We start from the raw sequence: 228606 nt of genomic DNA, 5'->3' as shown, positions 1-228606 counted from the left end.
TCTCGTGACCGGGCAGCGAGATGTGCTTCGGCTCGGTGCCGTGGCCGTAGACCACTGCCGGGATCTTGTCGGCGGCGCGGAGCTTGCGCGCTGCACCCTTGCCGAACTTGGTGCGGACGTCCGCTGCGAGCTTCGTGTAGTCGGCCATGGTGCCTCCTGGTCTCGGGGGTCGACACCGGCGGTCCGGCATCGTGGGGGTCTGTGGTGTTGCAACTCGAACGCGTGCACGCGTGAGGAACGTTCCCTGGGCTGGGCCGGGTCTCCCACCGCGTCGATCACGGCCGCTGTCGCGGCCCTCGCCGAAGTCAATCACCGACTCTACCAGCACCCGCCGGGCGTGTCGTGCCTCAGTGCCCCGCGGCCACCGCCTCCTTCGGCACCTTGAGGAACGACAGCACCACGAAGGCGAGGACGTAGAGGCCGACGAACGTCCAGACCACGCCACCGGGGCCACCCCACGGCAGGACGGCGCTGACCACGGCGTTGCCGAGGAAGGTCGCACCGCCGGCTGCTGTGGCGTACATGGCCATCGCGGCGCCGCGGCGCTCCTCGCCGGCGAAGGCGGGGACGATCGCACCCATGGGCGTGAACCCGGCGAGCATGATGCCGAACACCGTCCCCGCGGCGGTGGCGAGCCAGAAGCCCCACTCGGAACCGGCCGGCACCAGGTGCGGGACGTACCACCAGGCCAGCAGCCCGATCGCCGAGGCGCCGATGCCGAACCACTTGACGGTGCGGATCCAGCCGATGCGGTCGCCGAGGGCGCCGAAGAAGGCGTTGAACAGGATGTTGCCGGCGTAGACGATCACCGTCATCGTGAGCCACTTCGACTGGCCCCACCCGAGCTCGGTGCCGATGATCGCCGGCATGATCACGAACATGCCGAACTCGGGCGCCGTGTTGACGAGCCGGATCAGGACGGCGAGCAGGACCTTGGGGCGCGTGATGCAGACCTCGATGCCGCTGGCGATGACCCGTGCGGCGGAGTGGGAGCGCGGGGCGATGCGGCCGAGCCCGGTCTGCTCGTGCACGCCGAACCGGACGATCACCCAGCCCGCCACGACCAGGACGAGCGACAGGGCCATCGACCACGTCTCACCCGTGTGGCCGCCGCCGAACGCGGGGATGCTGCCGATCGCGATGAGCGAGCCGAGCGTCGGCAGGCCACCGGTGAAGACGACGTAGAACCAGCCGACGGCCGTGGCGTTCCGGTCGCGCGCCACGGTGTGGTTCACCCAGCAGAGGAACGAGAAGGCGAACAGCGGGAACCCGAGTCCGCGCAGGAAGTACGTCAGGGCGATCAGCCCGACCGACCCGGTGGGCAGCGCCGCGAGGAACGCGACCTGGAACACCACCCACAGGACGGCCCCGATCGTCATGACGCGGCGGGGGCCCCACAGCTCGGAGAGCACGCCGGCGAAGTAGGACGCCACCAGGACGGCGACGCCGTAGATGCCGATGACCATCGCGGCGCTGTCCGTGCCGCCCGAGCCGAGGGCCGCGGCGATGTGCGGAGCGATGAAGTTCGACTCGATGCCGTCGCCCGTCATGAAGACGAGGACACCGAGGAAGCCCCACCGCAGCGGGTGCGGGATGCCGAGGCGGGCGATGAAGCCCTCGCGCCCGGCAGCCGGTGGTGCGGTTGCCGGTGGGGCGGTCGTCACGCCGTTCGGCGGGGTCAGGGTCGTGGTGCGGTTGGTGCGGGGTTCCGACATGTGTCGTCTCTCCTGGAGGGGCCCCGGAGTGCTCGACCCGGCATCGCGGCATGTCTCCGGGGTGCGCCGCGCGCCACGCACCCGACCGCCCGCGCAGTGGCTGCGGGCGGTCGGGGCGTCGGCGATGATGCGAGTCCTGTACCCGGGGCGCCCCGTGCTGATGCGGAGACGGATCCCGGCGGACCATCGCCGGCCCGAAGCATGGTGTCCGACGTTAGACCGCTCCAACGCCGCTCGTCAAGAACGACAACTGTTGTGTAACGATCCGGGCAGCGGAGCGTGCGCGGAGGGCGTTCCCGGCGTACTGGGGTCAGCGACCGAGGGTGCGACGGTGCTCCTGCGCGGCCGCCAGCAGCTCGCGGGCGTCGTTGCTCGTGGCCTCGGCGGCGTCGCGCGCCTGTTCCGACCGCGCGACCTCGGCGTCGGCCTGCTCGAGCTCGCGCTGCAGGCCGGCCCGGCGCTCCTCGGCCTGCTCGAGGTCCGCCTCCGCGGCGTCGAGTGCGGCGTCGGCGTCCCGCGACTCGCTCCGGGCGGCGGTCTCCGCCTGGCGTGCGGCCTTCCGCTCAGCGGCCGGGTCACGCTTCGGCTCGGGCTGGGCGTCCGGCTGCGGTTCGTCCTGGGGTTCCGTCTCCGTCGACCGGGAGGCACGGCTCGCCTTCCGCGCGCCCCTCGCCTGGGTGATCGGGATGGGTGGGGCATCGCTGCCGGACCAGGCGTCGGGCACCGCGTCCGGATCCGCGAGCGCCCCGTCCAGGTCGACCGCGTCGAACCCCACGCTCTCCAAGGGCGTCACGAGCAGCCCCGAACGCACGGCGGCTCCGGCGTGCGGGTCGGCCATCGCCGCCTCGATCGTCGCGCGCACCTGGTCGAGCACGGCCGACGTCGCGGGGTGTCCGGCGTCCGAGGCGAGGTCGGCCCCGGCCTGCGTCAACGCCTCGATCACCTCGGAGCGTTGCTGTCGGAGTGTCCGGATCGCTCCAGGGTCGGCGTCGGCTTGCGCCTTGCGGAGGGCTGGCCCGAGGTTGACCGCGTCGTCGAGGGCGCCGTCGTGCGCGAGCAGGTCCACGACCCACGCTGCCGGTGCGGGCTTCCGGAGCTTCCCGATCGCCGCCGCCAGGTCGCGGTCGTCCTTCCGGACCGCGCGCTGGCGGGCCGTGCGCTCGGCGACGAAGTCCCCCGGCGCAATGAGCAACAGCTCCCTGGCGACGTCCGCGAACTCCATGCCCCCAGCTTGCCCGCTACCAGTCGTGGACGGTGCCGTCGGCCAGACGGTTGAACGGCAGGTAGGCCTGCTCGTACGGGTACTTGCCGGCCTCGTCGACGTCGAGGCTGACCCCGAGGCCGGGCTCGTCACCGGGGTGCAGGTAGCCGTCCGTGAAGGTGAAGGTCTGCTGGAACACCTGGTTCGTCTGCGGCCCGTGCTGCATGTACTCCTGGATGCCGAAGTTGTGGATCGCCATCCCGAGGTGCATCTGCGCGGCCAGTCCGACGGGCGAGATGTCGGTCGGCCCGTGGAACCCGGACTTGATCTGGTACATCGCGGCGTAGTCCATCGTCTTCTTGAGCGGGGAGATGCCGCCCATGTGCGTGACGGCTCCGCGGACGTAGTCGATGAGCTGGTCGCGGATGATGTCCTTGAAGTCCCAGATCGTGTTGAAGACCTCGCCGATCGCGAGCGGTGTGGTGGTGTGCTGCCGGACGAGCTTGAGCGCCTCCTGGTTCTCGGCGGGGGTGCAGTCCTCGAGCCAGAACAGGTCGTACGGCTCGAGCGACTTGCCGAGCTTCGCGGCCTGCAGCGGGGTCATCCGGTGGTGCCCGTCGTGCAGCAGCGGCAGTTCGGGTCCGAACTCGCCCCGGACGGCCTCGAACACGGTGGGCACGTGGCGCAGGTAGGCGCGGGTGTCCCAGTCCTCCATGGCGGGGAAGGCCCCACGCTGCGCCGGTTCGAAGTCGTACCGGACGCCCTCGTTGCCCTCGGTGGTCTTGTTCGAGGCGATGCCGTAGATGCTCTCGAGACCGGGGACGCCGGTCTGCACGCGGATCGAGCGGTAGCCCTCCTCCTGGTGCTCGCGGATCGAGTCGAACAGCTCGGGGAGCTCCTTGCCGGAGGCGTGCCCGTACGCCATCAGCCCGGTGCGCGAGGCGCCCCCGAGCAGCTGGTACAGCGGCATGCCGGCGACCTTGGCCTTGATGTCCCAGAGCGCCATGTCGACCGACGCGATCGCCGCCATCGTGACCGGGCCGCGACGCCAGTACGACGAGCGGTACAGGAACTGCCAGGCGTCCTCGATGCGGCTGGCGTCGCGGCCGATCAGCAGCGGCACGACGTGCTCGGACAGGTACGCGGCGACGCCGAGCTCGCGGCCGTTCAGCGTCGCGTCGCCAAGGCCCGTGACGCCGTCGGCGGTCGTGATCTTCAGCGTCACGAAGTTCCGGTTCGGGCTGGTGACGATCACCTCGGCGCGCTCGATGAGCTGGCCGCGGTCGGCCGACGCCCACGTGTCCGGACGCCCGGAGGTGTGCCCGGTCGCCGCGCCGGTGTCGGCGGCGCCCGGCACCGGGGCCGCGGGGTTCGTGGTGGTGTCGGTCATGCGTGGACTCCTTCGTCGGTGCTCGTTCGGGCGGTGCTCGTTCGGGCGGTGCTGGTCGTGGTGCGTGCGGCGGTGCCCGCCGCTCGGATGTCGTCGGCCGCTGTGGTGATCGCGTCGACCACGTCGGTGGTGTCGAGGTCGGGGGCGATGACGCGCAGCACGTCGTGCACGTCCGAGTCTGCCCCGGGGGCTCCGTGGTCGTCCACGAGGTCGGGCTGCGTCGTGACGTGGAGCCACCACGCGGCGATCGCGGTCGCGGCGCCGGGCCCGATGCCGGCGGACGGCTCACGCTCGAGGCGGCGCCGCACGACGTCGACGACCCGGACGGGCAGCTTCTGCGATCCACCGGAGGCGATCTGCCGCAGAGTGTGCCGGATGCGCGGGTTCGCGAACCGGTCCTCCAGAGCAGTGCGGGCGGCGGCGACCTCGTCGGACGGCAGCGGCAGTTCGCGGGCGGCCTCGTCCCACAGCTGCTCGACGGCGGCACGGCACACCGGGTCGTCCATGGCCGCGGCGACGGTCTCGTGCCCGCGCTGGAGCCCGAGGTACGCGAGCAGCGAGTGCGAGCCGTTCAGCAGCCAGAGCTTCCGCTGCTCGTACGGGGTGACGTCGTCGACGATGCGCACGCCGGCGGTCTCCCACGCGGGGCGGTCGATCCCGTCGAAGGCGTCTTCGAGCACCCACTCCGCGAACGGCTCGGTGACGACGGGCACTCGGTCGCCGGCGAGCGCTCCCGGCAGGGCGGCGAGGCCCTCGACGTCGGCGTCGGTGGTCGCGGGGGTGATCCGGTCCACCATCGACGACGGGAACGAGACGTTCGCCTCGATCCACGCGTGCAGGTCCGGGTCGGTGGTGGCACCCAGCACGGCCTCGCGCAGCACCGCGCCGTTGTGCGTCAGGTTGTCGAGGCTGACCAGCGCGATGCGCCCGCTGTCGGCCGTCCGCCGGGCGTCGAGCCCCGCGACCAACCGGGCGGGGACGTCGGAACCGGACCGGTAGCCCTGCTCGGTGACCGTCAGCGTGACGATGGTGGTCTCCGGGGACGCCACCACGTGCCTCCAGGCCGTGTCGTCGCTGCCGGGGTGGGCGGCCACGATCGTGTCGACCACCTCGGCGGCGTCGCCGGTCGCCGCGCGTGTGACCAGCGTGTACCGGCAGTCCTGCGCGGTGAGGGCGTCCGCCGCGTCCGGGGAGCGCCCGGTGAACGCGGTGATCCCCCACGCGTCCCCGGAGACCCGCTCCGTGTACCAGGCGAGGTGGGCGCGTGCGAACGCGCCGATGCCGAGGTGCACGATGCCGGGTCGGCGATCGGTCATGCCGACACCGGGACGAGGGACCGCAGGTACGCCAGGTTGTCGGCGGTGCGGGCCTCGAGGGGCAGGTCGGTGGAGAAGTCCTCGATGGTGACCCAGCCGTCGTAGCCGACCTGGCGGAGGGCGTCGAGGTACTCGGAGACGGACGCCTGCCCGGTGCGCAGCGGCGCCCACTCGTTCTGCCAGATCGTGCTGCCGTCGGCGCGGGTGTCGCCGGTGTCGACCCAGCGGGCGTTCTTCACGTGGGCGTGCGCGAGGTACGGGCCGAGGAGCTCGAACGCGGCGAGGTGGTCCTCCTGCCCCTCGATGACCAGGTTGCCGAGGTCGTGGATGACGCCGATGTGCTCCGGGTCGAGGCCGTCGACGAGCCGCAGCGCCGCCGAGGCCGAGGGCGTGATCGTCATGTGGTGCAGCTCGACGAGCGCCTTGACGCCGAGCTCGGTCGCCCGGGTCACCGCCCACTCGAGGTCGGCGCGGGTGCGGTCGAAGATCTGCCCGTACGTCTCGCCGGTGCGTTCCTTCTCCTGCCGGTACATCGGCATCGAGATCCGGACCTGGCGGGCGCCGAGCTCGCTCGTGACGCGGAGCATCGTCTCGACGCCCTCGTGGTCCGCCGCCTGCTGGTACCCGCCGATGCCGGAGTACTCGAGGCCGGCGGCGTCGGTGATCCGCGCGATCTCGCCGACCTGGTCCTGGATGCCGGTGAACTGCCACGTGGAGTTGTTGCCGGCCCAGAACGAGCGACCGGCGGGCACGACGGTGCCGTCCGCGGGGCGGTCGTCGACGATGCGCCACTCGACGCCGTCCCAGCCCTGCTCGGCCAGCGTCGAGGCGGCCTGCGACGGGGTCCAGTCGGGGGTCGAGGCGGTGAACACGGAGAACTTCATCGGACTGCTCCTTCGTGGGCGCCCACCACGGGCACCACGTCGTCGTACTTGCCCTCGATCACGTCGTCGATCCGGACGGGCTGCCCGAGCGTCGCGCTGACGTACAGCCCGCGGACGGTGGCGAGCGACACGAGGGCCGCGTCGACGGTCACGCCGGGCTCACGGCCCTCGCGGATCGCGGCCACGATGTCGGTGTACTGCCGGCCGTGCCCTGCGGCGAAGTGGTCGGGCTCGGCCGGGCCGCCGACGACGTGCTCCGGCGGGACGACGTCGTCCTTCTGGTCGACCGCGCCCGCGACCGCCGAGGCGTTCGAGGTGGTCGACGCGGACTCGAGGGTCGCGGCGTCGGGTGCGATGTGGAAGTAGGCCAGGCGGTCGTCGTCGACGATCGCGGACCCGTGCGTGCCGTACACGGCGTAGCGGGCGGAGAGGCCCGGGTACGCGGCGGTCGTGCAGTGGATGACGCCGAGCGCGCCGCCGGCGAACCGGACGGTGGCGACGGCGGTGTCCTCGACCTCGATGCGGTCGTGCGCGAGCAGCCCGGTCTGTGCCGAGATCTCGACCGGACGGCCGAGTGCCCAGACGAGCAGGTCGACGGTGTGCACGCCCTGGTTCATCACGGCGCCACCACCGTCGAGCGCCCAGGTGCCGCGCCAGTCGCCGGAGTCGTAGTAGCCCTGCGACCGGTACCAGGCGACGCTCGCCAGGCCGGAGGTCACGGTGCCGAACCCGCCGTCGTGGGCGGCTGCGGCGACGGCGGCCGAGGCCGGGTCGAAGCGGTGCTGACTGATGACGCTCGTGACGAGTCCACGGTCGCGGGCGGCCGCGGCGAGCGCGGCGATCTGCCGGGCCCGGGGCATCGTGGTGTCGAGGGGCTTCTCGATGACGACGTGCTTGCCTGCGGCCAGGGCGGCCTCGGCGAGCTGGACGTGCATGCCGGAGGGCGAGCAGATCGCGACGACGTCGATGTCGGTCTGCGCGATCGCCTCCTCGATGGTGGCCGTCGTGACGGGGCGGGTGACGCCCATCGCCTCGATCTCGTCGGCGGCGCTCGTGGCGGCGGCGGGGATCGCGTCGACGAGGGCGACGACCTGCAGGTCCGGGTGGTGGACGGCGACCTTGGCATGGTGGCGTCCGATGACGCCGGCGCCGACGACTGCCAACTTCAGTGGGGTGGTCATCGCAGGGTGACTCCGATCTGGTCGGTGAGGGTGCGGAGGGCACGACCGGCGCGACCGAAGGCCGCGGGGCCGGAGAACCCGCCGAGGGAGGTGAAGTCGCTGAGGTGCGGCTCGAGCGAGGCGTAGCCGGAGTAGCCGGCGTCGCGCAGCGCGGTGAGGGTCTGCAGCAGCTCGCCGTCGCCCTCGCCCGCTGGGACGACTGACGAGTCGGCGGCCAGGGCGTCCTTGACCTGCAGGTAGTCGACGTAGGGCGCGAGCTGCGCCCACCCGTCGGTGAACGGCTTGACGCCGCACTGCACGTAGTTCGCGTTGTCCCAGGCCAGTCGGAGCGCCGGGGACCCGACACTCTCGACGATGTCGAGCACGCGCGAGGGGACGTCGCCGTAGATGTCCTTCTCGTTCTCGTGCAGCAGGGTCACGCCCTCGCGCTCGGCGAGGTCGGCCAGGGCGCGCATCCGGACGAGGACGTCGTCGCGGACGTCCTCCGGCTGCCGGCCCTCGAAGTAGAACGAGAAGATCCGGATGTTCGTGGTGCCGAGGGCGTGCGCGGCGGCGATCGCGCGACCGAGCCGTCCGACCTCGTGCTCGACGGGTTCGTCGACGGAGACCTTGCCGATCGGCGAGGCGATGGCGGACACGGTCTGTCCGCGCTCCTCGAGCAGGCGGTGGAGTCCGGCGAGCTGGTCCTCGTCGAGGTCGACGACGTTCACGCCCCAGGCGCTGCGGACCTCGATGGCGCTCGCGCCGAGCGCCTGCAGGACCGCGACCTGGACGACGGGGTCGGCGTCGATCTCGTCGCCGAAGCCGGAGAGTTCCCACGTGGGCTGGTCGGTCATGGTGTCCTTTCGTGTCGGACGGGAGGCGCGTGGCGGGGCCGCCACGGGCCTCCAGTCCGGTTCTGGGTTGCGGTGACTGCCGCGCTCACTTGACGGAGCCGGCCGTCAGACCGCCCACCAGGTAGCGCTGGAAGATGAGGTACAGGGCGACGACCGGCACGGCGCAGACGATCGAGGCGGCCATCATCTGGCCGTAGATCGGGACAGCACCGCCCTCTTGCGCGGTGCCGAGCACCTGCAGGACCACGGCCACCGTCCGGGTGTTCGGGGTCGTCATGATCGTGGAGAACAGGACGTCGTTCCAGCCGAGCAGGAAGGCGAAGATCGCCGAGACGACGATGCCGGGCCACGACAACGGCAGGACGATCTTCGTCAGGATCTTCGTGCTCGAGGCGCCGTCGATGCGCGCTGCCTCTTCGAGTTCCTTGGGCAGACCACGCAGGTAGGTGACCATCACCCAGGTCGAGAACGGCAGCGCGAACGTCAGGTAGGTGACGAACAGACCCCAGCGGGTGCCGATGATCTGCACGCCCGTGGCACTGGCGATGTTCGAGAAGACCACGAACACGGGCAGCAGCAGGAGCGTGCCGGGGATCGACTGCAGCGCGAGGAGCCCGCGCAGGATGGTCAGGCGGCCGAGGAACCGGAACCGGACCAGCACGTACGCGGTGGACACGGCGAGCGCCGCACTCGCGATGGCGACCGCGCCGGCGGTGAGCATCGAGTTGACCAGCCCCTCGCCGAGGGCGACCGTCGACCAGATCTCGACGTAGTTCGACAGCGTGAACTCGGACGGAAAGTACTCGCCGCGAGCGACCGCGACGTCCGAGTTCACCGAGCCGAACAGGATGTACAGGACCGGGACGGCGATGAACGCGATGATGATCGCGATCACCAGGATGAGCAGCCAGCGGGGCAGGAGCCGGGTGACGTCGGTGTCGTAGGGGCGCTTGTGGCGTCGACCGGGCGCGGTGATGCTCTCGGTCAGGGTCGACGTCGGGCGGGTCCTGGTGGTGCCGGCGAAGGATGTGCTCTGGGCGCTCATGCTCGTGCTCCGTCGATGTCGGCGGCGGTCGGGGCGGCGGCGAGCGTGGCGCGGTCGGCGCGGCGCTGCTTCCGGTTGGGGCCCGCGTCGTCACCGGTGTCGAGCTTGACGGCTCGCAGGTAGACGAACAGCGGGATGGCGACGATCACGAGGGAGCAGATCGCCATGGCCGCGGACAGACCGAAGCGGAACGACTGGAAACTCGCGATGTACGTCAGGACGGGCATGACCTCGACGCTCGACGGCAGCGGGATGCCGAACAGCACGAACGGCAGGGTGAAGTTGTTGATGTTGTGCAGGATCGCGATGATCACCGCCAGGCTGAGCGGCCCGCGCAGGTACGGGAAGATGATGTAGCGCAGCTTCGCCCACCAGGTCACCCCGTCGAGCGCAGCGGCCTCGTGCACCTCGTTGTCCACGGCCTGCAGCCCGGCGAGCGACAGCAGGTAGACGAACGGCCAGCTCGTCCAGATCATCACGCCGGCCAGCGCCCAGTACGACGCGGAGCCGTTCAGCCAGAGCACGTCGGTGTGCAGGATCGAGTTCACGACGCCCTGCGGCTGCAGCATCGTGCGGAAGAACGTGCCGACGACGAACGCGGGCAGCACGTACGGGATCAGGTAGATCGACCGGACGAGGCCGCGCCCCGGGAACCGGTTCTGCGTCGAGATCGCGGCCGCGACGCCGATCGGGACGGTGACCGCGGTGACCAGGACGGACAGCGACACCGAGATCCAGATGGAGTGGAGCAGGGGCGAGTTCGTGAAGGCCTCGGTGAAGTTCGCGAGGCCGATGAAGGGGGCGCTGAACCACTGCCGCAGCGTGTACTGGTCCAGGTCGAGCATCGCGATGTAGAAGCCCACCAGGAGCGGCACCACGATGACGGCGAGCATGAGGACCCCGCCGGGGATGAGCATCCAGAGCGGACGCTCCTTCTTGTACAGCGGCGTCGTGCCGTGCGGGCGGACCGTCTGCTCCGTGCGCTGCGGCGGTCTGGTCTGGGTGCTGGTCATCACAGACCTCCGTTCTTCTGACGGTCGAGGGTGGACTGGGCGTCCTTCTGGGCGTCCTGCAGGCGCTTGCGGAGCTGGTCGTCGGTGACCTCGCCGCTCTTGAGCGACGGGATCGACTGCACGACCACGTCGACCAGGGCGAGCTGGATGTCGGACCAGGCGCCGGTGAAGGCGGTGGGCTTCGACAGGCGGCCCGCGTCGATGATCGGCTCCAGCTGCGGGTTGTCTGCGGCCAGGTCAGCGGCGGCGGACGCGTTGGTCGGCAGGTTGCCGAACAGGTCGTAGTACTCGAGCTGCGCCTTCGGTGCGCTGAGCTGCTTGACGAAGTCGAAGGAGAGCTGCTGCTTGGTGCCGTAGTCGGCCACCACCCAGTTGTCGCCGGACAGGATGCTCGCCGCCTCGATGCCGTCGGCCGGCCGCTCGCTCGCACCCGGCGGGACGGTGGGGAGCAGGGCGAACTCGTACTTGCCGTCGACCTTGGTGTCCTTGAACGAGTTGATCGCGGTGGTGGTCGTCATCGGGAAGAACGCGGCCTTGCCCTCGGTGAACTGGGCCAGGGCCTGCGCGTTGTTCCAGCCGATCGCGGCCTTGTCGACGACGCCGTCCTTCGTGACCCAGTCGAAGTAGGTCCGGTACGCGTTCTCGACGGCGTCGCTGTCGATCTCGGCCTTCCCGTCCTTCGAGACGATGGTGTTGCCGGCGTTCTGCGCCATGCCCCACACGAACTTCCACGGGTCGAAGCCGTCAGCGTAGGCGATCGCCAGGCCGTGCCGGCCGTCACCGGTGGTGGCCTTCGCGTCCTCGGTCAGCTCGTCCCACGTGGTCGGCATGTCGGTGATGCCGGCCTTCGCGAGGAGGTCCTTGTTGACGGCCATCACGAACGGACGGCTGGCGAACGGGATCCCGATCTGCTTCGAGTCGCTCTGCCCCGAGATGCCGAACGAGGCCGGGTCGAACTGGTCCTTGCCGCCGATGGCCTGCCACTCCTTCGATCCCATCTCGACGAAGGCACCGGTGGCGTAGGCGGTCGGGGTGAACGTGGTGCCGATGGCGTAGACGTCGGGGCCCTGGCCGGAGATGACGCTGGTCTGGATCGCGGTCAGTTCCTCCTGCGCGGACGAGTAGGTCTCCCACTGGATGTCCGCACCGGTGGTGCGCTTGAACTCGGCAGCGGTGTCCTGCTGCCACTGCTTGCGCTCCTTGGGGTACGTGGTGTCCGCGCCCATCATCACGCGGAGGGTGTTCGGGTCGTCGCCACTGCCGTTCACGACGGCGCAGCCCTGCAGGGAGAGAGCGGCGAGGGCGATCACCGCGACGGCACCGACGAGGGTGCGGGGCTTCAGCCGTGTTCTGTTCATCCGGGGGCTTCCTCCTCGAGACCTCCTCCGGGCGGCGCTGCCCGGTGGCACCACTGTTCCGCCGTTGGCAACATCCGGCAACCGGTTGCCACTTGTTGCCAGACGCGAATACGTTCGGCCTCGTGAGCGACACAGACATCGACGTCTCCGGCGCCGGCAGCGGCTTCGGCACCGACGCCGACACGAGCGCCGGCACCGGCTTCAGCGCCGCCCGACGTGTGACCATCCGGGACATCGCCGACGCGACCGGCGTGGCCCCGTCGACCGTGTCCCGCGCACTCTCGCTGCCCGACCGCGTGAACCACACCACGCAGGAGCGCATCCAACGAGCGGCCCGCGAACTCGGCTACGTCGCCAACTCGCAGGCACGCGCCCTGACGTCCGGCCGCACCCGGGCCGTCGCCGTGCTCGTCTCCGACATCACGAACCCGTTCTACTTCGACGTCATCCGTGGCACGCAGCACCAGCTCGCCGGCGCCGGGTGGACGCAGTTGCTCGTCGACACCGAGGAGTCCGCCGACGCCGAACTCGCCACCCTGAGCTCGATCGGCGCGAAAGCCGACGGCGTCGTCCTCACCGCCTCACGCCTGTCCGACGCCCAGATCGCCCGGTTCGCCGAGCGGATCCCCCTGGTCGTCGTCAACCGTCGCCCCGCCGGGGTGCCCTCGGTGCTCATCGACACCCCCGGCGGCGTCGAGCAGGCCGTGCAGCACCTCGTCTCCCTGGGCCACCGCGACGTGCTCTACGTCGCCGGTCCGGACAGCTCGTGGTCGAACGAACGCCGGTGGAAGGCGCTCGTGCGCGTCGCGAAGCGCCTCGGGGTCCGCGTCGCCCGCATCGGGCCGCACGCGCCCTTCGTCGACTCCGGAGCCGCAGCCGCCGACGCCGCCGTGCACGCCGGGGCCACCGCCTGCATCGCCTTCAACGACCTGATCGCGATCGGCATGCTCGCACGGCTGCGGGAACGGGGCGTCCGCGTCCCCGAGGACATGAGCATCGTCGGCTGCGACGACATCTTCGGTGCCGACTTCTGCAACCCGCCGCTCACCACCATGACCTCGCCGATCGAACGCGCCGGCCGGGTCGCGATCCGGATGCTGCTCGGCCGGCTCGGTGCGATCCCCGCCGACGAGCTGCCCGGTGAGCACATGACCGGCGCCGTCGCACTGCCCACCCACCTGACCGTCCGGGAGTCGACGGGTCCCGCGCCCGCCTGACACTCGCGCACGCCCGCTGCACCCGCCGGCCCCCGCCGCGCCCCGCCGTCCGTACCGTTCTCGAAGGAGTCGATGATGACCCAGACCAGCACCGCCACCCGTCTCGCGCCGCACCCCGACCGGCTGCTGCCCGCCGACCCCGGTGCGCGTCAGGTGGCGCGGACCGTCTACGACGCGGTCAAGGACGCACCGATCATCTCCCCGCACGGACACGTCGACGCGGCGCTCATCGCCGCCGACCAGCCGTTCAGCGATCCCGCGTCGCTGCTCATCACGCCCGACCACTACGTGCTCCGGTTGCTGCACGCGAACGGGGTGGACCTGGCCGCGCTGGGACGCGCCGACCTGTCGGGGACCAGCCCCGTGCCTCCCGGTCGCGCCATCTGGCGGAACCTGGCGGACCACTGGGACGACTTCCTCGGCACCCCCGTCCGCTACTGGTTCGAGACCGAGCTGCACGACGTCTTCGGACTGACGGAGCAGCCGTCGGCGGCGAACGCCGACGCCCAGTACGACCACATCGCCGGTCTGCTGGCTTCGCCCGCCTTCCGCCCGCGCGCGCTGTTCGACACCTTCGGCATCGAGGTCCTCGCCACCACCGACGGCCCCGCCGCCGACCTCGCCGCGCACGCGCAGCTCGCCGCCGACCCCACGTTCACCGGCCGGGTGGTCCCCACGTTCCGCGCGGACGCCGTGTTCGACCCGTCACGATCAGACTGGAGGCCCGTGGTCGCGTCCGTCGGCGAGGCCGCCGGCATCGACACGGGCACCCACGCAGGGCTGTTGGCAGCACTGCGCGCACGTCGCCAGTACTTCATCGAGCACGGCGCGACAGCCACGGACACCGGGGTGCTCGACGCCGGGTCCACGCCCCTGTCCGTCACCGACCGTGAGCGCATCCACGCAGCGGCGCTCCGCGGCGACGTCTCGACAGAGGACGCCACCGCGTACCGGCACGACATGCTCTACCGCTGGGCCGAGATGAGCGTCGAGGACGGCCTCGTCATGCAGCTGCACCCCGGCGTCATCCGGAACCACCACGCGCCGACGCTCGAACGCTTCGGCCCGGACACCGGCCACGACCTGCCCGCCGTCGGGTCCTTCACCACGCCGCTGCGGCCGCTCCTGGAGTCCTTCGGGACCGCGCCGGGCTTCCACCTCGTGCTGTTCACCGTCGACGAGACCGTCTTCTCGCGCGAGATCGGTCCGCTCGCCGGCTTCTACCCCGCCGTGTACGCCGGAGCGCCGTGGTGGTTCATCGACACCCCGGCGGCGATCGGCCGCTACCGCTCCGCGATCACCGACTCGGCGTCGTTCACGAAGACCTCCGGGTTCATCGACGACACCCGGGCGTACTGCTCCATCCCCGCGCGGCACGACATGGCGCGGCGAGCGGACGCGGCGTACCTGGCGTCGCTCGTCGTCACGCACGAGATCTCGGAGGAGGACGCCGTCCGCACCGCGCGGCGCATCGTGTCCGACATCCCGCGGGCGACGTTCAAGCTGTAGCAGTGCGGGCCTCGGCCGGGGCCGTGACGCTGCGGACGCGTTCCAGCGCGGAACGGATCTCGGCTTCGGCGGTCTCGGCGTCGAGCGCCCACCGGCACTCGAGCGAGACGGCGCCCCGGTACCCGCCGTCGTGCACGGCGGCGAGGAACTCCCGCCAGACGTCGTCGACCGCGCCGGGTGGCCGACGGTCCGGGTCGCTGAGGTGGACGTGCCCGATCCGGTCGCCGTGGCGCCGCAGGAGCTCGAAGGACTCGCCCTCGTTCCGGATGTGGAACAGGTCGGCGACGACGCCGACGCCGTCGAGGGCTGCTCCGTCGAGGAACGTCACCGTCGCATCGACGGTGTTCAGGACGTTCGTCTCCGCGCGGCTCAGCGGCTCCACCACGATGCGCAGGTCGTTCGCGGCGGCCACGTCACGCGCGGTCCGGACCACCTCGCCGAACCGGCGCAGGGCATCGTCGCCCGCCATGCCGTCGGGGGCGTTCCGAGCGGTCCCCGACCCGAAGACGATCGTCGCGCCCGGGTCCGCGACCGACCGCACGATCGGCAGGACCGACTCGAAGTACGACCGGACCGTCCCGAGCTCCGTGGTCAGCAGCGGGAGGTCGCCCGGCACCAGGATGGCGAAGGACGGGAACCGCTGGCCCGCGTAGACCTCGTTCCGCCGCCACCCCGTTCCGTCGCGGACCGCGAGGTTGCCGGCGATCGTCGGCTCCACGTGGTCGGCGCCCGCGCGGCGGACCACCTCGGTCAGTTCTGCCCCGGCCACGACGCCGAGTCCCTTGGACGACATGCGGTTCATGCAACTCGTCCGAGGTGCCGACGGCGACTGTTGCCGTTCGTTGCCACCGGCGCCGGTACGGTCGGACGATGGACCTCGACGTCAGTGCCGCGTACGGCGACCGTGCGGGCGAGTACGCGGAGCTCCTCGGATCGATGTCGGCCGTCCACGACGAGGACAGAACACAGGTCGAGGCCTGGGCGTCGGGATCCGGTACTCGCATCCTCGACGCAGGGTGCGGGCCGGGACACTGGGCCGCACACCTGGCGGATCGTGGACACGCGGTGATCGGCATCGACGCGGTCGCACCCTTCGTCGAGCACGCACGACGCGCGCACGACGGCGTCGACTTCCGCCTGGGCGCGATCGAGTCCACCGGTCTCGACGACGGCAGCGTCGACGGGGTGCTCGCCTGGTACTCCGTGATCCACCACGATCCGTCCTGCGTCGTCGAGGTCTTCGCCGAGTTCCGCAGGGTGCTCCGGCCGGGCGGCGGCCTGCTGGTCGGGTTCTTCGAGGGGCCCTCGATCGAGTCCTTCGACCACGCGGTCGTCACGGCGTACCGGTGGCCGACGAGCGCGCTGGCGGAGGTCCTCGACGACCACGGGTTCGACGTGGTGGACGTCCGCGTCCGGGTCGATCCGGGACGGCGGCCGCACGCTGCCATCCGCGCGACGCGGCGGTGAGGCGCCTCAACCGGAAGTGACCGACAGCGCCGCGAGGATCGTCGTCACCGTGCCGTCGACCGGCCCGTCGATGGAGACGTCGACGGCGGCTTCGTCGGCCTGCGGTCGTTCGAGCGTCGCGAACTGGGAGTCGAGCAGCGACGACGGCATGTACTCGTGGTGCCGGTGCGCCTGCCGCTCGGCGATGAGATCGTGCGAGCCGTCCAGGAACGCGATGACGAGGCCCGGCGCCGACTGCCGGAGCCGATCGCGGTAGACGCGCTTGAGGGCCGAGTTGGCCATCACGCAGCGGCTCCCGGACGCCTCGACGGCGGCGATCCGCGCGGCGCAGGCGTCGAGCCACGGCCAGCGGTCGTCGTCGGTGAGGGGGATGCCCTGCCGCATCTTCTCCTTGTTCGCGGCCGGGTGCAGGTCGTCGGCGTCGACGAACACGGTCGGTTGGCCCTGCTCGGCGAGGGCGTCGGCGAGCGCCTGCCCGATCGTGGACTTGCCGGAACCGGAGACGCCCATGACGAGGACGGGTGGGAGGACAGCGGTGTCGGTCATCCCTCCACAGTATTGACGGGGTGAACAGTGGTCCCCAGTTGCCGTAACACCCGTGCGGTCCCAGGGCGCCGACCGTAGGTTGGTGTCACGTCCGGACAAAGGAGACGACGTGGCAGACAGCACTGGTCAGGCGAACATCGGGGTCATCGGCCTCGCCGTCATGGGGTCGAACCTCGCACGCAACCTCGCGTCGCGTGCGGGCAACACGGTCGCGGTGTACAACCGCACCTACGCCCGCACCGAAGAACTCATCAAGGAGCACGGCGACGCCGGCTTCATCGCGTCCGAGGACATCGACGGCTTCGTCGCCTCGCTCTCGAAGCCGCGCACGGCGATCATCATGGTGCAGGCCGGCAAGGGCACCGACGCCGTGATCTCGCAGCTCGCCGAGAAGTTCGAGGAAGGCGACATCATCGTCGACGGCGGCAACGCCAACTTCCACGACACGATCCGGCGTGAGCACGACCTGCGCGAGAAGGGCCTCAACTTCGTCGGCACGGGCATCTCCGGTGGTGAAGAGGGCGCGCTCAAGGGTCCGTCGATCATGCCCGGCGGCTCGAAGGAAGCCTGGGAGACCCTCGGGCCGATCCTGAAGTCGATCGCGGCGGTCGCCGAGGGCGAGCCCTGCGTGACCCACATCGGCACCGACGGCGCCGGCCACTTCGTCAAGATGGTGCACAACGGCATCGAGTACGCCGACATGCAGCTCATCGCCGAGTCCTACGACCTGCTCCGCCGCGTCGGCGGGCTCTCCGTCGAGGACCTGGTCAAGGTGTTCCAGGAGTGGAACGGCGGCGACCTCGAGTCCTACCTGATCGAGATCACGGTCGAGGTCCTGAAGCAGCGCGACGCCGACTCCGGCAAGCCCCTCGTCGACGTCATCCGCGACGAAGCGGGTTCCAAGGGCACCGGCGTGTGGACCGTGCAGAACGCGGTCGGGCTCGGCATCCCGGTCTCCGGCATCGGCGAAGCGGTGTTCGCCCGCGCGGTGTCGTCGAAGCCGTCGCAGCGTGCCGCGGTGCAGAAGGCGTTCCCGGACCGACCCGGCATCGCCGAGGTCCTCGACGGCTTCGAGGACGACGTCCGCGCGGCGCTCTACGCCTCCAAGGTCGTCGCCTACGCGCAGGGCTTCGACCTGATCATCGCCGGGGCCAAGGAGTACGGCTGGGACATCAACCTCGGCAACGTGGCGAAGATCTGGCGGGGTGGCTGCATCATCCGCGCCCAGTTCCTCAACCGCATCGTCGAGGCGTACGACAAGAACCCGGAGCTCGAGTCGCTGCTCGTCGACCCGTACTTCGCGAACGCCGTGCAGGAAGGCGAAGCCGCCTGGCGCCGCATCGTCGGGATCGCCGCCGCGTCGGGGATCCCCGCACCGGGCTTCTCGTCGGCGCTGTCGTACTTCGACTCGCTCGCCTCCGACCGGCTGCCCGCCTCGCTCATCCAGGGGCAGCGCGACTTCTTCGGCGCGCACACCTACCAGCGCATCGACAAGGACGGCACCTTCCACACGCTGTGGTCCGACGACGACCGTCGCGAGGTCGAACAGGAACCGTCCACCCACTAGACCGCGGCACGACCGCACCCTCGAAGGGCCCTGCCGATCGGCGGGGCCCTTCCCACGTCCGACCGCTGTGCGCTCGGTCACGACGATGCGCTCGGTTCAGGCGACGATGCGCTCGCGCGCGAGGTCGGCGACGAGCCGGTCCAGCCGCTGCCCGCGGCCGAGCAGCCGACGGGAGCCGGGAGCCGTCCGCACGAAGAAGGTCGCGACCGCCGGGGTGTCGTCCGGCCGGACGTAGTGGATCGCGACCGCGCACGCCCGACGGGCATCGGCGCGGTCACCGTCGCCGTGGACGTCCTCGATCCCGACGTGCACCACCCGGCTCCACCGGACCACGAGCAACCGTGTGGCCTTGCGGTCGTCGAGTTCCCACAGGGAGGCCTCGGTCGCCCCGAACGCCCAGGTCACGCGGGCACCGAGGCTCACCTCCGGCCGGACCTCGGCGATCGCGTCGCGCAGTTCGGTCGTCGGAGCAGCCGGCACGAGCCAGACCGTGGGGTCGATGCGGCGGATGGCGAGCGCGAGGGCCTCGTCAGCGTGCCGGCGTCGCACCGCAGCGGCACGGAAGACCGCGACCACGATGACCGTGACGCCCAGCGCGATCGCACCGAACTCGACGATCCCGAACCAGGACAGGTCGACGTCGGGCGCCGTCGCGACGACGACGATCCGTGCGGTGAGGAGCGCCGCCCAGATGCCCACGATCACCCACCGCAACGTGGACAGGCGCTGTGCAGCCGACATCGGCGTGCGGTCGGATCGGCGGGCGCGGCCGGGGCGCGGAACTGGATCTGGACGCCTCGGCACACCCCGATCCTCGCACGGCCCGATCGGCAGGTGCTGGCCGGGGTCGGTGACCGCCCGGGGAACCGCACGCACAGCCGACGAGCGGCCGCGCGACCTACGCTCGGTCGGTGACCACCGAACGCAGCACGGACGTCCCGACGCCGGACGACCCATCGACGGACGAACGCCCGGCCGGAGCCCCGCTCCGCCGGCCCGCGGTCCTCGCTGCGGCCGTCGGTCTCGTGGCCGCCGCCGCCTTCCTCGGGATCGCCGAGTTCGGGGCGCTGCTCCTCGGTGGTGCCGGCAGCCCGTTGGTGGCCGTCGGGTCCGCCGTGATCGACCTCGCACCGGCCGGGGCCAAGAACCTGATGGTCGCCCTGTTCGGTACCGGCGACAAGGTCGCACTGTTCATGCTCATGACCGTCATCGTCGCCGCGATCAGCGCCGGGGCCGGGGTCCTCGAGCGCGCTCGGCCGCCCTTCGGGGCACTCGTCTTCGCCATCGGCGGCGTGCTCGCGCTCATCGCTGTGAGCACCCGTTCCGGCAGCGGCACGTTCGACGGCGCTCCCACCGTGTTCGGTGTGGCAGCCGCCGTGATCACCCTGCGGCTGCTGCTCCGCCGGCTCCGGCGCTGGGAGGCCGCAGCGGCCGTCCCGTCGGCGTCACCGCGACCTGCCTCGACCGAGCGCCGCGCGTTCCTGGTCTGGGGCGTCGGTACCGCAGCGGTCGCGGTCGTGGTGGGCACGGCCTCCCGGGTGGGGTCGTCCGCGATGCAGGCGGTCGCCGCTGCCCGACGAGCCGTGCGCCTGCCCGCGGCGGCGACGCCCGCACCGGCCGTACCGGGCGGCGCCTCGCTCGACGTCGACGGGATCACGCCGTACGTCACACCGAACGCCGACTTCTACCGGATCGACACCGCGCTGCGCGTCCCCTCGATCGACCCGGCCGACTGGAGCCTGCGCATCCACGGCGCCGTCGAGAACGAGGTCACGCTGACGTGGGACGAGCTGCTGGCCCTGCCGTTGGAAGAGCACATGGCCACCCTGAGCTGCGTGTCCAACGAGGTCGGCGGCGATCTGATCGGCAACGCGCTCTGGCTCGGGTACCCGATCCGGGAGCTGCTGGCCCGCGCGAAGCCGACCGGGGACGCCGACATGGTGCTGTCCCGCAGCATCGACGGGTTCACCGCCGGCACGCCGTTGGACGTCCTGCAGGACGAGGACACCGACGCGCTGCTCGCCATCGGCATGAACGGTGAACCGCTGCCGACCGAGCACGGGTTCCCGGCGCGGATGGTCGTGCCCGGGCTGTTCGGGTACGTGTCGGCGACGAAGTGGGTGACCGAGATGGAGGTCACGCGCTTCGCCGATGCGCAGGGCTACTGGACGCCGCGAGGATGGTCGGAACGCGGGCCCGTGAAGCTCGAGTCTCGCATCGACACCCCACGGAACGGGACGACCGTGACCGTCGGCGAGCAGGTCGCCATCGCCGGGGTCGCCTGGCAGCCGCACACCGGGGTGAAGGCCGTGCAGGTCCGGGTCGGCTCGGGTGCGTGGCAGCAGGCGGAACTCGCGGACTCGGTGTCGGCGGACACCTGGCGCCAGTGGGTGCTGCGCTGGACGCCGACCGCGGGGTCGCACCGGATCGAGGTCCGCGCGGTGAGCGCCGACGGCGAGGTGCAGACGAGCGTCGAGCGGCCGCCCGCGCCGAACGGGGCCTCGGGATGGGCGTCGGTGACGGTCGACGCGAAGTAGCGCGGGCGTCGGGGTCGGGTCGGGGCCGCGCGGCACGCCGTCTGCTGATCGCCGAGGTTCCGAGATCTCGGCATGTCGAGCGTTCGAACGGCCATCTGTGCGACCTCGGCGGAAGTGAGCGGCGTGTCGAGACCGGTCGGCGAACCAGACGCCGGCCGAACTCCCGCGGGTCGAGCCCGTGCGGGTCGAACTCGTGCGGGTCAGGCGGAGAGCGTCGCGACGACGCAGGTGCCGTCGACCTCGTCGTCCTGCTCGATCACGGCCGTGAACCCGGCGGCCAGGAATGCCGCGGCCGACGCATCTGCCTGCGCCACGGACACCTCGATCACGACCGAACCACCGGGGCGCAACCACTCCCCCGCTCCCGCCGCGATCCGCCGGTGCAGGTCGAGGCCGTCCGCCCCACCGTCGAGCGCGACGCGGTGCTCGTGTTCCCGCGCTTCGACCGGCATCATCGCGATCGACGCCGTCGGGACGTAGGGGGCGTTCACCGCGATGACGTCGACGGCACCGCGGAACCGGTCCGGCAGCGGCGCGAACAGGTCGCCGGCGACGACGATCCCGCGGTCGCCGATGTTCTCGGCCGCGACGTCGACGGCGTCCGGGTCGATGTCCGTGGCCACGAGGTCGAGCGCGCCGATCCGGCCGAACAACGCCACCGAGATCGCACCGGCACCGCAGCACAGGTCGACCACGCGGTCGTAGCGCTGCAACCGACGGGCAGCCTGCTCGACGACGACGGCCGTGCGGGCACGCGGGACGAACACGCCCGAGGTCACCCGGATGCGGTGTCCGTCGAAGGCGGCCCAGCCGAGGACGTACTCGAGCGGCTCACCGCCGAGGCGACGCTGGACCAGGGAACGCAGCCGGACGGGCTCGCCCGCGCCTGCTTCGAGGAGCAGGTCGGCTTCGTCCTCGGCGAAGACGCTCCCCGCGGCCCGGAGCCGGGCCGCGAGGGCGTCCCGCGCGGGATGGGTCACCAACGTTCCGCAGACACGTCACGTCGACGAGACGGTGAGGCGCCGTCGGCTGTGCCCATGGTTCGACGGCTCCGCTACGCTGCGCCGTCGAACATCGACGTGACGGAACCGTCGTCGAAGACCTCGTGGATGGCGCGGGCCAGGAGCGGGGCGATCGGCAGGATCTCGAGACGGTCCCAGCGCTTCTCGACGGGCACCGGCAGGGTGTCGGTGACGACGACACGGTCGATGAACTCGCTCTGCAGCAGCTCGGTGGCCGGGTCGGAGAACACGGCGTGGGTCGCGGCGACGACGACGCCGATCGCGCCGGCCTCCTTCAGCGCCTCGGCGGCCTTGGCGATCGTGCGCCCGGTGTCGATCAGGTCGTCGACGAGCAGGCACCAGCGGCCGGAGACGTCGCCGACGATCTCGTGGACCGTGACCTGGTTCGGGACCAGCGGGTCGCGACGCTTGTGGATGATGGCGAGGGGCGCGCCGAGCTTCTCGGACCAGATGTCGGCGACGCGGACGCGGCCCATGTCGGGCGACACGACCGTCAGCATCGACGGGTCGAGGATCTCGCGGAAGTGCTCGAGCAGCACCGGCATGGCGAAGAGGTGGTCGACCGGGCCGTCGAAGAAGCCCTGGATCTGGGCGGCGTGCAGGTCGACGCTCATGATGCGGTGCGCGCCCGCGGCCTTGAACAGGTCGGCGACCAGGCGGGCCGAGATCGGCTCGCGGCCGCGGCCCTTCTTGTCCTGACGGGCGTACGGGTAGAACGGCGCGACGACGGTGATGCGCTTGGCCGAGGCCCGCTTCAGCGCGTCGACGATGATGAGCTGCTCCATGAGCCACTCGTTGATCGGCGCCGTGTGCGACTGGATGACGAACGCGTCGCACCCGCGGACCGACTCGTCGAACCGGACGTAGAGCTCACCGTTCGCGAAGGTCCGGGCATCGGTGGGGACCAGGTCGACACCGAGTTCCTCTGCGATCTCGGCGGAGAGCGCCGGGTGTGCTCGCCCCGAGACGAGGACGAGTCGTTTCTGGCCGGTTGTCTTGATTCCGGACAAGTGCGGTGCTCACTCCCTGACCCGTGTGGGGTCGATGTCGACGACCGGTGGTCGCCAGGATCTATTCGCCGTTCGCGTGCCGAGCAGCCTCGGCCGCCGGTGTGCCGGGCCGGTGTTCCTCGACCCATCCGTCGGTGTTGCGCTGTGGGGCGTAGCTGATCGCGAGCGATCCGGCCGGGACGTCCTTGCGGACCGTCGTTCCGGCACCCGTGTACGCACCGTCACCAATCCTAACCGGGGCGACGAACACGTTGTGCGAGCCTGTACGAACGTGCGAGCCGACCTCGGTGCGGTGCTTGTGCACGCCGTCGTAGTTCGCGGTGATCGTGTTCGCACCGATGTTCGAGTCCTCGCCCACCTCGGCGTCGCCGATGTACGACAGGTGCGGGACCTTGCTGCCGCGCCCGATCTTCGCGTTCTTCGTCTCGACGAAGGTGCCGATCTTGCCCTGGTCGCCCAGGATCGTGCCCGGACGAAGGTACGCGAACGGCCCCACCGACGCGCCGTCACCGATGACCGCGAGGGTGGCGTCGACCCGGTTCACCGTCGCGCCGGCACCGACCTCGGTGTCGCGCAGCGTGGTGTCCGGCCCGACGACGGCACCGGCGGCGATGGCGGTCGCGCCGAGGAGCTGGGTACCCGGCAGGACCTCGGCATCCGGTTCGATCGAGACGTCGAGGTCGATCCAGGTGGTGGCCGGGTCCTGCACGGTGACACCGGCGAGCTGGTGCCGGCGGACGATGCGGGCGTTGAGCTGGCGGGCGGCGTCGGACAGCTGCGCGCGGTCGTTGATGCCGGCGACGAGCCACGGGTCCGTCAGGGTGACCACGTCGATGCGCCCGCCTCGCGCACTGATGAGCGCGGGGGCGTCGGTGATGTACTTCTCGCCCTGCGCGTTCGCCGTGGTGAGCGACGGCAGGACAGCCCGGAGGCGCGTCACGTCGAACGCGTAGATGCCCGCGTTCGACTCGGCGATGGCCAGCTGTTCGGCTGTCGCGTCCTTGTGCTCGACGACGCCGACGAACGCGCCGTCAGCATCCCGCACGATCCGTCCGAGGCCGGTCGGGTCCGGGGCGATCGCACTGACGAAGGTCGCACCGTTTCCCCCACCGGCGTGGGCGTCGACGAGCAGGCGGAGCGACGCCGCGTCGAGCAACGGGACGTCGCCGGAGAGCACCACGACGGCTCCGTCGAAGTCGGCGGGGAGCGCCTGGACCGCGACCTCGACCGCGCGGCCGGTGCCGGGGACGTCGTCCTGGTCGACGATGATGGCGTCGGGCGCACGCTCGGTGATCTCCGCTGCGACCAGGTCACGCTCGTGCCGCACGACCACGGCGACGTGCTCCGGCCCGAGGGACGACGCCGTCCGCAGGACGTGCGCGATGAGCGGCAGCCCGGCGAGCCGGTGCAGCACCTTGGGGGTGGACGACTTCATGCGCGTTCCCTGCCCGGCGGCGAGGACGACGACGGCGATGCGCTGGTCGGTCATGGGTCCATCCTGGCGCACCCGCGCTGCGGAGTCCGGTGGAACCGCGGCCCTGTGCAGAACCGTGCGCACAACCGCACCGGTGACGTTCCTTCCCATCAACCTCGGGACGGAAAGCGGGATCGGGCACACCTGGCCGGAACGAACGACCAGCTACGCCCGAAACGACCAGCTACACCCACACCTACGCACGCCCCACCCGCGGCTCGGGCTTCACGAACGCCATGAGCACCAGCCCCACGACGAGCACCACCACGATCCCGAGGATCCCGAAGCGCGTCGAGCCGCCGACCGTCACCGCGACACCGAACAGCGCCGGCGCCAGGAACGACGCCGCCCGGCCGGTGGTGGCGTAGAGGCCGAAGAGCTCGCCCTCGCGGCCGGGGGTCGCCAGCCGCGCCAGGTACGCCCGCGACGACGACTGCACGGGCCCGACGAACAGCGCCAGGGTCAGCCCCAGCACCCAGAACCACTCCGTCCGAGTTCCGACCGCCAGGACGCCGAGCCCGCAGGCAGCGAGTCCGATCAGCGACACCATGATGAGCGCGCGCGAGCCGAAGCGGTCGTCGAGCCGTCCGGACACGAAGGTGGCGACGCCGGCGACGACGTTCGCGGCGATGGCGAACAGGATGACCTGCGAGGCGCTGAACCCGAAGACCTGCGCCGCGATGATCCCGCCGAAGGTGAACACCGCGCCGACACCGTCGCGGAACACCGCGCTGGCGACCAGGAACGCGAGCACGTTCCGCCGCTCGCGCCAGAGCCGGGCGATGTCCCGGCCCAGGTCGCGGTACGCGCCGAACACACCGCCGGTGTGCGGGTGGTCGGGCGTGGCCTCGGGCACGACGATGAAGAGCGGGATCGAGCTGACCGCGAGCCACACGGCAGCGATGCCGATCGCGACGCGGACGTCCCACTGCCCGGTCGCGACGGTGGCCGGCAGCTGCAGCAGTCCGCCGACGGCGCCGTCGCCGCGGAAGTCCTGGATGCAGAGCACGAGCAGCAGCACGAGCAGCACGATCCCGCCGAAGTACCCGGCGGCCCACCCGATCGCGGACACCCGTCCGGTGCGCTCCCCCGACGCGACCTGCCCGATCATGGCGTTGTAGCCCACGCTCGCGATCTCGTACGCGACCGTGCCGATGCCGAGCAGCGCCGCTCCGAGCACCAGGTACGGCTGGCTCGGTGCGACGAAGACCATGCCGCCGATGGACAGCACGATGCCGATCGTGGCGATGAGCACGGACCGGCGGCGGTGTCCGGACGAGTCCGCCAGGCGCCCGATCGCGGGTGCCACGAGCGCGACGACGATGCCGGCGATCGTCAGGGCCGTGGAGACCACCGCGGCGTTGTGAGCGAGTTCACGTTCCACCAACGCCGTGCCCGCGGCGGAGGTGTCGGACACCTTCGCCGGGTCGACGAACGCCCGGCTGGCCAGGTACGTGCTGAACACGAACGTGGTGACGACGGCGTTGAACGCCGCGGACCCCCAGTCCCACAGCGCCCAGGACACGAGCGCGCGCCGGTCGGTGCGCTGCGGCACGACGGCGGCCGGTGAAGCGGTCATGCGCGAACCGTAGCGCGTCCCGGTGACGCACCGGTGGCCCCGTTCCGGGTCACGTGGCGGACTGGGCCCACGCCGCCGGTCCCGGACCGACGCGCCAGCGGCGGGTCGGCCGTGCCGGTGGGGGGAGGCCCGTGGCGGCCTGGCCACGGGCCTCCCGTCCGCCCTGTGCGGTGTCCAGGACCCGGCGCGCGTCGCGCACGTCGGCTCAGGCGGGGACGCCGCCGGGGTAGACGACCGACTTGAGGGACTCCGGGTCGGTGTCGCTCTCGAGTGCCTCGCGGACCTCGTCGAGACCGAACCGACCCGTCACGAGCGAGTCGAGGTCGATCTGTCCGGAGGCGACCAGGCCGATCGCGACGGGCCACGTGCCGGTGTAGCGGAAGATCCCGGTGACCGTGACCTCGAGGTTCTGGATGTGCTCGACGGGCAGGGTCATCTCGGAGTTGCCGAGCCCGACGAGCACCGCGGCGCCGGCCGGTCCGACGGCCTTGATGCCGTCGGACACGGCACGGGGAGCGCCGCTGGCGTCGATGAACGCGTCGACCGGGGCGATGTCCGAGGCGACGGACACCACGGTCGGGTCGACGACCTCGGTGGCGCCGTACCGCAACGCACGCTCCCGGCGCTCGGGGACCAGGTCGCTGATGACGATCCGGGTGGCGCCGAAGGCCCGCGCGGCCTGGGCGCAGATGATCCCGATCGGACCGGCACCGGCGATGAGCACCGAGGAGCCGGGGACGATGCCGGCCTTGCGGACCGCGGCGATCCCGACCGACAGTGGTTCGAGCAGGGCACCGGCCTCGAACGAGACGGAGTCGGGCAGCACGTGGGCGAACTCGGCCTCGATCGTGACGAACTCGGCGAAGGCGCCGTCGACCGGCGGGGTCGCGTAGAAGCGCATGTGCGGGCAGAGGTTGTAGCGACCGGCCAGGCACTGCGCGCACCGGTGGCACGGACGCTGCGGTTCCACGGCGACGCGCTCCCCCACACGGGCAGGGTCGACGCCTGCGCCGACGGCGGTGATCGTGCCGGACAGCTCGTGGCCGAGGACGAGGGGCTCCTCGACGACGAAGTCCCCGATGCGGCCGTGGCGGTAGTAGTGCACGTCGGAGCCGCACACCCCGACGGCGGCGACCCGGACGAGCACGTCGCCCGGTTCGACCTCGGGGACGGGGCGGTCCTCGACGGTCAGGTCCTGGGTCCCGAGCAGCACGCTGGTGCGCTGGCGCTGGATGGAGGTCATGGGGTTCTCGCTTCCTCGGCCGCGTCGTCGCGGTCGGACGTGTGGGTGGTGGAGCGGTCGGGCGTGTGGGTGGTCGTGGAGTCGGCTGGAGCGGGCCTCGGGACGAGTCGGGCCGCCGTCGGGTCGCGCAGCAGGTCGCGGAACCCGAGTTCGGCGGCGCCGCGGAGCAGGACGTCCCGCCCGAGGGCTGCCGGCACGACGCGCAGCCGGTCGGTCATCGCGGCCATCGTCTGCGCCCGGACGTCGTTCTCGACGCGGTCCCCGACGTGTCCGAGCAACGTGCTGAGGAACCCGCCGAGCACCACGACCTCGGGGTTGACGGTGTGGATCGCGTTGCGGAGCGCGGTGGCGAGCGCCGTCACCTGACGGTCGACCACCCGCTCGACCTCCGGCCGGTGCTCGGCGAGCGCTGCGGCGAGCGCGTCGAGGTCGTCGGGCGGTGTCCCGGTGACGTCGGTGAGCGCCGACCGCGACGCCTCGGTCTCGAGGCACCCGACGGCGCCGCAGTGGCACCGGATGCCGCTCGCCGCCACGAAGGTGTGGCCGAGTTCCCCCGCGTACCCGTCGGCGCCGCTGAAGGGCCGCCCGGCGCTGACGATCCCGCCGCCGATGCCGCTCGCGCCGCCGTTCAGGTACACGAGGGCGTCGACTCCGCGGGCGCTCCCGTACAGGCGTTCGGCCCAGGCGCCGAGGTTGGCGTCGTTCGCAGCCCGGACGGGTAGGCCGAGACGTTCAGCGAGCGGCACCGCGAGCGGTTCGTCGTGCCAGCCGAGGTGCGGGGCGTTGCGGACGGTGCCGTCCTCGACGCGCACGATGCCGGGGACGGCGACGCCGACGCCGACGATCCGTGCGCCTGGGGCTGTCGTTGCCCGCGCGGCGGTCCGGGTGCTCAGGACGCCGAAGATCCGTTCGACCGCGTCGATCGCCCGGTCTGCCGTCGGCACGGTGGCCTGCGGCTCGACGAGCCGGTCGCGCACGGTGCCGTCGAGGGCGACGAGGGTCACCCCGACCGCGTCGATCTCGATCGTGACGGCGGCGGCGAGCACGTCACCCGACGCCCGCACGACACCGCTCGGCCGTCCGACCCCGACGCCGGGGGCACCGGCGGACGGCATCTCCTCGAGCACGAGTCCGGCCTCGACGAGTTCGCCGACGAGCGCCAGTACCGTCGAGCGGTTCAGTCCGGTGCGCCGGGTGAGTTCGGCGCGGGTGACCGGGCCTTCCTCGTGCACCAGGCGGAGGACGCGCGCGGCATTGCCGGGTGTCGCGGTCGGTTGCCGGACCATGGGCCTCCTCGTTGGTTGGTCGATTGGTCGGTTGCGTCGGTGGGTGGGTGCCCGAGTCTCGCGCTGAGCGACAGTCCTCGCGCTCGCGGGCCCGCGAAGTGTCGCTCAGCCCGAGTCTCGGCCCCGGCTCAGCCCCGGCTCACGCCCGCGACCGCGAGAACGCGGCGTCGAACGAGGCCGACGGCGGCGCGATCGTGCCGAGCTGCCGGACGAACGCCAGCGCCTCGGGTCCTCCGACGAGTCGGTCCATGCCGGCGTCCTCCCACTCGACGCTGGTCGGTCCGGTGTACCCGATGTGGTTCAGCACGCGGAACACGCGCTCCCACGGCACGTCACCGTGTCCGGCGCTCACGAAGTCCCAGCCGCGGCGGGGGTCGCCCCACGGCAGGTGCGAGCCGAGCCGGCCGTTGCGCCCGTCGAGCTGCTTCACCGACTCCTTGCAGTGCACGTGGTACACCCGGTCGGCGAAGTCGAGCAGGAACGCAGCGGGGTCGAGGTCCTGCCAGACGAAGTGCGAGGGGTCGAAGTTGAACCCGAACGCCGGTCGGTCCGCGAAGAGCTCGAGCGTGCGCTCGGCGGTCCAGTAGTCGTAGGCGATCTCGGACGGGTGCACCTCGAGCGCGAAGCGGACCCCGACCTCCTCGAACACGTCGATGATCGGCGACCACCGGTCGTGGAAGTCCTGGTACCCGGCGTCGATCATGCTCGGCGGGACCGGCGGGAAGCCCGCGACGGTCTTCCAGATCGACGAGCCGGAGAACCCGGTGACGGTGTCGGCGCCGAGGGCCGCAGCGGCGCGTGCGGTCCACTGGAGTTCCTCGGCGGCACGCTGCCGGACGCCCTCGGGCTCGCCGTCGCCCCAGACGTGCGGCGACAGGATGTCCTCGTGCCGCTGGTCGATGGGGTCGTCGCACACGGCCTGGCCGACCAGGTGGTTCGCGATGGTCCAGACCTGCAGTCCGTTGCGTTCCAGGATCGCCTTCCGCTCGGCGACGTACGAGGGGTCCGTCGCGGCGCGCCGGACGTCCAGGTGGTCGCCCCAGCAGGCGATCTCGAGTCCGTCGTACCCCCAGTCGCCGGCGAGCCGGGCGACCTCCTCGAAGGGCAGGTCGGCCCACTGTCCGGTGAACAGCGTGACCGGCCGGGAGGCCCGCGTCGGCTCCGCCTGGTCGCTCGCGTCCGTCGTCGTCATCGTCGTCGTCCTTCCGTGCGGTGGTCGGGGTCCGTGCTGTGTTCGAGGTGCGTGCTGTGTTCGAGGCGCGTGCTGGGGTCGAGGTCCGTCACCACGACCCGGGTGCGGACCCGGCGGGGACGGCGGCGGGGCGGTCGACGCGCGAGTGCACGTCGACGACCGCGTGGTCGCGGGCCGCGGCGGAGACGGCCTCCATGACCTCGAGCACGTGGAACGCGAGATCGCCGGAGGCTCGGTGCGGACGGTCCGTGGCGATCGCGTGCGCCAGGTCGGCGAGCCCGTACCCGCGACCGGCGTCGGCGTACCCGGCGGAGACCGGCAGTTCGCGCCACTCGCGGTCGTCCGCCGTGGCGATCGACACCGGGTCCGAGAACCGGTTCGGGTCCGGCACACCGAGGGTGCCGGCCGTGCCGTACACCTCGAAGAGCGGTGCACGGGTCGCCCAGACCTCGAACGAGACGGTGACGGTCGAGACGACGCCGTTCTCGTGCTCGAGGATCGCGACCACGTGGGTGTCGATGTCGACCGGGATCGACGTGCCGGCGTTCGGTCCGGTCGCGATGGTCCGCTCGCGGGTGGAGCGGGTGGCACTGCCGCTCACCCGGACGACCGGTCCGAAGAACGTGACGAGGCTGGTCAGGTAGTAGGGGCCCATGTCGAGCAGCGGGCCGCCACCGGGCTGGTAGTAGAACGCGGGTGCCGGGTGCCAGAGCTCGTGGCCGGGGGCGCTCCAGGCGACGGCCGCGCCGACCGGGGTGCCGATCAGGCCGTCGTCGAGGGCGGCCCGAGCGGTCTGGATGCCGGTGCCGAGCACGGTGTCCGGGGCGCTGCCGACCCGCAGGCCCGCGGTCCGGGCGGCCTCGAGCACCGGTTCGGCCTCGGCCGTGGACATCGCCAGGGGCTTCTCGCCGTAGACGTGCTTGCCCGCGGCGAGCGCCCGGGTCGCGACGTCGGCGTGAGCGGCGGGGATCGTCAGGTTGAGCACCACGTCGACGTCATCGGCCGCGAGCAGCTTGTCGACGCTCGTGCCACGCACGCCCTGTGCGGCGCCGACCGCCTGCGCCCGGTCGACGTCGAGGTCGGCGACCGCGACGAGCGACAGGCCGGGCAGGGCCGGGAAGTGCTCGAAGTACTGCTGGCTGATCACGCCGACGCCCACCACCCCGACGCGGAGGACGGGTTCGTTCATCGTGCTGCCCACAGGAGGCCCCTCTCGATGATGGTGCGGAGTGGCTGCGACTCGACGACCTCGAGGCGGTGCCCGGGCGCGGAGACGAACACGCGGCCCGCACCCCACTGTCGCGTCCAGATCGCCGGTGCGGTGACCGGACGGTTCCAGGCGTCGAAGTCGCGCGCTTCCTGCGTGGTGGTCGCGAGGACGTCGTTGTACTCGTCGGACAGCACCCAGTACTGCTCGGTGACGAGGTCGAAGTCCTCGATGCCCTGCGTGATCGGGTGCGATCGTCCGAGGTCGGTGAGGTGCACCGTGTACGGGATGTAGTTGTCGGACTGCTCCCCGACGCGCTCGTCGGGGCGCTTGCCGGCGTGGTGGGCGAACTGGCCGCCGACCATGTGCAGGTAGTCGGCGGTGTTCCGGAAGGCGTCCGCGATCCCGCCGTGCCAGCCGGCCAGTCCGGCGCCGTCCAGGACCGCACGCTGCAGCCCGGCGAACTCGTCGTCGGCGATGGTCGACATGGTGACGACCTGCACGATCAGGTCGACCTCGGCCATGACGGACTCGTCGGCGTAGACGGCCGTCGAGTCCGACACCCGGACCGCGAACCCGTTGTCGCCCAGGAACGGGACGAACAGGTCGGTGGTCTCGACGGGCTGGTGGCCGTCCCAACCCCCGCGGACGACGAGCGCCTGGCGTGTTCCGTCGGCGGCGGTCACGAGGTCACCGTCCAGCTGCTGCCGTCGGCGGCGCTGCGTTCGACGGCGTCGAGCACCCGCTGCACGTGCAGGCCGTCCTCGAACGAGGGCGACGGGTCGGTGCCGGCCACGATCGCGTCGACGAAGTCCTTCACCTGGTGGCTGAAGGTGTGCTCGTACCCGATGAGGTGTCCGGTGGGCCACCACGCTGCCATGTAGGGGTGCTCGGGTTCGGTGACCAGGATGCGGCGGAAGCCCTGCTCCCCCGCGGGCGCCGACGACTCGTACAGCCGAAGTTCGTTCATGGACTCGAGGTCGAACTGGATCGCACCCTCGGACCCGCTGATCTCGAGCGTCAGGCCGTTCTTCCGGCCGGTGGCGTAGCGCGTGGCCTCGAACGTGCCGATCGCACCGTCGGCCGCACCGCCGCCGAGTCGGGCGGTGAAGAACGCGGCGTCGTCGACGGTGACCTGCCCACGCTCGCTCGACGCCGTGCCGGAGAGTCCGACGCCGTCGGCGAGCAGGGGGCGCTCGGTCACGAAGGTCTCGAGCAGACCCGACACCCGGGTGAGCTCGGCGCCGGTGACGTGCTCGACGAGGTCGATCGCGTGCGCGCCGATGTCGCCGAGCGCTCCGGAACCGGCGAGTTCCTTGTCGAGGCGCCAGGTCATCGGGCCGTCCTCGTCGGCGAGCCAGTCCTGCAGGTAGAGCGCGCGGACCTGGCGCACGGTGCCGATCCGGCCGTCCTGCACGAGCTGTCGGGCGAAGGCAATGGCCGGCACCCGGCGGTAGCTGAACCCGACCATGGCGCGGACCCCGCGCGCCCGGGCAGCTGCGGCAGCGGCGGTCATCGCCTCGGCCTGTTCGACGGTGTTGGCGAGCGGCTTCTCGCACAGGACGTGCTTGCCGGCCTCGAGCGCGGCGATCGCGATCTCGACGTGCGACGAACCGGGCGACACGATGTCGACGACGTCGATGTCCGGGTCGGCCACGACGGCGCGCCAGTCGGTCGACGCAGCCTGCCAGCCGTACTGCACGCGAGCGGCCTCGGTGCGTTCCGCGTCGCGCCCGACGATCACCGCCATCTCGGGCTCGACCCCGAGGTCGAAGAACCTGGGGGCGGTCCGCCATGCCTGTGAGTGCGCGGCTCCCATGAAGCCGTGCCCCACCATGGCGATCCGCAGTCGTTCCTGTGCCATCCGCTCGCTCCTTTGCGATCACGTCCTTGCCACAGCCAACACTACCGCTTATGTTGGGCGCGGCAACATTTTGTTTCGACGACGAACGGTGACCACCATGGCAACGACGCCCACCCGTGCAGACAAGTTCTCCTTCGGTCTCTGGACCATCGGCTACAACGGCTCCGACCCCTTCGGCGGGCCGACCCGCCCGGCCCTCGACGTGGTCGAGGCGGTCGAGAAGCTCGACGAGCTCGGCGCCTACGGCCTGACCTTCCACGACGACGACCTGTTCGCGTTCGGCTCGACCGACGCCGAACGGCAGACGCAGATCGACCGCCTCAAGGGTGCGCTCGACTCCACCGGCCTCATCGTGCCGATGGTGACGACGAACCTGTTCTCCGCACCCGTGTTCAAGGACGGCGGCTTCACCTCGAACGACCGGCAGGTCCGCCGCTTCGCGCTCCGCAAGGTGCTGCGCAACATCGACCTCGCCGCCGAGCTCGGTGCGTCGACGTTCGTGATGTGGGGCGGCCGCGAGGGCTCCGAGTACGACAGCGCGAAGGACGTGCAGGCCGCACTCGAGCGCTACCGCGAGGCCGTCAACCTGCTCGCCGACTACGTCACCGACAAGGGCTACGGCATCCGCTTCGCCATCGAGCCGAAGCCGAACGAGCCCCGCGGCGACATCCTGCTGCCGACCCTCGGCCACGCGATCGCCTTCACCGAGACCCTCGAGCGCCCCGAGCTGTTCGGCATCAACCCCGAGGTCGGCCACGAGCAGATGGCGGGCCTGAACTTCACGGCCGGCATCGCCCAGGCGCTCTACCAGGGCAAGCTCTTCCACATCGACCTCAACGGTCAGCGCGGCATCAAGTACGACCAGGACCTGGTGTTCGGCCACGGCGACCTGCAGAACGCGTTCTCGCTCGTCGACCTGCTCGAGCACGGTTCGCCGCAGGGCGGCCAGGCCTACGACGGTCCGCGCCACTTCGACTACAAGCCGAGCCGTACCGAGGACATCACGGGCGTCTGGGACTCGGCGGCCGCGAACATGCGCATGTACCTGCTCCTCAAGGAGCGCGCGCAGGCCTTCCGTGCCGACCCCGAGGTGCAGGCCGCGCTCGAGGCCTCGAAGGTCGGCGAGCTCAGCACGCCGACCCTGAACGACGGCGAGTCCTACGACGCCTTCCTGTCCGACCGCTCGGCCTACGAGGACTTCGACGCCGACGCGTACTTCGGCGGCAAGGGCTTCGGCTTCGTCCGACTGCAGCAGCTCGCCATCGAGCACCTGCTCGGCGCGCGCTGACAGGCTGCGGGGATGACACAGCTCGTCGCCGGCGTCGACTCGTCGACCCAGTCCTGCAAGGTCACGATCCGCGACGCGGCGACGGGTGCCGTCGTCCGTGAGGGACGTGCCGCCCACCCGGACGGCACGTCCGTCGATCCCCGCCACTGGTGGGACGCCCTCGGCACCGCGGTCGCGGACGCCGGCGGGCTCGCCGACGTCCGCGCCGTCGCGATCGCCGGGCAGCAGCACGGCATGGTCGCGCTCGACGCCGACGGTCGCGTGGTCCGCGACGCCCTGCTCTGGAACGACGTGCGCAGTGCGGATGCGGCCGCGCAGATGGTCGAGGAGATCGGACGGGAATCCTGGGTCGCCCGGACGGGTCTGGTCCCGGTGGCATCGTTCACCGGGACCAAGCTGCGGTGGCTCCGCGACGCCGAGCCGGACAACGCCGGCCACGTCGCAGCGGTCGCGCTCCCCCACGACTGGTTGTCGTGGCGGCTACGCGGGTACGGCCCGGCCGACGAGAGTCCGCTCGGCCCCGACCTGAACGCACTCGCCACCGATGCCTCGGACGCCAGCGGCACCGCCTACTGGGACCCGGTGCGCCGGGAGTACGCCCCGGACCTGTTCGAACTCGCGCTCGGCCGCCCGATGCGCGTCGCCGGCTCCGAGCCGACCGCGGACACGGTCGTCGTGCCGCGCGTGGTCGCGCACGACGAGGCGATGGGGACGCTCGACATCGACGTGGCACTGCCGAACGGCGCGGTCGCACCGGCCGGACTGGTCGTGGCGGCCGGACTCGGCGACAACGCCGGTGCGGCGCTCGGACTCGGGCTCGCTCCCGGGGACATCGCGGTGTCCCTGGGGACCAGCGGGACCGTCTTCGGCGTCACCGGTACCGACGTCCTGGACCCGAGCGGGACCGTGGCGGGCTTCGCCGACGGGACCGGGTCGCGCCTCCCGATCGTCACGACGCTCAACGCGGCCCGCGTGCTCGAGGTGATCGGCGGCCTGCTCGGCGTGGACCACGACGCGCTCGGCGAGCTGGCGCTGCAAGCGCCGGCCGGGGCCGACGGCCTCGTGCTGGTGCCGTACTTCGTCGGCGAGCGCACGCCCAACCGGCCGGACGCGACCGCGTCACTGCTCGGGATGACCCCGGGTACGACCGACCGACCGCACCTGGCGCGCGCCGCGGTGGAGGGCATGCTCTGTGCCCTGGCCGACGGACTCGCCGCGGTCGAGGGCACCGGCGTGACCGTGTCGCGACTGCTGCTCATCGGCGGGGCCGCGCGGAACGAGGCCGTCCGGACCGTCGCCGCGCAGGTGTTCGGGCGCGACGTGCTCATCCCGGAGCCGGGCGAGTACGTGGCGTCCGGAGCCGCGCGTCAGGCAGCCTGGGCGTTGACCGGCGCGCTGCCGTCGTGGGACATCGCGACGACGACCGTGCCGGCGGACCCGCACCCCGAGGTGCTCGAGCAGTACCGCGCCGCGGCGCGCTGACCGAGGAGACCCATGGCACGCACCGACCTCCCGCTCGACGAACTCCGTCGGCACCGACCCGAGGTCCGGCAACCGGCCGACTTCGACGCGTTCTGGGCGGACACGATCGCCGCGGCCCGGGCGGCCGGAGCGGAGACGGCTGCCGTCCTCGCTCCGGCCGACACCCCGGTGACCGGACTCGTCGTCGAGGACCTGACGTTCCCGGGGTTCGCCGGCGATCTGGTGCGCGCCTGGGTCTCCCGACCGCTGATCGGTCGTGACACCGCGCTGCCCGTCGTGGTCGAGTTCCTCGGCTACGGCGGCGGCCGCGGGCGCCCCGGCGAGCGCGTGCACTGGGCCCTCGCCGGGTACGTGCACGTCGTCATGGACACCCGTGGCCAGGGCAGCGGGTGGGCCGACGGCGACACCCCCGACCCGCACGGCTCCGGACCACACGCGAGCGGGTGGATGACGAGCGGCATCGGCTCCCCCGCCGACCACTACTACCGCCGCGTGTACACCGACGCCGTCCGCCTGGTGGACGCCGTGCGGACGCTGCCCGGTGTCGACCCGTCACGCATCGCCCTGACCGGCGGCAGCCAGGGCGGTGGCATCGCCATCGCCGCCGCTGCCCTGGTCGAGGCCCACGTCGGACCGATCACCGCGGTGCTGCCCGACGTCGCGTTCCTGTGCGACTGGGAGGGCGGCACCGACATCGCCGTCGGGGGCCCGTACCTGGAGCTCGCGACCTACCTGTCCGTGCACCGCGACGCAGCCGACACGGTGTGGGACACCGCGGCGTACTTCGACGGGGTGAACCACGCCGCCGGCATCACCGCCCCGGCGCTGTTCTCCGTGGCCCTGATGGACGACGTCGTGCCGCCGCGCACGACCTTCGCCGCCTTCAACGCGCTGGGGTCGACCGACGTGCTTGCGTCGGCCGACCGTCAGATCGAGGTCTACCCGTACAACGGGCACGAGGGTGGCGGCTTCCGACACTGGGAACGGCAGGTGGCGTTCCTGCGCGCGCGGTGACCGACGACCACTCGGGGCCGCGTTCGCGCGCCGCTCACTCCCTCGAAGCGCGCTCGATGCGCTCGATGCGCTCGAGACCCACCCGGCACCGGTCGACGTACTCGGCGTACAGGTCCGACCGCTGATCCCGCGCCCACCGGGTCACGTCGACGAGGTGCAGCGCGGTGAGCGACGCCAGGGTCGCGTGGTGAGCCGGGGTGGCCAGCCCGGCGGCGGCGGTGAACTCGTCGTACTCGGCCAGCGAGATCGTCTCGTCGACGAACGCCCACTCGAACACCCGACGAGCGTCGGTCCACGGTGACGGACCGGTCTCGGCAGCACCCCAGTCGATGAGCACGGGCGCACGACCCGGTCCCCGTGTGATCAGGTTCCGCGGTGCCAGGTCACCGTGCGCGAGCCCGAACGCGAAGTGCTCCTCGGCCAGCCGCTCGAAGTGCCTCCGGAGCGCGCCGGCCGAGGTGTAGGCACCGTCCCGGCGGAGTGGGTCGTCCGCGACGAGCGCTGCGCTGTTGTAGGCCAGGTGCGCCGACCACGCCTGAGCCAGGTCGGTACCGAAGCGGGTGTACAGCGACGGCGGCGCCTCCGCCAGGTCGATCGAAGCGACGGTGCGGGCGGACGACCCGAGCCACGTCCAGGGGTGCTCGATCGGCCGTGGGTCGGGTTCGACGTACTCGGACACGATGAAGGGGACGCCGTCCTGGACGCCGTGGTCGAGGGGCCGAGCGACGGCGATGCCCGCTGCAGCAGCCGCTCGCGCGGCCCACGCCTCGACGGGGAACTCGTCCGAGCGCAGGGGGTCGACGGGGAACCGCACGACGACGTCGGCACCGACCGCTCGCCGCACCCGGTACGTGTGGTTCACGGATCCGCCCAGCAGCCGTTCGGCGTGGTCGTCCGAGCTCCCGACGGCACGGAGGACCGCGACCAGTCGGTGGCGGTGGGTGTCGTCGTCGAGCACGCACCCATCATGGCCGTCGGGGTGTCACGCCCGCCGCATCGTGTCCCGGGGGTACTCGCCGTGGCGCTCGAGGTAGGCGGCCGAGAACCGACCAGCGTGGGCGAACCCCCACTGCCGGGCGACGTCGGCGATGCTCGTCCCCGCCGGGTCGGCGTGCACGAGCTCGTCGCGCACCCGGTCGAGACGGACCCCGCGCAGGTAGCCGTTCGGGCTCACCCCGAGCTGCCGCTGGAACGCCTGCTGCAGAGCACGCAGGCTCAGGGAGGCCACCTCGGCCAGGTCGGTGCTCGTGATCGGCAGGTGGGCGTGCTCGTGCACGTACTCGACGGCCCGGCGGATGTGCGCGTTGCGCGGGAGCAGGAGTTCATCCGGCAACGTGGCCGAGACGACCGGGTACAGCTCGAGCAGCGCCAATGCTCCCAGCCGGCCCATCTCCGCCTGCAGCAGCGGTGAGACCTGCCGGTCGAGCACCGTGTGCGAGATGAGCTTGACGGTGTTCCGCCACATCGTCACCGCCCGGTCGTCGGGTTGCACGGTGTGGTCGAGCTGCACGCCGCCCGACGCCGCGCCGCGCTCGCCGGCGACCTCCTCGAGCGATGCCCGGTTGATCTGGACGAGACGCTGGTCGTAGTCCTGGTACGTGAACGCGGCGCCGTCCTGCGGCCACAACTGCGGCCGACCCACAGCGCTCACGAGGCGGTCGTCACCCTCGCCGATGAACCCGGTACCCCGGGTGATCCACTGCACGACGAAGTCGTCCGACGGCGTCATGACGCCGTCGAGGTGCCCGTCGAACCGGATCGCGCGCAGCGTCATCGTCGAGTCGCCGACCGCCGAGTACCGGAAGGTGAAGGGCTGCGCGGTCGTCTCGGCGCGCCACTCGGAGGCGTCGTACGCCCCGACCAGGAAGTCGCGGGCTTCGTCGACGTCGGCGGACCGGACGTCGTCCTGCACGCGAGCTCGTTCGTCTGTCATCGGTTCACCGACTGCAGTGTGACGGACCCGGAGCCGGCCGTCCGCATCGCTGTCCGAGAAGCGCTCTCCTCGCCCGCCGACGCGTGGACCGGATGTGCACGGCGACGAGGCGATGTCCGTATTTCGACCGCCGGGCCGCTCCCGACATCCGCGATCCGTCGAGTCGTCGGTCGTGACGCACACCGGCGACCCCGCGGCTCGTACGGTCGTCTCATCCGGCGGCAACGGGCCGCTCAGGAGAACACGAGGACGACATGACCGCCGTGACCGCAACTCCGGTCCACCCGATCAGCGCACCCAAGCAAGCCTTCGAAGCGACGTCGGTGACCAGCCGGCGCAACCGCCACCGCGGCGTCTTCAGCGAACTGCGGGACGCTCAGCGACAGCGCACGCTGCAGATCGCCGCGGTGAGCACCGGCATCGTCTCGGTGAGCGTCCTCGCGTCCGCCGCCGCCGTGCTCGGACTCTCCGCGTGATCCGCGAGGGATCCGCGGTCGAGGACGTCCGCACCCAGGCCATCGACATGACCGCACTCTTCGCAGAACAGGAACGGCACGGTGCCTGACCAGACCACGCTCGAGCAGCTCCGCCAGAGCCCGGTCGAGTGGCGACGACGCGGTCTGACGCCGCCCGCCGACCTCGACGAGATCGTCCAGGCCCGCCTCAAAGCGCACATGGGTCACGCCGACCCGTCCTACGCAGACTTCTTCGTGTCCTGACACCTGCCGCCGTCCGCACCGATCGATAGGGTGATCCCCACTTCCCCATGACGCTCCTCACACTCACGCCCTCGGCCGTCGAGACGACCGCGCAGCGCACCGCATCCAAGGCCGCCGACGACCTCTTCACGGCGCACGGCGTGATCCCGGTGCGCTTCGAGGACGTCGCCGCGCACGCAGGCATGAGCGTGGGCGAGTTGACGGCGGCCTACCCGTCCAAGCAGGCGCTCGTGGTGGCGGTCCTGCGACGCTGGCACGGCGCGTGGCGTCGGGCCCTGGACCACATCGCCACCACCTCGGCGGATCCCCGCGACGAGATCCTCGGCATCTTCAGCTACCTGGAGGAGTGCTTCGCGGACGAGGGGTGGCGCGGCTGCGCGTTCATCAACGGACACGCCGAGCTCGGACGGCAGGACCCGGAGATCGCCGCGCTCGCAGCCGAGCACTTCCGCGACGTCGAGAGCCACCTCACGTTGCTGTGCACCCGTGCGGACATGCCGGCGCACATCGCCGAGACCCTGTCGCTGCTGGTCGAGGGCGCCCGGGTGGAGTCAGCGGTGCAGGGCTCGGCGAAGCCCGCCCGGAGCGCGCGGCTCGGTGCGGCCATGATCATGTCGGTGTTCGAGGAGCGCACGACGTTCTGACCGCACGTATGATCCGGGGAACCACTCGTCACCGAAGACGGAGACCGGAATGACGCGCACCGAGCCCACCACCGCCGCTCACCACGGCACCCCCAGACCGACCCGAGCCACCGCCTCGGTCGCCGCGATCCTGGCCGAGTCCGCCGCGCGGTACCCGGACGACGTCGCCGTGATCGTCGGCGACCACCGCACCACCTACGCCGAGCTGTGGTCCGAGACCCTCGCCTACGCCGGAGCGCTCCGGGCCCGCGGGGTCACCGAGGGATCGCGCGTGGCGATGCTCGTGCCGAACGTCGCGGACTTCGCCCGCGTCTACTACGCCACCCTCGCACTCGGCGCCGTCGTCGTCCCCGTCCACGCGCTGCTCAAGCGGCGCGAGATCGACTACCTGCTGCAGGACAGCGGCGCCATGCTGCTCGTCTGCGCCGCCCCGCTGCTCGCCGAGGGCGCGGCCGGTGCCGAGCTCGCCGGCGTCGACGTCATCACCGTGCTCGCACCGTCCGACCACGACGGCCACGACGTCCCAGACCGCCTCGAGGCCCTGGCCGCGGCAGCCGAACCCCTCGACACCTACGTCCCCCGCGACCCCTTCGACACCGCGACGATCCTGTACACGAGCGGGACCACCGGCAAGCCGAAGGGTGCAGAGGGCTCGCACTTCGCCCTGCTCGAACAGGTCAACACGAACCTGATGAGCACCTTCGACATGCACCGCGGCGACGTCCTGCTCGGGGCGCTCCCGCTGTTCCACACGTTCGGTCAGACCTGCACGATGAACACCGGGTTCCGCGCGGGCGCCACCATCGTGATGCTCCCGAAGTTCGACGGCGACGCAGCGCTGTCGGCGATGGTCGAGCACGGCTGCGAGATCTTCATGGGGGTGCCGACGATGTACATGGCACTGCTCGACGCCGCGACCCGAGGCGACGCCAGACCGGACCTGCGCTACGCGATCTCGGGCGGCGCGTCGTTGCCGTTGGCCGTCCTCGAGCGGTTCCAGTCCGTGTTCGACGCGCCCGTCCACGAGGGCTACGGACTGACCGAGACGTCGCCCGTGGCCACCTTCAACCACGTCGGCCGCGCGCCCCGACCGGGAACGATCGGGACGCCGGTGTGGGGTGTCGACGTCGAGATCGCCGACCCGGCCACGCCCGACGCGATCGTGCTGCTGCCGCACGGCGAGATCGGCGAACTCGTCATCCGCGGGCACAACCTGATGAACGGGTACCTGGACCGGCCGGAGGACACCGACGCGGCGATCGTCGACGGCTGGTTCCGCACCGGCGACCTCGGCACGAAGGACGACGACGGGTACCTGACGATCGTCGACCGCACGAAGGACATGATCATCCGCAACGGCTACAACGTGTACCCGCGGCAGGTCGAAGAGGTGCTGGCGACGCACCCGGACGTCACCATGGCCGCGGTCTTCGGCGTCCCGCACGAGCTGCACGGCCAGGAGATCGAGGCCGCCGTGGTGCTCCGCGCCGGCGCGACCGTCAGCCCGGACGAGCTCGTCCATTTCGTGTCCGACGAGATCGCGGCGTACAAGTTCCCGCGGGTCGTGCACGTGGTCGACGCCCTGCCCCTCGGACCGAGCGGCAAGGTCCTGAAGCGGACGCTGGTCGAGCAGTTCAGCACACCGGTCGACGCGGCGGCTGCTCCGGCCTGACACACTCGGAGCGTGATCACCAGGCCGCGTTCCGTCCTCCTCGCCGTCGCCCTGACCGCGGGCCTCGTCCTGACCGGCTGCACGGGCCCCGCGAACGCCGAGTCCGGCGCCCCCGACTGGTTCGACGTCACGGGCTTCCAGCCGGAAGGGGCGGACCCCGCGCTGATCGACGCCGACGCCGCCGCGATGGACGTCGTCGGCGTCGACGGGCTGCTGCTGAGCCGGACCGGCACGCGCGTCACCGCCCCGTCCCGCGAGGCGAGGACACAGCGCAACCGGGCGCACGCCCGCGGGCTCGAGGCGCAGCTGCTCGTCAGCAACTACGCCGACGGCGACTTCAGCGAGCCGATCGCCCGGAGGATGCTCCGGTCTCCCGCCAACCGGTCCCACGTCGTCCGCGCGCTCGCGACCGACGTGCGTTCCGGCGGATGGGACTCGGTCATGATCGACCTCGAGGCGTTGACCGCCGCCGACAGGGCGGGGTTGACGGCCTTCGCGCGGGAGCTCCGTGCGGCGGTCGGCGACGACGTCCGGCTCGACATCGCCCTGTCGGCGTCGACGACCGCGGCCGGGTACGCGCGCATGGGGTACGACGTCCGGGCGCTCCGCGCTCCGCTGGACCACCTCACGCTGATGGCCTACGACCAGCACGGCCCGTGGGAGCCGGACGCACCGGGGCCGGTCGGGTCGTTGCCCTGGGCGTCGAAGTCCGCCAGGGCGCTCGCCACCCTCGCGCCCGCCGACCAGATCGTGCTCGGCGTCGCCGGGTACGGCTACCACTGGAAGGGGCCGCGACCGGCGGGGCAGCTGTCCGATGACCAGGCCCGTCGTCGCGTCCGGAAGGCCGGCGTCTCCCCGACCTGGAACGCGACAGCGGGCGAGTGGACGGCGACCCTGCCCAGTGGCGAGGTGCTGTGGTGGTCCGACGCACGGTCGCTGCGCGAGCGCGTGGCACTCGCCGAGCGGCTCGGCCTGACCGGGGTCGCCGTCTGGTCGCTGGACCTGTCCGACACGCTGGACACGGTGCACTGACGGCGACCGACGAGCGGACGGGAGGCCCGGTGCGGGCCCGCCACGGGCCTCCCGTCCGCCGCAGCGCGACGCGACTGCCGTGGCGGGCTTGACAGCGTCGGCTAATCGTCTTAGCTTTTAGCTAACACACTTAGCCATGGAGGCAGTCATGCTCGAACACCTGCGCACCGACGAAGGCACCATCGCGTACGACGTCACTGGCGACGGCCCGCTCGTCGTCCTCGCACACGGCATGGGCGACAGCCGGCACGCGTACCGGTTCCTGGTCCCCGAACTCGTCGCCGCCGGCTACCGCGTGGCGAACGTCGACATCCGCGGGTGTGGCGACTCGAGCACGGGATGGGCGTCGTACCAGCGCGCCGACATCGCTCGCGACCTGATCGCCGTCGTCCGGCGCCTCGGCGGCCCCGCGGTCATCGTCGGGCAGTCGATCAGCGGTGGGGCGGCCACCATCGCCGCCGCTGAGGCCCCCGACGTCGTCACCGGCATCGTCGAGCTGGCGCCGTTCACGCGCAAGCAGTCCGTCGACCTCGGCGGCCTGCTCCGGAACCGCCGCCACCGCGCCGGCACGGTCCAGCTCGCCAAGGTGATGACGACGGGGAGCCTGGCCGGCTGGCTGGCCTACCTGGACCTCGCCGTGCCGACGAAGCCGACCGACTGGACCGAGGAACTGGGCCGCATCGAGTCGACGCTGCAACAGCCGGAGCGGATGGCGGCGCTGCGCGCGATGACCAAGACCGCACCCGCCGACGCCGGTGCACGGCTGGCGGACGTGCGGTGCCCCGTCCTGGTGATCGAGGGCAGCGCCGACCCCGACTGGGCCGTCCCGCGGGTCGAGGGCGAGCGGGTCCTGGCCGACCTGCCCGACGGGCTCGGCGAGCTGGCCGTCATCGACGGTGCCGGCCACTACCCGCACACCGAGACCCCGACCGAGGTCCTCGCGCTCGTGCTCCCCTTCCTCGGCCGCACGCTCGCGCCGGCCGGTGGCCACCGTGGCTAGGGCAGGACTCGACCCCGCCGCCGTCACCACCGCAGCGGCAGGGCTGGCCGACGAGATCGGGCTCGCACGGCTGAGCATGAGCGTCGTCGCCGAACGGCTCGGCGTGAAGTCGCCGTCGCTGTACAAGCACGTCGACGGACTCACCGACCTGACCCGCCGGATCGCGATCCTCGCCGCGAACGAACTCGGCGACGACCTGCGCGACGCGATGCAGGGGCTCGCCGGGCGCGACGCCGTCGAGGCGGCCGCGCAGACCGTCCGCCGGTACGTGCAGCGCCACCCCGGTCGGTACGAGGCGACGGTCGGGATCCGTCCCACCGGGCCGGACGACCCGTTGGCCGTGGCCCTGGAGCGCACCCTCGCCTCGTTCGCAGCAGCGCTGCGCGGCTACGGGCTCGACCCCGCCGACGAGGTGCACGCGCTCCGCCTGCTGCGCAGCGTCCTGCACGGCTTCGCGACCATCGAGACGTCCGGTGGGTTCCAGATGCGCACCGACGTCGACGCGAGCTTCGGGTGGATCATCGCGTTCCTCGACCGGGGGTTCCGCGCGACGACCGCCGCCCCCAGTCATGGTCACGATCCGGACTCCCCGTCGGTCTGAAGCGGTCCCAGGCCCTACGATCCGAGGACGCCTGAGCTTTCTCGGCTGATCCACACGATCCGGCACCCGACCGGACACGATCCAGGGGGACCCGTGCGCCACAGCGCCTCCACCGTCCGACACGCCTGCGCCGTCGGCACCACCGCAGCCCTCGTCGCGCTGACCACGGGCCTCGGCCTCGTGACCGCGACGGCCGCCCACGCCGACCCGGCGAGCAACCCGACGACGTCGACCGCGACGCCCGCTCCCGCGGCGACCGACGCCCCGGCGCCGACCGCTCCACCGACGGCGAATCCGTCCGAGCCGACCGCTGCGGAGCCGTCCGACCCGACGTCCCCGACGCCGTCGCCCGATGCTGCACCGACGACCACCGAGCCGTCGAACGACGCCGCGACGCCCACGGCGTCCGAACCGGACCGCACAGCCACCGCCGATCCCGCCGACGCCGCCGCAGTGCCGACCGCCACGCCGTCACCGACCTCGGCGCCGACCGCGCAGCAGGCCGTCGACCCCGCCGTCACGATCACCGGCGACACGGAGGTCGGTTCCGTCCTCACCGCCGTCCCCGTCGGCTTCGACGAGGACGGGGCGTTCCGGTACGTCTGGACCCAGGCCGGTTCCACCACCGTGCTGGCGACGAGCGGCTCGTACACGATCGATGCGGCGCAGGCCGGGGAACGGGTGTCGGTCCAGGTCACCGGCGCCCTGCCGGACGGATCGACGGCGACCGTGACCGCGACCTCGGCCCCCGTCACGCAGGACCCGGTGTTCGTCGACGCCGCGGGCACGGCGATCGCCGCGGGGGCGGACGCTGGAGACCCGCTCGCCCTCGAGACGACCGCTGGCGACCCGTTCTCGTACACCTTCCGGGCGCAGGGCTCCCCCGCGCCGACGTACGCGCTCGCCTGGTACGACGGCGACGACGACGACGACGTCGTCATGACGAAGTCGCAGGCAGCGGCACTCGCCCCGGGCACCTCCGGCGGCTCCGGCGACTCCGGCTGGACGATCGGGTTCGGGTTCCAACCGGACGACACGGACGAGGAGTTCGGTCCGGACATCCAGCTGCCCGACGGCATCACCTTCGACGCCGCCACCGGTGAGCTGAGCGGCACCGCCACGACGGCGTCCTGGTACCAGTTCGCGATCACGGCCACGAGCGGTACCGAGTCGGTCACGCAGTACGTCGAGCTGACCGTCGACCCGGCCGCCGCGTACGGCGTCCAGGTCTTCACCCTCGACGCGGAGTCGATCGACGCGCCGAAGAAGACGATGTGGATCATCGGCACGGACGGCACCGTCCTGACCGTGAAGCTCACCACCGACGAGGACGGCTCCTTCGGGGGTCTCGACGTCGTGGACGGTGGACGTCCGACGGTCGCGCAAGGCGGAACACTCGTCGTCTCCGGCAACCTGGTCGACCGCTTCGGGAACCCGATCGACTTCGCCGACGAGGACGGCAACCCCGTCTGGACGCCGATCGTCACCTCGGACGTCGCCAGTGACGTGATCGCGCCCTACACCGAGTTCGACGCCGAGAGCGCCGTCGGCGTCACCTTCCCGCACGCCTCGACGCACACGCTGACCGTCGGCGGCGAGGGGCTGCAGAGCACCTCGTTCCCGGTCGACGTGCGCCCCGTCGTGTCGACGGTGTCGACGGTGTCGACGGCGCCGACGGTCGCCGTCGGTGGGACGGCCCCGACCTCGGGGCAGCTCGCCTACACCGGTTCGGACGCCACCGGCGCCCTGCCGTGGGCGGTCGGCCTCGTCCTGGTCGGCGCCGGCCTGATCGGCGCACGCGCAGTGCGCCGTCGTCGCGCCGCGCTCTGATCCGACACCCCTGAGTGACGGGAAGCCCGGTGCCAGCTGGCACCGGGCCTCCCGTCCGGAGATCCATGCTCTCGACTCTGCTCATCGAAGTACCGTGGCTCGCGTTCGGCGTGCTGATCGCGGTCATCGTCGTCGCGCCCGTCGTGGGCGTCTGGCTGGCGCGCCTGCCGCGGCTCACCGCCGTGCTGTTCGGCCTCGCCGTGGTCGTGACGCTCGCGCTCACCCTGTCCCCCGACGGCGCTCCCCGGTCCGACGTCACCTGCAACGTCGGGCTGCCGTACCTGGCGCCGACCGCGGTCGAGTCGACGGCCAACGTGCTGTTGTTCGTGCCGGTCGCATTCCTGGCCGGGGTGCGGTGGCGGCGCCCGGTCCTCGCGGCCGTCGGCGCCAGCGCGTTCTCCGTCCTCATCGAGGTCGTCCAGGCGGTCGTCCCCGCGATCGGTCGGTCGTGCGACACGAGCGACTGGATCACGAACACCATCGGCGCGGTGGTCGGCGGAGCACTCGCTGCCGTCGTCGTGCTGTGGGCACGTCGGCGCGTGGCGCGGGTCAGCTGACCCGGGCGAGGGATCAGTCTCGAGGCACGGCGCACCGTGTCGGCACCGTCAGCGCCGACGTCCTTCCCACATCGACGCGACGGTCGCCAGGAGCGCGTCGAGTTCGACGTCGCCCCGCACCGATTCGACCATCTGCGCGACGCTCGCGACGACTGCATCGGACACCGACTGCGTCTCACGGACCGTGGTCCCGCGGCCGCGGCCGGTGGTGATCAAGCCGTCTGCCTCGAGCTGCTGGTAGGCCCGCGCGACCGTCCCCGGGGCGACGCGGAGATCGCCGGCGAGCTGTCTGATCGACGGGAGCCGCTCGTGGGCCGTGAGCTCACCGGACCGGATCGCGTCCGCCAGCTGCTTGCGGACCTGCTCGAACGGTGGCGTCGGGTCATCGCCGCTGAGGGTGATCACGCGGCGACCGCCTGCGTCGCGATCAGGCGGGCTGCCGTCACGGCCCGGACGACCGCCGCGACGGCCGTGACGACGCCCGCGAACGCAACGACGACTCCCGCCAGGACCACGACCATCCCGAGCCGTGCCACCACCGTTGCGGCCTCTCCGGCCAGACCGGAGTCGAGGTGCAGCGCGTTCATCAGCGGCAGACCCGCCGCCGAGAGGAAGACCGCCGCGGTCAGGAGCGCAGCGGCAGTCCCGACCAGTGCGACGACCTGCCCCGCACGCTGGCGCAGCGCTCCGTCCGCTGCATCGAGATCCGGCCAGGCCGCCGCCGGGGTCACCGCGATCCGCCAGAGCGACGCCCACACCCCGGCCGAGAGCAGCGCGATGCCGAGGAGCGCCGGAAGGCCGAAGTACCAGCCGGGGAAGAGGTACGGCCCGTCGCCGGCGGGGCACTGCATCGGGAACACGCTCGTGCACAGCCACCGCCCGTCCGGCGCGGGAGCCGATCCGAGCCCCGCAACCAGGACGATGCCGACGGCACATCCGACCGCCCACCAGAGACGCCGCCACTGCTGCGGAAACAGGGCACTCCGTGCGGACCGTACGTGCAACGACGCGGAGCGGTGCGCCGTCGCGCCGTCGATCGCGACGGCGGGGATCGCGGCGAAGACGAGGAGTGCGACCCCTGCGCCGGCGCTGGGCCCCACGAAGAACGACACGCCCTGCAGCGCTCGCGCGTTCGTCCCCGCGACCGCACAGGCGACGAACACGGCCAAGCCGACGACGAGGCTCAGGACCACCCGGACCAGGAGTGCCCGCTGCGCCACCACCACAGCTGCGCCTCGTGCACTCGACGAGGACCGGCGGAGCCGGAGCCATCCGGCCAGCCCACCGACTGCGAGTGCTGCGACCAGCACTCCTGCGAATCCCACGACGTACTCCATGACCCCTCCAATGTACTGTCCAGAAGGTACAAGCCGGAGCGTCTGTGTGTCAACAGCTCGGTACAAGTTCTTCCGGCCCGTCAGCTGTCTGCGTCACCCGGTGAGGCGATCTGCACCCGGGCAGGCAGGCCGTTCACGGCCGCGCGCCAGCTCCACGCCGCCCCGGCGAACACCAGCACCGTCATCACCCAGAGCAGCCACGGCACATCGGTGTCGAGCAGTCCGAGACCGAGCGGGAAGAGAGCCATCCCGATCGAGCTCGCGGTCTGGAACACGCCGATCGCGCGACCCCGCACGCGCGGATGCGGAGCCTCGGCCATGACGGCGTTGGCGGCCGGCAACGCGATCATGTCCGCCGCTGCGAGCAGCACCCCGACGACGGCGACGTAGGACCAGGCCGCTGCACCGTCCAGCGGCGGGAGGACGATGAGCGGAAGTGCGGTCAGCGCAGTGAGCAGGGCGCCGACCGCGACCAACGACCCGCGCCGGAACCCGACGACCCACCGCGTGACCGAGGTCTGGAAGACGGCACAGAGCGCGGTGGCGATGGCGAACTGCACGGGTGCCACCGCCGGCGGCATGTGCCACTGCTGGACGAACAGCACACTGAGGGCGACGTTCGGGAGGACCATCGCCGGGCCGATGAGGAACTGCCCGAGGGTGATGAGCCGCATCGAGCGGTCCGCGAAGAACTCCCGGATCGTCCCGGACGACTCGTCCGCACCGCGTGGCGGCTGCGGGTGACGTGCCCGTTCGCCGGTTCGCTGCGCGGCGAAGACGACCGCCGCCGCGACACTCGTGACCACGTTCGCGAGGATGAGCCAGCGGAGTCCGTCCTGCCCCTGCGCGAGCGTGACCGCCGCGAGGATCGCACCTGAGCCCAGGGCTGCCGCTTTGATCGCTTCGAGGAACGCGAACCACCGTTCGAACGGTCGCCCGTCCGCGAGGTCGTGGACGTAGGCAGTCCACGACGTCCAGTACAGGCGCTCGGACGCGTTGGCGAGGAAGATCGCGACGAACACCAAGACCGGGTCGTCTGCGATCAGGTAGACCGCGAAGCCCGCGGCGGACATCAGGTTGTTGACGATCATCGACACCTTCGCGCCGAGGCGATCGGTCACCACCCCGCCCAGGAGACCGATCGGCAGCGCGACGAGGGACGCCGCCGTCGACAGCAGACCGATGACCGCGAGGGGTACGTCGGTGGTGAGGGTGAAGTAGACGATCGTCAGTGGCAGCGTCAGGCCGGCGCCGACGGTGTCGATGAGCACCGCGAACGTGACGAAGCGGTGTTCGGCGAGTGCTGAGCGTGCGGCCCGGAGTCGGGCAGAGGCGAATAACACGAAGGATCCCAGGAATCATCGCGACGCAGAGCCGTCGCAGGCGTGCAGAAGGATCGCGAGCGGGTCGCTCGCGATGCGGTTGCCTGCGCGGGTGCGCTGGCTCAGTTCTGCGTTGCCATGACTCCGGTGTGATGGTCGGACGTTCGCCGTCTGATCAGGCTAGCCCTTCGCGCCCTCCACCGCGATGTGGATCACGATCGCCATCCGGTAGGGTTGTCACGAGCCAACATTCACTGTGGAAAGGTGTGCCATGCCCCTCGACGATGCAGCCCCGGGTCGCGTGCTCGCACCGGGCCAGACCTGCCGGATCCGGATCTGGCACCGAGCCGACCGCAGCGTGACCACCGTGCACGAGTCCGCCGAGCGGCTCTACGAAGCGCCGAACTGGACCACCGACGGCCGCCTCGTCCTGAACGGCGACGGGGTCCTCTGGACGATGCCGGCCGACGGCGCCGCAGCTCCGGAGCACGTCGCGATCGAGGACGTCCCGCCCCTGAACAACGACCACGTGCTCGATCCCGACGGCGTCACCGTGCACGTCAGCGCGAACGACTTCCACATCTGGAGCGCCCCGCTCGCCGGCGGCCCAGCGACCCGGGTCACCGCGGACGACGGCGGCCTGCACTTCCTGCACGGCGTCAGCCCCGACGGCTCCGAGCTCGCCTACGTCCGGCTCGACCCGTCCGGTCAGGAGGTCTGGTCATCGGGCACGATCCGGGTGATGGGCGTCGACGGCAGCGCGGACCGCGCCGTGACGACGGACCCCTCCGCGGCCGACGGCCCGGAGTGGACGCCTGACGGCGCGTGGATCCTGTTCAACACCGAGCAGTTCGAGACCACACCGGGGCACGCCCAGATCGCCCGGGTCCGTCCGGACGGCACCGGCATCGAGCAGCTCACCGTCGACGAGCACGTCAACTGGTTCCCACATCCCGCCCCGACCGACGACGCCGCCGTCTACCTGTCGTTCCCGCCCGGCACCGAAGGGCACCCGGCCGACAAGCGCGTGCGGTTGCGCCTCGTCACCGGTGACGGATCCGTCAGCGCCTGGGGACCCGAGGTCTGGCAGGCAGCCGAGACCATCGTCGAGCTCGACGGCGGGCAGGGCACCCTCAACGTCAACGGGTGGGCGCCCGACGGATCCGCCTTCGCCTTCGTCGACTACCCCACCGGAGAACCCGCATGATCGTCCACACCGTCTGCTTCACGCTCGTCCACGCCGCGGGATCCCCGCACGAGGCCGCGTTCCTCGAGACCGCCCGCGACACCCTGCCGGCGATCCCCGGCGTGCAGGACTTCACGGTGTCGCGCCAGGTGTCCACGCAGAGCGACTTCCGGTTCCAGTTCTCGATGGTGTTCGCCGACCAGGACACCTACTCGGCGTACGACGCACACCCCGCGCACCAACGCTTCGTCGCCACCCGTTGGGCGGACGAGGTCGCGTCGTTCCAGGAGTTCGACTTCGTGCCGCTGCCCGCCTGAGCGGGTGCGGGTCGCGAACGCGACCAGGTGACGGACGGGAGGCGCGGTGCCAGCTGGCACCGGGCCTCCCGTCCGTCACGCGGTGACGACCACCGCTACTGGTTGCTGAAGGCGGCGTCGAACGCAGCCTGCGGCTGCGGCCAGAGCAGGGCGCGGACGAACGCGGCCGCCTCGGCGGCGCCGTGCAGGCGGTCCATGCCGGCGTCCTCCCACTCGACGGAGATCGGGCCGGCGTAGCCGATGTGCCGGAGTGCGCGGAACGCGTCCTCCCACGGGGTGTCCCCGTGCCCGGTCGAGACGAAGTCCCATCCGCGGCGTGGGTCGCCCCACGGCAGGTGCGATCCGAGGATGCCCTGCCGGCCCGACGCAGGACGGATGCGGGTGTCCTTGCAGTCGACGTGGTGGATGCGGTCCGCGAAGTCGGTGATGAAGCCGACGGTGTCGATGCCCTGCCACGCCATGTGCGACGGGTCCCAGTTGAACCCGAAGGCCGAGCGGTGGTCGATCGCCTCGAGGGCACGCACGCTCGTCCAGTGGTCGTACGCGATCTCGGATGGGTGGACCTCGTGGGCGAAGCGGACGCCCTCGGCGTCGAACACGTCGAGGATCGGGTTCCACCGGTCCGCGAAGTCCTGGTAGCCGGCGTCGATGACGTCCTGCCCGACGGGCGGGAACATCGCGACGTACTGCCAGATGCTCGACCCGGTGAACCCGACGACGGTGTCGACGCCCATCTTCCGCGCCACACGGGCCGCACGCTGCATGTCGGCGGCGGCGCGCTGCCGGACTCCCTCGCCGTCACCGTCGCCCCACACGGCGTCGCGCAGGATCGCGCGGTGGCGGAAGTCGATCGGGTCGTCGCAGACGGCTTGCCCTGCGAGGTGGTTCGAGATTGCCCACACCCCGAGGCCGTGGCGGTCGAGGACCTCGAGCCGGCTGCGCAGGTAGGCGTCGTCCTCGTCCGCGCGAGCGAGGTCGAGGTGGTCGCCGGACGCTGCGATCTCGAGGCCGTCGTAGCCCCACTCCGCGGCCAGGCGGGCGACCTCCTCGAAGGGCAGGTCGGCCCACTGCCCGGTGAACAGGGTGACGGGGTTGGTGGTGGTGCTCATCGTTCCTCCGTGCTGGTGCTCGTCCACCGTCCGGTCGCGGCTCCGCGCAGGACGGCGTCGACGACCTCGAGCGAGCGGACGCCGTCCTCGACGGTGGGGAGTCCCTCGGGTGTCTCGCCACGGACCGCGGCGTAGGTGTCGGCGCAGAACGCCGCGAAGGCGTCCGTCCAGCCCTGCGAGTGCCCGGCCGGTGTCCGGTTGAGCCGCGCCTGGTCGGCGGATACGGGCCCCTCGGCCCGGTGCACCGTCGTGGAACCGTGCTCGCCGCCGAACCACACGGACTCGGGGTGCTCCTGGTCGAACACGGCTGAACCCTGCGAGCCGTCGACCTCGATCCACAGGCGGTTCTTCCGGCCGGCCGCAACCTGCGAGACCACGGTGTTGGCCAGGGTGCCGTCGGCGGTGGCGAAGGTCACGACGGCGGTGTCCTCGGTGCGGACCGGGACGGTGCCGGTGCCCGCGCCGGCGCCGGTAGCGCTTCCGCTTCCGCCGAACGATGCACCGGCGGAGGTGGGATCGGGGCGCTCGGGGTAGGCGATCGACGTCCGGGCGGTCAACTCCGTGAACCGAGTTCCGGTGATGAACTCGGCCAGGTCGGTCCAGTGCGTCCCGATGTCCGCGAACGCCCGCGACGGCCCGCCCCGCTCCGGGTCGACCCGCCACGTCGAGGCGTCCGGCGACACCATCCAGTCCTGCAGGTACGAGCCGTGCAGGGTCAGCACCCGGCCGAGAGTGCCGGCGGCGACCCGGGCACGGAGCTCCCGGACCATCGGGTGGTACCGGTAGACGTAGGGGACCGTGCTCACCGTGCCGGCGGCGTGCACGGCCTCGGCGAGCCGTCGGGCGTCCGGGAGCGTCATCGCGACCGGCTTCTCGACGACGGTGTGCAGCCCGGCCGCCGTGGCGGCCAGGGCGTAGTCGACGTGGGTGTCGTTCGGCGTGCAGACGTGGACGACGTCCGGCCGGTCCGCGATCAGTTCGTCGACGGACGCGTACCCGGCCGGCACGCCCCACCGTTCGGCGGCCTGCCGGGATCGCGACGCCGACGAGCCGAGCACCCCGCCGACGACCGCGCCGGCGTCACGGGCCGCCCGGACGTGCGCGTCCGCGATCATGCCCGTCCCGATCACGGCGACGCGGAGTGCGGTCACCGGCGCTCCTCGAGGAACGCACGGAGGCCGGCGACGACGAGGTCATGGTCCTCCGTCGAGGACAGCCCGGACGCCGTCGCCGCGGCGACCACCCCGGCTCCGCGGACCCGGATCGGGAACGACCCTCCGGTCACGGCGTACTCGGCGCCGAGCCATCCGATCGCAGCGGGATCGACCCCGGCGGCGGACAACCGGGCGTCGACGAGGGCACTCGACTGCTCCATCCGGAGCACCACCGCGGCCTTGCGGTCGATCCAGACGTGCTGGTCCGGGGTGATTCCCGGGGTGGCGGCGCGGAACAGCCCGAGGCCGGGACGTCGGATGTCGATGCCGACGGCGTGGCCGGCCTCGTGGGCGATGCCGCGGATCAGGGAACCCAGCTCCCAGGCGTCGTCGTGGGTGAAGGCGTCGAGCACGAGGTCGCGCTCCTGCTGTTCGAGGGTGGTGATGAGGTCGGACATCGTCGTCTCCTGCTCAGCCCGCGGCGATCTGCGCGCGGGCGGTGTCGATGGTCTCGAGGATCGAGATCGTCTCGTCGAGGGTGTGCAGCGGGGACTCCGTCCGCCCCTCGCCGACGAAGCGTGCCAGGGCAGTGGCCTCCCACGCCAGGGCGGCGAAGCCCCGCAGCGGTGTCGGGTCATCCCAGTGCAGGACGGGCGATCCGTGCGCGGCGGCCGAGATCGTGAAGGTCGTCGGGTTGTAGAACGGCCCGGCGAAGGCGATCGTGCCCTCGGTGCCGGCGATGGACGCGGTCGTCGGCGTCCGCGCGGCGATGGTCGTGTGCAGGACGGCCTGGGCGGCGCCGTGTTCGAGGACGAGCGAGCCGGAGGCGTCGACGCCCGACTCGGTCAGACGCCCGCGAGCCGTCACCCGCTGCGGTGCGCCGAGCACCATCGAGGCGAACTGCACGGCGTAGATGCCGAGGTCGAGCAGCGCTCCCCCGCCGAGCTCCGGACGGAACAGCCGGTGGTCCGGGCCGAACGGGATCGCCTGGCCGTGGTCGGCGAGCACGCTGCGCACCTCGCCGAGCGCTCCGTCCGCCAGCAGGGTCCGGAGCACCGAGGCCTGCGGCAGGTACCGGCTCCACATGCCCTCCATCGCGAACACCCCGGCGGCGCGTGCGGCGTCGACGACGGTGCGGGCCTCGGCAGCCGTGACGGTGAAGGGCTTCTCGATGAGCACGTGCTTGCCGGCGGCGATCGCTGCCAGGGCCACCGCGGCGTGCTCGCTCTGCGGTGTCGCGATGTAGACCACGTCGACGTCGGGCCGGGCGACGAGGGCGTCGACACCCTCGACGGCCGCCTCGATCCCGTGCTCGGCAGCGAACGCGGATGCGCGGGGCAGTGACCGGGACGCGACGGCGACGATGCGCTGGGCGGTCGAAGCGCGCACCGCGGTGGCGAACTCGCCGGCGATCCAGCCGGGTCCGACGATCCCCCAGCCGAGGGACGGATCACCGGACGCCGTCGTGAAGAGCTCGGGTTCGGGCAGGGCGGTGGGGATCATCGTGCTCCAGTGCTCGCGGTTCCGTGGTTCGTCGTCGGGCGGTGGCGTTTGTGCTTGGCACGAGATAACATCGCCGACGTCGTCAGGTTAGCACGAGCCAAACACGCGTCACCGATGACCGGGTTTCCGACCGGACGACGTGCACACGACCCGAGGAGGAGTCGATGTCGACAAGGCTGCCGGCGCACCCGTTCACCACCGCCACCCCGACCAACCACGTCAGCAACTGGTACCTGACCGCCCTCGGACTGGCGCAGTTCGGCATCTACGTGGCGATCCTGTCGCCGGTCTACGTCAGCATGCAGCTGAAGGCCCAGGCGCTGAACCCGGACGACCCCGCCTCGGTGATCGCCGTCGCGCTGCCGCTCGGATCACTCGGCGCGATCTTCGGCAACCCGCTGTTCGGCGCCCTGAGTGATCGAACCCGGACGCGGTGGGGGCGGCGGCGCCCGTGGCTGCTCGCCGGCATCCTGGTGCTGCTCGGCGGACTCGCCATGGTGGCCTCCTCGCCGAACGTCGGCATGCTCACCGTGGCGTGGATCGTCTGCCAGCTCGGGTCGAACGCCGCGTACTCGGCGATGATGGCCAGCTGGGCGGACAACGTCCCCGAGCTGCAACGCGGCCGGGCATCGAGCGTGATCGGGCTGGCGCAGAACCTCGCCGTGCTCGCCGGCACCTACGCCGCCGTCCTGCTGGTCGAGAACCTGCCGCTGCTGTTCATCCTGCCCGGCGTCCTCGGCGTGCTCTGCGTGCTGGTGTACGCGTTCGTCACCCCCGACCGCATCCCCGAGGTCCGACCGAAGCCGTTCTCGTGGCTCACGATCGTGCAGACCTTCTGGACGAACCCGATCACGCACCGCGACTACGGTCTGGCGTGGTGGTCGCGGTTCCTGATCATCCTCGCCACGTTCCTGTTCACGACGTTCCGGCTGTTCTACATGCAGGACCACCTCGGCATGACCGCGCAACGCGCCACCTCGGCAGTGGCGTTCGGTGTCCTGCTCTACACGATCGCGCTCATGATCGGCACGGCGTTCTCCGGCTGGCTGTCCGACCGGCTGCGCCGCCGCAAGGTCTTCGTCGGCGGCTCGACCCTGCTCTTCGGCGTGGGCCTCGTCGTGCTCGTCTACGCGCAGGACGTCACCGTGTTCTACGTCGCCGAGGTGATCATGGGCTTCGCCTACGGCATCTACGTGGCCGTCGACAACGCCCTGGTGGTCGACGTCCTGCCCGACAAGGACAAGCCCGGCAAGGACCTCGGCGTCATGAACATCGCGAACTCCCTGCCGCAGTCCTTCGCGCCGGCCCTCGGTGCCTTGCTGCTCGGGGTCGGCGCTGGTGACAACTACCCGGTGCTGCTCTGGGGCGCCGGCATCGTGGCACTCGTCGGCGCACTCGTCGTGATCCCGATCCGCAGCGTGCGCTGAGCGGCAGCCACCCCGACCCGGAACGACGTGGTCGACGTCGCACGACCTCCACCACGTCGTTCCGGCTCGACGCTCGACGCTCAGCGCTCGGCAGGACCCGTCGACGCACGCACCACGAAGCGGGTCGGTGTCGCGACACGACGACGCTCGCCACCGCCGCCCGAGGTCCGGTCGAGCACGGCGGCGAGCGCTGCATCCACCGTCGCTTCGACGTCCTGGTGCACCGACGTCAGGCGGTGGTAGCTGAGCGACGCGAGGTAGCTGTCGTCGAAGCCGACCACCGACACCCGCCGCGGCACGTCGACCCCGTGCTGCGCGAAGACGGCGAGCAGGCCCGTGGCGCACTGGTCACCACAGCAGACCACGGCGGTGGGCAGGGTGTCGCGGGCGACGAGCGTGCGGGCGGCCGCGGCGCCACCCTCTTCGCTGAAGCCGCTGGGGACGACGTCGGTCTCGGCTGCGAGTCCGGCGCCCTGCATCGCGGCACGGTAGGCGGTCGCACGATCGAGGCCGACCAGCCCGTCCTCGCCACCGACGTAGGCGATGCGGCGGTGACCGAGACCGACCAGGTGCTCGACCGCGGCGCGGAGTCCACCGGCCTCGTCCACGTGCACGTTGTCGGCGTACGGGGCGTCCGTCCACTCGCCGAGGAGCACGACCGGCACGAGGCGGCTCGCCTGCTCGAGCGCGGTCGCGTCGGGGTCGGGGTTGAACACGACGAGGGCCTCGACGCGTTCACCGAGCAGGTCGGCCACCACCTGGTCCGTGGAGCGCTCTGCGCCGGCGGGCCCGAGGGCGACACCGAAGCCCTGCTCGGCGGCACGGGCGAAGAGCCGTTCGACGAACCGGACCTGGAACGGGTTGCGCATGCTGAAGACCGCACCGATGAGCCGCGTGCGGCCTTCGCGGAGCAGCCGGGCCGAGGTGTGCGGACGGTAGCCGAGCTCAGCGGCCGCGGCGAGGATCCGGTCGCGGGACTCGGCGCTGGGACCGGGCGCACCGCGGAGCACGAGCGAGACGAGCTGCCGGGACATCCCGACGTGCTCGGCGACGTCACGCATCGTCGGCAGGCGGCCACCGGTGGAGCGCCGCTCCGGCAGGTCGTCGATCCCCGTCGTCACCGGACCAGTCTGGCACGTGCGAAGGACACGTAGGCTGGGATGGCACGAGCCAATCCCTGCGAGAGGACGACGATGACCCTGACGCTGCCCACCCCGGTCCTGCCCGACCCCGACGCCGTGCCGGCCCTGCGGTGGGGCGTGATCGGCACCGGCATCGCCGGTAAGTTCGTCACCGCGATCCACCGGCACACGCCGCAGCGCGCGGTCGCCGTGACCGCCCGTGACGCCGCGAAGACCAGCGCGTTCGCCGCAGCGCACGGCATCGACCGGACCGTGTCGAGTGTCGAGGCGCTCGTGACCGACGCCGAGGTCGACGTCGTCTACGTCGCCACCCCGCACCCGCTGCACCGCGAGCAGGCCCTCGCTGCGATCGCCGCCGGCAAGCACGTCCTGATCGAGAAGCCGATCGCGATGTCCGCTGCCGAGGCGCAGGAGGTCACCGGTGCGGGACGGGCCGCCGGCGTGCTCGTCATGGAGGCGATGTGGACGCGGTACCTGCCGCAGTCGGACATCATGCGGCGACTGCTCACCGACGGCACGATCGGCACCGTCCGGCTCGTGACCGCCGACTTCGGGTTCGTGATGCCGTACGACCCGGGGCACCGCCTGTGGGCGCCCGAGCTCGGCGGCGGCGCGCTGCTGGACGCCGGTGTCTACCCGATCTCGTTCGCCGCCTCGGTGCTCGGCTCCCCCGACCGCGTGCTGGTCGAAGGGGCGAGCGGTCCGGGCGGCGTCGACGTGCGCGCCGACCTGCTGCTCTCGTACGCGGGCGGAGCCCGGTCGATGCTGTCGACGTCGCTCGAGACCGCGCTGCCCGTGCGAGCCTCGGTCGTCGGCACCGAGGGACGCATCGACATCGGCAGCCCGTTCTTCGGGCCCTCGTCGATCACCGCGGTTCGTGGGAACTTCGCGGCGTCGGAGTCCGCGACCTGGACGGACCAGCGACTCGAGGTGCTGCATGACGGGCTCGCCTACCAGGCCACCGCACTCGCGTCCTTCGCGGCCGAGGGGCGGATCGAGTCGCCGGTGCACACGCACGACGATGTCGTCGGCGTGATGCGGGTCATCGACACGGCCCGGGCCACGATCACGGCGGCGTCCTGACGGCGGGACGCCGTCGCAGCCTCGTGGGACTCGACGGCCACGGCGGTCGGGAAGCTCCTCGACGCCTGCGCGGCAGAAGGGACCGTCGACCCGTTCGTGACCCGGCCGGTCCCTCCGTGGGCGGCTAGGTTCGAGGCGTGCCGAACCGTCGCCTCATCCACCACCTCGGGGTCTTCGCCAGCGACTTCGCCGCGAGCGAGGCCTTCTACACGGCGGCACTCGCGCCACTGGGGGTCGAGGCGGGCTACCGCACCGAGTCCATCGCGGAGTACTGGACCACCGGCCAGGACACCCCGAGCGTCTCACTCGAGACCGCACCCACGACGGCGACGGTGACCCGTGGTCTGCACCTGGCGTTCGAGGCGTCGAGCCGCACCGAGGTCGATGCGTTCCACCGGGCGGCCGTCGCGTCCGGCGGACTCTCGCGCCACGAGCCTCGGTACTGGCCCGAGTACCGCGCCTACGCGGCGTTCGTGAGCGACCCCGACGGCAACAACGTCGAGGCGCTCGTCAAGGAGCACTGAGCGCGGCGACGCCGCCCGTCGGTTCCCTCAGCGTGCCTGCAGGCGACCGTTCGCCGACGCGGCGGCGTCGGTCATGCGTCGCAGGAACGCCAGGACGACCCGCGTCTCCTCAGGATCGGTGTCCCGCACCGTGGCGGCGATCTCGGCACCGGAGAACGCGAGGAACCGCCCGCTCTCGGCTCGCGCGGACTCGGTCGGCCGCAGGGTGACCCGCCGTCGGTCGGCGCTCTCGCGGTGCCGGGTGACGTGCCCGGCCCCTTCGAGGCGGTCGAGCAGTACCGACGTGGCGCCCGACGTCATGCCGATCCGCCGGGCCAACTGCGCCGGGGAGAGTGGCTCGCCGGCCTGGTCCGCCCACACGATCTGCCCGAGGGCGTTCGCGTCGGAACCGGGCAGACCGATCCACGACGACAGGTGGCGCTGGAGTTCGTCGAAGGTGACGGCCCAGTCGCGCATCGCGTGCATGACGGCCACCTCGTCGTCGGACCACACCGTGGTGAGGGGGTCGATGTCGGGCATCCAGGTTCCTTTACTGTGCAGTTGCTTTACTGTAAAGCATGACCTCACAGCACGCAGTGATCTCCGGAGCCAGCATCGCAGGCCTGTCCGCCGCCTGGTGGTTGCGCCACGTCGGGTGGCAGGTGACGGTGATCGAACGTGCGCCGTCCTTCCGCGACGGCGGGCAGAACGTCGACGTCCGCGGGGTCGCTCGCGAGGTGCTCGACCGCATGGGCCTGGTCGACGCCGTCCGCGCACGCAACACGACCGAGACCGGGACGGTGATCGTCGATCGTGAGGGCAACGTCCGGTCCGAGCTGCCCTCCGACGGCCCGGACGGTGCCACCGCAGAACTCGAGGTCCTGCGCGGCGACTTCGCCCGGGTGATCCTCGACGACCTGCCCGACGGCGTCAGCATCGTCTACGGCGAGACGATCCAGGACGTCGACGACCAGGCCGGCGGACGCCGGGCGACCGTGACCACCGACGCCGGACGGGTGCTCGACGCCGACCTCGTGGTCATCGCCGAGGGCGTCCGCTCCCGGACCCGCGACCGGCTCTTCGCCGCGGAGGGCGAGGTCGACGAGCGGGACCTCGGGGTGACCATGGTCTTCGGGACGATCCCGCGCACGCCGTCCGACGACGACCGCTGGCGCTGGTACAACGCCGTCGGCGGGCGTCAGATCCACCTGCGCCCGGACCCGTACGGCACGACGCGGGCGATCCTGGCCTACGCCGGCGGCGACGACCTGGTCGGCCGCTCGCGGTCGGAGGCCCTAGCGACACTGCGGACCCGCTACGCCGACGCCGGCTGGCAGACCGAGCGCGTGCTCGACGGGTTCGACGGCTCGGACGACGTCTACCTGGACGAGCTGACCCAGATCCGGATGCCGCGCTGGCACCGCGGCCGCGTGTGCGTGATCGGCGATGCGGCCTGGTGCGTGACACCGATGGGTGGCGGTGGCGCTTCGCTCGCCCTGACGAGCGGGTACGTGCTGGCGGCATCGGTCACGGCGGACGAGGACCTCGACCGCGCGCTCGACGCCTTCGACACGTGGATGCGCCCCCTGGTCGACAAGATCCAGGGCATCCCGAAGGGCATCGTGCACTTCGCGTACCCGCGTACGCGGCTCGGGCTCGCCGCCCGGGGTGTGGCGGACAAGGTGCTACTGTCGGCGCTCTTCCGACCACTGGCAGCACGGCTGACCCGGGTCGCCGACAGCGATCGTCCCCTGCCGCCACTGCCCGAGACCCTGCAGCAGGGTTCGCGGTAGCGCTGCCGGGGGCGGGCCGTGCGTCCTGATCCGTCCGCACGGCCCGCCCCGTCGGCGCGGCCCCGGTTCAGGCCACCGTCCACTCGACGACCCGCGGGTCGTCCAGCGTCACCTCGCGCACCGGCCCCGTCACGTCGACCGTGGCGCGCTCCGTCGCGGAGCCGGGGACGGGGTGTCGGACCGGCCCGTCGCCGGACGCGACGATCCCACCTGCCGGCAGCGGGCCTCCCGGTCGTGACGCCGCCGCGTGGGACGCGACCCAGACCTGCACGGCACCGGGTTCGACGACCCGGCGCATGCGACGGTCGGTGAACGCGAACCGCTGGACGGGGACGCGGAAGCGGACGCGGGTGGACTCCCCCGCGGCGAGCGCGACGCGCGCGTAGCCGAGCAGCTGGACCTCGGGTCGGGTGACGCTGCCGTGCACGTCGTGGCCGTAGAGCTGGACGACGTCCTCGCCCTCGTGTGCGCCCGTGTTGCGGACGGTCACGGATGCCTCGAACACGGCGTCGGAGCGGACGGACGCGTCGACGACCAGGTCGTCGTACGCGAACGTCGTGTAGCCGAGGCCGAAGCCGAACGGGCGGACCGGCGTCGAGTCGGCGGCGGTGACGTCCGAGGGCCCCCCGAGCCGCGGGTGCAGGTACGTGTACGGCTGGGCGCCGGCGGCACGCGGCAGCGACACGGGCAGGCGACCGGACGGCGATGCGGCGCCGGTGAGCAGCTCGGCGATGGCGGTGCCGCCCTCCTCGCCGGGGAAGAACGCCTGCACGACGGCCGCCGGACGTCCCGAGCCGGCCGAGCCAGCGGCGACGACGCCGTCGCCGTCGCCGTCGAGCGCCCACGCGATGGCGTACGGCCGCCCTGTGAGCAGCACCATCACGGTCGGCGTGCCGGTGGCGACGACCGCCTCGACGAGCGAGCGTTGCACGCCCGGCAGGTCGAGCGACTCGGTGTCGTTCCCCTCGCCGACGGTGCCGCGGCCGAACAGGCCGGCCTGGTCGCCGACGACGACGACCGCGACGTCGGAGGCAGCGGCCACGGCGACGGCGTCCGCGAACCCGGCACGGTCGGACCCGGTGACGGCGCAGCCCGCGGCGAAGCGCACGGCGTCGTCGCCGAGGGCGTCGACCATCGCCTCGCGCACGGTCGGGATGGCGAAACCGAGCGGCAGGTCGGGGTGCGACGCGAGCACGTGGTTGGCGAACGAGTAGCAGCCCTGCAGGGCCTCGGCGCGGTCGGCGTTCGGGCCGATGACGGCCACGGATGCCCCGGCACGCAGCGGCAGGACCGGGGCGCCGGCACCGGCGCGCAGCGGCAGGACCGGGGCGCCGGCCGGCGCCGCAGCGCCAACGCCGGCGCCAGCGACCACGTCGTCGTTCGACAGCAGCACCAGCGACCGCGCCGCCAACTGCTTCGCCAACGAGCGGTGCAGCGGGGTGTCCAGGTCGATCCCGGTCGGCGGCTCGTCCTCGAACGCCTGCGGGTCGAGCAGCCCCAGTCGCTCCTTCTGCCGCAGCACCCGCAGGACGGCGCGGTCGACGAGGGCCTCGTCGAGCAGACCGGACCGCACCCGCTCGACGAGCGGCGCGAGGTACGCGTCCCCGGTGGGCAGCTCGACGTCGATGCCTGCCTCGAGCGCGAGCGCCGCGGCTTCGCCACGATCCGCGGCGATGCCGTGCATGACCTCGAGGAACGCGACCGAGAAGTAGTCCGCGACGACGGTGCCGTCGAAGCCGAGCTCGTCACGGAGCAGGCCGGTCAGCAGTTCGCGGTTCGCCGCGACGGGCACGCCGTCGATCTCGGCGTACGAGTTCATGACGCTCCGTGCGCCCCCGTCGCGCAGGGCCATCACGAACGGCGGCAGGTACACGTCGGCGACCTCGCGCGGTCCGGCGTGCACGGGCGCGTGGTTCCGCCCCGCCTGCGAGGCCGAGTACCCGAGGAAGTGCTTGAGCGTCGCGTCGACGCCGGCCGACTGCAGACCGCGCACGTAGGCGGTCCCGACGGTGCCGACCAGGTACGGGTCCTCACCGATGCACTCGTCGACCCGCCCCCACCGCGGGTCGCGCACCACGTCGAGCACCGGGGCGAGCCCCTGGTGCACGCCGAGCTGCCGCATCGACGCGCCGATGGCGGCGCCGACCTGCTCGACCAGGTCCGGGTCGAAGGCCGCACCCCACGCCAGCGGGGTGGGGAACGTCGCGGCCTTCCACGCGGCGAGCCCGGTCAGGCACTCCTCGTGCACGAGCGCGGGGATCCCGAGCCGGGTCTCGCGCTTGAGTCGCCGCTGTTCCGCCCACAACCAGGCCGCGCGGTCGTCGGGTTCGACCGGTCGGGTGCCGTAGACGCGGGTGAACTGGCCGATGCCGTCGCGGGTGATGTCCGCCAGGGTGCGGCCGTCGGCGGCCGCCGCCATCTCGCCCTGCATGGGTGCGACGACGCCGGTCTGGTCGAGCCAGTAGCCGACGAGCTGCGCCGCCTTCTCGTCGAGGGTCATGGCGGCGAGCAGGGCGGTGGCGCGGTCGGGTCCGGTCGCGTCGGGTGCGTCGCGGTCGTCCTGGAGGCGCGGCTGGCGTCCGGTGTCCCGGGTCGCGTCCGTCGTCGTCACCCCTTCACCGCCCCGGTCAGGCCGCCGACGATGCGGCGCTGGAAGACGGTGAAGAACACCAGTGCCGGGATCATCGACATCGACGTGAACGCCAGCACCTTGGCCGTGTCGACCGAGTACTGCGACGAGAACGCCTGCACGCCGAGCGGCAGCGTGTAGCTGCCCTCGTTGTTCAGGATGAACAGCGGCAGGATGTAGCTGTTCCAGCTCGCGATGAACGCCAGGATGCCGACCGTGACGACGCCCGGCAGCGACAGCGGCACGACCATGCGGAAGAAGAACCCGAGGCGGCTGGCGCCGTCGATCGACGCTGCCTCTTCGAGCTCGTCCGGGATCGCCCGCAGGAACGGCACCAGGATGATGACCGTGGTCGGCAGGGCGAAGGCGATCTGCGGCAGGATCACGCCGGCCAGGCTGTTCGTCAGACCGAGGTCCTTCACGAGCAGGTACAGCGGCGTGATCGCGACGGTGATCGGGAACATCAGACCGGCGGCGAACAGGGCGTACAGCGCACCGCGGCCGGCGAACCGGTAGCGGGCGAGCACGAAGCTCACCATCAGTCCGAGCACGACGACGCCCGCGGTGGTGGTCACGGCGCTGATCGTCGAGTTCGCGAGCTGCTGCCAGAAGATCCCGCTGGACAGGACGGATCCGTAGTTGCCGAGCTCGAACGGCGCTGGTAACCCGGCGGGGCTCGTGGTGATCTGCGAGTTCGTCCGGAAGCCGCCCAGCACGATGTACAGCACCGGGGCGAGGTTCGCGGCGACGAACAGGATCGCCACCAGGTAGGTGAGCGGGTTCGCGCGACCGATGGCCGCGGTGGACCGCCGCTCCCGCGTGGCCCGCCGCCCGGGGGCGACGATGCTCGTGGTGGCCATCAGTTCTTCCTCTCGGTGAGTGCACCCGCGGTGTCGCGGCGGAGCACGAAGCGCTGGTAGATCAGGGCGACGGCGAGCGAGATCACGAACATGACCACGGCGACGGCGCTGCCGAAACCGAAGTTGCCGGACGTGCGACCGTTGGCGACCATGTACGTCGCCATCGTCGAGGTGCCGGCGGTCGACGAGATGTACTGCCCCCAGATGATGTAGACGAGGTCGAACAGCTGCAGTGAGCCGATGATCGACAGGAACGCCCAGATCCGGATGGTGGGGCCGAGCAGCGGCAGGGTGATCCGCCGCTGGATCTGCCAGTAACCGGCGCCGTCGATGGCCGCCGCCTCGAACAGCTCCTCGGGGATGCTCTGCAGGCCGGCCAGGAACAGGATCACCGCGAAGCCGATGTACTTCCACGAGATGATCACGAGCAGGGTCCAGATGGCGATGTCCGGGTTGGACAGCCAGTCGGCCCGCAGCCCGCCGAGCCCCATGCCCTGGAGCAGGTCGTTCACGGCGCCGTTCGACTGGAGCATCAGGCTCCACCCGGTGCCGACGATCACCTCGGAGATGACGTACGGCACGAACACGAGCACGCGGACGAGTCCGCGGCCGTGCATCTTCTGGTTGAGCAGCAGCGCGAGCACGATGGCGATCGGCCCCTGCAGCACGAGCGACAGCACGACGATGAAGCCGTTGTGCATCAGGACCGCGTGGAACGCCTTGTCCTGGAAGATGATCAGGTAGTTCTGCAGCCCCACGAAGTCGGTGGGCGGGCCGTAGCCCTGCCACTTGAAGAACCCGTAGTAGGCGGCCAGCACCACGGGCAGGATCACGAACGTGACGAAGACGATGACCGCGGGGCCGGCGAGCACCGCGATCTCGACGCGCTTCCGCCAGTCTGCGATGCGGCGCGTGGACCGCCGTCCGGCGGGGAGCGGCGTACCGCTCCCCGCCGGGGACGTCCCCGCGGCCGTGTCCGACCCGGTGGCCGGGGTCGTGCCGAGCGAGGTGTCGAGGGTCATGGTCAGCCCTTGGCCGCAGCCTGGTTGGTGGTGTCCACGATGTCCTTCGCGCTGCCCTTGCCGGCGAGCAGGTCGACGACGCTGGTGTTCAGCGCGTTGCCGACGTTCTGGCCGTACAGGGTGTCCAGGTACTGCGAGACGAACGGGGCCTCCTGGTAGGCGGCGAGGGCCGACTTGAGGTAGTCCGCGTCGACGACCGACTGGGCTTCCTGGTTGACCGGGATGGCCTGGAACGCCGTGTAGTAGGCCTCCTGGTTGTCCTTCTGCACGATGAAGTTGAGGAAGTCCGTGCAGGCCTTCTTCGGGGCCTTCGCCGAGCAGGAGTTGCCGTCGACGCCGCCCATCATCGACTTCGGGTCACCCTTGCCACCGTCGATGGTCGGGAACGGGAACCAGCCGAGGTCGGCCAGCGGCTTGCCGTCCGGGGTGAGCGAGCTGATCACGCCCGGGTCCCACGCCCCCATGAGCTCCATGGCGGCCTTGTGGTTGGCGAGCAGACCGGCGGAACTGCCGGCACCCTGCTGCGCGGCGGTGGTCAGGAAGCCGTTGTTGAACGGCTCGGTGGCGTTGAAGTCCTCGAGCTGCTCGCCGGCCTTCGTCCAGCAGGCGTTGTCGAACTTGAGCGACTTCGCCGCGCCCTCGAGCGTCTTCTGGCTGCACTCGCGCAGCGCGAAGTTGTAGTACCAGTGGGCGGCGGGCCAGGCGTCCTTCGCACCGACGGCGACGGGGTCGATGTCGGCGGCCTTGAGCTTCGCGATGTCGTCGTTCAGCTCGTCCATCGTGGTCGGGGTGCCGTCGATGCCGGCCTTCTGGAACAGGTCCTTCGAGTACCAGATGCCCTCGGGGAGCACGGCGCCCGGCATGGCGTAGGTGGCGCCGTCCTTCTCGTAGCCCGCGAAGGTACCCGCGCTGATCGACTTCTTCGCGTCGGCGCTGATCGAGTCGGAGATGTCCATGAGCTGCCCGGCGGCGATCATCGCGTCCATCTTGCCGCCGCCGCGCTGCAGGAAGACGTCCGGTCCGTCGCCCGAGTTGAGCGCGGTCTGCAGCTTGCCGTCCAGGTCCTCGTTCTGGATGGCCTGCGTCGTGATGGTGACGTTCGGGTACTTCGCCTCGAACGCCTTGACCGTCGAGGCCCAGTAGGCCTTGCCCGGTCCGGTGGTGGAGTTGTGCCAGAAGGTCATCGTGACCTTCCCGTTGCCGTCGTCGGCCGCGTTGCCGCCTGCCGAGCAGCCCGTGGCCACCAGTGCTGTCGCCCCGATCAGCGCGATGGCTGCCGCGGCACGGATCTTCCTCGTCATCGTGGAACTCCTCGTGTCGTCGTTGACATGCAGCGACATCCACTGCCGCTGCCGCTGCCGCTGCCGCTGCGGAGAGCGTGCCAGGTGCTCCTGTCGCTTGTCAATCGATATCGATAACGTTTTCTACGCCGTTTCGACGCCGCATCAGCGGTACGGTGAGCACATGGACTCGGCACTCGGCGCGCGTCCCGGTGCCGGCCGGGTGACGATCGGCGACGTCGCACGGGTCGCGGGGGTCTCGATCCCCACCGTGTCGAAGGTCATCAACCAGCGCGACGGCGTCGCCGCGGCCACGATGATCCGCGTGCAGCAGGTCGTCGCGGACCTCGGCTACGAGACGTCCCTGGTCGCCCGCAGCCTGCGGAGCTCCCGCACCGGGGTCGTCGGCATCCTGGTGCCCGAGTTCGAGCCGTTCTCGACCGAGCTCCTGCGCGGCATCTCGAGCGCGACGACCGGCACCGGCTACGAGCTGCTCGCCTACGCCGGCCTGATGACCGGCGCCGACCGTCCGGGCTGGGAACGCCGGTCGCTGTCACGCCTGTCCGGCACCCTCATCGACGGCGCCATCGTCGTCACCCCGACCACGGCCCTGTCGAGTTCCTCGATCCCCGTCGTCGCCATCGACCCGCACACCGGGCCCGAGGGCCACGCGACGGTCGACGCCGACAACGAGGGCGGGGCGGTCCAGGCCGTCGAGCACCTGCTCGGGCTCGGGCACACCCGGATCGCGCACCTGCGGGGCCGCGTCGACCTGGCGTCCGCCCAGCTGCGCGAGGCCGGGTACCGCTCCGCGCTGACCAACGCCGGACTCACGATCGACGAGCGGCTCGTCCGCGACGGCGACTACCAAGAAGAGCAGTCAGCGGCCGTCGCGCGGGACCTGCTCACGTTGGACGAGCGACCGACCGCGGTGTTCGCCGCGAACGACTCGTCGGCCGTCGGTGTGCTGCGGGCCGCGGCGGAGCTCGGCCTGCGGGTGCCGGAGGACCTGTCCGTCGTCGGGTTCGACGACGTCCCCCAGGCGTCGATCACCACCCCGCCGCTCACCACCGTGTCGCAGCCGCTGGCCGAGCTCGGGTCCCGCGCGGTCGAGATGCTGCTGACGATGCTCCGTGGCGAGGCCGCGTCGGACCACGTCCGTCTGCCGACCACGCTGCGGGTGCGTTCCAGCACCGGCCCCGCGCCGCGGGTCTGACCGCCGGCTAGCGGCGCAGGGTCTGCTTCGGGTACTCGCCGAACCGTGCCGCGTACGACGCCGAGAACCGGCCGAGGTGCGCGAACCCCCAGCGGCGCGCGACGTCACCGATCGCTCCGACCTGCGGGTCGAGTCCGAGGAGCTCGCTGCGCACACGGTCCAGACGGACGTCCCGCAGGTAGGTGAGCGGCGACACGTCGAACACCCGACGGAACGACTCCTGCACCGACCGCACGCTCAGGCCGGCCACCGCGGCGAGGTCGGCGATGGTCACGGTCTCGGACGCGTGCGCGTGGACGTACTCGACGGCGGCGCGCAGCCGGGCGTTCCGCGGCAGGGCCAGTTCTGCCGGCAGGTCGTCGAGCTGCGGCGGGAAGGTCTCGAGGAACGCGGCGATCGCGAGCGACTTCGCCTCGACCCAGGTGTCGGAGGCCGGCCCGCCGACGCGGAGCGCGCGGGACAGCGCGGCGAGGGCACCCTGCCACCGGCCGTACATCGCGTTGTCCGGTTCGCGCGTGTGGTCGAAGCGCAGCGGGCGGTCGCCCAGGTCGAGCTGTTCGCCGGCGACCCGGTGCACGAGCTCCCGGTCGAGGTGCACCAGGCGCTGGTCGTGGTCCTCGGCCGCGAAGACGAACGCGGTGTCGCAGGGCAGCAGCGTCGGCACGTTCCGGTGCAGGTCCACCCGCTGCCCATCGATGTCGAGGTGGGCGCTGCCGCTCGTCATCCACGCGACGATGTAGTCGGTCCCGATCGGCATCGCACCGCGGAGCACGCCGCGCATCTGGGAGCGACGGATGCTGATCTCGGTGTCGCCGACCGCGGTGTAGCGGTAGACGAACTCGCTGCCGGTCTGCTGGGCGGCCCACTGCGCGGCGCCGTGCACCGCGGCCAGGTCCCGCGCCGCGGACTCCGGATCGGTGCCGGACACCTCGAAGCGCACCGACTCGCTCGCGCGTCCACCGGCAGGTGCGGCCTCGTACGTGTCAGTCACGGTGCAACGCCCCCGTGCCGGACACCCGAACCTGACCGCGCCACTCGTTATGTGGATACGCTGACCCGGTGAGCACGGCGTACGGTGGCGCGGACCCGATCGGTTCGAAGGGGGCGCGCTCGTGAGCGATCTCGACCTCGTGGCGGCGCTGACCCGACTCGAAGCAGCAGTGTCCGCACTGCGGGCGCGGCTGCGCGACCAGCTCGACGTCTCGGCCAGCGACCTGACCGTGCTGCAGTTCGTGTCCCGCGCCGAAGAGGCCGACCGGACCGTCCGCGTGAAGGACCTGGCGAAGCACCTCGGCCTGACCGGTCCGGCGGTGACCGGCATGGTGGACCGACTCGAGCAGAGCGGGCACCTCAGCCGCGTGCCGAACCCGGCCGACGGGCGGAGTCGTCACATCGAGCTGACCGAGACCGCCAGGCGCGACTACTCGATCGCCATGGACGGCACGAACAAGCACCTGCACGAGCTGTTGGCCTCCTTCTCGGAACGGGACAGGGTCCGGTTCGTCCGGATCGTCGACCGCATCATCGCGGCCGTCGACCTCGGTGCCCCGAGCCCCTGACGGCAGGGTACGGGCGGTCAGCGTGCGGCTCCGGTGATTGTCCACCATGCGCAGCTAGGTAACGATGCTACCTATCTCGGGCGCGGGCGGCCTCGAGGAGCGACACGGAGTTCGGCCCCACCACGGCGCTGGCCAGGTCGACGCGGGCCAGCCCACCGGGCACCAGGGCGTCCGCGATCGACAGGTGGAGTGCGGTCTGCGTGTACTGCCCGGTCGTCGCGCGGCCGGCCGGGGGCGCGGCGGCGGCGCGGTCCTGCTGCACGTTGACACGGAGCGAGAGCACCCCGGGCAGACGCCCGAGCACCGCCCCGAGCGCGCGGACGACCGGGCCGCCGATCGTCGTCGTCAGCGTCGTGCCGAGCGTCCCGACGACCGCGAACAACCGGGTCGTGAGCGTCCCCACCACCGCCTGGGTCAACGGGTTCACGAGCGACGTGGCGAGGCCGGTGACGACGCCGAGCAGTCCACCCAGGTCGAGTCCGAGCAGCGCGACCCCGACCGACAGCTTCGTCTGCCCCGCCATGAGCGCCGCGACCCCGGTGTCGACGCCGATCGACAGCGTGGCGATCTTCACGCGGATGCCGAGCACCAGGGGTGCGCTGAGGTCGGCGGCGAGCGCGATCCGGACGTGCAGGGACCCGAGCGCGGTCGTCAGGGCGGTCGTGATCTTCCCCGCCCAGGCGTCCACCACCTGCCCGAGCCGGTCGGCCAGCGCACCGAGGGTGACGGCGTCGAGCACCACCTCGTGGTTCGGCGGCAGGTCGTTGAGCCCGTGCTCGTCGTCGCCGAGCAGGTGCGCGAGGTCGACCCGGACGGATCCGGCTGACAGGTCGAGCGACAGCGTGCCCCCGGGATCCTGCACGGGTTCGGCGAGCAGCGGCGCGACCGCGCCCGCCAGGTCCGGCCCGGTGATCTCGACCGTGCCCCCGATGGTGCCGAGCCCGAGGCTGCCGGTGAGCCCGCCGAGGACGCCGAGCACGCCCTGGTTGATCGTCCGTGCGAGCACCCCGTCCTGCCCACCGAGCGCGTCGACCGTGGCGTCGAGCTGCACCACCGTGTCGTTCACCGCCGTGACCAGCGCGCCGACGAGCGGGCTGTCCACACGGAGGTCGAGGCTCGCGATCCCGTAGTCGCGCTCGAGCCCGGCGGGACCGCTGTCGGCTGCGACCTGCTGCACCGCGGCCCGCAGGTTCGTCGCGAGCGTGCGCTGGACGACCCCGCCCCACACGTCCTCGCTGATGGCGTCGCACCCGGCGAGCTGCGCACTCGCGCCGACCGCGCCGACGTCGAGACTCACGTCGGTGACGTCCGCGATGCCCGGCAGTGCGCGACCGAGTGTGATCGACGCCGGGTCGGGCAGGTCGCCGGACGGGGTCGTCGGCGTGACGAGCACGCCACCGGAGTCCGCGACGAGCCCGGATGCCGCCACCGCGTCACCGGTGCCCGACGCCGTCGCGACCTGGTTCACCGCGCCCGCCGAACCGGCCGGCAGCCCGAGGCCGAGGCCGGTGAGGTCGATGCCCGCCACGTCGCCGAGCAGCCCGACGTCGAGCGGGTTGCCGAACGCCTGTGTGAACGGGCGGCCGCCGGTGCCGAGCTCGGGCGCGGTGGCCGGCTCGACCGATGCCGGGGCTGACCCGGTCTTCGCGACGTCGACGCCGCGCACCGTGGCGACGTCGTCGAGGTCGACGCCGGCGATGCTCCCGCCCAGGAACCGGCTCGAGGCCGTCGACGTGTAGTCCGCGTCGGTGCCGCAGTCGAACGACGACGTCCCCACGGCCCCGTGCGCCCACTCGCGGTCCGACCACGACGCGGTGCTCGGTACGGCGGTGGGCGTGAGCAGGGCTGCTGCGACGACGATGCCGGTGACGACCGCGATCCGGCCACGCCGCAGGTGCAGCGGACGCCGGCTCACGACCGGCTCCGGGGGCGCCGGAGTCGGAGGGCGACGCCGGCGAGCACGGCCGCGACCGCGACGAGCAGCGGCCCCGCGAACCCGCCACCCGTCATCGCGAGGACGACCGGGCCGACGTCGTCGCCACTGCCGTCGCCGTCGCCGTGCGTCGGGCGTCCGGGCACGACGGGGTCCCCGCCGCGGGCGGTCACGCCGACGCCGACCTCGGCGGTCCGGGGCACCGTGGTCGCGGCGTCACCGAGGGACAGCCGGACGAGCAGGTACGCCGACCCGTCGCCGTCCGGGTCGGGCACACGGACCGACGGCGCGGTGGTCGCCCAGTCGACGAGGGGGACGGCGTCGACGAGGGCGGCGGCCTGCCCGCTGCACGTGGGGGAACGGGACGGACCCGCCCACGGCTGGTCGCACGTCGCCACCGACACGAGCACGCCGTCGGTCCCGCCCGGCAGGCCGCCCCGCCCCGTGAGCTGCAGGTCGAGGGTGACCGGGCCGGGCTCGTCGACGCTCGTCCGCACCTGCCACGTGACGTCCGCGTCGTTGCCCGGCCCGGGCAGCACGAGGGGCTCCGGACCGGTGTGCAGCACCAACCGGCCCGGCGTGCCGGTCTCGGCCACGGGCCTCCAGTCCGTCGCGGCGACCGCCACCGCCGTCGTGCCGATCCCGGTCGCACCGACGAGCACCGCGGCGACCGCCGCGGAGGTGGCGAGGACGCGGGTCACGAGTCCTCCCGCCGGGCCGGCCAGAACGCCCACGCGACGAGCACGCCGACGACCGCGACCGCCAGCCCACGGGCCGGGGCACTCGTGACCACGACGAGCGCCGAACCCAGGCCGGGCGCGTGCGCCAGCACGAGTCCGGCGTGCCGGACGACGTACGGGTCGCGGTCGTCGGAGGCGTTGTCGTCGCCCCGCAGTGTCAGCGACCGCGCCGCGGTGTCCCCCGGGACCCGGTCCACCGCGACCACCCGGTGGGTGACGGGCAGGGCCGACCCCGCGCGCGGGACCGTGACGACGTCCCCGTCCGCGATCTCGGCCGCGGGCACGCGGTGCGTGATGGCGAGCCCGCCCGCGGGGATCGTCGGCGCCATCGACCCGGTGGTGACGACGACGAACGACAGCCCGGTGAACGCCACGGCGGCCCAGGCGAGCAGGCACGTGAGCCCGATCGCGCCGGCGACCGTCAGGACGACGGTGCGGATGCGGTCGGCGGGACGACGGGGCGGCGCCGCGCCCTCGTCGGAGGACGTCGGCGCGGTGGAGCCGCGCACGACCGCGCTCAGTCGGACTCGGCGGCGAACCGCCACGCGGGCGCGGCCGTCCGCCCCTGGAGCGCGTCGACCGTCGTGCCGGCGGGCAGGGTCGGCGACGCCGGCAGCGAGACCTCGAAGCAGTACACCTGCGTCGACTCGCCGGCCGCGGCGAGGGGCCGCGCGATCGTGGCGGCAGCCGTGCCGAGCGGCCCGGACGCGACGCTCGTCCACGGCACGTCGAACGCGGTGGCGTCGCACACTGCGGTGGTGTCCGTGATCGCGGCGACCCGGACCTGCAGGGCGTTCCACAGCAGGTCGTCGGCATCGGAGACCGTGACCCCGGACGCCGGGACCGCTGCCCGGAGCACCAGGTCGCCGGCGATCGAGTCGGCGGTGGTGCGGAGCGCGACGGGGGCGTAGGTCGCGGTGCCCGGCGACAGGGCGAGCGCGTCGACGGTGAACCGGAGCGCCTGGCCCGGGTTCGTCTCGTCCGAGGTGAAGCCCGCCGCGGCGAACGGCGCCGTGACGTTCTGCTCGACCTCGAACCCGGACGTCCCCACGCCCGGCCCACCCGAGCCGTTGCCGCCGAACACCCACTCGGTGTCCGTCCACGACGCGAGCGTGTAGCCCGCGCCGCCGATGACGAGGACCCCGCCGGCAGCGAGTGCGAACACGCGGTTGCGACGCCGGGAGCGGCGGGCGGTGTCGTCCGCGGCGCGACGGCCGCGGTTCCGGGCGCGCGGGGGCGCAGTGCTGCCAGCCATGACTGTCTCCTGATCCGTGACGCCGATCGGTGGCGGCCACGGCCGGGGTGGTTGGTCCCGGCCGTCGCCATCGACGTTTCCCCTGATCCTGTCGGACTATTCCTGAGGAATCAACAAGGCAACTAGCCCTTGACGGCGCCGGAGGTGAGCCCCGACACGATCGAGCGGCGGAACACGAGCACCAGGATCACGATTGCCCGGTGGGTGGGCGGGCTCATTGCCGAGTCTCGGGGTGGGCGACAGTCCTCGGGGCTGACGGCGCGAGGCGAGTCGCTGTGCGCGAGTCTCGCGGGCGGGTCACGGGCGCGGGCCGAGTCTCGGGGTGGGCGACAGTCCTCGGAGGCGCCGGCGCGAGGACTGTCGCTGCGCCCGAGTCTCGGGGACGCGGCGCCGAGACTCGGATGGGGCCGTCAGGTGGTCAGGCGGGGGCGGGGGCCGTGGACTCCGCGGTGCGCAGCGTGCACGGCAGCAGGAAGTGCGGCAGGTCGTCGGACGTGCCGTCGAGCTGCTCGATGAGGGCGTCGGCGGCCCGGGTCCCGAGCTCCTGGCCGGGGGCGACCATGGTCGACAGCCGCGGGTAGTGCTGGTCGGCGTTGGCCTCGGACGACGCGATGCTGAGCACGGAGACGTCCTCGGGGACCCGCCGCCCGGCCGTGTAGAGGCCGACCAGGACGCCAGCGGCCGAGTCGTCCTTCATCACGAGCAGCGCGGTGACGTCGGGGTCCGCCGCGAGCAGGTCACTCGCGGCCTGCCGTCCGCCGTCGCTGCCCGGCCCGGTGGTGACGACCGTCCCGGCCAGCCCGCGCTCGGCGATCGCGCGCCGGAAGGTGGCCTCGACGCGCAGGTGCGGGGCGTAGCCGGCCATCGGGGTGCCCTCGAGGTCCTCGAGCACGAGGCCGAACCGGCGGTGCCCGAGCGTCTCGAGGTGGTCGAGGCTGTCCTCGATGGTCGTCTCGAAGTCGATGTCGACGAAGGGCAGACCGCTGCTGTCGCGGGTCCGGCCGATCAGGGTGAACGGCACGCCCAGGTCGGTGAGGACGGCGACCCGGGGGTCGTCCATCCGCACCTCCATCAGGATGACGCCATCGACGAGCCCACCCGAGACGAGGTCGTCGAGGTCGTCACCAGCGGGGTCGACCGGCCAGAGCACCAGGTGGTAGCCCCGCTCGGACGCCCGTTCCGCCGCACTCATGAAGAACTGCGAGGTCGTCGGGCTGAAGCGGTTGCCGGTGGTCGGGAACAGCAGCGCGATGATGCGGGTCCGCCGGCTCGCCAAGGCCCGGGCGACGACGTTGCCGCGGAACTTCAGCTCGCGCATCGCGGTCTTCACCCGCGCGGTCGTGCCGGGGGTCACGTACTTCGTCCCGTTCACCACGAAGGACACGGTGGCGATCGAGACCCCCGCCCGATCGGCGACCTGCTGCATCGTGGCCATGGCGCTGATCCTAGCGCGCACGGAGTCAGAAAAGCGCTTTACAGGTGAAGCGCTTATCTGTTAGCTTCTCGCCCCAGGAGCACAGCGACGATGACGTCAGCGGCCTCGTCGATGCGTGCCTGCCCCAGCATCCGTCAAGAGAAGAGCTCTGCAATGAAGCAAAGATTCCCCTCCATGTCCCGCCGGACGCGCGCCCTCGTCGGCGCAGTCGCCGTCGTCGCCACGATCCCCCTGGTCCTGTCCGGCTGCTCCGGCTCCGGATCGGCCTCGTCGGGCGGCAGCAAGGCCCTGACGATCGAGGACTACTACGACGCGAACTACAACCCGGTCTACAAGACGTGCGCGAAGGAAGTCGGCGCGACGGTCACGATCAACCACGTCGCCGGCGCCGGCCTGATCGCGAAGGTGCTGCAGCAGGCATCGTCCAAGACGCTGCCCGACGTCCTCATGCTCGACAACCCCGACGTCCAGCAGATCGCCTCCTCCGGTGCCCTGTCCGACCTGTCGGACTACGGTCTGGACGCCGACGGCGACGTGCCCGGCGTGAAGGACGCGAGCACCTACAAGGGCAAGCTCTACGGCCTGCAGTCGAACACGAACTCCATCGCGCTCTACTACAACAAGAAGCTCCTGGCGGACGCCGGCGTCCAGCCACCCAAGACGTGGGACGAGCTCAAGACCGCCGCGAAGACGCTCACCAAGGGCTCGACGTACGGGTTCGCGATGAGCAACATCAACACGTACGAGGGCACCTGGCAGTTCCTGCCGTTCTTCTGGTCGAACGGCGGTGACGAGAAGGACATCGCCACCGCGGACGCCACCCAGGCGCTGCAGCTCGTCGAGGACCTGCAGGACGACGGCTCGATGTCGAAGAGCTCGATCAACTGGGCCCAGGCGGACGTCAACAACCAGTTCCTGGCCGGCAAGGCCGCGATGATGATCAACGGCCCCTGGCAGCTGCCGGCGCTCAACGAGAAGAAGGGCCTCGAGTTCGACAGCGTCCCGATCCCGACGCGCACCGGCGAGGCCACGGTCGCACCACTCGGCGGCGAGGCGTTCACCGTCCCGCAGACCGGCGACAAGGACAAGATGCAGCTCGCCGGCAAGTTCGTCGGCTGCCTCCACTCGCAGAAGATGCAGAAGACCCTGTCCGAGGTCAGCGGCAACGTGCCGACCAACCTCGAGGCCGGCGCCGCCTGGGCGAAGGACCACCCGCAGGTCGCGTCCTTCGTCACCACGGTGCAGACCGCCCGCGCGCGCACCGGTGAGCTCGGACCCGACTGGCCCAAGGCCGCCACGAAGATCTACACCGCCGTCCAGCTCGCCCTCACCGGCAAGGCCAGCCCCGAGGCAGCGCTCGAGCAGGCGCAGTCGCAAGAGCAGTAGTCCACGGGGAGCCGGCCGACCGGTCGGCTCCCTCCGGCGTGCAGGAAAGGACCCCGGCGTGAGCGCCTCGACACAGACACGACCACGGACGATCCCGCCCGTGACGACACCCCGACCCGGGCAACGACGAGCCCGGTTCCGATCCGGCGTGACCCGATGGCTCTTCGTGGTGCCAGCGGCGGTCTTCGTGGCCGTCTTCTTCGGCTACCCGGTGGTGAAGAACATCATCATGTCCTTCCAGGACTACACGACGGCGACCTTCTTCACCGGCGAGGCCCCCTGGGTGGGGCTCGGCAACTACATCTCGGTGTTCCAGAGCTCGGTCTTCACGACGAGCCTCGTGAACACCGCCCTGTTCACGGCCGGCTCGATCATCCTGCAGTTCGTCATCGGGCTGAGCCTCGCGCTGTTCTTCCGCCGGCACTTCCCGCTGTCGGGCTTCCTGCGGGGGCTGCTGCTCCTGCCGTGGCTCCTGCCGCTCATCGCCTCGAGCGCGGTGTGGAAGTGGCTGCTCGACCAGGACAGCGGGGCACTCAACCAGCTCCTCGGCCTGGTGGGCATCGCCCCGGTCCCGTGGCTGGTCAGCCCGAGCCTCGCGCTCATCGCCGTGATCGGCGTCAACGTGTGGCTCGGCATCCCGTTCAACACGACGATCCTGTACAGCGGTCTGCAGTCCGTGCCACCGGAGCTCTACGAGGCCGGGTCGCTCGACGGCGCCACCGGGTTCAAGGCGTTCTGGTACATCACGTGGCCGAGCATCCGGTCGGTGGTCAGCGTCGTGGTCGTGCTCGGGGTCGTCTACACGTTGAAGGTCGTGGACATCATCCTCGGCCTGACCGGCGGCGGGCCGGCGAACTCGACCCAGACCCTCGCCACGAACGCGTACCACCAGTCGTTCATCAACTTCCAGTTCGGCATCGGAGCCGCGGTGAGCAACGTGCTCATCGTCGTCTCGTTCGTCTTCGCGATGGTCTACATCGCGATCTCCCGGAAGGCGGTCGACGAATGAGCGTCGGACTCGCGAACCAGACCGTCACCGCCACCCGCGCGATCACGACCAAGCGGACCACCCGGGCACCCCGCCCGCGCGGTTCCGCCAAGGGCATCCCGTTCACGATCCTCGGGTGCGTGTTCCTCGCGATCATGGTGTTCCCCGTCTACTGGATGGTGAACACCAGCCTGCAGGCGACGTCCGGGGCCGCCACGGCGACGTGGTTCCCGTTCTCGCCCACCTTCGCCGGGTACGAGGCGGCGTTCGCCCAGCAGGGGCAGAACTTCCTGTCGAGCATGATCATCGGCCTCGGAACCGTCCTGCTGACGCTGGCCATCGCGACGCCGGCCGCCTACGGGCTGGCCCGGTTCCGGATGCGCGGCGGCCGGGTGTTCCTGCTCGTGCTGCTGATCACCCAGATGATCCCGGCGATCGTCATCGCGAATGCCCTGTACACGCTGTTCAACAACATCGGGCTGCTCAACAGCTACGTCGGGCTGATCCTGGCCGACAGCGCGGTCCAGGTGCCGTTCGCCATCCTGCTCATGCGGGCGTTCATGGAGTCGATCCCGCCGAGCCTGGTCGAGGCCGCACTGGTCGACGGCGCCAGCGACTTCCGGGCGTTCGTGTCGATCGTCGTGCCGATCAGCCGGAACGCCATCGTCACCGCGGCGCTCTTCACGTTCCTCGGCGCGTGGGGTGACTTCCTCATCGCACTGACCCTGACGTCGACGACCGCGGTGCGACCGATCACGCTCGGCATCTACAACTACATCGGCTCGAACGTCACCGACTGGGGACCCGTCATGGCGACCTCGGTGCTGGCGTCCCTGCCCGCTGCCGTCCTGCTGATCTTCGCGCAGAAGTACATCTCCGCTGGTGCCCTCGGCGGTGCCGTCAAGTGACGGCCCCGGACCGACGCCACCACGTACCACCGTCTGAAAGGCACACCATGACCACCACCCCGCTGCGCATCACCGTCTGGGGCGAGAACGTCCACGAGCAGGTCGAGCAGCACGTCGCCGAGCGGTACCCCGACGGCATGCACGGCACGATCGCCGACGGCATCCGCGAGAACCTCCCCGAGGCCGTCGTCCGGACCGCCACCATGCAGGAGCCCGAGCACGGCCTGACCGACGAGGTCCTGGCCGCGACGGACGTCCTGACCTGGTGGGGGCACGCCGCGCACCAAGACGTCGACGACGCCGTGGTCGACCGAGTGCACAAGCACGTCCTGTCCGGCATGGGCCTGGTCGTGCTGCACTCCGGCCACTGGTCGAAGATCTTCGGCAAGCTGATGGGCACCACGTGCACGCTGCGCTGGCGGAGCGAGCACGACCAGGAACTCGTCTGGACCGTCAACCCGCAGCACCCGATCACCCGCGGTGTCCCGAACCCGATCGTCATCCCCGAGCAGGAGATGTACGGCGAGTACTTCGACGTGCCGACCCCTGACGAGCTCGTCTTCATCTCGGGCTTCACCGGCGGCGAGGTGTTCCGGAGCGGCATGACCTACCGCCGCGGCCTGGGGAAGATCTTCTACTTCTCGCCCGGCGACCAGGACTTCCCCGTGTACCACCACAAGGACGTCCGCCGCGTGATCGCGAACGCGACCGAGTGGGCGCGGCCGGAGCGCGAGCGCGAGATCCCCACGCTCCGCCGGTACGACCTGGGCGAGTACTTCGAGGGCCAGCACTACCGCGGTCCGTTCGACGACGCGCCCGTCGACGACGCTCCGGACAACGACGCCCCCGTCGGCGACGCCCCTGTCGACGACCACGCCGGAGCGCAGGCGTGACCGCGCTCCGCGTCCTGCAGGTCGGCGCCGGGGGCATGGGTCGGGCCTGGCTCAGCACCGTCGCCGCCGACCCCGACGTCGAGCTGGTCGGCATCGTCGACCTCGACCTCGACGCCGCGCGGGCCGGTGCCGAACACGCCGGCGATCCGAGCATCCCCGTCGGCACCGACCTGACCGTGCTCGCCGCCGAGACCGGCGCACAGGCGGTGCTCGACATCACCGTCCCGGTCGCGCACCACCCCGTCACGCTGCAGGCCCTGCACGCCGGGCTCCCCGTGCTCGGCGAGAAGCCCGCAGCGCAGACCGTCGCCGAAGCACTGTCGCTCGCCGCGGCAGCCGAGGCCACCGGCAAGCTGTTCATGGTGTCGCAGTCGCGGCGCTACAACGACCAGCTCGTCGCGTTCCGCCAGCACGTGCGCGGCCTGGGCGCGATCGGCGGCCTGGGCACCCGGTTCGCCAAGGCCCCGCACTTCGGTGGCTTCCGCGAGCAGATGGACGACGTCCTGCTGCTCGACATGGCGATCCACGCGTTCGACTCCGCCCGCTACGTGCTCGAACGCGACCCGGTGTCGGTGTACTGCGAGTCGTGGAACCCGTCGTGGTCCTGGTACCGCGGCGACGCGGCGGCGGCAGCGGTCTTCGCCTTCGAGGACGACGTCCGGTACGTGTACGACGGCTCGTGGTGCGCACCGGGCGCCGAGACCTCGTGGAACGGCGACTGGCGGGCCTCGGGTGCCGCCGGCACGGCGCTGTGGGACGGCGACCACGACCCGTCCAGCGACCTCGACGGCACCGCCGGTGCGCCGTCGGCCGCTGCCAGCGTGGGGCACGAGATCGCCGGGGCGCTGACGTCCTTCGTGCACGCCGTGCGTTCCGGCGAGACCCCGGACGGCGAGGTGCACGGCAACGTCATGAGCCTCGCGATGGTCGAGGCGGCGATCGCGTCGACCCGCACCGGGCAGCGCATCGTCATCGACGAGGTGCTCCAGCGCGCGCACGCCGAGGCACTCGCCGCCGAGCGGCACGACGCGGTCCGCGACCGCCTGGCCGCGTGGGGCTCGGTGCGCAGTGCGCTGAGTGCGTCCGTCCCCACGTCGTAGGGCGCACGACCCGCCCGGCACCCCCGCGCGTGTTCCCCCGAGGTTCCGAGATCTCGGCATGTCGGCGGCCGTCAGGCTCCCGATCGGAACCTCGGCGGACGTGAGCGGCGAGTCGCGGGACCGCGACCGCTCCTGTCGGGCGCGGCGCGTGCGGTGGACGCGACCGAGGACGGACGGGAGGCCCGTGGCGACGCCGCCACGGGCCTCCCGTCCGCCTTCCCCCACGACCAGGGCGCGGCCCCGGCACGGGGTCACCCCGGCCAGGACTCCCGCGACCACGACCCGTCCGCGCGCCGATGGTAGGCGAGCCGGTTGCTCGCCGCGTCCGTCGCCCCGCGCCAGAACACCATCCGCACCGGTGTGAGTGCGAACCCCGCCCACGTGCTCGGCGGCTCGAGGTCCGTGCCCGCCCGTTCGCGGACGAACGCCGCCCAGGCCTCGCGGCGCCGAGCCGGTGTGTCCGCGGCGGACGCGTGGTCGTTGACCCACGCGAGGGCCTGCAGGTACGGCGTCCTGGCCGCGTAGGCCGAACGCGCCTCCTGGTCGGAGACGGGCGCCACGTCGCCGACCACGACGAGCTGGCGCGCGGCCTCGGGCCAGTGCAGGGTCACCGCGGCACGGGGCACCGCCGCGAGTTCGGCGGCCTTCCGGCTCCGCGAGTCGGTGTGGAAGTGCAGACGTTCCCCGTCGAACAGCGAGAGCAGGACCGTCCGGGCGTCAGGGTAGCCGTCGAGCCCGACGGTCGAGAGGGTCATGGTCGGACCCGGGGCGTCAGCCGCCGCGGGGAGCCACGATGCCGCGAGGGTCAACGGGTCCGTCGGCACGGACGCATCGTCGACGCCGTCGGACGCCGGGGCGGGCGTGCCCGGGTCGGACACGCCCACCCCGCGCGGCACGGTCACGAGACCGCAGCGTCGGCGACCGGGCTCTCGGCGACCGGAGTGTCGACGGGGGCCCCGCCGAGCGCGGTCGACGGACGGGCCACCGCCGGACGGGCCACCGCCGGACGGCTCACCGCCGGGTCGAACCGTGCGATCTCGTGCAGCGACGTCACGGCCTCGGCGACGGAGTGCTCCCACAGGACGGCACCGTACGACGCCGTCGCCCTGCTGGCATCGCCGACGACCCCGGGGGTCCCGAAGTCGTCGGACAACCACCCGAACGACACCGGGCCGCCGTTGAACGCGATCTTCTCGAAGCCGGCGATGTGCTCCGGCACCCAGCGTTCCGCGAGCGACATGTCGACCAGGTCGGGGCGCAGGTGCAGGATCATCGACGTCTCCGCCGCGCCGCCGTGGATCCCCAGCCCGAGCTCGTCCGCGTCCTCGCCGTCCGGGCCGGGGACGCGGGCGAGGGTCGGCATGAGGAAGGTCTTCAACCCGTAGCGCTTCCGGATCTCACGCAGGGCGACCTGCAGCAGGGCGACGTTGCCGCCGTGCCCGTTGGCGAACACCAGGGTGCCGGCACCGGTGAGGGCGACCGCGCGACCGATCTGCACGGCGGTGTCGAACATCGTGTCGCTGTCGAGCCACACCGTGCCGGGCGCCCAGCTGTGCTCGTCGGACTTCGTGAACGACAGCGTCGGGAGCTGCCAGACGTCCAGCCCCTCGGCGGCCGCCTGCTCGACAGCCGCCCCACCGATGTGCTCGGCGAGCAGGTGGTCGGTCAGGAGCGGCAGGTGCGGGCCGTGGTGCTCGACGGCGCCGGTGGGCTGCACGACGATCGTGTCCGGCCCGAAGCCCGCAGCGACGGCCGGACCGGACAGCTCCGCGAGCCGACGCGAGCGGACCGTGCCGACCCCGGCGCTCACTTGCCGAACCCCGGGACGACGGGCTGCGCGGACGCGGTGGAGCCACCGCTGACCACGAGCGACGGGTCGATGACGTGCCCGGGGTTGAGCAGCCCCGCGGGGTCGGTGCGCTGCTTCAGCGCCACGAGCTCCTCGACGCCGTGGTCGACGTAGTACTGGTGCGGGCTGTGCACCCGGACGCCGAGTTCGCGGAGCACCGGGTAGCCGGCGTAGACGTCCTCGGCCCCGGTGTACGGCGCGGTGAGCATCCCGATCGGTCCGACGTGCGCGGCCTCGATGTGGAGCATGCCACCGGGGTAGACGGCTTCGACCTCGGCGATCCGGTCGATGAGCGCCTCACCGCCGACCTCGACGTGGAAGTACTCGGTGTCGCTCGTGTTCCGCTTCAGCCACCAGATCGGGTGGTTGTACGACAGCATCGACACCTTCGTGGTCTGCTGCAGCCCCTCGCGGATGTCCAGGACCTCACCGCCGGCGGCTTCGATGCGTGCCCGGGCCTCGTCGAGCACGACGTCGTCGATGATCGCTCGCAGGCTCGCCCGGTCGTCGGGGACGGCCAGGTCGGACGGCAGCGTCGCGGCGATCTCGGCGCGGTCGGCGCTCACGAGCCGCGGAACCGGGTGGAGTCCGCGCAGCGTGCGGACCGCGACGAGCGCGTCCTCGAAGGTGGGGAACGCCGCGTAGACGGCGCGCCACTCCTGCAGCGGCTCGAGCCGGACGGTGGCGCGGGCGATGACGCCGGCGGTGCCGTAGGTGTGCACGAACGGCTGCGCCTCGTCGCCCTCGACGTGCAGCAGCTCGTCGGCGCCGGGGAGCGCGACGTCGAGCGCCGTGACGGAGCCCTGCCAGTTCGACCCGTGCGCGATCGACCCGGTCCCGCCGGAACCGCCGGACAGGAAGCCGCCGATGGTCGACTGCGCGGTGGACGGGTACATCCAGAGCTGCTGGCCCGTGGCGGCGGCCGCCTGCTCCAGGGCGACCATGGACGCGCCGGCCTCGGCGGTGATCCAGCCGTCGCCGACCTCGACGACGGCGCGTGCCCGCGAGGTGTCGAGGACCAGGCCGCCGTGCAGCGGGATGCCCTGGCCGTAGTTGCCGGTGCCCTTCCCGCGGGTGGTGACGGGGACGCCGTGTCGGACCGCGGCCTGCAGGGTGGCGGCGATGTCGTCGGCGGTGGCCGGCGACGCGACGAGGTCGGCGAGGCCGAGGGGCAGCTGTTCGCTGAGGATGGGGCTCATGGTGGCCTCGTCGACGGAGGCGCGGGCCCGCGTGCGTTCGTCGGCGCTCACGCCGCGCTCACCGAGCAGTGCGACGAGCTCGGCGCGCAGCGCCTCGACGGAGGTGGGGGTGACGGTGGTCATGCTCACTCCTGGTGGGTGGGTGGTGCGGGGACGACGGACTGGGCCCACGCCGCCGGTTCCGGTGCGACGCGCCAGCGGCGGACCGGCCGTGCCGGTGGGGAGAGGCGCGGGGCGGCGTGGCACCGCGCCTCCCGTCCGCTTGTTGGCCGGCTTCCGGGCGACGGGAGCCGACCGGTGTCAGGAACCCAGACCGATGGACTTGTCGAGGAACTCGTTCGTGTACAGGTCGGAGGGCTTCAGGCCGCTCTTGACGTCACCGGTGTCGGCGAAGACAGGAGTCGCCTTGGCGATGAAGTCCTGCATGCGCTGCTCGTCCATCGATCCGATGTAGCCGTCGGTGTCCTTCGCGAGGCCGAGCTCCACCATCTGGGCCGCGGCGAACGCGCCGACCTTCGAGTCGTAGGTCCAGCCGTTGTTGTACTGCTGCACGAGCTTCGTGATGAGGTCGTTCGTGGCGCCCGGGGACTTCAGGTAGTCCACGTCGGCCTGCTGCATCACGGGCACGAGCTTCTGCAAGCACGGCTCGAGCTTCTCCAGGTCGCCGGTGCGGACCGACATCGCCTCGGGGTAGGGGTTCCATCCCGTGCTCGAGACGAGCGCGTAGTCGACCTTCTTGCCCCAGGCCGCGACCTGGTTCTGGTAGATGTACGGCTCGGCGGTCGCGAAGCCCTGCTGCGCGTCCTTGCCGCCCGCGGACACGAACTTCGACGGGGTGCCGTCGTAGCTGCCGTCGAGGACCTTCTTCGGCAGGATGCCGGACTGCTCGAGGTAGGTCATGTACGCGGCATCGCTGAAGTAGCGGACGACGCCGCCGTCCTTCTCGAGGGCCGTGCCGAGGCTCTTGATGCTGTCGACCTCCGGGTACGTCTTCGGGTCCCACATGATCGACATCGGGGACTGGTCGTTCTCGGCGAACACCGCCGTGGTGGGCAGCTTGCCGGAGAACTGCACCTGCTCGTCCGTGGACATGTACCCGAGGGTGATGTCCTTGTCCTGGTACATCTGCGACGCGACCTTGGTGTACCCGATCGCCGGGCCGCCGGCACGGATCTCGAGCTTGACGCCGGTGCTCTTGCCGTTGGCGTACAGGTCGCCGGTGACGGTCTTGCCGGAGGAGTCGATCACCGGGTTCGGGCCGAGCATCTGGTAGAGGTGGCCGTGCTCGCCCTCGGGGTTCCAGTCGGTCTGGACGACGACCGTCGCGGGGCACGTGCCGGAGAGGTCGACCTTCGGCCCGGAGGCGGTCGACGAGGTCGCGGCGGTCGTCTCGGTGCTGCCGGACGACCCCGCCGCACAGCCGGTGAGGGCGATGGCGGTGGCGGCGAGGGCAGCGGTGGCGACGCCGAGGCGGGAGGTGGTGCGCATGGAGGCTCCGTTCGTGGTGCGGGTCTCGTGGTGCTGTGGTGGGAAGGGGTGGTGTGGTTCGTGGGGGGCGGGGAGTCAGCTGAAGTCGTGCCAGCGGCCGACGGCCAGCCGGCCGATCAGGCCGAACACGAGGAAGACGGCGACGCCGTAGAGCGAAGCGATCAGGATGGTCGCGTACAGCTCGGGACCCATCAGGCGCGATGCGGTCACCTGGATGAGGACGCCGAGACCGGGATTGCCGCGCTGGAAGAACTGGTCGCCGACGATCGCCCCGATGACGCTCAGCCCGGCGGAGGTGCGCAGGCCGACGAAGATCGACGGCAGCGCGGCGGGGAACTGCAGCTTCACGAGCTGGGCGAACCGGCCGGCGCGCTGCAGCTGGAACAGCTCACGCTGCGCGCGGTCGGCGGACTGCAGGCCGAACAGCGTGTTCGACACCATCGGGAACAGCGCGATCATCACGGTGACGATCACGCGGCTGACGAACTCGTAGCCGAACAGGGCGCCGATGAGCGGCACGAGGGCGAGGATCGGGACGCACTGCAGCACCACGGCGTACGGGTAGAGCGAGTTCTCGAGCCACTTCGCCTGCGCCATCGCCATCGCCCAGACGACGCCGATCACGATCGCGAAGCCGAGGCCGGTGAGCGAGACGACGGTGGTGCGTCCGAGGGCGGACCAGAGGTCGGAGCCGAACGTGGACGGCGACCCGTCCGGCAAGGTCGGCGCGACGATCGCCTTCGCCACGAGGTGCGGGTACGGCACGAGGAAGGCCAGTCCGCGGACGTGGTCGTAGTACGCGGCCGCCGCGTACCAGATGCCGACGAGCACGGCGAGGACGACGACGGGCTGCCACCAGGCGATGCCGCGGCGAGCCCGAGGAGCGGCACGACGGGCGGCGGCCCGGACCGCGCGGGTCTCGGCGGCCTCCTGCAGGGTGACCATCAGCGGTGTCCTTCCCGGAGCGCGTGCGAGACCTCGCCGACCAGTTCGGCGAACTCGGGTGTGAAGCGGATGTCGGGGTCACGGGGCATCGGGAACGGCACGTCGAACCGACCGACGATGCTGCCGGGGCGCCCGGACATCACGATCACCTCGGTGGAGAGGTACACGGCCTCGGACACGGAGTGCGTGATGAAGAGCCCGGCGAACTGCTGCTCGACGAAGAGCCGGAGGAGTTCGTCGTTGAGGCGTTCGCGGGTGATCTCGTCGAGGGCGCCGAACGGCTCGTCGAACAGGAAGAGCTCCGGGTCGAGGGTGAGCGACCGGGCGAGCGAGACCCGCATCCGCATGCCGCCGGACAGCTGCTTCGGCAGGTTCGTCTCGAAGCCGTTCAGGCCGACGAGCTCGATGGCGTGGGCGGCCTTGGCGGCTCGCTCGGCCTTCGACACGTGTCCGAGCTCGGCGAGCAGCTCGACGTTGCCCTGCACGGTGCGCCAGGGCAGGAGCGTGGCGTCCTGGAAGACGTAGCCGATGCGGTCGGCCGCGACACCGGCCGACCCGTCCGACGCGGTCTCGAGGCCGGAGGCGATGCGGAGCAGCGTGGACTTGCCGCAGCCGGACGGGCCGACGACCGAGACGAACTGGCCGCGGTCCACGGTGAGGTCGACGCCCTGCAGGGCGATGGTGCCGTTCGGGAAGGTCATCTCGACGTTGCGGAAGTCGAGCAGCGTGTCCGTCGTGGCGACGGGTGGCGGGGCGGTGGTGGTCACGATCACCTCGGGTTCTCGGTGCGGGCGGGCGGAGGGGTCAGGCGGGGACGGCGGCCGCGGCTGCGGCCGGCGCGGCGACGGTCCGTCGCACCTCGGTGCGGGCGACGAGTCGCCCGCGGGACAGGACGATGCGGTCGGCGGGGGCGTTCGCGACGGCGTCGGTGACGTTCGTCGCGGCCACGGCGAGCAGGTCGGCGCGCCGCCCCGGGACGGGACCGGCGGCCGGGAGGCCCATCACGCTCCGGGCGGTGTCGCTCACCATCGCGTACGCCTGGTCCGGCGTCACGTGGCCGGCGGAGACGAGCAGCGACGCGGTCTCGAAGGCGTCGCTCCGGCCGACCGGGTTGAAGGGGTCGCGGACGTTGTCCGCGCCGGCGGCGACGCGGACGCCGGCGTCGAGGAGCGCCTGGATGGCGGTGAGTCCCCGCGGCGTGGCGACCGGGTGCTGCCAGCCCTGCAGGTACAGGTTCGTGATCGGGAGCGTGATCACCCCGAGGTCGGCCGCGGCCACGTCGGCGACGACCTCGGCGAGTCGCTCCGGCCCCAGTGTGCCGAGCCGGACGCAGTGCCCGGCGGAGTACTGCCGGTCCCGCCGCAGCGAGCGGGACGCCCGGGCGTAGTGGTCGAGCGTCACCGGGCCGTCGAGGCTCTCGTCGGCGTGCAGGTCGACCCCGAGGCCCCGTCGGCGGGCGATGGCGAGGAGTCGGTCGACGTCGGCGAGGGGGTCCTCGGCGAGGTGCGGTGCGCCGCCGACCAGGTCCACGCCGAGGTCGAGCACCGCCTCGACGTGCTCGTCGGGGGCGAGCGGGCCGGCGAGGGCGACGAGCTCGATGTCCATCAGGCCGGCGAGTTCGTCGCGGACCTGCACGAGGGCACGGGCGCCCCGCAGGGCCTGCTCCGTGGTGGCGGGCCGGTCGGCCGCGCTGTGCCGGCCGCTGAGCACGTCGACGTGGCTCCGGACGGCCGTGGTGCCGGCGGCGAGCAGCGTGAGGGCGGCGGTCCGGGCACGGCCGGCGATGTCCTCGACGGTCATGGTCGTCGCGTGCGCGGTCCACGAGGCGATCGCGGCGCCGAGGTCCCCGAGCGGCGGCCGGATGGCGTCGGCGCTGAGGGCCTTGTCGAGGTGGGCGTGCGGTTCTGCCGGTGCGGTCAGGAGCAGCCGGCCGCCGAGGTCGATCGTCTCCTCCGCCGGGGCCGCGAGGGTGCCGGCCGGTGCCACGGTCGAGACGGTCGCGCCGTCGATCGCGACGTCGACCGAGCGGCCGTCCGGCAGCAGCGCGGAGCGCAGGAGGGCGATCGGGCGGGGCACTGACGAGTCCATCCGGAGCCTCTCGATCGTGTGTGAGAATGTTGATCGCATCAACATCTCCGATGCTAGGGCTGCGGTGTTTCCCTCTCGTTTCGAGGCGGTTGCCGTGTGTGACGCCCGACCCGACGTCACCGGGAGCGGGAACGAGCGTTCCGTCCGACCGGTCGGACGGCCCAACCGAGGACGAGAGGAGTCCGCGTGAGCACCGGCACCACCACCGAGACCGACCGCGTCGTCGACGATCAGACCCAGCGGATCGGTGAGCACATCCGTGCCCGCCGACGCGCCGCACGACTGACGCTCGTCCAGGTCGCCGAGCTGACCGGTCTGTCGCACCCGTTCCTCAGCCAGGTCGAGCGCGGGCACTCCCGCGCCAGCATGGTGTCCCTCGAGAAGATCGCCACGGCGCTCGGGACGACCCAGGTCGAACTGCTCGCCGCCGGTGCCCCCGAGCGACCGGGGCACGACGTCCGCCTGCCCGAGGTGATCCGTGCCGGCGAGGGTGCCCGCGGACCGTTCTCGAGCGGCGAGGCCCGGCTGCTCGTGCACGCGGGCCCGCACGCGTTCGAGCCGCTGGAGTGGGTCGGCGACAACACGGACCTCGGCGAGTACTTCGAGCACCACGAGGACGAGTTCCTCACCGTGCTCGCCGGCCGCGTGCACCTCGACCTGCGCGGACGGGAGCCGCTCGACCTCGGGCCCGGCGACTCGGCGTACTACCGCGGCGGCACCGGCCACCGGTGGTGCAGCGCGGACGGCACCCGCTTCCACATGATCGTGGTCAAGGAGACCCCGCGCGCCGGAGCGATCGCGTGAGCGCCGTGCCGGAGCGTCGGCGGCTGCGCGTCGCCGCCCGCCACCGGGTCGCCACGGACGTCGTCGCACTCGACCTGGCCCCGGTCGACGGTCCGGCGCTGCCGGACTGGGAACCCGGAGCGCACGTCGACCTCGAGGTCTCCCCCGGGACCGAGCGCCAGTACTCGCTCGTCACGACGACGGCCGACGGGCACTGGCGCATCGCCGTGCTCCGCGAGCCCGACGGCCGCGGCGGATCGGTCGCCGTGCACGATGGCCTGGCGGTCGGCGACGAGGTCGTGGTGGCCGGCCCGCGGAACCACTTCGGCCACGACCCGGCGCGCCCCGCGGTCTTCGTCGCCGGGGGCATCGGGATCACGCCGATCCGGTCGATGATCGCCGCCGCCGAACGCGCCGGCACCCCGTGGGAGCTCCACTACGCGGGGCGGTCCCGCGACCGCATGGCGTTCGTGCACGAGCTCGTCGCCGCGCACCCCGACCGGGTCGTCGTGGCCGCGGCCGACGAGGGCGTCCGGCTCGACGTCGACGCGCTCCTCGCCGCACCGCGCGACGCGGTCGTGTACTGCTGCGGGCCTCGCGGGCTCATGGACGCGGTCGAGGCCGCTGCCGCGCACTGGCCGGCGGGCAGCGTCCGCGTCGAGCGCTTCGAGCCCGCCGCGGACGTCGACGCCCCCGGCGAGGCCTTCGAGGTCGAGCTCACGGTCACCGGCGTCACCGTCACGGTGCCCGCCGACCGGACCCTGCTCGAGGTCGCGGAGGACGCCGGTGCCTTCGTGCTCTCGTCCTGCCGGGAGGGCACGTGCGGCACCTGCGAGACCCCCGTGCTCGAGGGCGCGGTCGAGCACCGGGACACCGTGCTCAGCCCCGAGGAGCAGGCCGACGACCGCACCATGATGGTCTGCGTGTCCCGCGCCCGGCGCGGCTGCCCGCGACTGGTCCTCGAACTCTGACCGGACGGACTACGGACGCTCGGTGCCGTCGAGTGTGCCACCGGTGAGCGCGGACAGGCGCTCCAGCCCCGCTTCGGCCACGAGCTGCCGGGCGAGCGGACGCGCCCGTTCGACCGCCTCACGCACCTCCACCCGGGTGACGTCGCCGTCCGCGACGCTCAGCTCCCCGTCCACCCAGACGTCGCGGACCTCGCGGCTGCCGGCGACGAAGACCACCGCCTGGTAGGGGTCGTGGACGTTGGCGAGGGTCGGGGAGTCGCCGTCGAGGACGACCAGGTCCGCGCGCTTGCCCGGCTCCAGCGAACCGATCTCGTCCTCCATGCGCAGGGCACGGGCACCGCCGATCGTGCCCATCTCGAAGGCCTCGCGGGCGCTCATCGCGGTGGCCTGCAGGTCCCGCACCCGGGCGAGCAGCGCGGCCGTCTTCATCGCCTGCAGGAAGTCCTGGGAGTCGTTCGACGCCGGGCCGTCGACCCCGATGCCCACCGGGACCCCCAGCGCACGGAGTTCCGCGATCGGGGCGATGCCGCTGGCGAGGATCCCGTTCGCGACCGGGTTGTGGGCCACGCCGACACCGTTGGCCGCGTACCGCTCCCGGTCCTCGCGGTCCATCCAGACGCTGTGCGCGGCGATCACCGGGACCTGGAACATGCCCGTCGCCTCGGCGTGCCCGATGGCCGTCCGTCCGGTGCGCTGCCGGGCCGCGGTGACCTCCTCGCGCACCTCGTGGAAGTGCACGTGCACACCGTGGCCGCCGGCGACCGCGTAGTCGACGTGCTCCTGCCAGGTGTCGTCCGTGTACCGCCCGATCGACGAGACGCCGACCCGGAACGTGCTGTACCGGCTGGCGGCAGCGGCCTCGCGCAGGGCCTCGAACTCCTCCAGGATGGGCGTCGCGCCGAAGTCGCGGTCGACGTCGCCGGAGCCGAACGACACGACCCCGCGCAGCCCGAGGTCCTCGAGCGCCTGCACCACACCGGGCGTCGCCGGTTCGTCCGGCACCGGGTCGGCGCAGAACATGTCGTTCGCGGTCGTCACCCCGCTCCGGAGCAGCTGGATGCCCTGCAGCACCGTGCCCGCGTAGGCCTTGTCCCGGGTCATCACCGGGTTGACCCGCCCGATCAACGCCGTGAGCCACTCCCACAGCGTGTACTGCGAACCGATCCCGGTGATGAGCCCCTCGCTGAAGTGGCCGTGGGTGTTCACGAAGCCGGGCGTGACGATGTCGTACGCACCGCCGCGCACCGGCGCGTCCGGGTGGGCCGCGGCGAGGTCGGCGTACGTACCGACCTCGGCGATCCGGTCGCCGTCGAGGAGCACGGCTCCGTCGCGGATCGCGGCGGGCGTGGCAGCGCCGTCGGGTGCTGCGGTGAGCACCCATCCGGCGCGGATCAGGGTCTGCGTCATGGGGCGAACCTACGGACCGCGTGTTCCCCGGGTGTTTCCGCCTGGTTACCCCGCGGTGCCGACCCACGGTTCTGGAACGCCGGGACCGAGCAGCCACGCGGTCCGTGCGCACCCCGTCACGGGCCGGAAACAGGGGACTGCTAGAAACACCACCATGCTGACCGTCACCGGTGCCCTCCGCGTCCTCGTCGACCCCCGGACCGAACGGGAGGGCGACGTCGTCGTCGACGACGGCAGCGGCCTCGCTACCACCCTCGACGCATCCGGGTGCGTCGTCACGGCCGGCCTCGTCAACGCGCACCACCACCTCCTCCAGACCGCGTTCCGCACCCTGCCCGGCACCCGCGGCGTGCCGATGGCGGCCTGGCTCCCGACCATGGCCGCGGCGTACGGACGGGTGGGGCACGACCCCGAGCTGTACGCACTGGCGGCGTCCGCCGGAGCCGCGGAGGGCCTCCTGTCCGGCGTCACGACGATCGCCGACCACCACCTGAACTGGCCCGCCTCGGCGACCACGGACGACACCGTCGCGCTCGCCGCGGCCACCGTGGGCGCGGTCCGCGGTCTCGGCGGGCGGCTCGTCTTCGTCCGCGGCTCGGCACGGGACGACCCGGACCGCGCGGCGGCCTCGGCGGACGCGATCGCGTCGCGACTGCTGCACGACGACGCCGTCGGCGGCGTGGACCCGGACGGCGGACTCCAGGTCGCCGTCGGTCCGGCTGGCGTGCACTCCGACGGCGAGGCGACCTTCCGCGCGCTCGGCGAGGTGGCGACGCGACACGGACTCCGCCGGCGGACCCAGGCCAACGAACAGGTCGACACCGCGATCGCGCTCGAGCGCTACGGCCGTCGTCCGCTCGACCTGCTCGAGGAGTGGGGGTGGCTCGCGCCGGACGTCACGATCGCGCACCTCTGCGACGTCACCGACGACGAGATCGCCCGGCTCGCGGCCGCAGGCGTCACCGCCACGCACGCACCCGGGTGCGACGTGCCGATGGGCTGGGGCATCGCTCCCGTCGCACGGCTCGCCGCGGCCGGGGTCCCGGTCGGCCTCGGCACGAGCGGCGGCGGCAGCAACGACGCCGGACACCTGCTCGCGGACGCCCGGCTCGCCATGCAGGTGTCGGCGCTGGTCGGGCCGCAGCTGCCGGCGCGGCAGGTGCTCGGCGCGGCGACGGAGGGTTCCGCGGCGGGGCTCGGGCGCCCGGAGCTCGGGCGCCTCGGCGACGGGAGCGCGGGCGACCTGTGCGTGTGGGACGTCTCCGGGGTGGCAGACGCGGGAGTCGCCGACCCCGTCGCGGGACTCCTCTGGGCCGCTCCCGGGCGGCGGCCCCGACACGTCGTCGTGGGTGGACGCGTGGTCGTCCGCGACGGGGAGCTCGTCGCGGCGGACGAGCGGGAGATCGCAGCGCGACTGGCCGAACGGTTGGCCCGGACACCCGCCGTCGTCTGACCGGATCACGCGCCACCGGCTCAGCTCGTGGACACCGCCCGGCGGTGGATGGGACCGGCACCGTCGACGAGTGCCCCGCCACCGGCGCCGGTCCGGACCGCGATCACCTCCGCCATGATCGCGACCGCCATCTCGGCCGGCGTCGTCGCACCGATGTCGAGCCCGATCGGGGAACGCAGCCGGTCAGTGTCCGGAGTCCCCAGCGCGCGCAGCTCCGCCATCCGGCGGGCGTTCGTCGTGCGGGAGCCCATCGCCCCGACGTACCCGGCACCCCGACGGAGCGCCGAGTCGACCACGGCGGCGTCGAACCGGTCGTCGTGCGAGAGCACCACGACGGCGGTGGTCGCGTCCACCGGCAACGCCTCGACCACACGCGTCGGCCAGCCCACGATGCGTTCGTCGGCGGCCGGGAAGCGCTCGTCGGTCAGGAACACCGGCCGCGGGTCGACGACCGTCACGGCGTAGCCGAGCACCGCGGCCGCGTTCGTGAGGGCCACGGCGAACTCGACCGCGCCCACCACGATGCACCGCGGCCGGACGTCGGCCCGCTCGACGAAGAGCCGGCCGCCGCAGCCGTCGGGGACGTGCACGACCGCGCCGAGCGTCGCCGGGTCGAGCGAGAGGCCGAGCGACGTCGGCACCCCGGACGCCGCGCGCCGGAGTGCGTCCACGACGTCGACGTCCTCGGGACGGACGCGACGGACCAGGACCTCGACTCGACCGCCGCAGCGGAGCGCCGGTGCCCACATCGCGTCGACGTCGTCCGGGTCGTCGTCGAACCCGAAGCGTTCGAGCACCGCCTCGCCGGTCTCGAGGACCTGCTCCGCAGTGTCGAACAGCGCCCCCTCGACGCACCCGCCGGAGATGGTGCCGACGACCTGGCCGCCGGGCAGGACGGCCATCGACGAGCCGACGCCGGTCGGCGCGCTGCCCGTCATCGCGACGGCCGTCGCGACGACCACGGGGTCACCCGCGTCGAGGGCGGCCAGGAGGCGCGGTGCCAGTTCGAACATCACGCACCCCCGGCATCGGTCGCGTCCTGGAGCATCGCCCAGACCCGGTCGCGCGTCATCGGCAGCCGGTGGGGGCGCACGCCGACGGCGTCGCGCACCGCGTTCGCGACGGCTGGCGCGACCGGGTTGTACGGCGCCTCGCTCATCGACTTCGCGCCGAGGGGGCCGAGCGGGTCGTGCGTGTCGGCGAAGCGCACCTCGGTGCGGGGCACGTCGGAGATCTTCGGCACCCGGTACGCCCGGAACGCGTCGGTCGTCACCCGACCGGTCTCGTCCAGCACGACCTCCTCGTACAGCGCCGAGCCGATCGCCTGCGCGGCGCCGCCCTCCACCTGGCCGCGGAGCTGTTCCGGGTTCAGGACGGTGCCGGCGTCCACCGCCTGCACGCTGTGCAGCACGCGGACCTCACCCGTCGGCCGGTGCACCGCCACCCGGGCGCCGTGCACGGTGAACGCGAGCGACCGTGGCGTGCCGTCGTGGCTGCCGTGCGCGATGAGCGGGCCGTCGGCGAGCAGCTCGGCGTGCCCGACGAGCTCCTCCCCGACGCGGACGCCGTCCGGCCCGACCGAGACCGCCGGCCCGAGCGGCCCCGACGCGGTCCGGGGTGTCCGGGCGGCCACGATCCCGAGGGCGCGCCCGGTCATGTCCTCCCGCAGTGCCTGCGCCGCGGCGTACAGCGCCTTGCCGGCGACCACGACCCCGGCGGACCCGAACGCCCCGGTGTCGTGCCGGGCTGCGTCGGTGTCCGACTGGTGCACGTCGACCCGGTCCGTGGTGGTGCCGAGGGCGGTGGCGACGAGCTGCGTGTGCACCGTCGTCGTCCCGTTGCCGAACTCGGCCGTGCCGACGCCGATTCGGTACCGGCCCTCCGCCGTGGCCTCGACCGACACGTGCGCGTGGTGCCCGCGCGGCGGCATCGTCGCGATCGCCGCGAGGGCGACCCCGGTGCCGAACGCCCAGTCGCCCGAGTCGTCCAGCGGCGGACCGTCCATGCGTGGGACCTCGGGCACCGGTGCGCGGAGGGCGTCCTCCACCAGGTCGATGCACTGGTCGAGTCCGTAACTGCCCTCCCAGCGCAGGTCGTCCTGCTCGTCCGGGTCCGTGACCACGAGGGGGTCCCCGGGGACCACGACGTTCCGCCGCCGCAGGTCGAGCGGGTCGATGCCGAGTTCCCGGGCGAGCTCGTCCATGGCGGACTCGATCGCGAACACGACCTGGCCGAGTCCGTACCCGCGGAACGCCCCGGACGGCAGGTTGTTCGTGTACACGGACTCCGCGTCCACGCGCTTCGACGGGCACCGGTAGACGGCGACGGACTCGCTGACGGAGTGGAACATGACACCGATCCCGTGGTTGCCGTACGCGCCGGTGTCCATGGTCTGGTCGACGTGCAGTGCCGTCAGGTGCCCCTCGGCGTCGGCACCGAGCCGGACCCGCACGCGCATCGGGTGCCGGGTCGGGGCGATCGTGAACTCGTCACGCCGACTGAACTCGTACTGCACCGCGCGGCCGGTCCGCAGCACCGCGAGGGTGACCAGGTCCTCGGTCAGCAACTCCTGCTTCCCGCCGAACCCACCGCCGACGCGCTTCGCGATGACACGGACTCGGGTCGGGTCGAGGCCGAACACGTGCGCGATCTCGTCCCGCACCAGGAACGGGACCTGCGTCGCGGTCCGGAGCACGAGTCGCCCGTCCCGGTCGACGGACCCGCGGGTCGCGTGGGTCTCGAGCGCGGCGTGCGAGACGCGGCCCGTGGTCCAGGTGCCCTCGACGGTGGCCGCGGAAGCCGCCAGGGCTCCGTCGACGTCGCCCGTCTCACCGTGCAGGGCGGCGACCACGTTGCGGCCCGGCTCGGCGATCCGGTGCTCCTGGGTCGTCTTGTCGGCGTGCAGGAGCGGAGCACCGGCAGCACGGGCCGCGTCCGGATCGTGCACGCTGGGCAGCACCTCGTAGCGCACCCGCACGAGGGCGCAGGCCTGCTCGGCGATCCGGACGTCGTCCGCGACCACTGCGGCCACGCGCTGCCCACGGAAACGGAGCACCCGGTCGAGCACCCGGGTGTCGTCCGGGTCGTCCAGGCGGGACTCGTGCCGACCGGTGGAGAACAACACGCCGGGGTCGTCGTGGTGTGTGAGGACGGCGTGCACGCCCGGGAGGGCTTCGGCCTCCGCCGTGTCGATCGACACGATGCGGGCGTGCGGGTGCGGGCTGCCGAGGACCGCGAGGTGCAGCAGACCCTCGGTCCGCCGCACGTCGAGCGTGTACTCCTCGCGTCCGGTCACGATCGCCATCGCGGCGGGAGCGGCGACCGACGTGCCGATCGCCTGACCGGCCGCCGCGCACGCCGTGTTCGCGACCCCGTCCAGGGCGTCCTCGATCGCCCGGTACCCGGTGCACCGGCAGAGGTTGCCCTTCAACGCGCGGTGCCGGTCGGCCAGCGCGTCCTCGTCGAGCGTGGAAGCCGTGACGACGTACCCGGTGGTGCAGAAGCCGCACTGGAAGCCCGGGGCCTCGGCGAACGCGCGCTGCACGGGGTGCGGGTCCTCGGGCGTGCCGAGCCCGGCCGCCGTGGTGACGGCACGCCCCGCCATCCGGTGCGCCGGCGTGATGCAGGAGTGGACGGGCACACCGTCGACGAGCACCGAGCACGCACCGCAGTCGCCCGCGTCGCAGCCCTTCTTCACCGACGTCACCCCGTGCTCGCGGAGCAGGGTGCGGAGGACCTGACCGGGCTGCGGTTCGGCGTCCACCGTCGCGCCGTCGACCTCGAACCTCATGCCGCACCGCCCGTCGTCCCGAGCGCCTCGGTGACGAGCTCCGCCGCGAACCGCCGGGTCACCGCGCGCCGCCAGTCGGGGGAACCGTGCGGGTCGTCGTACCAGGCGTCGTGGGCCGCCAGCCGTGCATCGACCTCGGCGGCGGTCGGGACCCCGGGGTGACGGAGCACGAGCGGCCGCGGGGTCGCGCCGGTCACGACGAGGGCGAATCCCGACGCCGACCACCGCGTCGTGACGAGTGCGCCGGTCCGGCCGTGCGGGCTGAGGGACACCCGGCGGAACCCGGTGCGCGCCACGAGGGCCGCACGTGGCACGTCGAACGCCCGGATGACCTCACCCGGCGCGAGGTCGGTCGTCCGCGGCCCGGTGACCAGGTCCGCCACCGGGACCCGGCGCTCCCCGCCGTCCGGGGTCCAGACCTCCGCGATCGCGTCGAGCGTCACGAGCAGCGCGGTGATCGCCCCCGCCGGCAGGGCGACCGCGACGTTGCCGCCGACCGTCGCCTGGTTCCACACCTTGAACGACGCTAGCAACGCGTTGGCGCACCGGTCGACGAGCGGCCAGGCACGCCAGTCGTCCTCGGGCGCCACACGCAGCAACGACGCGATCGTGCACGTCGCGGCGATCCGGAGCCCTCCGGCGCTGCGCTCGGTGTCGCGCCACCCCAGTGCGGTGAGGTCGACGAGCCCGGTCAGACCCGGCTGCTCCTCCGAGTACAGCCAGGTGCCACCGGCGAGGGGATGCTCACCGGGGCCGAAGGAGAGGTCGTCGCGGTGCGACGGTGTCCGCACGGTGCGGACGGAGACGAGGTCCATTGCAGGGTCCGATCGGGATGGGGGAACGGGTGTCGGTGGCGCCGTCGGACCGTCGTCCGTGCGCGATCATCCCGCGGTTCCACGCCGAGGACCGCCGGGGTGCGGATGTGTGCGCCACGGGTCCCTCCTCGATCGGGTGCGTCGTGACGGCAACGCTATGGAACGGGTGTTTCCGTGTGGTTACGGGCGTTCGACGGCTGCGTCACGACCGGGCCGTGGCCGCTGGCGGAGGTCGTGACGTGTTCGACCCACCGCCGAAACACGCGGATGTCATCGTCGCCTCCATGGAGATCACCGACGTCCAGCCAGTCCCCACCACCACGACCGTCCGCCTCGGTGCGAACCAGTACGGCAAGGCCGAGGTCCGGCTCGTCCGGGTGACGCGCGACACCGACCGGCACGAGATCGAGGACCTGACCGTCACGACGCAGTTGCGCGGCGCGGCGCTGGCCGACTCGTACACCGAGGGCGACAACGCGAAGGTCGTCGCGACGGACACGCAGAAGAACACGGTCTACGCCTTCGCGAAGGAGCACGGGGTCGGGACGCCGGAGGAGTTCCTGCTGCGACTCGGCCGGCACTTCAGCACCGCCTTCGACTGGTACGACGGCTCCACCCTGTCGGCCGAGCAGCACACGTGGGAGCGGATCGTCGTCGACGGCCGGGAGCACGACCACTCGTTCGTCCGGGCCGGCCGCGGAACCCGCACGGCCGTGGTGCAGGTCGACGGCGACGACGTGCACGTGCTCGCCGGGGTCACCGACCTGACGGTCCTGAAGTCGACGGGCAGCGAGTTCCACGGGTTCCCGCGTGACGGGTACACGACGCTCGCGGAGACCGACGACCGGATCCTCGCGACCTCGGTGACGGCCCGCTGGCGGTACACACCCGAGGCGGTGGCGGCGGGCATCGACTACGACGCCGTGTACGCCGGCGTCCTCGACCGCATGCTCGCGACGTTCGCCGAGCTGCACTCCCTGGCGCTGCAGCAGACCCTGTTCGCGATGGGCCGCTCGGCGATCGAGGCGTTCCCGGAGATCGCCGAGGTGCGGTTCTCGATGCCGAACAAGCACCACTTCCTGGTCGACCTCGCACCGTTCGGCCTGGACAACCCCGGCGAGGTGTTCTTCGCCGCCGACCGGCCCTACGGCCTCATCTCCGGCACCGTCGTGCGCGACGGCGTCGCGGAGGCCCCTGCTGCGTGGACGTCGGTGCCGGCGTTCGTGTGACCGACGTGGTGGGCGTGCTGCTCGCCGCCGGTGCGGGGGCGCGGATGGGGCAGCCGAAGGCGCTGGTCGCCGAGCCGGACGGCACCCCGTGGCTGCACCTCGGCGTCGACGCACTCCTCCTCGGCGGCTGCGACCAGGTCGTCGTCGTCCTCGGTGCCGCCGCCGACCGGGCGCGGGCCCTCGTGCCCGCCGTGGACGGGGTCACCATCGTCGTCGCGGACGACTGGGCAGCGGGGCCGGGCGCGTCGCTCGCCGTCGGGCTCGCGGCCGTCACCGGTCCGGCGACGGCCTGCGTCTCCCTGGTCGACCTGCCGGGGCTGCCCGCGTCGGCCGTCCGGCGGGTGATCGGCGACGGCGACCACCCGACGGCGCTCCGCCGTGCGGTCCACCACGGCGTACCGGGACACCCGGTGGTCGTCGGCTCCCAGCACCGCGCCGCGCTGGTCGCCGCGCTGTCCCGCGACCCCGCGCACGGCGCCGGCCCGTGGCTCGCGTCGTCGGGCGCGGAGCCCGTCGAGTGCGGCGACCTGTGGGACGGTCACGACCAGGACCACCCGGTCGTCCCGCACTGAACCCACGGCGCGTCAGCGCGGGATGACCGAGAACAGGAACTTCTTGCGGACCATGTACCAGGCCAGCAGGATCAACGCCGAGTGCACCACGAAGCCGATCCAGAAGTCGCCCCACGGCACGCCGGGGATCGACGCGATCGCCAGCGCGAAGAAGACCTGCCACACGAAGACGTAGAGGCTCGCCTGCCCGATCGGGATCCAGAGCCACCCGATCGCCGCCGAGATCGGTTTCCAGAACACCGTCAGGATCGCGTACGACACGATCGCGAAGAACGCGATGTCGACCAGTCGGCCCCACTGCAGGTCCACCCGCTGGTACGCCGTGTTGTACAGGTCCTCGTACATCGACGCCGGGAACGGCACCGGTGTGAAGCCGGCGTGGTTCGCCGCCCAGACGTACACCAGGAACGCCGCGTAGCCGCCGACACCGATGCCGACCAGGACCTTGCCGAGCCACCCGGTGAGCGCGCCGATGATCTGCCGTCGGTAGTACCCGAGCACGAGCCCGTGGGTGAACACGACCTGCCAGGTGAGCAGCGGGAACACCGCCTCGAACTGCGAGTTCAGCGGGCGGAACTCCGGGTTGAGTGCCTGGAACACGTAGAGCGCCCAGCTCACGACGAGCACCACCCACCAGAAGCCGCGGCGGATCAGCCAGAGCAGCGGCGGGATGAACAGGCTCAGCACCACGAACAGGCCCATGATGTTGAACGGCCACGGGCCCATCTCGAGCAGCAGGAACTGTCGGATGGCGTACCACGGCGGCGGGTAGCCGAGCAGCTGCATCGCGTTCGGGTACAGGTCGTACACCCGGCCCTCGGCACCGACGCCGCCGGTTCCGGTCCCCCGGTCGGTGAACGTCGTGATCGCGTCGGTGTTCAGGAACGGGACGAAGCTCAGCGCGAAGACGACCGCGATCACCACGAGCGTGACGAGGTACTGCTTGCGGGCACGCTTCCACGCCCCGATCGCGGCCGCCCACTCGCCGAACTTCTTGATGGCGAACGGGTACGTCATGCCGAGGACCATGCCGGACAGGAACACGAACATCTCGGCGCCGGTGATCGCACCGACCGCGTGCAGCGTGAGGTACGAGTACGGCCCGCCGATCTCGATGTGGGTGATCACCACCGCCAGGATGATGAACCCGCGGAACAGGTCGAGCCGCAGGTCGCGCCCGGGTTTCCCGTCGTCGGGGTAGCGCCAGCTCGGCAGCAACCGCCCGAACAGCCCGCTCAGCAGGAACACCACCGCCAGGCCCACGGCGACCCAGACGATCCACGCCATCTGGTCGCCGCCGGTGTCGTACTGCTGGTCGGTCGCGGCGTTGCCCTGCTGCGTGGTGATGCGGTCGGTGACGGGCCCGAAGGCGAAGTGGTCGCCGCGCTCGAGGTCGGTGCGGAACGAACCGGCGATCCCCGGTACCGCGGTGTCGCGCCAGTCGGCGACACGGTTGCCGGCCTCGGGCTCGCGGCGGTTCGTCTCGAGGAAGGTCACGCCCCGGATCAACGGGCGGTCCTGGACCGAGGTGATCACCTGCCGCCACCAGCCCTGCTTGACCGGGAGCTCCGCATCGCCCCGGCGGGTGTGGTCGTACAGCGCACCGGTGTCGAGCAGCATCGACCGGTCACCGTCGACGGCGAAGCGGTCGTAGAAGCTGTCCGCCTGCTGCTGCTCGTAGCCCCACGTCTCGTCGAACCGGGACTCGACCTCGCCGCGCTCCGGCACGTCGTTGCGGGTGAGGGGGACGTCACGACCGGCGGCTTCGGTCGACTTGCCCTTGCCGAAGTAGTACATCGACAAGCCGACCCAGTCCACCGAGGCGTCGCCTGGCCAGTACGGCTCGTAGGGGTCGTCGGCCGCGGTCAGCTCGCCGTCGCCGTTGGTGTCGAGCTTCGCGACGTCGGTCGCGGAGAGGTCCGCCAGACGTCCCGCGGACCCGCCGAACGGGTACCCGGCGCCGTACGACGGCGACCACACCATGCGCGCGTCGGAGTCGCCGCCGTGCACCGCGGTCGCGAGCGTCCGGAACGCCTGCACGAACTGGGTCGGCTGCTGCCCCCAGCGCACCCACGTGCCGTTCATCTGCGGCGCGAACCGCACGAGCACCTGGGTGTCGTACTGGTCGTGGATCTCCTGGAACACGGTGTTCGCGGCGCGGGCGTCGGCGGCGTCGAGCGAACGGAGCGACTGCCCGGGCTCGAGGCTCACGACGAGGACCGCGCCCTGCGTCGCCGCGGCACGCGTCGCGCGGAGGAGCTCCCGCCGGGCCGAGCGGTCGAGCGGGTAGTCGATCTCCACCCCGTACATCGACGGCGTCGCACCGAGCCGTCCCTCGTACCCCGCCGGGGAGTCGTCGCCCCAGTCGAGGTCCGGGCCGAACCAGGTCGTCCCGCTCGCCGGCTCCGTCGCCGCGGCCGTGTGCACCGTCACCGCGGACGCCGGCAGTGCACCGCCGAGCAGGAGTGTCGCGATCGTGACGAGGACGGCGACCACGCGGGCCGCCAGCAGCCTCACCGGTCGCACACCAGCGTCCAGACGTTGTGTCCGTGCTCGTGCCGGTGCTCCAGCCGGTCGAGGGCGGCGATCGCGAGCGCCAGGCCGCGTCCGCTCTCCTGCTCGACGTCGGCCATCGTGACGGCGCTCAGGTCGATGTCCACGGGCAGACCGTTGTCGGTGAGCTCCGCGGTGAGCGCCCGGTCGGTCGACTCGAGTCGCACGGTGTAGCGCCGACCGGCCTCCTGGTCGGAACGCGCGGTGTGCTCGACGATGTTCGCGGCGACCTCGGCCAGCGCGGTCTCCAGCGCGAAGCGGAGCCGGGCATCGTCGATGCCGAGCCCGTCCCACCAGGCGCCGAAGCGATCCTGGACCTCGTCGAGCGACACGGGCGTCGCGGCGACGTCGAAGGTGGTCTCGGCGCTCACAGTGGTCCTCCGGCGGTGCTCGACTCGTGCTCTGACTGGACTCCCGTGCCCGGGCCGCGGTAGAGCACGGCCCGGATCACGATGCTGAAGATGAACAGGTCGAAGACGACCCACGCGGTGTTGACGAGCGGCGCGATGCCCGACGCCTGCCCGGTCAGGTAGCGGATGCCGATCAGGAGCAGTGCCGCGACCAGCGCCCCCATCGCGATGAGCTGCGGCTTGACGAGGTCCCACCGGGGCTTCTGCTCGGTCTCGTCACGCACCTTCGGCGTGACCCGGAACCCGAGCGGCTTGCCGCGGAACACGTTCTCGAACGCACTCGTCACCGCCTCGATCCACACCGGGAAGAGCGCGAGCGAGTACTGCTGCCCGCGCCACGTCGGTCTGCCGGCGGCCACCACCCAGAACAGCAGCTGGTTGAGCACGAGGAACGGGATCAGCCGTGCGAAGAAGTCGACGCTGTAGGCCTGCACCGGGACGACTCCGAACGACAGGCAGAGCACCGGGGCAGCGATGTAGACGATCGCGGCGAACCCGGACAGGTAGCTCCACATCGTCGAGAAGTACATCAGGCGCTGGCCCCAGGACAGGCCCTTCTGCACCAGGGGGTTCTCGCGGAAGAACACCTGCATGGTGCCCTGCGCCCACCGGAGCCGCTGCACGAGCATGGTCGGCAGGTCCTCCGGCGCCAGGCCCTTCGCCAGGATCTCGTCGTGGTACGCCGACTTCCAGCCGAGCCCGTGCAGCCGCATGGCGGTGGCCATGTCCTCGGTCACCGAGATCGTCGCCAGCGGCATGATCGGCTGCGCCTCGTCGTCGCGGTTGACGTCGAGTGCCCGTGCGAGGACCGCGATCGACTCGATGGCTGCAACCGGCGATGCGTCGCGCCGCCCGAGCACGTCGAGCGCGGCGTCGTCGAGCCCGGCGAAGGTGTTCGCGTCGGTCGACATCGCGGCGAGTTCCTGCAGGTCGTTCCGCACCGATTCGAGGTCGGCGGCGGCGAACCGGAAGGCGATCGTGTCGATCCCCCGCTGGAACGCGTAGGTGACGTCGCCGAGCGGTTCACCGGCCCGGACCTGGTCGCGGGCGCGGTCGACGACGGCTTCGGCCTCGTCCAGCGCGCCGAGTACCCGGGGGGCCGTCTCGGTCTCACGCGCACGGGCCAACAGCTTCCGCGAGGTCGTGATCGTCCGCTGCACCGAGGCCTCGACCTCGACCACGTAGCGGGAGATGCCGAGCTGCATCAGGGCCTCGCGCCGCAGGATCGCGTTCGACCCGCAGAAGAACGCGGCGTTCCAGCCGTCCTTCGACTGCTGGATCGGCCCGTAGAACAGCGGCGCCTGGCTGCCGAGCAGGTCTGCCTCGGGAACGTTCTCGAACCACTGCGGCGTCTGCACGAGCGCCATCCGCGGGTCCTTGAAGTAGCCGAGCGTGCGGTCGAGGATGCCGGGCTCTGGTACCTGGTCGGCGTCGAGGATGAGCAGGAACTCGCCCTGGGTCGCGAGCAGGGCGTTGTTGAGGTTGCCGGCCTTGGCGTGCCGGGGACGGTCGATCCAGTCGGCACCACGGGTGATGACGCCGATGCCGAGCGAGTCGGCGGCCGCACGCATCTCGGGGCGGTTGCCGTCGTCGAGGATCCACGTCGTGTGCGGGTGCGTGATCGCCTGCGCCGCACGCGCCGTGCGCACGACCATCTCGACGGGCTCGTTGTAGGTGGTGATGAAGACGTCGACCGTGACATCGGAGGACGGCTTCGTCGGGGGCTCACCGCGCTCCCGCAGGCGCCACGCCCCGAAGGCGAACAGGAGCGAGTCGATCACGCTGTAGGTCTCGGCCAGGATGAGCGGCACGGCGATCCACCAGGAGTGCCAGTTCACCGAGGCGGCCCAGCGCCAGACGACGTAGTTCACACCGGCGATCGACGCCAGGAGTGCGACCGTGCGCACCGTGACGAGTCGTCGTCGGGCCGTGCCGGTGGTCAGCCGGCGGCGGTCCTGGCGGCTGACCTCGAGCGCCGTCACCCGGTCACTCCGTCTGCGGGGTCGCCGGCCGAGCTGCGTCGCAAGGGTGCCTCCTGATCCGCGCGGACCCCGGCCGCAGCGCACGCCCGGGTGTGGTGCCGTCCGGCCGCTGCCCAGAGGGCACCGTGCCGGCCGTCCGCTCCGGTCGTCGGGCACGACCTCGGCGTAGGGACCTGTCTACCGCAGTGACCGGCACTCTGTCAGGCCCGGAGTGCGAGTCGTGGACAACGGCCTGGGCAGACCCGCACGACCGGGTCAGAACGCGGCGGCGAACCCGAGGTCGTCGGCGAGCCGCGCGATCACCTGGTCGAAGTAGGCGGCGCCGTCGGACACCGAGCCGACGAAGTGGCCGAAGAGCTCGAACGAGATCGTCCCGAACACCGTCGACCAGGCCATCAGGGTGCGGACCAGGACCTCGTCGGGCAGGGCGATGCCGAACGACCGCAGGGTGGCCACTGCATCCGCGACGGCGGGGCCGGCCACCCCGGGAGCCGCCGAGGGCGCGGCGGGTGATCCGAGCCTCCCGTCCGCCCCCGACGCCGACGTGACGTCCCCGCCGGGCGCGACCGCATCGGCGACCACCCGCACCAGCGCGAGCGTCGTCCGCGCGGCGGGCACGACCGTCTCGCGCGGTGCGGCGTAGCCCGGCACGGGCGACCCGAACAGCAGCGCGAAGTCGCCCGGGTGCGCGACGGACCAGGACCGGATCGCGCGGCACGCGGCGACCCAGCGTGCACCGGGTTCCGGGCCGGCCGCGGCGTCAGCAGCCTCGACCGCTGCGCCGAGCTCGTCGTAGTCGACGATGAGCAGTGCCGTGAGCAGGTCGTCGCGGCTCGGGAAGTACCGGTACACCGCGGACGACACCATGCCGACGTCGCGGGCGACGGCTCGGAGGCTGAGCGCTGCGGGCCCCTCGTCGGTGAGGCGGGTGCGCGCGGCCGCCAGGATGTCCGCTCGGATCGTCCGCCGGGCGAGCTCGCGTGCTGTCGGTGCCATCGTGTCACCATGCCACACGAGAGCACTGCACACAAATGAGAGCAGTGCTCTTGCTCTTTCGTGTCCGAGCGCGCATCCTGGTTGCGAGAGCACCGCTCTCGCAACCAGAACGGAAGCAGGGACCATGTCGCACAACCACCTCGTCATCGGCGCCGGCCCGGTGGGCCGCCACGTCGCCGCGCTGCTCGCCGAGCGCGGCGAGCACGTCACCGTCGCCACCCGCTCGGGTCGCGACACCGGCCTGTCGGGGGTCGATCACCTCGCCCTCGACGCCTCCGACGCGGTCGCCCTCACCCGGGCGGCCGACGGCGCCGCCGTGCTGTACAACTGCGCGAACCCCGGCGACTACACCCGGTGGGAGCGCACGTGGCCACCGCTCGCGGCGTCGATGCTGACCGCTGCCGAGCGGACCGGAGCCGTCTACGCCATCACCGGGAACCTGTACCCGTACGGCCCGGTCGACGGACCGATGCGCCCCGACACCCCGGACGCGGCGACCGACCACAAGGGGATCCTCCGCGCGCGGCTGTGGGCGGACGCGCTGGCGGCGCACCGGGCCGGACGGGTCCGCACGGTCGAGGTCCGCGCTTCGGACTACGTCGGGCCGGGCATCGGAGCGAACGGGCACGTCACCCGGGTGCTGCCGGCCGCACTGCAGGGGAAGGCCGTGACGATGATCGGCAGGACCGACCTGCCGCACACCTTCACGGACGTGCTCGACGTCGCCAGGACCCTGGTGGCGGCAGCCTCGGACGAGCGCGCGTACGGCCGCACGTGGATGGTGCCGAGCAACCCTCCTCGTACCCAGCGGCAGGCGCTCACCGACGTGCTGGCCGCGGCCGGCAAGCCACCCGTGCCCGTCCACCGGATGCCCGCAGGGGCGATCCGTGCGCTCGGGCTCGTGTCGCCGATGATGCGGGAGCTCGCCGACATGAGCTACCAGTGGACCGCGCCGTACGTGGTCGACGATGCCGAGAGCCGCGCGGTGTTCGGCATCGAGCCGACCCCGTGGGACGAGGTGTGTCGCCGGACCGTGGCGGGGGTGGCGTGAGGCGGCGGGGTGCCGGGCGGGGCGGCGGTGGCGGGGTGCCGGGCGGGGGCGGTGATGGCGGGACGGCTGGACGGCTGGCGGGTGGCGGCGCCGAGGTTCCACAACATGCCGCCGGTGACCCGCCGAGGTTCCACGGATCGACCGAGAGAGCGCCGGGGTTCCGAGATCTCGGAACCTCGGGCCCCGCCGCACGCCCGCCCCGCCTCGCGCCCACAACACAGGACGGGATGGGACGCGCCGTTGCGTCCCACCCCGTCCTGCCTCGGTCTGCCGGTCAGATCACCAGCAGCCGCGAGTACTGCGCCGACGACAGCTGCTGCGCAGCCCCGCCGGAGGCCGGCACACGCCACAGCCCGGCCGACGGCCCGCTGTCGACGTCCACGAACACGTCCCCGTCGTCGGAGGCGGCGCCCGTGTTCGGGCCACGCGAACCCGCCGTGATGCCGGAGACCGCCACGGTGGACTTCCCACCAGCCCCGACCACGAGCTTGTCCGGGATCGTGCGGTCGACCTTGCAGCCGGTGTGGCTGGTCGGGTACTCGGCGGGAGCAGCGCACCACTCGGCGGACTGCAGCAGCGAGAACCCGTCGGCGTTGGCGGCACCGTACTCGAACGCCAGCCGCGGCTCGATGACGCTCGGTGCCGTGGCACCGGGCTTCAGCAGGTACCAGGCCCACGACCCGGCGGCGCCGGGCGAACGGATGTCGAGGTAGACGTTGCCGTGCGAGTCGGCCAGGACGGCTGCGGGGTACCCGATGCCGAGACCGGACGTCGAGGTGAGCGAGCGGGGTGCGATGCCGGTGCCCTTGACGTACGTCTTGCTTGCGGGCCCACCGAACACGACGACCTTGCCGTCCGAGGTGACCGTCCAGAAACGCTGGTCGCTGCCGCTCGCTGTGCCACCCAGGTCGAGCACGGTCGTGGCGGTCGAGCTGCCGACGGGGAGCTTCTGCACCGCCCCGGACACCGAGTCGATCCAGTACAGGTTTCCCGCGACGTCGGCGCGCAGGTCGGGCGTCAGGTGCAGTCCGGTCGCCAGGGTCCGCGTCGCGCTGCCGTCGGCGGGGTGGAACAGGATGGCGGTGTGGTCGGCCGACGGGGTGAACACGTCGCCGACGTCGTCCGCGGCGAAGCCCGTCCCGTTGGCCGCGACGACCTTCCCGGCGCCGGAACCGTCCTCGGCGAACCGCACGACGTTGCCGGAAGCGTCGAGGGCGAACAGCGACTGCGTCGTGTCGACCACGGACGGCGTGGTGTAGCGGACCAGGATCGTGCGGCCGGTCTTCTTCGCGCCGATCGCGCGCACCGAGAAGCGGTAGGTCGTCTTCGGGGTCAGGTCACCGAAGCGGTCGGACCGCGCCTTCGCCGGCAGCCGGTCGACGCCGTTGCCGGGCTGGTGCTGCGCGGGGGCGATCGTGACCTTCCAGCCGGTCACCTTCGCGCCGGTCTTCGGGGCGCCCCAGGTCACGGTCGCGCTGTCGCCGGCTCCGGTGACCCGGACGGTGGTGGGCGCTCCGGGCGCCGAGGACGAGGGGGCTGCCGTCGCCGGCGCCACTCCCCCGATGACGAGCGCCGCCGCTGCTGCGACGGTGATGAGTGCTCGGTACACGTTCGTTCCCCTGCCTTCTCCGCGGCTCCCTGCGTCACGGCTCCAGGTATCACAGCACCGCTCGGGCGCCAGGGGAACGGATCCGAGCGTGATCTGCGGTTCCCCGCACCGCAAGGCTGGTGACGCAACGCCGGCACGCGGGGCGGCACGCGGCGGGAGACGCGACCGGACGACGGACGGGAGGCACGGTGCCAGCTGGCACCGTCCCTCCAGGCACGGCCGTCACCCCGCTGGCGCGGTGCGCCGGTACCGGCTGGTGGGGCCCACCTCCCGTCAGGATGGGGTCGCGTCCAGGACGCGGCTCGCGCCCAGGACGCGGCTCGCGTCAGTAGCGCGGCTTGCGCTCCGGACGGTCGTCGCGGGGCGCGCGGTCGCGGTCCTCGTACCGGCGGCCACCACCACGGCGGTCGGGCTTGATCTCGATGAGCTTGCCGCTGATCCGGGTGTCGGTCAGGCGGTCGAGCACGCCGCCGTCCATGTCGGCGGGCAGCTCGACGATGGAGAAGTCCGGCTGGATGCGGATCGCACCGAAGTCGTCGCGGCGCAGGCCGCCCTCGTTCGCCAGGGCGCCGACGATCTGGCGCGGCTCGACGCGGTGACGACGGCCGACCTCGATGCGGTAGGCGGTCATCGGCTGCGAACGGCGGGGCGCACGCTCGCGGTCGCCACCACGGTCGCTGCGCGGGCCACGGTCGTCGCGTGCGCCACGGTCGTCGCGCTCGCCACGGCGGGCGTCGCGCTCCATCTGCGTGCGGAGGGCGTCGTCGGCTGCGGTCAGGAGCAGCGGCGAGTCGCCCTGCGCCACGACGGCCAGGGCGGCGGCGACGTCGTCCGAGGGGACGTCGTGGTGCTCGACGTAGTGCGCGATGACGTCGCGGAAGGCGGCGATGCGACCCTGGTCCTCGAGCGCCGCGGTGATCGCGTCGTCGAAGCGGGTCAGGCGCGTCTCGTTGACGTCGTCGATCGTCGGCAGCTGCATCTGGGTGAGCGGCTGCTTCGTGTGGCGCTCGATCGCGGAGAGCAGGCGACGCTCGCGGGGGGTGACGAAGCTGATCGAGTCGCCCGAGCGGCCGGCACGACCGGTGCGGCCGATGCGGTGCACGTAGGACTCGATGTCGACCGGGATGTCGTAGTTCACGACGTGGGTGATGCGGTCGACGTCGAGGCCACGGGCGGCGACGTCGGTGGCGACGAGGATGTCGAGCTTGCCGGACTTCAGCTGGTTGACGGTCCGCTCGCGCTGGGCCTGGGCGACGTCACCGCTGATGGCGGCTGCGGCGTAGCCACGGGCCCGGAGCTTCTCGGCCAGGGTCTCGGTCTCGCTCTTGGTGCGGACGAAGATGATCATGCCCTCGAAGTCCTCGACCTCGAGGATGCGGGTCAGGGCGTCGACCTTCTGCGGGTACGCGACCATCAGGTAGCGCTGCGTGATGTTCGCGGCGGTCTTCGTCTTGGTCTTGACGGTGATCTCGGCCGGGTCCGTCAGGTACTGCTGCGAGATGCGGCGGATCTGGGCGGGCATGGTCGCGGAGAACAGGGCGACCTGCTTGTCGTCGGGGGTGTCCGCCAGGATCGTCTCGACGTCCTCGGCGAAGCCCATCTTCAGCATCTCGTCGGCCTCGTCGAGCACGAGGTACTTCAGCTCGGACAGGTCGAGCGTGCCCTTCGCCAGGTGGTCCATGATGCGACCGGGGGTGCCGACGATGACGTCGACGCCGCGGCGCAGGGCGGACAGCTGCACGCCGTACGCCTGGCCGCCGTAGACCGGCAGGACGTGGACGTGCTTCATGTGCGACGCGAACTGCTCGAACGCCTCGCACACCTGCAGGGCGAGCTCGCGGGTCGGGGACAGCACGAGGGCCTGCGGCTTCTTGCTGCCGGGCTCCATGCGGGACAGGATCGGCAGCGCGAAGGCGGCGGTCTTGCCGGTTCCGGTCTGCGCGAGGCCGACGACGTCGCGGCCGTCGAGCAGCGTGGGGATGGTGGCTTCCTGGATGGCGGAAGGGGTTTCGTAGCCGATGTCCTTGACGGCCTTGAGCACAGCATCGCTCAGGCCGAGATCGGCGAAGGTCACCACGGGCCCCTCGTCGGTGGTCTCGGTGGTGGTGGCGGTGTCCGTGCTCATACACCAACGGTATCTCGAATGCACGCTCCGCAGTGACGGCCGGGTCACGTCACGGGCGTGTGGTGCCGATCCCGAGGACCGCGTCGGCCCGGTCGTTCAGCCGCGTGAGCATCTCGGCGAGCGAGCGCAGCTCGTCCGAGGCGAACTCCTCGGTGAGGTCGTCGAAGACCTCGGCACCGGCGGCGTCGAGCTGGTCGAGCAACTGCTTGCCCGCGGGTGCGAGCGAGACCAGGGTCGCTCGGCCGTCGGCGGGGTCCGGCGAGCCGACCAGGTGCTCGGCCTCGACCAGCGACGCCACCCGGCGACTGATCACCGGGCGGGACAGGCCCGTCGCGTCGGCGATCGCGGTCGCCCGGACCGGTCCGTGACCGGCGACGGCTCGCAGGATCACCCGCGCGGTCGGGTCGAGGCCGCCGCGGGACTCGATGAGCGAGGAACGCAGGGTCTGCCGGACCCACAGCCGGTCGAGCTGGGATCGCAGGAGTCGCTCGGCGGCACGCCGGTCGTCGGACATGGGGCCAGCGTAGTGGGCACATTTAGTTGCTTGCTGGAAGCAACAGATGTATCGTTGCGCGGTCTGCAAAGTTACACAGCGCGAAAAAGGAGTTCGATGACCGCCACCGCACCCGTCCAGGTGCAGCACGGTCGGCACACCGCCGAGGCCCCAGCAGCCTCCGGCGGGACCGGCCCGCAGCCCCTGATGACCCACCGCCAGATCCTCCTGGTGATCTACGGCCTGATGGCGGGCATGTTCCTGTCGTCCCTCGGCCAGACGGTGTTCGGCACGGCGATCCGCACCATCGGCGACGACCTGCACGGCCTCGACCAGCAGGCCTGGGTCACCACGGCCTACCTGATCACCTCGACGATCGCGACGCCGATCTACGGCAAGCTCTCCGACATCTTCGGCCGCCGGCCCCTCTACATCTTCGGCATCGTCGTGTTCATCCTCGGTGCCGTCCTGTCGTCGATGTCCACCTCGATGCTCATGCTCGCGGCCTTCCGCGCCGTGCAGGGCATCGGTGCCGGTGCGCTGATGTCGCTGCCGCTCGCGATCATGGGCGACATCCTCGCCCCGCGCGAACGTGCCAAGTACCAGGGCTACTTCCTCGCCGTGTTCGGCATCTCGTCCGTCATCGGGCCGCTCATCGGCGGGCTGCTCGCCGGTTCCTCCGAGATCCTGTGGATCACGGGATGGCGCTGGGTCCTGCTGATCAACGTGCCGATCGGCGTCGCCGCGCTCCTCATGGTCATCGTCTTCCTGCACCTGCCGAAGGTGCACAGTGCCGACGACGCGAAGCCCAAGGTCGACTGGTGGGGCGCGACCGCCGTCATCGTCACGCTCGTGCCGCTGCTGCTCGTCGCCGAACAGGGCCGCATCTGGGGCTGGGGTTCCCCCGCCGCCATCGCCTGCTACGTCGTCGGGGTCGTCGGCCTGATCGGGCTGCTGCTCATCGAGTCGAAGATGGGCGACGCGGCGATCATCCCGCTCAAGCTCTTCCGCTCGGGCACGTTCTCGATGGCGACCGTCATCGGGTTCCTGGTCGGCTTCGCGATGTTCGGTGCGATGCTCACCATCCCGCTCTACCTGCAGATCGTCGTGGGGCTCACCCCGACCGAGTCCGGCTTCGCCACGCTGCCCCTGGTCGGCGGGCTCATGATCGCCTCGATCACGAGCGGTCAGATCGTCGCCCGCGTCGGCCGCTACCGGATCTTCCCGGTCATCGGCACCGCGCTCGTGTCCGCCGGCTACGTCGTCCTGACCTTCATGTCGATCGACAAGCCGCTCTGGTTCCTGATGATCGGCATGTTCCTGATCGGCCTCGGCCTCGGCTCGGTCATGCAGTCGCTGACCCTGGCCTCGCAGGGCTCCGTCGAGGCCCGTGACATGGGCGTCGCCACGTCGTCCGCCACGTTCTTCCGGCAGATCGGTGGAACGCTCGGCACCGCCGTCCTGCTGTCGATCCTGTTCTCGGTGATGCCGGCGAACATCCTGCACGCGACCACGAACGAGAAGGACCTCGGCCCGGCGCTCAACGCCGCGCTCAACCCCACCGTCGCCAGCGCGAAGGCGAACCAGGGCGCGATGGACAAGATCTGGACGCCCGTCGTCACCCCGCTGACGAAGACCGTGCAGTCGCAGCTCGACGCTGCCTCCGCGAAGGCGACGCAGGCCGCCGACGCCGCGGTCACCGAGCAGGTCACGGCAGCCGTGCAGCAGCAGGTCGCCGCCGGTGCGGTCCCCGCCGCCTCGGCCCAGTCCGCCATCGACCAGCAGGTCGCAGCGGCGACGCCGGCGGCCGAGCAGTCCGCCCTCGAGCAGGTCGCCGACCAGGCACACGCCAGCGTGCAGGACGGCACCGTGTCCGTCGACTGGTCGAACGCCTCGCAGCGCTCCTACTGGGTCGACGAGCTCACCCCGGAGCTCGCGGAGAAGATCGACGACGGCAACACCACGAGCGACAGCGCCACCAGCACGAACGACACCTCGTTCCTGACCGGTGCCGACAGCCGCCTCACCCGGCCGTTCATGGCGGGCTTCAACGCCTCGTCCGTGACCATCTACTGGGTCGGCCTCGGGGTGATCCTGCTCGCGTTCGTGCTCACCTGGTTCTTCCGGGTGCCGCCGCTGCGCCAGCGCTCCGCCCTGCAGGAGCGTGCCGACCTGTCTGCCGAGGCCCAGCTCGAGGCCGAAGCCGGCGCCGCCGCTGCCGACGCCGGCTCGTTCACCGGTCCGATGACCGGATCCACACCGACCGGATCCACACCGACGCACCGTCGGTGACCGACCGGGCCGTCCGTGCCGTGCCCCCTTTCCGGCACGGGCGGCCCACCACCCCCACCACCACCAGGAGTCCACGTGATCACCACCCCGGCAGCTGCAGCGGCGACGGAGCCGTGCACCCTGCGGGAGCGCAAGAAGCAGCAGACCCGGCAGGCGCTGCACGACGCGGCCCTGACACTGGTGTCCGCGCACGGGCTGGACGGCGTCACCATCGAGCAGATCTGCGCCGATGCCGACGTCTCGCCCCGCACCTTCTTCAACTACTTCTCGTCCAAGGCGCACGCCGCCCTCGGACTCGACTCCGTCGAGGTCCCGGAGCCCTCCGCCGCGTGGTTCGCCGAGGCCCAGGGCGGCCTGGTCGACGACCTCTGCACCCTCGTCGCGGCGACCGTACCGCTGTCCCAGGACCGCCGACGGATGAAGGAGCTGCTGGTGCTCCGGCCCGAGATGTCCTCGATGGTGATGCGGTGGATGGCCGAGTCGCGCCAGTCCCTGCTCAGCGTCGTGGGCACCCGGACCGACGACCAGACCGCACGCACCGCGGTGACGCTCGTGATGTCAGCGCTCAGCGAGGCAGCCCACCGCGACTCCGTGCGGAGCAACGACGAGCTCGCGGTGCGGCTCCGGGCCGTGGTGCGCGAGATGGCGGCGCTGGCCTCCTGAGGGGCGTCGCGCGGGGTCGTGCCGCGTACCGAGTCGTTTCGGGCGTACCGGGCCAGGACTTCTGACCAGGTACACCCGATTCCGCTTCCCATCGCCCGCGTCCTGGGAAAGAACGTCAGGCGGTGGCGCTTGCTGGCCGTCGAGCGGGCCGGTGCCACACGAGCGCCGCGTTGGCGCGGTCGCGGGCGAAGCGGAGCACCCGCAGCACCACGATGTCGTGGTCGCCCGCGCGGTGGACGGCCTCGACCGAGCACTCCAGCCACGAGTGGGCGCCGTCGAGCAGCACGGCCCCCGACCCGGTGTCGACGTGCGGCACGCCGACCAGTCGCTGTGCCCGGTCGCGGGAGGCCAGCTGCCGGGTCTGCGCCGCGTGCCCCTCGGCGAGCACGGAGATGCCGAGCACCGGCGCCCCGGCCAGGTCCGGCCAGGTCGTCGACGAGTGCTGCACAGCGACGGTCGCGAGCGGCGGGTCGTAGGAGACGCCGACGGTGAACGACGTCGCCACCATGACGACCGGCACGCCCTCGACCCGTGCGGCGATGGCGGCCACGACGGAGGGGACCTCGGCGATCGCCTCGCGGATGTCGAGCGGGTCGTCGGTGAAGTCGTGCTGCATGGTGGATCCCTCGGTCAGGAGCGGGCGAGCAGGGTGCGGGCACGGCGCTCGTCGGCCCGCATCGCGGCGACGAGGGCGTCCGGCCCGGGGAACGTGCGCTGCCGTCGGAGCCGACGGCCGACGGTGAGCTCGACGGGGGTGCCGTACAGGTCCCCGTCGAAGTCGAGTACGTGGATCTCGACGGTGCGCGGCCGGTCGGCGAAGGTGCTGTTGCTGCCGATCGACACGAGGGCCTCCCGGGCACCGGACCACGTCGGCGCGGTGAGCCAGCCGACGTAGACCCCGTCCGACGGCACCGCGCCGCCGTCGTCGGGCAGCAGGTTGGCGGTCGGGAACCCGAGCCCGTGCCCGACCCCGGCGCCGTGCACGACCGCGCCGGTCAGGACCACCGGCGCTCGCCCTGGCAGGGACGCGGCTGCCACGAGTGCCCCGAGAGCCGCCAGCGCCAGGGCACCGAGGGCGACCGCGTCGGTCGACACCGCGAGCAGCACGGCGGTGACCGTGCTGCCCAGGACGGCGCCGAGCTGCTTCACGGTGTTGAAGGTGCTCGACGCCGCACCGATGGTCGCCGGTCCGGCCCCGAGCACCGCCGCGAGCGAGAACGGGGACCAGACGAACGCGTTCGCGACCCCGAAGCCGGTGAACGCCGTCGCCACCGCACAGAGGGGTGCCGCTGTCCCGATGAGCACGGCGGTGACCGCCACCGAGACGACGAGCAGGACGGCGCCGATGGTCGCCGTCGCACGGGGGCCCGCGGTGTTCGTCGTGCGGCCGACGAACGGTGCGGCGGCCAGGCAGGCGACCCCCATCGGCACGAGCACGAGGGCCGCGGCGCCGGGTCCGAGACCACGTCCGTCCTGCAGGTCGAGCATGAGCGGGATCGGGGCAGAGCCGACGCAGAACGACGCGGCGGTCGCGCCCCACGAGCCGGTGACGAACCCGCGGTCACGGAACAATGCGAGCGGAACGAGCGCCCGGTCCCCCGCGCGGCGCTGCACCGTGAGCACCGCAGCGGTGACGAGTGCGCCGAGCACCACCAGACCGACCCGCGGCAGGGGTGCCGCGAGGACGCCGTCGCCCGTGCCCTGGACGCCCACGACGACCGCGAACACCCCGGCGGTCACCCCGACGACGGCGAGCACCGGCAGGGGCACCGCGATGCGTCGGGACACCGGCACGAACCGGAGCACGGCGACGGCGGTGACGATGCCGACGGGCACGTTCACCAGGAAGACGGACGGCCAGCCCCACGCCTCGACGAGCACGCCGCCGACGATCGGGCCGGCGACGGTCGCCGCACCGCCACCGGCGCTCCAGACGGCGAGCGCGACGGCGAGCCGGGGCGGTTCGAACAACGAGCGGATGACGGTCAGGCACTGGGGTGTCAGCAGCGCGGCGCCGACGCCCTGCACGGCACGCCAGACGATGAGCGCGCCGATCCCCGGTGCGAACGCGCACCCGACCGACGCGACGGTGAACACGACGAGCCCGAGCAGGTAGACCCGGCGGTGCCCGAAGCGGTCGCCGAGCCGTCCGGCGACGAGGAGCGGCACGGCGAACGCGAACAGGTAGGCGCTGTTGACCCAGACCGACAGCGACGCGTCGGTGCCGAGGTCGCTGCCGATGTCCGGCAGGGCGACGGACACGATCGTGCTGTCCAGCAGCAGCATGAAGAAGCCGAGGCAGAGCCCGCCGAGCGCGAGCCACCGACGGGCCGGGGTCACCTCACACCGCCAGGTTCTCGCGGAGCGTCGACCCCGGGTACCGCGGCGCCAGGGCACCACGGGCACGCAGCTCCGGCACGAGCAGCTCGCTCAGGTCGGCGAACCCGGTGGGCATGCCGAGCGGGCTGGACAGCATGTAGCCGCCGCGCCCGCCGGTGGCCGCGAAGTTCTCCTGCAGGGCGTCGGCGACCCCGGCGGCGTCGCCGACCAGCATGTGGTCGAGGCCCGTCGCGGCACGCCAGCCGTGCTCGAAGAAGTCGTCGCGGTCCATGGTGTGGTCCTCGCCGAACTCGGCGACCAGGCTGCCGACCAGGCCGGCCGGGCTCGCCTGCGCGGCGACGATCTCGTCGCGCAGCTCGCCGAGCCGGAACGTCGCCGGCAGCGTGGAGAAGTCGTACCCGGCGTTGTGCGAGATGAAGGTGCCGACGGCCTCGCGGTTCCAGAACGACAGCAGCGAGTCACGGCGGGTGGCGGCCTCGGCGTCGGTGGCGCCGACGATGACCTGGGTCGCCCAGAGGATCCCGACACCGGACGGGTCCCGACCGGCGTCGGTGAGCGCTGCGTCGAGCGCGTTCCGGTGCCGGAGCTGTCCGGCGACGCTCGATCCGAACCCGAACACCAGGTCGGCGAACGACGCACTGGCGGCGATGCCGCGCGGCGAGTTGCCGGCCTGCACGACGACGGGGTGCCGCTGCGGGCTCGGGACGCTCGCGAGCGGGCCACGCACCTTGAAGAAACGGCCGTCGTGGTCGATCGGGTGCACGCCTGCCGGGTCGGCGAACCGCCCGGTCGCTCGGTCGCGGACGATCGCGTCGGGGGCGACGGAGTCCCAGAGTGCACGGCAGACGCCGATGAACTCCTCCATCCGTTCGTACCGCAGGTCGTGGTCGATCAGGTGGTCGGACCCGTAGTTCGCGGCGTCCGCTCCCCGCGACGAGGCGACGACGTTGAACGCCATCCGTCCGCCGGTGACGTGGTCGAGCGAGTTGAGCAGCCGGGCCACGGAGAAGGGGTGGGTGAACGTGGACGAGTAGGTGAGCCCGAACCCGATGTGCTCGGTGACGGTGGACATCGCGGCGATCACGGGCGACATGTCCTGCCGGGGCCACTGGATGCCCCACTCCACGGCCGGGTCGATGCTGCCGCGCCACGTGCTCGGCACACCGGACCCGTCGCCGAAGAACAGCATGTCGACACCCGCACGTTCCGCCGTCCGGGCGACCTCCATGTACATGCGGACGTCGGGGAAGTCCTGGCCGACCCAGCTGCCGGCCGCTGCCCACCGCCCCTCGGTGTGGGTGAAGGACAGGTCGTAGGCCAGGTGCATGCCGCTCATCGGGCACCCACCGGCGAAGCAGACGCAGACGCGGACGCAGACGTGGCCGCAGACGCGGAGCCGGACGCGCGCCACAGCGCCACCGTCTCGTCGGCGTCGGTCACGACGCCCACGTTGAGGTCGATCAGGGTGAGCGCGGCGTCGTGCACGTCGGTGTCGTACGCGGCGGTGGCGTCCTGCGGGACCACCACGGGCCAGCCGAGCTGCATCGCGTCCTGCGCGGTGGCGAGGACGCAGCACTCGGTCGTGAGTCCCACGACGGTGACCCAGCCGATCCCTGCGGCGGTGAGCCGGGCCTCCAGGTCGGTGCCCAGGAACCCGCTGTAGCCGCGCTTGACGACGCGTGTCTCACCGGGCGCGGGCGCCGTGCGGTACCACTCGGCTCCGTCCGTGCCGATCCGGCACGGCTCGTCGTCCGGCATCGGGCCGTCCGGGTCACCGCCGCGCAGCCACGTGCTGGAGCGCCACGGCCGGGCCGGGTCGCTGCCGAGTTCGACCCAGACGACGGGGACGCCCGCTGCGCGGGCCTCGTCGACGAGCGAGCCGATGCGGGTGACGGCGGCGTCCACGGCGACGGACGCGCGGTCGTCGAGTCCGTACGGGGCGATCCGCGCCGGCTCACCGAAGTCGCGCTGCACGTCGACGACGACGAGCGCGGGCGAGAGCGCTGCGGACACCAGCTGTGCCAGCCGCGGGTCGCGGCCCGCGTCGAGTCCCCCGGTCACCGGACGACCGCCGCGTCGTGCTGGCGGAGCGCCGGCAGGACGGTCTCCCCGAACAGCACCATGTCCTGGTCGTACTCGGGGAAGATCAGCATCAGGCCGTCGAGCTCGCCCCGGTCGACGATGTACTCGATGTGCTCGGTGACGGTCTCGGCGGATCCGGCGACGTACGCGGTCTGGAACGCGTCTTCGCCCGCAGCACCGTCCGCCCAGGCACGCGCCTGCTCGGCGGGGACGCCCCACGACGCCCGCATCGAGGCCAGTGCTTCGCGGTCGACGCCGGCACCCCACTCGCGCACCTTCCGCTGCGCGGCGGCGTCGGTCTCGCCCTGCACGACCGTGAGCATCGAGTAGGTGCGGCACTCGCGTCCCTCGGCGGCGGCGCGGTCGTGGACGTCACGGGACAGGTCGCGCATCTCGTCCAGGCTGTCCGCCGCCAGGAAGGCGCCGTCGGCGTGCTTCGCCTGGAACGCCCGGGCCGCTTCGGACTTGCCCGCGCTGATGATGGTCGGCCGCGATGCGGGGTGGGGGCGGGACTCGCACGCGTCGAGGTCGAAGTACGGCGTGTGCATCGTCACGCTGTCCTCGGTCCACAGGCGCGTGACCGCCTCGGTCCAGAGCTCCGTCATCCGGTACCGGTCGGCGTGGCTGAGGGCCGCGTCCCAGATCCCGAACTGCTCGAACTCCGCCGCGTAGGCGCCGTTGACGATGTTCATGCCGGCCCGACCGCCGGAGACGTCCTGCAGCGTCGTGTACATCTTCGCGGCGACCGCCGGGTTGTGGACGTTGGCGTGCATCGTCGCCCAGATCTTGACCCGCTCGGTGGCCTCGGCGATGCCGGCCATCATCGTCATCGACTCCAGGGAGCGGCCCCAGTGGTCGGTGGAGCCGCCGAAGCCGCGCCACTTCGCCATCGACATCACGAAGTCCAGGCCGATCGTCTCGGCGTGGAGCGCCGCGCGCTTGTTCCAGGCGTAGGTCGCCTCGGGGTGGGGTGCCGTGGTGGAGAGCATCCACCCGCCGTTGCCGATCGGGAGGAAGATCCCGTACTCCTTCGCGGGCATCTCACGCCGCCTTTCTGGTCGTTGCGGAACACTCGGTGACGACGGGGCTCACGGTGCGGGCCACACGGTCTCGCCGTCCTTCGTGATCGCGTCGATGTACTCGTTCGTGAACCAGCTCTTCGCGTCGTCGGCGGTGACCGAGCTCTTGACGATGTCGAACTGGTGCAGCATGTCGACGAGCTTCGTCACGTTCTCCGGGTCGATCCCGCCGAGGGGCTGGTCCGGCGTCGGGTTGTCCGCGATGACCTTCGTCTCGGTGGTCCAGATCTTGGTGTTCTGGGCGGTGTCGTAGGTGGCGCCGGACAGCTTCGCGGCGTACCCGACGCACTGCTTCGTCTTCGCCTCGCTCGCGGAGCAGAAGTCGTAGGCGTGCAGGGCTGCGCGCAGGACGTCCTCGACCGCGGTCGGGTGCGCCTTCGCGAAGGCGGGGTTCACGGCCATCGCGCCGATCGACGAGGGGATGTCGTAGTCGACGGGCTGCCAGACGGTGACGTCGTCGCCGGCGGCCTTGAGCAGGTTCGGCTCGTTGGACACGAAGCCCGTCAGCGCCTCGAGGCCGTTCTGCTTGCGGGGCAGGACGGACGGGTCGTAGCCCTCCTTCACGAGCGTGAGGGAGTCCCACTCGACGCCGGCCTTCTCCATCATCGCCCGGACCGAGGCGGGCACGTAGCCCTTGTGGCCGACGACCTTGCCGTCGAGCTGCGGCAGCTTCGTGATGTCCTTGTTCGTCATCAGGACGTCGAGGCCGGCGTTCGAGTACGACGAGATCCCGGTGATGTCGATGCCGTTCGCCCGGGCCTGGATGAGGTCCTGCTCGGCGACGGCGGACACGGTGGCCTGGCCGCTGGCGAGGAGCTTCGTGTTCTGGGCGGTGTCACCCGAGCCCGGCTTGAGGGTCACGTCGAGGCAGAGGTCCTTGAAGTAGCCGAGTTCGTCCGCCGCGATGTACTCGAGGATCGACGCCGACGACTGGTACTGGTAGCCGGACAGGTAGGTGATCTTGCCGGCGTCCTTGTTCTCCTTGCACCGCTCGGCCGAGATCGCGCTGCCCTCGGACGAGGTGGTGCCGGCGCTCGAGCCGGTGCTGCAGCCGGTGAGCGCGAGGGCGACGACGGCGGTGGCGAGGGCCGCGAGTGCGGCCTTGGTGCGGTGCTGCATGGTGCGGTGCTGCATGGTCACTCCTGTGGGAAGGGATGGGTGGTGCAGGGCTGGGTGCGGGTGCAGGTGGTGCGGGTGGGTCTGTGGGGGCTGTGGGTCGCCGGACGTCGGCCTGGAGGCACGGCTGACGTCGCGCGGGCAGGCTCGCGCCGGCGGGTGGTGCGGCGGGGCCGCGGGGCGGCCGCGGGGTGCGGCCGGCGGACCGCGCGTCAGTCGTTCGCGGTGCGGTGCCAGTGCAGGACGCGCCGCTCGACGACCGTGATGAGTGCGAGCAGGACCACGCCCATCACCGCGAGGATCGCGATCGCCGCGTAGACGACTTCGAGCTGGTTCATCGACGACGCCGTGCTGATCACGGTGCCGAGGCCGCCGGTCGAACCCGAGGCGGACAGCTCCGCGACGACCGCGCCGATGATCGACAGCGGGAACACGATCCGGAGGGCTGCGAACACGAACGGCAGGGCGTTCGGGATCCGCAGGTGCACGAGCATCTCGAACCGGGAGGCATCGATCGTCTTGTAGACCTGCAGCACGGGCTGCGGCACGGACCGCAGGCCCGCGGCGGTGTTGATCAGGATCGGGAAGAAGCAGATGAGCGCCGTGATGACGAGCTTCGGCAGCGGCCCGAACCCGAACGCCACCACCAGGGCCGGGGCGATCGCGACGAGGGGCGTGACGTTCAGCACGATGGCGATCGGCATGACCGCACGGCGGACGATCGGCAGCTCACTCGTCAGGACCGCGAGCACGAAGGCGGCGAGGAACCCGATGGCCAGGCCGACGAGCGACTCCGCCAGGGTGATGCCGGCGTTCTGCAGGTAGTAGGGCAGCTGCGTGGCGAGGGTCTCCCCCACCGCGGGCAACGGCGGCAGCAGGTACGGCATCGCCGTCGCGCCGATCTGCCAGAGCACCGCCAGGACGGCGAGCATCACGACGAGGGGCAACCAGACGGTCGGTCGGAGCCAACCGGGAACCGGTCGGCGGGCGGTGCGGCGTTCGGCGTCGGCCGTGGTGGCGGTCGCGGCGGGCGTGGAGGTGGTGGTGGCGCTCATGGTCCCGTCTCCCTCAGGCCGCATCGGTCATGCGCCAGGCGCTGTGCAGACGGGTCCGGACCAGGTCTTCGTACTCGTGGAACCGCTGTTCCTCGAAGAGCCGCTGGTTGCGCGGGCGGGGCAGGTCGATGTCGATGACGTCGACGATCCGGCCGGGGCGCGGCGCCATCACGACGACGGTGTCCGACATCCGGACGGCTTCGGACACCGAGTGCGTCACGAAGAGCACCGTCGTGCGCAGCTCGTCCCACAGGTCGAGCAGCTGGTCCTGCAGGCTCTCGCGGGTGAACTCGTCGAGCGCCGAGAACGGCTCGTCCATCAGCAGGACGTCGGGGCGCAGGCCGAAGGCCCGGACGATCGCGGCACGCTGCTGCATGCCGCCGGACAGCTGCGCGGGGAGCTTGTCCATCGCCTCGCCGAGTCCTGCCATCCGCAGGAGTTCGCGCATGTCCGGGCCGGCCCCGGTGCCGCGCTCCTCGAGGTCCTCGATGGCGGCGCGGCGGCGACCGGCGCCCGGGTTCACGCGCCCGGCGAGCGAGACGTTCTGCAACACGGTGAGCCAGGGCAGCAGCGCCGGCGCCTGGGGCACGAGTCCGATGAGCTTCGCCGCGCAGGCCTGGGCCGGCGTGACACCGTGCACCCGGACGTCACCGCGGTCGGCGGGCTCGAGCCCGGCCACCAGGCGGAGCAGGGTCGACTTCCCGCAGCCGCTCGGTCCGATGAGCGACACGAACTTGCCGGGCTCGATCGTCAACCGGGCGTCGTCGAGGGCCACCATGGCGCTCGGGCCGCTGCCGTACACCTTGCGCACCGCGTCCACGCGGACCGCTGATGTGGTCATCCGTTCCTCCATACCGTCGGCGAGCACGCAGGCTCGGTCTCGTATGGCGGAGAGCGTGCGTCGCGAGCTCGGGCTGGTCTGCGACGCGGAAATCCGCTGCTGGTGTCGAGGCTAGGACGCCCGTGTTACGGAGTCGGACCACATGTGTTGCGAACGTGTGAACGAGTGCGCGGGCCGGGTCGGCTGAGCTCAGCGCGGTGACGGTACCGCGGTCTGCCCGTCCCAGAGGAGCACCTCGACACCGAGGTCCTCGGCGGCCACCGCCACCCACCCGGCGAGCGCCCTCGCCGCGGGTTCGGCGACGACGAGCACGGCCCGCTCCACGCCGGGGACCGACTGCCGCAGCCACAGCAGCTTGAACAGGTCCGCCATCACCTTGTTGCGCCAGGCGGGCTTGTAGGCGCCCTGGTTCGCGACGAGCTGCACGACGACGCGGTCGGCGTCGTCGATGCCCTCGACCTCGACTCGGGCGCGGTCGAGCACGACCGTGCGCGGGCGGAGGACGAGGCCGAGGGCGGTGCCGGTGTGCTCGAGCATCCGGCGTTCGACGGAGTCGGGGGCGAACCGGCCCCACTCGGAGCGCGCGACGGGGACCTCGGTCATGTCGGCAGTGTAGGCGGCGCGTCCCGCGTCAGACGACCGACCACCCGCCGTCGCTCGGCAGCACGGCGCCGTTCACGTTGGCGGAGTCGTCGCTGAGCAGCCAGGTGATGGCCGCGGCGAGCTGCTCCGGCTGCGCGACCGGCGGGATCGCGACCTGCATGATGGGGCCGACCCGGCTGGCGGCGTACTCGCTGCGCATCGGCGCCTCGATGTTCGTCGCGACCGCACCCGGCGCGACCGCGTTGGCCCGGATGCCCTGCGGCCCGTGGAAGAACGCCACGCTCTTGGTGAACCCGGCGATCGCGTGCTTCGACGCCGTGTACGCGGCACCCGCTGCCGAGGCGCGGAGTGCGGCCTCGGACGCGACGTTCACGACGGCGCCGCGGCCGGCGGCGATCATGTGCGGCAGGACGGCGCGGGTGAGGCGCATCGGCCCGGTGACGTTGACGCTGAAGACGCGGTCCCAGGTGGCGTCGTCGACCTCGCTCGGCGGCAGGAAGGCGTCCATGATGCCGGCGACGTTCGCCAGTCCGTCGATGCGATCACCCGCGGCCGCGATGAGCGCGTCGATGGTCTCGGTCGCAGCGACGTCGCCGACGACGGTCTCGAGTTCGAGGCCGTCGAGTTCGGTGCGGAGCGCGTCGAGGCGGTCGGCGACGACGTCGGTCGCGATCACCCGCCCGCCCTCGTTCGCGATGCGCGTCGCCGTGGCGCGTCCGATGCCGGAACCCGCCCCGGTGACGATGATGGTCCTGCCGGTGAAACGTCCGGCGGTGGTGTCGGTCATGTCGTCTCCTCACTGAGAGGCGCTCGCTGCGCCACGATGGTTATAGCACTCAGTGCCGAAAGGACTCCATGCGCCCGACGAGCGACCGGCCGACGAGCGATCGACCGACGGGACGCCCCCGCACGATCGACCCGGACGCGGTGTCCCTCGTGGCGCTCCGGCTGTTCGACGAGCAGGGCTTCGACGCCGTGTCGATGGACGACGTCGCCGCAGCTGCCGGGGTGAGCCGCCGGTCGTTGTTCCGGCTGTTCCCGAACAAGGCGGCGCTCGTCTGGGGCGGGCTCGACGAGTTCGCCTCGCGGTTCGGCGACGCACTCCAACAGCGGCCGTCCACGGAGTCGTCGTCGGTCGCCCTGCGCGCGGCCTACCGGATCGGCGCGACCTTCCCCGACGACGCCGTCGAGGTCACCCGCCACCGGCTCCGCGTCATCCGGGCGAACCCCTCGCTCGAACACGTCGGCGCGGCCACGGTCACGAGCCTGACCGACGCGATCGTCCGGTTCGTGGCCGAGCGGGACGGTGCGACGCCCGACGACCTCGCGGTGTCGGTGCGCGCACACGCCCTGGCAGCCGCGGCGAGCGCGGCCCTCACCTGGTGGGCGCTGCACGGCGACGGCCGTCCGGAGGACGTCGTGGACCGCGCACTCGCCCTGCTCGCCTGAGGCGCGCCCTGGGCGCGACCACCGGACGGACTGGAGGCCCGTGGCCGGCGCACCACGGGCCTCCCGTCCGACACCCGACCGGGCTCAGCCCATCGCGCGCTTCCCACGGACCCCGCGCGACAGCGCGTCGATGCGCGTGACCTCGTCGTCAGTGAGCCGCACCTCGGCAGCTGCGACGTTCTCGGCGACGCGTCCGGGGTTGCGCGATCCGGGGATCGGGACCAGGTCGGCGCGCTTCGCCAGGATCCAGGCCAACGCGAGCTGCGAGAGCGAGACGCCCTTCGCGTCGGCGATCTCGGTGAGTGCGGTGACGACGGCGACGTTCGCGTCGAAGTGCTCCGGCGCCCACCACTCGAGCTGCTGGCGGATGTCGTCGGCCGCGTACGCGCTCGCCGGCTGCACGGCACCGCTCAGGAAGCCGCGCGCCAGCGGCGAGTAGGCGACGACGCCGATGCCGAGCTCGTCGACGAGGGGGAAGAGCGCCTCGGACTCCCGCGAGAAGACGGAGTACTCGGTCTGGAACGCCGAGATCGGGTGCACAGCGTGCGCACGGCGGATCTGGTCGGCATCGGTGTTCGACAGGCCGAGGTACCGGACCTTGCCGGCCTGCACGAACTCCTGCATCACGCCGACGACGTCCTCGATCGGGACGGCCGGGTCGTGCACGTGCTGGTAGAGCAGGTCGATCGAGTCGGTGCCGAGGTTCTGCAGGCTCGCGTCCACCACGTGCCGGATGTGCTCCGGTCGGGAGTCCGGTGCGTACGCCTCGGGGGTGAACCCGAACTTCGTGGCGATCGTCACCTCGTCGCGGATCGGGGCGAGCGCCGCGCCGAGGAGCCGCTCGCCGGTCCCCCAGCCGTACAGCTCGGCCGTGTCGAAGTGCGTGACGCCGAGTTCGTGTGCGTGCCGGATCGCGGCGACGGACTGGGTGTCGTCGCCGGGTCCGTAGGCGAACGTGGTGCCCATGGCGCCGTAGCCGATGGCGCTGACGGTGAGGCCCTGTCGGCCGAGGGTGCGTTGCTGCATGGTGCTGTCCCTTCGTGACGTGTGGTGGTCATGCGAGTGGCACTGTACGCCACTACTGTCAGAGTCTGACAACTTGGACCGAAGATGACGTCGCGGTACGATCGGCTCCGTGAGCGACGTGCGAACCGGCCTGCGGGACATCACCCGCGACGCCGTCCGCGCGCGCATCGCCGCCGTGGCACTCGAGCGGTTCGACACCGACGGGTTCGAGAACGTCACCGTGGAACAGGTCGCCGCCGAGGTGGGCATCTCGGCGCGGAGCTTCCACCGGTACTTCCCCGCGAAGGAGGACGCCGTCATCGGCGACCCCGCGCGACACCGGGACGCCCTCGCCGAGGCGTTCCGGTCGCGGTCGACGACCCAGCCGGTGTGGCCCGCGCTGCGCGAGGCGTTCGCCGAGATGCTCGAGCGCGGCAGCACCGACGACCCCGAGACCGGACGACGATCCGTCCGCGTGATGACGAGCACGGCGTCACTGCGCGCACGGAACCTCGAGAAGCACCAGGCCTGGGCGGACGTCCTGACGCCCCTCGTCGTCGAGCAGCTCCACGGGCCCGACGCCGAGCTGCGCGCACGAGTCCTCGTGCAGGCGGCCCTCGGTTGCTTCGACGTGGCGATCACCACCTGGGCCACGGGCGACGACCCCGACGCGGCCGCGATCCTGCGACGCGCGTTCGACGGCATCGCACCGAGCGCCTGACGAGCGGACGCGCGCCGTCGTCCGGCGGTATCGTCCGGGCATGAACGTCACCGGACCGTCGCCGTACTTCCAGTTCGCCGGCACCGCCAGGCAGGCCCTCGAGCACTGGCGAGTGGTCTTCGGCGGCGAGGTCCGGATCGCGACCTACGCCGACTTCTCAGGGACCGACGGCCCCGCCGACGCGGTCGCCCACGGGCAGCTCACCGGCGGGCTGCAGCTCTTCGCCGCCGACGCGAGCGAGATCGACGAACCGTTCGCGGCGACCGGCCTGCTGTTCTCGCTCCTCGGGGCCGACGAACCCGACGTGCTGCGGCGCTGGTTCGACGCGCTCGCCGAGGGTGGCACGGTCGTCGACCCGCTGCAGCAGCGACCGTGGGGCGACTGGGACGGCACCGTGCGGGACGCGTTCGGCGTCACGTGGCTCATCGGGTTCGAGGCGTCAGCCCTGGGGTGACGGGCGCCCTCGCCGGGATGGTGGGCACCCTCGCTGCGATGATGGGCGCATGACCGACCGCCCCGCCGTCCTGTTCGTGTGCGTCCACAACGCAGGACGCTCCCAGATGGCCGCGGGGTGGCTGCAGCACCTCGCCGGCGACCGCGTCCGGGTGTTCTCCGCCGGCAGCGAGCCCGCCGACCAGGTGAACGCCGTCGCCGTGCAGGCCATGGCCGAGCAGGGCATCGACATCGCCGAAGCCCGGCCGGCGGTGCTCGAGACCGAGACCGTGCGCGAGTCGGACGTCGTCATCACCATGGGCTGCGGGGACGCCTGCCCGGTGTTCCCCGGCAAGCGGTACGAGGACTGGGACCTCGACGACCCGGCCGGGCTGGGGATCGAGCAGGTCCGCCCGATCCGCGACGACATCAGGACACGGGTCGAGCGGTTGATCGCGTCCCTGTAGCCGGCTACTGCTGGTCGGACGGCAGCAGCGGCGCCCAGTAGGCGTCCGGGCCGTCGGCCTGCACGGCGTCGCGCTCGAACCGGAAGCCGTACTCCCGCACGAAGTCGAGTGCGGCGGCCTGCTCGTCCTCGGCGTCGTCGTGCGCGGCGTCGAACAGGTACACGCCGTGCCCCATCTTCACGCCCGAGTCGCTGATCACCGTGAGGTCCCAACGCCCCTCCTCGGCGCGTTCGATCCGCACGACGGCGGCCTGTGCAGCGGTGAAGTCAGCCATGGCGTCAGCCTACGGACGGCGCACCGGCGGCGTTCAGGGTCCGCCCGTCGGAACGACACCCGAATTGGGGCACAGCAGGATCGAAGCATATCTTGAGGTAATTCTCACCTTTGGGATACTTGAGAGTATGACAACATCCGAGCCGCAGGGGGGCGGCATGTCGCAGACCCCTCCCCCGTACCCACAGCCCTCCGGGGCCCCCCAGCAGACGTTCGCCCCGTTCCCGGGGGCACCGCTCACTCCGAAACGAGCCTCCGGACTCGCCCTCGCCGCGTTGCTCGTCGGGATCGGCGCCTTCTTGGTCGGACTCATTCCGGTCTTCGGTGCGATCGTCGGTGCGGTCGCCATCGTGTTGGCGGTCCTCGCCCTCCGGAAACAACAGCCGAAGGGCCTGGCCGTGACCGGTCTGGTGTTCGGAATCGTCGCCGCGCTCAGCTCCATCGGCGTCGCGGCCGGGATCGGCGCGGTCGTCAGCGGCTCGGAGTCGACCCAGCAGTCCGCAGTCGTCGCAGAGTCACCAGAACCGACCGCGGCCGCCGAGGCCGAGGAACCGTCGGAAGCAGCGAAGCCCTCCGAGGCCGCTGCGGAGCCCGCCGAGAAGGAATCCGAGTCGACCGAAGCGACTCCGGAGAAGCCCGCGACGCCAGTGGAGTACGCCTCGGCCCTGACCAAGGCGGAGAGCTACTCCGAGATGATGCACATGAGCAAGGCCGGGCTGTACGACCAGCTCACCTCGGAGTACGGCGAGCAGTTCTCGCCAGAGGCAGCCCAGTACGCGATCGACACGATCAAGGCGGACTGGAACGCGAACGCACTCGCGAAGGCCAAGGACTACCAGGCGAACATGTCGATGTCTCCGGCCGCGATCCGCGACCAGCTCGTCAGCGAGTACGGCGAGAAGTTCACCCCTGCCGAGGCGGACTTCGCCATCGCGCACCTCAACGGCTGACCCACCCGATGAGAAGGCCCCGTCCCCCGACGGGGCCTTCGTCAGTGGCGCACCGCCCTGGCGTCAGACCACCGCGAACGCCCACTACGCTGAGCACCGTCACAGGCCCGGACGAGCGGAGAACGAAGTCATGTCAGTCGGATTGCTCGCCGTGGTGGACGACATCCTCTCCGCGGCCCTGAAGGCGAGTGCGAAGACCGCCGGTGTCGTCATCGACGACGCCGCGGTCACCCCGCAGTACGTGCAGGGACTCGCGCCGGCCCGGGAACTGCCGGTCGTCGGGCGCATCGCGCTCGGCAGCCTGTTCAACAAGTTCATCATCATCATCCCGCTGGCGCTGCTGCTCACCGCGTTCGCGCCCTGGGTGCTGCCGTACCTCCTGCTCATCGGCGGGACGTACCTGTGCTTCGAGGGCGCGGAGAAGGTCACCGAGTGGTTCGGCGTCCACCACGGCACAGGCAGCACCGACTCGGTCACCGAACCGAAGCTCGTGTTCGGCGCCATCCGGACCGACCTCATCCTGAGCACCGAGATCATGCTCATCGCCCTGGCCGGCCTCGACCCGGATCTCGGGCTCTGGCCGACGCTCGGAGCCCTCATCGTGATCGGGCTCGTCATGACCGCGGTCGTCTACGGCGCAGTGGCCCTGCTGGTGAAGATCGACGACGTCGGTCTGCAGATGATGAAGAACTCGGTCCGCCGGACCCGTCGCACAGGAGCGCGGATCGTGCGGGCGATGCCGACGGTCTTCCGGATCATCAGCGTCATCGGCACCGTTGCGATGCTCTGGGTCGGCGGCCACCTGGTCATCGCGAACCTCGCCGAGACCTTCTGGCACGGCCCGTACGACCTGCTGCACACGATCGAGCGCGCGATCGAGGCCGCGGGCCCGGTGATCACGTGGGTCGTCGACACCGCGGTCTCGGCGCTCGCCGGCGTCATCCTCGGCATGGTCGTCGTGGCGATCGTCCTCGGCATCGGTCGCCTCCGCGGGAAGCACTGACTTACACTTCTATTCCGCCATCGGTACACTTGTGTACATGGCTGAGGAGAGTGTCGCCGAGTTCGCGGTCCGCGCGGGGTTGTCACCGCGACGCGTCCGGGCGCTGATCGAAGGGGGATCGATCCGAGCACGCCAGGTCGGCGGCCAGTGGCTCGTCGACCAATCGTCGGAGCATCGTCCTGCCGCGAGTCGACCGCTCGGTGCACGGATGCGCAGCAACCTGCTGGCCTCGCTCTCCGGTCAGCCGATCGATGGCCTCTCAGCGCCGGAGCGAATCCGTCTTCGCCGCTACCGGGACGAACTCTTTCGGAGCGCCGAACCGGACCGCATGCTCGGAGCCTGGATTCGCCCGGTCCCTGCACTTCGTCTCCGAGTGGCCGATGCCGACCTCGAGGACCTCGCCGCTGACGGTCGCCTGGTGAAGTCGGGTTTCAGCGATCCCCGCTCGGAGATCGCCGCGGCGGGGCAGCTCGAGGCTCGAGTCGCGGCCGGCGACGCCGATGCACTCCGGCGTGACTACCTCCTCCGCCCGTCCGACCAGCCCAACGTCCTGCTGCACGTATCTGATCAGAAGCCCCCGTCGCCGCTTCCGCTCGGGTTGCTCTTGGTCGACCTCGCGGGGCACGACGGAATCCGCGAACGGTCCCGGGTTGCGGAGCTCCTCCAGGCCACGTCGTGACGATCATCGCTCCGGCCATGACGTCGGCCCAGGCCGCAGCGTGGCACGCACTGTTCCAGGTCCACGAACGCCACCCGAGTGGATGGGCGCTCGTCGGCGGGCAGATGGTGCATTCGTTGTGCTGGGAGCGAGGCGCCGTTCCGCCCCGGCCAACGCAAGACGCTGACGCCGTGCTCGACGTCCGCGCACGACCGCGAGTCCTCCACGACTTCACCGCCGTGCTCAGCGCGCTGGGGTTCGAGTCTGCCGGCGAAGCACCGCCCGTGCTCGAGGGGACACGTGGCGTGCAACACCGATGGCTGAAGGGCGACGCCCAGATCGACGTCCTCATCCCACGCTTCCTCGGCGAACGAGCGGACAACCGGGTCGGCGTGACGGGTGGTCGGACGATCGCAGCGCCGGGCGGTCAAGGGGCACTCGACCGATCGGAGACGATCGACGTCGAGGTCTCGGGCCGGACCGGGCGTGTGAACCGACCGACCCTGCAGGGAGCACTGGTCGCCAAGGCGTCCGCGCTCCTCATCGGCGAAGGAGCACGTGCGGACCGACACCTGAACGACCTCGCGATCCTCGCGTCGCTCGTCACCAGGCGGGACAGGGTGGGCGAGCGCCTCACCAGGACCGAGGCCGTTCGCGTCCGCTCTGCGCTCGGACTGGTCCTCGACCGGCCGCCGCTCCACCTGAGTGTCGGCGTGGACGCGGCGACGGTGACGGTCGTGCGGGAGCAGTTCGTCACCGGACCGTAGTGACACGAGTCGGAACACGAGTGTTCCGACGGACCACGCGTCGAACGACTCGTGGTCCGTCGCAGAACCGGTGCCGCGCGGCCGGATTACCCTGGCGCGCATGGCAACGGTGCGACAGGTCCAGGTGACGTTCGACTGCGCCGAGCCGGAGCGGGTCGCCCGGTTCTGGTGCGAGGTCCTCGGCTACGAGGTCCCGGCTCCCCCGCCCGGGTTCGACGACTGGCAGGCCTTCAACGCCTCGCTCCCGCCCGAGCACCAGGACTCCGCCTTCGCGTGCGTCGACCCGACCGGCGTCGGGCCGCGGCTGTTCTTCCAGCGGGTGCCCGAGGGCAAGACGGTGAAGAACCGCGTCCACCTGGACGTCCGGGTCGGCACCGGCCTGGTCGGCGAGGAGCGCCTCGTAGCGCTCGACGCCGAGAGCGCTCGCCTCGTCTCGCTCGGCGCGACGCAGTTGCGCCGCATGCTCGCGGATCAGGTCAACGAGTCCTGCATCGTGATGCAGGACGTCGAGGGCAACGAGTTCTGCCTCGACTGATCCGCGTGCGCGCGCAGGCTCAGGCCACCGGCCCGTAGAGCGGCGTCTCCGCCTGGTCGAGCTCGAGCTCGGCCGTCTGCTGGATGAGCGCCAGCAGGTCGGCGTCGAGCCCGGGAGCGAACTCCTCGAGTCGCTCCGGAGCGATGAACGACGGCACGCCGGCGGGGGCCTGCTCGGTAGCAGTCAGGTCCGTGCCGTCCTTCGACGGAGACGCACCGCGGAAGATCTTGCCCGCCTCCGACGCCCCGTCGAGGTCGAAGCTGTACTGCTTGCTCTGCAGCCCGAGGTCGAGGAGCTCCTTGACCTCCGGGAACCGTTCGGCGTTCGTCTTCGGGATCGGCAGCAGGGTCTTCCAGTCGACGCCGAGGGTCTCGAGCGCCTTCGCGTAGGCGTTCTCGTGCGCCTGGTCGCGGACGATCAGGTACGCGACGGTGCTGCGCGCGGTGGGGTTGTCCGTCATCTCGTAGATCCGGCACTTCTGCAGGCGACCGGTGGACTCGAGCATCAGGTTGTAGAGCAGGTCGAGCGGCAGGTTGCCGGAGTTGTAGACGTAGCTGCCACTCCACGGGTTGCCGGCCGCATCGACGGGCAGGGCACCCTGCGCACCGACGAGGTAGTGGTGGATGTTGCTCGTGTCGAGCGCGATGTTGAGCGGCGTCGCACCCTTCGCACCGGGCTTGTCCAGCGGGTCGGTGAACTTGCCGGTGTACTCGGGCGAGCCGTCGAGCAGGCGGGAGATCGTGGTGCCGATGAGCTCGACGTGGCTGATCTCCTCGGTGCCGACACCCTGGATGAGGTCACGGTAGGGCTTCGCCGCCGGACCCCGGAAGTTCATCGCCTGGAACAGGTACTGCATCATCGTGCGCATCTCGCCGAACTGCCCGCCGAGCCCTTCCTGCAGGGCGTTGGCGGCTGCCGGGTCGGGCTCGCCGTCGGCGATCTCGTTGATCCAGGTCTGTGCGTGGAAGTACATGGACTCTCCTTGCTCACCGCGACGGAACCGCCGCGTGCCTCACCGTCGTCCGGCGTCCCTGGCAGACGACACGGGTCGTCCACTCAGCGCGGTATCGTCGTCGGCGCCGCACCGCAGCGCCCGGAAGGACCCCCGAACCGATGACCGTCAGCCACGCCGTCGACACCGCCGACCTCGACGACCTGCTCGAGCCGGACCAGGTCCTCCGCGACCCGGCGTCGCTCGAGCGGTACCGCCACGACGATGCCGAGTGGGCCGACTCCACGGCACCGCTCGCCGTCGTCCTCGCACGCAGCACCGACGACGTCGTCACCACCGTCCGGTGGGCGGCAGCCGCCGGCGTGCGGGTCGTGCCGCGCGGCGCCGGGACCGGTCTGTCCGGCGGGGCGAACGCGATGGCCGGATCGGTCGTGCTGTCCCTCGAGCTGATGGACGCGGTGCTCGAGGTGAACACCGACGAGCGCTACGCCGTCACCCAGCCCGGTGTGATCAACGACGCGCTCCGGGCTGCCGTCGCGGAGCACGGACTCTGGTACCCGCCGGACCCGGCGAGCTCGGCCATCTCGACGATCGGCGGCAACGTCGCGACGAACGCCGGCGGGATCTGCTGCGTGAAGTACGGCGTCACCCGCGACTACGTGCTCGGGATGACCGTGGTGCTGGCCGACGGTTCCGTGGTGGAGCTCGGGCGCCGCACGGCGAAGGGCGTCGCCGGGTACGACCTGGCCGGCCTCATGGTGGGCTCGGAGGGCACGCTCGGCATCGTCGTGTCGGTGACCGTCAAGCTGCTCCCCCTTGCTGGCCGCGATGAGCGCGCCGTGATCGGGTACTTCCCCTCGCTCAGCGCCGCCGGGGACGCCGTCGCGGCGATCTCACGCGCCGGCATCATCCCCGCAGCGCTCGAGATCGTCGACCGGACCTGCCTGCGGGCCGTCGACGACTGGATGCGCCTGGGCCTGCCGTCCGACGTCGACACCCTGCTGCTGGCACGGGTCGACGAGCGCGGTGCGGCGGGCGACGACCTCGCCGACCAGGTCGCCGCGGTCTTCGCACGGGCCGGTGGCACCGACGTCGAGCGGGCCACGGACCCCGACGACATCGCCCGGCTGTTCCAGGCGCGGCGGCTCGCGTACCCGGCGCTCGAGCGGCTCGGCCCGGTGCTGACCGAGGACATCTGCGTGCCGCGCAGCGCGGTGCCCGAGATGCTCCGGCGGATCCAGGCGACCGCTTCGGCGCACGACGTCACGATCGCGAACATCGCGCACGCCGGCGACGGCAACCTGCACCCGCTGATCATCGCGCCCGTGGGCGACGACGCCGCGAAGGCCCGCGCGAAGCAGGCGTTCGACCAGATCGTCGCGGACTGCCTGGCGCTCGGCGGCACCGTCACGGGTGAGCACGGTGTCGGCCTGCTCAAGCTGGCGGGCCTGCGGCAGGAGCTCGGCGAGCGGGTCCTCGCGATGCACCGTGCCGTCAAGGACGCCCTGGACCCGGCGGGCACCCTCAATCCCGGCAAGGCGTTCTGAACGCACGTGGACGACGGACGGGAGGCCCGGTGCCAGCTGGCACCGGGCCTCCCGTCCGTCAGTCGGTCGCGTTCAGCGCCCGGCGTGCGTCACGCTGTCGCGCTCAGCGGCGGCGGAAGTAGCCGTTCGCTCCGCCGACGTACATCAGGATCGTCGCGACGAGCACGGCGACGCCACCGATCCAGCCGAAGGCGTTGCCACCGGAGGCCGCGCCCACGCCCACACCGATGAGCTGCAGGATCGCGAGCACGGTGAGGACGATGCGGGCCCAGTTGCGACCGTCGCGCATCTTGAAGACGATGATGAGCTCGATCACGGCGAGGACGAAGGCGAAGATCGCCCCGCCGACGAGCGGGGCGGTGCCGACGCTGTCGGCGACGTCGGCAGAGCTGCCGGACGTCAGGCTGATGATGCCCTGCACGATGTTCGCCAGGACCACCACCAGCCAGATGATGAACGACACGGTGACGCTGGTCGGACGGCTGTTCGTGTTTGCCATGTGGGGAACCCTTCGTGAACGGCCGTGTCCAGCGGCCACACAGCGAACGTACATCGCTAGTTGAGGGCTGTCCGGAGCCGGTCGAAGGTCACAGACCGGTAACGAGGACAGATCGGTCCAAACCGTTTGCCGGAGGCCCCCGAATCACCTGCACAGACCGGGAACCACCCGGAGCGCTCACCAGCCGCACATTGCTGGTTCTCCACCCTGCACCAGGGTGTGTTCGGCGCGCACACAGCAGCCGCGCCGAGCGCGACACCTCAGCAAAGGAATCGATCACCATGCGCAAGAGCCTGAAGACCTCCATCACCCTCGCCACGACCGGCGCCCTCGTCCTCGGCGGTGCCGCGTTCGGCATCTCCTCCGCCCAGGCCGCCACCCCCTCGATCCACACGGTCTCGTCGTCGTCGTCGAAGATCCCCGCACCGGTCGCCTCCGTCCCCGAGGTCCTCGGCGGGTCCACCGCCGTGAAGCTCGACTCCGGCTTCACCGACGCCCTCACCGCCCTCAAGCTCACCCCCGGCGTCTCCGGCGACGCGACCCTCGCTGACGGGTCGGTGTCGTTCCCGATCACCGCCGGGTCGGTCACCTACTGGTCGCCGGACGGCAACTACAAGCCCTACGTGCAGGGCCTGCTCAACCACGACGACTCCGGCCTCACCCTGAAGGCCGGCGACACCACCGTCACGCTCGAGAACTTCGTCGTGAACCCGGGCTCCTCCAAGCTCTACGGTGACGTCCTGGTCAACGGCAAGGTCGCCGCGTCCAACGCGTTCCTGTTCGAGCTCTGGGGCGGTTCCCTCAAGCCCCTCCAGCTCGAGGGCGACAACGCCATCCTGACCGGCACCACCGTCCACGTCTCCGAAGACGCCGCCGGCCTGCTGAACAAGACCTTCGGCACCGACGCCGTCAAGCGCGGCCTCCTCGTCGGCACCGCCACCATCACCGCACAGATCAAGTAACACCCCGCACCACCGCACCACAAGAGAAGGGCCGCCCCGGGCAACCGGGACGGCCCTTCACCACGTTCAGCAGCACCCGCCTACCATCGAGCAGATGCCCGCTCCCCGCTCGACCGTGACCGACGACCAACCGGGGCCCGACGACTTCATCCGCGTCCGCGGCGCCCGTGAGCACAACCTGCAGGACGTCGACGTGGACATCCCGCGCAACCGCATCGTCGCCTTCACCGGCGTCTCCGGCTCCGGAAAGTCCTCGCTCGCGTTCGGCACGGTGTTCGCCGAGGCGCAGCGCCGGTTCCTCGAGTCCGTCGCCCCGTACGCCCGACGGCTCATCGCGCAGGGGTCGACGCCACACGTCGACTCGATCACCGGGTTGCCGCCCGCCGTGGCCCTGCAGCAGCGCCGCGGTGCGCCGAGCAGCCGTTCGACCGTCGGCACCCTGACGACCCTGTCGAACTCGATGCGCATGTTGTTCTCCCGCGCCGGCACCTACCCGTCCGGCGCCGACCGGCTCGAGTCCGACTCGTTCTCACCGAACACCGTGGCCGGGGCCTGCCCGCGGTGCCACGGACTCGGCATCGCCCACGAGGTCACCGAGGCCTCGGCCGTGCACGACCCGTCGTTGAGCATCCGCGACGGCGCGATCACCGCGTGGCCCGGGGCCTGGCAGGGCAAGAACCTGCGCGACGTCACCGCGGTGCTCGGCTACGACATCGACGTGCCGTGGCGTGAGCTCTCCCGACAGGACCGCGACTGGTTGCTGTTCACCGAGGAGCAGCCCGTCGTCCAGGTCCACCCGAAGCGCGACCGCGTCGCGAAGCCGTACAAGGGGCGGTTCTGGAGCGCACGCCAGTTCGTGATGCACACCCTCGCCGACTCGCAGAGCGAGACGCAGCGGACCAAGGTGCTGCAGTTCGTCGAGTCCGGTCCGTGTGGCCTCTGCGGCGGGACCGGCCTGACACGGGCGGCCCTGGCGGTCACCGTCGGCGGCCACTCGATCGCCGACCTGAACGGCCTGCCGCTCACGGCGCTGGCCGACGTCCTGCGCCCGATCGCCACCATCGCGGACGCCGGCGCTGCCACCTCACGTGCCTCGTCCGGCGAACACACCGAGGTCGCCGTCGCGATCTCCCGCGACCTGCTCACCCGGGTCGAGGTGCTCGTCGGCCTGGGCCTCGGATACCTCGCGCTCGACCGGGCCACCCCGACGCTCTCCCCCGGCGAGACGCAACGCCTGCGCATCGCGACACAACTGCGCTCCGGCCTGTTCGGCGTCGTCTACGTGCTCGACGAACCGAGCGCCGGCCTGCACCCCGCCGATGCCGAGTCCTTGGTCGAGGTCCTCGACGACCTGCGCGCCGGCGGCAACAGCGTCTTCGTCGTCGAGCACGACATGAGCATCGTGCGGCGGGCGGACTGGATCGTCGACGTCGGCCCGGGTGCCGGGTCCGGCGGGGGCACCGTCCTGTACAGCGGCCCCGTCGACGGCCTCGCCGACGTCGAGGCATCGGTCACCCGACGGTTCCTGCACCCGCGCGACCGTGCCGACGGTGAGCGCACCGTCCGGACCCCCGTCGGGACCCTCGAGCTGCGCGACCTCACCCTGCACAACCTGCAGGACCTGGACGTCGACCTGCCGCTCGGGGTGCTCACCGCGGTCACCGGCGTCAGCGGCTCCGGCAAGTCGTCGCTCGTCGGCGGTGTCCTGCCCGGCGTGGCGACGTCGCACCCGCTCGTCGACCGTGTCGTGCAGGTCGACCAGAAGCCGATCGGCCGCACCCCGCGTTCGAACCTCGCCACCTACACCGGGCTCTTCGACGCCGTGCGTGCCGCGTTCGCCGCGACCGACGACGCGAAGGCCCGCGGCTGGACCGCCAGCCGCTTCTCGTTCAACGTGGCCGGCGGCCGGTGCGAGGTGTGCCAGGGCGAGGGCTCGGTGTCGGTCGAGCTCCTGTTCCTGCCGGGCAGCTGGGCGCCCTGCCCGGAGTGCCACGGTGCGCGCTACAACGACGAGACGCTCGAGGTGCAGTGGGACGGTGCATCGATCGCCGACGTCCTGGGCATGACCGTCGACCATGCTGCGCCCTTCCTGGCATCGCTGCCGGCCGCCGCCCGCGGGCTCGAGGCCCTGCGTCAGGTCGGCCTCGGCTACCTACGGCTCGGACAGCCCGCACCGGAGCTGTCCGGCGGCGAGGCCCAGCGCATCAAGCTCGCGACCGAGCTGCAACGCGCGCGCACCGGGCACACGCTCTACCTGCTCGACGAACCGACGACGGGCCTGCACCCTGCCGACGTCGAACTGCTGACCGCACAGCTCGCACGCCTCACCGACGCCGGCAACACCGTCGTCGTGGTCGAGCACGCCATGGACGTCGTCGCGAGTGCCGACCACGTCATCGACATGGGGCCGTCCGGCGGTGAGGACGGCGGCCGCGTCGTCGCCACCGGCACCCCCGCCCAGGTCGCGGCCTCCGCCGAGAGCCGGACCGCGCCGTACCTGCGGGAGCAGCTCGGGCGCTGATCGCGCCCACCGGCGGACGGACGCGTCCTGTGGCGGGCCCGCACCGCGCCTCCCGTCCGCTGGTGCGTGCGCATGTTCCGACGTTCCACGCGTCGATCAACCGGTGTTGTGTCGCACGATGCACACGCATCCGGTGCGTGCGCATGTTCCGACGTTCCACGCGTCGATCACGTGGTGGATCGTCGCACGGTGCGCACGCATGCACGCGCACGCTCCCGCACGCGCACGCGCACGCACCCGCACTCGCACGCGCGCGCAACAGCGCCCGCCGGGACGGATCCCGACGAGCGCTGCTGGTGGTGCGGACTAGGCCCGACGGAAGCGGCGGGCGATGGTGAGCCCGACGCCCGCGAGCATCAGCAGGATCGCGAAGGCGATCACCGGGGCCGGGTCGCTGCCCGTGTAGGCGAGCGTCCCGTTCGGGCCGGTCCCGCCGGTGCCACCGGTGCCGGCGGTTGCCAGGCGGACGGTGAACGTCACCGGGTCGGACGCCGCCGAGGTGCCGTCAGCGCCGGTCTGGGTGGCGGTGATGGTCACCGTTCCCGGGCCGAAGCCGACGATCGGGGTGCACTTCCAGGTGCCGTCGGCCGCGACGACCGCGGTGCAGACGACGACCGTGCCGACGGTGACCGTGACGGTCGCGCCGGGCTGGCCGGTGCCGGTGATCGGCGGGTTGGGCGTGGTGACGGTGCCACCGTCCTCCGGCGAGGTGATCACCGGCGGCGGGGTCGTCGTGGTCGACGCGGGGTTGTAGGTGTAGACCAGCGGGTCGGACGTGCCACCCGGGGTCGTCACCGTGACCTCGACGTCACCGGCAGCGTGCGCCGGGGTCGTGAAGGTGAGCGTCGTGCCGTCCGCCGACACGCTGTCCGGCGTGATCGGGTCGGAGCCGTCCACCGACACCGTGGAGTCGTCGGTGAAACCGGTGCCCGTGACGGTCACGACCGTGCCGCCCGCGGCCGGACCGTTGTCCGGGTCCAGCGCGGAGATCGTCGGGACCGCGGCCGGGGCCGGGTTGTACGTGTACGGCAGCGGCGCCGAGGTGCCGGAGCCGTTGGTGACGGTCACGGGGACCGCACCGGCGGTGTGCGCCGGCGTCGTGAACGTCAGCTCGGTGCCGTCGTCCGAGACGCTGTCCGGCGTGATCGGGTCGGAGCCGTCGACCGAGACCGTCGAGTCGTCGGTGAAGCCCGTGCCGGAGACCGTGACGACCGTGCCACCGGTGACCGGACCGTTGTCGGGGTCCAGCGCCGTCAGCGTCGGAGCCCCGGCGGGTGCCGGGTTGTAGGTGTACGTCAGCGGGTCCGAGGTCCCTGCGTCGGTCGTGACGGTCACGTCGACGGGACCGGCGACGTGCGCCGGGGTCGTGAACGTCAGTTCGGTGCCGTCGTCGGAGACCGACTCCGGGTCGATCGGGTCGGACCCGTCGACCGAGACGGTCGCGTCGTCGGTGAACCCGGTGCCCGTGACGGTGACGAGTGTGCCGCCGCCGACCGGCCCGTTGTCGGGATCGAGCGTCGTGAGCGTGGGCACCGCTGCGGGTGCCGGGTTGTACCTGTAGTCGAGCGGGTCCGAGGTGCCAGCAGGCGTGGTGACCGTGACGTCGACCGTCCCGGCGTCGTGCGCCGGCGTGGTGAACGTCAGCTCGGTGCCGTCGTCCGAGACGGAGTCCGCCTCGATCGGGTCGGAACCGTCGACCGACACCGTGGCGTCGTCCGTGAAACCGGTGCCCGTGACGGTGACGACCGTGCCGCCGGCGACCGGCCCGTTGTCGGGGTCGAGCGTCGTGATGGTCGGGACCGCGGCCGCGTCGTCGGTGTAGGTGAAGTCGAGCGGGTCGGATTCACCGGCGGGCGTCGTGACGGTGACGTCGACCGTGCCGACGACGTGCGCCGGCGTGGTGAACGTCAGCTCGGTGCCGTCGTCCGAGACGGAGTCCGCCTCGATCGGGTCGGAACCGTCGACCGACACCGTGGCGTCGTCCGTGAAACCGGTGCCCGTGACGGTGACGACCGTGCCACCGGCGACCGGCCCGTTGTCGGGGTCGAGCGCGGTGATCGTCGGGACCGCGAGCGGACCGGCGTTCGGGCCGACCGCAGCCGAGGCGAGGTTGACGACGGCGGTGCCGGCGGCCGGCACCAGTGCGACGCGCAGGGCGCGCTGGGTGAACACGCCGTCGGCGCTGGTCTCCTGCACGTTGGCCTGCAGTGACACGACGCTCGTCAGGGCGTCGGCGAGCGGCGTGATCACCGTGTCACCGAGGCCGGCGACGACCTGGTTGATCGGGGCGACGACCTGCGCGATGACGGGGTTCACGACGTCGAGCAGCTGACCGACCGGCAGCGGGATCCCCGCCACCGTGACGGTGAGCCCGCGGAGCGACTGCGTGAGCTGGGTCACGACCCCCTGCAGCGCGGTGGTGACCGCCGGCAGGAGCTGGGTCGTGAGGGCCTCCGTGATGTACGGCAGCAGCTCGGTGTTCGCCGGCAGGTTGTTGATGTCCAGACCGGCGTTCGTCAGCACTGCGGCGACGTCGACCGTGATCGCACCGGTCTGCAGGTTCGCCGTGATCGAGCCGTCGGCGCTGGTGACGTCGCCGGTGGCCGAGTCGAGCACCGTGACGAGGTCGGGCAGGCCCTGGACCTGGACGAGCGGGCCGAGCGCGTTCAGGGTGTCCTCGACGCCGTCGACCGTCGGCTGGAGCGTGCCGAGCGTGGTGCGGAGGCCGGACACCGTGGTGCCGAGTGCGGGGCTCGTCAGCGACAGGTCGAGTCCGGCGATGCCGTAGTCGCCCGTCTGCGCACCGTCCGGGCCGGCTGCCTGCGCAGCGGTGGCCGAGACGGCGCCGACCTCGAGCTGGGCGTTCGCGAGTGCGCCCGCCAGGTCGGCTCCGATGAGACCCGACAAGTCGAGCGTGGCGTTGGACTGCGGGACGCCGTCCTGGCCGCCGACGCCGATCCCGCCGGTGTTCGTCACTGCGCCGGACGCGGCGACGGAGCTGCCGTCGGCGTTGGCGGCGGCGTACTGGTTGACGGCTCCGAGGGTGAGGATGCCGTTGTTCCCGAGCAGGTTGAGGCCCCCGCCCAGGTTGACGTTGACCGCGTTGAGCGCGGTGACGTCGAGCGGGTGGACGTCGGTGTCCGTGGCCCCACCGGTGTTGACCGCGTCCGCCGGGGTCACGGTGAGGATGTCGTCGAGGTCCAAGCCGAGCGCGGAGCCGCTGAGGAAGCGCCCCTGCCCGGTCGACGCGACGGGCGCTGCCGTCGCGGGGGCGGCGGCGAGGATGCTGCCGCCGGCGCCGAGCAGGGCTGCGGTGACGATCGCGACGCCCTTGCTCCGGCCTGACCATCGGGTGGAAGTGGACGCCCCTGGGTCTTTCCGGGCGCGCTCGAGTACTCCAAGCCTCATGTGGCTTCGCTCCTGATCCTGGTGCTGGTCCGGCAGTTGGTGATGCTGCCTGCAGCTGTGGTGTGGTTCCGATGAGCGTAACCCTGAACGGGTGCACAAGACCATCACCCCCGAACGGGGGCCTGCGCTCTGCGGATGCGGATGCGGATGCAGAACGCCGGTGCACGACGCGGTCAGATCTCGACGTCGCTGCCCATCGTCACGGTGCGCTGTGCGGGGAGACCGAAGCGTGCCGCGGGGTCGGCGGCGTTGTGCGCGAGGCCGACGAAGAGCTTCTTCCGCCAGGCCACCATCCCCCGGTTGCCGGGCATCGGACGGAGGGCTCCGCGGGAGATGAAGTAGGACGCCCGGAGCACTTCCTCCGGGTCGATGTCCAGGACCTCGGCCAGGCAGGCGGCGTGCAGGGCCTTCGGCAGGTCCTGGTCGTCCGAGAACCCGAACTTCACCGTGATGTGGTCGATGCCGTCGTCCTCGTAGCCGAGGTCGTCACGGAAGAACGCCTTCGCGTGCGGGACGTGCGGCACGTTGGCGGTGAGCACCGAGACGATCAGGACGGTCCGGTGCACGACGTGGTTGTGCTCGACGTTGGCCCGGAGCGCCAGCGGCGTGGTCTCCTTGTTCGGGTGCGGGAAGACCGCCACCCCGGGCACCCGCGGGATGTGCTCGTGGTTGATGCGGTCGATGAAGTCGGCGAGCGACCCTTCACGCTCCTTGCGTTCCTCCTGCACGAGCGCACGGCCACGGCGCCACGTCGTCATCACCGTGATCACGGCCAGGGCGATGAGGAGCGGCACCCAACCGCCGTGGATGATCTTCGACAGGTTGCCGGCGAGGAAGGTCAGTTCGAGGCCGCCGAACGCCACCGCCGCGACCACGAGCTTCCAGGTCGCCCACTTCCACAGCGGGCGGACGACGAGCAGGAGCAGGAGTGTGTCGACGACCAGGGCTCCGGTGACGGACACCCCGTACGCGGTGGCCAGGTTCGCCGACGACCGGAACGCGAGCATGATCGCGAGCACGCCGATGAACAGCAGCAGGTTCACCGCGGGCAGGTAGATCTGCCCGCTCTCCCGCCGCGAGGTCTGCCGGATCGTGAGCGGCGGCAGCAGCCCGAGCTGGACCGCCTGCCGGGTGAGCGAGAACGCCCCGGAGATGACGGCCTGGCTCGCGATCACCGTCGCGAGCGTCGCGAGCACCACCACGGGCAGTCGCAACGCGTCCGGGAACAGCAGGAAGAACGGGTCCTTCGCCGCCGACGGGTCGCGCAGCACCAGCGACGCCTGCCCGAGGTAGTTGAGGACGAGCGCCGGGAACACCACGAAGAACCAGGCCTTCAGGATCGGCGACCGTCCGAAGTGCCCCATGTCGGCGTAGAGCGCCTCGGCACCGGTGATGACGAGCACCACCGCCCCCATCGCCACGAACGTGATGTACGGGTGCGCGAAGGCGAACGAGATCGCCCACGTCGGCGAGAGCCCCTGCAGGACGCCCGGGTGCTCGAGGATGTGCGGGACGCCGGCGGCGGCGATCACGACGAACCAGAGCAGCATCACGGGGCCGAACAGGTTGCCGACCTTGCCGGTGCCGAAGCGCTGCACCGCGAACAGCACGACCAGGATGACCGCGGCGATCGGCACGATCAGGTGCTCCACGGACGGCGCCGCGGTACCGAGCCCCTCGACCGCGGACAGCACCGACACGGCCGGGGTGATCACGGAGTCGCCGTAGAAGAGCGAGACGCCGACGATGCCGATCACCAGGAAGATCACCGCACCACCGCGACGCTTCGCGTAGAGCCGGCGGGCCAGGGCGGCGAGCGCCATCACCCCGCCCTCGCCGTCGTTGTCGGCGCGCATCAGGATCAGGACGTACTTGATCGAGACGATGATCGTGATGCTCCAGAACATCATCGAGATGACGCCGTAGACGTCTTCCTGGTTCGCCTTCACCAGGCCGTCGTCGATCGTGAACACGGTGCGCAGGGCGTAGAGCGGACTCGTCCCGATGTCGCCGAACACGACACCGAGTGCGGCGAGCGCCAGGACGGCGACGCCCTTGCGCGGGCCGTGGCCACCGTCGTCGGTGGCCTCGGCCGTGGGGGTGGTGTGGTCCGTCGGCTTCGACGGTTCCGTCGGGGTCTCGGAGCGGGTCTCGGTCACGCTCGGCACTTCCGTCTCCGGCCGTCCGGGCGACGGCCGCCGCTCATCATCGCACCGTGCGTGGGATGCGCTCGCAGGTGGCGCACATGCGTGCGCACCGCGGCTCTCGACGTGCGCGCAGGGCGGACGGGAGGCACGGGGCGGGCCCGCACCGCGCCTCCCGTCCGACGGCGGGCCGGGTCTCAGGGACGCAGGCCGCGCACCAGGTCGTGGACCACGCGGGCAGCGCGCGCCGCGGCGTCGTCCAGGTGCTCGCGGAACTCGGCACCGTCGGGGGCGCAGAGGTCGCTGATGCAGCGGACCGACACGAACGGCATGTCGTGCACGTGGGCGAACTGGGCGATGGCGGCCGACTCCATGTCGACCGCGGCCACCTCGGGGAAGGCGTCGCGGAGCGTCCGGGCGCGCCCCTCGGTGACGAAGACCTCGCTCGAGCCGATCGTCGCCGAGCGCAGCGGCCAGGCGATGTCGGCGGCCATCGCCAGCTCGACCAGTCGAGCGTCCGGGGCGTACCCGGTCGGCATGCCGGGGACCTGGCCGAGGGCGTAGCCGAACGCGGTGGCGTCCGCGTTGAGGTTGACGTACCGGTCGCCGACGATCACGTCCCCGATCGCGATGCCGTGCATGAGGCCGCCGGCGGTCCCGACGCTGATCACGGGGATGCCGGGTCCGAAGTCGTGGAAGCCGTGTGCCACGGCGGCCGTCGCGTTCGTGAAGCCGATGCCGCTGCGGCGGACGGCGACGGTGGCGCCGCCGATGTCGAGCAGCTGGTGCGGGTCGTGGCCGCCGACGGGGCCGTCGAGGATCGGGACCCCGCCGAACAGGTCGGCGAAGGCGGAGACCTCTTCGCTCATGGCCGCGATGATGATCGCGACGGGCGCCTGTTCCTGCACTGATCGATCCTACCGCTGGCGGGCGAGCTCCTCGGCGACGAACGCGGCCATCGCGTCGGCGCCGAAGTGGTCGTCGGCGGTGATCGTGACCACGGTGTCGCCGTCGGGGTGGTCGTCGAACAGCAGCATCTGCCCGTACGCGCCGTGCAGCCGCCACAGCTGCCCCGGACCGCCCCAGCCGGCCATCGCGTAGCGGTGGTAGCCGGGTCCGGTCCCCTCACGCTCGACCCAGTCGGCGTGCATCGCTTCGCACCAGCGGGCGCTGACGATGCGCTGCCCGTCGACCACGCCGCCGTCGCGGATGAGCCGGCCGAGGCGCGCGAGCTCCTCGGTGCGGAGCGCCAGGCCCTCGCCGGCGGCGACGTACCCGTTCGGGCAGCGCAGCCACTCCACGTCCTCGATGCCGAGCGGGTCGAACAGCCGTCGGGACACGAACGCGCCGACGTCGCCGACGCGGGTCTCGAGCACGCGCATGGCGGTGTAGGTGCTGACGTTGGCGTACTGGAACACGCGACCCCGCGAGGGCCGTCGCAGGAACTCGGCCGCCAGGTCCGGCCAGTCGGTCAGCTCGGTCGCCGACCAGGGCATGTCGATCCCGCTCGTCATCGTGAGCAGGTGTCGGAGGGTGACCTGGTCGACGCCGTCCCCGAACACGAACCCGGCCAGCGATGCGGCGATCGGTTCGTCGACGTCCACCAGGCCCTCGTCGGCGGCGATCCCGGTGGCGAGGACGCAGACGCCCTTGGCTGCGGAGTGGATCTCCTCGCGCACGTCGGGCGTCCAGCGGTGCTCGGCGACGTCGTCGTTCGCAGTCCGGACGTGCAGGCCGTGGGCGCCGAAGCCGGTCTCGTCGACGTGCCGGACGATCGCGTCGAGGATGCTGGTCGCGGTGGTCACACGCCATCCTCTCGCGTGCAGCAGACTGCGTGCCCTGAACGGGACCGGACAGCTGGCGGGAGGCACGTGGCGGGTCCGCCACGGGCCTCCCGTCCGATGACCCGGCGCTACTGCGATCGCAGTACGTGCGCGGGTCGCCGTCTTGGTCAGATGGTTCCGTCCCGAGCCGCCCGTGCTCGTGACGTGAGGAGCACCATGCGCACCGTCGTCGTCACCGGCCCCGGATCCGTCGAGATCCGAGACGAGCCCGTCCCCGAGGTCGGCCCCGCCGACGTCCTGATCGCCGTCAAGGCGTGCGGAGTCTGCGGCTCCGACGCCTTCTACGCCGCGCGCGGCGGCATCCCGCCGCGTGAGGGGCACACGCCCCTCGGGCACGAGGTCGCCGGAGAGGTGGCCGCCGTCGGCGACGCGGTCGAGGGCATCGCCGTCGGCGACCACGTGGTGGTGAACCCGATGGGCGACCCACGCGGGATCATCGGCAACGGCGGCCCCACCGGCGGGCTCTCCGAGTTCCTGCTCGTCGAGCAGGCCGTGCTCGGCACCAGCATCGCCCTGGTCCCGCAGGACCTGCCCTGGCAGGTGGCCGCGCTCAACGAACCGATGGCGGTCGCCCTGCACGCCGTGAACCGGACCGCGCCGCAACCGGGCGACACGGTCGTCGTGTTCGGTGCCGGCCCGATCGGGCTGGGTGCCGTGATCAGCTACAAGGCGCTCGGCGTCGGGCACGTGGTCGTCGTCGACGTGATCGCGTCGCGGCTCGAGAAGGCCCTGCTCGTCGGAGCCGATGCCGTCGTGAACTCGGCGGACGAGCCGCTCGACGAGCGCCTGATAGCCCTGCACGGCGAAGCACGGGACGGCGTGGGGCACGGCGGGAAGTCCGGCACCGACGTCTGGCTCGACGCCGCCGGGGTGCCGGCCACCGTGCAGACGGCGCTGCGCCTGGCGAAGCACCGCGCGACGATCGGCGTCGTGGCGGTGCACAAGCGGCCCGTGGAGGTCGACTTCGGTGACCTGCTGGCCGTCGAGCCGACGATCGTGACCGCGATGGGGTACCCGACCGAGATCTTCGACGTCACCGAGCACATCATCGCGAACCCCGAGGCGTACGCGCAGATCGTCAGCGACGTCTTCCCGGCGAGCGACGTGCTCGAGGCCCTCCGGGTGGCTGCGACCCCCGGTGCGGCCGACAAGGTCGTCGTCACGTTCGACTGATGCCGGTGACCAGGAAGGTCGCCGTGCAGTACGCCGTCACGGTGTGGCGGGATCGGCCGCGCCGCGGGCTCGTGCTCGCCGTGCTGTCGGTGCCGAGCAGCCTCGTGATGGCGGGGTGGAAGGTCGTCCTGTTCTGCGCGGCTCCCTCGTTGTTCCTCGCCGCGACCGTGGTCTTCACGCTCGGGGTCGCGGCCGCGAAGGTCTGGGCCGTTCGTCGGCACCGGCTGTCGTTCGCGTTCGATGCGGCGAACGGCGACCGGATGCGGTTCCGGCAGGCCGGACACCGGTGGATCGGGGGTGCGGTGACCGCGATGTCGGTCGTGTTCGTCGGGTGCAGCGTGCCGATGCTCGTCGGGCGGGCGCACCCCGTGCACTACGACCAGTGGGTGGCGATCGTCATCGCGGCGGCGACGTTCGCGGAGCTGGGGATCGGGGTCTGGGGTGCGGTGACCGCGCGCAAGGACGGGGAACCACTCGTCGAGGCGACGAAGCTCGTGAACATCGCCGCCGCGGTGGTCCTGCTCGTGCTGACCCAGTCGGCACTACTCTCGTTCGCGGGCAGCGCCGAGGACGCTGCTGCGTCCACGGGTGCGAGCGGGGTGTTCCTCGGCGGCGTGGCTGCGGTGATCGGGCTCGCGATGGCGCTGCGACGGTTCCCGGAAGCGACGGCGCCTCAGCCGGCGCCTCGGCCGGCGCCGAGGGTTCGGCCGGCGAGGGTTCGGCCGGCGCCGACCTCAGTCGACCAGGCCGGCCTGGAACGCGAACGCCACGAGTTGGGCCCGGTCGCGGGCGTCGACCTTCGCCATGGCCCGGTTCACGTGGGTCTTGACCGTGAGCGGTGAGAGGAACAGCTCGGCGCTGATGGCGTCGATGCCCTGACCTCGGCTGACCATCACCACGACGTCGCGCTCGCGAGCGGTGAGGGCCTCGAAGCGCCGGGTCATCCCCGGATCGACGGAGGACGCCGGCGTGCGGGCGACCTGTCCGATGAGCGCCGCTGCGGCCGCCGCCGACAGCGCCCCTCCGCCCGCTGCCACCTCCTCGATCGCCGCGACGAGCTCTGCGGGCCCCGCGGCCTTGCTGAGGAACCCGTTCGCCCCGGCACGCAGCGCCGCGAAGACGAGTTCGTCCTGGTCGAAGGTCGTCAGCATGACGATGCGCACCTGCTCGGCGGTGCGCTCGGCGCGGATCCGTCGGGTCGCCTCGACACCGTCGATGCCCGGCATCCGGATGTCCATCATGATGACGTCCGCCGGGACCGACAGCGCCGTCTGCACCGCGGCGAGCCCGTCGCCGGCCTCGCCGACGACCTCGATGCCGTCCTGGCGGTCGAGGATCGCACGGAGCCCCAGTCGGATCATGTCCTGGTCGTCGACCAGGACCACTCGTGTGGTCATCGTGCTCCGTTCGCGGTGGGCAGTCGGACGCGGACGACGAACAGCACGCCGTCCGCCGCGGCCTGGACGGACCCTCCGACGGCGGCGACGCGCTCGCGCATGCCGACCAGACCGAGCCCGCTGCTCCGGCCTGCGACGGGGTCGCTCGCCGGGGTCCGCCGGCGGGGGTTGCGGACCTCGAGCACCAGGTCGTCACCGGCGCGGGCGAGGGTGACGGTCGTCCGGCCCTCGCCGTGTCGGTGGGCGTTGGTGAGCGACTCCTGCACCACCCGGTAGACCGTCACACCGATCGGCACGGAGACCGGGCCGACGTCGTCCAGTCGGGCATCGACGTCGAGGCCGATCCGTTCGTACGACGCGATGAGTCCGGGGAGCTGCTCGATGCCGGGGGCCGGAGCCGTCGGGTCGTCGAGGTCGGCGCCGCTGCTCGACGCCGAACGGAGCACCGTCAGGACGTGCTGGGTCTCCGTCAGGACGTTCCGCACGCCGTCCCGGGCGGCATCCAGCGCACGCCGGGCCTCGTCGGCCCCGGCGGGCAGGGTGACCTCGGCGACCCCGAGCTGCACGCTGACCACCGCGATCTCGTGCCCGATGACGTCGTGCAGGTCCCGCGCGATCCGGACGCGTTCCTCGGCCACGCGGCGCTCGGCCTCGAGTTCCCGCGTGGCGACGGCATCGGCGGCGCGCTGTTCCAACGACGCCCGGTACTGGTGCTGCACCCGCAGCCCCGAGCCGATGGCCGCCGCGGCGACGACGGAGATGAGGGCGCCGAGGGCGGTCGGCACCGCACCGCCCTCCCCCGGCGCGAGGAGCGTGCCGATGACGACGCCGGGAGCGACGATCGCAGCGGCGCGGACCGGGTGCCCCTGCCGCGAGGACACCGCGAACAGCAGCAGCACCGCGCAGCTCCAGGTCACGATCGGCGACCACCCGGACAGGCCACCGAGCACCGGCGCGACCGTGGCGAGGCCGAGCGCCGTCCACGGTGTCCACGGCGCCGCGACGACGGCGAGCACGGTCGCGGCGACCGCGATGCCGGGCCCTGGGCCGGCATCGGCCGCGACCACCCGGCCCGACTCGATCGCGCACGCGAGCAGGACGACGACGGCCGTGCCGCGGAACACCCAGCGGTCGTCCGGACGCCACGAACCCCAGATCGCTCGCAGTCGCCGCATGCACTCATCCTGTCGTGCGGGTCAGCAGTCCGGCTACTGCGAACGCAGTAGTCGGGGGTACCACCGATCGGGGACCTGCCTGCGGCCCGTCCCCGGGACGATCGACACCAGGCCGGAACGATCCGGCACCGACCGGAGGAACCACCATGACGCTCACGAACACCGCCGCTCCCGCTGCCACCACGTACGACTACTGCACCGTCGACGTCCCGCGCGGCAAGGACGCCCTGTACGCGGACACCTACCGCAACTTCGGCTGGACGTCCGACGGCTCGGACCGGACGGGCGCGCTGCACCGTCGGCGCACCCTCGGCCTCCGCCGCGACCGTGCCGTCCGCTCCGTCGAACTGACCGAGCTCCAGCAGAACGCCGAGACCGCCCTGGCCACGATCGACGCCCTCGAACGCTCCCGCACGACCGCGGCGTCGGTGGTCGCGTACGCGCTCGGCGCGATCGGCAGCGTCCTGCTGGCCGCTTCGGTGTTCGCCATGCAGGACACCGTGGCGGTCCCCGACCTGCTCGGCGGGCTCGACCCGGTCACGGTGTTCCTCGTCGGGGCCGGTGGGCTGGTCAACTGGGCGATCGCTCCCGTGGCCTTCCAGCTCGTCCGCGCGGCGCGCACCAAGCGGATCCGTCCGGCCGTCGACCGCCAGTTCGACGTCGTCTACGGCGCGTGCGAGGCGGCCAGTCGCCGCCGGACCGCCTGAGCGCGGGCCGAGCCCGATGACGAACACCATCGCCCGGGAAGACGCTGTCCTGCACGCGCCGGTCCCCCGCCACCTGGAGACCCGGGTGTTGTACGCACCGACCGCGTTCGTGCCGCTCCACCGGCACACCCTGGAGCAGTTCGGCTGGACGGTGACCGTGCAGGGCGGACGGCTCGGCACGACGTCCCTGCTGCTCCAGCGGCTGCGCACCCGGCCAGACCCGGCACGACCGCTCCTCGAGCGTCGTGCCGAGCGGGCGCTGGCCCGGATCGCCGCCCTCGAGCAGCAGCCGGCCCGGTTGGCTGGTGTGGTCGCCACCGCGGGTTCCGCGGTCGCCGTGCTGGCGGTCGCGCTCGGCGGTCTGCTCGCCCTCGGCGGAGACCCGACGCTCGTGCCGGTCCTCGTCGGTGCCGGCGTGTGGATCGCCGCCGTGGCCGCAGCGCCCGGCATCCGGTCGTGGCGCACCGAGCGGAACCAGACCGCACTCAGCCGGGAGTACGCCGCGATCGACGCGTGCACGCACCCACCGGCCGGCCGGTGAACGCGAGCAGGATACCGCGGACGCAGTACGCGCCGCGCCCGACGATCGAGCACCCTGGACCGGTGACCCGCACCCGCACCGAACACACCGCCCTGATCGTCGTCGACCTGCAGGCCGGGACCGCGCCGTACCAGCGCACCCACCCCGTCGAGACCGTCGTGGCCAACGTCGAGACCCTCGCCCGCGCCACCCGTGGCGGCGGCGGCACGGTGGTGTTCATCCGCCACGACCCTGCCGCGACCCCGGCAGGCGCCACCCAGTACGGCGGCGGCCCCCGCCCGGCCCCGGTCGCGTACGGCTCCCTGCTGCTCGAACGGGCCGACGACGACGGCAACCTCACCCGCGGCGGGTGGAGCGCCTTCGCCGGCACTGGCCTCGACGAGCGGCTCCGCGCCGACGGCGTCACCGAGGTGGTCGTGGTCGGCCAGGCGACGACCTTCGGCGTCGAATCCACGGCTCGGGCCGCGTACGACCTGGGCTACGACGTCGTCCTCGTCGAGGACGCCACCAACGACCCGGACCCCGACGCCCACGCCGCCCGGTTCCGGTCGGTGTTCCCCGCCCTCGGCGTCGTCGTGCAGACAGCCGACCTGGCGGGGCCGGGCGCGGCCTGAGCGGCAACCGGGCGGCGGACGGGAGGCCCGTGGCGGGCCCGCCGTGTGCCTCCCGTCCGTCACGTGCACCGTTCAGGGCCGACCCTGTAGGACGGACGGAGCCGAGCGCACGCTCGCCCCGACCCGAGGAGCACCCATGGCCGCGAAGACCATCGTCATCACCGGCGCCAGCGACGGCATCGGCGTCGCCGCTGCGCGGGAGCTCGTCCGCCGCGGGAACGACGTCGTGGTGGTCGGTCGCAACCCCGCGAAGACCGAGCGGGTCGCCCGCGACCTCGGCGTCGACCACTTCGTGGCCGACTTCTCGGACCTGTCCGGCGTCCGGGGGCTCGCCGACGACCTGCTCGAACGCTGCCCCCGGATCGACGTGCTGGCAAACAACGCCGGCGGCATCTTCAGCGCGGGCCGCCAGGTCACCGTCGACGGTCACGAGCTGACGTTCCAGGTCAACTACCTGGCGCCGTTCCTGCTCACGGAGTTGCTGATGGACCGACTCATCGCGTCCGGCGGAACGGTCATCAACACCTCGAGCGTCGCGAACAAGCTCTTCGGCCGCGTCGACATCGACGACCTCGACGCCGAGCGGCACTTCCGGGCCACCAAGGCCTACGGCGACTCGAAGCTCGAACAGATCCTGTTCACCAAGGAACTCGACCGCCGGTACCGCGACCGAGGTGTGACGTCGACGGCGTTCCACCCCGGCACGATCAGCACCGGGTTCTCGAACGACAAGACCTCGCCGATGTACCTCGTGTACCACACGCCCCTGCGCCACGTGTTCCTGACGACCCCGGAGAAGGGCGCCGACACGCTCGTGTACCTGGCGGACAACACCCCCGGTCGCGACTACCCGACCGGCGAGTACTACGTGAAGCGCAAGGTGGCGGCACCGAACGCGCAGGCCGAGGACGCCGACCTGGCGCGCGAACTGTGGGACCGGAGCGTGGCGATGCTGCACGCGGTCTGACCGGGCGCGCTCCGCGTCGGCCTCCGGCGCGCTTCGCGTGGGTCTCCGGCGCGCTACGCGTCGGTCGTCGGCGCGGGGGTGACCGGCGGCTGCGCCTGCCGCAGGCCGGTGACCAGCAGCGTCACGATCGTCCGCACGTCGTAGTCGGGGTCCTGGGGGCTCCACGCGACCAGGTCGCCGACGGCGCGGAGCAGCTGGTACGGCGACACCGACGCGACCACCTCGCCGGACGCGCGAGCGTCGTCGAGCATGCGGCCCAACACCGGGACGAGCTCGTCGACGAACAGCGTGTGCAGCGCGGTGAAGCCGTCGGCGTCGCCCTCCCACACCCGCGCCAGGCCGTGCTTCGTGCCGAGGAAGTCGACGAACTGGTGCACCCAGCGCAGGATCGCGTCGAACGCGGTCGGCGCCGAGGCGAGCAGCACGGGGCCGGCCTCCGCCAGGGCCTCGATCTGGTGCCGGTAGACGGCGACGACCAGGTCCGAGCGGGTCGGGAAGTGCCGGTAGAGCGTGCCCACTCCCACGCCGGCGGCGGCAGCGACCTCGCGCACCGGCGCACCGACGCCGGACGCGGCGAAGACACCGGCCGCGGCGTCGAGGATCGTCCGCTCGTTCCGTTCGACGTCGCGGCGACGCCGGGGTGGCGCGGTGTCGTCCGACGGCGCGGTGTCGTTCGACGGCGGGCTCATCCCCCGATCATCGCATGGCCCGGCCTCGGAACGGAACGGCGATCCGTTTCGCTTGCAATCCGGAGCACTGTTCCGTATCGTTCCGGAACGTCGCTCCGTTTCGAGTGACGTCCGCTTCCGGAAGGACTCCCGATGCCAGCAACAGCACCGCACCCCCAGGTGATCAGCGTGCGCCCCGTCACCCTGCCCGCGCCGTCACGCGGCCACGACCTCGAGGTCCGCGTCACCGCGCCGATCACGGGCGCCGACCTGCCCGTGATCGTCTTCGCCCACGGCTTCGGCCAGTCGATGACCGGCGGCGACCCGCTCGTCGACCACTGGACCGCGGGCGGGTTCGTCGTCGTCCAACCCACGTTCCTCGACTCGACGCAGTACGGCCTGACGCTCGACGACCCGCGCTACCCGACGATCTGGCAGACCCGGGTCGACGACCTCGAGCGGGTCATCGACGACCTCGACGTCCTCGTCGCCGCCGTCCCCGGCCTCGCCGGACGTGTCGACCAGGCGAACCTGGCGGTCGCCGGGCACTCGTGGGGCGGCCAGTCCGTCGGCATGCTCCTCGGCGCCCGGGTGATCGGGTCGGACGGACAGCCCGGCGAGGACCGCACCGACCACCGCGTGCGCGCCGGGGTCCTGCTCTCCACCACCGGAATCGGTGGAGCCGACCTGACACCGTTCGCGCAGGAGCACTTCCCCTTCATGAGCCCGGACTTCAGCCAGCTGCGCACCCCGTCGCTCGTCGTCGCCGGCGACCACGACCAGTCCCAGCTCTCGACCCGCGGGCCGGACTGGTTCACCGACGTCTACCACCACAGCCCCGGCGCCCGGCACCTGGTGACCGTGCACGGCGGCGAGCACCTGCTCGGCGGCATCCAGGACTACGCGTCCACCGCCACGACCGACGAGAGCCCCGAGCGCGTGGACCTGGTCCGCCGCACCACCACGGCGTTCCTCCGGACCTCGCTCGGACTCGACGACGACGCGTGGTCCGCAGTGGCCGACGCCATCGCCTCTGCCGAAGCCGGCGACGCAGTCGGCCACATCGACGCCGTCGGCCACGTCGACGCCGTCGGCCACATCGACTCCAAGGAGGACCACTCGTGATCACCGACCAGCACCCGCTCCCCACCCCCTTCACCGCGTCGTCCACCGCCACCGACGTCCTCGACGGCGTCGACCTGACCGGGCGCAACGTCGTCGTCACGGGCGGTCACGGCCGCCTCGGACGCGAGGCCAGCCGCGCCCTCGCAGCCGCTGGCGCCGCCGTCACCGTCGCGTCCCGCGACACCGACCGCGCGAGCGCCGCCGTCGCCGGCATCCCCGGCGTCCGGGTCGAGCAGCTCGACCTGGCCGACCCGGCGTCGATCGACGCCTTCGCCGCACGCTGGACGGCCTCCGGACGCCCGCTCCACGCCCTGGTGAACAACGCCGCGATGCTCTTCACCCCGGACCGGCGGCTCGACGCCCGCGGCAACGAGCTGTCGTTCTCGACGTCCCACCTCGGGCACTTCCGGCTCACGCGAGCGCTCCTCCCTTCCCTGCTGGAGGCCCGTGGTGCGCGGGTCCTGAACGTCACGTCCGGCGCCGCCCGCTTCGGGCAGATCCGGTGGGACGACCCGGCGTTCGCCAGCGGCTACGACGCGTCCGCCGCCTACGGGCAGTCCAAGCGGGCGAACGTGCTGTTCACGGTCGAACTCGACCGTCGGTACGCCGACCGGGGCATCCGTTCCTTCGCCGCGCACCCCGGGGTGATCATCGGCCCCGGCCCACACGACGATTCCCGGATCGCCTCGTACCGCGAGCAGGGGCTGGTCGACGAGGACGGCGCGACGGTCATCGACCCCGAACACGGCAAGAAGACGATCGAGCAGGGGGCGGCGACCCTCGTGTTCGGTGCCGCGAGCCCGCTACTCGATGGCGTCGGCGGGGTCTACCTGAAGGACAGCGACGTCGCCGTGGTCGACGACGAGGTCCGGCCACTCACCGCGGACAGCATCCCGTCGGACGCCAACTCGGCGATGCTCGACGCCGACGACGCTCGGCGGCTGTGGGAGGTCAGTGTGCAGCTGACGGTGTGAGGGCGCCGTGCCCGCTGGTAGCTTTCGGCGGAGACGAGTCGCGACCCAGGGCGATGCAACGTACGAGGGGGAACACCATGGCCACAGATGCTCGGCGCTACGGCAGGGCGATCGAACGAGCAGACGGTCGGGACTTCCCGTTCTACGACGGGGACCCGATCCGGATCCCCGCATGGCAGTGGGTGACGATCATCGTCGCGTGCGTGGCTGGCATCACCGTGCTGAGCTTCTACCCGGCGGCGGACAACATCCAGTCGCTCGTGCCACGGTTCCTCTTCACCGCGATCATGCTCGCCGTCCTCATCGCCTTCACGAGACGACACTGGGCGCGCATCTTCCAACGCACCACCGCACGCGACTTCGGCACCATGATCGTCTTCGCGATCCTCAGCCTCATCGTGTCGTTCACGGTCGGGATCATCGTGAAGGCGGTCTTCGGCACCAACGCCAACACCGCGACCGACGGCATCCACGGCGCGGGTGAGGTCGTCGCGTTCTACGTCGGGACCGCGATCCAGCTGCTGGGCGAAGAGCTCTTCACCATCCTGCCGTTCCTGGCGGTCATGGCGTTGTGCCACCGCATCGGACTCACCCGCACCCAGGGCATCCTCATCGCCTGGCTCGCGACCGCGATCTGGTTCGGTGCAGCGCACCTGCCGACCTACGGGTGGAACTTCGCGCAGGCGTTCCTGATCATCGGCGTCGCACGACTGGTCCTCACGCTCGCGTACATCCGCACGAAGAGCATCGCGGTCAGCACCGGCGCACACATCATCAACGACTGGGTGCTCTTCACCGGCGCGATCATCGGAGCCGCCACGAGTTCCTGAGCGGGGCGGCACTGCGCACTGCGTTCGTTCGTTCGATCGATCGATCGATCGTCCACCGCTTCGTGCGGAGGGCCGGCGGGCCGGCGGGCCTCGCAACTGCATCCGGTCATCACGCCAGCAGATGTGGGCGCGCCCGTCGTACTGCGATCGCAGTGATCGGACTACCGCGACCGCGGACGACACCAAGTGGTGCGCCGCGGACGATGGAGACGTCCCACAACGAGAGCCCGGGAGGTCTTCGTGGAGATCGCGGTCGACATGACGAAATGCCAGAGCTATGCGCAGTGCTGCTTCCTCGCGCCGGGGGTGTTCCGGTTCGAGGGCGAGGAAGCACTCGCCTACAACCCCAATCCCTCCGACGCCGAACGGTTCCGGGTGCTGCAGTCCGCAGCCGCGTGCCCCGTCCAGGCGATCCGTGTCGGGGGCGCACGTCTGCCGGTACGAGCAGCCGACACCGCTGAACCGGTGCACGCTCCGCTCACCGCGGACGGACGAGTCGTCATCGTCGGTGCGTCGCTGGCTGGTCTGACTGCAGCCGAGACGCTCCGCACCTCCGGGTTCACCGGCACGATCACCGTGCTCGGTGACGAGCCGCACCTGCCCTACGACCGTCCGCCGCTGTCGAAACAGGTGCTCACGGGCGTTGCCGGCACCACCTCGACACGGTTGCCGCACGCCGCGGACCTCGATGTCGACTGGCGGCTCGGTAACACTGCCACGTCCCTCGCCACCGGAGCCAGGCAGGTACTCCTGCAGAACGGTGCGCGAGTCGACTACGACCGCCTGCTGATCGCCACCGGCCGTCGTTCCCGCCCCTGGCCCGTCACCGCCGAAGCAGCGCTGGACGGTGTCTTCGTGCTCCGCACCGCCGATGACGCGGCCGCGATCCGCGAACGACTGACGGACCGCACCACGAGGGTGCTGGTGATCGGCGGCGGCTTCACCGGCGGTGAGATCGCCTCCTCCTGCAGCAGCCTCGGCATCCCCGTCACCGTCGTCGACCGTGGGCCGGCACCCATGGCGAAACTCTTCGGGACGGCCGTCGGCGAGATGATGCGTGCGCTCCACCGCGAGCACGACGTCGATCTCCGGACCGGCACCGGCGTCACCGCCGTGCTCGGTGACGACGAGGGACGGCTCACCGCAGCGCAGCTCACCGACGGCTCAACGATCGACGTCGATGTGGCCGTCGTCGCGATCGGCGCCGTCCCGAACAACGAATGGCTCGCCGGATCCGGCGTCGCGAGTGACGACGGGGGTGTGCTCTGCGACGCTGCCCAGCACGCCCTCGGCACCGACGGGCAGCCCCTGCTCGACGTGTTCGTCGCCGGGGACATCGCCCGGCACCCGAACCCCCTTGCCGGGCCCGGCGTGTGGACGAGTGAACACTGGGGCGCCGCCGTCGGACAGGCCGAGACCGCAGCGCGGAACATGGTGCACGGTACGGACACACCCCATCGGGACGTGCCGGTGTTCTGGACGACGCAGTTCGGGCAGGTGCTCAAAGCGGCGGGAGAGCCGGCGATCGCCGACACCGCACAGGTCACACAAGGATCCCTCGAAGAGCGATCCGCTGTGGTCACGTTCGGCCGTGACGGACGTCTGGTCGCCGCGGTCGCCGTGAACCAGTCGAAGTGGTTGCCGTACTACCGGGCGCAGATCGAATCCGGAGCAGCCTTCCCCCTCGAAGACCCGACGGTCGATCCCGCCGCCGACACCAGGCTGTCAGCGGCGCGGTAGCGCTCGGCATCGCCCGCCACCGATCGACCCCACCAGGAGCAGAACACAATGACCGACACCCCGCAGACCACACCGACCACCGACGCCGCACCGACGACAGCGACCGCGTCGGCGACCTGGGAGACGTTGCTCGAGCAGGACAGCCGACCCGACCCCAACCCCCACTACGAGCAGCTCCGCACACAGCCGGTGCAGCAGCTCGACAACGGCGCCTTCCTCATCACCGGGTACGACGAGATCCTGCAGCTCGTCCACGACCCCCGCATCAGCTCCGACCCGATGGCCGCGCACCGCAAGGAGGGCACCGACGCCGGTGAGCCCGGGCTGACGTCCGCGTTCGTGATGACGGATCCGCCGGTCCACGACCGGCTCCGCCGGCAGACGATGCGCCACTTCGGACCGCCGCACGCCGCCGACTACATCGACGGGCTCCGCCAGGACATCGACGCCATCACCCATGACCTCATCGACGGGTTCGCCGGCCGCACGGAGATCGACGTCGTCGAAGCCTTCGCGTACCCGCTCCCCGTCGCGATGATCTGCGACGTGCTCGGCGTCCCCGCGGAGGACGAGCCCCGCTTCCACGAGTGGAGCCAAGCCATCATCGCGCCCCCGGAAGCGGTCGACGACGCAGACTCCGCGCTCAAGCGCGGCGAGGCCGACGACGCATCCCGCGAGATGGCGGCCTACCTCGGCGACCTCGCCGACGCCCGGAAGGGCACGCCGCACGGTGACCTGCTGTCCGGTCTCGTCAACGACCACGGCCCCGACGGGCTGATGTCGCGCGCCGAGGTCCTGAACACGTCCATCATGCTGCTCATCGGCGGGCACGAGACCACCGTCAACATGATCGCGAACGGCACACTCACCCTGCTGCGCCATCCCGAGACCATCGACCTCATCCGCGACCACCCGCACACGATCGCGCAGGTGTTCGAAGAGCTCATCCGCGTCGAACCGCCCGCCCAGGTGACACCGAAGTACATCGCCCTCGCCGACGTCACCGTTGCCGGCGTCACCATCCCCGCCGGTTCACCGGTCTGGATCGCATGGGCGGCCGCCAACCGCGACCCTCGCCACTTCGTCGACCCGGACCAGTTCGACCCGCACCGTGCTGGCAACGACCACCTCAGCTTCGGCGCCGGCATCCACGCATGCTTCGGGGCGCCGCTGGCACGACTGGAGACCCAGATCGCTCTCGCCGGCCTCTTCGAGCGCCTCATCAACCCGCAACTGGTCATCGATCCGCCGCCCTACCGCCGCAACGCACTCCTCCGCGGACCGAGCGAGCTGCGCATCACCTTCGACGGCGTACGCCCCGCGGTCGGACGCGATCGACGCGAACCACCGACATCGCCGGCGACGAAGTGATGCGAGGTCCCGTGACCGACCCGACTGAGCCCATCTGTCGTGAGCGGGTTCCGACTCCGTTGTGGAGCAGTCGTGGGTCCGGTACCGTGCGGTCATGTCCTCGGAGCTGTGGTTCGTCATCGCGAGCGTCGCCGTCGCGATCATCGCCTGGGTGGGTCACTTCTTCGGGTGGTTCACGAGCAAGCACGGCCGCGGTGTCCCGGACGGGGCCGCGTCGACGATGCAAGGTGGCCAGCTGACGCCGCCGGATGCCGGTGGTCACGGCGGGCACGGCTCCTGACACGGCACCTGGCGTCGCATCCATCCGGGGACGGCCAGCGAACTGCCGCGTCGCACGCGCCACCCCGTGGTGGGGAGCGCCACTGGTCGCGTCGTCGTCATGCGCTCAGAGGGTGCGTCAGTCGGGCACGCCGGGGAGGCCGCCGCGGTGCCACGCCACGTACCATGCCGAGAGCGGCACCAGCGAATCGACCGTGCAGTCGAGGGCTTTGATCGGTCCTTCGGTTGCCACGAGCCAATGAGCGAGCTGTGTGAGCCACCGTTGCTCCGAGCCGGCGACGAAGTCCCGCAACTGGTGCGCATCCGCGACCGAAACCTGATGTGGGAGAAGTCGTGCCACGTGCTTCCGACCGCGACATGCGATGCCGCGAAGCCGGAAAGTCACATCACCGAACCAGACGCAGGCAGCTCCGCCTCCAGGATTCGAACCCGGACCTAACGGCACCAAAGGCCGTCGTGCTGCCATTACACCAAGGCGGAACGCACCCGTGGGTGCTCGTCCATCCTCCCATGACCGACGAGGCTGGCCGTCCGCCCCAGCTTCGGCCAAGATGGAGGGATGCCGCACCAGGACGAGGTCGACCGGATCGTCGCGGCGTGGGGTCGTGAGCGCGCCGATCTCGACTTCGGGCCGCTCGAGGTGCTGTCCCGTGTCGACCGGCTCGCGCGGCACCTGGACCGCGCCCGGCGAGCAGCGTTCGACGCCGGTGACATGGAGCCGTGGGAGTTCGACGTGCTGTCCGCCTTGCGGCGTGCGGGTGAGCCGTACGAGCTGAGCCCGAAGACCCTGCTGCAGCAGACCCTGGTGTCGAGCGGCACCATGACGAACCGGGTCGACCGGCTGACGGCGCGCGGGCTCGTGGGGCGTCGGACGGACCCGAAGGACGGTCGCGGCATCCTCGTGGCGTTGACGACCAAGGGCCGGGTCGCGGTCGACGCCGCCATCGCGGACCTGCTGACGGCGGAGCGGGACATCCTGTCCGGGGTGTCCGACGCCGAGCAGGACCAGCTGGCCGGGCTGCTCCGACGACTCATCCTGGGCCTCGGCGACTGAGCCGGCCGGCCGACGAGACCCGGGGTAGCCTCCGGCCCATGCACGCGATCACCCTGGCCGTCGCCGACGTCGCGCGATCGGCGGACTTCTACCGCGCCCTGCTCGGGATCGAGGGCAGCGGCGTCATCGGCACCGAGTACGCGCCAACCGAGACCGAAACGGGCGGCACCACGGCGATGTTCACCCTGGACGACGATCTGATCGTCAGCGTCTACGGGCGGGACGACATGGCGAAGGACTCCGGTGTCGCCCTCGCCGACGGCCCCGCGGCGACGATCGGGCACTTCGTCGACACTCAGGCCGACGCCGAAGCGTTTCTCGACCGGGCCCGGATCGCCGGCGCCACGATGCTCGCCCCGCCGTACACACGCCCGTGGGGCATGTGGTCCGGCTTCTTCCAGGACCCCGACGGGCACCTGTGGGAGGTCGTCGCGAACCCCGGCGGCGGGGCCCCCGAGGACGCGAAGCCAGCGGAGTAGACCCGCTCAGACCCCGAGCATCTCCGCGACCTCGAGCCAGCGCTCCTCGAGCTGCTCGATCTCGGCCTCGTGCGCCGCGAGCTTCGCCTGCAGCTCCCCGAGCCCGGCGTAGTCCGACTGGTCGTGGGTGGCGAAGTCGTCGAGCAGCTTCTTCCGCTCCCCACCGACGCGAGCGATCTTGCGATCCAGCGCCGACATCTCCTTCTCGGCCGTCCGACGCTCCGCGCCCGACAGGCCCGAGGCGGCCGCAGCCGACGCTCCGGAACCGGCCGACGCACTGGACCCGGCCACGGCACCGGCCGAGGCGGTCCCGCCAGCGGTGTCGGGCCTCCCGGCAGACGCGGCGGCAACCGCAGAAGCGGTCCCGCCACCGGTGCCGGCCGCACGGAGCCGCATGTACTCGTCGACGCCGCCGGGCAGGTGCCGCAGGTGCCCGCCGAGCACGGCGTACTGCTGGTCGGTGACGCGCTCGAGCAGGTACCGGTCGTGGGAGACGACCAGGAGGGTGCCCGGCCAGGTGTCGAGCAGGTCCTCCATGGCGGCGAGCATGTCGGTGTCGAGGTCGTTGGTGGGCTCGTCGAGGATCAGCACGTTCGGCTCGTCGAGCAGGATGAGCATGAGCTGCAGGCGGCGCTTCTGGCCACCGGACAGGTCCTTGACCGGGGTGGAGAGCTGCTCGGCCGTGAAGCCGAGGCGCTCCAGCAGCTGCGCCGGCGTCATCTCCTTGCCGTCCGCGACGTAGCTCGTCTTCTTGCGGGCGACGACCTCGCGCACGCGGTCGTTCGCGAACTGGGCCAGGTCGGCGAGCTGCTGGTCGAGGATCGCGACCTGCACGGTCTTGCCGGTCTTCACGCGGCCGCTCGTCGGCGCGAGCGTGCCCGAGACGAGGTTGAGGAGGGTCGACTTGCCGGCGCCGTTCGGGCCGAGGATGCCGGTCCGCTCCCCCGGTGCGATGCGCCACTCGATGCGGTCGAGGATCTGGGTGCCGTCGAACGAGACGCTGACGTCGAGCAGGTCGACGACGTCCTTGCCGAGGCGGGCGGTCGCCGTCTTCGCCAGCGCGACCGTGTCGCGGATCGGCGGGACGTCGTCGATCAGGGCGTTCGCGGCGTCGATGCGGAACTTCGGCTTGCTCGTCCGGGCCGGTGCACCGCGGCGCAGCCACGCGAGCTCCTTGCGGGCCAGGTTCTGGCGGCGCTGCTCACTGGCCGCAGCCTGCCGGTCGCGCTCGACGCGCTGCAGGATGTACGCCGCGTAGCCGCCCTCGAACGGGTCGACGACGCCGTGGTGGACCTCCCACGTGTCGGTCGACACGGCGTCGAGGAACCACCGGTCGTGCGTCACGACCACCATCCCGCCCTGGTTCGACGACCAGCGGCGGTTGATGTGCTCGGCGAGCCACTGGATGCCCTCGACGTCCAGGTGGTTCGTGGGCTCGTCGAGGAACAGGACATCCCAGTCGCCGACGAGCAGCCGCGCGAGCGCCACGCGGCGGCGCTGGCCACCAGACAGCTCGTCGACGCTGACGTCCCACGGGATGTCCGACACCAGACCGCCGATGACGTCGCGGATCTTCGGGTCACCGGCCCACTCGTGCTCTTCGAGGTCGCCGACGACGGTGCTGCCGACGGTCGCGCCCTCGGGCAGGATGTCGCGCTGGTCCAGGTAGCCGACGGTCAGCCCGCGGCGGTGCGTGACGCGGCCGTCGTCGGGTTCGAGGCGCTGGGACAGCAGCGCGAGCAGGGTCGACTTGCCGTCGCCGTTGCGTCCGACCACGCCGATCCGGTCCCCCTCGTCGATGCCGAGGGTGACGTTGTCGAAGACGACCTTGGTGGGAAACTCGAGATGCAGGTTCTCGGCGCCGAGGAGATGTGCCACGCGTCAAGGGTAGGCGGCGTGGCGGGGTGGTCGGTGCGGGGCGGTGATTCGGGTCGTCCGGCTGGTCGCACGGTGCGCGGGCGCGTCGGCCTGGAGGCCCGGGGTCAGCTCGCGGGGGCCGGCTCGGCTCCGGCGCGGGGCTCGGTCTCCTGCAGGAACGCTCGCCACTGCCTCCGGTAGCGCAGCGTCACGACCAGGATCGTGACGAAGAACACCGACGCGACGATCTGGAGCAGCGAGGACGGCGCCCACTCGTGGTCGAAGACGTTCGCGGCCCAGAGCAGCACGAACCCCGGTGCGAGCACCACGGTGGACGCCGACTGCTGCAGACGGTTGCTCGCGATCGACCGGAGTTCCTCGACGTGATCAGCCGGGAACGCCGCACGATCCCGGATCATCCTGTCGATCCACTGCCGCTCGCGTCGCGGCACACCGCTGGTCGGCGTCGACCACGCCCGCGGTGCACCCTGCCGGAAGTACCACACGAACCCGATGACCCAGGCGACCAGTGCCCCGACGATCAGGACCGATCCGACGGTCGACGGCCATCCGGATCGCATCGCACCCATCAGATCGTCGATCTGTGCACCGGCGACACCACCGAGGATGGAACCGAGCACCAGGCAGAGACCGGCCCCGACGACGACCACCACGGCCCAGCGCTGCCGGTTCACCCGCACCTTCGGGCGCGGTCGTCCAGCGATGTTGTCGGCGACGAGGGACCAGGTTTCCTCGGAGACCCTGGCGTGGGTCGCGTTGTGCGCAGCCGGAACGGACACGGTCAGCTCGCGGGAGCGGTGTCGCCCTCGCCTGCGGCCTCCTTCGCGCGCTTCAGGCGAGCCTGCGCTTCCCAGTACTCGATCTCGCGCTCGAGCTCGGCGAGCTCCTGCTCCGTGCCGCTGACGCGCTTGGCGCCGTGGGCGCTCCGGGCATCACCGAGGGTGGCGTACCGGTCCTCGTGACGGGCGGGTTCGATGTAGCGGCCGTGGTTCCGCTCGCCCGGGGCCCAGTCGTGGCCGATGGCGAACCAGACGATGCTGCCGACGACGGGGACCAGGATCACGAGGATCACCCACGCGATCTTCGGCAGTCCGCGGATCTGGTCGTCGTTCTTCGTCAGGATGTCGATCAGGGCGAAGACCAGCAGGATGACGGTGATCCCGGGCAGCAAAACGCTCATGTTCGCGATTCTATGGAAAACCTGAGGGCTGTCGCCACGCCCCGAACGCGTGCCGGTGTTGCGATCCGGCCACGGTCAGCTGCGGGGCCGTACAGGGTCAACGTCCGAGCAGTGCCGAGCCGCGAGACAGCGCCGCGCGAGCACAGCGCGACGCACCGACCACACGAACTGGGCGACCGTGAACAGACTTCCGGTCAGGTAGACCGGCCAGAAGGCCGTCCCCGCGACGGCGATCGACGACCAGACGACGAGCAACCCGGCCTGCATCGGGAGTGCGGCACCGCTCGCGAGGTCGGTCGCGACGGCGTCGACCACGATCCGTCGATCAGCCGGCGCGTCCGCCTGGCCGACCGCCGCACGGGAGACCGCACGCTGCTCACGCTGCAACAGCGACGCGACGACCTGCTCACGGACGACGGTGCGTCCTGCACGGCGCCGGAACCGGACCGCTCGGATGATCTCCACCGCCAGGATGAGCACCGCGATGCTGAGTCCGACGGTCGAGAGCATCAGCCGTGCGTCGGAGTCCGGGGGCAGCGCGACGCCGACGATCACGAGCAGCGCGATCACCAGTGCCACCGCCAGTACGAACCCGCGGATGGGCAGGACACGACGGTCGCGCGGCTGCGCGAGGTACGCCTTCGCCCGGATCTCCGCGTCGGCCCACCGCCGGTCGGCAGCCGTCTGTGCGTCGGTCACCGATCTGAGTCAACCAGCTCGACCTGAGCATCCGTCACAGGGCGGCGACCCACTCGTCCGTGCCGTCGGTGAACCGCTGGTGCTTCCAGATCGGCACCCGCTCCTTCACCAGGTCGACCAGCTCCCCGCACGCTGCGAACGCCTGCGCCCGGTGCGACGACGCCACCGCTGCGGCGAGCGCGACGTCCCCGATGCCGAGCGACCCGACGCGGTGGAGTACGGCGATCCGGACGTCGGGGTGCGCGTCGGCGACGGTGCGGGCGACCTCGGCGATGACGTCGCCGGCGCTGGGGTGTCGCTCGTAGTCGAGCGCGGTGACGCCCTTGCCGCCGTCGTGGTCGCGGACGACGCCGGCGAAGGTGACGACGGCGCCGTCCTGGTCGGTGGCGACGACGGCGGAGACCTCGTCGACGGTGATCCCCCGGTCGACGACGTCGGCGAGGATGACGCGCGCATCCGGTGCCGGGGACGGGGCCGGGGACGGGGCCGGCGCCGCCGTCATGACGCACTCCGCGGCGCATGGCCCTCGCCGTGCACCTGCGCGAGCACGTGCTCGACCAGCCCGTCGAGCACGGCCAGTCCGTCCGCCACCCCGCCGCGGGACCCGGGAAGGGTGACGATCAGGGATCCGCCGGTGCTGATTCCGGCGATGCCGCGGCTCAGCAGTGCGGTCGGCCCGGCCCCAGCGAGCCCGCGACGACGGACCTCTTCGAGGACACCGGGCAGCTCCAGGTCGATGAGGGGCGCGACGGCCTCGGGCGTCCGGTCGGTCGGGGTGACGCCGGTGCCCCCGGTCGTGATGACGATCCGGGCCCCGGCGAGCAGTTCGGCGGTCACGGTCTCGGTGATGGCCCCGCCGTCGGGGACGATCACGGGCTCGGCGACGGTGAAGTCCCGCTCGCGCAGCCACCCCGCGATGACGGGCCCGGTGCGGTCGAGTGCCGGATCGACGGCAGCCTGCGTGGACACCACCACGACGGCGGCACGGCCCCTGGTCGGCTGCGAGGTCATCGGTTGCTCCAGTCTCCGGACCGACCGCCGTGCTTCTCGAGCACACGGACGTCCGTGATCGAGGCCGCCCGGTCGACGGCCTTCACCATGTCGTACACGGTCAGCGCGGCGACGCTCGCGCCGGTCAGCGCTTCCATCTCGACGCCGGTGCGCGAGGTGGTGCGGACCGAGACCTCGATCAGCACGCGGTCGTCGGCGCCGGTGATGTCGACCTGCACCCCGGCGATGGGGAGCGGGTGGCAGAGCGGGATGAGGTCGGAGGTCTTCTTCACGGCCATGATCGCAGCGATGCGGGCAGTGCCGATGACCTCGCCCTTCGGCAGGGAGCCGTCGAGGATGCGCGCGACGACGTCGGGCCGGGTGACGAGTGTGGCGGTGGCGGTCGCCGAGCGGTCGGTGACGTCCTTCGCGGACACGTCGACCATGTGCGCGGACCCGTCGGCGCGCACGTGCGACAGCTCGGCCGCGTCGGACGGATCGACCTGCTCGGACGGACCCGACTGATCGGACGTGGCGGCGGGTTCGGTCATCGGAGACTCCAGACGGTCAGGACGTCACCGGGTTCGACGGCGTCGACCCCCACCGGGACGTGGACGAGGTGCGTGGCGGCGGCGTAGTGCGCGAGCAGGTGGGAACTCGGTCCGCCCACGAAGTGGACGACCCCGTCGTCCACACGGCCACGCCGCACCTGGTGCTTGCCACCCGGTGACCGCGCAGCCGTGGCCGCGGGCAGGTGCAGCACGGGGCGGTCGGCCGGCAGCCCGACGAGGGGCGCGAGCAGCGGGCGGAGGAAGACCTCGAACGAGACGAGCGCGGAGACGGGGTTGCCGGGGAACGACACGACGGGTACCGGCCGGCCGGCGAGCACCACACTGCCGAACGCCTGCGGCCCGCCGGGCTGCATCGCGACCGGGGTCACGGCGAGCCCGCGGGCTTCGAGTGCCTGCCGCACGACCTCGTACGCGCCCGCACTGATCCCCCCGGTGGTGAGCACGAGGTCGGCCCACTCCCCCACGGCGTCGTCGAGCACGGTGACGAACGCGTCGACGTCGTCGGGGACCCGGACCGTGCGGGACTCCGCGCCGACCTCGGCGAGCGCCGCCCGCAGCGCGATGCCGTTCGCGTCACCGATCATCGCCGCGTCGGTGTCGGCGCCCTGCAGCTCGGACCCGGTCGAGACCACGAGGACCCGCAGTGGTCGACGAACCTGCACGGTGGACACCCCGGCGGAGGCGAGCGCGCCCAGCAGGGCGGGGGTGATCGGCGCGCCGGTCGGAGCGATGGACGCACCGAGGGCCAGGTCACTGCCGGTCGCTCGCACGAAGGTGCCCGGCACGAGGTCGGCGGGCACCGTGACGTACCCCAGGTCGAGCGCGGCCGGGAAGGACCCCGGCGACGTGGCCTCCACCGGGAAGACGGCATCGGCGCCGTCCGGGATCCGCGCGCCCGTCATGATCGGTGCGGCGGTGCCGGAGCCGAGCGGTGCGGGGACGACCCCGGCGGGGATGGGCGCGACGACCCGGACGTCCTGCCCGGCATCGGCCACCCGGACCGCGAAGCCGTCCATCTGGCTGTTGTCGAAGGGCGGCAACGGGACCGGAGCGGCGACGGGCGCAGCGAGCACGCGGTGCCCGTGACCGGCACGGCCGTCGACGGCCAGGTCGTCGATCCGCCACGATGCAGCCCCGAGGCCCGCCAGGACCGGCGCGAGCAGCGCCGCCAGGTCGTCGCGGTGCTGACCGATCGTTCGCACAGGTGCCTCCGAACAGGGATGGTGTCGCCGCTCCCGGTTCGTCCGGGGCCGGCGTCAGTAGCGTATCCAGCGCGCAGACCGCGCCGACGACCTTTCGGAGGACCTGTGGAGAACGACGAAGCCGTGACGATCGGTGTCATCGGGGGCTCCGGCCTCTACCAGCTGTTCGAGGAGGGGACCGCCGAGGAGCTGGACGTGCCGACACCGTTCGGCCCGACGTCGAGCCCGATCAGCATCGGCACGATGTCCGGCCGTCGGGTCGCGTTCCTCACCCGGCACGGTCGTGAGCACTCCGTCGCCCCGCACCGCATCAACCACCGCGCGAACGTCTGGGCGCTCCGCTCCCTGGGCGTCCGGGCGATCGTGTCCTCGAGCGCCGTCGGTGGCCTGCACCCCGACTACGCCCCGGGCACCTTCGTCGTGACCGACCAGCTCATCGACCGCACCTTCGGCCGCGCGGACACGTTCTTCGAGGACGACGTCCAGCACCTGTCGTTCGCCGACCCGTTCGACCCGACGCTGCGCCGTGCCGCGGTCGACGCGATCGCTGCCCTCGACGTGCCGTTCCGTCCGACCGGCACGTGCGTCGTCATCCAGGGCCCCCGGTTCTCGACGCGCGCCGAGTCCGTCTGGCTGCGCGAGGCCGGTGGCCACACCATCAACATGACGATGACGCCCGAGGTCCCGCTCGCCGCCGAGCTCGGCATCGCGACCGTCAACCTGTCGTTCGTCACCGACGCCGACGCCGGCCTGGCCCCGACCGAGGACGAAGCCGCCGCAGCGGCCGCCCACGCGGCGACGGCGGACGCAGTTGCCACCGCGGACGCGGCCGACGACGCCGGCGCACCCGTCACCCACGCCCTCGTGATGGAGCGTCTCGCCCGCGCCAACGAGGTGATCGTCCGCGCCATCGGCGAGATCGTCGGAGCGATCCCCGCCGACTTCACGCCGCGCGAACTCGTCCCGGCGAGCGCCAGCGCCAGCATCATGCAGACCCAGCCCGCCGCCGCCAGCACGGGCCCCACCGTCGCCACGGACCCCACCGCATGACCCGCCTGCTCGTCACCGGCGGCGCCGGCTTCATCGGCTCCGCGATCGTCCGCCGCGCGCTGGCCGACGGACACGAGGTCCGCGTCCTCGACTCCCTCCGCGACGACGTCCACGGCGACCCCGGCGAGGTCGTGCGGGCCCACCAGCAGCAGGGCATCGAGTTCGTGCACGGCGACGTCCGCGACCGGGTCTCGCTCGACGCCGCGCTCGACGGCGTCGACGTCGTCTGCCACCAGGCCGCCAAGGTCGGCCTCGGCGTCGACTTCCAGGACGCCCCCGACTACGTCTCGTCGAACGACGCCGGCACCGCCCACGTCCTCGCCGGCATGGACCGGCACGACATCGGCCGACTCGTCGTCGCGAGCTCGATGGTCGTCTACGGCGAGGGCGCGTACACGACGTCCGACGGCGAACCCGTCCGGCCGCCGGCCCGCCGCCGCGAGGACCTCGACGCCGGTCGCTTCGACCCGATCGGCCCGGACGGTCACCCCCTGCTGCCCGGTCTGATCGACGAGTCCGCCGCGCTCGACCCCCGCAACGTGTACGCGCAGACGAAGGTCGCGCAGGAGCACCTGGCCTCGAGCTGGGCGCGTGCGACGGGTGGCCGGGCGATCGCGCTCCGTTACCACAACGTCTACGGACCCGGCATGCCCGCGAACACCCCCTATGCCGGTGTCGCGTCACTGTTCCGCTCAGCGCTGGCCCGGGGCGAGGCTCCCCGCGTCTTCGAGGACGGCGCCCAGCGCCGTGACTTCGTGCACGTCGACGACGTCGCCGGCGCGAACGCCGCCTCGATCGCCGCGACCGCTGACCTGCCCGTCGACTCGTTCCACGCGTACAACGTCGGGTCCGGCGTCGTGCACACGATCGGCGACATGGCCGCGGCGATCGCCGGACCCGACGGGCCCCAACCGGTCGTCACGGGCGAGTACCGCCTGGGCGACGTCCGCCACGTCACGGCAAGCTCGGACCGCATCGCCGCCGAGCTCGGCTGGCACGCCGAGGTCGACTTCGTGGCCGGCATGCGCGAATTCGCGACCGCTCCCCTCCGGAGCGCCGTCCAGTAGCCCCACTTCGTGAGCAGGAATGGTCGGGTCACCGGACGCGACCCGACCATTCCTGCTCACCAAGCGCGCGCACCGCGCCCAGCGCGACCACGCGCCGGTCCGGACCCGACCAGAACGCCCGCCACGGGCCTCCCGTCCGCTTGTCCCCCGTTCTGGGGACCCCGCCCGGAAACAGCGCGCTGACTGACCAGCGGGTACACCTTTCCTGTACCCCGGCGCGCGTCGTCGTGTTACGTCGAGTGCATGACAGGACAGACCCGTCGATCTGACGACCGGCACCGAATGACGGACATGAGTGTCGACGTCATCCTCCCGTGCCTCGACGAGGCCGATGCCCTGCCGAAGGTGATCGCTCGCCTGCCGGAGGGCTACCGCGCGATCGTGGTGGACAACGGCTCGACCGACGGTTCCGCAGACGTCGCCCGCGCCCACGGCGCCCTCGTCGTCACGGAACCGGTGAAGGGCTTCGGCTCCGCCTGCGCCGCGGGCGTCGCGGCCGCAACCGCCGACTTCGTCGCCTTCTGCGACGCCGACGCCTCGATGGACCCCGCCGAGCTGCCGCCACTGGTCGATCGCGTCGCGAGCGGCCGCGTCGACCTGGCGCTCGGACGACGTGTCCCGACGAGCAAGGGCGCCTGGGCGCCGCACGCCCGGTTCGCGAACCGCGTGCTCGCCGTCCTCATGCACCGTGCGACCGGCTACCGCCTGCGCGACCTCGGCCCGATGCGCGTCATGCGCCGCGAGGACCTCGTCGCCCTGGACCTGCAGGACCGCCGCAGCGGCTACCCGCTCGAGATGGTCCTGGCCGCGCACGCGGCCGGCTGGCGCGTCGACGAGTCCGACATCGGCTACGCGCAGCGCATCGGCGACAGCAAGGTGACCGGCACGCTCCGCGGCACGGTCAACGCGGTCCGCGACATGACCCGCCTGCTGCGCGCGTACCGCCGGGAGGCCCGTGTCCGGGTCGTCGCACCGGCGTCCGCCCAGCACGTGGCCGGCTCCACCGCCGCGGCCGGTTCCGCGGCACGGCCCGACTCCGCACCCGTCACCGCCTCGGTCGAGGGGACGCGCGCATGACCGCCGGCATCACCGTGGCCGTGGTCGCGAAGGAGTGCCTTCCCGGCAAGGTGAAGACCCGGCTGACCCCGGCGCTCTCCCCCGAGGGTGCCGCCCGTGTGGCGTCCGCGAGCCTCGCCGACACCCTGTCGACCGTCCGCGCCCTGCCCGCCGAGCGCCGCGTGCTGTTCTTCGACGGCGACGTCGTCCCGGAGTCGGCCGACGGCTTCGACGTCCTCCACCAGCCGGGCGGCGGGCTGGACGAGCGCCTCGGGTTCCTGTTCGACGCGATCGACGGCCCGTTGCTGCTCGTCGGGATGGACACCCCCCAGGTGTCCACCGACGCGCTCGCCCCGGTGTTCGACCAGCCGCAGCGCGACGCGTGGTTCGGCCCCGCCGAGGACGGCGGCTTCTGGTCGCTGTACGTGCAGGCACCGACCGGCGACCTGCTCCGCGGCGTCCCGATGTCGCAGGACGACACCGGCGCCGTCCAGCTCGCACGCCTGACCGACGCCGGCCTCGACGTCGGGATCCTCGGCGAACTGCTCGACGTCGACACCATGCCCGACGCCGAACGCGTCGCCGAACTCGCGCCGGACTCCGGCTTCACCCAGGCACTCCGTGCCGAGACCGCGGGGAGTCTCCGATGACCATGCACGCACCTGTCTCCTTCGGCGCCGGCGGCGGCGAGCCGTACGCCCGGGCACTGCGCTCGGACGGACGGCTCCGGCTGACCGACCAGGACCGTCCCGACGTCGTCACGACGATGGACGTCGGCCGGTGGAGCGCCGCGGCCGACCGGGTCGACCGCTCGCTGCTCGACGACGCCGACGGCCCCGTGATCGACATCGGCTGCGGCCCCGGGCGGATGCTCGTCGCCGCGCGCAACCGCGGCATCCCCGCACTCGGCGTGGACGTCTCCGCCGAGGCCGTGGCGATCGCCCAGCGGTCCGGTGGCACCGCGATCCAGGGATCGGTGTTCGACGCGGTCCCCGACGAGGGCCACTGGGACACCGCCCTGGTCATCGACGGCAACATCGGCATCGGTGGCGACCCCGCCGCCCTGCTCGAGCGCTGCGGCGAGATCGTCCGCGCCGGTGGCCGGGTGATCGTCGAGACGAACCCCGACCCGCTGGCCGACCGGGTGTACACCGCACGAGTGATGGACGCCGACGGCCACGAGAGCGCCGGGTTCCCCTGGGCCGAGGTCGGACTCGACGCGCTGCACCGGCACGCGGCGGACGCGAGCCTCGTGGCGCGGCAGAGCTGGACGGTCGCGGGCCGGAGCTTCTGCGAGCTCATGGCCTGATCACGCACGTTCGTGCACTTGTTTTGCATCATGCAAGACAGTCACGTACGCTCGAGCCCATGACGAACAGCACCTTCCCGCTCGGCGGCACCTTCGTGTCCGGACTCCGCGACCGTGACGAGCGCGCGTCCTTCACGGGCACCCGCTCCACCGAATCGGTGGGCACCTACACGGGCGCGCCGATCACCGGGCGCCTCGGGCGCTTCACCGACGTGCAGCGGTCGCGTCCCGGCACCTGGACCGCCTCCACCCGCACGGCCACCGGCTCGTTCCGCACGGCGACCGGCTCGTTCCGCACCGCCTGAGCCGCGCTGTCGCCCCGGTCGGCGGACACGGCTCCGGCCGCGCTCTGCGGCCCCGGCTGTGCGCCGGCCGGACGCGTCCGGGTGCGCGATGCCAGGATGGACCCATGAACGACCGCGCCGGCACCCCCGCGACCGCAGACGACCTCGTCGACATCGACGCGCTCGTCGCCGCCTACTACGACCGTGTGCCCGATGTCTCCGTCGCCGAGCAGCAGGTCGTGTTCGGCACCTCCGGCCACCGCGGCTCCTCGCTCGACTCCGCCTTCAACGACACCCACATCGCCGCGATCACGCAGGCGATCGTCGAGTACCGGCAGTCGCAGGGCACCGACGGCCCGCTGTTCATCGGGCGCGACACCCACGCCCTGTCCGGCCCGGCCGAGCGCACCGCGCTCGAGGTCCTGGCCGCCAACGGCGTGCACGTCCTGGCCGACAGCGACAACGGCTACGTGCCGACCCCCGCGCTCAGCCACGCGATCATCCGCTACAACCGCGCCGGCAACCCCGACACGGCGGACGGCATCGTCATCACGCCGAGCCACAACCCGCCCCGCGACGGCGGCTTCAAGTACAACCCGCCGCACGGCGGCCCCGCCGACAGCGACGCCACGAGCTGGATCGCCAACCGAGCGAACGCGATCATCGAGGGCGGCAACGCCGAGGTGCAGCGCACCGAGCACGCCACCCCTGACCGCTACGACTTCCTGCACACCTACGTCGCCGACCTCGAGAACATCATCGACATCGCCGCGATCAAGCGTGCCGGCGTGAAGATCGGCGCCGACCCACTCGGTGGAGCCTCGCTGCCGTACTGGAACCTCATCCGCGACCACTACGGCCTCGACCTGACCGTCGTGAACCCAGACGTCGACCCGACCTGGTCGTTCATGACGCTCGACTGGGACGGCAAGATCCGGATGGACCCGTCGAGCCCCTCGGCCATGGCCTCGGTCCTGGCGCACAAGGACGAGTTCGACGTCCTGACGGGCAACGACGCCGACTCCGACCGGCACGGCATCGTCACGCCCGACGGCGGCTTGATGAACCCGAACCACTACCTCGCCGTCGCGATCGAGTACCTCTACGCGCACCGTCCGGCCTGGCGCGACGACGCCGCCATCGGCAAGACCCTGGTGTCGTCGAGCATCATCGACCGCGTCGCAGAGTCGCTCGGGCGCCGTCTGTGGGAGGTCCCGGTCGGCTTCAAGTGGTTCGTGCCCGGCCTGATCGACGGCTCCGTGGCGTTCGGTGGCGAAGAGTCCGCTGGTGCGTCGTTCCTGCGCACCGACGGCACGGCGTGGACCACCGACAAGGACGGCATCATCCTGGCGCTCCTGGCGTCCGAGATCGTCGCCGTCACCGGCAAGACCCCCTCGCAGCTGTACGTCGAGCTGACCGAGCGCTTCGGTGACCCGGTCTACCAGCGCGTCGACGCCGCCGCCACGAAGGAGCAGAAGGCCCGCCTGTCGAAGCTCGACGGCGAGGCCATCACGGCGGAGACCCTGGCCGGCGACCCGATCACGGCCAAGCTGTCGAAGGCCCCCGGCAACGACGCTGCCGTCGGCGGCGTCAAGGTCGTGACGGACAAGGCGTGGTTCGCCGCACGGCCGTCCGGCACCGAGGACGTCTACAAGATCTACGCCGAGAGCTTCGTCGGGCAGGAGCACCTGGAGCAGGTGCAGCGCGAGGCCAAGGAGATCGTGGACGCCGCGCTCGGCGCCTAGTCGGTCACCCGCACGACCCGCACTGGCGGCGGCCGAGGATCAGTCCTCGGCCGCCGCCAGTGCCAGTTCGCAGAACATCGCGTCCGCCCACGAGAACCACGAGCGCGAGAACCGCGTCGGGTCCTCGACGTCGAACGACTCGTGCATGTCGCCGGTGCCGCCGTCGGTCGCCACGAGCACGTCGAGCAGTTCCCGGCGACGCGCCGGCGACCCGGACACGAGCCCCTCGACCGCCAGGGCGATCGGCCACACCCGCTGCGGCACCGTGTGCGGGCTGCCGACCCCGGCCGCCGCGGTGCCGCTGAACCAGTACGGGTTCGCCGGCGACAGCACGAAGTCGCGCGTCGCCGCCCACACCGAGTCGTCGAGCACCGACGGCGCCGACAACGGCAGGGACAGCAGCGACGGGGTGTTCGCGTCGTCCATGCGCAGCACGCCGCCCAGCCCGTCGACCTCGTAGGCGTAGACGTCCTCGCCCGCCGGCCCGGGCACGACGCCGTGCTGCCGGACGCCGTCCAGGATGCTCGCGCGCAGCACGTCGGCGTCGTCCGCCAGGCCGGTGTCGGACCAGACGTCACGCGCGATCGCGGCGACGGCGAGCAGCGCCTCGGCGGCGAACAGGTTCGCGGGCACGTTGTAGCCGTACGTGCAGGCGTCGTCCGACGGGCGGAACCCGCACCACGTCATGCCCGTCACCCCGACCGGGGTCCCGCGGCCGTCGCGCGCGAGGGTCTCGGTCGGGATGGCCCCGTCGCGCACGAACCGGTAGGCCGAGGTGTCGTGGTCCTGTTCGGCCCGCCACTGCGCCACGATCGTGCGGAACACCCGGTGGGCCCGCTCGTCGAGCACCGCGGTCGACCCGGTCGCCCGCCACAGCGCGTGCGCGAAGGTCACCGGGTAGGCCAGGCTGTCGACCTCGTACTTCTGCTCCCACACCAGCGGGTCGGCGTTCAGGTCGTCGGGGTCGTAGTGCGCGCCGTTCGGCTCGCGGTTGAACGAGTTCGCGTACGGGTCGTGCTCGATCAGCCGGAACTGCCGCCGCACGACCGCCCAGAGCAGGTCCGCGAGCGCCGGGTCGTCCGCCACGAACCGCAGGTACGGCGTCATCTGCGTCGTCGAGTCCCGGAGCCACATCGCCGGGATGTCCCCCGTGATCACGAAGGCGCCGTCCTCGTCGAGCGAGATCGTGTCCCGCAGCGTGCGGACGAGCGCGCGTTCCACCCGGTCGCCGACCTCGGTGCCGACCGCGGCCCGGACCCGGTCGGCGGCCGCCACCAGCGTCGGGGTGATCTCCTCGAGCTGCGTCTGCGTCACGACACCCATCGCACTGACTCCTGTCCGTCGGTGACGCGGACGGTCCGCGTCGACCCGGGTGGATCGAGCACGTCGTCCGTCCAGCAGTCGAGTTCGAGCGGCCGTGCACCGAGCCGGAGACCAGCGTCCCACGTGCCGAGCGCATCGAGTCCGAGCGCGTACGCGGTGTCGACGGTCCCACCGGCGGGCACGTCGACCGTCACCAGGGCGAGCAGTCGTCGTCGTCGCGGACGGACACCGGGTTCACGCCGCCGCCCCCACAGGGGCACCGCGACCCGACGGTGCGCGTCCGACGTGTTGCGCACCGTCACCGGGACGGTCACCGTCCCCCCGGCCAGGAGGCGCACAGCAGTCACCGCATCGCTCCCCTCCGCCAGACGGACGTCCACCCCGCCACCCGGCCCGGGTGCACCGGTCACGGTCGAGCGGCTGGTCACGTCGACGTAGCCGCGTGCCGTCTCGAGGCGCTCGTCGTGCGCCACGGGCAGGACGCCGTCGGCGCCGGGCCACGTCGCGGGGAGTCGCCCCTCGGCCGGGGCGCCGAACAACACGTCCGCGACGGCTCGACCGCCGGAGGGCCCCGGGAACGGCACGACCAGCACACTGTCGGCCAGGGCGAGCACCTCGGTCAGGACACGTGGTCGACCGTCGACGACGACCGCGACGACCGGCAGACCGCCCTCGCGGGCGGCGCGGAGCACGTCGAGCTGGGCCTCGGGCACGGCGATCGAGGCCAGGTCGACCCCCTCACCGTTCGTGGTGTCCGGTGCCGGACCACTGACGGCGCCGTTGTCCTCGAAGCCGTCGTCGTACGCGCGACGACTCGAGCCGCCGAGCACCACCACCGCGACGTCGGCGCCGAGGAGCGCCGTGCGGACCGCGAGGAGCCCGTCGGGGCCCGGCAGGGGCTGTCGGAGCCCGCTGCCCCGGGCGGTGCGGATCCGGGCGGGGCCGAGCCGGGCCTCCAGGGCGGAGCGGACGGTGGACGCACCGGGGTCGTCGGGCGGCCTCGGGGGTGAGTAGTCGCCGAGCAGGGCGTCGACGTCGTCGGCGTTCGGGCCGACCACGGCGACGACGGCGTCGGGTGCGATCGCGGGCAGCGCTCCGCCCAGGGCGACCACGGCGCGGTGAGCGGCGCGCTCAGCGAGCGCGATGGTCGCGCCTTCCGGTGGCTCGGCGCGCGTCGGTGCTGGTGCTGGTGCTGGTGTCGTTGGTGGTGCTGGTGTCGGCGTCGCGAGCAGGCCGACGCGGCGCTTCAGGGCGAGCACGCGCTCCACCGCCTGGTCGAGGTCGTCGGTGCTGATCAGGCCCCGGTCCAGTGCCTCGTCGAGGTGCGTGTAGGCCGCGTCCCACAGGCTCAGGTCGACCCCGGCACGGAGCGCGAGCGCAGCCGCCGAGGCCGGATCGGGGGTGACGTCGCGCAGCCGGTCGATGGCGGTGCCGTCGGCCATCACGAGCCCGTCCCAGCCCCAGGTGTCGCGGATCGTGGTGGTGAGCAGGTCGCGGTTGCCGCAGCACGGCACCCCGTCGACGTCGTTGTACGCCGCCATGAACCCGGCGACGTGTTCGCGTGCCGCGGCGAGCGCCGGCGGCAGGTGCACCTCGGCGAGCTCGCGGCGGCCGATCGGGGCACCGGAGCCGTTCCGCCCGCCGATGCCGGCGCCCTGCCCGGCCAGGTGCTTCGCGACGACCGCGACGTGCCGGTCGTCGATCGGGCCCGGGCCACCGCCCTGCATACCCCGGACGGTGGCGGCGACCATGATCGCGGCGAGCGCGGCGTCCTCGGACCAGCACTCCTCGCTCCGGCCCCACCGGGGATCGCGCAGGACGTCGAGCCCGGAGACGAGGGCGACGTGGGTACCGCGGGCGCGGACCTCGGCGGCGACCGCGGCCGCGAGGTCCTCGACGAGCTCCTCGTCCATCGCGGCGCCGAGGGCGAGGTTCACCGGCACCGTCGTGCCGCCGAGGGCCTGCAGCCCGTGCGGGACCTCCTCGACGAAGAGCGTGGGGACGCCGCCGTCACTGTGCGCGACGACGTGGTCCTGCACGGCGGCGTAGGCCTCGGCGGAGCGTTCGGGTGGGATGCCGTTGCCCCAGTGCACGCCGGACCAGGGGTCGGCGCGGAGCACACCGTAGACCGCGCCGATCCCGCCCCACCGGTCGACCTCGGCGCGCAGGACGTCGGTGACCCGCGGGCGGCCGTCGACCCAGCGGACGGCCTCCCAGCCCTTCAGGCGCTGGTTGAGCTGGCCGATGCGGGCACAGACGTCGAGGCTGGTCGCGGTCCGGTGCCCGGTCATCCCTTGATCGCTCCGGAGACCAGGGCGCGCTGCATCTGGCGCTGCAGGATCGAGTACACGAGGTACACCGGCAGCAGCGTGAACAGCGTGCCGGCCATGAGCATCCCGTAGTCGGTGCCGGCGTCGACCTTCAGCGTCGGGAGCGCCACCTGGATCGTCCGCTGCGCGGTGTCCGGCCCGATGAGCACCAGGGCGTACAGGTACTCGTTCCAGAACGACAGGAAGTTCAGCAGCAGCACCGTGGCGATGCCCGGGATGCAGATCGGCAGGTACACCTGGCGCATCACCTGCCACGCCGAGGCGCCGTCCATCGACGCGGCCTCCTCCAGCTCGCGCGGGATCGTCCGCATGAACTGCGTCAGGATCACGACGGCCAGGGGCATCGCGGTCGCCGGCAGCAGGAGCACGAGGAACGTCCGGGTGTGGAACAGCCCCATCCCGGCGGCGAGCAGGAACGTCGGGAACAGCGCCGCGAACGACGGGATGAGGAACCCGAGCGAGAACAGTCCCTCGACGATGCGTCCGGCGCGGCCGGTCGCCCGGGCGAGGGCGAACGACGCCGGCAGCGCGAGGACGAGGGTCAGCACCAGGGCCGCCACCGTCGTGATCGCCGAGTTCGCGATGGCCGTTCCGAGCGAGGCCTGGCGGATCGCCTCGGTGAAGTTCGACAGGTCCCACGACGCGGGCAGCGCCAACGGGGACTCGAAGATGCCGTCGTTGTCCTTGAACGACGACACCACGAAGTAGTAGAAGGGCAGGATCAGCAGGGCGGCGTAGATCCACGCCACGGTGCCGCTCGTGATGGAGCCGATCCGGTCACGCAGCCGGATGCCGGCGGTGGGTTTCGCCATGGTGGTCTCCCGGGGTCTGTCGGTCAGGGGCGGTCGGTCAGTGGGTCTTGCGCAGGACCCGACGGATGACGAACATCCCGGCGAGTCCGAGCACGAACAGGACGACGCCGACGGCCTGGCTGTAGCCGAGGTCGGTGTCGACGAACGCCTTCTGGTACACGAGGTACGACAGCGTCGTGGTCGCGGTGCCCGGGCCGCCCTGGGTCAGCAGGAGCACGTTCTGCGCCGAGCTGAAGAGCATCGACAGGAACTGCAGCATCGCCACCACCCCGATGAAGTCGCGGGCGATCGGCCAGTACACACCCCACGCCAGCCGCCACGATCCGGCGCCGTCCATGCGCGCAGCCTGCACGACCTCGGTGTCGACGCCGTCGAGCCGGCTCGCGATGAGCACCGCCGAGTACCCGATGCCGGCCCACAGGTCGACGACGATGAGCGCGCCGAGGGCGGTCGCGGGGTCGGCCAGCCAGGCCTTGCCGCCGAGGCCGAGCGTCGCGAGCACCCCGTTGACCAGGCCGTCGGGGTTGAGCATCGCGTAGAACATCATCGCCGTGGCCGGTGCCGAGATGAGCGCCGGGATGAAGAGCAGGTAGCGGAGCACCTTGTGCCCGCGCGGCTTCTGCACGACGTGGAAGGCGAGCAAGAACGCCAGCACGATCATGATCGGCAGCCCCACCACGATCTGCACCGTGCTGTTCCGGACCGCGGCCCAGAACGTCTCGTCGGAGAACAGCACCCGGAAGTTGTCGAGCCCCGCGAACGTCGGCGAGACGAGCATGCCGGGCCAACTCAGGAAGGCGATCACGATCATCGCGACGACCGGCCCGATCATGAACAGGCCGTACCAGACCAGCGCCGGGATCGCGAAGGTCGGGAAGCTGCCGCGGGTGCTGCCGACGGCGCGGGATCCGCGGCGGGCGGGCCCGGGCGGGGTCGACGCCGACCGGACGGGTGGTTCCTCGACGAGCACTGCCATGGGGAGCTCCTTCTCGCAGGGTCGGGTGGGTCAGGCGGCCGTGTAGGCGCGCTCGAAGAGGTCGATGATGCGGTCGGCCGAGGTGCCCGAGCCGTACGCCAGGCTGGTCGCGCGGATCATCGGCTCGTACGCCGAGTCGGGCACGAGCAGGTCGGGCAGCATCACCGGGGTGACCTGGTCGTCGGTGAGCTTCGACGCCTGGGCGACGAGCGGGAAGTCGCGGCTGACCGTGTCGGTGATCCGGCTCATGTCGCGGCCGGAGTCGAGGACGAACTCGGTCGTCACCGCCGACGAGTACAGGTACTGCACGAACGGCTTGATGAGGTCGAGCTTCGCCCGGCCGTTCTCGCTGATCCAGATGCCGTGCCCGTTGTAGCTCTTGATGACGCTCGGGTGCGCGATGGCCGCGTGCTGCGAGGGGACCGGCCAGCCGCCCACGGTGACCTCCTTCGCGCGTTCCTTCGACACCAGCGCCAGGGCGGAGGACATCGCGGGGACGATCGCGGCCTTGCGCGTGGTGAACTGCGTCAGTTCGGAGTCCGAGGTGAAGCCCTGCACCGAGTCCACGAAGACCCCGGCGTCGCGGAGCTCGACGAAGTGCTCGACGCCGCGGACCGCACCGGCGCTCTCCGAGATCCTGCCCGTGGAGAAGACCTCCGCCGCTTCGTCCTGGGACACGAACCCCTGGATCACCTGCATGAGGAGCTTCTGCCCGCTCCAGTCCGACCCGCCGACGGTGACCGGCCCGATGCCGGCGGAGCGCAGGCGGTCGGCGGCGGCGATGAGCGCGTCGGAGGTCGTCGGGATCTCGCTGACTCCGGCCTGTTCGAGCAGCGCCGTGTTGAACGACACCGGCCAGTTCGTCCGGGTGAACGGGAACGCCCGGAGCCGGCCCTGGTCGTCGGTCCACTCCTCGAGCGCCTCGGGGATGATCTTGTCGCGCAGGTCCCACTCGTCGAGGTACCGGGAGACGTCGATCGTGGCGTCCTCACCCGTCCAGGACAACGTCCGCCCGACCATGTTCACGATCGCGACGTCGGCTTCCTTGCCGGCGAGGGAACTCGTCTCGAAGACGATCGGCAGGTCGGACCCGTTCGACAGCAGGGCGACCTTGCGGTCCGTGCGGCGGCGGTAGGCGGCGACGACGTCCGTGAACGTCTGCGCACCCGCGACCGCGCCGCTGAGTTGCGTGTGCACACTCAGCGTGCCGGGGCCGCTCGAGGCCGGGGTGAGGGCGCTGCACCCGGCCAGGATCGGCGCGAGGATGCCGGCGCCGAGCCCGGCCCCGATGAGGGTGCGCCTACTGATGCCGTCCGTCACGGTGCCTCCCTGGCAGTGGATGGTGGAGCGATCGCGATGCATTTGGTACAGCGGTGTACTTCAGGTGACGAGCAACGTATACCGCTTTACACGGCGTGGTCAAGCCTCTACGCTCGACGGCATGAGCGACACCACCGCCGGAGCCGTCGACCGACGCCGCGTGACCATCGCGCAGGTCGCCAAGCGCGCCGGCGTCTCGACCTCGGCGGTCTCGCACGTGTTCAACGGGCGGCCGAACGTGTCCGCCGCCACCGCGGCCCGCATCCGCAAGGCCGCCGACGACCTGAACTGGCGACCGAACCTGGCGAGCCGCAAGCTCTCCGGCAACGCGGGTCACAGTCTGGGACTGGTCCTCGCCCGCTCACGCGACACCTTCCAGCGCGACCCGTTCACGATGCGGCTGATCGCCGGCCTGACCGAACCCCTCGCCGCCATCGGCTGGTCGCTGTCCGTCACCCTCGTGCAGGCCGACGACGAAGCCGCCGTCTACCGGCAGTGGTGGACCGAGCAGCGGGTCGACGGCTTCCTGCTCGTCGACGTCCGCACCGACGACCCCCGCATCCCGATGCTGCAGCACCTGGCGGCCCCGGCCGTCATGCTCGGCGCACCGATCGCCGGCAGCACCGTCCCGGCGGTCACCGTGGGCGACGCCGACGCGACCGAGTCCCTGCTCGACCACCTCGGTTCGCTCGGGCACCGCCGGATCGCCCGCGTCGGGGACGGCCCGGCACTCGCGCACACCGGCGCCCGCGACGCCCGCTTCACCGCAGCAGCCGCGCGCCGGGGCGTGGACGCGCTCGTGCTCGGATGGCGAGCCGATGCCGAGGACCCGGTGGCCGACCTGCTCGCCCGACTGGACCGCGCCACCGCGATCGTCCTGGACGGCGAGGCGATCGCGGCCGAGGTGATCGCGCACGCCCCTGAACTCGGCGTCCGCGTGCCCGAGGACCTGTCCGTCGTCGCGTGGGAGGACTCGTGGGTCTCGTCGATCGTGCGTCCGTCGCTGACCGCCCTGGACGCCCCCGTCGAGGAGTCCGCCCGCACCGCCGTCGCCCTGGTCGAACGACTCGTCCGCGGCGACGAGGTCACCGATGCCGAGGTCGGCGGGCGCGCCCTGCACGTCCGCGGCTCGACCGGCCCCGCCCCAGCCGCCGCCACCGTTCCCTGATCGAAGGAGACCGATGACCACCGCCACGCGCTTCGGCGTGAACTACGTGCCCTCGACCGACTGGATGTTCCAGTGGCAGTCGGTGGAGGAATCAGCGATCCGCCGCGACCTCGAGGCGATCGCCGCCCTCGGCCTCGACCACGTCCGGCTGTTCCCGCTGTGGCCGACCCTGCAGCCGAACCGCACGCTCATCCGCCGACGGGCCCTCGACGACGTGGCCCTGGTGGTCGACATCGCCGCCGAGTTCGGACTGGACGCCAGTGTCGACGTCGTCCAGGGGCACATGTCCGGCTTCGACTTCGTCCCCGCGTGGCTCGTGAACTGGCACGACGGCAACATGTTCACCGACCAGCCGGCGATCGACGCGCAGGCCGCCCTCGTGGCCGCCGTGTACGACGCGGTGCGCGACCGCCCGAACTTCACCGGGCTGACCCTGGGCAACGAGCTCAACCAGTTCCAGCCCCCGAACCCCGCCGCGATGCCCGCCGACACCGCGCAGGTGACGCACTGGCTCGAGTCCCTGCTCGGCGCACCCCGCGACAAGGACCCGCGGCACGTCGTCACGCACTCCGAGAACGACCACCTCTGGTACCGCGACGGCCACCCGTTCGTGCCGGCGCACGCCAGCCGGCTCGGAGACGTCACGACCGTGCACTCCTGGATCTTCAACGGGGTGGCCGGTCGGTACGGCGCACTCTCCGACGAGTCCGTCCGGCACGCCGAGTGGATGATCGAGCTCGCCCGCGCCTTCGCCACCGACCTCGAGCGACCCGTCTGGCTGCAGGAGGTCGGGGCGCCCGACCGGCACCTCGCCGAGTCCGAGATGCCCGAGTTCCTCGAGCGCACGGTCGCCGCGGCCCTCACGACCGAACGCCTGCACGCGGTCACGTGGTGGTGCTCCCACGACGTCTCCCGCGACCTGGGCGACTTCAAGGACCTGGAGTACTCGCTCGGTCTGCTCGACGTCGACAACCGCGTGAAGCCGCTCGGCCGGCGCTACGCCGAGGTCGTCGCCGACGCACGACGCTCCGCCCCGCTCCCGACCCCGCGCACGAGTGCCGTCGTGGTCGACGTCGACGAGGCCGACCTGCCGATCCGTCGGGCGGACCTGGCACCGGGCGGCGCCGTCTTCGAGCGCTGGCACCGCCTGCGCGCCGCCGGCGAGGCAGTGGCCGTCGTGACGAGCCGGACCGCAGCCGAGCCCGCGGCGCTGGCGGCACGCGGTGTGACCCGGGTCGTGGAGACCGCAGCGGTCTGACGGGGCCGAGCCGGGCCTCCCGGTCGTGTCCCCGGATCGTCACCGATCCCGCGATCCCGCGATCCGGGCGTACCGTGACTGCCGATCCACACAGGAAGCCGCTCCTGAGCAACCGAGCACTTGCGGCAGATGTAACTTTGCAGGCAGCGCAAAAATCGTTTCGCCAGCGCATCGGTACCGGGAGACCCTGCTCATGACCCAGACGGCGACCGCACCCGCGGCCCCCTCCACGGCGTCCAACGTCGTGATGAACCACCGACAGATCCTGTTGGTGATCTACGGCCTGATGGCCGGGATGTTCCTCGGAGCCCTCGACCAGACGATCGTCGGCACCGCGATCCGCACCATCGGTGACGACCTGCACGGCCTCGACCAGCAGGCCTGGGTCACCACCGGGTACCTGATCGCCTCGACCGTGACGACGCCGATCTACGGCAAGCTCTCCGACATCTTCGGTCGGCGGCCGCTGTTCATCACCGCGATCGGCATCTTCATCGTCGGGTCGTTCCTCGCGTCGTTCTCGACCTCGATGCTCATGCTCGCCGGGTTCCGTGCGCTGCAGGGCCTCGGTGCCGGTGGCCTGATGTCCCTGCCGCTGGCGATCATGGGCGACATGCTCGCCCCCCGCGAGCGGGCGAAGTACCAGGGCTACTTCCTGGCGGTCTTCGGCATCTCGTCCGTGATCGGTCCGCTCGTCGGTGGCGTCTTCGCCGGCGCGAGCGAGCTGCTGTTCATCTCCGGTTGGCGCTGGGTGTTCCTGATCAACGTGCCGATCGGCGTCATCGCGCTGTTCATGGTGCTGACGTTCCTGCACCTGCCGAAGTTCGGCGACCGCGGCAAGCCCCGCATCGACTGGTGGGGCGCGACGCTCGTCATCGTCACCCTCGTGCCGTTACTGCTGATCGCCGAACAGGGCCGCGAGTGGGGCTGGAGCTCCCCCGGCGCCTTCGCCTGCTACGGCATCGGTGCAGCCGGCCTGATCGCGTTCATCATCGTCGAACGGGCGATGGGCAGCGACGCGATCCTGCCGATGAAGCTGTTCGGCTCGCGGGTGTTCTCGATGTCCGCGATCCTGTCCGTGCTCGTCGGCTTCGGCATGTTCGGCGCGATGCTGACCATCCCGCTGTACCTGCAGATCGTGAAGGGCGTCACCCCGACCGAGTCCGGGTTCGCGATGCTCCCGATGGTGCTCGGTCTGATGATCTCGTCGATCGCCTCGGGCCAGATCATCTCGCGGACCGGCAACTACCAGGTCTTCCCGATCACGGGCACGGCGTTCACGGCCATCGGCTTCACGGTCCTGACGTTCCTGACCGCCGACCGCCCCCTCTGGTTCCTGATGCTCGGCATGTTCGGCATCGGCCTCGGGCTCGGGCAGCTCATGCAGACGCTGACCCTCGCGGCGCAGAACTCGGTGTCCCCGCGTGACATCGGCGTCGCCACCAGCGCCGCGACGTTCTTCCGGCAGATCGGCGGCACCATGGGCACCGCCGTGCTGCTGTCCGTCCTGTTCACCCTGATGCCGACGAACATCACCGCGGCGATGCAGAACGAGACCGACCTGAAGAGCGCCCTCAACGCCGCGCTCACCCCCTCGGTCGCGAACGCGTCCGAGAACAAGGGCGTGATGGACCAGATCTGGACGAAGATCGTCGATCCCGTGCAGAAGAACGTGCAGGACGGCCTGAACGACGGCGCCGTGCAGGCGAAGGAAGCCGCCGACGCCGCCGTCACGAAGCAGGTCACGGCCGCCGTGCAGCAGCAGGTCGCGGCCGGCAAGCTCCCCGCCGCCGCAGCCGACACCGTCATCGCCCAGCAGGTCGACGACGCCAAGCCGGCCGCCGAGCAGCAGGCCCTCGAGACGGCTGCGGCCAAGGCGAACGCGACCGTCGTCGACGGCACGCTGCAGGTCGACTACTCGGACAAGGCACAGCGCGAGAACGTCGTCGACGAGGTCGCCCCGACGCTCATCAAGCAGCTGAAGAGCGGCGATTCGAGTGCGAGCTCGTCCGGTTCCGCGGCGACGAGCGACACCTCGTTCCTGAACGGGGCGGACAAGCGACTCACCCGTCCGTTCCTGGTCGGCTTCAGCGACTCGGCCGTCCGCGTGTACTACGTCGGCCTCGCGGTGATCCTGCTCGCGTTCGTGCTGACCTGGTTCTTCCGGGTGCCGCCGCTGCGCAAGACGTCCGCACTGCAGGAGCAGGCGGACGCCGCACGGACCGCTGACGCTGACGCTGCGGCAGCCGGTGCGGGTGCCGGTTCGGGTGCCGGCGACGGATCGGGTTCGGCGGCGATCGCGTCGTCGGACTCGGTGCCGACCTCGCCCGACGTGCCCGCCCGGCCCCGGTCAGCACGCGCTGCCGGATCGTCAGACGTGTCGGTGCTGCCCGACGACGTGCTGCCCGACGACGTGCTGTCGAACGACGTCGCCACGGATGACACCCGTGCTCCGCTGCCCGACGCCACGACGCACGGCGCCCACTCGGCGGCAGCGCCGGTCGACGAGCCCCCGACGACGACCGGTGCGATCCGGACCAGGGCCGCACACGCTGCCCCGGTGGTGGACGCCGGCGCCCCTGCGACCGGGGCCGACGCTGCGGAGGCGAGTCGGGCCTCCCGGCTGGACGACGCGGACGAGGCGCACCCGCACGGGCGGCACTCGGCCGAGTAGGCGCGGGCGCAGGAGCAGGCCTGCCCTGCCGACTCGGAACGACAAGGTCGACGTCGCACGACGTCAACCTCGTCGTCTCGGCGTGCGTGCAACTGTTGCGAGCGCGCAGTTGGGTCGTCCTCGATGTCGTACGACGTCGAGGATGTCGCACTGCGCGCCCTCGGTGCGTGTGCATGTTCCGACGATCCACGCGTCGATCACCTCGTGGAACGTCGCACGATGCACCCGCATCGTGTGCGTGTGCATGTTCCGACCGAACGCGCGTCGATCACCTCGTGGAACCTCGCACCGTGCACCCGCATGCACCCCCGCGCACGCACTCGCGCCGCCACCCACGCGCCACCGCCGCCGCCGCGCCCGTCAGCCCGCGGGCACCTCGTCCGCGCGACCATCCGGCCCCGCACCCGCCACCTCGAACGAGGCCGCCGGCAACCGCTTCCGCATGACCTCGACCGCGGCCGGGTTGTCGTCCACCAGTACGTACCGCCGACCGAGCGCCGAGGCCACCGCGCCGGTCGTCCCGCTGCCGGCGAAGAAGTCGAGCACCCAGTCGCCCTCGCGTGACGACGCCTGCACGATCCGCCGCAGCACGCCCTCGGGCTTCTGCGTCGGGTAGCCGGTCTTCTCCTTGCCGGTCGGCGACACGATCGTGTGCCACCAGACGTCGGTGGGGAGCTTGCCGCGCTCGCGCTTCTCCGGTGTGACGAGCCCCGGCGCCATGTACGGCTCGCGGTCGACCGCCGACGAGTCGAACCAGTACTGCGACGGGTCCTTCACGTAGACCAGGATCGTGTCGTGCTTGGTCGGCCACCGCGACTTGGACTTGGCGCCGTAGTCGTAGGCCCAGACGATCTCGTTGAGGAACGACTCGCGGCCGAACAGCGCGTCGAGCAGGACCTTGGCGTAGTGCGACTCGCGGTAGTCGAGGTGCAGGTACAGGGTGCCGTCGGTGGTGAGGAGTCGCCAGGCCTCGATCAGCCGGGGCTCGAGGAACGTCCAGTAGTCCTCGAACCGGTCGTCGAACCGCATCAGGTCACCGCGGACCCGCTCGTAGGTCCGTCCGTGGAACCCCATCACCGGCCCGTCGGCGCTCGGCACCGCAGACGAAGCATGCCGCCGCTGGTACCGCCCCGTGTTGAACGGCGGGTCGAGGTACACGAGGGTGAACGTGCCGTCGGCGAGCGCCGGGGTCACGTCGAGGGCGTCGCCGAGGACCACGCGGTCCGGGCCTCGGTCGTCTCCCGTGTGCACGGGACCATTGTGGCGCAGCCAGCGCAGCCAGCGCAGCCAGCGAAGCCAGCGGCGACTCGGCCTCGCGGCGTAGCCTCGGCGCATGGCAGCACCCGAGGTCCGCAACGACACCGACGAGCAGCAGTACTCCCTGGTCGAGGACGGCGAGGTCATCGGCCTCGCTGCGTACGAGATCGACGGCGACGAGATCCGCTTCGTGCACACCGAAGTCGATCCCGAGCACCGCGGTGGTGGGCACGCGTCGCTCCTCGTGCAGCACGCGCTCGACGACGTGCGCGCGAACTCGTCACGACGGGTCGTCGCGCAGTGCAGCTACGTGCACGCGTGGATCGAGCGGCACCCGGACTACCAGGAACTCACGACGCGCTGACGCGCACGGCGAGCGGCCGGCGACCGCCGTCCGGTCAGTACGACCGGTCGTGCGTCCCGACGCGCGCTTCGTGCCGACCGGCGCTCCGCACCGTCGGCACCTTGATGAGCACGCTGCCGCTGAGCAGGTCGTGGTCGTCGTCCGCCGGTGACGGTGCCTCCTTCGGGAGGCGCGACTGCCGTTCGTACTCGGCCCCCGTCTCGTGGCGGGTCGGCGCGAACACCTCGTCCAGCATCCCGCCTATGCCTCCGGATCCGCCGCTGCGCGTGGACTTGTTCGACAGGTCGATCCACCCCACGCGATCGGCGATCCACACCACGACGGCCACGGCGGCCACCGCCCCCAGGAAGATCAACCAGTTCACGCGAGCGACGCTACGTGGACGATCCGGCCACGACATCAGCCGCGCGGGGGATTCTCATGATCCGCACGTGTGGTTCATGGAGTCGGTCGTCACACTGGTCGAGCGGCGGCCGGAGCGTCCCCCCTCTGCTCCGGCCGCCCACCACGAGCCGCTCACGGCACCCGCTCGAGCCACTCCTTCGTCGCGAACTTCGTCCGCACCAGCTCCTGCGCCTTCTCGCGCTCGGCATCGGTCACCGCGCCGGGAGTCGCCCCGTACAGCTTCGTGAACGTGCCGATCAGCCGGTCGATGATCTCGGCGCGGGACAGCCCGGTCTGCGAGCGCAGTGGGTCCACGCGCTTCGCGGCCGACGTGGTCCCCTTGTCGCTCATCTTCTCGCGCCCGATCCGCAGGACCTGCACCATCTTCTCGCCGTCCATGTCGTAGCTCATGGTGGCGTGGTGGAGCAGGGATCCGGTGCCGAGGCGCTTCTGCGCAGCGCCGCCGATCTTGCCCTTGGCCGAGGTGATGTCGTTGAGCGGCTGGTAGTACGCGTCGATGCCGAGGGACTTCAGCGCCTCGATCACCCACTCGTCCAGGTAGGCGTAGGAGTCCGCGAACGTCATGCCCTGCACCAGGTCGGCAGGGACGTAGAGCGAGTAGGAGATGATCGCGCCGGCGTCCATGAACATCGCGCCGCCACCGGAGATCCGCCGCACCACCTGCACACCGAACTTCTCGGCACCGGCCGGGTCGACCTCGTTCTTCAGCGACTGGAACGACCCGATGACGACCGCGGGCTGGTCCCACTCCCAGATGCGCAGGGTCGGACCGCGACGTCCGGCGCCGACTTCTTCGGTCAGCACCTGGTCGAGTGCGAGGTGCTCGTTCGGGCTGATCGGGCCCTCGTGGATGATCTGCCAGTCGTAGTCCTGCCATGACGACGCTCGGGACAGCGCGCGGCGGACGGCGACCCCGACGGACTCGGGCGTGAAGCCGAGCAGCACGGCGTCGGCCGGGAGCGCTGCACGGACGGCCGCGGCGATGCCGGCCGCGTCGGTCGTCGCCGGCAGCCCGTTGACGGCCGTGTCGATGAGCGGCAGCGCGTCGTCGGGTTCGAGGAAGAAGTCGCCGGCGAGCCGGAACTCCTGGATGTCACCGTCGACCACGTCGAGGTCGACGACGACCAGTTTTCCGCCTGGGACCTTGTACTCACCGTGCACGCGTCGAGCCTACGCCCGCGCGGGCAGGTCCTTCTCGAGGTACTCGGACGCCTCGCGGACCGTCACCCGCTGGTCGTCGTCGTCGACGTACGTGTACTCGTACTCCTCGATCTCGCCCGTGGGGGCGTACCCCTGCCGTTGGTAGAGCCGCCGTGCGTCGGGGTTGTCGAGCGCGACTCCGATCCGCAGCACGCCCCGGTCGGCGGCCAGCGCCTCGGCCGCCGCGATGAGGCGGGTCCCGACGCCCTGACCTCTCCGGTCCGCGTCGACGCGGAGGTTCCGGAGCTCGGGCCGGGCATCAGCGGTCACCTCGCCCGAGCCGACCGGCACCCCGTCGATCCACGCGACCAGGACGGTCTGCTCGCCGCGCGTCTGGGCCGCGAACGCAGGGCGCACGTACTGCCTCCCCGCGGGCTCGCGCCGCTCGACTGTCTCGACCGATGCCAGGTCGAGGACCGCGACGGTCACCTCGTCCACGTCACTCCGGTCGTCATCCGCATCCGTGTGCCGGACGGGAGGCCCGTGGCGGGCCCGCCACGGCCTCCCGTCCGCACCGTCGCCCGCCCACACCGCGCCCCGTCAGTTCTCTCGTCGTCGCCTCAACGACGCGCCGTCACCCGGTCCAGCCATGCGACCAGGTCGGCCACGACCTCGTCGCGGTTCGTCTCGTTGTAGACCTCGTGCCGCGCGCCCTCGTAGACCTGCACCGTGACGTCGGACAGTCCTCCGCGCCGCCGGTAGGCCTGCGCCAGCCGCTCGACCGACCGCGGCCCACCGAGGGCGTCGTCGGACCCGACCTGCAGCAGCATGGGCAGGTCGTGCTGGATCCCCCGCCGCGGGACCCCGAGCAGCCGGAGTGTGTCGGGCAGGCCGAACAGGCCGATGACGTCGGCCTCGACGGCGAGCGGGTCGACGGACATCGCGTCGATGATCTTCCGGTCGCGGGTGAGCCACTCGAACTTGGTCGGACCGGAGCCCGCGTGCCGGGCGTTGAGGTCGCCGCTGTTCATCCAGCCGGGCAGCCGGTAGGCGGTGGCGGAGAGCACGACCCCGTCCCACGACTCCGACGAGCTGTTCACGATCCGCTGCGCCATGAGCGAGCCCCATGAGTGCCCGAGCAGCACCAGGGGCACGCCGGGGGTGTCCGCACGGGCGACCTCCCCCATCTGCTCGACTGCGGCGATCGCGGCGCGCAGTCCGCCGGGGCCGAGCCGACCGAGCTTGGCGTGGTCGCCGTCCCACTGGCCGAGGCCGGTGCGCCCGTGCCCGCGGTGGTCGTTCGCGTGCACGGTGTACCCGGCGCGGACGAGGTCCTGTGCCAACGGCTCGTACCGCAACCCGTGCTCGCCGACGCCGTGCGCGATCTGCACGATGCCCTTGGGGCGTGCGGCTCGCCAGGTCGAGTAGACGATCTCGACGCCGTGGGCGTCGGTGAACGAGGCGTCGCCTCGCGCTGCGGAGAAGATGGGCACGTGAGGATCCTCGCAGACGGGTACTCCCACGCACCTGTTCATCCGGCGTTCACGCAGCGGGTTCGAGGCGGGCCTACCGTCCCGGTCATGGACGTCCTCGTCATCGTCGTGCTCGTGATCGTGGTGGCCCTCGTGTTCGACTTCACGAACGGGTTCCACGACACCGCCAACGCCATGGCCACGTCGGTCGCCACCGGGGCGCTCAAGCCCCGGACCGCCGTGCTCATCTCCGCCGTCCTCAACGTGGTCGGCGCGTTCCTCTCCACCGAGGTCGCCAAGACCGTCTCGCAGGGCATCATCCGCGAGGGCCAGGACGGCGTCCACATCTCCCCCACGATGATCTTCGCCGGGCTGGTCGGTGCGGTCCTCTGGAACCTCGCCACGTGGTACCTCGGGCTGCCCTCGTCGTCGACGCACGCGCTGTTCGGCGGGCTGATCGGCGCATCGATCATCGGCGCCGGACTGAATTCGGTCGACTGGGCGACGGTGGTGTCGAAGGTCGTGCTGCCGGCGCTGCTCTCACCGGTCATCGCCGGGGTCATCGCCCTGGTGGCCACCTACCTGGCGTACGTGCTCACGAAGAACGCCACGACGCACGGTGCGGCGACGGGCTTCCGGCACGGCCAGACCGTCTCGGCGTCGCTGGTGTCGCTCGCGCACGGCACCAACGACGCGCAGAAGACGATGGGTGTCATCACGCTCACGCTCATCGCCGCGAACTACCAGGACAGCGGCACGGGCCCGGCGCTCTGGGTGATCCTGGCCTGTGGACTCGCGATCGGCCTCGGTACCTACACGGGCGGCTGGCGGATCATGCAGACGGTCGGGAAGAAGATCTCCGACGTGCAGTCGCCGCAGGGCTTCGCGGCCGAGACGAGTTCCGCCGCGACGATCCTCATCTCCTCGCACCTCGGCTTCGCCCTGTCGACGACGCACGTCACCAGCGGTTCAGTGATCGGGTCCGGGCTCGGCAAGAAGCTCGCCGACGTGCACTGGTCGGTCGTCGGCCGCATCGCCGTCGCGTGGGTGATCACGCTGCCGGCGGCCGCGGTGGTCGGCGGGTTGGCGACGTGGCTCGCCTCGACCTCGGCGGTCGGCCTCGTGCTGGTGGCGGTGCTCGCCCTGGCCGGTGGCTTGACGTTCTACTTCCTCGCGAAGCGCAAGCCGATCTCGCACGACGACGTCGCCGCCGGATCGACCGAACCCACCGACCAGGCCGAGCCGCAGCCGGCCGGCGCGCAGAACTGAGGGGAACGACGATGGAGATCGACTTCACGAGTATCGGCCTGGTCGCGGGCGTCGGCTTCGTGGCCGCGGTGGGCATCGTGCTCGTCTACACGCTCGGCCTGCGGCTGCTCGGCACCGGGCAGCCGCTCGACACCGGCGGCGAGCGCACCCAGTACTCCGAGGAGACTCCGCGGTCCGGGCACACGCCGCCGGCAGCACTTGCGGGTGCCGTCCTGTGCTTCGCGGTCTGTGTCGCCGCGGTCCTGGCGGGCATCTGGCTCACGATCCCCCAGTTCCACTAGCGCGTTCCTTCCCATCGCGCCCGCGCTGGGAAGCGGAAACGGGCGTACCTGGTCGAAACTTCCGACCAGGTACGCCCGTTTCGACCAGGTACCCGACCGACGTCAGTGCGCGGAGTAGCCGCCGTCGACCAGGTGGTAGCTGCCCGTGATGAACGAGGCCTTGTCGCTCAGCAGGAACAGCACGAGCGCGGCGACCTCCTTGTCGGTGCCGAGACGCTTCGTGGCGTGCTCCTCTTCCAGCGCCGAGATGGCCTCGGGCGTCATGGCGTTGCGGAGCAGCGGAGTGTCGATGAAGCCCGGCCCCACGGCGTTGGTGCGGACGCCCTGCGCCGAGTACTCGAGCGCGGCGACCTTGGTCAGGCCGGCCAGGGCGTGCTTCGACGCGACGTACGCGGCGTTCTGCGCGATGCCGACCGTGCCGAGCACCGACGCCATGTTCACGATCGAGCCACCGCCGGCGGCGACCATCGCGGGCAGCTCGTAGCGGAGGCCGTAGAAGACACCGTCGAGGTCGACCGCACGGACGCGGTCCCAGGCGGCGATGTCGTACTCGCCGATCTTCTGCGGGGCGGCGCCGATGCCGGCGTTGTTCACGGCGAGGTGCAGCGCGCCGTGGGTGTCGACGGCGTACTGGACCATGCGCTCGTTGTCGGCGGCGACGGCGGAGTTGGCCTCGAACGCGCTGGCGGTGCCACCGGCCTCCGTGATCTCGGACGCGACCCGCTGGGCAGCGTCGAGGTTGATGTCGGTGACGACGACCGTGGCACCCGCCGCGGCGAGCTCCTTCGCGACGGACTCGCCGATGCCGCTGCCACCACCGGTGACGATGGCGACCTTGCCCTCGAACTCGGACATGATTCCTTCTCTCTGAACAACACCTGTTGTCCAGGACAACGGTACACCCGAAAACCAGTTCGTTCACTGAACTAATGAGCTAGGCTAACGACCTGTGACCGACGCCACCGACCTCCGCATCGCCGTGAACCGGCTGTCCCGGACGCTCCGCGCGCAGAAGGCCGACACGACCGTCACCGACGCCCAGTTCGCGGCGCTCGCCCGGCTCCACCGCGACGGCGCGATGACCCTCGCCGACCTGAGTCGCCAGGACGGCGTCACCCCGCCCTCGATGACGAAGACGATCGCGGTGCTGGTCGAGCGTGGCCTGGTGTCCAAGGGCGGTCACGACGACGACCGGCGCAAGGTCGTCCTCTGTGCCACCCCGGCCGGAGCCGCGTTCGTCGAGGAGACCCGGCGCCGCCGTGACGGCTGGCTCACCCCGCGGCTCGCCGCACTCACCCCCGTCGAGCGCGCCACCCTCGCCGACGCCACCGAGATCATGAGGAGGCTGGCCCAGCAGTGACCGCCATGTTCCGCTCCCTCGCCGGACGCAACTACCGCATCTGGTTCGCCGGTGCCCTGGTGTCGAACGTCGGTACCTGGATGCAGCGCACCGCCCAGGACTGGATCGTCCTGACCCAGCTCTCCGACAACGACGCCGTCGCGGTGGGGATCACGATGGCGCTGCAGTTCGGCCCGCAGCTGCTGCTCCTCCCGCTCACCGGACTCGCCGCCGACCGCTTCGACCGCCGCAAGATGCTCATGCTCACCCAGGCGCTGATGGGCCTGCTCGGGCTGGGCCTCGGCGTCATGGTCCTCACGCACACCGCCACGCTGCTCGCGCTCTACGGCTTCGCGCTCGCGCTCGGCATCGTCGCCGCGTTCGACACCCCGATCCGGCAGGCGTTCGTGTCCGACGTCGTGCAGGGCGAGAACGTCGCGAACGCCGTCGCGCTGAACTCGGCCTCGTTCAACGCTGCGCGCCTGATCGGCCCCGCGGTCGCCGGCGTGCTCATCGCCGCCATCGGGTCGGGGTGGGTGTTCGTCATCAACGCCGGCTCGTTCCTGGCGGTCCTCATCGCCCTGCGGTTCGTCGACCCCGCGCAGCTCGCCGAGCGGGTGCACGCCGGCCGCGGCAAGGGGCAGATCGTCGCCGGTTTCCGGTACGTGCGGACCCGGCCGGACATCATCGTCGTGCTCTGCATGATCTTCGTCGTGGGCACGTTCGGCGTGAACTTCCCGATCTTCACCTCGACCATGGCGCGCGTCGAGTTCCACCAGGGCGCCGGCGAGTTCGGCCTGCTCAACTCGGTGATGGCGATCGGCTCGGTGTTCGGCGCCCTGATGTCCGCCCGCCGGGACAAGCCGCGGATGCGCACGCTGGTGCTCGCCGCCGGGGGCTTCGGCCTGGCGTGCACGGCTGCCGCCCTCGCACCCACGTACTGGACGTTCGCGTTCGTCCTGGTGTTCGTCGGACTCGCGGCCCTGACCTTCATGACCACCGCGAACGCCCTGGTCCAGACCACCACGAAGCCCGCGATGCGCGGCCGCGTGATGGCGCTCTACATGGCGATCTTCGCCGGCGGCACCCCCATCGGCGCCCCGATCGTCGGTGCCATCGCGGACGCGTTGGGTCCCCGCTGGGCCATCGCGGTCGGAGCGGCCTCGGGCTTCGTCGCGCTCGCCATCGCGATCGTCTGGCTCGTCCGTTTCCAGCGCCTGCGACTCCGGTACGACGCGGACACCCGCCTGCACCTCGCGGTCACGCACGCGATGCCGGTGGTCGGGACGCGCGCATCGCGGGCCGCGCTCCGCCAGGAGCTCGAGCGTGAAGAGGCGGTCGCCGACCGCTCCAGCGCCGTCTGACGCTTTCGCGTGGCGGACGGGAGGCACGGGTCGGGCCCGCCACGGGCCTCCCGGCCGTCGCCGATCCCGTCCAGGGCCGCGATCAGTGCGCGGGTTCGGTCACCGCGAAGACGCGCTCGTCGAGCGCCGCGGTGACCCGGTCCGCGGCGGCCGCGAGCCGGTCGCCAGCATCGCCGACGACACCGAGGGCCGCGTCGGCCGGGACGGCCTCGAGCCGGTCGCGGGCGGCGGAGAACGCCTCGACCTCCTCCGCGACGCAGGACGGTGCCACGTCGGCCAGGCACTCGGCGGCCCGTCGGACGGTGAAACGCAGGGACCGAGGACTGTGCTCGTCCAAGAGCAGGAACGCCGCGGCGTCGTCCGGCACCGGATGGTGGTCCCGGCCACGCAGGAACGCCTCGCCCGCACCGCAGGCCCGGAGCGCCGCCGTCCACGAGGTGACCGAGTCCGGTTCGAGCAGCCCCGAGGCGAGCAGCCGGGCGGTCGAGGCGACACGGGTCAGGGAGCGGCCCAGCGTGAAGAACTCCCAGACCTCGTCGCGGCTGGCGTCCCCCTCGACCACGCCGATCGCGAGAGCACTGCGTTCCCGAGCCCAGCCGAGGAACTCGTGTGCGCGGCCCGCGGCGATCTTGCGCGGCATGCGCGACCGGGTGACGTCGAGGCAGTCCCAGAGCTCGCTCGAGACGACCTCGCGGGCCCGACGGGCGTGGTCCCGCGCGACGGCGACCGCGGCGGCGATGGACGCTGGCTCGTGGCGGTCCAGTGCCAGGGCGTCGATCGTCGCGGACCGGTCGGCGTCGTTCGCCGGTCCGGCGGCCCCCACCACCGAACGGAGCTCCGCGGCGACGGCCCGGTCGTCCTCGACCGTGCCGGGTTCGCGTCGGGCGACGTAGACGTCGAGCAGGCGTGCGACCACGTCGGTGCGCTCGACCGCGCTCCCCACGTGGAAGACGTTCCCCGCGAGGCGGCTCAGCACGGCTGCTCCTGCATCCCCAGAACCTAACCAGCGGGCGTTGCGGGAGTGTTTCGGAGCCGCGTCACGGGTGTTGCAGTGTCCGATGTCCGCGCACGGGCCTGGGTCTCCGCCGCGATACCAGGCCCCTCGCTAGACAATCTAACTAGAGCGTCTAGCATTGCAGGATGACGTCCGAGGTCCTGACCAGCACCGCGGGGTTCTGGTACGAGGACTCCCCGGTCACCGCCGTCGACGTCCTGAACGCCCTGCGCCGGTACCGCACCGCCGAGAGCGCCGCGCAGCGTCGGGCTCGCGAAGCCCTGGGCATCGGCGAGAACGCGCTGCTCGCGCTGCGGGTCCTCATCGACGCCGAGCAGGACGGCCGGACCGTCAACGCCAAGGACCTGGCCGAACGGCTCGAGATCACGGCGGCGTCGACGTCGGCACTCGTGGACCGACTCGTCCGCAGCGGCCACGTCGAGCGGCACCAGGACCCGATCGACCGTCGCGGCGTGATCCTCACCGCGACGGGGACGTCCATGCGCCACGCCCTGCGCGTGATCGAGGAACTCGACGCCCGCGCCCTCGAGGTCACGGAGCACCTGCCCACCGACGAGATGGCCGTCGTCGTGGACTTCCTCGACGAGATGGTCCGCGTGGTCGACGACGTCGACGCCGGCGCCCGCGCCGTCCGCCGCGCGTAGCCTGCTGTCCATGGACCCTCGCGGCACGCACGACCCCGAGGACGACATGCCGTTCGCCGAACTCGACTCCCGGGCCCGCGCCGACGCCGCACTCCGACGGATCCAGGGCGGGGCCGATCCGACGCGCGAGGCCTTCGACCTGGCGAACACCATGAACGACGAGGCCGTGGGACGGCTCACGGCACGGCTGCGACGGTTCCTCCGCCGCGACTGACGCGTCGACTCGCGCGTCGACTCAGAAGGCGGTGCCGACCGCCGCGATGTCGTCGCCGCCGTGTCCGGCCGCACTCGCGTCGGCGTAGACGCGACCGAGGGCGTCGAGGAGCGTGGTGGACACGTCGTTCGCCCGCGCCGCCTCGGCGATCAGGCCGATGTCCTTCCGCAGCCCGTCGAGCGCAAACTGTGCCGGGAACTCCCCCGCGATGATCGCCGCACCCTTGGTGTGCGCGTACGCCGAGTCGCTCGCACTGCCGTCGATCGCGTCGAGGAACAGCTGCGGATCGAGCCCCAGCGCCGCGGCGAGGGCGATCGACTGCCCCGTGGCGGCGGTGATCGAGGCGATCCAGGCGTTGGCCGCGAGCTTGAGCGCGGTCCCGTCGCCGATCCGCTCGCCGGCGCGGACGGTCTTCGCGCCGATCGCGTCGAGCACGGGGACGACCCGGTCGACCTGGTCAGCGGGGCCGGCCGCCAGCATGGTGAGCTTCCCCTGCTCTGCCGGGGCCTTCGTGCCGAGCATCATCGCCTCGACCAGGGTGATGCCGTACTTCGCGCCGAGCTGCACGACGGTCTCGGTGCCGTCGACGCCGATCGTGGACGCCTGCACCCACACGGCGTCGGTCGGCGCGTCTCCGGCGGCCTGTTCGAGCACGTCGACCACGGCGTCGGTGTCGAAGAGGGTCAGGAGGACGACCTCGGCGTGCTCGACGGCGGCAGCCGGGTCCGCGGCGACCGTCGCACCGCGCTCACCGAGCGGTGCGGCCTTGTCGGTACTCCGGTTCCAGACCGTGACCTGGTGCCCCTCGCGCAGCAGTGATCCCGCCACGCCGGCACCCATCGCCCCGGTCCCCAACACCGTCACTCGCACGTGCGTCTCCGTCCTGCCACGGCGCGGTGCCCCGGCGTTCCCGACGCTACGCGCTCGACCGTCGTCGCTGTCAGAGCAGCCCGCGGGCCTGCAACCAGGTGGCGGGGTCGACCGGGACCCCGTCGACGATGACCTCGAAGTGCAGGTGCGCCCCGGTGGAGACGCCGGTGTTGCCGACGGCGCCGAGGGGTTGGCCGACAGACAGGACCTGACCGGGTCGCACCCCGATCGTCGACAGGTGGCCGTACCGGGTCTGGGTGCCGTCGGCGTGCTGGAGCAAGACCTGGTTGCCGTACCCGCCGAGGACCCCGGCGGAGACGACACTGCCGGGCATCGCGGCCAGGACGGTGGTGCCGATCGGCGCCGCGAAGTCGATGCCCTGGTGGTTGGTCGAGCAGGCGGAACACCCGGTCACCCAGCGCGAGCCGAACCCACCGGCGGCCGGCACGGTGCCCGCAGTGGGGCGGGCCGCAGCATCCGACGAGCCGACGGCGGTCGCACGTGCCTGGGCGGCAGCCCTGCCGATCGAGAAGCCGTCGCGGTCGACGGAGAGCTGGGCGGAGCCGTCGGCGACGAACTGCTGCACGCCGAGCACTGGACTGCTCGGCGACGGGGTCGACGCCATCGCGGTCTGCGGGGAGCCGACGGCGACGAAGAGACAGGTCACCGCCGCGGTCGCCGTCGCGGGCAGGGCACGCCGGACGGAACTGCGGAAGAAGGAGGTGGAGGCCGGGGTGACGGGAGGGGACACCGTCACCCCGGCGGCTCTGGGAGCGTCCGGGCGCGTGCCGTCACCAGCACGGCGCCACACGGACGCTTCGGGTCGGCGGGTGGTGGAGCGGGCCGCGGCCCGCCGTTCGGCACCGCGCGGGCGCAGCGGGAGGCCGTCGGTGGGCGTCGTCATCGCTCGGGGACCGCCGGGCTCAGACGCGGACGACGCCGTCGCGGGCGATCCGGTCGAGTTCGGTTGCGACGGCGTCGACGACCGCCCGGGTGATGGCGTCGGCGACGGTCTCGACCAGGACGAGCTGCTCGGGCTGCACATGGAGCTCGGTGACCACCGACGGGGTGACGCGGACCGTGATGTCGTCGATCGCGGCGACGAGGGCCGCGGGCACGAGGGTCGAGTCACCGGCGCGGACGGGAGCGTTCATCGGCGAGGTCGGTGCGGGCGCTGCGGCCGCGCGAGCCGGGGTCGGAACCGGCGCCGGGGCGACGTGGGCCTCGGGCTGGTCGCGTCGCTGGGCGATGGAGTCGAAGAGCGGGGTGGAGGACATGCTGCTGGCCGTCCGATCTGAGTCGTGGTTGCGGGCCGTTGTCGGGCGACCCGTCGGGGATCCGTGCCGTGCGGCACGTCCCTCATTCAACCATCGATATTTCAGATGTGCAATAGTGACCGAACAGATCGCGATCAGTCGGGGTCGACGGCCGCCGCGGTCGGGTCATCGGGCTGCAACGCCCGCTTCACCCGCTCGACGATCGTCGCCGGCGGGTTGTTGTAGGTGTTCGCCGGCTCCTGCCCGCTGAGCTCCTGGATCGCCGCCATCACCGCATCGGTCGCGTGACGGCGGGCGCGTCCGGACGAGGCCTCGCCGAACGCGGACAGGTCGATCGGCTTCCCGAACTCGATCGTCACCTTCGCGAGCTTCGGCAGCTTCGAGCCGACGGGCTGCACGTCCTGCGTACCCGTCAGCGCCACGGGCACCACGGGCGCGCCGCTCGTCAGGGCCAGCCAGGCCACACCCGTGCGGCCCTTGTAGATCCGGCCGTCCAGGGAGCGGGTGCCCTCCGGGTAGATCGCGAAGGCCTCGCCCTCGTTCAACCGCGCGAGCCCCAGGTCGAGCGCCTGCTGCGCCGCGGCCCCCGCACCACGTTCGACGCCGATCGCACCGATGCCGCCGAAGAACGCCCGCGACACCGCGCCACGGACCCCGGTGCCGGTGAAGTACTCCTGCTTCGCGAGGAAGGCGACCTTCCGTGGAGCCATCAACGTGATCGCCGGGGAGTCGATGAAGGAGCGGTGGTTGCTCGCGAGGATCACCGGTCCGCGCTTGGGCACGTTGCGGCGTCCGATGATCTTCGGTCGCCAGAGCATCCGCGCGAGCGGTGTCACCACTGCGCGGCTCAGCACGGTGGCGAACTTGGTCGAACCGGACACCGGGCCTCCTCGTCGTGACGGCGAACTCCCGAGTGTAATCACGCCGGCGAGCAGTACATGCTCACGGCGGCATGCACGTCCGACGGTGGGGTCAGTCGGCCTCGGACGCGACGACGTCGAGCACCGCGCGGCCGTACCGTTCGAGCTTCGCGGCGCCGACCCCGGAGATCTCGGCGAGCTGGTCGACGTCGGCCGGACGCACCGCTGCGATGCCGCGGAGCGTCGCGTCGTTGAACACCACGTACGCCGGCACACCCTGCTCGCGCGCTTGCGCAGCACGCCAGACCCGGAGCGCCTCGAACAGGCCGACCGCCTGCTGGGGCATGTCGGTGACCACGGTCCGGCGGGACGACCGGCTCGCCCGCGGTGCCTTCACCGGGTCACGACGCATCCGCACCTGGACCTTGCCGGTCAGGACCTCGGCGCTCGTCGGGCTGAGGACGACCGTGCCGAACCCGTCGCCCGACACCGCGGCGTAGCCCTGCGCGAGCAGCTGGCGGGCCACCGCGCGCCACTCGCCGTCGGACAGGTCGGAACCGATGCCGAAGGTCGCCAGGGATTCGTGCTGCAGCTCCTGCACCCGCGGTGACTGCTTGCCGACCAGGATGTCGACGAGGTGGGCGACGCCGTACCGCTGACCACGCTCACGCTCGAGCCGGACGACCGTGGACAGCAGCTTCTGCGCGGGCACCGTGCCGTCCCACGACTCGGGCGGGGCGATGCACGTGTCGCAGTTGCCGCAGGCCGTGGACGGCTGCCCGAAGTACGCCAGGAGCCGCACCCGGCGGCACTCGATCGTCTCGCACAGGCTGAGCATGGCGTCGAGGTGGGCGCTGAGCTGCCGACGGTGTGCGGCGTCGCCCTCGGACTGGTCGATCATCCGTCGCTGCTGCACGACGTCGTTCAGGCCGTACGCCAGCCACGCGGTCGACGGCAGGCCGTCACGTCCGGCACGACCGGTCTCCTGGTAGTACCCCTCGACCGACTTCGGCAGGTCGAGGTGCGCCACGAACCGGACGTCGGGCTTGTCGATGCCCATGCCGAAGGCGATCGTCGCGACCATGACGATGCCGTCCTCGCGCAGGAAGGTCGACTGGTTGCGCGCTCGCACCCGGGCGTCGAGCCCTGCGTGGTACGGCAGCGCCTGGATGCCCTGTTCGGCCAGTGCCGTCGCAGTCCGCTCGACCGACTTGCGCGACAGGCAGTAGACGATGCCCGAGTCGCCGCTGTGCTCCGTGCGGATGAAGGTGAGGAGCTGCTGCAGCGCGCCGGTCTTCGGCTCGATGCGGTACTGGATGTTCGGGCGGTCGAAGTCGGCGACGAAGTGTGCGGCGTCGTCGAGGCCGAGCCGTGCCGAGATCTCCTTGTGGGTCTGCGGGGTCGCCGTGGCGGTGAGGGCGATCCGGGGCACGGTCGGCCAGCGCTCGTGCAGGATGCTCAGCTCGAGGTAGTCCGGCCGGAAGTCGTGGCCCCACTGGGCGACGCAGTGTGCTTCGTCGATGGCGAACAGCGACACGCGCGCCCGGTCGAGGAGCGCGCGCGCGGACTCGAGCCGGAGCCGCTCGGGCGCGAGGTAGAGCATGTCGACCTCGCCCTGGACGACCGCACGCTCGACCCGGGCACGCTCGTCGGGCCCCTGCGTCGAGTTGAGGAAGGCGGCACGGACCCCGTTCGCCGCGAGGGCGTCGACCTGGTCCTGCATGAGCGCGATGAGCGGCGACACCACGACCCCGACGCCGTCGCGCACGAGCGCGGGCACCTGGTAGCAGAGCGACTTGCCACCGCCGGTGGGCATGAGCACCAGGGCGTCACCGCCGGCGACCACCTGGTCGATGATCGCCGCCTGCTCGCCGCGGAAGTCGTCGTAGCCCCACACACGGTGCAGGACGTCGAGCGCTGCGGCTCGTGAGGCAGACACGGCAGCGGGCGCGGGCGTGGTGCTCATGCCACGAGCCTACGGGCGACCGGCGGCACCCACGGCACTGTCCACAGCGGCTGTGTCCACAGCGGCTGCGTCGACGTCGTCGGCACGAACGGGCGCGCCCGCCCAGCCCGTGCCCGCCGTGCCGATCCAGCGCTTGCCACCCGCCCAGACCGGCGGCGTCCCGCCGAACCGCGGTGCCTGGTGTCCGGCGAAGGTGCGATCGAGCTTCCGCCACCAGGCCAGGAACTCGACCATGCCCCAGAACGCGAGCGACGTCCCGAGGGTGACGAGCCAGCCCCGCCAGGTGCCGTTCGCGTCCTGTGACTGCAGGTCCACCTTCGACCACCCGGGCGCCTGCAGCACGAAGATCATGATGTTGTTGAAGGCGTGCTGCAGGACGGTGGCCTCGAGTCCGCCGGTCCGGAGCACGATGATCGCCGCGATCAGGCCGAACGACCCGACGTCCAGGATGCCCCACACGTTGTAGCCGTTCGGGATGTGCAGCAGGGCGAACACGACGGTCGACACCGCGACGGCGATGATCGTGCCGGTGCGTCGCGGGATCCACGACGCGATCGTCTGCATGAGGAAACCGCGGAAGATGAACTCCTCGGCCGCGCCCTGGAACGGGACGAGCAGCACGACGAGGACGATCGTCAACGTGAGGGTGCCCAGGGACACCGTCGACTGGCCGATCGCGGCGTGGTCCCACGCGAAGCCGCCGTCGGTCGTGATCATCCCGTCGTCCCGGAACAGGCCGGTCTGCACCACGAACATGACCGCCGCGATGACCAGCGTCGGCAGCAGACACCACGCCGTCCAGGCCCACCGGACCCGGAACCGCGTCGAGGTGAGGATGCTGCCCGGACCGAGGCGTGCGACCTTGACCGCCAGCAGGATGCCGGGCAGCAGGACGACCAGCGACACGAGCGACAGCGACAGGACGAGCGGATCGGTCGGGTCCAGCGCTCCGCCCGCCAGGTCGTTCTGCAGGTCGATCAGCGCCTGTGGACCCTGGGTCACGCCGAGCGGGACGAAGTACGCCACCGCGATGACCACCTGGGAAACGAAGTACCAGCCAGCCAGGAACGCGAGGGCGACCAGCGGGCGCCACCACCTCCATCGTGCGTCGACACGGGGCAGGCGGTGGTAGGGAACGCTCACGCCCCGCAGGCTACCGGGCCGGGCAGGATGGGAGCCGTGCTCACCGTCCTGTTCGGCCTGTCCGGAGCCATCGTCTACGGCTTCGCCGACTTCCTCGGCGGCCTGGCGTCGCGGCGCGTCCGCCCGGTGACGGTCACCGCCGTCGCCGCGGCGATCGGGATCGCACCGCTCCTGCTCGGCCTGGCCGTGCTCGGCGGCTCGGCGTCGTGGACGGGCACCCTGTGGGGCGCGGTGGCCGGACTGTCCGGCGGCGTCGGGGTCCTGCTGCTCTACGCCGCGTTGGCGATCGGCCCGATGAGCGTGCTGTCACCCCTGACCGCGGTGTTCGCCGCCGTCGTCCCGGTCCTGGTGGCCGTGGCCCGCGGGACCGTCCTGTCACCGTTGGCCGTCGCCGCGGTGGTCGTGGCCGTCGTCGCGGTGGTGCTGGTGGCGGCGGTGCGGGACACCTCCGGTGCACGCCTCACCGCGCGCGGGGTCGTCGCGGCCGCGGTCGCCGGGTGCGGGTTCGGCGGGATCGTGCTCGCCTACGACATGACACCGCCCGGCGCGGGCATCCACCCGCTCGTGGTCGCGCGGGTGCTGCAGACGGTGCTGCTGGGCGCAGCGGCCCTGGTGGTGACGGTGCGTGCCGGGCGCGGGGCGCGGTCTGGAGGCGCGGCAGACCCCGCAGCGTCGGTCGGCGTCGCGGGGTCTGCCGTGTCTCCAGGGCGCTGGTGGCCGCCGCGCCTGCTGCTGACGGTCGCGGCGTGCGGCGTCCTCGACGCCCTGGCGAACGTGTGCATCCAGGCGGGGCTGCACGCGAGCGACGACCCGGGCGCCCTGCCCGTCGTGAGCGTGCTCAACGCGCTCTACCCGATCGGCACGGTCGTGCTGGCCGGGGTCGTGCTGCACGAGCGGCTGACCGTACCGCAGTGGGTCGGCATCGCGCTGGCGTTCGTGGCGTCGGTGGGCCTCGCGTTGGCCTGAGCGCGGCCCCGAGTCCCGGCGTGGGCGACAGTTCTCGGGGCGAAGAACCCGAGTACTGTCGCGCAGCCCGAGACTCGGCTGCGCGGACGGCTGCCAGCGGGGGCTCAGACGTCGGGGATGAGCCGCTTGCCGAGCGACACGGTGCGGTCGTCGGAGTACCCGAGGGACTCGTAGAAACCGAGCACCCGCTCGTTGCCGGCACGGATCTGCAGGTTCACCTTCGGGCAGCCGAGGTCGGTGAGCAGCCGCTCGAACTCGCCCATCAGCGTCCGGCCGAGACCGGAGCCCTGCAGGTCCGGCTGCACGGCGAGGTAGTTCACCCAGCCGCGGTGCCCGTCGAACCCGGCCATCCCCGCGGCGACGACCCCGCTGATCTCCGACTCCGCCACCAGGAAGAGCTCGGGCTGGACCGTGGCCTTGCGCGCGATGTCGCGGCGGGGGTCGTTCCACGGGCGGACGAGACCGCACGATTCCCAGAGGGCGACGACCGCTTCGGTGTCGTCGGCGCGGAACGGGCGGATCCGGTACTCCATCCCCCCACGTTACGGGGTGTGGAGAACGTCCTCACCGGGCCGTCGTCGTGATCTGATAGACCTGTCCGACCGACCAGCCGATCAGGAGCCCCGTGACCGCACACGACACCATCCCGTCGCGCCGCAGCGCGCGGGACGACGACGGCGGCAGACGGTCCGGGCGCCGCTCCCCCCGGCGACGGCAGACGGTCGGCGGAGCGATCGTCTCGCTCATCGCCGAACTGCTCATCATCGCGGGTGCCGGCACCGGGCTGTACGTGGTCTGGACCGCCTGGTGGACGGACGTCGTGGCGGTCAACGAGCAGTCGAAGCTCGTCGAGGGACTCGACCAGCTGAAGACCCCGGACGGGGCCGGCACCGAGCACCGTGGGACCGCACCCGTGCTGGCGGAGCCGCCGGATCTCTCCGACGTGTTCGGCACGATGCAGATCCCCCGCTTCGGCAAGGACTACAACCGGCCGATCGGCGAGGGGACCGACCGCGAGAAGGTCCTCAACACCATCGGGCTCGGGCACTACCAGGACACCGCGATGCCCGGGGCTCCCGGCAACTTCGCCGTCGCCGGGCACCGCGTGACGTACGGCAAGCCGCTCAACCAGATCGCCGAACTCAAGAAGGACGACTCGGTCGTCGTGCGGGTCACCGACGCGAAGACGAAGTTCGACGTCTGGTACGTCTACAAGGTCACCGACAGCCAGATCGTCACGCCCGACCACATCGAGACGATCGCGCCGGTGCCGAACAAGCCGGGGGTCGACCCCTCGCCGTCGGACCGCTGGCTGACCCTGACCGCGTGCCACCCGATGTGGTCGGCGGCCGAACGGTTCGTCACGCACGCGAAGCTCGACTACTGGATGCCCGCGTCCGAGGGCACCCCGAAGGAACTCTCGGAGACGGCCAAGTGATCTTCCCCCTGGTCTGGCGGCTGCTGCCCGGCCCCACGTTCCTGAAGGTGCTCGAACTGCTCGTGCTGCTCGCCGCGATCGTGTTCGTGCTGTTCCAGTGGGTGTTCCCGTGGATCGCGGCGGACATCCTGCCGCCGCCGGACGGCACCGTGGAGTCCACGCCGACCCCGTAGCCGTTGGCCACGCCGGTGACGACCGACGGCGTCAGACGGTCGTCGTGACGTGCGAGCCGCCGGCCGCGGTACGACGCACGGCGATCCGCTCCGGGATCCGCTGCTTGAGTTCCTCGACGTGGCTGACGATGCCGACCTGCCGCCCACCGGCGGTCAGTCGCGACAACTGCCCGATGACGTCGTCGAGGGTCTCCGGGTCGAGCGTGCCGAACCCCTCGTCGACGAAGAGTGTGCCGAGCGAGACGCCACCGGCCTCGGCCTGCACGACGTCGGCCAGGCCGAGCGCCAGGCACAGCGACACCGTGAACGTCTCGCCGCCGGACAGGCTGCGGGGGTCCCGCACGGTGTCCGTGGTGTGGTCGTGCACGGCGAGTGCCAGGCCGGTCCGGCGTGCCCGTGACCCGGACTCCCGCTCGTCCGAGGTCTCGAGCGTGAACCGCCCCGCGAGCATCGCCCGGAGTCGGTCGTTGGCCGCGGCGACGACGTCCTCGAACCGGCGCATGAGCACGTAGGTGCCCAGGGTGATCCCGGTCGGGTTCGCCGCAGTGACCCCGTTCGCGATGTCGGCGAGCCGGACCACGGCGCGGCTGCGTGCCGACGTCTCGTCGCGGGCACGGGTCGCCCTGGTGACCTCTGCGGCGCACCGGTCGACCGCGTCGGCACGGTCGACCGCAGAGACGGCGACCGCGACGGCCTCGTCGAGTGCGGCGGCAGCGCCCTGGCGTCCGGCACGGGCACCGTCGAGGTCGAGGCGTTCCGCGGAGTCGTCCGCCGCGGCGACCACGGCGGGCTCGGCCAGGCCGGCCACGACGACGGCCCGCTCGGCCTCGGCCGCGCTGATCAGCGTCCGCAGCCGGTCGGTGCTGTCAGGGTCGAGCCGTCCGGCCCGCGCTGCGGCGACGTCGGCGAAGTCCTGGTCGTCGAGGACCCGGTCGACCTCGGCACGGCGGTCGTCGCGGGCACGGGTCGCGGCGGCCACCCGTTCGTCGGCCTGCACGACCGCGCGGTACACCTCGAGTCGCTCGTCGAGGAGCTCGACGGCCGTCCGGAGCGTCGCGGGCCGGTCGTCGAGGAGCGCCGCGAGCCGCTCGAACGCCGCGGCCACGGTGCCGAGGTCGGTGTCGAGCCGCTCGGCGTCGGCCAGCGCGGTCGAGACCAGGACGGTCCGCCGTGCGTCGAGGTCGTTCCGCTCGCGCTGGAGCCGACCGGTCGTCGTGTCGTGCTCCGCCCGCTGTCGCTCGTGCTGCAGGACGAGCGCGGCAGCATCGTGCGCGGCCCGGACCCGTTCGTCGGCGGCCACTGTCAGGGTGTCGAGCGTGGCCGCGTCGACCGTGCCGACGACGTCGACGAGCCGCTGGTGTTCGGCACGTTCGACCGCCAGGTCCGACGCGGCGTCGGCGAGGTGCTGGTCTGCTCGGCGAGTGGCGTCGCCGGCGGCGTCGACGGCCGCGGTCGTGGGGTGGTCATCCTGCGGCGTCGCCACCGACGGGTGCGCCGTCGACCCGCAGACCGGGCACGGGTCGCCGGTCGTGAGCGCCGCCCCGAGTTCTCCGGCGAGCCCCGCGATCCGGCGTTCGCGGAGTGCCCGCTCGGCCGCGAGGGCGTCGGTCGCCGACCGGCGCGCGGCAGCGACGGACTGCTCGGCCGCGGTGACGCGCTGCGCCGCGTGGTCGCGCGCCACGAGGTCGGCTCGGAGGGACCGGATCCGGGTGACCTCGTGCGCGGCGGCGTCCGAGTCGGCTGCCGTGCGGGCCGCGGTGCGTGCGGCCTCGACGATGCGGGCCCGCTCGGTGGGCCGGGCGTCGAGTGCGGCGTCGCGTTCGAGGAGCTGCTCGGCGATCTGCTCGGCGTCCGCGGTGGCCTCGGCGATGGTGGACCGACGGGCAGCGGCGCCGTCGTCGACCGCGACGAGGTGCCGGACGGCCGACAGGTCGTCGGCCAGGGCGTCGCGTCGCAGCACGACGGCGTCGGCGTCGGCGGTGACCCCGTGGCGGTCACGCAGCGACCGGGCGGCCGCGGCGGTCTCGTCGGCGCGCAGGACCGCGGCGTCGAGTCCGTCGGCCACGGCAGCGACCCGTGCGGCGCGTTCGCCGAGGGCGAGGGCCGACCGGGCGGCGTCGACGGCGGGGGCGTCGTCGTCGAGCGCGGCCCGTCGCACGAGCAGCCCCGCGCGTCGTTCGAGCGCGGTCGCACGCGCCGTGACCGCCTGTTCGTGCTCGGCCGCGGTCGTCGCCGCCGCGGCTGCTGCAGCACGGACGGCGGCAGCAGCATCGGCGGCCGCTCGGACCGACGCCACGGTCGACGGCACGACGGTCTCGTCGGCGTCGTCGAGACCAGCGGCCTGGGCGAAGCGGTTCAGGGCGTCACGCACGCGGTCGTCGGCACCGTCGACCTCGGCCTGCACGGCACGGCGCCGCGCGGCGAGTTCGTCGGCTGTGCGGTCGTAGACCTGCGTGCCGAACAGGGACTGCAGGAGCTTGCGGCGGTCTTCGCCCGGGGACCGCAGGAACCGTGCGAACTCGCCCTGCGGCAGCACGACGGTCTGCAGGAACTGCGCGCGGTCGAGCCCGACGATGCGGCCGATCTCGACGCCGACCTCGGGGATGCGTGACGACATCGGTTCGCCGGCGACGTCGGACGGGTTCGCCAGACGGAACAGCTGCACGGACGCCTGCTGCTTGACGGTGCCGGTCCCCCGCTGCTTCGGTCGGTCGTACTGCGGGGTGCGGCGGACCCGGTAGGTCCCTGCGCTGGTCTCGAAGACGAGCTCGACGAACGGCTCCACCGCGGGGTCGGCGTGCTGGCTGTGCAGGCGGTCGGAGCTGGCGTCGGACCCGGCGAGCCCGCCGTACAGGGCGAACACGACGGCGTCGATGATGGTCGACTTGCCGGAGCCCGTCGGCCCCTCGAGCAGGAACACCCCGGAGGCCGCGAGCGCTGCGAAGTCGATGGACACCAGGTCGGGGTAGGGCCCGATGGCGCGGAGTTCGAGTCGGTGCAGGTACATCAGCGGTCCCCCTCGCGCTGCAGCGCCAGCACCGCGGCCTCGTACGCCTCGGTCAGGACGGCGTGTTCGTCGTCGTCGGGGGCGGCACCGGTGGCGAAGGCCACGAAGTCGGCTGCGACCTCGACCGGGTCGGACGTCGCCGTGACCGCACGGGCCACCGAGGCCGGACCGCGGTCGGCGGGTTCGTGCGTGATCGCCAGCGCGTGCGGGAAGAGGTCCTTCACCCGGGCGTACATGCGCTCGGGGTGCACCGTGTCGGTCACGGCCACCCGCACCCACGCGTCGGCGTCGGCCCGGAAGACCCCGGACTCGATGTCGTCGATGCCCCCGCGGACGTCGACGAGGCGGCGCGGCACCGGAGCGGGCACGAGTTCGACCGAGACGGCACCGGCCGCGTCGAGGTCGACCAGGGTCACCGACTTCTGCTGGTGCCGCTCGCCGAACGAGAACGCCAGCGGTGAGCCGGCGTAGCGGATCCGTCCGCCGTCGCCGACCCGCTGCGGGCCGTGCAGGTGCCCGAGGGCGACGTAGTCGAAGCCGTCGAAGACCGATTCGGCCACCCGGTCGACACCGCCGACGCGGATGTCCTGCTCGCTGTCGCTCGGGTCCGCGCCGCCGACGAAGGCATGTGCGACGACGACGCTGCGGGTACCGCCGCGCAGCGCGAGGTCGGACCGGATCCGCTCGGTGGCAGCGTGCACGACGGCGTGGTGCGACCGTGCGAGGGGCTCGTCCGGCACGTCGGCCAGTGCGTAGCGGGTGAGGTCGGGGTGCAGGTACGGGATGCCGTAGACCGCCACCGGGCCGTCGGCGTCGTCGACGAGCACCGGGTCGGCGATCCGGGCGGGTTCGGCGAGGATGCGGACACGGCGGTCCATCACGCCGGCACCGAAGCCCAGGCGTGCGGCGGAGTCGTGGTTGCCGGGCGTGAGCACCACGGTCGCCGTCTCGGCCAGGCGTTCGAGCACCCGGGACAGCATGCGGACCGCGTCGATCGGTGGGATCGCCCGGTCGTACACGTCACCGGCGATCACGACGAGGTCGACGGAGCGGTCCCGCACGAGGTCGACGAGCCAGTCGGTGAACGCCGCCTGGTGCTCGAGGAGGTCGGCACCGAGCAGCGTGCGGCCGAGGTGCCAGTCGCCGGTGTGCAGGATGCGCATGCGGACACGGTAACGCCGGCCGGGGACATCGCCGGACGGCCGCGCGCCGCCTGTGGAGAACTCAGGGCACGCAGCTCGCCGACGCCAGGCCGAGGACCGAGACGACCTTGACCTTGACGGTCTGGGTGCTGGTCGCGGTCCAGTTGTTGCCGAGGTTCGTGCGGAGGTTCAGCGTGTAGGTCGTGCCCAGGTCGAGCAGGCCCGCACCGCCGTAGACGAGCGAACGCTGTCCAGCGGTCGTGGCGGTCGCGAGCTGGGTCGACCCGTTCATCAGGTCGAACGAGTTCGGCACGGTCGGGTCCGTGTAGGTCCAGGCGATCGTCACGGTGCTCGACGACGCGGCCGTGCAGGTCAGCGTGGGGACACCGGTGGCCGTGCCCGCCGTGAAGGTCGACCCCGGGTTCACGGTCGTCCGCGACCACGGCACGGCCACCGCCTGTGCGGGCACGAGCACGCCGATGCTCCCCGCGATGACGAGGACCGCCGCCGCACCGCCGAAGCGGCGCAGCCGCTGCACGCGACGCTCGTGCACCCGCAGCGAGCGACGGGTGACGACGGTGGTCCCGCCGGACGGGAGGCGCGTGGCGGCGTCGTCCCGCGCCTCCCGGCCGGCATCGGTACCGTCCGACGGACCGTCACCTGACCCGTGGGCGGTGTCGCCCCCGTCCGAGCCGTCGGCGTCGTCGACCGCCGTGAGGCGGCGGAGCGACCCGTCGACCGTGCAGAGCGCGAGGAGCGCCGTCAGGCCGAGTGCGAGCACGACGACCTTGACCCACTCCCCCTGCCGGAGCCACAGGACCGGCGACCCGACGAAGGGGATGCGCAGGAAGGCGACCCCGCGCACGGCCGAGCGTTCGAGCGGCGTGGAGTCCTGCTGCGGGTTCGCGTCGCCCTTGGTGACCAGGGTGCCGCGCGGGCCGTCCTCGACGTAGCGGTGCATGCGGAGGTGACCGGGCTGGTCCGGGTCGTCCGCGAGCAGGATCTTGCCCGTCCGGACCTCGCCGGACGCGACCGGTCGCGAGACGACGACGTCCCCCGGCGTGAGCCGCGGCTCCATCGACCCGGTCATCACCGTGGTGGGTTGCCAGCCGATCAGGGCGGGCGCGGCCGCCCACAGGGCGAGGCCGAGCAGGGTCGCGACCACACCGCGTGCGACGGTGCCGACGACGACGCGCCCCCAGTCGACGACGTCACGGAGCACGGCGTGCGGTGTGGGACCACCGTGCACTGCGATGCTGCTCATGACTGCCTTCGACCGGGGGCGCGTTCTCGGGGGTGGTGACCGGGGTCGGCTCGGGCTCAGCCCCGGTCACCGGGTGGGGAGGGCTCCCGGCTCAGCTGTTCTGGGCCTCCCAGGTGAGGCCGAGGGACGCGGTGCCGCCCTGCACCGTGTTCGGCGCGGTGCTCGAGACCGTGTAGGTGAAGCGGTAGACGCGCGACTCGGACGCGGAGCCGGTCGGGGCCCAGGTGCCGAGGCCGGTGGCGAAGTTCGTGGAGCCGGTGCCGAACGCGGCGAGGGTGCCGTTGTAGAGCGTTCCGCTGGTCGCGGCCGGGGTGAAGCCGGTGCAGGAGCCGAAGCCACCGCCGGTGCCCTGCTCGACCTGCAGGTTGATGTTGCCCGAGAGGTTGTTCGTGGTGGCCGGGTTCGTGCCGTACAGCTTCACGGTCGACGCCAGCGAGCCGGTCGACGTGACCGTGATGCAGTTGGCGCCGGTCGAGCCGGGCTTGAGGCCCGTCGCGGTGAAGAGCGCGGTGTTGTTGTCGTCGTCGGTGAGGGCCACGCTGCCGGCGGTCCAGTTGCTGGTCGGGTTGACGGTGGTGGCCGAGAACGCCGAGTAGGACGCGGTCGAGACGACGACACCCGAGGCGACGAGGGCGGCGGGGATGGCGATCCAGGCCGCGAGACGGGCGGCGCGAGGGGTGACACGAGACATTGCGAGAGCTCCTGATCCGGAAACGGTGGCGCCGTGGTCGCGGTGGTTGGTCGCGTCGGTGCCGTGGGGTTTGCTACGACGATCAAGTTACTTTTCGGCCGAGCAACTCACAAGAGAAGGAACCACCCCCGTGCTGGGGGTGTCTTGACGAGTGAGATACTTGTTGACTGAGTCTTCCCACCCCCTGCCGAGAAGAGCTGCTGATGACGGACACCACCCAGCCCGTCCTGCCCGACACCCTGCCGCCCGCGCCCGTGTCGCCGACCGTCTCCGTGCCGGAGACCGTGGACTCCAACACCGACCTCGCGAAGCTCCTCACCGCCTTCCGCCTGCTCCAGACGCAACACGCCCGCGTCCTGCACCACGAGAGCGTCGTACGTGGACTGAACGCCACCGACACCCGCTTCGTGTTCTTCCTGGCCGCGGCCGACGGCGAGGGCGTCACGCCGAAGCACGCCGGCGAGTACCTCGAGCTCACCACCGGCGCCATGACGTCGCTCGTCGACCGGCTCGAGCAGCGCGGACACCTCGAGCGCCGCCCGAACCCGCAGGACCGTCGCAGCGTCCTGCTGCACCTCACCGCCTCCGGCGCCGAGGTCGCCCGGCAGATCGGCGCCGTGTACTCGGACGCCTTCCGTGAGGTCGTCGCTCCCGCCGACCGGGTCCGGCTCGCGGCCGCGTTCGCCGGGCTCGGCGACGCCCTCGACCGCCACTCGCGCGCGGAGACCGCAGCCCGTTCCGCGTGACGGTCGGCGCGACGATCCGCGTGACCTCGTGTGTCGGGGCGCGCGCGTAGCGTGGTGCGCATGACACCGTCCGAAGTCCTGATCGAAGCGTTCTCCCGCGTCCCCGAGACCGTCGAGCGTGCCGTCGACGGCCTGTCCGAGGACCAACTCGCAGCGCGTCCGGCCGCCGGGGCGAACACCCTGGCGTGGCTCGCGTGGCACACTGCCCGCGGACAGGACGTCCAGATCGCCGAGCTCGCCGGCACCGCGCAGGTGTGGACCGCCGACGGCTGGTACGAGCGGTTCGGCCTGCCGTTCCCGGCCGAGGCCCTCGGCTACGGCATGTCCCGCGACGACGTCGGTCGCGTGCGTGCCTCGGCCGAGCTGCTCACCGGGTACCTGCGTGCCGTCCACGACCGCACCGTCGCGTACCTCGGCACGCTCGACCCCGACGACCTCGACCCCGTGGTCGACGACGCGTGGGACCCGCCCGTCACCGCCGGCGCCCGGCTCGTGAGCATCCTCGACGACTGCACGCAGCACGCCGGCCAGGCCGGCTTCGTGCGCGGGCTGCTGTTCTTCAACCGCTGACGCGGTCGCGCGCTCGCCTGCTCGCTTCGTGAGCAGAAATGGTCGGGTCCGACTTCGGGACCCGACCATTTCTGCTCACCATGTGACGGACGGGAGGCCCGGTACCAGCTGGTACCGGGCCTCCCGTCGTCCGTCCGGTCGCGACTACCGCGCGGCGAGCTCGCTGACGATGCCGTCACCGGGGGCGGCCTGCACGAGGTCCGCCGCGATCTCGGCGCGCTCGAGGATGCCCTCGATCTTGCGGATGCGACCACGCGGGACGAGCGTCACGACGGTGCCCTCCTTGCCGGCACGACCCGTACGGCCGGAGCGGTGCATGTACGCCTTGTAGTCGTCCGGGGCGTCCGCCTGCACGACGAGCGACACGTCGTCGACGTGGATGCCACGGGCGGCGACGTCGGTGGCGACGAGCACGTTCACCCGGCCGCTCGTCAGGAGCTGCAGGTTCCGGGTCCGGCGCGACTGGTTCAGGTCGCCGTGGAGCGACGTGGCACGGATGCCGGCGTCCTCGAACTGGTCGGCCAGGCGCTCGGCGTAGGCACGGGTCCGGGCGAAGACGATCGTCTTGCCGTCACCGGCGACGAGCTCCTCGAGGACACGGTCCTTCTCACGCTGCTCGACCACGAGGACACGGTGGTCGATGGTCGAGGACGCCTGGTCCTCACCCGCGACCTCGTGCACGCTCGGCTCGTGCAGGAACTGCTCGACGAGCGCCGCGACCTGGGTGTCGAGCGTCGCGCTGAACAGCAGCTTCTGCGCACGGTTGCCCTGCGGGGTGACCTCGGCGGTGGCGGACAGGATCTCCTGCACCGGCTCGAGGAACCCGAGGTCGCACATGTGGTCGGCCTCGTCGAGCACGGAGATGACGACCTCGCTGAGGTCGAGCTTCCCCTTGTTCATGAGGTCCTGCACACGACCGGGGGTACCGACGATGATGTCGACGCCACGCTCGAGCGCGCCCTCCTGACGGCCGTACGGCACGCCGCCGTAGATCTGCGTCGTGAAGAGGCCCACCGAGCGGGCGATGGGCTGCACCGTGCGGTCGATCTGCAGGGCCAGCTCACGGGTCGGCGCGAGGATGAGCGCACGCGGGGCGCGGCCCATCTTGCGCTTCGTGCCGCCACCGTGCTCCATGAGCTTCTCGACGAGCGGGGCGCCGAACGCGATGGTCTTGCCCGAGCCCGTGCGGCCACGGCCGAGGACGTCCTTGCCGGCGATCACGTCGGGGATCGTCGCGGCCTGGATCGGGAACGGGCTGCTCGCGCCGAGTTCCTGCAGGGCGCGGGAGATGTTGCCGCCGATGCCGAGGTCGCCGAAGGTCACGCCCTCGACGTCCGAGGCCACGGTGGACTCGGCCTGGAGCTTCGCGAGCTTGACGTCGTCGGCGGGGACGAACTTGCCGCGCTCGGGCTCGTCGAAGGAGCGGCGGGGAGCGCTGCGGTCGTCGCGGTCGAACTTGCGCGGAGCGCGGTCGTCGCGGTCGAAGCTGCGACGGGGACGGTCGTCGTTGTCGCGACGGGGGGCGCGGTCGTCGCGGTCGAACTTGCGCGGGGCGCGGTCGTCGCGGTCGAAGCTACGACGCGGGCGATCGTCGTTGTCCCGACGGGGCGCACGGTCATCGCGGTCGAAGCGACGGGGAGCGCGGTCATCGCGGTCGAAGCTACGACGCGGGCGGTCGTCGTTGTCACGACGGGGCGCACGGTCATCGCGGTCGAAGCGACGAGGCGCGCGGTCATCGCGGTCGAAGCGCCGGGGCGCACGGTCGTCACGGTTGAAGCCACGACCACCACGGTCGTCGCGCTCGGGGCGGCGCTGGCCGCCGTTGTCACGGGGCTCCCAGTTCGGGCGGGCGGGGCGCTCGCCCTGCGCCGAGCGGCCGCGGCGCTCCTCGGCGTCCCAGCGCTGCTTCTGGCGCGGTGCAGTCGGCTCGGCAGCGCGGAACCCGCGGTGCTTGCTGCTGCGTGCGGCGGGGGTGCCGTTCGGGTGACGGGGACGGTCGGAGGCGCGGTTGTCCGCGCCCTTGTTGTACGGGGCCATGTCTGCTTTCTCGGGTGCGCAACGAACCGCAGCGCCCGACAGCGACATCGGCGGGGGCTGCTTGCGGAGAGGGGGTTCATCCCGTCGCGATTCGACGTGATTCCAGCCCTCGAGCAACACACACCCAACAAAAAGCCCGTGATCACGATGTCACGGCGTCGAAGGCCGACCGAGCGAGTCTACGCGACCCCGCGCTCTGATGCCAGCCCCGTCATCGACGGACGGCCGCGCGCCGGACCCGGCCCGGGCCTCCCGGCCTGCCCGTCGGTCAGGACTCGGCGAGCCGCTGTCGTTGCTCGGCCACGTCGAAGTCCGCCTTCGGCCACGAGAGCTGCATGTCCTCGAGGGCCCGGAGCAGGAGCTGCTGCACCGCCAGGCGGGCGTACCACTTGCGGTTCGCCGGCACGACGTACCAGGGCGCCTGCGGGGTCGAGGTCCGGTCGAACACTATCTGGTACGCGTCCTGGTAGCGGTCCCACAGCAGGCGCTCGTCGATGTCGGCCGGGTTGAACTTCCAGTGCTTGTCGGGGCGGTCGAGTCGCTCGCCGAGTCGTTCGCGCTGCTCGTCCTTCGAGATGTGCAGCATCACCTTGACGATCGTGGTGCCCTCGGCGGTGAGGCGGTCCTCGAACTCGGTGATCGCGCCGTAGCGTCGTTCGATCTCGTCCGGCGCCGCGAACGCCCGGATGCGCTGGATGAGGACGTCCTCGTAGTGCGAGCGGTCGAAGACGCCGAGCTGCCCGGCGCTCGGCAGCTGACGCTCGATGCGCCAGAGGAAGTCGTGCTCGCGCTCCTCGGCCGTCGGGGCCTTGAAGCCCGCGTACCGCACGCCGTTGGGGTCGACCGCACCGACGACGTGCGAGACGATGCCGCCCTTGCCGGCGGTGTCCATCGCCTGCAGGACGAGCAGCACCCGGCGCTGGTCGCCGGCGGTCGACGCCGCGTACAGCCGCTCCTGCAGGGCGGCGAGGCGGGACGCCCCCGCGGCGAGCGCTTCGAGTCCGTCGATCTTGCGGCCGGGGAATCCCGGGGTCGCATCCGGGTCGACCTGGTCGAGGCGGAAGCCCGGTTCGACGCGGAGCAGTGGTTCGGGATCGGCGTTCCAGGCCTTGCGACGGCTCACGGGTCCTCCTGCGGTCCGGGCGGCGGGTGCCCCCTGCCCTCATCCTGGCACTGTGGCGGTTCCGCCGTCGGGTTGCGCCGTCGGGTTGCGCGGTCGGGGTTCCTCCGCTGGGGTGACGTGGCCGGCCTCGGGTGCGGCTACCGTGGACCCGATGAAGTCCGGCCGCCGCACAGTGCTCGCGCTCGTCGCCGCGGTCGTGGCGCTCGGCGCGGTCGCGTCCTGCAGTACGGACCCCGTCGGTGACGAGAACGCGACGGTCACCGCGGACAGCGTCATCTACCCGCTGTCCCTGCAGTACCACGGCATCGACGTGGTCGCGGATGTGCCGTACGGCACGGCTCCGCTGCAGCGACTCGACGTCTGCCTGCCGGCCGACAGCGCCCCGGAGACGACCGCGACCCCCACGGCGACGCCGTCCGCCACCCCGACGGCCGACCCCGCCGAGGCCGCAGCCAGCACCGGTCGGCCCGCGGTGCTGATGATCCACGGCGGGAGCTGGTCGCACGGCGACAAGGCCACGGCCGCCTACCGGTCGGTGTGCAAGTACCTGGCGTCCGAGGGCTTCGTCACGTTCAACGTGGACTACCGACTCGCCCCCACCGATCCGTTCCCGGCCGGACTCGACGACGTCCGACGGGCGCTCGACTACGTGTTCCGCCCCACCACGCTGTCCACGTACGACGTCGACTCCCAGCGGGTCGGGGTGTTCGGCGGGAGCGCGGGCGGCAACCTGGCGGCGATGCTCGCGGTGACCGACCACGAGTCCGCCGCGTACGCCGAGGGCGACCGGATCCGTGCGGTGGTCGACCTGAGCGGCCCCACGAACCTGACGTCACGCTCGACCCGGGCCGACGGGGTGTCTGCGTCCTTCCAGCGCAAGCAGCTGCTCTACCTCGGCTGCCGGACGTACGCGAAGTGTCCAGCGGCCACCCGGGCGTCGCCGGAGTACCACGTCACCTCGGACACGGCGCCGTTCTTCATCGGGCACTCGACGGACGAGTTCATCCCGCTGTGGGAGTCACAGGAGTTCGCGGCGACGCTCCGGTCACACGACGTGCCGGTCACGTTCGTGCAGGTCGAGGGGACGGCGCACTCGATCGCGCAGCTCGACGAGGCGATGAGCCGCCGTGTCGCGACGTTCTTCCGGACCCAGCTGGGGTGACACGCTGCGTGGGTGCCGCGTGCCCCGGGTGGGTGGCACCCGGAGTCGGGACTGCCGCTGCCGAGCCCGCGGCCGCAGACTTCGGGGGTGACCGACACCTCGACCCGCCCTGCACGCGCCGCCGCGACCCGATGGGACCGTTCCGCGCTGCAGACCTCTGCGGAGTTGCTGCTCGGGCTGTCGTTCGCCGCCACCATGGCCTTCGGCGGGTACGCGGCCGCGACCGGGCAGCTGACCGTGTTCGCGCAGGGTTCCGGGGTCGTCTTCCTGGTCACGCTCACCTGCGTGCTCGTGTCGTGGTTCCGGGCCGTCGAGCGCGAGGAGCGTGCTGACCACCTGGCCACGGCGTCCGTCGCTCCGGCCGTGGTCCCGGTGCCGGCGGTGGTCCCGGTGCCGCTCACGACCGCCGCCATCGCGGCCGTCGACGCCGAGTACCGCAGGTAGCGGGGCCCGGCGCCGGCAGCGCCGCCGCTAGTCCGCTGCCGCAGCGGACTTCGCCGCCCGCCGTTCCAGCCGCTCCGCACGTCGCTCAGCGCGCGCCTGCTTCCGGGTCTTGCCCGCGGCGATCCGGTCCGCGTTGCGCTCGCGGGCCCGCTCGACCACGAAGTACAGCGCCGGCAGCACCACGAGCGTCAGCAGTGTCGAGGACACCAGCCCGCCGATCACGACCAGTGCCAGCGGCTGCGAGATGAACCCGGACTTGCCGGTGAGGCCGATCGCCATCGGCAGCAGCGCGAAGATCGTCGCCATCGCCGTCATCAGGATCGGGCGGAGGCGTCGTGTCGCGCCCTCGATCAACGCCTCACGCACCCGCAAGCCGCGCCGTCGGTACTGGTTGACGAGGTCGATGAGCACGATCGCGTTCGTCACCACGATGCCGACGAGCATGAGCAGACCGATGAGCGACGCGACGCCGATCGGGACGCCGGAGGCGATCTGCAGCAGGATCGCGCCCGTGGCCGCGAACGGCACCGACACGAGCAGCAGCAGCGGCTGGAGCAGGCTCCGGAACGTCGCGACCATGATCACGTAGACGATCAGCACCGCGACCAGGACCGCGAGGCCGAGCTGCGAGAACGCTGACGACTGGCTGGCGGCGACGCCACCGATGGAGGCGGTCGCGCCCTTCGGCAGGTCGAGCTCGTCGACGGCGGTCGTGACGGACTGCACGGCCGCACCCAGGTTGGTGGCGTCCGGCGACACGGTGATCGTGGCGGTGCGGGCGGCGTTCGTCGTGGTGACCGTGGTGGGGCCCTCGGACTCCTCCACCGTGGCGACGTCGGACAGCGGGACGGTGCCGGTGCTCGTCGGGACGTCGAGGGCACGGAGCGCGGCGATCGTGGTCGGCGGCTCGGGGTCGGCGATGTAGACGTCGAGCGTCGCGTCGTCGATCTCGATGCTGCCGGTGTCCCGCGGTGAGACGGCGGCGGCGACGAGGCCACCCACCTGGGTCTCGGTGAGGCCGAGTGACGCGGCCTCGGCACGGTCGACCCGGACGGCGAGGAACGGCTCCGCGGCGGACAGGTTGCTCGTGGCGCCCGTGGTGTCGGGGACCGATTGCATGGTCTTCAGCACCTGGCGCGACGCGGTCTCGAGCTGCGCCTGGGTCGGCGCGGTCACGTCGACCTCGATGTCGCTGCTGCCGCCGAACCCGCCGCCGGAGGACGCGATGGTGACCTCGCCGACGTCGTCGATCCGCGCGATCGACTTCCGGGCGTCGGCTTGGATCGTGGGCTGGTCGGCCTCGGCATCGGTCGTGACGGCGTACTGCACCGACGCGCTGCCGCCACCGCCGAACGCCGCCTGGATCGACTGGCCGCTCGTGCCGATGGTGGTCTGCACGGTCTCGACGCCGTCGACGCCCTGGAGCGCCCGCTCGACCTTGCGCGCGGATTCGGACTGGACGGCGAGGCTGGAGCCGGCCTTCAGGTCCTGCGTGACCGTGAAGGTGTTCTGCCCCGAGTCGCCGAGGTAGTTCGTGGTGACGAACGGCAGCGTGGCGACCGTGCCGCCGAGGACGACCACGGCGAGCAGGATGACGACGACCGGCTTGCGGACGACCCACCGGAGCACCGGCAGGTACACGCGGCGCAGGCGGTCCACCCGGCCGGCGTCGTGCAGGTCCGCGGCGGAGGCGAGCGCTCCCTCGGAGCGATCGCGCTCGGCATCGACCGCCGACGGTCCCGCCGCCGCTTCCGCGTCCGTGTCCGCCGCCGCTGCCGTCGCCTCGCCCGGCTTCACCTTCGACGGGCGCAGCCACCAGAACGCCAGCACCGGGACGATGGTGAGCGAGACGAACAGTGACGCGACGAGCGCCAGGGTGACCGTCACGGCGAACGGACGGAACAGCTCCCCCACGAGTTCGGCGACGAAGGCCACCGGGAGGAACACCGCGACGGTGGTCAGGGTCGAGGCGGTGACCGCGCCGGCGACCTCGCGCACGGCCTCCCGCACGGCCTGGCCGCGGTCGACACCGGGGACCATGTGCCGCTTGATGTTCTCGATGACGACGATGGAGTCGTCGACCACGCGGCCGATCGCGATCGTCAGGGCGGCCAGCGTGATGATGTTGAGCGTGTACCCGGCGGCACGCATGCCGATCGCGGCCAGGAGCACCGACGTCGGGATCGAGATCGCGGTGACGAGCGTGGAGCGCCACGACAGCAGGAAGACCAGGATGACGAGCACCGCGAAGGCGAGGCCGAGCAGCCCCTCCTCGGCCAGGGAGTCGATGGACTGCTGGATGTAGGGTGCCTGGTCGAAGACGACGGTGAAGCGGGGATCGCCCTCGATCTTGTCCTCGATGCCGGGCAGGGCGTCACGCACGGTCGTCGAGACGTCGACGGTGTTGGCCTCCTGCGTCTTGGTGATCGAGATCGTCAGGGCCTGCTCACCGTCCACCCGGCTGATCGAGGTGCGCGGCGACTCCGTGATCGCGACCTTTGCGACGTCGCCGAGCGTGGTGTCGGTCGGGGTGGCGGCGGTCGTGGACCCGCCCGTCGCGGCGTCACCCGTGGGCGCGGAACCGGTCGCACCCGTGCCGGTCCCCGTCGCACCCGTCCCGGTCGCGCCCGCGGCCGTACCGTCACCGGACGCCGTCCCGTCGGCACCAGCGGAGCCGGCCCCGTCCGAACCCGACGAACTCGACGAACTCGTCAGCGGCAGGGCGCGGATGTCCTTGAGCGAGGCGATCCGCTCGCCCGTCTGCACCGACAGCGTCGAGCCGTCCTCGGTGATCGTGCCGCCGGGGATCAGGGTGCCGTTGTCGTCGAGCGCGTCCGAGATCGCCGTCTGGGTGAGGCCACGGGCGGCGAGCTCGTCCTGGTCGGGCGTGATGACGACGCGACGGCCCGGGTTGCCGAAGACGTCCGCCTGCCGCACGCCGTCGAGCTTCTCGAGGTCGGGGATCGCCGAGGCCTGCAGCCGGTCGACGAGCTGCTCCTGGTTGCCGGACGCCGAGACCGCGACCTGCAGCACCGGCAGGTCGTCGAAGGACCCGGTGACGATCTGCGTCTGCACCGAGTCGGGCAGCGACAGCGCGTTCACCGCGGTCTGGATCTTGTCCTCGGCGCTGGCCAGGTTCGAGCCGTACTGGAACGACGCCGACACCACGCTCTGTCCGGTGGACGAGGTCGCGCTGGTGGACTCGAGGTCCGGGACGACCTGGATCGCCTGCTCGATCTTCGTCGAGACGTCGTTGGACACCACCTCGGGCGTGGCACCGGGGTACGCGCTGACGATCGCGACCTGCGGGAACTCGACGCTCGGGATGAGCTCCTGCTTGAGGTTCGACAGCGCGATGCCGCCGAAGACCGCGACGACGATGGTGACGAGCGCGATGAGGGCCCGGTTGCGGAGGCTGAAGACCGAGAGGAGGTGCACGTCATCGATCCTCGCAGCCGCAGCCCGTGCACGTCCGCATCAGGCCGTCGGGTCAGCCACCGAGTCAGCCACCGAGCAGCAGGTACGCGCCGAGCACGCCGACGGTGCCGAGCACGCCGCTGCCGAGGGCGATCACGCGGCCGACCGACGACCGGGCGGTGGCCACCCCGACGACGAGCACGAGGATGCCGACGACGATCTCGACCACCCAGGTGACCGGGCCGGTCGTGGCCACCACCTGCAGCAGCGCCCGCACCCCCTCGCCGATCAGGATCGCGGCGGTGACCCCGAAGGCTCCGGCACGCCAGCGGGCGTCGCGGGAGCGGACGAACACGGCGACGGCGCCGGCGAGCAGCCCCGCGGGGACGCCGAGCAGCACCCACAGGTTGGTGACGGACAGGAAGTCCGGGTAGCCGCGCAGGTTCGTCGTGGCCCAGTAGCCGACGTGCATGAGTTCGAGCAGCACGACGCCGAGCAGCATCGCGAGCGGCAGGGCGAACCGGCCGGCACGGACCCCGGCACCGATGCACAGCGCGACGGCGACGAGGAACCAGGGGCCGGCCGAGTTGGCGACCGACGACAGTGCGGGCACCGTCTGCCCGAACGAGGTCAGCACGCCGGCGAGCAGCGCGCCGCTCAGGGCCATCGTGACGCGCACCACGGCGGGCACCGCGGGGCACGGCTCGGACGGCGACGCGGACGACGGGGACGCAGCAGCGGCCGGAGCACCGGCGGACAGGGTCGCGTTCATGGCATCAGCATCGCCGCAGCCGTCCCGGGCCGCATCACCCCGGGGAGCGACATGGCGGGCGCATCTTCACCCCAGAGGATGACGTGCTGGCGTCACACCACGGCGGCGAGCGAGCCCCGCACCCCGGCGGACTCCCCACCGACCCGAGCCCACGCCCGTTCGAGCACGTCCACCAGACGACCGCGGTCCGCCGGCGCCATCGTGAACGGCACCCGCAGGAACCGTTCGAACCCGCCGTCCGGGCCGAACACGCCGCCGGACGCCAGCACGACCCCTTCGGACCGCGCGGCCAGCACGAGCGCACTCGACACCGGACGCCCGAGGCCCACCCACGTCGTCAGCCCGCCCGCCGGCGACGGGACGTCCCATTCCGGGAGTCGTGCCCTGAGCGCGCCCACGACGTCGTCGCGACCCTGTCGCAGGTACTCGCGCCGCGCCTCCAGGACGGCCGCCGTGCGTGGGACCAGCTCCCGCGCGACCAGCTGGTCGAGGACGGGCGTGCCGAGGTCGCCCGTCGGGCGGGCGGCGAGCAGCCGCTGCAGGAGGGCCGGTGCGGCCCGGATCCAGCCGATCCGCAGGCCGCCCCAGAACACCTTGTCGGCCGATCCGATCATCACGACCGACGCTCCCGACGGGTCCGCTGCTGCCAGCGGCAGCGACGGCGCGCCGTCGATCCGCAGCTCACCCATCGTCTCGTCGGCGACCACCGTCGTGCCGACCGACGCCGCGACGGACAGCAGGAGCTGGCGGGTCGAGGCCGTCATCGTCGCACCGGTCGGGTTGTGCAGCTCGGGCATGACGTAGGCGACGGCCGGGGCGGTCCGGCGCAGCGTCGTCTCGAGCGCGGCGGCGTCCCACCCGGTCCGCGCGTCGACGGGCACGCCGACGAGCCGTCCGCCGGCCTCGCGGAACGCCTCGTGCGCGTGCGGGTAGGTCGGCGACTCGACGAGCACGGCGTCCCCGCGGCGGACGAGCACCCGCGCGAGCAGGGCGATCGCGTGCTGCGCGCCGATCGTCACGATCACCTGGGACGGGTCGGTCGGCAGTCCGCGCTCGGTGTACCGGTCGGCGATGGCGGCGCGGAGCCCGGGGTCGCCGACGGTGTCGTACCCGATGCCGGCGAGCGCCGCGGGCACGTGTCGCACCGCCCGTTCGACGGCCTCGGCCATCCCCGGCGCCGAGTGCATCGCGGCCTTCCGCAGGTCGAGCAGCTCGCCGTCGACCACCCCGCCGAGCCGTTCCGGGTCGGGACGACCGATCAGGGACGCGGGCAGGTGGACCACGCTGCCGGAGCCACGGACCGACACGACGAACCCGTCGGACCGCAGTCGGGCGTACGCGTTCGCCACGGTCGTGCGGGAGACGCCGAGCGCGGTGGCCAGTCCGCGCTCCGCCGGCAGCCGCACGCCCTGCGCGACCCGGCCGTCGATGACGAGCACACGGATGGCGTCGGACAGGGCCTCGTACGCGGGGGCGTCGGTGCCGTCGCGCCAGTCGGTGAGCAGCAGGGCAGCAGATCGGGCACTCAGCAGCACGGGTGTCATGGGTCCACGGTAGCGCGATTGGCTCTCGACCAGCAGTCCAATCTGCGTCGACGATGAACCCATGTCCCGCAGCACCGCCCTCACGTTCCGCTTCGTCCAGCTCTTCGTCGGCCTGTTCCTCTACGGCGCCTCGACCGCGCTGCAGGTCCGCGCGGTCGTCGGCGTCTCGTCGTGGACCGTCCTGACGCAGGGCCTCGAGAACGTGGTGCCGTGGTCGTTCGGCGTCATCACCGTCGTGTCGAGCGGTGTGATCCTGCTGTTCTGGATCCCCCTGCGCCAGAAGCCGGGCATCGGCACCCTGCTGAACGCGCTGGCGATCGGGCCGAGCGCCGACCTGGTGCTCTGGCTCGTGCCGCAGCCGTCCGGGCTGCTCGCCCGGATCGCCCTGTTCGCCGCGGGACTGGTGCTGCTCGCCGTCGCGACGGCGTTCTACATCGGTGCGGGGTTCGGCACCGGGGCCCGTGACGGCCTGATGGTCGGGCTGCACGAGCGCCTCGGCTGGCCGCTCTGGCTCGCGCGCACCCTGGTCGAGGTGTCCGTCGTCATCGTCGGCTGGATCCTCGGCGGGAACGTCGGCGCAGGCACCGTCATCGCCGCGTTCGCGATCGGCCCGATGGTGCAGCCGCTCATGCCGTTCTTCCGCCGGTTCCCGTGGAGCCCCGAGCGCCGGGTCGTCCGGGAACCCCTTGCGGAGTCGCGAATCGCGATATAGCGTGACCTTCACAGACGCGATACATCGCGAGTTGGAGGAAGCAACATGACGCAGGAGAAGTGGCTCGTCGACGAGCCCAAGGTCATCGACACCGGCATCGTCCGCACACTCCGTGTCGGACTCGTCGGTGGTCAGGTGGACGTCGTGGCACACGACGAACCCACCGCCCGGGTCGAGGTCCACAGCGTGTCCGGCAAGCAGCTGAAGATCGAGGTCGACGGCGACACGCTCACCGTCGACCACCCGCAGATCCGGTGGGACGACCCCATCGGGTTCCTCAAGTCGTTCCGCGGCAAGGCCCACGCGGACGTCAGCATCCTGGTCCCCCGCGACGCCTCGGTGAACCTCGGTGTCGTCTCGGCGGGTGCGCTGCTGTCCGGCACGAACCGCGGCGCGATGCTCAACACGGTGTCCGGTGACCTCGTCGTCGACGGTGTCGCCGGCGACGTCACGGTCAACGCCGTCTCGGGCGCGACGACGATCCGCGAGCTCGACGGCGCCCTGACGGTCCACACGGTGTCGGGCGACGTCGTGGCCACGGGCGAGATCCCGCGGTTCCAGGCGGACGGTGTCTCGGCGGACGTCGTGCTCGACCTGCACGGCGTGCCGGAGTCGGCGCGCGTCAACACGGTCTCGGGTGGCGTGAGCGTCCGGCTCGAGGACGGTGTCGCCTACCAGTGCACCGTCAGCACGGCGTCCGGCAAGCTGCAGTTCGACGACTCCGAGATCCGCGGCGTGCGGGGCTCGTACGTCAAGCAGGGCGGCGAGCTGGCCGGCCAGTGGCTCGACCTGCGCGTGAACTCGGTGTCCGGCGACATCGCGGTCCTGCACGCCCCACCGGCAGCCGCCGAGCCGACCGCACCCCCGGTACCCCCGACCACCCCCGTGCCCCCGACGGTCCCGACCAACGACGGCGAGGTGCCCGAATGAGTCCCGTCTTCGCCCACGGCCACCTCCGCCTGTACCTGCTCGTGCTGCTGGCGGACCACCCGATGCACGGCTACGAGCTCATCCAGGCCCTCGGCGACCGGTTCGGCGGCACCTACGTGCCGAGCGCCGGCACCGTGTACCCGCGGCTCGCGAAGCTCGAGGAAGAAGGCCTCGTCTCGAAGACCGCCGACGGCCGCAAGACCGTCTACGCGATCACCGAGGCCGGGCGCACCGAACTCGCGGCCCGTGCCGACGAGATCGCTGCGGTCGAGTCCGGGGTCGCCGACTCGGTGAAGTCCCTGGCCGACGGCGTCCGCGCCTCGGTCGGCGAGGCGATGCGCTCCCTCCGTGCCGACCTCGCCGCCTCGGCGGAGAGCCCCGGCACCGGTTCCCACGAGGACCCCGTCTCGGTCCCGTCGGAGAGCGCCCGCGCCCTGCGCGAGCTCGAGATGGCGCTGTCGTCGTTCCGGCAGCAGGTCCGCGCGGACCTGCGCCGTCGTGCGACCCGCGGCACGCTCCGTGCGGACACCGTGACGCGTCTGCGTGACGGCCTGGAGGCCCTGCGCAAGTCGCTCTGACGGCCCGCGGCCGACAGGCGGTCGCGCCCCGTGCCTCCCGGCCGCCCGTCGCACCGCCCCACCCACGGAACCAGGTTCCGGACACAGCACCACGCCGATCCGTGGTGTCGTGACCGGAACCTGTTTCCGTCACGGCACGGGTGCGAACCCGTCCAACGCGGCGGCCACCGTCAGACGCTCCCCGTTCTCGATCCTGGTGATGGTCGTGCGCACGGCGGCGAGCTGCCGGGCGAGGCGGTCCCGCTCGCGTTCGAGCCAGGCGACGTGCGCGGTGAGGGCGGCGGCGTCGTCCTGCTCGCCGTCGAGGTCCCGGCGGATGTCGGGCAGCCCGAGGCCGAGGCCGCGCAGCAGCAGGATGCGCTGCAGCCGGACGAGTGCCCGGTCGTCGTAGCGGCGGAGTCCGCCGTCGCCGACCGCGGTGGCCGGCAGCAGTCCGATGGCGTCGTAGTGGCGGAGCGTGCGGCTCGACACCCCGGCGGATCGCGCCACGTCGGCGATGCCGTGGGGTGCTTTCGCAGCTGCGGTGGCGATGTCTGACGGATCCCTCATGCAGCCCACCGTAGAGGTTGACGCAGCGTCAACTGCAGGAGGTGATCGGGGTGCGGAGTCGACGACACGCGACCGACCGGGAATGACCACTCGGGCACCCGTGTTGACTCCCGCCCGGAACTGAGTAGGTTTGCCGCTCGTGACGAACGAGGTCCGGTCGCTGAAAGCGCGACTGATCGGGGATCCCCTCCCCTCCGAGAAGCTCGAAGGACAGCTCCTCCCGAAGCACCTGGCACTGCCGATCTTCGCGAGTGACCCGCTGTCCTCCGTCGCGTACGCACCGCAGGAACTGCTGATGATCCTGCTGCTCGGCGGGATGTCGTTCCTGACGTTCGCACCGTGGGTGGCCGCGCTCGTCGTGCTGCTGCTCGTGGTCGTCGTCGCGTCGTACCGGCAGCTCATCAAGGCCTACCCGTCCGGCGGCGGCGACTACGAGGTCGCACACCGGAACCTCGGCGAGAAGGCCGGGCTGGTCGTCGCGAGCGCACTGCTCGTCGACTACGTGATGACGGTCGCGGTGTCGGTGGCCTCCGGCGTGGACAACATCATCTCGGCGCTGCCGATGCTGAACGACGTCCGCGTCGAACTCGCGCTCGTGTTCGTCGTGCTCCTCGCCGCCACGAACCTGCGCGGCGTGCGGGAGTCGAGCAAGGCCTTCGCCATCCCCACCTACCTGTTCGTGGCGTCGGTCTTCGTGATGGTCGTCACCGGCCTGATCCGGGTCGCCGCCGGGCACGCCCCGGTCGCCGAGTCAGCCGGGTACACCGTCGACAACGTGGAGCACACCACGCAGGCGGCGTTCATCCTGCTGCTCCTCCGTGCCTTCGCCTCCGGCTGCTCGGCCCTGACCGGCGTCGAGGCCATCGCGAACGGCGTGCAGGCCTTCCGGCGCCCGAAGATCAAGAACGCGCAGGCGACCCTGGTGGCGATGGGCGGCATCGCGATCGTCCTGTTCATCGGGCTCATCACGCTCGCGCTCGTGTCCCGCGTGCACTACGCCGAACGCGCCTGCGACCTGCAGGGGTTCGCGGACTGCGCCACGACGCCGCAGCGCTCCCTGATCGCACAGATCGCGGCGGCGACGTTCGGTGACAACTCGGTGCTGTTCTTCGTCATCCAGGCGACGACGGCCGCGGTCCTGCTCCTCGCCGCGAACACGGCGTTCAACGGGTTCCCGCTGCTCGGCTCGATCCTGGCCCGCGACTCGTACGCCCCGAAGGCCCTGTCCACCCGCGGCGACCGGCTCATCTACTCGAACGGCGTCATCCTGCTGGCGCTCGTCGCTGCAGCGCTGCTCGTGGTGTACCGGGCGAACGTCACGAGCCTCATCCAGCTCTACATCATCGGCGTCTTCGTGTCGTTCACGCTCGGGCAGACGGGCATGGTCGTGCACTGGACGCGTCTGCTGCGCGCGGACCGGTCCGGCACCGCCGACCCGTCCGTCAACCGCGCGCAGGTGGTGCGCTCCCGCACCATCAACGCGATCGGTGCCACGTTCACCCTGGTCGTCCTGGTCATCGTCACGATCACCAAGTTCACGCACGGCGCCTGGCTCGTGTTCCTGATCATGCCGATCCTGTACGTGCTCATGCTCGGCGTGAACCGCTACTACCGCGACGTCTCGCACGAGATCGAGGCCGACGTCGAGACCGAGTTCGGCGCCACCGGTGACCACGCCGTCGTGCTCGTGAACAAGCTGCAGAAGCCCGTGCTCAAGGCCCTCGACTACGCGATCGCCGCCGAGCACGCCAGCTGCGAGGCGGTCCACGTGGCGATCGACGACGCCGACGCCCAGCACCTGCGCGACCAGTGGGCCGAGTACGGCATCCGGATGCCGTTGACCATCGTGCCGAGCCCGTACCGCGACATCTCGATGCCGCTCATCAAGTACATCAAGGCGCACCGACTCGAGCACGGCTCCGAGGTCGTCACCGTCTACACGCCGATCTTCATCGTCGGCCACTGGTGGGAGGGCCTGCTCCACAACCACCGCGGCCGTCGCATCCGCAAGAAGCTCCTGCTCGTGCACGGCGTCACCGTCGCGCTGGTGCCGTGGCTGCTCGACTCGTCCGAACTGCTGTACGGCCGCCGGTCGCGTCCGCTCCCCGGCCAGGAACGTCGCGGCGAGCCCGTGCGGCCGCCGCTCCGCCGGTCCCTCGCCGGCTCGGCCGGAGCGCCGGTCGACGGTGTCGTCGACGATCGCCTGGCCCGGTCCGCGCAGCGGAACAGCCTGCAGCCACGTCGCGCGACCCGTCCGGCCGGTCCCGCAGAGGGCGTCGACCCCGCGCAGTGCACCGGCGAGCTGCACGCGCTCGTGCCGACCTCGCCGCGCCGGGGCGACGAGTCGTAGCATCTGACGTCATGACGATCACCGACCTGCGGACGTTCGCCACGTTCGACGGCCACGGCGGCAAGGTGTCGAAGCGCGTCGAGGTGCTGGACCACGAGCCCGTCGCGGGCAGCCGCCACGAAGGACTCGTCGCCGTGCGCGGCGAACACCCCCTCGGCGCGCTCGACGAGCGCGCCGCCGACGAGTCGGCAGCGCTCTCGCGCGGCGTCCCCAGCGTCGGCTGGGTGGACCCGTCGACGCTGCGCGACTGGTACCGCCCGGACCGCGTGGTCATCACCCGGCTCGAGGCGCGGCAGTCCGGCATCGAGCCGGGTCTCTACGCCGATTCGCGCGGTCGCGGACGGGTCCGGATCGACGGCCTGGAGGCACGACTCGCCCCCGACGGTCGGCCCGCCTTCCGCGCACTGGCCGGTTCCGAGGCGCCCTGGGTGGTCGACGTCCCCCTGCCGACGGACCAGGCGGTGCGGCTCGTGGCGGTCGCCGAGGTCGACGAGGGCTTCGAGGTCGTGACCGCTCCGGTGTCCCCGTTCCTGCAGCCCGGCGAGTACGCGGCGTACGACGACGACGTCCCCGGTCTGCCGCCGCGGCCGTCGAGTGGCCGTGTCGTGGTGTCCGCGACCGTGCTGCTCGACGGCTCGCTGCACGAGGTCGAGCGGATCGACGAGCAGGCCGCGACGATCTGGGTCCGGCGCGAGGGACGGACCGTGCCGATCGCCACGAGTGCGGTCGGCCCGGACCTGGTGCGGTACTCGGCCACGCCGGTCTGACGGGGGACACGCCGCCTGCGGGATGCGTCGGAGGTGCGGCGTAGCGTCCTCGGCATGAGTGATGCAGAAGAGACCCTCGGCGGCGCCCGTCCGGACCCGTCGACCGACGCGAGCAAGGACCCCGAGCAGTGGGTCACCGGTGACGAGCCGATGACCGGACCGCAGCGCAGCTACCTCGACACCCTGGCCCGCGAAGCCGGCGAGGAGCTCTCCGCCGACCTGACCAAGGCCGAGGCCTCGGAGCACATCGACCGCCTGCAGCAGCAGACCGGCCGCGGCACGGACACCTCGGGTTCCTGAGAGCGGGTCCGCCCTTCGGCGGACCCCAGCCTGGGCATGTTCTGGTGATGTCCGGGCAGACCCCCGAACGAGGGGCATCGATGACGTGTCACCGGTTAGCTTCGTGGCCATGCGAACGACATCGACCTCCATCGGCCTGACCGCGCTCCGCATCGTCCTCGGGGTGGTGTTCATCGCCCACGGCGCGCAGAAGTTCGCCCAGGGCATCCCGAACGTCGCCCAGGGCTTCTCCGGCATGGGCGTCCCGCTCGCCGACGTCGCCGCGCCCCTGGTGGCCGGCCTCGAACTCGTCGGCGGCGTGCTGCTCGTGCTCGGCATCGCGACCCGCGTCGTGGGCGTCCTGCTCGCCGTCGACATGGTCGTCGCCGGGCTGTTGGCACACGCGACCGCCGGGTTCTTCTCGCAGGACGGCGGGTTCGAGTACGTGCTCGTCCTGGCGGTCGGGTCGCTCGTTGTGGCACTGACCGGACCCGGGCGGTTCTCGCTCGACGCGGTGTTCCTGGCGGCGTCCCGTCGCCGTCGTGGCGTGCAGGAGCCCCTGCCCGCCTGACCCGCCCTGCGCCGCCCTGCGCCGCCGCGTCGCGCCGCGTACCGCGGTGGCTCGTAACGTGCGAGCTTCCGTACTCGGTGCGTGCCCGTGTGGCTCGCACGGTGTCCGGAACCTCGCACCGTTCGCGCGGCACCTCGCACGGTGCGAGGTTGACCAGCTCACGCGGCGGCGAGCACGTCCATCACCTGGCGGGCGATGAGCCGTCCGGCCCGGTTCGCCCCGATCGTCGACGCCTGCGGCCCGTATCCCGCCAGGAACAACCGCGGCTCGTCGACCGAGCGCCCGTCCGCCACGACGACCCCGCCGGCCGCGGTCCGCAGGTGCAGCGGCGCGAGGTGCCGCAGGTCGGCCCGGAACCCGGTCGCCCAGAGCACCGCGTCGGCGTGCACGTGCGTGCCGTCGGCCGTCACCACGCCGGTCTCGTCCATCCGGGTGAACATCGGCTGGTCGCGCAGGACCCCGCGGTCGATGCCCGCCCGGATCCGCCGCGAGACCGGTACGCCCGTGCCGCTCACGATGCTCGGCAGCACCTCGCCGGCACGGGCGGCCCGGTCCTGCTCGTCGACCGCTGCGACCGCCGACTCGAGGTCGAGCGACGACGAGTCCGCCCACACCATCGGCCGTCGGGTGAACCAGTGGGTGGACCGCGCGACACCGTCGAGTTCGAGCAGGAAACCGATGGCACTCGTCCCGCCGCCGACCACGACGACGTCCTGCCGGGCGAACTCCGCGGCGCTGCGGTACTCGGTCGTGTCGAGCTGTCGTCCGCGGAACGCGCCTCGGCCCGGGTACCACGGCACGAACGGCGTGCCCCACGTGCCCGATGCGTTCACCACGACGTCGGCGCGGATCCGGGTCTCGGTGCCGTCGGCAGAGCGGGTCGTGACGCACAGTCGACCGTCCACGGTGCGCGAGACCGACGGCACCGAGACCGGACGCCGGACCCGCAGGTCGTAGTGCTGCTCGAACCGCCGGTAGTA

At 71.9% G+C, this 228606-nt stretch carries 217 protein-coding genes, 1 tRNA gene and 1 pseudogene (2 of these 219 only partly in view); 95 read left to right on the top strand and 124 right to left on the bottom strand.

Annotated features, from left to right (window positions below):
* The 11 genes from DEJ14_RS04385 to DEJ14_RS04335 form a co-directional block, all read right to left on the bottom strand.
* A protein-coding gene (locus DEJ14_RS04385) for a 50S ribosomal protein L25/general stress protein Ctc (protein ID WP_111084831.1) crosses the window boundary here: on the bottom strand, positions 1-148 show its start. The gene continues 485 nt to the left of window position 1, outside the view; 148 of the gene's 633 nt are visible here — the first part of the coding sequence; it begins with the start codon at positions 146-148; the stop codon falls past the left edge of the window.
* Between the two features lie 199 nt (positions 149-347).
* Positions 348-1715: an RbtT/DalT/CsbX family MFS transporter gene (locus DEJ14_RS04380; RefSeq protein WP_111084832.1), complete on the bottom strand. Its 1368-nt coding sequence runs from the start codon at positions 1713-1715 to the stop codon at positions 348-350.
* Positions 1716-2025: 310 nt separating this feature from the next.
* A complete protein-coding gene (locus DEJ14_RS04375) occupies positions 2026-2937 on the bottom strand; it encodes a hypothetical protein (protein ID WP_111084833.1) in 912 nt (303 codons plus the stop codon).
* A 16-nt stretch (positions 2938-2953) separates the two neighbouring features.
* Complete coding sequence (gene manD, locus DEJ14_RS04370; RefSeq protein ID WP_258373222.1) at positions 2954-4306, bottom strand: D-mannonate dehydratase ManD; 1353 nt, start codon at positions 4304-4306, stop codon at positions 2954-2956.
* Positions 4303-5622 (bottom strand): mannitol dehydrogenase family protein, encoded by a 1320-nt coding sequence (locus DEJ14_RS04365; protein WP_111084834.1) that lies wholly within the window; start codon positions 5620-5622, stop codon positions 4303-4305. Before DEJ14_RS04365 ends, manD begins: the two co-directional genes overlap by 4 nt.
* A complete protein-coding gene (locus DEJ14_RS04360) occupies positions 5619-6506 on the bottom strand; it encodes a sugar phosphate isomerase/epimerase family protein (RefSeq protein ID WP_111084835.1) in 888 nt (295 codons plus the stop codon). The genes DEJ14_RS04365 and DEJ14_RS04360 overlap by 4 nt, the downstream gene beginning before the upstream one ends.
* Complete coding sequence (locus DEJ14_RS04355) at positions 6503-7687, bottom strand: Gfo/Idh/MocA family oxidoreductase (protein ID WP_111084836.1); 1185 nt, start codon at positions 7685-7687, stop codon at positions 6503-6505. The genes DEJ14_RS04360 and DEJ14_RS04355 overlap by 4 nt, the downstream gene beginning before the upstream one ends.
* Entirely contained in the window at positions 7684-8523 is an 840-nt protein-coding gene (locus DEJ14_RS04350) for a sugar phosphate isomerase/epimerase family protein (protein ID WP_111084837.1), read from the bottom strand. The genes DEJ14_RS04355 and DEJ14_RS04350 overlap by 4 nt, the downstream gene beginning before the upstream one ends.
* 85 nt (positions 8524-8608) lie before the next feature.
* Positions 8609-9568, bottom strand: coding sequence for a carbohydrate ABC transporter permease (locus DEJ14_RS04345; RefSeq protein WP_181437471.1), 960 nt, complete (start codon positions 9566-9568; stop codon positions 8609-8611).
* Positions 9565-10581 (bottom strand): carbohydrate ABC transporter permease, encoded by a 1017-nt coding sequence (locus tag DEJ14_RS04340; protein WP_111084838.1) that lies wholly within the window; start codon positions 10579-10581, stop codon positions 9565-9567. Before DEJ14_RS04340 ends, DEJ14_RS04345 begins: the two co-directional genes overlap by 4 nt.
* Positions 10581-11939 carry an ABC transporter substrate-binding protein gene (locus DEJ14_RS04335; protein WP_111084839.1) on the bottom strand — a complete coding sequence of 453 codons (1359 nt, stop codon included), beginning with the start codon at positions 11937-11939 and terminating at the stop codon, positions 10581-10583. Before DEJ14_RS04335 ends, DEJ14_RS04340 begins: the two co-directional genes overlap by 1 nt.
* 218 nt (positions 11940-12157) lie before the next feature.
* Between DEJ14_RS04335 and DEJ14_RS04330 the strand changes: the two genes are divergently transcribed.
* Both DEJ14_RS04330 and uxaC read left to right on the top strand, forming a co-directional pair.
* On the top strand, positions 12158-13156 hold the full coding sequence (locus tag DEJ14_RS04330) for a LacI family DNA-binding transcriptional regulator (protein WP_111084911.1): 999 nt from the start codon (positions 12158-12160) through the stop codon (positions 13154-13156).
* Positions 13157-13231: 75 nt separating this feature from the next.
* Positions 13232-14665 (top strand): glucuronate isomerase, encoded by a 1434-nt coding sequence (uxaC, locus tag DEJ14_RS04325; protein WP_111084840.1) that lies wholly within the window; start codon positions 13232-13234, stop codon positions 14663-14665.
* Here the strand turns inward: uxaC and DEJ14_RS04320 are convergent.
* Positions 14655-15458 carry a sugar phosphate isomerase/epimerase family protein gene (locus tag DEJ14_RS04320; protein WP_181437472.1) on the bottom strand — a complete coding sequence of 268 codons (804 nt, stop codon included), beginning with the start codon at positions 15456-15458 and terminating at the stop codon, positions 14655-14657. The two genes, uxaC and DEJ14_RS04320, sit on opposite strands and share 11 nt — an antisense overlap.
* A 77-nt stretch (positions 15459-15535) precedes the next feature.
* Here DEJ14_RS04320 and DEJ14_RS04315 point away from each other — a divergent pair, with 77 nt between their 5' ends.
* Positions 15536-16132 (top strand): class I SAM-dependent methyltransferase, encoded by a 597-nt coding sequence (locus DEJ14_RS04315; RefSeq protein ID WP_111084842.1) that lies wholly within the window; start codon positions 15536-15538, stop codon positions 16130-16132.
* 6 nt (positions 16133-16138) lie between these two features.
* On the opposite strand, the gene DEJ14_RS04310 is transcribed toward DEJ14_RS04315, so the two are convergent.
* Complete coding sequence (locus DEJ14_RS04310) at positions 16139-16678, bottom strand: gluconokinase (RefSeq protein WP_111084843.1); 540 nt, start codon at positions 16676-16678, stop codon at positions 16139-16141.
* A gap of 109 nt (positions 16679-16787) precedes the next feature.
* Between DEJ14_RS04310 and gnd the strand changes: the two genes are divergently transcribed.
* Positions 16788-18245: an NADP-dependent phosphogluconate dehydrogenase gene (gene gnd / locus DEJ14_RS04305; protein ID WP_111084844.1), complete on the top strand. Its 1458-nt coding sequence runs from the start codon at positions 16788-16790 to the stop codon at positions 18243-18245.
* A 96-nt stretch (positions 18246-18341) separates the two neighbouring features.
* On the opposite strand, the gene DEJ14_RS04300 is transcribed toward gnd, so the two are convergent.
* Positions 18342-18986: a hypothetical protein gene (locus DEJ14_RS04300; RefSeq protein ID WP_111084845.1), complete on the bottom strand. Its 645-nt coding sequence runs from the start codon at positions 18984-18986 to the stop codon at positions 18342-18344.
* 170 nt (positions 18987-19156) lie between these two features.
* Here DEJ14_RS04300 and DEJ14_RS04295 point away from each other — a divergent pair, with 170 nt between their 5' ends.
* Positions 19157-20782: a molybdopterin-dependent oxidoreductase gene (locus DEJ14_RS04295; protein ID WP_111084846.1), complete on the top strand. Its 1626-nt coding sequence runs from the start codon at positions 19157-19159 to the stop codon at positions 20780-20782.
* Positions 20783-20982: 200 nt separating this feature from the next.
* Here DEJ14_RS04295 and DEJ14_RS04290 read toward each other — a convergent pair whose 3' ends face one another.
* The 10 genes from DEJ14_RS04290 to DEJ14_RS04245 all read right to left on the bottom strand — a co-directional run bounded on the left by DEJ14_RS04290 (position 20983) and on the right by DEJ14_RS04245 (position 32659).
* Positions 20983-21762 carry a putative protein N(5)-glutamine methyltransferase gene (locus DEJ14_RS04290; protein ID WP_258373223.1) on the bottom strand — a complete coding sequence of 260 codons (780 nt, stop codon included), beginning with the start codon at positions 21760-21762 and terminating at the stop codon, positions 20983-20985.
* Between the two features lie 74 nt (positions 21763-21836).
* Positions 21837-22814, bottom strand: coding sequence for a ribose-phosphate diphosphokinase (locus DEJ14_RS04285; RefSeq protein WP_111084848.1), 978 nt, complete (start codon positions 22812-22814; stop codon positions 21837-21839).
* A gap of 61 nt (positions 22815-22875) precedes the next feature.
* Positions 22876-24303 carry a bifunctional UDP-N-acetylglucosamine diphosphorylase/glucosamine-1-phosphate N-acetyltransferase GlmU gene (gene glmU, locus DEJ14_RS04280; RefSeq protein ID WP_111084849.1) on the bottom strand — a complete coding sequence of 476 codons (1428 nt, stop codon included), beginning with the start codon at positions 24301-24303 and terminating at the stop codon, positions 22876-22878.
* 181 nt (positions 24304-24484) lie between these two features.
* Complete coding sequence (locus tag DEJ14_RS04275) at positions 24485-25867, bottom strand: MFS transporter (RefSeq protein WP_111084850.1); 1383 nt, start codon at positions 25865-25867, stop codon at positions 24485-24487.
* Between the two features lie 205 nt (positions 25868-26072).
* Positions 26073-27110, bottom strand: a complete 1038-nt coding sequence (locus DEJ14_RS04270) for an NAD(P)-dependent alcohol dehydrogenase (protein WP_111084851.1) — start codon at positions 27108-27110, stop codon at positions 26073-26075.
* Positions 27107-28396: an ROK family transcriptional regulator gene (locus tag DEJ14_RS04265; RefSeq protein WP_111084852.1), complete on the bottom strand. Its 1290-nt coding sequence runs from the start codon at positions 28394-28396 to the stop codon at positions 27107-27109. The genes DEJ14_RS04270 and DEJ14_RS04265 overlap by 4 nt, the downstream gene beginning before the upstream one ends.
* Positions 28397-28535: 139 nt before the next feature.
* Positions 28536-29588 carry a sugar phosphate isomerase/epimerase family protein gene (locus tag DEJ14_RS04260; RefSeq protein WP_111084853.1) on the bottom strand — a complete coding sequence of 351 codons (1053 nt, stop codon included), beginning with the start codon at positions 29586-29588 and terminating at the stop codon, positions 28536-28538.
* Positions 29589-29676: 88 nt separating this feature from the next.
* On the bottom strand, positions 29677-30777 hold the full coding sequence (locus tag DEJ14_RS04255; protein WP_111084912.1) for a Gfo/Idh/MocA family protein: 1101 nt from the start codon (positions 30775-30777) through the stop codon (positions 29677-29679).
* On the bottom strand, positions 30774-31481 hold the full coding sequence (locus DEJ14_RS04250) for a ThuA domain-containing protein (protein WP_111084854.1): 708 nt from the start codon (positions 31479-31481) through the stop codon (positions 30774-30776). The genes DEJ14_RS04255 and DEJ14_RS04250 overlap by 4 nt, the downstream gene beginning before the upstream one ends.
* Complete coding sequence (locus tag DEJ14_RS04245) at positions 31478-32659, bottom strand: Gfo/Idh/MocA family protein (RefSeq protein WP_111084855.1); 1182 nt, start codon at positions 32657-32659, stop codon at positions 31478-31480. The genes DEJ14_RS04250 and DEJ14_RS04245 overlap by 4 nt, the downstream gene beginning before the upstream one ends.
* 97 nt (positions 32660-32756) lie before the next feature.
* On the opposite strand from DEJ14_RS04245, the gene xylA reads away from it, so the two are divergent.
* The 3 genes from xylA to DEJ14_RS04230 are packed head-to-tail and all read left to right on the top strand — an operon-like array spanning position 32757 to position 36443.
* Positions 32757-33947, top strand: a complete 1191-nt coding sequence (gene xylA / locus DEJ14_RS04240; protein ID WP_111084913.1) for a xylose isomerase — start codon at positions 32757-32759, stop codon at positions 33945-33947.
* A gap of 12 nt (positions 33948-33959) precedes the next feature.
* On the top strand, positions 33960-35429 hold the full coding sequence (locus tag DEJ14_RS04235; protein WP_111084856.1) for a xylulokinase: 1470 nt from the start codon (positions 33960-33962) through the stop codon (positions 35427-35429).
* Positions 35430-35441: 12 nt separating this feature from the next.
* On the top strand, positions 35442-36443 hold the full coding sequence (locus DEJ14_RS04230; RefSeq protein WP_111084857.1) for an acetylxylan esterase: 1002 nt from the start codon (positions 35442-35444) through the stop codon (positions 36441-36443).
* A gap of 34 nt (positions 36444-36477) precedes the next feature.
* Here DEJ14_RS04230 and DEJ14_RS04225 read toward each other — a convergent pair whose 3' ends face one another.
* Positions 36478-37401 (bottom strand): phosphotransferase, encoded by a 924-nt coding sequence (locus DEJ14_RS04225; RefSeq protein ID WP_111084858.1) that lies wholly within the window; start codon positions 37399-37401, stop codon positions 36478-36480.
* A 24-nt stretch (positions 37402-37425) separates the two neighbouring features.
* A complete protein-coding gene (locus DEJ14_RS04220; protein WP_111084859.1) occupies positions 37426-38376 on the bottom strand; it encodes an AraC family transcriptional regulator in 951 nt (316 codons plus the stop codon).
* 254 nt (positions 38377-38630) lie between these two features.
* Between DEJ14_RS04220 and DEJ14_RS04215 the strand changes: the two genes are divergently transcribed.
* From DEJ14_RS04215 to DEJ14_RS04175, 9 genes are all read left to right on the top strand, one after another.
* Positions 38631-38852 carry a hypothetical protein gene (locus tag DEJ14_RS04215; protein ID WP_111084860.1) on the top strand — a complete coding sequence of 74 codons (222 nt, stop codon included), beginning with the start codon at positions 38631-38633 and terminating at the stop codon, positions 38850-38852.
* Between the two features lie 81 nt (positions 38853-38933).
* Positions 38934-39095, top strand: a complete 162-nt coding sequence (locus DEJ14_RS04210; protein ID WP_181437473.1) for a hypothetical protein — start codon at positions 38934-38936, stop codon at positions 39093-39095.
* 47 nt (positions 39096-39142) lie between these two features.
* The gene (locus DEJ14_RS04205; RefSeq protein WP_111084861.1) at positions 39143-39739 is read left to right on the top strand and encodes a TetR/AcrR family transcriptional regulator; all 597 of its coding nucleotides are present in this window, start codon (positions 39143-39145) and stop codon (positions 39737-39739) included.
* A gap of 49 nt (positions 39740-39788) precedes the next feature.
* On the top strand, positions 39789-41411 hold the full coding sequence (locus tag DEJ14_RS04200) for a long-chain-fatty-acid--CoA ligase (protein WP_111084862.1): 1623 nt from the start codon (positions 39789-39791) through the stop codon (positions 41409-41411).
* A 12-nt stretch (positions 41412-41423) separates the two neighbouring features.
* On the top strand, positions 41424-42443 hold the full coding sequence (locus DEJ14_RS04195) for a glycosyl hydrolase family 18 protein (protein WP_111084863.1): 1020 nt from the start codon (positions 41424-41426) through the stop codon (positions 42441-42443).
* Positions 42444-42591: 148 nt separating this feature from the next.
* Positions 42592-43443, top strand: a complete 852-nt coding sequence (locus DEJ14_RS04190; protein WP_111084914.1) for an alpha/beta fold hydrolase — start codon at positions 42592-42594, stop codon at positions 43441-43443.
* Positions 43436-44044 (top strand): TetR/AcrR family transcriptional regulator, encoded by a 609-nt coding sequence (locus tag DEJ14_RS04185; RefSeq protein ID WP_111084915.1) that lies wholly within the window; start codon positions 43436-43438, stop codon positions 44042-44044. Before DEJ14_RS04190 ends, DEJ14_RS04185 begins: the two co-directional genes overlap by 8 nt.
* A gap of 93 nt (positions 44045-44137) precedes the next feature.
* Positions 44138-45874, top strand: a complete 1737-nt coding sequence (locus tag DEJ14_RS04180) for a putative Ig domain-containing protein (RefSeq protein WP_111084864.1) — start codon at positions 44138-44140, stop codon at positions 45872-45874.
* A 65-nt stretch (positions 45875-45939) separates the two neighbouring features.
* Positions 45940-46431, top strand: coding sequence for a VanZ family protein (locus DEJ14_RS04175; RefSeq protein WP_111084865.1), 492 nt, complete (start codon positions 45940-45942; stop codon positions 46429-46431).
* A 48-nt stretch (positions 46432-46479) separates the two neighbouring features.
* Here DEJ14_RS04175 and DEJ14_RS04170 read toward each other — a convergent pair whose 3' ends face one another.
* The 3 genes from DEJ14_RS04170 to DEJ14_RS04160 all read right to left on the bottom strand — a co-directional run bounded on the left by DEJ14_RS04170 (position 46480) and on the right by DEJ14_RS04160 (position 49111).
* Positions 46480-46836: a GntR family transcriptional regulator gene (locus DEJ14_RS04170; RefSeq protein WP_258373224.1), complete on the bottom strand. Its 357-nt coding sequence runs from the start codon at positions 46834-46836 to the stop codon at positions 46480-46482.
* Complete coding sequence (locus tag DEJ14_RS04165) at positions 46833-47756, bottom strand: hypothetical protein (RefSeq protein ID WP_258373225.1); 924 nt, start codon at positions 47754-47756, stop codon at positions 46833-46835. The genes DEJ14_RS04170 and DEJ14_RS04165 overlap by 4 nt, the downstream gene beginning before the upstream one ends.
* A gap of 92 nt (positions 47757-47848) precedes the next feature.
* Positions 47849-49111, bottom strand: a complete 1263-nt coding sequence (locus DEJ14_RS04160) for an MFS transporter (protein ID WP_111084866.1) — start codon at positions 49109-49111, stop codon at positions 47849-47851.
* A 250-nt stretch (positions 49112-49361) separates the two neighbouring features.
* Between DEJ14_RS04160 and DEJ14_RS04155 the strand changes: the two genes are divergently transcribed.
* Both DEJ14_RS04155 and DEJ14_RS04150 read left to right on the top strand, forming a co-directional pair.
* Positions 49362-50297 (top strand): TolB family protein, encoded by a 936-nt coding sequence (locus DEJ14_RS04155; RefSeq protein ID WP_111084867.1) that lies wholly within the window; start codon positions 49362-49364, stop codon positions 50295-50297.
* Positions 50294-50593: a Dabb family protein gene (locus DEJ14_RS04150; RefSeq protein ID WP_111084868.1), complete on the top strand. Its 300-nt coding sequence runs from the start codon at positions 50294-50296 to the stop codon at positions 50591-50593. The genes DEJ14_RS04155 and DEJ14_RS04150 overlap by 4 nt, the downstream gene beginning before the upstream one ends.
* Positions 50594-50688: 95 nt before the next feature.
* Here the strand turns inward: DEJ14_RS04150 and DEJ14_RS04145 are convergent, their stop codons facing one another.
* From DEJ14_RS04145 to DEJ14_RS04130, 4 genes are read right to left on the bottom strand one after another with little or no spacing between them, the layout of a single operon-like run.
* A complete protein-coding gene (locus DEJ14_RS04145; protein ID WP_111084869.1) occupies positions 50689-51702 on the bottom strand; it encodes a sugar phosphate isomerase/epimerase family protein in 1014 nt (337 codons plus the stop codon).
* A complete protein-coding gene (locus DEJ14_RS04140; protein ID WP_258373226.1) occupies positions 51699-52853 on the bottom strand; it encodes a Gfo/Idh/MocA family protein in 1155 nt (384 codons plus the stop codon). Before DEJ14_RS04140 ends, DEJ14_RS04145 begins: the two co-directional genes overlap by 4 nt.
* Positions 52850-53314: a heme-degrading domain-containing protein gene (locus DEJ14_RS04135; protein WP_111084870.1), complete on the bottom strand. Its 465-nt coding sequence runs from the start codon at positions 53312-53314 to the stop codon at positions 52850-52852. Before DEJ14_RS04135 ends, DEJ14_RS04140 begins: the two co-directional genes overlap by 4 nt.
* Before the next feature lie 13 nt (positions 53315-53327).
* Positions 53328-54359, bottom strand: coding sequence for a Gfo/Idh/MocA family protein (locus DEJ14_RS04130; RefSeq protein WP_111084871.1), 1032 nt, complete (start codon positions 54357-54359; stop codon positions 53328-53330).
* A gap of 164 nt (positions 54360-54523) precedes the next feature.
* Here DEJ14_RS04130 and DEJ14_RS04125 point away from each other — a divergent pair, with 164 nt between their 5' ends.
* Complete coding sequence (locus DEJ14_RS04125; protein WP_111084872.1) at positions 54524-55786, top strand: MFS transporter; 1263 nt, start codon at positions 54524-54526, stop codon at positions 55784-55786.
* 80 nt (positions 55787-55866) lie between these two features.
* On the opposite strand, the gene DEJ14_RS04120 is transcribed toward DEJ14_RS04125, so the two are convergent.
* Positions 55867-56907 carry a LacI family DNA-binding transcriptional regulator gene (locus tag DEJ14_RS04120; protein WP_220036404.1) on the bottom strand — a complete coding sequence of 347 codons (1041 nt, stop codon included), beginning with the start codon at positions 56905-56907 and terminating at the stop codon, positions 55867-55869.
* Positions 56908-56979: 72 nt separating this feature from the next.
* Here DEJ14_RS04120 and DEJ14_RS04115 point away from each other — a divergent pair, with 72 nt between their 5' ends.
* Together DEJ14_RS04115 and DEJ14_RS04110 are read left to right on the top strand one after the other, a co-directional pair.
* The gene (locus tag DEJ14_RS04115; protein ID WP_111084873.1) at positions 56980-58011 is read left to right on the top strand and encodes a Gfo/Idh/MocA family protein; all 1032 of its coding nucleotides are present in this window, start codon (positions 56980-56982) and stop codon (positions 58009-58011) included.
* A 137-nt stretch (positions 58012-58148) separates the two neighbouring features.
* Positions 58149-58535, top strand: a complete 387-nt coding sequence (locus tag DEJ14_RS04110) for a VOC family protein (RefSeq protein ID WP_111084874.1) — start codon at positions 58149-58151, stop codon at positions 58533-58535.
* Positions 58536-58562: 27 nt separating this feature from the next.
* Here the strand turns inward: DEJ14_RS04110 and DEJ14_RS04105 are convergent, their stop codons facing one another.
* Complete coding sequence (locus tag DEJ14_RS04105) at positions 58563-59054, bottom strand: MarR family winged helix-turn-helix transcriptional regulator (protein ID WP_111084875.1); 492 nt, start codon at positions 59052-59054, stop codon at positions 58563-58565.
* A gap of 38 nt (positions 59055-59092) precedes the next feature.
* Between DEJ14_RS04105 and DEJ14_RS04100 the strand changes: the two genes are divergently transcribed.
* Positions 59093-60307, top strand: a complete 1215-nt coding sequence (locus DEJ14_RS04100; RefSeq protein WP_111084876.1) for an FAD-dependent monooxygenase — start codon at positions 59093-59095, stop codon at positions 60305-60307.
* 67 nt (positions 60308-60374) lie between these two features.
* Here the strand turns inward: DEJ14_RS04100 and DEJ14_RS04095 are convergent, their stop codons facing one another.
* The 4 genes from DEJ14_RS04095 to DEJ14_RS04080 form a co-directional block, all read right to left on the bottom strand.
* Positions 60375-62807 carry a beta-glucosidase family protein gene (locus DEJ14_RS04095; RefSeq protein WP_111084919.1) on the bottom strand — a complete coding sequence of 811 codons (2433 nt, stop codon included), beginning with the start codon at positions 62805-62807 and terminating at the stop codon, positions 60375-60377.
* A gap of 107 nt (positions 62808-62914) precedes the next feature.
* On the bottom strand, positions 62915-63796 hold the full coding sequence (locus DEJ14_RS04090; protein WP_111084877.1) for a carbohydrate ABC transporter permease: 882 nt from the start codon (positions 63794-63796) through the stop codon (positions 62915-62917).
* Positions 63796-64818, bottom strand: a complete 1023-nt coding sequence (locus DEJ14_RS04085; RefSeq protein ID WP_111084878.1) for a carbohydrate ABC transporter permease — start codon at positions 64816-64818, stop codon at positions 63796-63798. The genes DEJ14_RS04090 and DEJ14_RS04085 overlap by 1 nt, the downstream gene beginning before the upstream one ends.
* Positions 64819-64820: 2 nt before the next feature.
* A complete protein-coding gene (locus DEJ14_RS04080; RefSeq protein WP_111084879.1) occupies positions 64821-66119 on the bottom strand; it encodes an ABC transporter substrate-binding protein in 1299 nt (432 codons plus the stop codon).
* Between the two features lie 163 nt (positions 66120-66282).
* Between DEJ14_RS04080 and DEJ14_RS04075 the strand changes: the two genes are divergently transcribed.
* Entirely contained in the window at positions 66283-67314 is a 1032-nt protein-coding gene (locus tag DEJ14_RS04075; protein WP_111084880.1) for a LacI family DNA-binding transcriptional regulator, read from the top strand.
* 7 nt (positions 67315-67321) lie between these two features.
* Here DEJ14_RS04075 and DEJ14_RS04070 read toward each other — a convergent pair whose 3' ends face one another.
* Positions 67322-68305: an AraC family transcriptional regulator gene (locus tag DEJ14_RS04070; RefSeq protein WP_181437474.1), complete on the bottom strand. Its 984-nt coding sequence runs from the start codon at positions 68303-68305 to the stop codon at positions 67322-67324.
* 121 nt (positions 68306-68426) lie between these two features.
* Here DEJ14_RS04070 and DEJ14_RS04065 point away from each other — a divergent pair, with 121 nt between their 5' ends.
* Positions 68427-68873: a MarR family winged helix-turn-helix transcriptional regulator gene (locus tag DEJ14_RS04065; protein WP_111084920.1), complete on the top strand. Its 447-nt coding sequence runs from the start codon at positions 68427-68429 to the stop codon at positions 68871-68873.
* 67 nt (positions 68874-68940) lie between these two features.
* Here the strand turns inward: DEJ14_RS04065 and DEJ14_RS04060 are convergent, their stop codons facing one another.
* From DEJ14_RS04060 to DEJ14_RS04040, 5 genes are all read right to left on the bottom strand, one after another.
* Positions 68941-70788: a choice-of-anchor G family protein gene (locus DEJ14_RS04060; protein WP_111084882.1), complete on the bottom strand. Its 1848-nt coding sequence runs from the start codon at positions 70786-70788 to the stop codon at positions 68941-68943.
* Positions 70785-71507: a hypothetical protein gene (locus DEJ14_RS04055; protein ID WP_111084883.1), complete on the bottom strand. Its 723-nt coding sequence runs from the start codon at positions 71505-71507 to the stop codon at positions 70785-70787. The genes DEJ14_RS04060 and DEJ14_RS04055 overlap by 4 nt, the downstream gene beginning before the upstream one ends.
* Positions 71504-72055: a signal peptidase I gene (locus DEJ14_RS04050; RefSeq protein WP_111084884.1), complete on the bottom strand. Its 552-nt coding sequence runs from the start codon at positions 72053-72055 to the stop codon at positions 71504-71506. The genes DEJ14_RS04055 and DEJ14_RS04050 overlap by 4 nt, the downstream gene beginning before the upstream one ends.
* Positions 72056-72063: 8 nt before the next feature.
* The gene (locus tag DEJ14_RS04045; protein WP_258373227.1) at positions 72064-72801 is read right to left on the bottom strand and encodes an acyl-CoA dehydrogenase; all 738 of its coding nucleotides are present in this window, start codon (positions 72799-72801) and stop codon (positions 72064-72066) included.
* Between the two features lie 418 nt (positions 72802-73219).
* Positions 73220-74236 (bottom strand): LacI family DNA-binding transcriptional regulator, encoded by a 1017-nt coding sequence (locus DEJ14_RS04040; RefSeq protein WP_181437475.1) that lies wholly within the window; start codon positions 74234-74236, stop codon positions 73220-73222.
* 174 nt (positions 74237-74410) lie between these two features.
* On the opposite strand from DEJ14_RS04040, the gene DEJ14_RS04035 reads away from it, so the two are divergent.
* From DEJ14_RS04035 to DEJ14_RS04015, 5 genes are all read left to right on the top strand, one after another.
* On the top strand, positions 74411-75622 hold the full coding sequence (locus DEJ14_RS04035) for a sugar ABC transporter substrate-binding protein (protein WP_111084885.1): 1212 nt from the start codon (positions 74411-74413) through the stop codon (positions 75620-75622).
* A 148-nt stretch (positions 75623-75770) separates the two neighbouring features.
* Positions 75771-76631 (top strand): carbohydrate ABC transporter permease, encoded by an 861-nt coding sequence (locus DEJ14_RS04030; protein WP_111084886.1) that lies wholly within the window; start codon positions 75771-75773, stop codon positions 76629-76631.
* Positions 76628-77518 carry a carbohydrate ABC transporter permease gene (locus DEJ14_RS04025; protein WP_111084887.1) on the top strand — a complete coding sequence of 297 codons (891 nt, stop codon included), beginning with the start codon at positions 76628-76630 and terminating at the stop codon, positions 77516-77518. The genes DEJ14_RS04030 and DEJ14_RS04025 overlap by 4 nt, the downstream gene beginning before the upstream one ends.
* 47 nt (positions 77519-77565) lie before the next feature.
* Positions 77566-78411, top strand: a complete 846-nt coding sequence (locus tag DEJ14_RS04020; RefSeq protein WP_258373228.1) for a ThuA domain-containing protein — start codon at positions 77566-77568, stop codon at positions 78409-78411.
* Complete coding sequence (locus DEJ14_RS04015) at positions 78408-79511, top strand: Gfo/Idh/MocA family protein (protein ID WP_258373229.1); 1104 nt, start codon at positions 78408-78410, stop codon at positions 79509-79511. Before DEJ14_RS04020 ends, DEJ14_RS04015 begins: the two co-directional genes overlap by 4 nt.
* A gap of 251 nt (positions 79512-79762) precedes the next feature.
* Here the strand turns inward: DEJ14_RS04015 and DEJ14_RS04010 are convergent, their stop codons facing one another.
* The 7 genes from DEJ14_RS04010 to DEJ14_RS03980 all read right to left on the bottom strand — a co-directional run bounded on the left by DEJ14_RS04010 (position 79763) and on the right by DEJ14_RS03980 (position 87068).
* Complete coding sequence (locus DEJ14_RS04010) at positions 79763-80413, bottom strand: pyridoxine/pyridoxamine 5'-phosphate oxidase (protein WP_220036405.1); 651 nt, start codon at positions 80411-80413, stop codon at positions 79763-79765.
* A complete protein-coding gene (locus DEJ14_RS04005) occupies positions 80410-81321 on the bottom strand; it encodes a creatininase family protein (protein WP_111084888.1) in 912 nt (303 codons plus the stop codon). The genes DEJ14_RS04010 and DEJ14_RS04005 overlap by 4 nt, the downstream gene beginning before the upstream one ends.
* Positions 81318-82682, bottom strand: a complete 1365-nt coding sequence (locus DEJ14_RS04000; protein WP_111084889.1) for an FAD-binding oxidoreductase — start codon at positions 82680-82682, stop codon at positions 81318-81320. The genes DEJ14_RS04005 and DEJ14_RS04000 overlap by 4 nt, the downstream gene beginning before the upstream one ends.
* A 177-nt stretch (positions 82683-82859) precedes the next feature.
* Positions 82860-84047: an ABC transporter substrate-binding protein gene (locus tag DEJ14_RS03995; protein WP_111084890.1), complete on the bottom strand. Its 1188-nt coding sequence runs from the start codon at positions 84045-84047 to the stop codon at positions 82860-82862.
* 75 nt (positions 84048-84122) lie between these two features.
* Complete coding sequence (locus DEJ14_RS03990; protein WP_111084891.1) at positions 84123-84992, bottom strand: ABC transporter permease; 870 nt, start codon at positions 84990-84992, stop codon at positions 84123-84125.
* The gene (locus DEJ14_RS03985; protein WP_258027696.1) at positions 84992-85759 is read right to left on the bottom strand and encodes an ABC transporter ATP-binding protein; all 768 of its coding nucleotides are present in this window, start codon (positions 85757-85759) and stop codon (positions 84992-84994) included. Before DEJ14_RS03985 ends, DEJ14_RS03990 begins: the two co-directional genes overlap by 1 nt.
* Positions 85760-85796: 37 nt before the next feature.
* A complete protein-coding gene (locus tag DEJ14_RS03980; protein WP_284180278.1) occupies positions 85797-87068 on the bottom strand; it encodes an amidohydrolase family protein in 1272 nt (423 codons plus the stop codon).
* 198 nt (positions 87069-87266) lie between these two features.
* On the opposite strand from DEJ14_RS03980, the gene DEJ14_RS03975 reads away from it, so the two are divergent.
* Together DEJ14_RS03975 and DEJ14_RS03970 are read left to right on the top strand one after the other, a co-directional pair.
* The gene (locus DEJ14_RS03975) at positions 87267-87884 is read left to right on the top strand and encodes a helix-turn-helix domain-containing protein (RefSeq protein ID WP_111084893.1); all 618 of its coding nucleotides are present in this window, start codon (positions 87267-87269) and stop codon (positions 87882-87884) included.
* Complete coding sequence (locus DEJ14_RS03970) at positions 87881-88834, top strand: PDR/VanB family oxidoreductase (RefSeq protein WP_111084894.1); 954 nt, start codon at positions 87881-87883, stop codon at positions 88832-88834. The genes DEJ14_RS03975 and DEJ14_RS03970 overlap by 4 nt, the downstream gene beginning before the upstream one ends.
* Positions 88835-88843: 9 nt before the next feature.
* Here the strand turns inward: DEJ14_RS03970 and DEJ14_RS03965 are convergent, their stop codons facing one another.
* The gene (locus DEJ14_RS03965) at positions 88844-90241 is read right to left on the bottom strand and encodes an amidohydrolase family protein (protein WP_111084895.1); all 1398 of its coding nucleotides are present in this window, start codon (positions 90239-90241) and stop codon (positions 88844-88846) included.
* A gap of 154 nt (positions 90242-90395) precedes the next feature.
* On the opposite strand from DEJ14_RS03965, the gene DEJ14_RS03960 reads away from it, so the two are divergent.
* Positions 90396-91694, top strand: coding sequence for an amidohydrolase family protein (locus tag DEJ14_RS03960; protein ID WP_111084896.1), 1299 nt, complete (start codon positions 90396-90398; stop codon positions 91692-91694).
* 20 nt (positions 91695-91714) lie between these two features.
* Here DEJ14_RS03960 and DEJ14_RS03955 read toward each other — a convergent pair whose 3' ends face one another.
* Genes DEJ14_RS03955 through DEJ14_RS03945 form a run of 3 tightly spaced genes read right to left on the bottom strand, consistent with a single transcriptional unit; the run spans position 91715 to position 96299 of the window.
* Positions 91715-92707, bottom strand: a complete 993-nt coding sequence (locus tag DEJ14_RS03955) for an XdhC family protein (RefSeq protein ID WP_111084897.1) — start codon at positions 92705-92707, stop codon at positions 91715-91717.
* Positions 92707-95484 (bottom strand): molybdopterin-dependent oxidoreductase, encoded by a 2778-nt coding sequence (locus tag DEJ14_RS03950; protein WP_111084898.1) that lies wholly within the window; start codon positions 95482-95484, stop codon positions 92707-92709. The genes DEJ14_RS03955 and DEJ14_RS03950 overlap by 1 nt, the downstream gene beginning before the upstream one ends.
* Positions 95481-96299 (bottom strand): FAD binding domain-containing protein, encoded by an 819-nt coding sequence (locus DEJ14_RS03945; protein WP_111084899.1) that lies wholly within the window; start codon positions 96297-96299, stop codon positions 95481-95483. Before DEJ14_RS03945 ends, DEJ14_RS03950 begins: the two co-directional genes overlap by 4 nt.
* Before the next feature lie 284 nt (positions 96300-96583).
* Between DEJ14_RS03945 and pucL the strand changes: the two genes are divergently transcribed.
* Both pucL and DEJ14_RS03935 read left to right on the top strand, forming a co-directional pair.
* On the top strand, positions 96584-97528 hold the full coding sequence (gene pucL / locus DEJ14_RS03940; RefSeq protein WP_111084926.1) for a factor-independent urate hydroxylase: 945 nt from the start codon (positions 96584-96586) through the stop codon (positions 97526-97528).
* The gene (locus DEJ14_RS03935) at positions 97525-98100 is read left to right on the top strand and encodes a nucleotidyltransferase family protein (protein ID WP_258373230.1); all 576 of its coding nucleotides are present in this window, start codon (positions 97525-97527) and stop codon (positions 98098-98100) included. The genes pucL and DEJ14_RS03935 overlap by 4 nt, the downstream gene beginning before the upstream one ends.
* Positions 98101-98112: 12 nt before the next feature.
* On the opposite strand, the gene opgC is transcribed toward DEJ14_RS03935, so the two are convergent.
* The 4 genes from opgC to DEJ14_RS03915 form a co-directional block, all read right to left on the bottom strand.
* Positions 98113-100617, bottom strand: coding sequence for an OpgC domain-containing protein (opgC, locus tag DEJ14_RS03930; RefSeq protein ID WP_146249714.1), 2505 nt, complete (start codon positions 100615-100617; stop codon positions 98113-98115).
* Entirely contained in the window at positions 100614-101024 is a 411-nt protein-coding gene (locus DEJ14_RS03925) for an ATP-binding protein (protein ID WP_111084901.1), read from the bottom strand. The genes opgC and DEJ14_RS03925 overlap by 4 nt, the downstream gene beginning before the upstream one ends.
* On the bottom strand, positions 101021-103045 hold the full coding sequence (locus DEJ14_RS03920; RefSeq protein WP_502868799.1) for a glycosyltransferase: 2025 nt from the start codon (positions 103043-103045) through the stop codon (positions 101021-101023). The genes DEJ14_RS03925 and DEJ14_RS03920 overlap by 4 nt, the downstream gene beginning before the upstream one ends.
* Before the next feature lie 255 nt (positions 103046-103300).
* A complete protein-coding gene (locus tag DEJ14_RS03915) occupies positions 103301-104041 on the bottom strand; it encodes a TetR/AcrR family transcriptional regulator (RefSeq protein WP_111084902.1) in 741 nt (246 codons plus the stop codon).
* A gap of 124 nt (positions 104042-104165) precedes the next feature.
* Between DEJ14_RS03915 and DEJ14_RS03910 the strand changes: the two genes are divergently transcribed.
* Positions 104166-105092, top strand: coding sequence for an NAD-dependent epimerase/dehydratase family protein (locus DEJ14_RS03910; protein WP_111084903.1), 927 nt, complete (start codon positions 104166-104168; stop codon positions 105090-105092).
* A 274-nt stretch (positions 105093-105366) separates the two neighbouring features.
* Here the strand turns inward: DEJ14_RS03910 and DEJ14_RS03905 are convergent, their stop codons facing one another.
* The 3 genes from DEJ14_RS03905 to DEJ14_RS03895 form a co-directional block, all read right to left on the bottom strand.
* The gene (locus DEJ14_RS03905) at positions 105367-106701 is read right to left on the bottom strand and encodes a fibronectin type III domain-containing protein (RefSeq protein ID WP_146249853.1); all 1335 of its coding nucleotides are present in this window, start codon (positions 106699-106701) and stop codon (positions 105367-105369) included.
* 325 nt (positions 106702-107026) lie between these two features.
* On the bottom strand, positions 107027-108826 hold the full coding sequence (locus DEJ14_RS03900) for a DEAD/DEAH box helicase (RefSeq protein ID WP_111086875.1): 1800 nt from the start codon (positions 108824-108826) through the stop codon (positions 107027-107029).
* A gap of 49 nt (positions 108827-108875) precedes the next feature.
* Entirely contained in the window at positions 108876-109340 is a 465-nt protein-coding gene (locus DEJ14_RS03895; protein ID WP_111086876.1) for a MarR family winged helix-turn-helix transcriptional regulator, read from the bottom strand.
* A 96-nt stretch (positions 109341-109436) separates the two neighbouring features.
* Here DEJ14_RS03895 and DEJ14_RS03890 point away from each other — a divergent pair, with 96 nt between their 5' ends.
* Together DEJ14_RS03890 and DEJ14_RS03885 are read left to right on the top strand one after the other, a co-directional pair.
* On the top strand, positions 109437-111611 hold the full coding sequence (locus tag DEJ14_RS03890; protein WP_111086877.1) for an MDR family MFS transporter: 2175 nt from the start codon (positions 109437-109439) through the stop codon (positions 111609-111611).
* A gap of 75 nt (positions 111612-111686) precedes the next feature.
* A complete protein-coding gene (locus tag DEJ14_RS03885; RefSeq protein ID WP_111086878.1) occupies positions 111687-112274 on the top strand; it encodes a TetR/AcrR family transcriptional regulator in 588 nt (195 codons plus the stop codon).
* Between the two features lie 115 nt (positions 112275-112389).
* Here the strand turns inward: DEJ14_RS03885 and DEJ14_RS03880 are convergent, their stop codons facing one another.
* The 10 genes from DEJ14_RS03880 to DEJ14_RS03835 form a co-directional block, all read right to left on the bottom strand.
* Positions 112390-112890, bottom strand: a complete 501-nt coding sequence (locus DEJ14_RS03880) for a flavin reductase family protein (RefSeq protein ID WP_111086879.1) — start codon at positions 112888-112890, stop codon at positions 112390-112392.
* 14 nt (positions 112891-112904) lie between these two features.
* Positions 112905-114614: an MDR family MFS transporter gene (locus tag DEJ14_RS03875; RefSeq protein WP_258373404.1), complete on the bottom strand. Its 1710-nt coding sequence runs from the start codon at positions 114612-114614 to the stop codon at positions 112905-112907.
* Position 114615: 1 nt separating this feature from the next.
* Complete coding sequence (locus tag DEJ14_RS03870) at positions 114616-115950, bottom strand: NtaA/DmoA family FMN-dependent monooxygenase (RefSeq protein WP_111086900.1); 1335 nt, start codon at positions 115948-115950, stop codon at positions 114616-114618.
* The gene (locus DEJ14_RS03865; protein ID WP_111086880.1) at positions 115947-116675 is read right to left on the bottom strand and encodes a cysteine hydrolase family protein; all 729 of its coding nucleotides are present in this window, start codon (positions 116673-116675) and stop codon (positions 115947-115949) included. Before DEJ14_RS03865 ends, DEJ14_RS03870 begins: the two co-directional genes overlap by 4 nt.
* The gene (locus tag DEJ14_RS03860; protein ID WP_111086881.1) at positions 116672-117736 is read right to left on the bottom strand and encodes an LLM class flavin-dependent oxidoreductase; all 1065 of its coding nucleotides are present in this window, start codon (positions 117734-117736) and stop codon (positions 116672-116674) included. The genes DEJ14_RS03865 and DEJ14_RS03860 overlap by 4 nt, the downstream gene beginning before the upstream one ends.
* A gap of 48 nt (positions 117737-117784) precedes the next feature.
* Positions 117785-118909, bottom strand: coding sequence for an ABC transporter substrate-binding protein (locus DEJ14_RS03855; protein ID WP_258373405.1), 1125 nt, complete (start codon positions 118907-118909; stop codon positions 117785-117787).
* Positions 118910-119103: 194 nt separating this feature from the next.
* Positions 119104-119946: an ABC transporter permease gene (locus tag DEJ14_RS03850; protein ID WP_111086882.1), complete on the bottom strand. Its 843-nt coding sequence runs from the start codon at positions 119944-119946 to the stop codon at positions 119104-119106.
* Positions 119947-119959: 13 nt separating this feature from the next.
* Entirely contained in the window at positions 119960-120787 is an 828-nt protein-coding gene (locus tag DEJ14_RS03845; RefSeq protein WP_111086902.1) for an ABC transporter ATP-binding protein, read from the bottom strand.
* A gap of 189 nt (positions 120788-120976) precedes the next feature.
* Positions 120977-121390 (bottom strand): hypothetical protein, encoded by a 414-nt coding sequence (locus DEJ14_RS03840; protein ID WP_111086883.1) that lies wholly within the window; start codon positions 121388-121390, stop codon positions 120977-120979.
* 28 nt (positions 121391-121418) lie between these two features.
* Positions 121419-122177: an SDR family NAD(P)-dependent oxidoreductase gene (locus DEJ14_RS03835; protein WP_111086884.1), complete on the bottom strand. Its 759-nt coding sequence runs from the start codon at positions 122175-122177 to the stop codon at positions 121419-121421.
* Between the two features lie 68 nt (positions 122178-122245).
* Between DEJ14_RS03835 and DEJ14_RS03830 the strand changes: the two genes are divergently transcribed.
* Positions 122246-122839, top strand: coding sequence for a TetR family transcriptional regulator (locus DEJ14_RS03830; protein WP_111086885.1), 594 nt, complete (start codon positions 122246-122248; stop codon positions 122837-122839).
* An 84-nt stretch (positions 122840-122923) separates the two neighbouring features.
* Here the strand turns inward: DEJ14_RS03830 and DEJ14_RS03825 are convergent, their stop codons facing one another.
* Positions 122924-123865 (bottom strand): aldo/keto reductase, encoded by a 942-nt coding sequence (locus DEJ14_RS03825; RefSeq protein WP_111086886.1) that lies wholly within the window; start codon positions 123863-123865, stop codon positions 122924-122926.
* A 109-nt stretch (positions 123866-123974) separates the two neighbouring features.
* Here DEJ14_RS03825 and DEJ14_RS03820 point away from each other — a divergent pair, with 109 nt between their 5' ends.
* From DEJ14_RS03820 to DEJ14_RS03810, 3 genes are read left to right on the top strand one after another with little or no spacing between them, the layout of a single operon-like run.
* The gene (locus DEJ14_RS03820; protein ID WP_181437665.1) at positions 123975-124565 is read left to right on the top strand and encodes a TetR/AcrR family transcriptional regulator; all 591 of its coding nucleotides are present in this window, start codon (positions 123975-123977) and stop codon (positions 124563-124565) included.
* A 40-nt stretch (positions 124566-124605) separates the two neighbouring features.
* The gene (locus DEJ14_RS03815) at positions 124606-125019 is read left to right on the top strand and encodes a VOC family protein (protein ID WP_111086888.1); all 414 of its coding nucleotides are present in this window, start codon (positions 124606-124608) and stop codon (positions 125017-125019) included.
* Positions 125020-125068: 49 nt separating this feature from the next.
* A complete protein-coding gene (locus DEJ14_RS03810) occupies positions 125069-125464 on the top strand; it encodes an arsenate reductase ArsC (protein ID WP_111086889.1) in 396 nt (131 codons plus the stop codon).
* Between the two features lie 4 nt (positions 125465-125468).
* Here the strand turns inward: DEJ14_RS03810 and DEJ14_RS03805 are convergent, their stop codons facing one another.
* Positions 125469-125738: a hypothetical protein gene (locus tag DEJ14_RS03805; RefSeq protein WP_111086890.1), complete on the bottom strand. Its 270-nt coding sequence runs from the start codon at positions 125736-125738 to the stop codon at positions 125469-125471.
* Between the two features lie 157 nt (positions 125739-125895).
* On the opposite strand from DEJ14_RS03805, the gene DEJ14_RS03800 reads away from it, so the two are divergent.
* From DEJ14_RS03800 to DEJ14_RS03780, 5 genes are all read left to right on the top strand, one after another.
* Entirely contained in the window at positions 125896-126687 is a 792-nt protein-coding gene (locus tag DEJ14_RS03800; protein ID WP_111086891.1) for an Ltp family lipoprotein, read from the top strand.
* Positions 126688-126817: 130 nt separating this feature from the next.
* On the top strand, positions 126818-127690 hold the full coding sequence (locus tag DEJ14_RS03795) for a DUF808 domain-containing protein (RefSeq protein ID WP_111086892.1): 873 nt from the start codon (positions 126818-126820) through the stop codon (positions 127688-127690).
* Positions 127691-127727: 37 nt separating this feature from the next.
* Complete coding sequence (locus DEJ14_RS03790; protein ID WP_284180261.1) at positions 127728-128369, top strand: helix-turn-helix domain-containing protein; 642 nt, start codon at positions 127728-127730, stop codon at positions 128367-128369.
* Positions 128370-128539: 170 nt separating this feature from the next.
* On the top strand, positions 128540-129115 hold the full coding sequence (locus tag DEJ14_RS03785; RefSeq protein WP_240347589.1) for a hypothetical protein: 576 nt from the start codon (positions 128540-128542) through the stop codon (positions 129113-129115).
* 100 nt (positions 129116-129215) lie between these two features.
* Positions 129216-129650, top strand: coding sequence for a VOC family protein (locus DEJ14_RS03780; RefSeq protein ID WP_111086895.1), 435 nt, complete (start codon positions 129216-129218; stop codon positions 129648-129650).
* Between the two features lie 19 nt (positions 129651-129669).
* Here the strand turns inward: DEJ14_RS03780 and DEJ14_RS03775 are convergent, their stop codons facing one another.
* Positions 129670-130623: a manganese catalase family protein gene (locus tag DEJ14_RS03775; RefSeq protein ID WP_111086896.1), complete on the bottom strand. Its 954-nt coding sequence runs from the start codon at positions 130621-130623 to the stop codon at positions 129670-129672.
* Positions 130624-130763: 140 nt separating this feature from the next.
* On the opposite strand from DEJ14_RS03775, the gene DEJ14_RS03770 reads away from it, so the two are divergent.
* Positions 130764-132149: an FAD-binding oxidoreductase gene (locus DEJ14_RS03770; protein WP_111086897.1), complete on the top strand. Its 1386-nt coding sequence runs from the start codon at positions 130764-130766 to the stop codon at positions 132147-132149.
* Positions 132150-132252: 103 nt separating this feature from the next.
* Here DEJ14_RS03770 and DEJ14_RS03765 read toward each other — a convergent pair whose 3' ends face one another.
* Complete coding sequence (locus tag DEJ14_RS03765) at positions 132253-132648, bottom strand: hypothetical protein (protein WP_111086898.1); 396 nt, start codon at positions 132646-132648, stop codon at positions 132253-132255.
* A 281-nt stretch (positions 132649-132929) separates the two neighbouring features.
* On the opposite strand from DEJ14_RS03765, the gene DEJ14_RS03760 reads away from it, so the two are divergent.
* Entirely contained in the window at positions 132930-133610 is a 681-nt protein-coding gene (locus DEJ14_RS03760) for a hypothetical protein (protein WP_284180257.1), read from the top strand.
* A 94-nt stretch (positions 133611-133704) separates the two neighbouring features.
* Positions 133705-136131 carry an excinuclease ABC subunit UvrA gene (locus DEJ14_RS03755; RefSeq protein WP_111085483.1) on the top strand — a complete coding sequence of 809 codons (2427 nt, stop codon included), beginning with the start codon at positions 133705-133707 and terminating at the stop codon, positions 136129-136131.
* Positions 136132-136437: 306 nt separating this feature from the next.
* On the opposite strand, the gene DEJ14_RS03750 is transcribed toward DEJ14_RS03755, so the two are convergent.
* The 4 genes from DEJ14_RS03750 to DEJ14_RS03735 form a co-directional block, all read right to left on the bottom strand.
* Entirely contained in the window at positions 136438-139539 is a 3102-nt protein-coding gene (locus DEJ14_RS03750; RefSeq protein WP_181437546.1) for a choice-of-anchor G family protein, read from the bottom strand.
* Positions 139540-139712: 173 nt separating this feature from the next.
* Positions 139713-141698, bottom strand: a complete 1986-nt coding sequence (locus tag DEJ14_RS03745; RefSeq protein WP_181437547.1) for a potassium transporter Kup — start codon at positions 141696-141698, stop codon at positions 139713-139715.
* Positions 141699-141880: 182 nt separating this feature from the next.
* The gene (gene mtnN, locus DEJ14_RS03740) at positions 141881-142591 is read right to left on the bottom strand and encodes a 5'-methylthioadenosine/S-adenosylhomocysteine nucleosidase (protein ID WP_111085485.1); all 711 of its coding nucleotides are present in this window, start codon (positions 142589-142591) and stop codon (positions 141881-141883) included.
* Between the two features lie 9 nt (positions 142592-142600).
* Complete coding sequence (locus DEJ14_RS03735; RefSeq protein WP_111085486.1) at positions 142601-143488, bottom strand: serine hydrolase domain-containing protein; 888 nt, start codon at positions 143486-143488, stop codon at positions 142601-142603.
* Positions 143489-143683: 195 nt separating this feature from the next.
* Between DEJ14_RS03735 and DEJ14_RS03730 the strand changes: the two genes are divergently transcribed.
* Both DEJ14_RS03730 and DEJ14_RS03725 read left to right on the top strand, forming a co-directional pair.
* Positions 143684-144700 carry a zinc-dependent alcohol dehydrogenase gene (locus DEJ14_RS03730; RefSeq protein ID WP_111085487.1) on the top strand — a complete coding sequence of 339 codons (1017 nt, stop codon included), beginning with the start codon at positions 143684-143686 and terminating at the stop codon, positions 144698-144700.
* Complete coding sequence (locus DEJ14_RS03725; RefSeq protein WP_111085488.1) at positions 144700-145542, top strand: hypothetical protein; 843 nt, start codon at positions 144700-144702, stop codon at positions 145540-145542. Before DEJ14_RS03730 ends, DEJ14_RS03725 begins: the two co-directional genes overlap by 1 nt.
* Here DEJ14_RS03725 and DEJ14_RS03720 read toward each other — a convergent pair.
* Positions 145435-146097 (bottom strand): response regulator transcription factor, encoded by a 663-nt coding sequence (locus tag DEJ14_RS03720; RefSeq protein WP_111085489.1) that lies wholly within the window; start codon positions 146095-146097, stop codon positions 145435-145437. The genes DEJ14_RS03725 and DEJ14_RS03720 overlap by 108 nt on opposite strands.
* Positions 146094-147272 carry a sensor histidine kinase gene (locus DEJ14_RS03715; RefSeq protein WP_111085490.1) on the bottom strand — a complete coding sequence of 393 codons (1179 nt, stop codon included), beginning with the start codon at positions 147270-147272 and terminating at the stop codon, positions 146094-146096. The genes DEJ14_RS03720 and DEJ14_RS03715 overlap by 4 nt, the downstream gene beginning before the upstream one ends.
* 146 nt (positions 147273-147418) lie before the next feature.
* Between DEJ14_RS03715 and DEJ14_RS03710 the strand changes: the two genes are divergently transcribed.
* From DEJ14_RS03710 to DEJ14_RS03695, 4 genes are all read left to right on the top strand, one after another.
* Complete coding sequence (locus tag DEJ14_RS03710; protein WP_111085491.1) at positions 147419-147979, top strand: hypothetical protein; 561 nt, start codon at positions 147419-147421, stop codon at positions 147977-147979.
* 16 nt (positions 147980-147995) lie between these two features.
* On the top strand, positions 147996-148520 hold the full coding sequence (locus tag DEJ14_RS03705) for a hypothetical protein (protein WP_111085492.1): 525 nt from the start codon (positions 147996-147998) through the stop codon (positions 148518-148520).
* Between the two features lie 62 nt (positions 148521-148582).
* On the top strand, positions 148583-149134 hold the full coding sequence (locus DEJ14_RS03700; RefSeq protein ID WP_111085600.1) for a cysteine hydrolase family protein: 552 nt from the start codon (positions 148583-148585) through the stop codon (positions 149132-149134).
* A 136-nt stretch (positions 149135-149270) separates the two neighbouring features.
* Positions 149271-150101, top strand: a complete 831-nt coding sequence (locus DEJ14_RS03695) for an SDR family NAD(P)-dependent oxidoreductase (protein WP_111085493.1) — start codon at positions 149271-149273, stop codon at positions 150099-150101.
* Between the two features lie 53 nt (positions 150102-150154).
* Here the strand turns inward: DEJ14_RS03695 and DEJ14_RS03690 are convergent, their stop codons facing one another.
* Complete coding sequence (locus tag DEJ14_RS03690; protein ID WP_111085494.1) at positions 150155-150790, bottom strand: TetR/AcrR family transcriptional regulator; 636 nt, start codon at positions 150788-150790, stop codon at positions 150155-150157.
* A 132-nt stretch (positions 150791-150922) separates the two neighbouring features.
* Here DEJ14_RS03690 and DEJ14_RS03685 point away from each other — a divergent pair, with 132 nt between their 5' ends.
* The 6 genes from DEJ14_RS03685 (at position 150923) to DEJ14_RS03660 (ending at position 157089) form a co-directional block, all read left to right on the top strand.
* A complete protein-coding gene (locus tag DEJ14_RS03685) occupies positions 150923-151894 on the top strand; it encodes an alpha/beta hydrolase family protein (RefSeq protein ID WP_111085495.1) in 972 nt (323 codons plus the stop codon).
* Positions 151891-152868 carry an SDR family NAD(P)-dependent oxidoreductase gene (locus DEJ14_RS03680; RefSeq protein WP_111085496.1) on the top strand — a complete coding sequence of 326 codons (978 nt, stop codon included), beginning with the start codon at positions 151891-151893 and terminating at the stop codon, positions 152866-152868. Before DEJ14_RS03685 ends, DEJ14_RS03680 begins: the two co-directional genes overlap by 4 nt.
* Positions 152869-152945: 77 nt before the next feature.
* Positions 152946-153698, top strand: a complete 753-nt coding sequence (locus DEJ14_RS03675) for a CPBP family intramembrane glutamic endopeptidase (RefSeq protein ID WP_220036425.1) — start codon at positions 152946-152948, stop codon at positions 153696-153698.
* A 240-nt stretch (positions 153699-153938) separates the two neighbouring features.
* Positions 153939-155438: an FAD-dependent oxidoreductase gene (locus DEJ14_RS03670; RefSeq protein WP_111085498.1), complete on the top strand. Its 1500-nt coding sequence runs from the start codon at positions 153939-153941 to the stop codon at positions 155436-155438.
* Positions 155439-155486: 48 nt separating this feature from the next.
* Positions 155487-156809, top strand: coding sequence for a cytochrome P450 (locus DEJ14_RS03665; protein ID WP_111085499.1), 1323 nt, complete (start codon positions 155487-155489; stop codon positions 156807-156809).
* Between the two features lie 94 nt (positions 156810-156903).
* The gene (locus DEJ14_RS03660) at positions 156904-157089 is read left to right on the top strand and encodes a hypothetical protein (RefSeq protein WP_146249760.1); all 186 of its coding nucleotides are present in this window, start codon (positions 156904-156906) and stop codon (positions 157087-157089) included.
* A gap of 407 nt (positions 157090-157496) precedes the next feature.
* Here the strand turns inward: DEJ14_RS03660 and DEJ14_RS03655 are convergent.
* A tRNA-Gln gene (locus tag DEJ14_RS03655) sits at positions 157497-157568 on the bottom strand.
* Positions 157569-157647: 79 nt separating this feature from the next.
* Between DEJ14_RS03655 and DEJ14_RS03650 the strand changes: the two genes are divergently transcribed.
* Positions 157648-158142 (top strand): MarR family winged helix-turn-helix transcriptional regulator, encoded by a 495-nt coding sequence (locus DEJ14_RS03650; RefSeq protein WP_111085501.1) that lies wholly within the window; start codon positions 157648-157650, stop codon positions 158140-158142.
* Between the two features lie 38 nt (positions 158143-158180).
* Entirely contained in the window at positions 158181-158621 is a 441-nt protein-coding gene (locus DEJ14_RS03645) for a VOC family protein (RefSeq protein ID WP_111085502.1), read from the top strand.
* 6 nt (positions 158622-158627) lie between these two features.
* On the opposite strand, the gene DEJ14_RS03640 is transcribed toward DEJ14_RS03645, so the two are convergent.
* The 9 genes and pseudogenes from DEJ14_RS03640 to DEJ14_RS03605 form a co-directional block, all read right to left on the bottom strand.
* Positions 158628-159974 (bottom strand): ABC-F family ATP-binding cassette domain-containing protein, encoded by a 1347-nt coding sequence (locus DEJ14_RS03640; RefSeq protein WP_502868840.1) that lies wholly within the window; start codon positions 159972-159974, stop codon positions 158628-158630.
* Positions 159975-160030: 56 nt separating this feature from the next.
* Positions 160031-160397: pseudogene (locus DEJ14_RS19480) on the bottom strand (ATP-binding cassette domain-containing protein); the annotation flags it as partial.
* 206 nt (positions 160398-160603) lie between these two features.
* Entirely contained in the window at positions 160604-161278 is a 675-nt protein-coding gene (locus DEJ14_RS03635; RefSeq protein WP_111085504.1) for a hypothetical protein, read from the bottom strand.
* 2 nt (positions 161279-161280) lie between these two features.
* Positions 161281-161679 (bottom strand): PLDc N-terminal domain-containing protein, encoded by a 399-nt coding sequence (locus DEJ14_RS03630; protein WP_111085505.1) that lies wholly within the window; start codon positions 161677-161679, stop codon positions 161281-161283.
* Positions 161680-161754: 75 nt separating this feature from the next.
* Positions 161755-162378, bottom strand: coding sequence for a hypothetical protein (locus tag DEJ14_RS03625; RefSeq protein ID WP_111085506.1), 624 nt, complete (start codon positions 162376-162378; stop codon positions 161755-161757).
* Between the two features lie 34 nt (positions 162379-162412).
* Positions 162413-162880 (bottom strand): molybdenum cofactor biosynthesis protein MoaE, encoded by a 468-nt coding sequence (locus DEJ14_RS03620; protein WP_111085507.1) that lies wholly within the window; start codon positions 162878-162880, stop codon positions 162413-162415.
* Complete coding sequence (locus tag DEJ14_RS03615) at positions 162877-163389, bottom strand: molybdopterin-binding protein (RefSeq protein WP_111085508.1); 513 nt, start codon at positions 163387-163389, stop codon at positions 162877-162879. Before DEJ14_RS03615 ends, DEJ14_RS03620 begins: the two co-directional genes overlap by 4 nt.
* Positions 163386-163919, bottom strand: coding sequence for a cyclic pyranopterin monophosphate synthase MoaC (gene moaC, locus DEJ14_RS03610; protein WP_502868795.1), 534 nt, complete (start codon positions 163917-163919; stop codon positions 163386-163388). Before moaC ends, DEJ14_RS03615 begins: the two co-directional genes overlap by 4 nt.
* Positions 163916-165142: a molybdopterin molybdotransferase MoeA gene (locus tag DEJ14_RS03605; RefSeq protein WP_111085509.1), complete on the bottom strand. Its 1227-nt coding sequence runs from the start codon at positions 165140-165142 to the stop codon at positions 163916-163918. Before DEJ14_RS03605 ends, moaC begins: the two co-directional genes overlap by 4 nt.
* Positions 165143-165247: 105 nt before the next feature.
* Between DEJ14_RS03605 and DEJ14_RS03600 the strand changes: the two genes are divergently transcribed.
* The 7 genes from DEJ14_RS03600 to pgm all read left to right on the top strand — a co-directional run bounded on the left by DEJ14_RS03600 (position 165248) and on the right by pgm (position 171653).
* Positions 165248-166192, top strand: coding sequence for an MTAP family purine nucleoside phosphorylase (locus DEJ14_RS03600; protein ID WP_111085510.1), 945 nt, complete (start codon positions 165248-165250; stop codon positions 166190-166192).
* Positions 166189-167259, top strand: a complete 1071-nt coding sequence (locus tag DEJ14_RS03595) for an NAD-dependent epimerase/dehydratase family protein (protein WP_111085511.1) — start codon at positions 166189-166191, stop codon at positions 167257-167259. Before DEJ14_RS03600 ends, DEJ14_RS03595 begins: the two co-directional genes overlap by 4 nt.
* A gap of 291 nt (positions 167260-167550) precedes the next feature.
* Positions 167551-168336 carry a glycosyltransferase family 2 protein gene (locus tag DEJ14_RS03590; protein ID WP_349775265.1) on the top strand — a complete coding sequence of 262 codons (786 nt, stop codon included), beginning with the start codon at positions 167551-167553 and terminating at the stop codon, positions 168334-168336.
* On the top strand, positions 168333-168965 hold the full coding sequence (locus DEJ14_RS03585) for a TIGR04282 family arsenosugar biosynthesis glycosyltransferase (protein ID WP_111085512.1): 633 nt from the start codon (positions 168333-168335) through the stop codon (positions 168963-168965). The genes DEJ14_RS03590 and DEJ14_RS03585 overlap by 4 nt, the downstream gene beginning before the upstream one ends.
* On the top strand, positions 168962-169624 hold the full coding sequence (locus DEJ14_RS03580; RefSeq protein WP_111085513.1) for a class I SAM-dependent methyltransferase: 663 nt from the start codon (positions 168962-168964) through the stop codon (positions 169622-169624). The genes DEJ14_RS03585 and DEJ14_RS03580 overlap by 4 nt, the downstream gene beginning before the upstream one ends.
* 59 nt (positions 169625-169683) lie before the next feature.
* Positions 169684-169929, top strand: coding sequence for a hypothetical protein (locus tag DEJ14_RS03575; RefSeq protein ID WP_111085514.1), 246 nt, complete (start codon positions 169684-169686; stop codon positions 169927-169929).
* Positions 169930-170033: 104 nt separating this feature from the next.
* Positions 170034-171653 (top strand): phosphoglucomutase (alpha-D-glucose-1,6-bisphosphate-dependent), encoded by a 1620-nt coding sequence (gene pgm / locus DEJ14_RS03570; protein ID WP_111085515.1) that lies wholly within the window; start codon positions 170034-170036, stop codon positions 171651-171653.
* A 39-nt stretch (positions 171654-171692) separates the two neighbouring features.
* On the opposite strand, the gene DEJ14_RS03565 is transcribed toward pgm, so the two are convergent.
* Genes DEJ14_RS03565 through DEJ14_RS03545 form a run of 5 tightly spaced genes read right to left on the bottom strand, consistent with a single transcriptional unit; the run spans position 171693 to position 178414 of the window.
* Entirely contained in the window at positions 171693-172967 is a 1275-nt protein-coding gene (locus DEJ14_RS03565) for a glycoside hydrolase family 125 protein (protein WP_284180243.1), read from the bottom strand.
* On the bottom strand, positions 172964-175267 hold the full coding sequence (locus DEJ14_RS03560; protein ID WP_111085517.1) for a glycoside hydrolase family 3 protein: 2304 nt from the start codon (positions 175265-175267) through the stop codon (positions 172964-172966). The genes DEJ14_RS03565 and DEJ14_RS03560 overlap by 4 nt, the downstream gene beginning before the upstream one ends.
* Complete coding sequence (locus DEJ14_RS03555; protein WP_111085518.1) at positions 175264-176118, bottom strand: carbohydrate ABC transporter permease; 855 nt, start codon at positions 176116-176118, stop codon at positions 175264-175266. Before DEJ14_RS03555 ends, DEJ14_RS03560 begins: the two co-directional genes overlap by 4 nt.
* Before the next feature lie 37 nt (positions 176119-176155).
* Positions 176156-177094, bottom strand: coding sequence for a carbohydrate ABC transporter permease (locus DEJ14_RS03550; protein WP_111085519.1), 939 nt, complete (start codon positions 177092-177094; stop codon positions 176156-176158).
* A 30-nt stretch (positions 177095-177124) separates the two neighbouring features.
* Positions 177125-178414 (bottom strand): ABC transporter substrate-binding protein, encoded by a 1290-nt coding sequence (locus DEJ14_RS03545; RefSeq protein WP_111085520.1) that lies wholly within the window; start codon positions 178412-178414, stop codon positions 177125-177127.
* A 121-nt stretch (positions 178415-178535) separates the two neighbouring features.
* Between DEJ14_RS03545 and DEJ14_RS03540 the strand changes: the two genes are divergently transcribed.
* The 3 genes from DEJ14_RS03540 to DEJ14_RS03530 all read left to right on the top strand — a co-directional run bounded on the left by DEJ14_RS03540 (position 178536) and on the right by DEJ14_RS03530 (position 183514).
* Positions 178536-179582 (top strand): LacI family DNA-binding transcriptional regulator, encoded by a 1047-nt coding sequence (locus tag DEJ14_RS03540; protein ID WP_111085521.1) that lies wholly within the window; start codon positions 178536-178538, stop codon positions 179580-179582.
* 13 nt (positions 179583-179595) lie between these two features.
* Positions 179596-180840, top strand: coding sequence for a glycoside hydrolase 5 family protein (locus DEJ14_RS03535; RefSeq protein ID WP_111085522.1), 1245 nt, complete (start codon positions 179596-179598; stop codon positions 180838-180840).
* Positions 180841-181033: 193 nt separating this feature from the next.
* The gene (locus tag DEJ14_RS03530) at positions 181034-183514 is read left to right on the top strand and encodes an MDR family MFS transporter (protein WP_111085523.1); all 2481 of its coding nucleotides are present in this window, start codon (positions 181034-181036) and stop codon (positions 183512-183514) included.
* A gap of 360 nt (positions 183515-183874) precedes the next feature.
* On the opposite strand, the gene DEJ14_RS03525 is transcribed toward DEJ14_RS03530, so the two are convergent.
* The gene (locus tag DEJ14_RS03525; protein WP_181437548.1) at positions 183875-184765 is read right to left on the bottom strand and encodes a site-specific DNA-methyltransferase; all 891 of its coding nucleotides are present in this window, start codon (positions 184763-184765) and stop codon (positions 183875-183877) included.
* 82 nt (positions 184766-184847) lie between these two features.
* On the opposite strand from DEJ14_RS03525, the gene DEJ14_RS03520 reads away from it, so the two are divergent.
* The gene (locus DEJ14_RS03520) at positions 184848-185135 is read left to right on the top strand and encodes a GNAT family N-acetyltransferase (protein ID WP_111085524.1); all 288 of its coding nucleotides are present in this window, start codon (positions 184848-184850) and stop codon (positions 185133-185135) included.
* A gap of 34 nt (positions 185136-185169) precedes the next feature.
* Here the strand turns inward: DEJ14_RS03520 and DEJ14_RS03515 are convergent, their stop codons facing one another.
* From DEJ14_RS03515 to DEJ14_RS03500, 4 genes are all read right to left on the bottom strand, one after another.
* Complete coding sequence (locus DEJ14_RS03515; RefSeq protein ID WP_111085525.1) at positions 185170-185499, bottom strand: hypothetical protein; 330 nt, start codon at positions 185497-185499, stop codon at positions 185170-185172.
* Between the two features lie 152 nt (positions 185500-185651).
* Positions 185652-186701, bottom strand: a complete 1050-nt coding sequence (lplAB, locus tag DEJ14_RS03510; RefSeq protein WP_111085526.1) for a lipoate-protein ligase LplAB — start codon at positions 186699-186701, stop codon at positions 185652-185654.
* 9 nt (positions 186702-186710) lie between these two features.
* Positions 186711-187178: a GNAT family N-acetyltransferase gene (locus DEJ14_RS03505; protein WP_111085527.1), complete on the bottom strand. Its 468-nt coding sequence runs from the start codon at positions 187176-187178 to the stop codon at positions 186711-186713.
* Positions 187179-187300: 122 nt separating this feature from the next.
* Complete coding sequence (locus DEJ14_RS03500) at positions 187301-188173, bottom strand: alpha/beta hydrolase (protein WP_111085528.1); 873 nt, start codon at positions 188171-188173, stop codon at positions 187301-187303.
* An 87-nt stretch (positions 188174-188260) separates the two neighbouring features.
* Here DEJ14_RS03500 and DEJ14_RS03495 point away from each other — a divergent pair, with 87 nt between their 5' ends.
* Together DEJ14_RS03495 and DEJ14_RS03490 are read left to right on the top strand one after the other, a co-directional pair.
* Entirely contained in the window at positions 188261-189421 is a 1161-nt protein-coding gene (locus DEJ14_RS03495; RefSeq protein WP_111085529.1) for an inorganic phosphate transporter, read from the top strand.
* Positions 189422-189432: 11 nt separating this feature from the next.
* Positions 189433-189702: a hypothetical protein gene (locus tag DEJ14_RS03490; RefSeq protein ID WP_111085530.1), complete on the top strand. Its 270-nt coding sequence runs from the start codon at positions 189433-189435 to the stop codon at positions 189700-189702.
* 102 nt (positions 189703-189804) lie between these two features.
* On the opposite strand, the gene DEJ14_RS03485 is transcribed toward DEJ14_RS03490, so the two are convergent.
* Positions 189805-190557 carry an SDR family NAD(P)-dependent oxidoreductase gene (locus tag DEJ14_RS03485; RefSeq protein ID WP_111085531.1) on the bottom strand — a complete coding sequence of 251 codons (753 nt, stop codon included), beginning with the start codon at positions 190555-190557 and terminating at the stop codon, positions 189805-189807.
* 94 nt (positions 190558-190651) lie between these two features.
* On the opposite strand from DEJ14_RS03485, the gene DEJ14_RS03480 reads away from it, so the two are divergent.
* Together DEJ14_RS03480 and DEJ14_RS03475 are read left to right on the top strand one after the other, a co-directional pair.
* Positions 190652-191062: a MarR family winged helix-turn-helix transcriptional regulator gene (locus DEJ14_RS03480; protein ID WP_111085532.1), complete on the top strand. Its 411-nt coding sequence runs from the start codon at positions 190652-190654 to the stop codon at positions 191060-191062.
* Positions 191059-192405, top strand: a complete 1347-nt coding sequence (locus tag DEJ14_RS03475) for an MFS transporter (RefSeq protein ID WP_349775264.1) — start codon at positions 191059-191061, stop codon at positions 192403-192405. The genes DEJ14_RS03480 and DEJ14_RS03475 overlap by 4 nt, the downstream gene beginning before the upstream one ends.
* A gap of 82 nt (positions 192406-192487) precedes the next feature.
* On the opposite strand, the gene DEJ14_RS03470 is transcribed toward DEJ14_RS03475, so the two are convergent.
* Positions 192488-193381 carry an alpha-E domain-containing protein gene (locus DEJ14_RS03470; RefSeq protein WP_181437549.1) on the bottom strand — a complete coding sequence of 298 codons (894 nt, stop codon included), beginning with the start codon at positions 193379-193381 and terminating at the stop codon, positions 192488-192490.
* Between the two features lie 164 nt (positions 193382-193545).
* On the opposite strand from DEJ14_RS03470, the gene DEJ14_RS03465 reads away from it, so the two are divergent.
* Positions 193546-194064, top strand: a complete 519-nt coding sequence (locus DEJ14_RS03465) for a MarR family winged helix-turn-helix transcriptional regulator (protein WP_111085535.1) — start codon at positions 193546-193548, stop codon at positions 194062-194064.
* 10 nt (positions 194065-194074) lie between these two features.
* Complete coding sequence (locus DEJ14_RS03460) at positions 194075-194278, top strand: hypothetical protein (RefSeq protein WP_111085536.1); 204 nt, start codon at positions 194075-194077, stop codon at positions 194276-194278.
* A 21-nt stretch (positions 194279-194299) separates the two neighbouring features.
* Here DEJ14_RS03460 and DEJ14_RS03455 read toward each other — a convergent pair whose 3' ends face one another.
* The 6 genes from DEJ14_RS03455 to DEJ14_RS03430 form a co-directional block, all read right to left on the bottom strand.
* Entirely contained in the window at positions 194300-195136 is an 837-nt protein-coding gene (locus DEJ14_RS03455) for an NAD(P)-dependent oxidoreductase (RefSeq protein WP_284180445.1), read from the bottom strand.
* 82 nt (positions 195137-195218) lie between these two features.
* Positions 195219-196052 carry a M23 family metallopeptidase gene (locus tag DEJ14_RS03450; RefSeq protein ID WP_111085538.1) on the bottom strand — a complete coding sequence of 278 codons (834 nt, stop codon included), beginning with the start codon at positions 196050-196052 and terminating at the stop codon, positions 195219-195221.
* Positions 196053-196071: 19 nt separating this feature from the next.
* Positions 196072-196425 carry a hypothetical protein gene (locus tag DEJ14_RS03445; protein WP_111085539.1) on the bottom strand — a complete coding sequence of 118 codons (354 nt, stop codon included), beginning with the start codon at positions 196423-196425 and terminating at the stop codon, positions 196072-196074.
* Between the two features lie 134 nt (positions 196426-196559).
* Positions 196560-197306, bottom strand: a complete 747-nt coding sequence (locus tag DEJ14_RS03440; protein ID WP_111085540.1) for a lysophospholipid acyltransferase family protein — start codon at positions 197304-197306, stop codon at positions 196560-196562.
* A 91-nt stretch (positions 197307-197397) separates the two neighbouring features.
* Entirely contained in the window at positions 197398-199251 is a 1854-nt protein-coding gene (recQ, locus tag DEJ14_RS03435) for a DNA helicase RecQ (RefSeq protein WP_111085541.1), read from the bottom strand.
* 9 nt (positions 199252-199260) lie between these two features.
* Positions 199261-200394, bottom strand: coding sequence for a CPBP family intramembrane glutamic endopeptidase (locus tag DEJ14_RS03430; protein WP_146249761.1), 1134 nt, complete (start codon positions 200392-200394; stop codon positions 199261-199263).
* A 36-nt stretch (positions 200395-200430) separates the two neighbouring features.
* Between DEJ14_RS03430 and DEJ14_RS03425 the strand changes: the two genes are divergently transcribed.
* Positions 200431-201360: an EamA family transporter gene (locus DEJ14_RS03425; RefSeq protein WP_111085543.1), complete on the top strand. Its 930-nt coding sequence runs from the start codon at positions 200431-200433 to the stop codon at positions 201358-201360.
* A gap of 104 nt (positions 201361-201464) precedes the next feature.
* Here the strand turns inward: DEJ14_RS03425 and DEJ14_RS03420 are convergent, their stop codons facing one another.
* The gene (locus DEJ14_RS03420; RefSeq protein WP_111085544.1) at positions 201465-201893 is read right to left on the bottom strand and encodes a GNAT family acetyltransferase; all 429 of its coding nucleotides are present in this window, start codon (positions 201891-201893) and stop codon (positions 201465-201467) included.
* Positions 201894-201985: 92 nt separating this feature from the next.
* Here DEJ14_RS03420 and DEJ14_RS03415 point away from each other — a divergent pair, with 92 nt between their 5' ends.
* The gene (locus DEJ14_RS03415) at positions 201986-202798 is read left to right on the top strand and encodes a class E sortase (RefSeq protein WP_243648843.1); all 813 of its coding nucleotides are present in this window, start codon (positions 201986-201988) and stop codon (positions 202796-202798) included.
* A complete protein-coding gene (locus DEJ14_RS03410; protein ID WP_159573240.1) occupies positions 202795-202971 on the top strand; it encodes a hypothetical protein in 177 nt (58 codons plus the stop codon). Before DEJ14_RS03415 ends, DEJ14_RS03410 begins: the two co-directional genes overlap by 4 nt.
* Before the next feature lie 31 nt (positions 202972-203002).
* On the opposite strand, the gene DEJ14_RS03405 is transcribed toward DEJ14_RS03410, so the two are convergent.
* From DEJ14_RS03405 to DEJ14_RS03390, 4 genes are all read right to left on the bottom strand, one after another.
* Positions 203003-205978, bottom strand: a complete 2976-nt coding sequence (locus DEJ14_RS03405) for an AAA family ATPase (RefSeq protein WP_111085545.1) — start codon at positions 205976-205978, stop codon at positions 203003-203005.
* Positions 205978-207141 (bottom strand): exonuclease SbcCD subunit D, encoded by a 1164-nt coding sequence (locus DEJ14_RS03400; RefSeq protein WP_111085546.1) that lies wholly within the window; start codon positions 207139-207141, stop codon positions 205978-205980. The genes DEJ14_RS03405 and DEJ14_RS03400 overlap by 1 nt, the downstream gene beginning before the upstream one ends.
* 61 nt (positions 207142-207202) lie before the next feature.
* Complete coding sequence (locus DEJ14_RS03395) at positions 207203-208384, bottom strand: S24/S26 family peptidase (RefSeq protein WP_111085547.1); 1182 nt, start codon at positions 208382-208384, stop codon at positions 207203-207205.
* A gap of 91 nt (positions 208385-208475) precedes the next feature.
* Complete coding sequence (locus DEJ14_RS03390; RefSeq protein ID WP_111085548.1) at positions 208476-209075, bottom strand: hypothetical protein; 600 nt, start codon at positions 209073-209075, stop codon at positions 208476-208478.
* A gap of 203 nt (positions 209076-209278) precedes the next feature.
* On the opposite strand from DEJ14_RS03390, the gene DEJ14_RS03385 reads away from it, so the two are divergent.
* Together DEJ14_RS03385 and DEJ14_RS03380 are read left to right on the top strand one after the other, a co-directional pair.
* Positions 209279-209821 (top strand): MarR family winged helix-turn-helix transcriptional regulator, encoded by a 543-nt coding sequence (locus DEJ14_RS03385; RefSeq protein ID WP_111085549.1) that lies wholly within the window; start codon positions 209279-209281, stop codon positions 209819-209821.
* A gap of 60 nt (positions 209822-209881) precedes the next feature.
* Complete coding sequence (locus DEJ14_RS03380) at positions 209882-210391, top strand: mycothiol transferase (protein WP_111085550.1); 510 nt, start codon at positions 209882-209884, stop codon at positions 210389-210391.
* 144 nt (positions 210392-210535) lie between these two features.
* Here the strand turns inward: DEJ14_RS03380 and DEJ14_RS03375 are convergent, their stop codons facing one another.
* A complete protein-coding gene (locus DEJ14_RS03375; RefSeq protein WP_111085551.1) occupies positions 210536-212428 on the bottom strand; it encodes a DEAD/DEAH box helicase in 1893 nt (630 codons plus the stop codon).
* A 268-nt stretch (positions 212429-212696) separates the two neighbouring features.
* Positions 212697-213551, bottom strand: a complete 855-nt coding sequence (locus DEJ14_RS03370; RefSeq protein ID WP_258373280.1) for a PPK2 family polyphosphate kinase — start codon at positions 213549-213551, stop codon at positions 212697-212699.
* Positions 213552-213702: 151 nt separating this feature from the next.
* Between DEJ14_RS03370 and DEJ14_RS03365 the strand changes: the two genes are divergently transcribed.
* Together DEJ14_RS03365 and DEJ14_RS03360 are read left to right on the top strand one after the other, a co-directional pair.
* Positions 213703-214713: an alpha/beta hydrolase gene (locus DEJ14_RS03365; protein ID WP_111085552.1), complete on the top strand. Its 1011-nt coding sequence runs from the start codon at positions 213703-213705 to the stop codon at positions 214711-214713.
* Positions 214714-214800: 87 nt separating this feature from the next.
* Complete coding sequence (locus DEJ14_RS03360; RefSeq protein ID WP_111085553.1) at positions 214801-215157, top strand: hypothetical protein; 357 nt, start codon at positions 214801-214803, stop codon at positions 215155-215157.
* A 27-nt stretch (positions 215158-215184) separates the two neighbouring features.
* On the opposite strand, the gene DEJ14_RS03355 is transcribed toward DEJ14_RS03360, so the two are convergent.
* The 3 genes from DEJ14_RS03355 to yczR form a co-directional block, all read right to left on the bottom strand.
* Positions 215185-218595 carry an efflux RND transporter permease subunit gene (locus DEJ14_RS03355; protein WP_111085554.1) on the bottom strand — a complete coding sequence of 1137 codons (3411 nt, stop codon included), beginning with the start codon at positions 218593-218595 and terminating at the stop codon, positions 215185-215187.
* 64 nt (positions 218596-218659) lie between these two features.
* Positions 218660-219346, bottom strand: coding sequence for a DUF6518 family protein (locus DEJ14_RS03350; protein WP_111085555.1), 687 nt, complete (start codon positions 219344-219346; stop codon positions 218660-218662).
* Positions 219347-219438: 92 nt separating this feature from the next.
* Positions 219439-220890 (bottom strand): MocR-like transcription factor YczR, encoded by a 1452-nt coding sequence (gene yczR, locus DEJ14_RS03345; protein WP_111085556.1) that lies wholly within the window; start codon positions 220888-220890, stop codon positions 219439-219441.
* 61 nt (positions 220891-220951) lie between these two features.
* Between yczR and yczE the strand changes: the two genes are divergently transcribed.
* From yczE to DEJ14_RS03330, 3 genes are read left to right on the top strand one after another with little or no spacing between them, the layout of a single operon-like run.
* Complete coding sequence (gene yczE / locus DEJ14_RS03340) at positions 220952-221602, top strand: membrane protein YczE (protein WP_111085557.1); 651 nt, start codon at positions 220952-220954, stop codon at positions 221600-221602.
* A 45-nt stretch (positions 221603-221647) separates the two neighbouring features.
* Positions 221648-222532: a DUF4097 family beta strand repeat-containing protein gene (locus tag DEJ14_RS03335; RefSeq protein WP_111085558.1), complete on the top strand. Its 885-nt coding sequence runs from the start codon at positions 221648-221650 to the stop codon at positions 222530-222532.
* Positions 222529-223110, top strand: coding sequence for a PadR family transcriptional regulator (locus DEJ14_RS03330; protein WP_111085559.1), 582 nt, complete (start codon positions 222529-222531; stop codon positions 223108-223110). Before DEJ14_RS03335 ends, DEJ14_RS03330 begins: the two co-directional genes overlap by 4 nt.
* Before the next feature lie 129 nt (positions 223111-223239).
* Here DEJ14_RS03330 and DEJ14_RS03325 read toward each other — a convergent pair whose 3' ends face one another.
* Positions 223240-223659, bottom strand: coding sequence for a MerR family transcriptional regulator (locus DEJ14_RS03325; RefSeq protein WP_111085560.1), 420 nt, complete (start codon positions 223657-223659; stop codon positions 223240-223242).
* Between the two features lie 130 nt (positions 223660-223789).
* Here DEJ14_RS03325 and DEJ14_RS03320 point away from each other — a divergent pair, with 130 nt between their 5' ends.
* The 4 genes from DEJ14_RS03320 to DEJ14_RS03305 all read left to right on the top strand — a co-directional run bounded on the left by DEJ14_RS03320 (position 223790) and on the right by DEJ14_RS03305 (position 227626).
* A complete protein-coding gene (locus DEJ14_RS03320) occupies positions 223790-226009 on the top strand; it encodes an APC family permease (protein WP_111085561.1) in 2220 nt (739 codons plus the stop codon).
* Positions 226010-226020: 11 nt separating this feature from the next.
* Positions 226021-226776 carry a hypothetical protein gene (locus DEJ14_RS03315; RefSeq protein ID WP_111085562.1) on the top strand — a complete coding sequence of 252 codons (756 nt, stop codon included), beginning with the start codon at positions 226021-226023 and terminating at the stop codon, positions 226774-226776.
* A 54-nt stretch (positions 226777-226830) separates the two neighbouring features.
* A complete protein-coding gene (locus DEJ14_RS03310) occupies positions 226831-227076 on the top strand; it encodes a DUF3072 domain-containing protein (RefSeq protein WP_111085563.1) in 246 nt (81 codons plus the stop codon).
* Between the two features lie 109 nt (positions 227077-227185).
* Entirely contained in the window at positions 227186-227626 is a 441-nt protein-coding gene (locus tag DEJ14_RS03305; protein WP_111085564.1) for a DoxX family protein, read from the top strand.
* A 158-nt stretch (positions 227627-227784) separates the two neighbouring features.
* Here the strand turns inward: DEJ14_RS03305 and DEJ14_RS03300 are convergent, their stop codons facing one another.
* On the bottom strand, positions 227785-228606 hold the 3' portion of the coding sequence (locus DEJ14_RS03300) for an NAD(P)-binding domain-containing protein (protein ID WP_111085565.1). It continues 294 nt past the right edge of the window; 822 of the gene's 1116 nt are visible here — the last part of the coding sequence; its start codon lies off the right edge, out of view — the gene reads right to left on this strand; its stop codon occupies positions 227785-227787.

The organism is Curtobacterium sp. MCJR17_020, assembly GCF_003234365.2.
Lineage (GTDB): Bacteria > Actinomycetota > Actinomycetes > Actinomycetales > Microbacteriaceae > Curtobacterium.
The sequence above is the reverse complement of the archived record's forward strand: the minus strand, read 5'-3'. Positions and strand labels throughout refer to the sequence as shown.

Excerpts from the sequence above, each read along its gene's own strand:
- DEJ14_RS03365 (WP_111085552.1), top strand. The coding sequence starts at position 213,703 with ATGAAGTCCGGCCGCCGCACAGTGCTCGCGCTCGTCGCCGCGGTCGTG.
- DEJ14_RS03830 (WP_111086885.1), top strand. The coding sequence starts at position 122,246 with ATGCGCCCGACGAGCGACCGGCCGACGAGCGATCGACCGACGGGACGC.
- DEJ14_RS03530 (WP_111085523.1), top strand. The coding sequence starts at position 181,034 with ATGACCCAGACGGCGACCGCACCCGCGGCCCCCTCCACGGCGTCCAAC.
- DEJ14_RS04260 (WP_111084853.1), bottom strand. The coding sequence starts at position 29,588 with ATGACGACGACGGACGCGAGCGACCAGGCGGAGCCGACGCGGGCCTCC.
- DEJ14_RS04095 (WP_111084919.1), bottom strand. The coding sequence starts at position 62,807 with ATGACCCTCGACGAGAAGGCGGCGCAGCTCGTCGGCTACTGGCTCGAC.
- DEJ14_RS03645 (WP_111085502.1), top strand. The coding sequence starts at position 158,181 with ATGCACGCGATCACCCTGGCCGTCGCCGACGTCGCGCGATCGGCGGAC.
- DEJ14_RS03540 (WP_111085521.1), top strand. The coding sequence starts at position 178,536 with ATGAGCGACACCACCGCCGGAGCCGTCGACCGACGCCGCGTGACCATC.
- DEJ14_RS03640 (WP_502868840.1), bottom strand. The coding sequence starts at position 159,974 with ATGGTGGTCGTGACGCACGACCGGTGGTTCCTCGACGCCGTGTCGACC.
- DEJ14_RS03890 (WP_111086877.1), top strand. The coding sequence starts at position 109,437 with ATGACCGCCACCGCACCCGTCCAGGTGCAGCACGGTCGGCACACCGCC.
- DEJ14_RS04230 (WP_111084857.1), top strand. The coding sequence starts at position 35,442 with ATGGCACGCACCGACCTCCCGCTCGACGAACTCCGTCGGCACCGACCC.
- DEJ14_RS03665 (WP_111085499.1), top strand. The coding sequence starts at position 155,487 with ATGACCGACACCCCGCAGACCACACCGACCACCGACGCCGCACCGACG.
- DEJ14_RS03420 (WP_111085544.1), bottom strand. The coding sequence starts at position 201,893 with ATGGAGTACCGGATCCGCCCGTTCCGCGCCGACGACACCGAAGCGGTC.
- DEJ14_RS04205 (WP_111084861.1), top strand. The coding sequence starts at position 39,143 with ATGACGCTCCTCACACTCACGCCCTCGGCCGTCGAGACGACCGCGCAG.
- moaC (WP_502868795.1), bottom strand. The coding sequence starts at position 163,919 with ATGACCGAACCCGCCGCCACGTCCGATCAGTCGGGTCCGTCCGAGCAG.
- DEJ14_RS04190 (WP_111084914.1), top strand. The coding sequence starts at position 42,592 with ATGCTCGAACACCTGCGCACCGACGAAGGCACCATCGCGTACGACGTC.
- DEJ14_RS03725 (WP_111085488.1), top strand. The coding sequence starts at position 144,700 with ATGCCGGTGACCAGGAAGGTCGCCGTGCAGTACGCCGTCACGGTGTGG.
- DEJ14_RS03960 (WP_111084896.1), top strand. The coding sequence starts at position 90,396 with ATGCTGACCGTCACCGGTGCCCTCCGCGTCCTCGTCGACCCCCGGACC.
- DEJ14_RS03895 (WP_111086876.1), bottom strand. The coding sequence starts at position 109,340 with ATGTCCGACGACCGGCGTGCCGCCGAGCGACTCCTGCGATCCCAGCTC.
- DEJ14_RS03330 (WP_111085559.1), top strand. The coding sequence starts at position 222,529 with ATGAGTCCCGTCTTCGCCCACGGCCACCTCCGCCTGTACCTGCTCGTG.
- DEJ14_RS04315 (WP_111084842.1), top strand. The coding sequence starts at position 15,536 with ATGGACCTCGACGTCAGTGCCGCGTACGGCGACCGTGCGGGCGAGTAC.
- DEJ14_RS03915 (WP_111084902.1), bottom strand. The coding sequence starts at position 104,041 with ATGGCACCGACAGCACGCGAGCTCGCCCGGCGGACGATCCGAGCGGAC.
- DEJ14_RS03990 (WP_111084891.1), bottom strand. The coding sequence starts at position 84,992 with ATGGTCACCCTGCAGGAGGCCGCCGAGACCCGCGCGGTCCGGGCCGCC.
- DEJ14_RS04150 (WP_111084868.1), top strand. The coding sequence starts at position 50,294 with ATGATCGTCCACACCGTCTGCTTCACGCTCGTCCACGCCGCGGGATCC.
- uxaC (WP_111084840.1), top strand. The coding sequence starts at position 13,232 with ATGACCCAGACCAGCACCGCCACCCGTCTCGCGCCGCACCCCGACCGG.
- xylA (WP_111084913.1), top strand. The coding sequence starts at position 32,757 with ATGGCAACGACGCCCACCCGTGCAGACAAGTTCTCCTTCGGTCTCTGG.
- DEJ14_RS04085 (WP_111084878.1), bottom strand. The coding sequence starts at position 64,818 with ATGACCCTCGACACCTCGCTCGGCACGACCCCGGCCACCGGGTCGGAC.
- DEJ14_RS04265 (WP_111084852.1), bottom strand. The coding sequence starts at position 28,396 with ATGGTCCGGCAACCGACCGCGACACCCGGCAATGCCGCGCGCGTCCTC.
- DEJ14_RS04275 (WP_111084850.1), bottom strand. The coding sequence starts at position 25,867 with ATGACCGCTTCACCGGCCGCCGTCGTGCCGCAGCGCACCGACCGGCGC.
- DEJ14_RS04245 (WP_111084855.1), bottom strand. The coding sequence starts at position 32,659 with ATGGCACAGGAACGACTGCGGATCGCCATGGTGGGGCACGGCTTCATG.
- DEJ14_RS04000 (WP_111084889.1), bottom strand. The coding sequence starts at position 82,682 with ATGACCACCGTCACCCCCACCTCCGTCGAGGCGCTGCGCGCCGAGCTC.
- DEJ14_RS04145 (WP_111084869.1), bottom strand. The coding sequence starts at position 51,702 with ATGAGCACCACCACCAACCCCGTCACCCTGTTCACCGGGCAGTGGGCC.
- DEJ14_RS03855 (WP_258373405.1), bottom strand. The coding sequence starts at position 118,909 with ATGCAGCACCGCACCATGCAGCACCGCACCAAGGCCGCACTCGCGGCC.
- DEJ14_RS03465 (WP_111085535.1), top strand. The coding sequence starts at position 193,546 with ATGACGTCCGAGGTCCTGACCAGCACCGCGGGGTTCTGGTACGAGGAC.
- DEJ14_RS03955 (WP_111084897.1), bottom strand. The coding sequence starts at position 92,707 with ATGTTCGAACTGGCACCGCGCCTCCTGGCCGCCCTCGACGCGGGTGAC.
- DEJ14_RS03310 (WP_111085563.1), top strand. The coding sequence starts at position 226,831 with ATGAGTGATGCAGAAGAGACCCTCGGCGGCGCCCGTCCGGACCCGTCG.
- DEJ14_RS03825 (WP_111086886.1), bottom strand. The coding sequence starts at position 123,865 with ATGCAGCAACGCACCCTCGGCCGACAGGGCCTCACCGTCAGCGCCATC.
- DEJ14_RS03375 (WP_111085551.1), bottom strand. The coding sequence starts at position 212,428 with ATGGCCCCGTACAACAAGGGCGCGGACAACCGCGCCTCCGACCGTCCC.
- DEJ14_RS03950 (WP_111084898.1), bottom strand. The coding sequence starts at position 95,484 with ATGAGGTTCGAGGTCGACGGCGCGACGGTGGACGCCGAACCGCAGCCC.
- DEJ14_RS04360 (WP_111084835.1), bottom strand. The coding sequence starts at position 6,506 with ATGAAGTTCTCCGTGTTCACCGCCTCGACCCCCGACTGGACCCCGTCG.
- DEJ14_RS03485 (WP_111085531.1), bottom strand. The coding sequence starts at position 190,557 with ATGTCCGAGTTCGAGGGCAAGGTCGCCATCGTCACCGGTGGTGGCAGC.
- DEJ14_RS04135 (WP_111084870.1), bottom strand. The coding sequence starts at position 53,314 with ATGTCCGACCTCATCACCACCCTCGAACAGCAGGAGCGCGACCTCGTG.
- DEJ14_RS03710 (WP_111085491.1), top strand. The coding sequence starts at position 147,419 with ATGACGCTCACGAACACCGCCGCTCCCGCTGCCACCACGTACGACTAC.
- DEJ14_RS03385 (WP_111085549.1), top strand. The coding sequence starts at position 209,279 with ATGACGGACACCACCCAGCCCGTCCTGCCCGACACCCTGCCGCCCGCG.
- DEJ14_RS04215 (WP_111084860.1), top strand. The coding sequence starts at position 38,631 with ATGACCGCCGTGACCGCAACTCCGGTCCACCCGATCAGCGCACCCAAG.
- DEJ14_RS03720 (WP_111085489.1), bottom strand. The coding sequence starts at position 146,097 with ATGACCACACGAGTGGTCCTGGTCGACGACCAGGACATGATCCGACTG.
- DEJ14_RS04080 (WP_111084879.1), bottom strand. The coding sequence starts at position 66,119 with ATGACGAGGAAGATCCGTGCCGCGGCAGCCATCGCGCTGATCGGGGCG.
- yczR (WP_111085556.1), bottom strand. The coding sequence starts at position 220,890 with ATGACACCCGTGCTGCTGAGTGCCCGATCTGCTGCCCTGCTGCTCACC.
- DEJ14_RS03590 (WP_349775265.1), top strand. The coding sequence starts at position 167,551 with ATGAGTGTCGACGTCATCCTCCCGTGCCTCGACGAGGCCGATGCCCTG.
- DEJ14_RS04300 (WP_111084845.1), bottom strand. The coding sequence starts at position 18,986 with ATGTCGGCTGCACAGCGCCTGTCCACGTTGCGGTGGGTGATCGTGGGC.
- DEJ14_RS04320 (WP_181437472.1), bottom strand. The coding sequence starts at position 15,458 with ATGTCGTCCAAGGGACTCGGCGTCGTGGCCGGGGCAGAACTGACCGAG.
- DEJ14_RS03595 (WP_111085511.1), top strand. The coding sequence starts at position 166,189 with ATGACCCGCCTGCTCGTCACCGGCGGCGCCGGCTTCATCGGCTCCGCG.
- DEJ14_RS04365 (WP_111084834.1), bottom strand. The coding sequence starts at position 5,622 with ATGACCGATCGCCGACCCGGCATCGTGCACCTCGGCATCGGCGCGTTC.
- DEJ14_RS04125 (WP_111084872.1), top strand. The coding sequence starts at position 54,524 with ATGTCGACAAGGCTGCCGGCGCACCCGTTCACCACCGCCACCCCGACC.
- DEJ14_RS03965 (WP_111084895.1), bottom strand. The coding sequence starts at position 90,241 with ATGACGCAGACCCTGATCCGCGCCGGATGGGTGCTCACCGCAGCACCC.
- DEJ14_RS03800 (WP_111086891.1), top strand. The coding sequence starts at position 125,896 with ATGTCGCAGACCCCTCCCCCGTACCCACAGCCCTCCGGGGCCCCCCAG.
- DEJ14_RS03685 (WP_111085495.1), top strand. The coding sequence starts at position 150,923 with ATGCCAGCAACAGCACCGCACCCCCAGGTGATCAGCGTGCGCCCCGTC.
- DEJ14_RS04340 (WP_111084838.1), bottom strand. The coding sequence starts at position 10,581 with ATGACCAGCACCCAGACCAGACCGCCGCAGCGCACGGAGCAGACGGTC.
- DEJ14_RS03770 (WP_111086897.1), top strand. The coding sequence starts at position 130,764 with ATGACCGTCAGCCACGCCGTCGACACCGCCGACCTCGACGACCTGCTC.
- DEJ14_RS03695 (WP_111085493.1), top strand. The coding sequence starts at position 149,271 with ATGGCCGCGAAGACCATCGTCATCACCGGCGCCAGCGACGGCATCGGC.
- DEJ14_RS03810 (WP_111086889.1), top strand. The coding sequence starts at position 125,069 with ATGACCGACCGCCCCGCCGTCCTGTTCGTGTGCGTCCACAACGCAGGA.
- DEJ14_RS04075 (WP_111084880.1), top strand. The coding sequence starts at position 66,283 with ATGGACTCGGCACTCGGCGCGCGTCCCGGTGCCGGCCGGGTGACGATC.
- DEJ14_RS03490 (WP_111085530.1), top strand. The coding sequence starts at position 189,433 with ATGGAGATCGACTTCACGAGTATCGGCCTGGTCGCGGGCGTCGGCTTC.
- DEJ14_RS03760 (WP_284180257.1), top strand. The coding sequence starts at position 132,930 with ATGCGCAAGAGCCTGAAGACCTCCATCACCCTCGCCACGACCGGCGCC.
- DEJ14_RS03335 (WP_111085558.1), top strand. The coding sequence starts at position 221,648 with ATGACGCAGGAGAAGTGGCTCGTCGACGAGCCCAAGGTCATCGACACC.
- pucL (WP_111084926.1), top strand. The coding sequence starts at position 96,584 with ATGGAGATCACCGACGTCCAGCCAGTCCCCACCACCACGACCGTCCGC.
- DEJ14_RS03840 (WP_111086883.1), bottom strand. The coding sequence starts at position 121,390 with ATGACCGAGGTCCCCGTCGCGCGCTCCGAGTGGGGCCGGTTCGCCCCC.
- DEJ14_RS03805 (WP_111086890.1), bottom strand. The coding sequence starts at position 125,738 with ATGGCTGACTTCACCGCTGCACAGGCCGCCGTCGTGCGGATCGAACGC.
- DEJ14_RS03390 (WP_111085548.1), bottom strand. The coding sequence starts at position 209,075 with ATGTCTCGTGTCACCCCTCGCGCCGCCCGTCTCGCGGCCTGGATCGCC.
- DEJ14_RS04155 (WP_111084867.1), top strand. The coding sequence starts at position 49,362 with ATGCCCCTCGACGATGCAGCCCCGGGTCGCGTGCTCGCACCGGGCCAG.
- DEJ14_RS04020 (WP_258373228.1), top strand. The coding sequence starts at position 77,566 with ATGACCACCACCCCGCTGCGCATCACCGTCTGGGGCGAGAACGTCCAC.
- DEJ14_RS03615 (WP_111085508.1), bottom strand. The coding sequence starts at position 163,389 with ATGACCTCGCAGCCGACCAGGGGCCGTGCCGCCGTCGTGGTGGTGTCC.
- DEJ14_RS03460 (WP_111085536.1), top strand. The coding sequence starts at position 194,075 with ATGGACCCTCGCGGCACGCACGACCCCGAGGACGACATGCCGTTCGCC.
- DEJ14_RS04090 (WP_111084877.1), bottom strand. The coding sequence starts at position 63,796 with ATGGCCACCACGAGCATCGTCGCCCCCGGGCGGCGGGCCACGCGGGAG.
- DEJ14_RS03495 (WP_111085529.1), top strand. The coding sequence starts at position 188,261 with ATGGACGTCCTCGTCATCGTCGTGCTCGTGATCGTGGTGGCCCTCGTG.
- DEJ14_RS03790 (WP_284180261.1), top strand. The coding sequence starts at position 127,728 with ATGGCTGAGGAGAGTGTCGCCGAGTTCGCGGTCCGCGCGGGGTTGTCA.
- DEJ14_RS03730 (WP_111085487.1), top strand. The coding sequence starts at position 143,684 with ATGCGCACCGTCGTCGTCACCGGCCCCGGATCCGTCGAGATCCGAGAC.
- DEJ14_RS03630 (WP_111085505.1), bottom strand. The coding sequence starts at position 161,679 with ATGAGCGTTTTGCTGCCCGGGATCACCGTCATCCTGCTGGTCTTCGCC.
- DEJ14_RS03750 (WP_181437546.1), bottom strand. The coding sequence starts at position 139,539 with ATGAGGCTTGGAGTACTCGAGCGCGCCCGGAAAGACCCAGGGGCGTCC.
- DEJ14_RS03900 (WP_111086875.1), bottom strand. The coding sequence starts at position 108,826 with ATGAGCACGGACACCGCCACCACCACCGAGACCACCGACGAGGGGCCC.
- DEJ14_RS04035 (WP_111084885.1), top strand. The coding sequence starts at position 74,411 with ATGTCCCGCCGGACGCGCGCCCTCGTCGGCGCAGTCGCCGTCGTCGCC.
- DEJ14_RS04345 (WP_181437471.1), bottom strand. The coding sequence starts at position 9,568 with ATGAGCGCCCAGAGCACATCCTTCGCCGGCACCACCAGGACCCGCCCG.
- DEJ14_RS04220 (WP_111084859.1), bottom strand. The coding sequence starts at position 38,376 with ATGACAGACGAACGAGCTCGCGTGCAGGACGACGTCCGGTCCGCCGAC.
- pgm (WP_111085515.1), top strand. The coding sequence starts at position 170,034 with ATGAACGACCGCGCCGGCACCCCCGCGACCGCAGACGACCTCGTCGAC.
- DEJ14_RS03815 (WP_111086888.1), top strand. The coding sequence starts at position 124,606 with ATGAACGTCACCGGACCGTCGCCGTACTTCCAGTTCGCCGGCACCGCC.
- DEJ14_RS03550 (WP_111085519.1), bottom strand. The coding sequence starts at position 177,094 with ATGGCAGTGCTCGTCGAGGAACCACCCGTCCGGTCGGCGTCGACCCCG.
- DEJ14_RS04335 (WP_111084839.1), bottom strand. The coding sequence starts at position 11,939 with ATGAACAGAACACGGCTGAAGCCCCGCACCCTCGTCGGTGCCGTCGCG.
- DEJ14_RS03395 (WP_111085547.1), bottom strand. The coding sequence starts at position 208,384 with ATGAGCAGCATCGCAGTGCACGGTGGTCCCACACCGCACGCCGTGCTC.
- DEJ14_RS04130 (WP_111084871.1), bottom strand. The coding sequence starts at position 54,359 with ATGATCCCCACCGCCCTGCCCGAACCCGAGCTCTTCACGACGGCGTCC.
- DEJ14_RS04100 (WP_111084876.1), top strand. The coding sequence starts at position 59,093 with ATGACCTCACAGCACGCAGTGATCTCCGGAGCCAGCATCGCAGGCCTG.
- DEJ14_RS03715 (WP_111085490.1), bottom strand. The coding sequence starts at position 147,272 with ATGCGGCGACTGCGAGCGATCTGGGGTTCGTGGCGTCCGGACGACCGC.
- DEJ14_RS04355 (WP_111084836.1), bottom strand. The coding sequence starts at position 7,687 with ATGACCACCCCACTGAAGTTGGCAGTCGTCGGCGCCGGCGTCATCGGA.
- glmU (WP_111084849.1), bottom strand. The coding sequence starts at position 24,303 with ATGACCGACCAGCGCATCGCCGTCGTCGTCCTCGCCGCCGGGCAGGGA.
- DEJ14_RS03690 (WP_111085494.1), bottom strand. The coding sequence starts at position 150,790 with ATGAGCCCGCCGTCGAACGACACCGCGCCGTCGGACGACACCGCGCCA.
- DEJ14_RS03705 (WP_111085492.1), top strand. The coding sequence starts at position 147,996 with ATGACGAACACCATCGCCCGGGAAGACGCTGTCCTGCACGCGCCGGTC.
- DEJ14_RS04235 (WP_111084856.1), top strand. The coding sequence starts at position 33,960 with ATGACACAGCTCGTCGCCGGCGTCGACTCGTCGACCCAGTCCTGCAAG.
- DEJ14_RS03780 (WP_111086895.1), top strand. The coding sequence starts at position 129,216 with ATGGCAACGGTGCGACAGGTCCAGGTGACGTTCGACTGCGCCGAGCCG.
- DEJ14_RS03870 (WP_111086900.1), bottom strand. The coding sequence starts at position 115,950 with ATGAGCGGCATGCACCTGGCCTACGACCTGTCCTTCACCCACACCGAG.
- DEJ14_RS04380 (WP_111084832.1), bottom strand. The coding sequence starts at position 1,715 with ATGTCGGAACCCCGCACCAACCGCACCACGACCCTGACCCCGCCGAAC.
- DEJ14_RS03995 (WP_111084890.1), bottom strand. The coding sequence starts at position 84,047 with ATGCGCACCACCTCCCGCCTCGGCGTCGCCACCGCTGCCCTCGCCGCC.
- DEJ14_RS03675 (WP_220036425.1), top strand. The coding sequence starts at position 152,946 with ATGGCCACAGATGCTCGGCGCTACGGCAGGGCGATCGAACGAGCAGAC.
- DEJ14_RS03835 (WP_111086884.1), bottom strand. The coding sequence starts at position 122,177 with ATGACCGACACCACCGCCGGACGTTTCACCGGCAGGACCATCATCGTC.
- DEJ14_RS04375 (WP_111084833.1), bottom strand. The coding sequence starts at position 2,937 with ATGGAGTTCGCGGACGTCGCCAGGGAGCTGTTGCTCATTGCGCCGGGG.
- DEJ14_RS03755 (WP_111085483.1), top strand. The coding sequence starts at position 133,705 with ATGCCCGCTCCCCGCTCGACCGTGACCGACGACCAACCGGGGCCCGAC.
- DEJ14_RS03580 (WP_111085513.1), top strand. The coding sequence starts at position 168,962 with ATGACCATGCACGCACCTGTCTCCTTCGGCGCCGGCGGCGGCGAGCCG.
- DEJ14_RS03850 (WP_111086882.1), bottom strand. The coding sequence starts at position 119,946 with ATGAGCGCCACCACCACCTCCACGCCCGCCGCGACCGCCACCACGGCC.
- DEJ14_RS04040 (WP_181437475.1), bottom strand. The coding sequence starts at position 74,236 with ATGGCCACGATGCAGCAGGTCGCCGATCGGGCGGGGGTCTCGATCGCC.
- DEJ14_RS03560 (WP_111085517.1), bottom strand. The coding sequence starts at position 175,267 with ATGACCGGGCACCGGACCGCGACCAGCCTCGACGTCTGTGCCCGCATC.
- DEJ14_RS03795 (WP_111086892.1), top strand. The coding sequence starts at position 126,818 with ATGTCAGTCGGATTGCTCGCCGTGGTGGACGACATCCTCTCCGCGGCC.
- DEJ14_RS03400 (WP_111085546.1), bottom strand. The coding sequence starts at position 207,141 with ATGCGCATCCTGCACACCGGCGACTGGCACCTCGGCCGCACGCTGCTC.
- DEJ14_RS04045 (WP_258373227.1), bottom strand. The coding sequence starts at position 72,801 with ATGGCTGGCAGCACTGCGCCCCCGCGCGCCCGGAACCGCGGCCGTCGC.
- DEJ14_RS03910 (WP_111084903.1), top strand. The coding sequence starts at position 104,166 with ATGTCGCACAACCACCTCGTCATCGGCGCCGGCCCGGTGGGCCGCCAC.
- DEJ14_RS03575 (WP_111085514.1), top strand. The coding sequence starts at position 169,684 with ATGACGAACAGCACCTTCCCGCTCGGCGGCACCTTCGTGTCCGGACTC.
- DEJ14_RS04270 (WP_111084851.1), bottom strand. The coding sequence starts at position 27,110 with ATGACCTCCATCCAGCGCCAGCGCACCAGCGTGCTGCTCGGGACCCAG.
- DEJ14_RS04350 (WP_111084837.1), bottom strand. The coding sequence starts at position 8,523 with ATGACCGACCAGCCCACGTGGGAACTCTCCGGCTTCGGCGACGAGATC.
- DEJ14_RS03945 (WP_111084899.1), bottom strand. The coding sequence starts at position 96,299 with ATGGACCTCGTCTCCGTCCGCACCGTGCGGACACCGTCGCACCGCGAC.
- DEJ14_RS03380 (WP_111085550.1), top strand. The coding sequence starts at position 209,882 with ATGACACCGTCCGAAGTCCTGATCGAAGCGTTCTCCCGCGTCCCCGAG.
- DEJ14_RS03405 (WP_111085545.1), bottom strand. The coding sequence starts at position 205,978 with ATGTACCTGCACCGACTCGAACTCCGCGCCATCGGGCCCTACCCCGAC.
- yczE (WP_111085557.1), top strand. The coding sequence starts at position 220,952 with ATGTCCCGCAGCACCGCCCTCACGTTCCGCTTCGTCCAGCTCTTCGTC.
- DEJ14_RS03450 (WP_111085538.1), bottom strand. The coding sequence starts at position 196,052 with ATGACGACGCCCACCGACGGCCTCCCGCTGCGCCCGCGCGGTGCCGAA.
- DEJ14_RS03860 (WP_111086881.1), bottom strand. The coding sequence starts at position 117,736 with ATGCCCGCGAAGGAGTACGGGATCTTCCTCCCGATCGGCAACGGCGGG.
- manD (WP_258373222.1), bottom strand. The coding sequence starts at position 4,306 with ATGACCGACACCACCACGAACCCCGCGGCCCCGGTGCCGGGCGCCGCC.
- DEJ14_RS04200 (WP_111084862.1), top strand. The coding sequence starts at position 39,789 with ATGACGCGCACCGAGCCCACCACCGCCGCTCACCACGGCACCCCCAGA.
- DEJ14_RS03325 (WP_111085560.1), bottom strand. The coding sequence starts at position 223,659 with ATGAGGGATCCGTCAGACATCGCCACCGCAGCTGCGAAAGCACCCCAC.
- DEJ14_RS03555 (WP_111085518.1), bottom strand. The coding sequence starts at position 176,118 with ATGGCGAAACCCACCGCCGGCATCCGGCTGCGTGACCGGATCGGCTCC.
- DEJ14_RS04175 (WP_111084865.1), top strand. The coding sequence starts at position 45,940 with ATGCTCTCGACTCTGCTCATCGAAGTACCGTGGCTCGCGTTCGGCGTG.
- DEJ14_RS03350 (WP_111085555.1), bottom strand. The coding sequence starts at position 219,346 with ATGAACGCGACCCTGTCCGCCGGTGCTCCGGCCGCTGCTGCGTCCCCG.
- DEJ14_RS04105 (WP_111084875.1), bottom strand. The coding sequence starts at position 59,054 with ATGCCCGACATCGACCCCCTCACCACGGTGTGGTCCGACGACGAGGTG.
- recQ (WP_111085541.1), bottom strand. The coding sequence starts at position 199,251 with ATGAGCACCACGCCCGCGCCCGCTGCCGTGTCTGCCTCACGAGCCGCA.
- DEJ14_RS03775 (WP_111086896.1), bottom strand. The coding sequence starts at position 130,623 with ATGTACTTCCACGCACAGACCTGGATCAACGAGATCGCCGACGGCGAG.
- DEJ14_RS04115 (WP_111084873.1), top strand. The coding sequence starts at position 56,980 with ATGACCCTGACGCTGCCCACCCCGGTCCTGCCCGACCCCGACGCCGTG.
- DEJ14_RS03765 (WP_111086898.1), bottom strand. The coding sequence starts at position 132,648 with ATGGCAAACACGAACAGCCGTCCGACCAGCGTCACCGTGTCGTTCATC.
- DEJ14_RS04255 (WP_111084912.1), bottom strand. The coding sequence starts at position 30,777 with ATGAACGAACCCGTCCTCCGCGTCGGGGTGGTGGGCGTCGGCGTGATC.
- DEJ14_RS03305 (WP_111085564.1), top strand. The coding sequence starts at position 227,186 with ATGCGAACGACATCGACCTCCATCGGCCTGACCGCGCTCCGCATCGTC.
- DEJ14_RS03620 (WP_111085507.1), bottom strand. The coding sequence starts at position 162,880 with ATGACGGCGGCGCCGGCCCCGTCCCCGGCCCCGTCCCCGGCACCGGAT.
- DEJ14_RS03445 (WP_111085539.1), bottom strand. The coding sequence starts at position 196,425 with ATGTCCTCCACCCCGCTCTTCGACTCCATCGCCCAGCGACGCGACCAG.
- DEJ14_RS04310 (WP_111084843.1), bottom strand. The coding sequence starts at position 16,678 with ATGACCGACACCGCTGTCCTCCCACCCGTCCTCGTCATGGGCGTCTCC.
- DEJ14_RS04025 (WP_111084887.1), top strand. The coding sequence starts at position 76,628 with ATGAGCGTCGGACTCGCGAACCAGACCGTCACCGCCACCCGCGCGATC.
- DEJ14_RS03880 (WP_111086879.1), bottom strand. The coding sequence starts at position 112,890 with ATGCAGCACGACTTCACCGACGACCCGCTCGACATCCGCGAGGCGATC.
- DEJ14_RS03315 (WP_111085562.1), top strand. The coding sequence starts at position 226,021 with ATGACGATCACCGACCTGCGGACGTTCGCCACGTTCGACGGCCACGGC.
- DEJ14_RS03585 (WP_111085512.1), top strand. The coding sequence starts at position 168,333 with ATGACCGCCGGCATCACCGTGGCCGTGGTCGCGAAGGAGTGCCTTCCC.
- DEJ14_RS03520 (WP_111085524.1), top strand. The coding sequence starts at position 184,848 with ATGGCAGCACCCGAGGTCCGCAACGACACCGACGAGCAGCAGTACTCC.
- DEJ14_RS03535 (WP_111085522.1), top strand. The coding sequence starts at position 179,596 with ATGACCACCGCCACGCGCTTCGGCGTGAACTACGTGCCCTCGACCGAC.
- DEJ14_RS03845 (WP_111086902.1), bottom strand. The coding sequence starts at position 120,787 with ATGACCACATCAGCGGTCCGCGTGGACGCGGTGCGCAAGGTGTACGGC.
- DEJ14_RS03650 (WP_111085501.1), top strand. The coding sequence starts at position 157,648 with ATGCCGCACCAGGACGAGGTCGACCGGATCGTCGCGGCGTGGGGTCGT.
- DEJ14_RS03660 (WP_146249760.1), top strand. The coding sequence starts at position 156,904 with ATGTCCTCGGAGCTGTGGTTCGTCATCGCGAGCGTCGCCGTCGCGATC.